Below are 230686 nucleotides of genomic sequence, written 5' to 3'. Positions count from 1 at the left end.
CGGGCTCGATTCCGTGCTGGCCGCGCTGGAACGCATGTTCCGGGAATACGGGGAACTGAAGTACAGACCTTCGTTCATTCTGAAGAAAATGGTACGCGGCGGCCAGCTGGGCGTGAAGAGCGGTCATGGCTTTTTCGAGTATGACAAGGACGGTGGCCGAATATGATTATACTCGTTATGAACGCAGGCAGCTCTTCGCTGAAATACCAGCTGTACAACATGGAAGAAGAGTCCGTGCTCGCTACCGGCCGCGTGGAACGAATCGGCATGGACGCTTCGATACTCGTGCATGAACCCGCAGGGAAGCAGGAAGTGAACGAGGTCAGCGAAATATTGGATCATGTCACGGCGGTCCGCAAGCTGATCGAAATTTTGACGCATAAAGAATACGGCGTGCTGGCATCGATCAAGGAAATCAACGCGGTCGGCCATCGGGTCGTTCACGGAGGCGAAAGCTTCAAGCAATCGACCTTGGTTACCGACGACGTGAAGAAGGAAATCCGCCGGCTGTTCGACTTGGCGCCGCTTCATAATCCGCCGGCGATGATGGGCATTGCGGCTGTCGAATACAATCTGCCCGAAGTGCCGCAGGTCGTCGTGTTCGATACGGCGTTCCATCAATCGATGCCGCAGGAGTCCTTCCTGTATCCCATTCCTATGGTGTTGTATCGCCGCCACAAAATCAGACGGTACGGCTTTCACGGCACGTCGCACGACTATGTGAGCAAGCAGGCGGCGATTACGCTCGGCAAGCCGCTGGAATCGCTCAAATTGGTGACCTGCCATATCGGCAACGGCGCGAGCTGCGCGGCGATCATGAACGGAAAGTCGTTCGATACCAGCATGGGATTGACGCCGCTCGAAGGCTTGATGATGGGTACGCGCAGCGGGGACTTGGATCCGGCGATCGTGCCGTTCACGATGAACAAGGAAGAGCTGACCCTGAACGAGGTCAACTCCATGCTGAACAAGCACAGCGGGCTGCAGGCGATCAGCGGCATCGGCAGCGACATGCGCGAAATCGTCGAGGCGATGGACGCGGGCGACAAGCAGGCGAAGCTGGCGTTCGACATGTATACGTACCGGCTGCGCAAGTACATCGGCGCCTATGCGGCAGGCATGAACGGGCTGGATGCGATCGTATTCACGGCTGGCGTCGGCGAGAATTCCGTCGCGGTACGGAAGGCCGTATGCGAGAATCTCACTTTCTTCGGCATCGAGCTGGATGAAGCGCGCAACGAGGTACGCTCCAAGGAAGCACGGTTTATCTCGACCGACGATTCCCGCGTCAAGGCGCTGGTCGTGCCGACGAACGAAGAGCTGCTTATTGCCCGCGACACGTATCAATTGGTGCAAGAAGAGCGATAACGATAAGGAGCAAGAAAAGGAAGGCGAGGATGAACGATGAGAACATTAACGACGATTAGTCAACTGAAAGCGAACGTCGGACAATCGGTGTGGATCGGCTGCTGGCTGAACGGCAAACGCTCCAGCGGTAAAATTCAATTCCTGCAGCTGCGCGACGGTACGGGTTACGTGCAAGGCGTAGTTGTAAAGAGCGAAGTCGCGGAAACGATCTGGGACGCCGCCAAGGAACTGACGCAGGAGAGCTCGCTCTACGTGAAGGGCATCGTGCGCGATGAGCCGCGCAGCCAATCCGGCTACGAGCTTACCGTCGAAGAGATCGAGATTATTCAAATCACGCAGGAGTATCCGATCACGCCGAAGGAGCATGGCGTCGATTACTTGATGGACCGCCGCCATCTGTGGCTTCGTTCGCCGAAGCAGCGGGCCATCCTAGTCGTGCGGGCGGAAATCATCCGTTCGATCCAGCAATTCTTCGACGAGCGCGACTTCACGCTGGTGGATCCGCCGATTCTGACGCCGTCCTCCTGCGAAGGGACGACGAACCTGTTCCATACGAAATATTTTGACGAGGACGCGTATTTGACCCAAAGCGGCCAGCTGTACATGGAAGCCGCGGCGATGGCGCTCGGCAAGGTGTATTCGTTCGGACCGACGTTCCGCGCGGAGAAGTCGAAGACGCGCCGCCATTTAATCGAGTTCTGGATGATTGAGCCGGAAATGGCGTTCGTCGATCATGAAGAGAATCTGCGCGTGCAGGAGCAGTTCGTTTCCTTCGTCGTGCAGAACGTGCTCGCGAACTGCCGCAAAGAGCTGGAAACGATCGGACGCGACATCAGCAAGCTGGAGGCGATTCAAGCGCCGTTCCCGCGCATCACGTACGACGAGGCAATCGCATTCTTGCAGGAGCAGGGACAAGAAATCCAATGGGGCGAAGATTTCGGAGCGCCGCATGAAACGGCCATTGCCGAGAAATACGACCGTCCGGTATTCATTACGCATTACCCGGCGTCGTTCAAAGCCTTCTATATGAAGCCGGATCCGAACCGTCCGGAAGTCGTGCTGTGCGCCGATATGATCGCGCCGGAGGGCTACGGGGAAATCATCGGCGGCTCGCAGCGGATCGACGATCCGGAGCTGCTCGCGGAACGTTTCTCGGAGCATGAGCTGTCGACGGAAGCGTACCAATGGTACCTCGATCTTCGCAAGTACGGTACCGTGCCGCATTCCGGCTTCGGACTCGGCTTGGAGCGGACGGTCGCTTGGATCTGCGGACTTGACCATGTGCGGGAGACGATTCCGTTCCCTCGCATGCTGTATCGCTTATACCCATAAACCGTGGGAGATGGATGGATTGGGCAAGGGGGATGGACCGGTGAAAAATGAAATGTGGAAAGCGTACGCGCGGGGGATGGCGGCTGCGATGAACGGCGGCAGCGTTGCCGTCCCGGCCGGTCTGCTGCGGGCTTACCGCGGCATCGGTTTATCGGATACGGAAATGATGCTGATGCTGCAGCTGATGCAGTTCCGGCAAGTCGAGGGGATCGATTTTCCGACGCCGGAGCAGCTGGCGGACCGGCTCGGCATTCTGCCGAAGGCGGCGCACGGCTTGCTCGGCCGCTTGATGAAGGAAGGACTGCTCGCCATCGACGGCGAAGTAGACGCCGTCAGCGGCATCGGCATCGAGCGCTACAATTGGACGGGCTTCATCATTCGCAGCGCCGAATGGCTGGCGGAAGAAGCCAAGCGTACGTTGGAGCAGGAGCGCGAAGCGCAGGGCGGGCCATCCGTGACGGCTGCCGCTTCGGCGGACGATACGGATTGGGTACGGCCGGCGGATCTGTTCACGGCGTTCGAGCAGGAGTTCGGACGCCCGCTCTCGCCGATGGAATGCGAGACGATCAGCGCCTGGGTCGATCAGGACCGCTATCCCGACGAATTGATCCGCTTCGCGCTCAAAGAAGCGGTGTTTGCCGGAAAGCTGCATTTCCGGTATATCGACCGCATCTTAATCGAATGGAGCCGCAATCGGGTAACGAATACCGACGAGGCCAAAGCGCATACGCAAAAGTTCAGGAGCCGGGGGTGAGAACCCCCGGTTTTTTTGTTGTTTTGGAGATGGGGGGAGGCGAGGGCGAGGAGAGAAGCAAGGAGGAGAGAAAGGGTAAGAACAAGGGCTAGAAAGAGCGGATTGTAAGGTCTAGGGCAACAAGTCAAGGAAGAACGCGGACTGAGAGTGTGTCCGCGTCAGCGGACGAAAACGAACCTTCCCTTTAGGGGGGATCGGCTGTTGGGGGCTCCTGCCGCTAGCGAATCGTACATGCTTTAAACCAACCAATTAGAAAGCTAAAGCAATCTAAAGGATCCAATACGTCTTATTGAGGCGAAAATGACTTGCAAAATCGATAAAATGAGCAAATAGCTCGGCTGGGATTCGTTAGGATTTAAAAATCGAAATTTGGGGGCAAATAGAATCAACTGGATTCGTTAGCGTAGGAAACATACGATTCAAAGCGGCTAGCGTTCAACTAATTGCAGGCACCAAGTAAAGGAAGAACGTAAACTGAAAGTGTGTCCGTGGCAGCGGACGAAAACGAGCCTTCCACCAAAGAAGCTTCGAAGACGGCCCCGCAGCAGGCACGCTAATTCCGGGTCCAGGGACGGAGTCCCTGGGGTCCCCCTTAGGCAAGGGGGATTTAAGTTGTTACTCCCGCCGCTAACGAATCGTACACGTCTTAAACCAACCAATTAGGCAGCTGAAGCAATCTAAAGGATCCAATACGTCTTATTGAGGCGAAAATGACTTGCAAAATCGATAAAATGAGCAAATAGCTCGGCTGGGATTCGTTAGGATTTAAAAATCGAAATTTGGGGGCAAATAGAATCAACTGGATTCGTTAGCGCCGGAACTCATGATTCAAAGCGGCTAGCGCTCAACTAATTGCAGGCACCAAGTAAAGGAAGAACGTAAACTGAAAGTGTGTCCGTGGCAGCGGACGAAAACGAGCCTTCCACCAAAGAAGCTTCGAAGACGGCCCCGCAGCAGGCACGCTAATTCCGGGTCCAGGGACGGAGTCCCTGGGGTCCCCCTTAGGCAAGGGGGATTTAGGGGGTTGTGAAACGCTTTTTGGAGTTGGAGGTTGTGAAAGGCTTTTTGGAGTTGGAGGCTGTGAAACGCTTTAGGGGGTTGGGTGTTGTGAAACGCTTTAGGGGGTTGGGGTTGTGAAAAGTTTAAAGAAAGGCTGCCCGAACGCCCAGTTCGGAGTGGGACAAAAACGCCTGGGAGGGCCCCTGCATACGTTGTAGACAAAGAGCGGTTCAGCTCTGACAGCTTCGCATGCGAAGCGGAGAGGATGATGATGACCGCAATGACGGAAGGCACGTTCTGGGCAGGGAAACGGGTGTTGATTACAGGGCATACCGGCTTTATGGGCAGCTGGCTGACGGTATGGCTCGAACGGCTGGGCGCCGTGGTGACTGGCTACAGCGGGGGACTGGCGGCGGGCGCTTCGATGTATAGGCTGTGCGGGCTCGAGGCCCATGTGCCTTGGATTCGCGGCGATATCCGCGACACTTCTCGTTTGATGACGGCATTGCAGCAGGCAAAGCCGGAAATCGTATTTCATTTGGCGGGCGCGTCGGCGCCTGCATCGATAGATGAGCCGCCGTCACTGGCGGAGCTGTTTGATGTGGAGGTCGTCGGCACCGCCGCGCTGCTGGATGCGGTACGGCTTGTCAGCGGCGACGTGCCGATCTGCGCGGTCGTCGTCATGACTTCGGACGATTGCTATGCGTCCCGGCCTTGGACGGCCGGCCTGCGCGAAAGCGATCCGCTTGGCGGCGATACGCCCGCCGCCGCGAGCAAAGCGTGCGCGGAGCTGGCTGTCGCCGCGTTCCGGCGCGCGTTCTTTGCCGGCGGCGCCGGCATGCCCGCGGTCGCGACGGTCCGCGCGGGCCATTTGATCGGCGGCGGCGATTTTGCGGCCGGCCGCCTTGTGCCTGACTGCGTGCGCGCCGTGTCGCAGGGGCGCGCCCCGCAGCTGCCAGCCGCCGGGCCGGGCGAGGCCAGGCCGTGGCTGCACGTGCTCGAAGCGCTCGCTGGCTGCCTCGCGCTCGCGCAGCGATTGTTCCCGCCCGGCGGCGACAGCTTCGCCGAGGCGTGGAACGTGGGTCCGCGCGCTGGCGATGCGCGGACGCCGGCGTGGCTGGCCGAGGCGCTGTGCGCTGGCCTCGGCAGCCATTGGGCCGCGCCCGCGCCGGCGGACGGCGGAGCCGCCGGCGCGGGCGCGGGAGAGCGGGGGCGCCAGCCGTTCGCGGCGCCCGTGCTCGATGCCGGCAAGGCCGCGGAGCGCCTTGCCTGGCATGCGCGGCTGGATGCGCGCCAGGCTGTCGCGCTGACCGCCGAGTGGTACGCGGCGTGGATGAAAGGGCTGCCCTTGCGCGAAGCGACCGTCGCGCAAATCGCGCGGTATGAGCGCTTGCTGGCCGGCGAGGACTAACTGCCGGCCCTGCCGGTCCCGGCCTTGGCAACAAGGCCCGGCAAGGGCCGACAAAGGCCGACAAGGGCTTGCCAATTGCACTCGATGGCTCGACAGAAGGCCGATATCTGACTGGCTCCAAAGCCGCTGCTGCAATCAATGCGAGCGTGGCCAGTACACGAAGCCCCGGCAAAATCTAATACTTAACGTACGCGGACGCTTCTCAATCAGAGGAGCGTATTTGTATCGAGATAGAAGAAAAGTTTAGCTCTTACTTATACATCGCTGCGATTTCTTCCAAGCTATTTACCCAAAAAAAGAGGCATAATCGACGAATTATGCTAAACTAGAATCTCAAGGTCTGTGCATGCAGGCTTTGATGGACCACGGCTGGAAGATTTTGGGGCCGCATACGGCAATGTACGAATGAGCTGGCGAGTTCGCCGCTGAACGATAAGGAAACAGGAAGGACGAGGGAGATGGCTGATTCACACCACCATGATTCCGTAAAGCAAATGATCGGGGTCATGTCGGCAAACGGGTGGCGGATTACGGAGCAGCGCCGGGAGATGGCGGAAATCTTCGCGCGTTCGGAAGGGTATATGTCCCCGAAGGACGTGTATGATCAAATGACGGTTGCGTACCCCGGCGTCAGCTTTGACACGGTATACCGGAATTTGCGGCTGTTGAGCGAGATGGGCGCGCTTGAACAATTTTATTTCATGGACGGCGGCTTGAAGTTTCGTGCCAGCTGCCTCGACCATCACCACCACCATCTGATTTGCATCAATTGCGAGAAGACGCTGACGTTTGAATACTGCCCGATGGAGCAGAAGCTGGACTTGCCCGGCAACTTCAAAATCATGAACCACCGGTTTGAAGTGTTCGGCGTCTGCGAGGCTTGCCAGAAGGAGTAGCTTACCGCGCAAGCAACAGTAAAAACACAAAACAGCGTCACACCCGCTTCTCTTGCAGAGGCTGGCGTGACGCTGTTTTGATTTGAAATGGACTAGTTCTCGGTACCTTGTTCGAGCAGCTCAAGGATTCGCGACCGCACATCGCCCTTGAAATAGCCGCCGTGATAACAGATGACACCTGCAATATCCAGCTGGATCAGCGGTTTCAATGAACGTAGCGCCTGCGCGTTATCGATATTGATGCTCGCGTCCGCCAGCTGCAGCTTGTCCTCATGGACGACGAGCGCGTCGCCGGCGATGAGCGTTTTGCTTGCTGCGTGATAAAGACTCACATGACCAGGCGTATGACCCGGCGTATCAAGGACGGTGAGGCCATCGATCGGCAAGTCGTTATGGCCGCCGCCGATGAGGCGATCGACTTGGCCTTTTGGCGGGTTCAACAAGGCATGCCGGAAAGCGCGGCGCATTTCGTCCGGCACGTCTTTCGGGAGCGCGGCAACCGCTTTGTCGACGGCTTCCGGCGTTACTTTGAGCAGCAGCTTGTCGCCTTGGATATACGGCTGTTCGATTTCCGAGGCCCATACGACCGGGCTAGGTTTAATTCGTTCCAGCAATGCGGGCAGGCAGCCGATGTGGTCGATATCCTGATGCGTCAGCATCAGATCGGTCAACGTATCGAGCGGAATGCCCGCTTCGTCCATCGCTGCTTGAATAAGGGGGAGCTGACCGGGGAAGCCCGTATCGACGAGCACGACGCGGTCGCCGTCCCACAGCAGCGTCGGATGAATGACGGTCGTTTTGCCCATGACGTTGGCGCTGAGTGCCAGCATGGCGATGCCGTTGTGAATGATCATGATATCCCTCCGCTATAAAAGTCTCGCAACCATCATAGTCGAAGTGAATGTGGGTAGTCAAATGGTTAATTTATTATTATAACACAAAAATAAATATTTGTCAATAGTCGTTTCTTGGGTTTTGCCTCCATGCTTTTCAATCTCTCGAAGTTCTCCACTTTCCAAGCCCTCCAGGTTTTTTAAGCTCCCCGAACTCTCCAAGCTCCCCGAATATTCCAGGCTCTCCAAGCCCTCCAATCTGCTCAATCTCATTCAACTCTCACAACAACCTGCAAGTTATCCCGATATCCCCAGCGATAAGGGACGAAACAGAAATCGAGCTGCTTCGTCCCCATTTACCTTTATGTCTTTGCTGCGTTCCATCACCCAACGCTTACACAAGAAACATAGCGAAAATCGTCGTAGCCGCAAGGCCGATCAGCACGGGCTTTAAGTTTCGGCGGGCGAGCTCGAAAGGGCTGACGCCGCAGATCGCGGCAGCGGGGATGAGCGCCCACGGAATTAAAGTGCCGCCGCCGACCCAGATTGCGGCCACTTGCCCCAGCGCGGTAAGCGTCGCGGCGCCGGAACCGATTGCGGAAGCGAACAATTGCGCGATAGAGCCTGCGAGCGAGATGCCGGAGAATCCTGAACCGTCGAGTCCGGTAATAGCCCCGGTTACAGTCAGCGTTACCGATGCGACCGCTTGATTGAGGGGCACATGGTTGGCGAGCGCAACGCCGAGATCGTTGACGATGCCCTGCGAACCTTCCGGCAGCACATTGCCGAAGAGCGTCGTAAACGCGGAATCGCCCAAGTAGAAGAAAGCGGCGATCGGGATGACCGGACCGAACACTCTGAACCCGAATTGGAATCCCTCGATCAAATATTCGGTCGTCTGCTCAAGCCCTTTATTGCGGTGGGCGAGCATCGTGACGAGCAGGAGGATGAAGATCGCCGTTCCGCCGACAAGCGCCGTAGCGTCGCCGCCCTGCAAATCGAGCATGAACATGCCGACGACATCGACGATAAACAGCAGCGGGATGAGCACGGCGAGCGTCTGCTTCCAGCGCAGCGGAAGGGCGATGCGCTCTTCATCCGTGGATGCAACGGGGCTGTGGCCAGCGACGAGGCCGTCGCGCCATTTGCCTTTTTTCATATCGCTGCGCATCATCCAGAAGGCGGTAACGGTCGTGACGACGCCCATAACGATGACGAGCGGCACGCTCGCTTCCATGACGCTGGCTACCGGCAGACCGGCAGCGTCGGCCGTCAGCTTTGGCGCACCTTGGATAATATAGTCGCCCGAGAGCGCAATTCCATGCCCGAACAGGTTCATCGCCATGGCTGCGCCGAGCGCAGGCAAACCGACCCGGACGGCTACAGGCAGCAGCACGGCTCCGATAAGCGCAACGCCCGGAGACGGCCAGAAGAACCATGAGGTCACCATCATGATCAGGCCGATACCCCAGAAAGCAAGGGCCGGCGTGCGCATGAAGCGAGTCAGCGGCGCGACCATCATTTCGTTGATGCCCGTTCGAATGAGTATCCGGCTCATGGCTACGATGATGGAGATGATGAAGATGGTGCCGATTAATTCTTGGGTTGCATAGATAAAGCTGTTGAAAATTCCGCTGACCGAACCGCTTAAGCTGTCGGTGGCGATTAACCCGAGGGCGAAAATCCCGACGACGCAGACAAGCGTTGTATCCCGCCGTTTGATGAGTACGCCGAGGATGAGCACGATAAAAGCGAGGTATACCCAATGAAGCGGAACCAAATGTAATTCCACTTGAATCCTCCCTTTCGGAAAAACAGTCTTGGTGGCTCTACATCGTATGCGGCAATGCCCATGGGCGTTCGTCACGGTCGCTGCGTCCGCTGCGGCGTTCGCACAATCCGTCCCGGATACGGCTGCATATGTATAAAAGAGTTTTGCAACCAGCACGAAATTATGGAGGTGATCAGTGGTGGACAAACCGTCGTTTTACGCGATGCTTGGACCGATTGCGAGGCAGCTTTACGCCGAAGGCTCTTCCATCTTTCCTTCCGTCCGGTTGGCGCAGAGTTGGCTGGAAACCGGCGGAAAAATTCCGGCGTGGAACAATTTGGGCGGCTATAAAGCGGGCGGCGGCGCGCCGAACGGGTTTTGGAAAGGGGAAGTCGTGAATAAAAGCACCTGGGAGTGGATGGACGGGCGGCGTGTAGACCTCGTTGCGGTTTTCCGCGCCTATGACACCGTCGGCGATTTCTATAAGGACCAGGACATTTTGTACGGGCGAAGTCGGTATTTGGCTGTGCGGAATGCGGCGACTCCAGTCGAGCAGGCGCGCATGCTGCAAGCCAGCGGTTATGCGAGCGCGCCGGATTATGCGGCGACAATAATTGCGATTATCAATGCCGATCATTTAACGAACTACGATACGCAAGTAGAGGAGGGGGAGCCGATGACGGCGGAAGAGAAGCAGGCATTCGATGCGCTCCAAGCGGCGGTGAAGCAGCTGACATCCGATAATGAGGCGTTGAAGGCCGAGCTTGCCGGGCAAAATAACGCACTGCTCGCGCTGCGGCAGCGTGCCGCGAAGCTCGAAGGGCTTCATGCTATAGCGGACATTCCTGCATGGGCGAAGGATGCGATCGACGAGGCTGTGAGTGCGAATCTGGTCGATACGCCTAAAGGCGGAAGCTATGATTTCTACCGGATCATGTCCGTGCTGCACCGTGCAAATTTGCTGTAGCCCGCAATTGTTGCTTTTTTGTTATCTGCGTTACTTATGTAGGTGCGTCAAGGCTTTGGACCGGAAAACAACAATCAGGCTGCCGATGAGCAGCCTGATTTGATTTCAGTCATTTCGCAAGCGTCAAGTATTGGAACTGATTAGAGGCTGTCTACTGCGACTTGGATTGTTCCGTTGGTTCCGCCTGCCGCGGACGTCAGAAGAGCGGCGACCAGCAGCAAGCCAAGCGCAAGCGTAAGGCTTGTACCATCCGGAACCGTGTACGTGATAACTGGAGCGTTGACGCGTGTCAGAACCAAATCAACGGGGAACGCCCCTTGATTGTTCACCGTAACGGTCGCATTCGTTCCTCCTTGCAGATCCTCGAAGTACGATTTTCCGATGCTCGGACCGATGTTGAATGTTTGTTCAGGCAATAAAAGTGCCATATCGAATCACCTCCCTTTACGTTAGTTTATGTTGGGAATCTAGCAATTGATTAGCCAAACGTAATGGTCAAACGCACATTTAATAGAATTAGAGACGGGCAGGACCGTAAGCCCGCGAAAAAAGCCGGTATTCCGCACTTGAACGAAGTGCGTTTCCAAGCTTGGTTCGTACTGGGCTTTGTTTGTTTGTTCGGTTGTTCGGTTTGGGTTAAAGGCGGTAGATTTTGCTTTGCCGTTATTTTCCGAAAATATGAAGTTGTTCGCATATTGACGAGAACAAATGTTCTGTTTTATGATGGAGTCAACAACCGGCTTGCGAAACAGGAGGGACTTATGTATGCCTGAGAAATATGTGGGAGCAATCGTGGCGATGATTTATTTGGATCGAAGCGGGCGGATTACCCAGCGCCGCATTCGCGTGAATGCCGTCCAAGGCGGCCTTGTGCACGCCTACGACTTGGAGAAGCGGGCCCCTCGCGTTTTTCATACTGCGCATATATTGGCTGTTTCTCCCGATAGCAGGACCGCATAGCGACGATGGCTTATCGGAATTCGAGTGTGCTTCTTAAGCGAAATAAGGCAGCTGGCGTCCGTCAGGCGCGAACGTCAACTGCCTTCAACCGTACGGCCGTGCAATCAAATCTGAATCATGATCGGAATGATCATCGGCCTTCTTTTGGTATGCGTAAACAAGAATTTGCCGATGGTGTCTTTCAACGTTTGTTTATATTCGTTCATTTGGGTCGTATTCGCCTCTTGCAGGCGCGTGATCGTCGTTAGGGCAATCCGCTGTACTTCCTCCATGAGACCTTCGGATTCCCGGACATAGACGAAACCGCGGGAGATGACGTCGGGACCGGAGATGACTTTGCCGTCCGACTTGGCAATGGAGACGACGAGTATCAGGATGCCGTCTTCGGACAGCACTTTACGGTCACGCAGCACGATTTGCCCGACGTCTCCGATTCCAAGCCCGTCAACGAGCGTGTTTCCATTCTGAATTTTGCGCTCCTGTCGGGCTGTAGAGCCGATGATATCGACGACATCGCCGTTATTGACGATGAAAATCCGACTTGGCTCGACCCCGACCGCCTCCGCCAGCTGCCGATGCTGGTGGAGCATGCGATATTCACCGTGAATGGGAATGAAGTATTTGGGCTTCATCAAGGTCAGCATCAGCTTAAGCTCTTCTTGGCTGGCATGACCGGAGACATGCATGCCCGTCACCGTTCCGGAACCGTAGATGACCTTCGCCTTGCGTTCGAACAGATTGTCCACGATTCGCCCGACGTTCCGTTCGTTGCCCGGAATGGGGGATGACGCCAGAATGACCGTATCACCCGGCGCGACGTATATTTGCCTGTGGGTACCGCTGGCTAACCGGGCCAACGCCGCCATAGGCTCGCCCTGGCTGCCCGTGCAGAGAATGACCAGCTCGTGCGGGGCATAGCGATTGCAATCGTCCGGTTCCAGGAGCATGCCGTGGGGCATCCGCAAGTACCCGAGCGACGAGGCGATCTCCACGACGTTAATCATGCTTCGGCCTAGAAGGATCAGCTTGCGGTCCGTCTTCTCCGCGGCATCGATCACCTGTTGAACGCGGTGGACATTGGAGGCGAACGTGGCCAAGAAGATTTTACCTTCGGCCTTCTTGAACGCTTCTTCAATATGTTCGCCGACGATGCGTTCGGACGGCGTGAAACCCGGCCGCTCTGCGTTGGTGCTCTCCGATAACAACGCCAGCACGCCGTTCTTCCCGATTTCGGCCATCTTGTGAATATCGGCATACTGCGCGTTGACAGGCGTTAAATCGAACTTGAAATCTCCCGTATGTACGACGACGCCTTGCGGCGTATGGAAGGCGATGCCGAGACAGTCCGGGATGCTGTGGTTCGTACTGAAGAAACGGATTGGAATCGCGCCGAGCACCAGCGTGGAATTCGAGTCGATTTCATGCAATTTCGTGCTGCCGAGCAAACCATGCTCCTTCAGCTTGGCTCGAATCAATCCCAAAGTCAGGCGGGTGGCGTAGATCGGCATATTCAACTGCTTGATCACGTAGGGAATCGCGCCGATGTGGTCCTCATGCCCGTGCGTGACGATCAAGCCTCGAATAAGGCCTTGGTTCTCCAGCAAGTAGGAGATGTCCGGAATAATGACGTCGATGCCGGGCAAGGTTTCATCCGGAAACTTGGACCCGCAGTCGATGACGATGAGGTCGTCATTATATTGGACAATGTACATGTTTTTACCGATTTCGTGCACGCCGCCGAGCGCGGCGATGGACAGTCTGTCTTTTTTCGGACTCATTGTAGACGCCCCTTTGTAAGCATGCCATGCAGCGAGTTGGAAACGCATTTAATGTCTCACTCCGGCGAGACATTTATCCATTTTATATCCGCAGCATTGAAGTTCGGTTGAATGGCCATACCTGCCTATCAACCCGAAGACGCCGCATGAATAGGTTGTTACATCCGTGACGCGCGAGGGGAGAATGGCATTCAATGACGCGATATGTAGGCAGCAAATGGACAAAAACGAAGGCGATTCTCAAGCATGCGGCCTTAGCCCAATATGTACCGGATACGCTGCGAATGACGAAGGAAACGCTGCTGAAGCATTTACAGCGATACGACATGGTCTATATCAAACCCGAATACGGGCTATGGGGCAACGGCGTCATGCGCGTGGAACGATTAGGGACAGGATATAGGTATCAGCTTGGTAAAGGGAGCCGCGAATTCGCCGGCTATGACGCCATGTACAAGTCGATTCTGGTTCAAACGGGACGCAAGCGCTATCTCGTACAGAAAGGCATCCGCCTGCTCAAACACGAAGGCAGAAGATTCGACATCCGCGTGATGGCTCAGTTGTCGCCTGCCCGCAGCTGGGAAACGACGGGGATCATCGGGAGAGTCGCGGCCAAGGGCAAAGTCGTCACGAATATCCATGGCGGCGGGAAGCTCGTTTCGGCCAGCCGGTTGCTGCGTCCGTATTCAAACGATGTTCATTCGAAGCTGCATGCGCTATCGAAACTCGGCGTTCAGGCGGGCAAAGCGATGCAAAGCGCATTTCCTGGCGTTTACGAGATCGGACTCGACATCGCCATGGACGAAACGCTGCATCCTTGGATACTGGAAGTCAACACCAGTCCGGATCCGTATGTGTTCAGAAAAATTCCGGATGCAAGCGTGTTCCGTAAAATAATGAAGTACGCGAAAGCCTATCCGAAGGAGCGTACGAGAGCATACTCGACAGCGCATTCAACAGCGCGCAAGAACGCGAGAGCGAAGAAATAAACGCTGCTGGCAGCATTTTGCCCTTCGATTACATCACGAACTTGCCCGTTCTCTACGAGATCGGGCTTGTTGCCAATTTCTGTTACGGAACAGAAATTCGATGCTTTATAGGTCGAACGCACTGAAATCCGATCTCTCCTGCGAATAACTATCCATGACGAAAGTTGGGATCGATAGAGCATGGAGGCAATGGCATGAAACGAGTCAGCAAAGAAAAGATACGGAAGCGTAATCGCAAATCTTGGAAGACCATCCTCGTAGCAGGCATTTTGGCAGCCGTTCTGTTCGCAGCCATCGGTTGGATGATATTCGGCCTGTTGGTCGCCAAACAGGATGTTTCCCTGTTGGAGAAACCGATGCCCGCCGCGACGATGGTTTATGATCAGGACGGGAAGGAAGCGCTGCGGATATCGCAGCGCACGTCCGAGGCCGTCAGCTATGGCAGTTTGCCGCAGCATTTGGTAGATGCGGTAGTCGCCGTGGAAGACAAGCGATTCTTTGAACATGGCGGGACAGACTTATGGGGGATCGGCAGAGCGTTCCTGACCAACCTGACAAGCGGGAAGACGGTGCAGGGAGCGAGCACGATTACGCAGCAGCTGGCCAAGAACGTCTTCTTGTCCCAAGAGCGTACATGGACACGGAAATGGAAAGAACTGCTGCTTGCCCAGAAGATCGAGAAAACGTACGACAAGACGCAAATTATGGAGAAGTATCTCAACCAAATCTATTTCGGAGAAGGAGCTTGGGGGATCCAGAAGGCGGCGGACGTCTATTACGGCGTTAGCGTCGACAAGCTTACGCTCTCGGAATCAGCTTTGCTTGCCGGCCTTATTAAGGCGCCGTCTGCGTTGTCTCCGTACAGTCACCCTGAGAAGGCTCTCGATCGGCGCAATGTCGTTCTTCAACTCTTGAAGGAGCAAGGAAAAATCACTTCTGCTGCTTATGAGGCTGCCACCCAAGAGCCGCTTCATTTGCTGAGCGCTAAGCCGAGCAGTGCGGATGCCATCAAGTATCCCTATTACGTGGATCAGGTGATTCGAGAAGCTGCCGAACGCTACGGATTAACGGAGAACGAGGTGCTCCACGGCGGACTGCGCATCTATACGGCGCTAGATCCGAGCATGCAGCAAGCTGCCGAAAGCGTGTATGCGCAGGCATCCGCGTTTCCGGATAGCGCAGCCGATCAGTTGATCCAAAGCGGTGCGGTTCTCGTCGATCCGCGAGACGGAGGAATCAGAGCGCTGGTCGGAGGCCGCGGCAAGCAGCCGTTCCGAGGGTTTAACCGCGCTATACAGCTGAAGCGTCAACCCGGTTCGACGATGAAGCCGATTTCGGTCTATACGCCTGCTTTCGAACGAGGCTACACGCCCGAAGACAAACTATTGGACGAGCCGGTAAATTTCGGAGGCTATCAGCCGAAGAATGCCGGAGGGGGCTATCATGGAGAGGTTTCCATATATGATGCGATCGTTAATTCCTACAATATTCCGGCCGTTCGATTGCTGAATGAAATCGGTATCGATGCCGGCATGGAGTCGGCGAATCGTTTTGGCCTTAAGCTTACGGATGCCGACCGGACGCTCGGACTGGCGCTCGGAGGTTTGCAGGAAGGCGTTTCGCCGCTGGAGATGGCCGAAGCGTTCGGCGTATTCGCGAATGATGGCACGCGAATGCCGGCGCACTCGATTATGCGCATAGAATCTGCCGATGGCGTAATCGTACCCGCAGCAAAAGAATTAACAGCGGTGAAGACGACCGAACCAGCGGTAGCCCGAACGATGACGACGGTGCTCGAAGGCGTCGTGAGCGAAGGGACAGGGGAATTGGCCGCGCTTGCGGACCGCCCCGTGGCCGGCAAGACGGGAACGACGGAAATGCCGGGGACCGGAGGGAAGGGCATCAAGGACAATTGGTTCGTGGGGTATACGCCCCAGTTAGTCGGAGCGGTCTGGCTTGGTTATGACCATACGGATGGCAGCCATTACTTAACGACGACATCGAAAGCTGCGGCTGCCGTCTTCCAGAAACTAATGACCGAAGCGCTGCGCGGCGAGCCTGTCTTGGCATTTCCTGCAGCGAAGGGCAGTCCGAAGAAGAAGAAGGACGATCCTCGAGCGGGCGGAGATCAAGACAAACATCAAGCAGGGCAAGAGCAGGAAGAGGACAAGGACAAGCCGAAACCTCCTAAAGAAAAGAAAGAGAAACCCAATCGCGAGGAACATGACAATCCCGATCATAAACAAGACGATCCGAAGAAAGACAAGCCTCAACCGCCGGCTCACAAACATGGAGATCCGAAAGAGCGGGAGAAAGGTAAAAAAGGACGAGAGTAGCAGCAGAGATCCAGCCGCAAACAAGACGATCCTCGTTGCATAGAGCGGTTTGCACGGTAATCTGCCGCAGCTTCAGATCTTTCCTTTACGCCAATCGACCCATGCGAGCATGCCGACGGTTAGTAACCCGCCTAATCCGGCAAGTCCCATATCCTTTTGCGAATCGAACACATCGCCTTGCGCGCCGATAAATTTGGCTTCTCCGCCTTTTCCGGCAACCGAGGCGGCCAGCATCTCTATGATTTCGAAGATTGCGCTGCATCCGAGAATCGCGAGCAACGCCAGAGTAAAGGTCCAGCTTCCCGCGATCTTTCCTTTGTTCTTAAGCAATTCTCGGAACGGAAAGGCGAATGACAGCCCGAAGAAAAAGTGAACGACCCGGTCGTAATAGCTTCGTTTCGTGTGGAATGCATGCTTGAGCCAGTGGTCGAATGGCGTGCCTTCATAAGTGAAATGGGCAGCATATAAATGCAGTACGATGAAGAGGAGCATCAGCAAATAGGATAGGTTCGAAAACCGATACCATCTATAGCCGAACGCGATACAGAGCGCGAGCGCAGCAATGGCTATACTTTCGGCAAGCCACTGCTGCCGATTCGTCGGCGATAGCCCCGATAAGCCCAAGCAGAGCACGAACACGGTGATCATGTAGTGCAGCGGGGCATTGCGGGCAAAGGGGATGTCATTGTTCATCCAAGTTCGTCGAGTAGCGATCAGGGGAATGGCCTCCTTCAAATGGTAATGGTAGGATCCCCGCCTTAGGTTAATTCATGCGTATCGGCAGCAGTCAAGAGACAACAACGAAACAGCCCTCTTCGGTATGCATGCCGAAAGGGCTGTTTCGTTGTTCGTTCGATTCATTCCATTCAATGAGCAAGGATTACGGTAAGAATTCTTACATGATCGGGCTAAGTGCTGTAATAAAGGAAAGCTGGGATTGCGGGTACTGTTGATCCGTTACCAGGTTCCCGAATTCGTCGATACCGACAACGCTCATGAGCGTGCTTGGCGGGTCGGCGGAAAGACTGATTTGCACTTCGTATGCAACGTTTCCGGCAATGAAGAACGTTAAGACTTCATAAGAATTGGCCGGTACGTCGAATGAATTCAGGTAGGCCGTATAGAATGTGTCGGAGTCGACCGAAGCAAAAATTTGCACCATGACCGTTACCGGGTTCACGGTATCGAGATTCCTTGCATTCACTACGATATTGGAAGCCGCCGTGCCGAAGTCTCTCGTGTTCGTTACGATTCCAGTAGAGAAAGGCATGTCCACTCATCTCCTTTTTTTATAAGACATGCTGTATGATATGGGAATTCTATCGTTTTGACACTAGTATTTCCCCTATATATGACATTGATTATCGGAAAATAGATCAGATGCCGAATATAAATCGCACTCCGACATATTATGTTGAAGTGCTGTCCTTGAGGAGGGATCGGAATGTCGGATGCGTTCGTTGCCCGTTCGCTGGAAGAAGTGAGGTTTTGGTCGCGGATCATGAAAGAACATTCGTTATTTCTGCGACTGGGCTTTCGATGCGAGGATACGTCGCTTATCAATGAAGCCAATCACTTCTACGCGATCTTTGAAAGTATCGAGGCCCGTGCGAATGCCTTCACGGGGGGCACGGATCCCAATGTTATCAAGCGTTTCAACGACGAGGTCCACAATGCCGTATCTCATATTTGGTTATTCAAGCGCAAAGTGCTCGGTTTGATTCTGACCTGCAAGCTTCCCGGATCCAACAATTTCCCCTTGCTCGTCGACCATGTTAGCCGCGAAGCCAATTATTTCCGTAATCGGTTGACGGAATTGAACACGGGCACGCTGGAGCCGCTTCCGGATGCCATTATCGACGAGAATGTCTTCTTCCTCCGGATTATGGCCGACCATGCGAAATTCATCAGCCATTTGCTGGATCCTTCGGAGCGGAAGCTGATCGATCAAGCGAATCATTTCAGCGAGGAATTCGACAAATTGCTGTTCCAAGCCAGGGATCTGGAATCGATGCGGCCGCAATCGCAAACCGTTCCTCTGCTGGACCAATTTCTCGATCAGAACCGCGTGTCGGTCAAGTCGCTGCGCGACTTCAAGAAAACCGCGCGGGATCTCATCGAGGCCTGCCGGATCAAGAGCATCATTCATCCGCTGCTGGCCGATCATGTATTTCGGGAAGCGGAGCATTTCTTGTTCATCATCGATATGTTCGAGCGAAGCCTGACGGGGAGGCCGTTTCAGGCGGAACGGCTGGATGCGTAAAGCTTCCTAGCTTCCTATAAATTCATACAGCTTAACGGGGACCCATTCGCGGTCCCCGTTTCGTTTTTTATCGTTATCGAAAACGTTTCCTCAGTTGGATGAGTTCATTTATCAAATAATCGAGTTGTTTTTGTGCGGGTTCTACCTGCGCCTGAACGCCCGGATAGGGAGTCCTCTGTTCGTTTTCCAACGATTCCAGAGCCAGACCTGCAGCAAGTGCCGATAACCCGTCGCCCAAAAGCGTAACGGAGGCGCCGAGAAAAGCTATTTTTGCGATTAACAGCTCTCTAGAAGGCTGTGACGATTCGTTATTGTTGGTAGGCATGCTATTCTTATCCTTTCTGTATCAGGCGATTCAAGATTGATAATCATCGTATGCAAATTAACGGGCTGGTGCGCTTGTATAAAGGGAATGATTCTTCTGGCTGGAAATTACACTATAGGAGTCGGATGTAGCGAGGGAGGGTTCAAAATGAATATCGTTCTTCTTGGGCTGCCGGGATCAGGGAAAGGCACGCAAGCTGCGCGGATCACGCAGGAGCTGAATATCCCTCATATATCTACGGGCGATTTATTGCGCAAGGCCTATAAGGAACAAACGGCGCTTGGATTATTGGCTCATACCTATATGAGCAAGGGAGAACTCGTTCCGGATGAGGTTACGATCGGCATTGCATTTGAACGATTGAAACGGGCTGACTGCAACAACGGCTTTTTATTAGACGGATTTCCTCGGAATTTGTTCCAGGCCGAAGCTTTGAAAAAGCAGCTTGCTTCGATGTCCAAGAAAATAGACAAGGCGATTTACATTTGGATGGATGAGCAGATCCTTTTGAAACGCATTACGGGCAGACGGGTGTGTTCGAATTGCGACGAGACTTATCACGTCGTGAATCATCCTCCGAAGATCGACAGTCAATGCGATTTATGCCATGCGGTTCTCGTTCAACGCGAGGATGACCAGGAAGTAACGGTGAAGGAACGCCTGCGCGTGAATGGGGAATTGACAGGCGAGCTGGCGAGCTACTATCGCGGAGCGGGAATATTGCATACGATTATCGGATTGAAATCCATAAACGAGGTAACGAAGGATATCCTTCAAGCATTACGGAAATGAGGGCAGCCGCACAGGCGCGTCGAGCCACTCCCTCCGCGCCTGAATGAAAGTGATTAGCTGGTCTCGAATACCTCCGGCACCGGTTTTCCGTGAAAGGCCTTCATATCTTGAAGCGGAGGCAGTCCGAAGAGGCGCCGATATTCCCGGCTGAATTGAGCCGGGCTCTCGTATCCGACTTCTAGCGCGGCGGCCGTCGCATTCGCGAAGCCGTGCATCATAAGACGTCTCGCTTCCTGAAGACGCAGCTGCTTCTGATATTGCAGGGGAGCCATCGTCGTGACGGCTTTGAATTTGTGGTGAAGTCCCGAAACGCTCATATTGGATGATTTCGCAACCTCTTCGATGGTAAAGGTTCTGTTGTAATTCTCCTTGATCCACGCAATGGCTGTGCTAATGCCCTCGTTCTGCTGGTCCATGAATACGCGTTTGACAAACAAATGCCCGTAATCTCCCGTAAGCAAGCGGAAAATAATCTCGCGTTTGATCAGCGAAGATAAGAATCGGATCTCCGCCTCGGGCTTGTCTCGGAGTTCTAGCAGACGGATGAACAATTGCTGCAGATGCTCATCGGATTTACCTACATAGGCTCCGGGGCCGAGCTTATGATCGAGCGGCTTCACGCTGATGCCGGCGTCCTCCGTGACGGAAGCAATTTCTTCCGCCGTAATATCGATCCGCAAGCCGATATAAGGCGATTGGCTCGTAGCGTCGGCTACTTGACCGGAGGCTGGTATATCGATCAATGAAACCAAATAATCGCCCGCGCCATAATAAAGCGTGTCTTGACCGAGCTGAAGCTTCTTGGTCCCTTGTAGAATCAGGCAAAACGAAGGGGTGAGGACGCCGGGGATGATCGCCGTCGGCTTGCTGCGCAGGACAAGCGAGAAGAAAGGTACGGATGTCTCCGTACGACCTTCCGCAAGATCAAGGGATGCAGCCATCTCCAATAATTGATCCAGTTTCGTTTGCATGAGAACATTGCCTCCTTTCCGTATTTCCTGCCTATTATACGCCTTTCTTCTTAAGCGTGCCAACCTGTATTCGAATCTTTCACATTTTCAATTTGCAGGATTGAGCAATTTATTGACAGGAACGGACTACTTTCCGATTGAGATACGCGTCATAATGACCGTAGAACATGAAAGGGAGGTTTTCCGCTTGACTGAACAATCGAAACGAATTATTTTGGCGATGATCGTCGCCTGCCAATTGATGATGGTGCTCGACGCATCCGTCCTGGTTACCGCGATCCCTGAAATCGGACGCACGCTCCATCTGTCTACGGCTGCGCTGACTTGGGTGCAAAACGCATATATTTTGACGTTCGGAGGCTTCCTGCTGCTAGGCGCCCGGGCAGGGGACGTCCTGGGAAGGAGAAGAACCTTCAGCGCTGGAATTGCCTTGTTCTCGCTAGCCTCGATGCTGGCCGGATTGGCGCCGTCGGCTTCGTTTCTGCTCGCGGGTCGCGCATTGCAAGGCTTGGCGGCAGCCATGGCTACGCCGTCGGCGCTGGCATTGTTATCCGTCAGCTTCTCCGAACCTCGGGAACGCTCCAAAGCGATCGCCGTTTACAGCGCCGTATCGGGCGCCGGCGGCAGCGTCGGCCTGATCATCGGCGGTTTATTGACGGATGTGATTTCTTGGCGCGCGGGGATGTTTCTCAATGTTCCGATCGGCGTCGCGCTGCTCCTAATCGTACCGCGATATATGAAGGAGACGGAGATGAAGGCCGGCCGTCTGGATATCATGGGAGCCATGACGTCGGTGATCGGCATGACGGCACTGGCATTCGGCTTCGTTCAAGCCGCATCCGTCGGATGGGATGCTCCGGAAGTATGGGGCTCGCTAGTTCTGGGAGGCGTCTCCCTAGCGGCTTTCGTATGGATCGAAGCGCGAGCGATAGAGCCGATTACGCCTCTCCGCCTGTTCGCGAACCGAACGCGGTCCGGAGCTTACTTGGGCAGGCTGCTGCTCTTGTGCGGAAACTATCCGATCTTTTTCTTCGTTCCGCAATTTCTGCAGAACGTCCTTCATTTCAGTTCATTGGAGGCCGGACTCTCGATCATGCCGTTCACGGCCGTTCAGTTCGGGTTCATGTATGTGATGCCATCGCTCGTAGCCCGATTTGGGAACACGAGGGTGCTGATTGCCGGTCTGGTAATCGCGATCGCCGGAACTAGCTGGTTGAGCCGCATTTCGGCGGATTCGAGTTATTTCCCTCATTTATTATTCCCGTTGATCGTCATGGGCTGCGGTGCCGGGATGATCTTCCAACCGTTCACGACGCTGGGGTTGTCCGGCGTGGAGGCCAAGGATGCGGGAGCGGCATCGGGACTCGTCAACGTCGCGCATCAGACTGGCGCATCGCTCGGGCTCGCGGTATTGATCGCAGTCTTCGAGGCGGTGGACCGGCCGGCAGTTCCTTCCGGTTCCTCTTTTGCCCATGCGATCTCCGTTTCTATCGCGTGTTCGGCCGTTTTCCTGACGGCTTCACTCCTTACCGTCTTGTTCATGCTGCTGCCGGCGGGCAGAAAGCGGCGTACCGCCGCGGTTGAAACGCGGAAAGCGTCCTGATGCATCCATGATTCGCAGCCGATCAGACGAGGCTGGTTAAGACGGAAGCTTCGATCGAACGAACATCGTACACGCAGGTATCGCTAGTTAACTTGAAGTAACTAGATATAACATTTTTCACGTCTTCTCATCTCAAGTCGGATTCTCTATAATCGAACTTGTCTAAATAATCAGAGAGATTTGACGGGTTGTCTGGCTTGAGAAGGCGTGCGATTAGCGGCAGAAGCCAAATGCTTGTTTCAGGAAACGATAAATCAGCGGATCGGGAGGAATTGTAAATGGAATACACCTATCTGGGAAAGTCCGGCTTGAAGGTTAGCAAACTATGTTTGGGCACGATGAATTTCGGACCGGAAACGGATGAGAAAGAGTCGTTCCGGATCATGGACGCCGCTTTGGACGCAGGAGTGAACTTTTTCGATACGGCAAACGTTTACGGCGGGCAAGGAAACAGGGGGAGAACCGAGGAAATCATCGGACGCTGGTTTGCGCAGGGCGGCGGTCGCAGGGAAAAGGTAGTTCTGGCTACCAAGGTATACGGGGATATGGAAAATCCGGCGGACGGTCCTAACCAGCCGCGGGGGTTGTCTGCTTACAAAATTCGCCGCCACTTGGAAGAATCGCTCCGCCGCTTGAACACGGATCATATCGAGCTGTATCAAATGCATCACGTAGACCGCAACGTTAGCTGGGACGAGCTTTGGGAAGCGTTTCAAGTGCAAGTGAATCAAGGGAAAATCGGATATGTGGGATCCAGTAATTTTGCCGGAAGAGATCTGGTGAAAGCCCAATACGAAGCAAAAGCGAGACATAAGCTCGGACTCGTGTCCGAACAGCATAAGTACAGTCTGCTGTGCAGGCTGCCCGAGTTGGAAGTGCTTCCGGCAGCTGAAGAGCATGGGATCGGCGTCATTGCTTGGAGCCCGCTCGACGGCGGCTTGCTCGGAGGGAATGCGTTGAAGACATCGGGCGGCGCGAGAAGCACCCGCTCCCAGGAACGAGTGGAAGCTAACCGGGACAAGCTGGAACGGTTTGCCGGCCTTTGCCGGGAAATCGGCGAAAGCGAAGCGAATGTCGCGCTGGCTTGGACGCTGATGCATCCGGCCATGACGGCGCCGATCATTGGACCAAGGACCCTGGAACAATTCCAAAATACGCTGCGTGCGGTGGATATCAAGCTTTCGGAAGAGACGATGAAACGTCTGGATGCGATCTTCCCGGGACCAGGCGGAGACGCTCCGCAAGCTTACGCATGGTAATGGCGGCCGCAGCGAGCTCGATATAAGCAGAAGGAGGGGACTGGCATGCGTTATCGGAATTTAGGGACTAGCGGGTTGGAAGTTTCGGTGCTCGGGTTGGGAACGAACGCATTCGGCGGCCGCGCGGATAAACAGACGTCGATTCGAGTCCTGCACCATGCGGTCGACAATGGGATTACGTTCATTGATACCGCGAATATTTATACCGGGACCAAGTCGGAAGAGATCATCGGCGAAGCGTTCGAGGGAAGGCGTCAGGATGTGCTCCTCGCGACGAAAGCGGGTATTAAGCGAGGCGAAGGTCTGAACGCCAGAGGTGCTTCGCGCCAACATATTTTTCAAGAAATCGAAGGCAGTTTGCGGCGTTTGCGAACGGATTACATCGATCTGTACCAGATCCATGTTTTTGATCCGAAGACTCCACTCGACGAAACGCTTCGTGCCTTGGATGATCTCGTGACGTCGGGCAAAGTGAGATACGTCGGAGCTTCGAATTACTCCGCTTGGCAAATGATGAAATCCCTCGCCGTTAGCGAGAGCCGGCGCCTGATCAAATACGCGTCCGTTCAACCCGGTTACTCCCTGGCTGACCGCGGCGTGGAAAGAGAATTGGTTCCGTTTTGCGTCGATCAGGGGATCGGACTCATTCCTTATTTCCCTCTGGCCGGAGGAATTCTGACGGGCAAATATTCGGGAGGTAACGTGCCGAGCGGATCGCAGTTGGACATGAACCCTAACTTTGCGAATCGCTTGAATGCGGCCCGAGTGCAGTTAGGCGAACAGGTGACGAAAATCGCCGCGGAGCTAGGCGTTTCGGCTACGGCGCTCTCGTTGGCTTGGTTGATGCATCAACCGTCCGTAAGCACGGTCATCGCCGGAGCGACTCGCGAGTCGCAGATTGACGAGAATCTGAAGGCGGTGAATCTCGAGCTTTCCGCCGACGTTTTGAAATCGCTCGATGAAGTAAGTAAGGACTTTATTTATTCACCTCCGTTTTAAACCGGACAGCTATCGGATCGGAGTGTCTGGGCGCTATAATATGCTGGTTGTTAGCGCACGAAAGGACGGAGAAGGGTTATGGGGATGAAATTGAAAGCGTGGTATGCCAAGGCGCCGTTTCAGTTCGAACTTCGCGAGGGCGAACTGGGGGAGATCGGCGACGACGAGGTACTGATTCGCGTCAAAGCCTGCGGTATTTGCGGGACGGACATGACGAGCGTGAAATCGGCAGCAGCCGATTGGGAAGCGATCGGTCATGAAATCGCGGGCGTCGTCGTTCGCAAAGGCGCTCGCGTAGACCATGTCGCGGAAGGCGCGTCGGTGACGCTGGAGACGAGCACATTCTGCCGGACATGCGAATGGTGCAGGGATGGCCGGTACGACTTGTGCAATAAGGGACCGAGCTTCTGGGGCCGGAATTTCTCCATGGGCTTCGCAGACTATATCGTTGCCCCTAAGGAAGTCGTCGTGCCTTTCGAGGGGCTGTCTTTCGCGGTCGCGTCGCTGGCGGAGCCGCTGGGCGTGGCGATTGACCTGATGGAGACGGTCGATGTCCGAATGGGCGATGACGTGCTGGTGCTTGGACTCGGGCCGATCGGCCTGATGGCGCTTCGCCTCGCGAAGCTTCGGGGCGCCCGCAAAATCTACGCGGCGGCCCGCTCCCATTCCGTCAAGCGAATCGAGACGGCGCTCGCGTTCGGCGCGGACGAAATCATCTATACGGACAAGACGCCGCTCGAGACATACGCTTTCGACCGCGGCGGGGTGGATCGGGTGCTTGTCTCGGCTCCGCCGTCGACGATTCCGTCGGCGTTCAAGGCTGCAAGGACCGGCGGCGTGATCGGCTTCATCGGCATCGAGTACGGTGCCGGCGCGAACATCACGTTCGACGCGAACGAGTTCCATTTCAAGAAGCTGCAGCTGCGGGCGTCCCACGCGACGCCGGCGCTGTTCTTCCCGAAAGGCCTCGAGCTGCTGAAATCAGGCGCCGTCGACGGCGAAGCGCTGATCTCGCATACGTTCGCGTTGAACGAATTTCCGGACGCGATGAAGTCGCTGCGAGACGACCGCGGGTCCGCGATCAAGATGGTCATGGTCAACGAGTAGGGAACCGAACATTCAAATTAGAGCCCGGCTTCTGCCGGGCTCTTTGCTGTAGCCGTGAACGACCGAAGGGGAATCCAAATAGTGTAAAATGCTTTCTGCTTCCGATCGATTTTCATACGCACGACATAATTTAGCTCACGAGGAGTCGTGGGCTTTTGATTTAATCGCGATGAATCGACACGAAACTCATGATTTGCCGTAAAGTGTCGATGTTTTTCCAGCTTATGGCTCTATCTTTACGCGATTTATGGCGAGAAGACAGTCCTGCAGGCGCATTGTCCATCAAACGAGCGGAATCGTACAATAAGTCGATCGTATACAACTGAGCAGACTTGACCGTTCGTCAATGGTGATGATTTCCATTACATAATCTGAAGCTTATCAACATATCGTTTACAAAACCAAGTCGCAGGCACTGGAAAACGCCGTTCGAACAGAACGACGCAGCTTGTGCGTGACTTTTTTGAAAACGGAATGTAACTTTCATGAAAATCGTGCTGCTTGACGCGAGAGGAGTGCTGGAGCTTGGGACGGAAAGAATGTGTTGCAATGCTGCTTGCCGGAGGAGAAGGACGCCGTTTGGGGGTGCTCACCAAAGATTTGGCCAAACCGGCCGTGCCATTCGGAGGGAATTATCGCATTATCGACTTTACGCTCTGCAACTGCGTGAATTCCGGCATTGAAACGATCGGAGTGCTTACGCAGTACCAGCCGCTCGTTCTGAATCAATATCTCGGGATCGGCAGCTCTTGGGGGCTGGACAGCCGCGAAGGCGGCATGCACGTGCTTCCGCCGTACGTCGGATCCAATGGGAGCACGTGGTATAAAGGAACCGCGAACGCGATCTATCAGAATCTTGGGTTTATCGAGCGTTACGATCCGAAGTACGTGCTCATTATCTCGGGCGATCACATTTACAAGATGGATTACGATTTGCTGCTCGAATCGCATAAGCGCAGCCGCGCCGACGCGACGATCGCCGTCATTACGGTGCCTTGGGCGGAAGCGAGCCGTTTCGGCATAATGAACATCGACGGCCGGGGCCGCGTGACCGAATTCGCGGAGAAACCGAAACAGCCGAAGAGCAACCTTGCCTCGATGGGCGTGTACATGTTTTCGTGGCCGGCGCTGAAGGAAATGCTCATTCGGGATGAAGCGGACCTCGGCTCGTCCAACGATTTCGGCAAGGATGTCATTCCGAAGATGCTGGAAGAGGGCGCCCGCCTGTTCACGTACCGGTTCGACGGTTACTGGAAGGACGTCGGGACGATCGAAAGCTTGTGGCAGGCCAACATGGATTTGCTCGGCGACAAGCCGGGTCTGGATTTGAACGATCGTTCGTGGCGCATCTATTCCGTCTGCCCGAACCAGCCGGCACAGTACGTATCGCCAACAGCCAGCGTGCAAAGCTCGATCATTAACGAGGGCTGCGTCATCGAAGGCGAGGTGTACCATAGCGTGCTGTTCCACGGCGTGCACGTCGGCGAGGGCAGCATTGTCGAACATGCTGTGCTCATGCCCGGGGCGGTCGTCGGGCGCGGCGCGCGCGTCATCCGCGCGATCGTCGGCGACAACGCGGTCATCGAAGACGGCATGCGCGTCGGGAGAGCCGACTCGGATGAAATCGAGGTCGTCGGCAGCGGCGAGCGGATAGCTGAGCATCAATTGAAGGAGGTGGAGCCGGTATGAAACTGCCGATGCTCGGCATTATCAATCTCATTCATGAAACGGATGAAATGGGCGTGCTTACGCAAGGAAGATGCCTTGCGACGTTGCCGTTCGGCGGGCGCTATCGCCTGATCGATTTCGTTCTGTCCTCGATGGTTAATTCCGGCGTGCAGAAGGTCGCGGTGTTCGCGCACACGAAATACCGCTCGCTCATGGATCATCTCGGCACCGGGAAGAATTGGGATTTGCATCGCAAACAGAACGGGCTGTACGTGCTGCCTCCGGCCATCGAAGACCAGAACGATTTCGCCCGGGGCGACCTGTATCATTTCTATCGGAACCGGGATTATTTCGCGCACGGTCCGCACGAATACGTCGTGATTTGCCGCAGCCATATGATATGCAACGTGAATTTCGCGGACGTATTGCGCCACCATCGCGATCAAGGTGCTGACATCACCGTCGTTTGCAAAGCGAACTCGGGGAACATCGTCGGTACGGCGCGCAAAGTGAAGGTGGACGAATCGGGCCGGATCAAGGAAATCCAAGACCACTTCGGCCGCTTATCCGACGAGGTCGTATCGATGGAAATGTACGTGATGCGCAAAGACTTGCTAATCGACCTCATCGAAACGTCGCTGGCGCAAGGCTGCGACCACTTCTTGCGCCATGCGATCAACTCGCGCCTTGACCAGCTCAAAGTGAGCGCCTGCATGTACGACGGGATGCTTGGCGTCGTTAACAACATCGCCTCGTACTTCCGTCACAGCATGGAGCTGCTGCAGCCCGAAATCGGGCGCGAACTATTTTTCCGGCCGGGTCCGATCTTTACGAAAAGCCAGGGCGAACCGCCGTCCCGCTATTTGACCGGCGCTTACGTGAACCATTCGCTTATCGCGAACGGCTGCGAAATCGACGGCATTGTCGAGAACAGCATTTTGTTCGGCGGCGTCAAGGTGAAGAAGGGCGCGGTCGTTCGCAACAGCATCGTGATGCATAACAGCGTGATCGGGGAAGACGGCTCGCTCGAAAGCTGCATCCTCGACAAGGAAGTGCAAATCCGGCCGTTTCAGCAATTGCGCGGGGTTCCCGAGATGCCGTTTCTCGCGATCAAGCGCAAAGTGATTTGATTCTAGCTAAGAGGAGGGCGAGACGCCCGTGAAAGTATGGTTCGCTGCATCGGAAGCGATGCCGCTCATGAAGACAGGCGGGCTGGCGGATGTCGTTGGCGCGCTGCCGAAGGCGCTTGCGAAACGGGGCATGGACGTGACCGTCGTGCTTCCCAAGTACGGCGAAGTTCCGCATGAGATCGCGAGCCGCGCGGAGTTGCGACAGGTCGTATGGGTGCAGATGGGCTGGCGCCGCCAGTACTGCGGTTTATACGAAGTGAACATGGATGGCGTGCGGATTGTGCTCGTCGATAACGAGTACTATTTCAAACGCGGCCATTTGTACGGATACGGAGACGATGCGGAGCGATTCGCGTTCTTCAGCTTCGCGGTCGTCGAAGCGCTGATAGCGGCTGATGAGCTGCCGGACGTGCTGCATTGCCATGACTGGCAAACCGGGCTTGTCCCGTTCCTGCTCCGTACGCGATATGCCGGTCACCCCGGACTTTGCCGCATCAAAACCGTATATACGATTCATGATTTGAAATACCAAGGCGTCTTCTCGCGCGACTTGCTGCAAGATTTGCTGGCGGCCGGCGACGACCTGTCCTCGCCGGACGCGCTTGAATTCTATGGAGCGGCCAGCTGCATGAAAGCCGGCCTCCGGTTCGCGGATAAGCTGACAACGGTCAGTCCGACCTACGCGCGGGAAATCATGACGGAGACGTACGGCGAGCAATTGGACGGCGTGCTGCGGCAGCGGGCAGGGGACTTGACCGGCATCGTGAACGGCGTCGACACGGATGCGTACGATCCGATGCGCGACGAGCATCTGGCCGTGCGTTACCGGGACTCGGTCGCGAAGAAACGGAAGAACAAGCAAGCGCTGCAGCGCGAGCTCGGGCTGCCGGAGGACGAAACGATGCCGATGATCGGCATCGTATCCCGGCTCGTCTGGCAAAAAGGGCTGGACATGCTCGAAGAAGCGATCCCGGAATTGATGAACGAACGGCTGCAGCTCGTCGCGCTCGGCTCGGGCGAGCCTCGGCTGGAGGCGATGCTGCAAGCGGCACGGGAGCGCTATCCGGACCGGATCGCCGTTTGGATCGGATTCAACGAAGGGCTCGCCAGAAGGATCTTTGCATCGTCCGACATGTATTTGAAGCCCTCCCGCTTCGAGCCATGCGGCCTCGGCCAGCTGATCGCGCTCCGTTATCGGACCGTGCCGATCGTTCGGGAAACCGGGGGGCTTCGCGACACGGTCGCATCGTACAACGAATACACCGGCGAAGGAAACGGCTTCACGTTCGGGCCTGCGAGCGCGCACGACATGCTGTACACGATTCGCCGCGCGCTGTCCCTTTATCGAGATGAAACGGCGTGGTCGCAAATTTTGAGTAACAGCGCGAAAAAAGACTTCGGCTGGCGCCTATCGGCACGCGAATACGACAAGCTGTATCGCGATCTAGTCGGTTGAGGCCGCGGAAGCGAAGTAAATACGGCGTAACGCCTCTAGCGGCGACGAAGGCGCAAACAAACTCTCTCAAGCATTCCCGTTTGAGAGGGTTTGTTGTGTACATGTGGGAGAAGTCTCGTCAATTATTCCCCTGATCGGGAATTCGCGGGAAAATTTCTGTCGTTTAAGGGAATTTAATTGTATTTTAATATAGGTTCTTTATACTAAACGTTGAATAGAGGGAATATAAGGAATCTTTTCTCAAAGGTGGAGGGCTTCTTGGCAGAAATAGCGCAGAGCATCATAGGCAATTATATGTTTATTTGTATACCATCCATTCTATATTTTGTTTTCTGGACAAAGTATGGCAAGACGTCGGGGAAGCTTCAACAAATCGTCTTGTCCGTTTTTCTGAGCATTACGCTCATCCTGTGCATGACGTTTCCGTATCATTACGGAACGCTGTACTTGCTGGATTTTCGGCTTATACCGCTCGTGCTCGGCGTAATCTACGGCGGTCCCTGGGTCGGAGCGGCGCTCCTTATTCTATTAATCGGCTACCGCTACATGATCGGCGGGGGAGATGGCGCCTTCCTCGCAGCATCCTCGGCGGCTATTACATACTTCAGCCTGGTCATCTTCTCCCTTAAAGTACGGTTGAACAACCGCAAGCGGCTCTTTCAGTCCATTCTCGTATCCGCGGGTTTGTTTCCGATCATGCTTAAGCTGGTCTGGCTCAGTACAGACCTCATAAACTTCGATGAATTCTTGCATCTCATCGTTTTCAAATTGGTCGAGTTTGCTTCGATCGGGGTTACGGTATATCTCGTAGAGCTGGTGTGCAGACATTTCCGTATTCAAATGGAGCTGCAAGAGATCGAGAAGATGAGGGTCATCAGCCAAATCGCGGCGAGCGTATCGCATGAGATTCGCAACCCGCTTACGACCGTCAAAGGACTATTGCAGTTGTTCAGAGAGAAGGAACTTTCGGCGGATAAGCGCGAGAACTTGACCGAAGTGGCGCTGCACGAGTTAAGCACTGCGATCAACATCATTTCGGATTACCTTACTTTCGCGAAGCCGCAAATAACCAAAATGATGCCGCTCGATCTCGGAGCCGAGCTCCGGCAGGTGGTCAGCGTACTGACGCCGTACGCCAACATGCAGCAGGTAACGTTAACGGTTACGGTCGACTCCGATCAGCCGATTCTGGGCGACAGCCAGCAATTTCGTCAATGTATCATCAACCTCGTCAAGAATTGCATCGAAGCTTCTTCCAATGGCCGAGTCGATATTTCGGCGATCATGGAGGGGGATGCCGTCGTGATGCGAATTCAGGATACGGGCTGCGGGATGAATGAAGATCAGATTCAGCGGCTCGGCACGCCATATTACTCCACGAAGGAGAAAGGCACCGGTCTCGGTACGATGGTAGCTTTCAGTATTATTAGAGCCATGAATGGAACCGTTCGCGTGGAAAGCGAAGTGAACAAGGGGACTTTGTTCGAGATTTCGTGCCCGGTTTCCTATCCGGACATCATGAAAATAACATGACATGGGCAACTACGCCGGTACGGAACACGGCTTTCCTATATGGAAGACATGAGAATAATGCTCCGAACAATACACGCAGATACATGACTGACCGTGGGCAGGATTGTTGATATACATAGCGAATTAATACGTTGTCGGCATACGAAGCAGCTGAAGAAGATTTCCCGAAACGAATGATCTTGATCTGTTGCCGGTCAGCAAAAATATTTATATCATTTAAAGCCGCGTAAATGCGGTTATTTGCGTTAGAGGGTCTTATACGAACGGGAGCTCGGCAACCAACAAGCTGGTAAAAGATAGAGGAGGCATTGGCATGTCCAATAGACCGCATATCCTGATTTTCAATCCTGACCAATGGCGAGCGGACGTCGTCGGCCATTTCGGCAATCAAGCGGCGGTGACGCCGAATCTGGACCGTCTCGTGGAGACCGAGGCGGTATCTTTTCGTCATGCTTACTGCCAGAACCCTGTCTGTACGCCGAGCCGATGCTCGTTCATGAGCGGCTGGTATCCCCATGTCCGCGGTCACCGGACGATGTTCCACATGATGCACGAGGATGAGCCCGTGCTGCTGAAGACGCTGAAGGACGAAGGTTATACGGTATGGTGGGGCGGCAAAAACGATCTCATCCCGGCGGATACCGGGTTCGGCGCCTATTGTGACATCAAGTACGTGCCGGAGAAACGGCCGCGGCCGGAAACGAACCTCCATGCCGCCGACGGATGGCGAGGCGATCCCGAAGGGGACAACTACTACTCGTTCTATGCCGGCAAGCTGGAGAAGGCGACGGACGAAGAGCTTTATTACGACGGGGACTGGGCGATGGTGCTCGGCGCGATCGATTTTATCCGCAGCGCGCCGAAGGATAAACCGATCTGCATTTATTTGCCGCTGCTTTATCCGCACCCGCCGTACGGCGTCGAGGAGCCCTGGTTCGGCATGATCGACCGGAACAAGATGCCGTTGCGTACGCCGGCGCCGGATTGGTCGCGCAAGCCGAGCATGCTGAAGGGCATCTTCGACCGGCAAAAGCTGCAGGGATGGAACGAGGAACGCTGGCGCGAGCTGCGCGCGACCTACTACGGGATGTGCGCGCGCGTCGACCATCAGTTCGGTCTCTTGTTGGACGCGCTCAAGGAAACGGAGATCTACGATGACACGGCGGTTTTCTTCTTCTCCGATCACGGCGATTTCACCGGCGATTACGGGTTGGTCGAGAAGACGCAGAACACCTTCGAGGATTGCCTGACCAACGTTCCGTTCGTCATCAAGCCGCCGCTGGGCGTGAAGACGGCGCCGCGCGTCAGCGAAGCGCTGGTCGAGCTGATCGACTTTCCCGCCACTGTCGAGGCGCTGCTGGGCTTGACGCCCTGTCACACCCATTTCGGGCGTTCGTTGCTGCCGGTGCTTGCCGGCGAGACGGATGAGCATCGGGACGCGGTCTTCGCCGAAGGCGGACGACTTCACGGAGAGTTGCAAGCAATGGAGTTGGAGAGCACGTCGATGAGCGAGCCGAGCGGCTTGTACTGGCCGCGAGTCGGCTTGCAGCAGCTCGATGGGCCCGAGCATACGAAGGCGGTCATGTGCCGGACGCGCGATTATAAATACGTGCGGCGCTTCTACGAGCAGGACGAGCTGTACGATCTAAAGTGCGATCCGATGGAGGTCCATAACCGGATCGACGATGCCTCGCTCGCGGACGTGCTGGCCGCGCTCAAGGAGCGGCTGCTGACCTTTTATATGGAAACGGCGGATGCGGTGCCGTTGAAGACGGACCGGCGGACGTGACGAACGCGAATGGACGAGAAAAGCGGCTTGGATTGTTTCGGGGCCCGGTCGCGAGTAAATATAAAAAAGCAGGCTATATCAGTGTGAATGATACAGCCTGCAATATGCGTTGTTCCTTGTAAATACTGGGTGTTATTTAAACAGTAATAAAAAAATCCGGGGCTCGCATTGCTGCGAGCCCCTTTCATGGGAGAGGAGAAACCGGACGAAGAGCTTATGGGGAAACGTAAGTCTTCTCCGCGGTTGTCTACGGCATCTCGCGACGCCGATATAATAAGAATGCCCAGATTGGAGCGTTCTATACCTCGGACGGAAATTTATTCCGAATATGTTACGGGGTGTGCGATCATGGTGTATGATCGTACTATTGGTTATCCATACATACATGCGAGCGAGAGGAGCGGGAACAAGTATGAAAATCGTTGTTTTGGACGGTTATACGTTGAATCCAGGCGATCTGAACTGGGACGAAATCGGCAAGCTGGGGGAACTGACGGTCTTCGATCGAACACCGAAGGAGGAAATCGTCAGTCGTGCGGCCGGTGCGGAAATCATTTTAACGAATAAGACGCCGCTGACGGCAGAAACGATCGCGGAGCTGCCTAAGCTTCAATATATAGGCGTATTGGCGACCGGCTTCAACATCGTGGACGTCGAGGCAGCGGCGAAGCGGGACATCGTCGTGACGAACGTGCCGAACTACAGCAATAATTCGGTTGCGCAGCTTGTGTTCGCGTTTCTTCTGGCGCATGCCAGCCAGGTCCATGCGCACAGCGAAGCTTCGCGCGGCGGCCGTTGGGCGGCCGGGCCAGACTTTTCGTTCACATTGTCTCCACTGCACGAGCTGGCCGGCATGACGCTCGGCATTATCGGTTTCGGCAGTATCGGCCAGCAAGTCGCGCGGATCGCTCTGGCGTTCGGCATGCAGGTCATCGTTCACTCCAGAACGGTGAAGGATATCGCAGGTTTGGAGTCGGTGCGGTTCGTTTCGAAAGAAGCGCTGTTCCGCGAGGCGGATGCGGTTTCGCTGCATTGCCCGTTGACGCCGGATACGCAGGGCATCGTCAATAGCGAGACGCTCTCTCTTATGAAGAAAGACGCAATTCTCATCAATACGGCCCGCGGCGGACATGTCGTCGAACGTGAATTGGCTAACGCCTTGAACGAAGGCATCATTGCCGCGGCCGGCTTGGACGTGCTGGGCGTTGAACCGCCAGCGCCGGACAATCCGCTCTTGTCGGCGGCCAACTGCATGCTGACGCCGCATATCGGTTGGGCCACGGTAGAGGCGAGAGGGCGGCTGATGGCCATTGCCGCCGACAATCTGCGCATGTTCCTGCAAGGCGGCGCGGTTAACCGGGTGAACTGAGCGCATGCGCGGGTTTTGCATCATTATGGGCTTTGACGGCGCGGGCTTCCTGCTGCATCAGGTGGCCGGACTGCCGCTGCCGTCGCATGTGCTGGGGCTGCTGCTGCTGACGGCGGCCCTTTTTCTGCGCGTCATTAAGCTGGAATGGGTGGAAGACAGTGCGGCTTTTCTAACGAAGCATATGATGTTGTTTTTCGTGCCGCTGCTGGCTGGAGCTGCCGCATTCCTGCCTGCGCTCGGCGATTCCTGGCTTGCCGCTGCGGTCAGCCTGACGATCGGGACGGCGCTGATCATGGTGACCACGGGGCTTGTGACGAAAGGGCTCACGCATAAGCGGAAGGAGGAGGCGGCAGATGAACGATAGCCTGCTTGCCGATCCGCTATTCGGGTCGGTACTGACGCTTGGCGCTTACGCGGCGGCTATATGGATTTATCGCAAAATCTCGTGGCTGCATCCGCTCATCAGCGCGCCGCTGCTCGTGTATCTCTCGCTGCAGCTTGGCGATATTTCGTTCGAAACGTACAAAATCGGCGGCGATCTCATCTCCTTCTTCCTCGGACCGGCGACGGTCGCAATGGCCGTGCCGCTGTATAAACATGCGATGCGATTAAGGAGCATGCTGCCTTCGCTGCTGCTAGGCGCTTTCGTGGGCAGCGCTGCCGGACTCCTCGTGAACGGGGCTTGCGTGCTGCTGTTCAGCGGAACCGACGAATTTCTTCGGTCGGCGCTGCCGAAATCCGTGACCGCAGCCGTTGCGGTGGACTTGTCGTCATGGCTTGGCGGTTCGCCGGGTCTGACGGCAGCGTTAACCGTTTTGACCGGGCTCTTCGGCAGCGTGACGGGTCCGTGGCTGCTGCGTCTTTGCGGCGTGAAGGATCGCATATCCGCCTCGATCGCGATCGGCGCGGCGGCGCATGGCATCGGTTCGGCGCGCCTGATGGCGGAATCGGAGGAGCAAGGGGGGCTTGGCGGCTTCGCGATGGCGGCGAGCGCGGTATTCACGCCCGTCTTGCTGCTCCCGGTCCATGCATGGCTTCTTTAATAAACATGAATGCCAAAGTTACAACTTATTCTGATTTGTATTTCTCCGGTATGAAGCGCAATGGACGGCGAAAGCGCTGCGCGTTTCATCGCAAACGACAATTTTTTATTTTTTTCATCTTTTATCTTTTCTTAAGGTTTGCCGATATTTTATCTGATATAGTGACACAGTAGAGAAAAGACGACTGCTAATGACGGAAGGGAGATTTCAAATTGAACGAGAAAGAGAAAGATTTGAAGCAAGACAACGAACTTTCGTTGGAGCAAGATAACAAGGCGGGTGCCGATACAGAAGAATCGACGCAAGAGCTTGCGCACGACCGCGAAGAAACAAATTATAGTTCCGCAAATACGCATGACCAGGAGCTTGAGCAAGATGCTGCCGAGGATCGTGAAGAGGAAGAGCGGGAAGAAAGAAACAATTCGGTATTTGCGGGTCATGCGCCTGGTGCCCCGGCAAGAAGCGGCGGCAAATCGTGGATGTACATTTCGCTCGGTTTGGCGCTCATTCTGATTGTCGTGCTGGTCAAGCCTCCGTTCGGCGGCGGTTCGGACAAGAAGTCGGTCGCATCCGTCAACGGCGTATCCATTACCAAAGACCAGCTTTATGATCAAATGGTGAAGCTTGGCGGCTCGCAAACCGTAGAGAACATGATCCAAGAAGAGCTGATCAATCAAGAAGCCGACAAAGCCGGCGTTAAGATTACGGATGCGGATGTCAACAAAGAAATCGATTATATCAAGAAGCAATTCCCGACAGAAGCGGATTTCGAAAGCGCCTTGCAGCAAAACGGCATGACGCTTGACGATCTGAAGGCGCAAACGCCGATGCAGCTGACGATTCGCAAAATCCTGGAGCCGAAAGCGACAGTTACGGAAAAGGATATCGAAGATTATTTCAAAACCAACAAAGCAAAGTACGATCAAGCTGAAGAAGTGAAAGCATCGCATATTCTTGTCGCTACGAAAGAAGAAGCGGATGCGATCCTGAAACAGTTGAACGAAGGCGCTGACTTCGCGACGCTGGCGAAAGAGAAATCGACGGACGGCTCCAAAGATGCAGGCGGGGATCTCGGATTCTTCGGCAAAGGCGTCATGGACCCGGCGTTCGAGAAAGCGGCATTCGCGCTTAAAGTCGGCGAAACGACGAAGGAACCGGTAAAAACGCAATTCGGTTACCACATCATTAAAGTAACGGATCACAAAGACGCCAAAGCGGCGACGCTGGCTGATAAGAAAGAAGAAATCAAGGAACAGCTCGTACGCGACAAAGTGTCTGAATTGTCGACGGCATGGCTGGACGATGTGAAGTCGAAAGCTAAAATCACGAATACGCTTGCGAAAGACGATGCGGCTGCTACGGATACAGCTACAGGCGCCGCAGGAGATGCAACAACGACCGAGACAGGTGCAGCGAACAACGCAGCAGCCGGTCAATAAATAAGCTATAGCTATACGTTCAATGCAGAAACACCGCAGCCATAATTTGGCCTGCGGTGTTTTTTTGCGTTACGGATATAATGTTAAAGGTAAAAACAGATGGAATGAACGTGAATTCATTACCTGTTACATAAATGTGAAGTTAATTGACATCATGAGATAGCAAATCTTTACAAGTGTTCAAAAACTGTTTTACAAATTGCTAAATCCGATGTATGATTGGCTACAGGTTTAAAAAATTATACATTTGAAACATGGAGGCGGGCTCTAAAGAATGAAAAAGAAAATGCTGCTTTTGGTTTCACTCATGCTGGTCCTGACAGGAATTCTATCTGCCTGCGGGAAGAGCGGATCGGGATCCGGTCAATCGTTCCGGATGAATCTTACGACCGAACCGCCAAGTCTTGACGTCGCGCAAGCGCAGGATCAAGTATCCTTCACTGTGTTGTCCGGTCTGTTCGAAGGTTTGACTCGCATGGACAAGGACGGAAACATCGTTCCAGGCGTTGCCGAGAAATGGGATGTATCCGCTGACGGCAAAACGTACACGTTCCATCTGCGCGATAACGCCAAATGGTCCAACGGAGATAAAGTAACGGCTCAGGATTTCGAGAATTCTTGGAAACGCACGCTCGATCCAAACCTGAATCCTCCAGCTCCATATGCTTACCAGCTCTATTACATTAAAAATGGTCAAAACTATAACATCGCTCAGGACAACCCTGATCACATCACGGATCCGGGCCAACTCGGCGTAAAAGCTACGGACGACAAAACATTGGTCGTGCAGCTCGAAAACCCGACGCCTTACTTCCTGAACATCGCGGCTTTCTTCACGGCTTACCCTGTGCATAAAGATTCGACGTTCGCAGAAGCTGCCGGTTATGTAGGTAACGGTCCGTTCAAAATGAAATCGTGGAAACACGGCGATTCGATCGAACTCGTTCCGAACGAAAACTACTGGGACAAAGACAACATCAAGCTGACTAGCGTTAAGTTCGCGATGGTTAAAGATCCGAATACCGAGCTGAGCATGTACAAAACAGGCCAGCTTGACTGGGCAGGCGCTCCGACAGGCAGCATCCCGACGGAACAAATCGCGAAATACCGCGCAGACAACAACAAAGAGCTTTCCATCAAAGGTATCGCAAGCACGTACTACTATAACTTCAACAACACGAAGAAGCCTTTCGATAACGCAAAAGTCCGCGAAGCGCTTTCGATGGCGATCAACCGCCAAGACCTCGTGGATAAAGTTACGAAAGCGGGTCAAGTACCGGCATTCGGCTTCGTATCGACAGGTATTCACGGCGTGAGCGGCGAGTATCGTACGGAAGTGAAAGACAACTACTTCACAGAAGACGTTGCAAAAGCAAAACAATTGCTTGCAGAAGGTCTTGCTGAAGAAGGCATGACGAAAATGCCTGCATTCTCGCTTTCCTTCAACGAAGGCACGCACGAGCAAGTGGCTCAAGCGATCGCCGACATGTGGAAAACGAACCTCGGCATCGACGTGAAGCTCGAGAAGCAAGAATGGAAAGTCTTCCTGAAAAACCGTCAAAGCCTGAACTACGACGTTGCTCGTGCAGGTTGGGGCGCGGATTATAACGATCCGATGACATACATCGATATGTTCACGTCCAAAGGCGGCAACAACGACATCGGCTTCAAGAACGCTGAATACGATGCGCTCGTTAAAGAAGCATACAGCACGAACGATCAACAAAAACGCGTAGACGCGATGGCGAAAGCAGAGAAAATCTTGATCCAAGATAACATGGCGATCATGCCGCTCTACTACTACTCGTCCGCGCAGCTGATCAAACCATACGTGAAAAACTACGTCGTGGATTACAGTGGCAACGTCGACTACTCGCATATTACGATCGAAAAATAATACGCAATAAGAATACAGGGGACATAGGGATATATGTGGTACACCCATATATATCCCTTCTCTATGATTGGAGAGTGCTTAGATGGTTCGGTACTTGGGTGGTAAACTTGTCAACATCGTGTTTTCCCTTCTTATTCTAGCCACCGCAACCTTCTTCTTAATGAAAGCAGTCCCTGGGGACCCTTTCACCCAAGAGAAGGCTATTCCACCGGAAATTAAAGCGAACATTATGGCGCATTACGGATTGGATAAACCGCTCGGCGAACAATATTTGGTGTACATGAAGAAATTGCTTCAATTCGATTTGGGACTTTCCATGAAAAGTCAAAATCGTACGGTTACGAGCATCATTACGGATTCCTTTGGCACATCGGCCAAAATCGGTATTTTTGCCGTTATCATTTCGGTTATCGTAGGTATTTATCTGGGGATGATGGCAGCACTGCGTCATCGAAAATTGGTCGATAATTCAGCGATGATGCTGGCCGTTATCGGCATTTCGGTGCCTAACTTCGTTATTGGATCCATGATTCAATATTTTTTGGCCGTTAAAGTACCGATTTTCCACGTGGCCGGATTGGAAAGTCCGATCGACTATGTGCTTCCCACGATTGCGCTGTCGACGCTCCCGATTGCTTTTATTGCCCGTCTTACCCGCTCTACCATGCTGGAAGTGTTGACTTCCGATTATATTCGTACAGCTAAGGCTAAAGGCTTGACGCCAAGAGCCATTCTTTGGAAACACGGTTTGCGTAACGGTATCTTGCCGGTCGTCACTTATTTGGGACCGATGACCGCTAACATTATTACCGGTTCTGTCGTCGTTGAACAGATTTTCGGTCTTCCGGGCTTAGGAGCCTACTTTGTAGACAGCGTTATGAATCGTGATTACACGCTCATTATGGGGATCACCATTTTCTATGCTGTCATTCTGATGGCTGCGCGTTTCGTGACAGATATTCTGTACATTTTCGTAGATCCACGCATTAAACTGAGCGGGGGTGTAGTTAAACCATGAGTCAAACTGCTCCGTCGCCGTTCGAAAAGCTGGAACAAAAGCATTCCGAGGCCGAGGTTATCGCAACCGAAAGCCGATCAACTTGGCAAATTACTTGGGCAAGGCTGCGCAGCAACCGCTGGGCCATGACCGGTTTGTATATTCTCGTCGCAATTACGGTGCTTGCCATCGTTTGTCCGATGTTTTCGCCGTATACGTCGTATACGAACGATTTGGATAATACCTTTGCATCGCCTTCGGCCAAGCATTGGTTCGGAACGGACAATCTAGGACGCGATTTATTTACGCGCGTGTGGATGGGCGTCCGTATTTCCTTGACAGTCGGCGTCGCGGCCGCATTGTTCGATTTGCTCATCGGTATCATTTATGGCGGTATCATGGGTTATGCCAGCAAGCGCGTCGGCGGCGTCATGAACAAAATCGCCGAAATGCTGTATGCCATTCCGCATCTGCTCGTCGTGATTTTGCTCAGCGTCGTTATGGGCTCGTCCCTCACGACCATCATCATCGCCTTGTCGATTACGGGCTGGATTACGATGTCGTGGATCGTCCGCGGTCAAATTCTTCAGCTGAAAACGCAAGAATACGTGTTGGCTGCCCAATCGATGGGCGCGAGCAACGCGCGTATCCTGTTTAAACATCTGATTCCGAATACGCTAGGTCCGATTATCGTTACGGTTACCTTGTCGGTGCCGTCGGCGATCTTCTCCGAAGCGTTCCTGAGTTTCTTGGGTCTGGGCGTTCAGTCGCCGGCAGCCTCTCTCGGTTCCTTGATCGGCGAAGCTTTGTCTTCGTGGACCTTGTATCCGTGGTTGATGCTTATCCCGGCTGCGCTGCTCAGTATCACGATGCTTGCCTTTAATATTTTCGGTGATGGTTTGCAGGACGCATTCGATCCGAAAATGAAAAAATAACAGCGCTGGGAGTGAGCTCTATGAACGATCCGATTTTAAGCATTACCGATTTGCATATCTCGTTTCACGTGCGCGGCGGAGAGGTTCAAGCGGTGCGCGGCGTCAGTCTGGACGTGAAACGCGGCGAGTCCGTGGCGATCGTCGGGGAGTCGGGCAGCGGTAAAAGCGTTACGGCGCAATCGATTCTTCGTTTGATTCCGACGCCTCCGGGCGAATACAAACAAGGCTCCATCGAATTCATGGGTCAGGATCTGCTGGCGAAGTCCGAGAAGGAGATGGAAGCCATCCGCGGTCATGAGATCGGGATGATTTTCCAAGATCCGATGACGTCGCTGAATCCGACGCTGACGGTCGGCCGCCAAATTTCCGAAGTGCTGGTTAAACATCAGAACATGACGAAATCGCAGGCTACGGATCGCGCGGCTGAATTGCTGACGCTGGTCGGCATTCCGAATGCTACGGATCGCGTGCGCCAATACCCGCATCAATTCTCCGGCGGTATGCGTCAACGGGTTATGATTGCGATTGCCCTGGCGTGCAATCCGTCGCTGCTGATCGCCGATGAACCTACGACGGCGCTCGACGTGACGATTCAGGCGCAAATCATGCAATTGTTGAAAGAACTGCAGGAGAAGACGGGCACGTCCATCATTCTCATTACGCATGATCTCGGCATCGTCGCGGAAACTTGCGACCGCGTCGTCGTCATGTACGCCGGTAAAGTGGTCGAGACCGGTACGAAGGAAGAAATCTTCAAAAACCCTCAGCATCCGTATACGCGGGGCTTGCTGCGTTCGCTGCCGCGTCTGGATCATAGCAAAAGCGAACCGCTTATCCCGATTCACGGTACGCCGCCGGACATGTCCGCTCCGCCGAAGGGCTGCGCATTCTGCGCGCGCTGCGACGAAGCGATGCGCATTTGCGTGGACAACGATCCGGTGAACTACCCGATCAGCGAGACGCAAGCCGCTAGATGCTGGCTCCACGACCCAGCCTGCAAGGAGGGTGCTAGCGCATGATTAGCAAAAACAACGATGTGTTGATCGAAGTCGATCACTTGAAAAAATATTTCCAGGTCGGCGGCAATCAGACGCTGAAAGCCGTCAATGACCTGAGCTTCGGCATCCGCCAAGGCGAGACGCTCGGCATGGTCGGCGAGTCCGGCTGCGGTAAGTCGACGGCGGGCCGCACGATTCTTCGCCTTTATGAACCTACCGCGGGAGCCGTAAACTTCCAAGGCCAGGACATCATGAAAGCGAAAGGCGCGAAGCTGAAAGCACTGCGCCGCGAAATGCAGATGGTGTTCCAGGATCCGTACGCATCGCTTAATCCGCGTTGGACGGTCGAGAATATCATTGCCGAGCCGCTGGATATCCACGGGTTGGCCCATGGCAGCAAAGAACGGAAATTGCAAGTCGAGCGTTTGCTCGACCGCGTCGGCCTTCGTTCGGAACACGCATCGCGTTATCCGCACGAATTCTCCGGCGGTCAACGGCAGCGGATCGGGATTGCGCGCGCCTTGGCGGTAAATCCGAAATTCATCGTCTGCGATGAGCCGATTTCCGCATTGGACGTGTCGATCCAGGCGCAGGTCGTTAACTTGCTGCAAGATTTGCAGCGCGATTTCGGGTTGACCTACTTGTTCATCGCGCATGACCTGGCGATGGTCAAGCATATCTCCGACCGCGTAGCCGTTATGTATTTGGGTAAAATGGTGGAACTCGCCGAAAGCGAAGAACTCTATGCCAATCCGAAGCATCCGTACACGAAAGCTTTGATGTCGGCGATTCCGGTTCCGGATCTCGACGTCGTGTCGAACAAAGAACGCATCGTATTATCCGGCGATCTGCCAAGTCCGGTCAATCCGCCAAGCGGTTGCCCGTTCCGTACGCGCTGCCCGTTCGCAACCGAGAAATGCGCGGCGGAGGTGCCGGCATTCCGCGAAGTGGAACCGAACCATTGGGCAGCTTGCCATTATGCCTAATTATTAGAAGAAAAGCGTTTCGCCCAGGCGGCGAAACGCTTTTTTTGACCTTGCTGGCAGGTATGGATGATCAAGAGCATGATGCCGGCATGCTTGCGAATCTTGCAAATAAGTTAAGCGAGCAACCAAATCTTTAACACCTCGGATGAAATGTGTTACGATACTTACCGTATGTAACCTGTTTGGTCGTGAAAGGGGAAGCAGCAGCATTGAGAGTAATCGCAGGCACGGCCAAAGGCCGTTCTTTAAAAGCGGTGCCGGGCAAGAACACGCGCCCGACGACCGATAAAGTCAAAGAAGCGATATTCAGCATGATCGGTCCGTATTTCGACGGCGGCTCCGTGCTTGATTTGTTTGCCGGCACAGGCGGTCTCGGCATCGAGGCCATGAGCAGAGGCGCGGATAACGCCGTCTTTATCGATCTGGAAGGAGCGAGCATCGAGGTCATCAAGCAGAACCTGCAAGCTGCCGGCTTGTCGGATCGCGCGGAGATTTATCGGACGGATGCCGTCCGGGCGGTCAAGGCGCTGGCGAAACGGGATCTGAAATTCGCCCTGGTCTTTCTCGATCCGCCTTACCGGATGAAGGACATGGACGATCTGATGACGGAGCTGGCGACTCGCGGTTTGCTGGAGGAAGACGCGACGGTCGTCGTCGAGCATGACGCGGAGCATCGGTATCCGGAATCGGTTGCGCATTACCGGCAGCTCAAGCATTCGGAATACGGAGATACGGCGGTAACGATTTACCGCTACGATGCAGGCGAAGCGTCTATTGAAACGGTTGGAGTAACGGAGGAATAAAATATGGCAGCAACGACATCGACAACAGGATCTCCGGCACGGCGCGTCGCGGTGTATCCCGGCAGTTTCGATCCTGTGACATGCGGACATTTGGATATTATCCGCCGCGCAGCCAAGCAGTATGATCATTTAATCGTGGCGGTCCTGAACAATACGAGCAAGAAACCGTTGTTCAGCGTGGACGAACGCAAGCAGCTGCTTGCCGATGTCACGCAGGATTTGCCAAATGTGTCCATTGATAGTTTCCGCGATTTGCTCGTCAATTTCTTGAAGTCCAAGGAAGCGCATGTCATCGTGCGCGGCATTCGCTCCGTAACGGATTTCGAATATGAACTGCAAATGGCTTCGACCAATCATCAATTGGACGGGGATATCGAAACCATCTTCATGATGACGAACCCGAAATATTCGTATTTGAGCTCCAGCATCGTCAAGGAAATCGCGATGTTCCACGGCAATGTGCAGGATTTGGTCCCGCCGGAAGTGCAGTCGGCGCTGATTGCGAAATATTCCGAAGCGTGACGAACTAGCGGAGCTTCAGCTTCGCTGTTGCTGCGGATACGCAGACGAGCAGCGTCATCGTGCAGATGAATACGAGAAGAAGCAGCGGCGCATAGGGCCATAAAGAATGCAAGTCGCTGGCACGAATGACGCCAGACGGACCGGGACCCGTTTCTTCGTACCGCCAGGCAAAGGTCGCGGCGGCGGGAGACAGGCCGCTCATCATGACGGTAATGGGTTTCCAGCACGTAAGCATCAGCACGAAAGCCGTGGCGCTGTGCAGGAGGCGAGCTGCGGCTAACGACCGCAAGGTGAGGCCGGTGCCCGATATGGCCGCTCCGGCTTGCAGCAGGGCGCTCAAGCCGCCCCAGCTGAGCACGGCGGCAATGGCGGCAGCTTTCCATGGCAAGCCGCCCGTGAACGCAGCGGCGGATGCGGCATATGCGCCGATATGGCTTTCGACGAGGCCGGGGAGCACGAAGGCGGGGATGGAGCCGGGCATCAGCGGTTCCAGCAGCTTCACGAGCACGGCGCAGAAAATCATGAATCCGCCGATCGCCATCAGTTTATAGACAGCCACGGTAACGGCGTCGCCGAGCAGCTTGCCGAATGAGCGCCCGTCGCGTTCCCTCGCTTCGCGCATTGCTCTGGCAGCTTTGCGAAAAAGGCTGGCAGACGAGCGGGCTTCGGCCGGAGCGGCTTCGAGTTTCGTCATTCTGGCGACGACGAGAACAGGGAGCAGGGCAGCCAGCCAGACGACGATCGTGATGGCCGCGCCCAGCTCGGGACGATGCAGGAACCCCGTGCCGACGACAAGCAGCATGAAGAGCGGATTCGGCATATGGGACAGCGCGAGCAGCCGATTGCCTTGCTTGACGGTCAACGCATCCCTCTTGCGCAGCGCGGCCGCTGCTTCGGCTCCGCACGGGAAACCGCCTGTCCAGCCGAGCGCAAGCGCAATTCCGGCCTCGCCCGGGAGGCGAAACAACTTTTGCATGATCGGATGCAGAAGGGTGCCGAGCGCGTGCACGACGCCGAAGGCCAGCATCAGCTCCAGGAGCGTAAGAAACGGCAGCAGGCCGGGAAAGACGATATTCCACCACACGGTCAATCCTTGCAAGGAAGCCTGGAACGCTTCATCGGGTCTCGTAATGATCGATGCGACGAGCAGAACGGATAAACAAGCAAGCAAGAGGGTGCGTTTCATCGTACCTCACTCCATATACAGGGTAGGGCGGCCGGACAAACCGGCGCCACTACATGCTTACGCTTGTCTAGTGAAGATTAGACCCGGCGATCCCCCTAAATCCCCCTTCGCCAAGGGGGACCCCAAGGACTCTGTCCTCTGGACACCTGGATGGGATAACGTTTGTGCTGCAGAGCAGCGCTCTCGGGTTACTTGTGTGCGTGGCTCGTTTTCGTCCCTGGTGGGACACACTTGACGATTGGCGCTCGCGAGTTACCTGCTGCCCCTTGCGGGGCCATGATAACGTTGCGCGCCGCAGAGGCGGTTGGGAGCCAATGCGTGCGGGGCCGCGCTTTCGTCCCTGGCGGGACACGCTTTACGGTGGTGCGCGTTGCAAGCCGGCGCCTTTGGCTGGCTTGCCGGAGGCGGCAGGTTCTCGCCGCCGAAGTTGGTTGTTACAGCTGCATGGGGCAGCTGTTCTTTGCAAGCCGGCGCCTTTGGCTGGCTTGCCGGAGGCGGCAGGTTCTCGCCGCCGAAGTTGGTTGTGTTACAGCTGCTTGGGGCAGCTGCTCATTGCAAGCCGGCGCCTTTGGCTGGCTTGCCGGAGGCGGCAGGTTCTCGCCGCCGGAGATGGTTGTTACAGCTGCTTGGGGCAGCTGCTTTTTGCAAGCCGGCGCCTTTGGCTGGCTTGCTAGAGGCGGCAGGTTCTCGCCGCCGGAGTTGCTAGATGCTGACGGGCCTCTCGTAATAATCGCGGAATAGATCGCGCGGTGTTGCATTCGGCCAGCCGAGTGCGTATACCGACGTCGCTTGGACGTCGAGTGCCAGATAAGGGAAGTCGTTCCCGGCGGCGCTCTGCAGTACCGGCAGCTTCGCTGTAGTTCGCATCCTCTTCAGCAATTCTCTGCCGCGGGGGCTGTAGCCTAGGACGCGGATATATTGAACGCCGGTTCGCAGCCGCTCCGGCGAGAGAAGCTCTCTGTCGTGCCCGAGCAGAACGGCGAGCAGCGCCCGCTGGAGCTTCGTGCGCGTATAACGCTTCGTCTTCAGGCGTTCCAGCAGCGGTTCGAACGCCAGTGCGTCCAGTTCGGTCAGCGTACGTTTGATGCGGTGCTCAAGCCCTTCGCTAATTTCATGATAGCGTTCGAGCGCGGCCGCCGGTTCGCTGACGAGCTTGTGGAAGAGCTGCGGCGCATACTGCTGCCAGCCGTTGCGGCCGCGGCCGATCTCGTGGTCGCGGAGCAATAGCTCCATCGTGGACGACGGGACGAAGGGTGCCGCGCAGTCCGGAGATTGCGATTCCGCGACAAGCTTGCGAATGGCCGTTGCGCTGGCGATCTGCGCATCGGTGATGTCCGTCTGCGCGTAGCCGGCTTTCTCGCGGCGCAGCGAGAACGGTTCTATGGCGCTGCCCAGCCGCTCCAGTGCCAGCAAGTAATGCAGCCCGAGCGTATTGTTGGGCTGCTCGAACGGGAAGGCCGCGGCTTCCTCGTCGCCGGCCGCGGCCATGAAACGCCGGACGGCGCCGCTGTATGCGGCGGGATAGCTGGCGCCCGTCCGAAGTTCATCCGCCATGAGCCCCGCGAACGCTTCCGGCTCATGCGCGAGCAGCCGCGCGACGCGGCGGAGCGGCGCAATGTCGCCCGCCTCGCTGCCGAAGCAGAGCGCGTCTACGACGCCGGTCGCGTCCAGCAGCGCCGCCGCGCCGTAAGCGAACCATTCCGCCGCCTGCGTGGAATAGGCGACGGGCAGCTCGATGACGACGTCGCAGCCGCCGCGCAGCGCCATCTCGGCGCGCGTCCACTTGTTCAGCAGCGCGGGCTCCCCGCGCTGCAGGAAATGTCCGCTCATGACCGCGACGACGGCGTCGCTTTTCGTTATTTTTAGCGATTGCTGCAAATGATAAAGATGTCCGTTATGGAACGGGTTATACTCGACAATAATCCCAACTGTACGCATGGACAAACCTCCGAACGACTGTATCGTATATTTTTCACTATATCACGGCGTGAAAATGTTGACAAAACGAATCGATAATCGATATAATAAACTTTGTTTGTTTGGAGTGATACCATGGAGATTCATGTACGCGAATTATCAGCCAAAGGAATAAGAACGACGTTCAAGTCCAGCTTGAACACCGATTGGCTGAAGCAAGTGCGCAAGGATGTCTTGAACGCGAGTCCGATGGAAGTGAACATGACGGCTTGGGGAGAAGACGGCGTTGCCCATGTGGAGGGCGAATTGGCGATCGACGTGGAACTGTCCTGCTCCCGCTGTCTGGAACCTACCAAGGAGCATGTCGTACTGCCGTTTCACGAACGCTTCAAGCTTGAAGCCGAAGTGGACGGATCGGAGCCGGAAGATACCATTCCGGTGGAAGAGGACAAGCTGGAGCTCGAGCCGATGCTGGAAGAAATGCTGATGCTTGAACTGCCATTCGTGCCGCTGTGCAGCGAAGACTGTAAAGGACTTTGCCACACATGCGGAAGCAACCTAAATGAGCAAAGTTGCGGCTGCTCGAACGAGCGGATCGATCCGAGGCTTGCCGCCTTGAAAGACTTGTTTAAAGACTCGAAGGAATAAGAGCGCTATGCGCTTGATGCAATTCTGTTAAGGAGGTGGGAAACATGGCAGTACCACAACGTAGAACATCGAAAACGCGTCGTGACAAACGCCGCACGCATTTCAAACTGGCGGTGCCGGGCATGGTGAAGTGCGATCAATGCGGAGAATTGAAATTGGCTCACCGCGTTTGCAAAGTTTGCGGAACTTACAAAACTAGAGAGATCATCAAACAATAGTTTGAGGCTCACGGGTAGCACTTCATCTTCGGATGGAGTGCTATTGTTTGTTTGAGGGACAATTCGTTTATCATTTTAGGTGAGAAGCTAGGTTTACTTTGCGGGAATCCGCCTTTCGAATGGCGATTTATAAATGAAATAGGCGTCCGACATTGCACGAAGCGGCGTTCTTCTATATACTGTTAGTACCTGGTTATAATAGCTGATTGTAAGGCGGCATGCTCCGTTTTAATCGGCCGCCGGTTCGGCCTTGCCGAGTATGAACTGCAGCCGGGGCATATACTTAGGATATTTGGCAAAGGTGGTGCGGACCATCGAACGACTTCCGAAACGAGAGCGTCATCAGCTGCTGAATTCGCTGATTGACGATAATCCCTTTATAACGGATCAAGAGCTGACGCGACAGTTGAAAGTCAGCATCCAAACGGTGCGGCTTGACCGGCTGGAGCTGGGTATTCCCGAACTGCGGGAACGCATGAAACTAATGGCGGAACGTTCGTACGACCCGGTCCGTTCATTGCAGCTGGATGAAGTAATCGGCGATATCGTGGATCTGCAGCTGGATCACAGCGGCATTTCCATTTTTGAAATTAAAGAAGAACATGTATTTTCCAGAACCGGCATCGCCCGCGGCCATCATGTGTTTGCGCAGGCGAATTCGCTCGCGGTAGCGGTGATAAACGATGAAATCGCATTGACGGCCACGGCGGATATCCGCTTTGTCCGGCAAGTGAAACTTGGCGAGAAATGCATAGCCAAAGCATATGTAAGGTCCATCTCCGGCGGACGCAGCAAAGCGAAAGTCGAAGTCTTTTCTTATGTAAGCGATGAAATGGTATTTCAGGGCAGCTTTGTTATTTTTCGTTCCGCAGGCGAGTCGGTCATCGAAGGAGGTATGGATGGTGCGGATCGCAATTGATGCGATGGGGGGCGACCATGCTCCTTCCCAAATCGTAAAAGGCGCTTTGGAAGCGGCATTGGAAATGCCCGAGGTTACGGTCATTCTCGTAGGTGATACGGAGCAGATCAAGACGCATCTTGGTGCCAAGGTGCCGTCGAACATCGAAATCGTTCATGCGGACGACGTTATCGGTCCCGACGACGAGCCGGTCAAAGCGGTACGCCGGAAGAAAGGCTCATCCATGGTCATGGCTGGACAAATGGTGCGCGAAGGTCAAGCGGAAGCGATGCTGTCCGCGGGCAATACCGGCGCGCTCATGACGACGGCGCTGCTCGTTGTAGGCCGATTGGAAGGCATCGAGCGTCCGGCGCTCGGCACGATGCTGCCGACGATGGACGACGTAGGCGTGCTCGCGCTCGACTTGGGCGCGAACATGGACGCGAAACCGGAGCATTTGCTGCAGTATGCCATCATGGGGAGCATGTACAGATCCCGCATGAACGGGCAAAGCAAACCGCGCGTCGGCCTGCTCAACGTCGGTACGGAGGCCATGAAAGGCAACGAATTGACGAAAGCGGCGTTCGACCTGCTGGAAACGGCGCCGATTCATTTTATCGGCAACGTGGAAGCCAGGGACGTGCTTATGCGCAACTGCGACGTATTGATCTGCGACGGCTTCGCGGGCAATATTATGCTTAAAGCGATGGAAGGGACGGCGGGAACGCTGTTCAAGACGATTCGGGATATTTTCACCAGCTCGTTGCTGTCTAAATTGGCCGCGGCGGTCGTCATGCCAAAGCTTCGCATCCTGCGCAAGAAAATGGATTACAACGAACACGGCGGGGCTCCGCTGCTTGGTATTAACGGACTGGTCTTCAAATGCCACGGATCCTCGGACGTCAAAGCCGTCAAAAATACGGTCCGCCAAGCTAAATTGGCGATCGAAAACAGCTTGGTATCTTCTATTGCAGCGGAAATTAGCAGGAAGTGAGTGGGAGCATGCAGCTACATCCCGTAGGTATTATCGGCACTGGCAAATATGTGCCTGAACGCGTTTTAACGAACAAAGATCTGGAACAAATGGTCGAAACGAACGACGAATGGATCGTCACGCGGACCGGCATGCGCGAGCGCCGCATTGCGGCTCCGGAGCAAGCGACGTCCGATTTGGCTTATGAAGCTTCCCTGGTAGCGTTGAAGGCAGCTGGATTGACGGCCGAGGATATCGACCTGATCATCGTAGCGACGATCACGCCCGATATGTTCTTCCCGTCGACGGCCTGCTTGCTGCAGGAGAAGCTCGGCGCGCGTAAAGCGGCGGCGTTCGACTTGTCGGCGGCCTGCTCCGGGTTCATCTACGGCCTGGCGACCGCATCCAATATGATCGCGACCGGCATGTATAAGCATGTGCTCGTGGTCGGGGCGGAATGCCTGTCCCGGATTACGGATTACACGGACCGCAACACCTGTATCCTCTTCGGCGACGGCGCAGGCGCGGTCGTGCTGGGCCAAGTGCCCGAAGGCCGCGGCTTCCAATCCTTCGAGCTCGGTGCCGACGGTTCCGGCGGCGAGCTGCTCCGCGTCTGCGGCGGCGGTTCGCGTATGCCTTCTTCGGCGGAAAGCATCGAAGGCAAGCAGCATTTTATTTATATGGCCGGCAACGAAGTCTATAAATTCGCGGTGCGCATCATGGGCAATGCTGCGGAAGAAGCGTTGCGAAAAGCGGGGATCGACAAAAAAGACATCGATTTGCTCGTTCCGCATCAAGCGAACATCCGGATCATCCAGTCGGCGTTGAACCGTTTGGATCTGCCGCAGGAGAAGTGCATGATCAACCTGGATAAATACGGCAACGTTTCGGCAGCATCGATTCCGATCGCGCTTGCCGAGGCAGTAGAACAAAACCGTGTCAACGAAGGCGACCGCATCGTGCTGGTCGGATTCGGCGGCGGATTGACCTGGGGCGCTTCCGTCCTGGTGTGGTAATTATTTCTTTCCTTATAAGAGCGACAAGTATACGTCTCGGAGGTGCTGTTACGCATGGGTAAGACTGCATTCGTGTTCCCTGGCCAAGGCGCTCAAGCCGTCGGCATGGGACAAGATATTTATGAAGCTTTCCCGGCTTCGCGAGCCGTTATCGACGCGGCTGACGAGGCGCTGGGCTTTAAACTAAGCGACATTATTTTTCAAGGCCCGGAGGAGCAGCTGAAACAAACGGCGAATACGCAGCCTGCGCTGCTCGCCGTCAGTATCGCTTTTCTTGAAGCGTTAAAAGAAAGCGGCCTTAAAGCCGACTACGCGGCCGGCCATTCGCTTGGCGAATACAGCGCGCTTGTCGCGGCAGGCACGCTGTCGTTCCAAGACGCGATTCGCACGGTCCGCGCACGCGGTGAATTCATGGAGCAGGCCGTTCCAAGCGGCCAAGGCGCCATGGCAGCCGTGCTCGGCGCAGAACGCGAAGCGCTGGCGGCCCTATGCGTGTCCGCATCCGCGGACGCGGGAGCAGTCGAGCTGGCAAACGTCAACTGTCCGGGGCAGATCGTCGTGTCCGGTACCGCAGCAGGCGTACAAGCCGTTGTCGAGCGGGGCAAAGAAGCAGGCGCGAAACGGGTTATCCCGCTCGAAGTAAGCGGACCGTTCCATTCCTCGCTGATGAAACCAGCCGCGGAACGCCTTGAAGGCGTGCTCGCGTCCGTCTCCATGCAGGATGCGTCGATTCCGGTCATCGCCAATGTAACCGCTCGGCCGGTCACCGAAAGCGGCGAAATTCGCAAATTGCTCGCAGAACAGGTATACTCGCCTGTATTGTGGGAGGACAGCGTACGCTGCTTAATCGAACAAGGCGTCGACACGTTCGTCGAGATCGGATCGGGCACCGTGCTCGCGGGTCTGATTAAGAAGATCGACAAAACGGTTAAGGTTATTTCGGTCAACAGCTTGGAAGCTTTGAAGGCTGTTGCCTTGTAAAGTTTGAAGAGCTTGAAGAGCTTGAAAGCATGCTAGTCGCAAAGGTGAAGGGGGCATGACCTGCGTTCGGTATGGGCCTCCAATCGCTGTTGTACTCGGATTTCTTGAATTTATACATTCAAGAATGGTTGAAATCCGAGTACAAAGGCGAACGCTTACGCTTTTCCGACTCCATACCGACCTCCGGTCACTTTGTTTCACCTGTTTTCGGTCTTGCAGGGCTTTCGCCACAGGCGATACTGCAAGCAGCAAAAGCTGCAAGCAGCATCGCCTGCCAAAAAAAAGGAGCTGCCCCAGGCAGCTGTAACAACCAACTTCGGCGGCGAGGACTTGCCGCCTTCAGCAAGCCAGCCAAAGGCGAAGGCTAGCTAAGAAAGCAGCTGCCCCAGGCAGCTGTAACACCAACTTCGGCGGCGAGAACCTGCCGCCTCCGGCAAGCCAGCCAAAGGCGCAGGCTTGCAACGCGCACTAACGTAAAGCGTGTCCCGCAAGGGACGAAAGCGAGGCCCGGCACACAGTGGCTCTCAACCGCCTCTGCGGCGCACGACGTTACAATGGCCCCGCAAAGGGGCAGCAGGTAACTCGCGAGCGCCAAACGTAAAGTGTGTCCCGTCAGGGACGAAAACGAGCCAAGCACATACATAACCCGAGAGCGCTGCTCTGTGGCACGAACGTTATACCTTTCCGGGTGTCCAGAGGGCTGGAAGCCCTTGGGGTCCCCCTGGCGAGGGGGATATAGGGGGCCGTAAATCACTGAAGGGAGAGATTTCAAATATTTGCCAACCTTAATGGAAAAGTAGCATTGGTCACCGGCGCATCCCGCGGCATCGGCCGCGCCATCGCACTCGAGCTGGCAGCAGCCGGTGCAGACGTCGCGATCAACTATTCCGGCAGCGAAGCGGCTGCGGCGGAGACGGCCGAAGCGGTTCAGGCGCTTGGACGCCGGTCGCTCGTGCTGAAAGCGAACGTCGGCAAAACCGACGAGTTCGACGGCATGGTGAAGCAAGTCATTGAAACTTTTGGCGTCATTGATATTTTGGTGAATAACGCAGGCATTACGCGTGACAATCTAATCATGCGCATGAAGGAAGAAGAGTTCGATCAAGTTATCGAGACGAACTTGAAAGGCGTGTTCAACGGCGTGAAGGCCGTGACCCGCCAAATGATGAAGCAGCGTTCGGGCCGCATCATTAATATTTCGTCCGTCGTCGGCGTCCTGGGCAATCCGGGGCAAGCCAACTATGTCGCCGCCAAAGCGGGCGTCATCGGGCTGACGAAAGCGTCTGCCCGCGAGCTGGCTTCGCGCGGCATTACAGTGAACTGCGTCGCGCCGGGCTTTATTCAGACGGATATGACGGATAAACTGCCGCAAGAAATGCGCGAGAAGCTGGCAGCGGACATTCCGCTCGCCCGTCTCGGGGATCCGAAAGATATCGCAGCCGCGGTACGTTTCCTAGCTTCGGACGCAGCTGCCTATATGACAGGTCAAACGATCCATGTCGATGGCGGGATGTACATGTAGCGTTTCCGGACATGGCATGGCAGACGCCGAGCCGTTTGGTGTATGGCATTTTGTCCGCAATTCTCGTATAATACCATGGAGGAGGTGAACCGGATGTCCGATGTATATGATCGTGTAAAGCGCATCGTAGTCGACCGCCTTGGCGTTGACGAGTCGGAAGTAACGCTTGAAGCTTCTTTTAAAGAAGATCTTGGAGCGGACTCTCTTGATGTCGTTGAATTGGTCATGGAACTGGAAGATGAGTTCGATATGGAAATCTCTGATGAAGATGCAGAGAAAATTACGAGTGTAGGAGAAGTCGTAAATTACATAGCTTCTCTAGCGAAGTAATAGAAGATGACAAGTCCCGTTGCAATAGCGGGACTTCTCTCCATATTAGAGCGATGCAGCCTTTGCATCCTGACGAAGTGAAAGCGCATTAGCGTTTTTATAAATAGATTGAATTAGAGTTCTCATTAGAGGTGAATAGACATGAAGCAGAGAGTAGTCGTTACGGGCATGGGGGTTATGACTTCGCTCGGTTCCGAATTGGAGACATTTTGGGGCAATTTAATGGAAGGCAAGTCCGGCGTTTCCACCGTTGAAGCATTTGACGTTTCCGAATATTCGACCCGCATTGCGGCTGAAATAAAGAACTTCAACCCGGAAGAGTACGGCATCGACAAGAAAGAAGCGCGCCGTATGGACCGATTCGTGCAATTCGCGGTCGTCGCCAGCCAGCTGGCCGTCAAGGATGCAGGCATTCACATCGGATCGGACGTGGACGCAGAACGCGTTGGCGTCATGATCGGATCCGGCATCGGCGGTTTGGGCACATGGGAAGACCAGCATAACATTTTGCTGGAGAAAGGTCCGAAGCGCGTGAGTCCGTTCTTTATCCCGATGATGATCGCGAACATGGCATCCGGTCAAGTATCGATGTCAACGGGTGCGAAGGGTCCGAACAGCACGGCGGTAACCGCTTGTGCGACGGGCACGCATTCCATCGGCGATTCGTATAAACTCATTCAGCGCGGCGATGCCGACCTGATGATCTGCGGCGGTGCGGAAGCGACGATCAGACCGACGGGCATGGCAGGATTCTGTTCCATGCGTGCGATGTCGACTCGCAACGATGAGCCGGCACGGGCATCCCGTCCGTTCGACGTGGACCGCGACGGTTTCGTCATGGGCGAAGGCTCCGGCGTACTGGTATTGGAGTCGCTGGAACATGCGCAGCAACGCGGCGCACGTATCTACGCGGAAATTATCGGCTACGGCATGAGCGGCGACGCGCATCACATGACCGAACCGGATCCGGACGGCGCTGCGCGCTGCATGGCCAAAGCGCTTCGCGACGGTGGTCTTGAGCCGTCTCAAATCGATTATATCAACGCGCACGGCACATCGACGCCGGTTGGCGATCAGTCGGAAACGACGGCGATCAAGAAAACGTTCGGCGAGCATGCCTACAAGCTGGCGGTTAGCTCCACGAAATCGATGACGGGTCACTTGCTCGGCGCAGCCGGCGGCGTGGAAGCAGTCATCCTGGGGTTGACGCTTAAGAACGGCATCATTCCGCCAACGATTAATCTCGACAATCAAGATCCGGAATGCGATCTCGATTATGTACCGAACGTTCCGCGCCAAGCGGATGTTCAATACGCGCTGTCGAATTCGTTCGGCTTCGGGGGACATAATGCGACGATCGTGATGAAGAAATATGAAGCATGATCAATTTGACGAGCTGCAGCAGAGACTGCAGCTCCGTTTTCGTGCGGTTAAGCTGCTTCGGCAAGCGTTCACGCACACTTCGTACGTAAACGAGCATCGTCAAAGCGCCACGGAGCATAACGAGCGGCTCGAGTTTCTAGGCGACGCGATTTTGCAGCTGACGGTGTCGGAATTTCTGTACCGGACGTTCCCGGAACGGCCGGAGGGACAGCTGACGCGGATGCGGGCATCGATCGTTTGCGAAGCATCGCTGGCCCGATTTGCGGAAATGCTGGATCTCGGTTCGCATATCTTGCTCGGACGCGGAGAAGAACAGCTTGGCGGAAGGCAGCGTCCCGCGCTGCTCGCCGATTTGTTCGAAGCCTTCGTCGGGGCAATCTATCTGGACCAAGGTTTGGAAGCCGTAAGAACGTTTCTGGCTTCGCATATGTTTCCGCATATCGACAGCGACGGGGTTATGGTGGGCAAGGACTTCAAGTCGACGCTGCAAGAGAAAGCTCAGCAGGCGGGCATGGGGCCGATCGAATACCGGATAGTCGAAGAGCGCGGTCCTGCGCACGACAGGGAATTCATCGTGGCGGTCTACATCGGCGAGACCTCGTACGGTTCCGGCAGCGGCCGGACCAAGAAAGAAGCGGAACAGCAGGCCGCGGCTGAAGCTTGGCGCAAACTGGCTACGTAACGAAATACACGGCAAGACGAAAATTCTGGTCACCTCAGGTAACCGGGATTTTTTATTTTAAGAGCGAAGCAGGATTCGTTCTCGCGAGTTACGATTCTATAGGGAAGAAACACGTCGAATCGGATGAAATCGGCGGCAGACGCAGCTTCTAAATCGAGGGATGATTCGTATGGAAAATACCCCCCTTTTATGGATGCGTAGGTCGGACGAACAGGAGATCCCCGACTTATTTCGACGTATTTCGACCCTGATCTTTTGATGCAATTATGGTACAATAGGCGTTGAGGTGAAGGTATTCGATGTTCCTGAAAAGGATTGAGTTAGCTGGATTTAAATCGTTTGCCGACAAGACGGAGCTGGAATTCGTCCGCGGCATTACGGCGGTCGTTGGCCCGAACGGCAGCGGCAAGAGCAACATCAGCGACAGCATCCGCTGGGTATTGGGCGAGCAAAGCGCCAAGAGCCTGCGGGGCGGCAAAATGGAAGATATCATTTTCGCTGGAAGCGATGCCCGCAAAGCGGTCAATTTCGGCGAAGTATCGCTGACGCTTGATAATGCGGACGGCGCGCTTCCGCTTGATTATAACGAAGTGACGGTTACGCGGCGCGTACATCGCAGCGGAGATAGCGAATATTTGATCAATAAGCAGTCGTGCAGACTGAAGGATATAACGGAATTGTTCATGGATACGGGGATCGGCAAGGAAGCCTATTCGATCATTGGACAGGGACGGATCGAGGAAATTCTAAGTACGCGGTCCGAGGATCGCCGCGGTATTTTCGAAGAAGCGTCGGGCATCGTGAAATATAAGTCGCGCAAGCGAGAAGCACAGAAGAAGCTGGAGGATACGGAGTCGAATTTGCTGCGTATTCACGATTTGGTGACGGAGCTCGAGGATCAAGTCGAACCGCTTCGCGTTCAATCGGAGAAAGCGATTCAGTACAAGCAGCTGCGCGATCAGCTGAAGACCGCGGAAATTTCCATGTACGTACATAATATCGAGACGGTGCACCAATCGTGGACGGAATCGAATACCCGCATGGCAAAGCTGCAAGAAGAGCAGCTGGCGCTGTCGACGGTCGTCAGCAAGCATGATGCGATGCTGGAGAAGGATCGCCAGAAGCTCCGCGAACTAGAGGAAGCGCTGGATCGGCTCCATGAAGCGATGCTTCAGTACAGCGAAGAGTACGAGAAATGCGAAGGCTACGGCGAAGTGTTGAAAGAGCGCAAACGCAACATGGAGCAGAACCGCACGCAGCTGGAAGCATCGATGGCCGCGCAGAACGAACGGATCGGCGCGCTGACGAAGGAAGAAGCGGAATTCCGCAGCAAGGCGGCTCTGCTGGAGAACGAGCTTGAGAGCTTGCGGAAGAAATTGGCGGAAGAGGAAGTGCAGCTGCTCGGAACGACGGCTTCGGCTTCCGGCGACGCGGAAGAATCGCTCAAAGGCGAACTGCTCGACGTGCTCAGCACCATGGCGCAGCTGCGCAATGAAATCCGGTATGCGCTCCAACAAGAAGAAGCGCTGCAGCGCCGGATGGAACGGCTCGGCGACGAACATGCCAAGTGGCAGGAGCAGCATGGGCGGGTAACGACCCGGAGAACGGATCTTCAGAAGAAGCTGGAGACGACGCTTGCGGACATCAACAAAATGCGCACCAAGTACATTACCGAAGCCGAGGGGCTGCAAAACGGTCAGAAGCTGCTGGAGGAAGCGCAGTCCGCGATCCGCAAATGGGAGCAGAAGATGGAGGCGCTCACCTCCCGCCGCGATACGATGAAAGAAATGCAGGACGATCTCGATGGCTTCATGCACGGCGTCAGAGAAGTGCTGAAAGCGTCGCGCCGCACGTCCGGCGGCATCGAAGGCGTCCATGGCGCGGTGGCGGAGCTTGTGCGCGTGCCGGAGAAAGTGGAGCTTGCGATCGAAACCGCGCTCGGCGGCGCGCTGCAGCATGTCGTCATGAACGATGAACGCAGCGCCCGCGCGGCGATCGCGTTCTTGAAATCCCGTCAGCTGGGCCGCGCGACCTTCCTGCCGCTCGACGTTATTCGCGGGCGCAATATCCCGGATCACGAGCGCAGAACGATTGCGGGCATGGAAGGATTCGTCGGCGTTGCGGCCGAACTGGTGTCCTGCGACGCCAAGTACGCGAATATCGTGGAAAACCTGCTAGGCAACGTGCTGATTTCCGAAACCTTGGAGCAGGCCAATCGAATCGCGGCCAAAATTCAATATCGGTTCCGGGTCGTAACGCTGGAAGGCGACGTCGTGAACGCCGGCGGTTCCATGACAGGGGGCAGCCTTCAGAAGAAGGGCGCGAACCTGCTCGGCCGCCAGCGGCAGATCGAGCAGTTGGATGAGGAGATCAAGTCGACGGACGGGCAGCTTGCGAAGCTCCGCGACAAAGTCAGCGATTTGCGCAAAGAACAATCGATCCTTAATCAAAATGTGGACGAGCTCCGTACGTTGGGCGAGAAGCTTCGTATCGACGAGCAGCATCTTCGCGCGGAATTGCAGCAGCTCGACAACGAGAAGCGCAATTTGGACGATCAAGCGCAGCTATTCCAGGCTGACAGCGCGGGCCATAGAACGGAACAGCAGCAGATCAGCAAATCCGCGAAAGACGCGGAAGAGCGGCTTGAATTGCTGACGAAGGAAGAAGCGCGCCTGCAGGAAGCGATCCGTATCGCGGAGGAACGCCGGAAAGCCGGAGAGTCCGCCAAGGAACAGCTGCAGGATCAATTGACGGATATTAAGATCGCGCTAGCCAAAACCGATCAAGAGAAAATGTCGTTCGAGGATCAGGCGGCAAGGGTTCGTTCCGATATCGGACGCGCCAAGCAAGAGTTGGCCGGCATCCGGGACATGCTGCAGCGCCAGGACGAAGAGACGCGTCTGCACGGGGAAGAAAGCACGAAGCAGACGGATCAGTTGAACGCCTTGAAGCTGAAGAAAGACAACTGCGCCGATCAAACGGATTTGAAACGCGCCGAACGCGTGGAACTGACGCGCGAACTGGAAAACGGCGAGAGCGAGACGAAAGAGCAGCGCACGCAGCTGCGCAATGTCGAGGATCAGCTGCGCCAAATCGAAATCGCCGTCAACCGTTTGGATGTCGAGCTGGACAATTTGCTGCGCAAGCTGAGCGAGGAATACGAATTAAGCTACGAGCTGGCCAAGGAACGTTATCCGGTTCCGGAAGACGTGCTTGCGCTCCAGAATGATGTTCGCGATTTGAAACGCCGCATCTCGAGCTTGGGCGAAGTCAATCTCGGCGCAATCGACGAGTACGAGCGCGTCAAGGAGCGGTATACGTTCCTGAACGACCAGAAGAACGATCTGATCGAAGCCAAGACGACGCTGTATCAAGTTATTCGCGAAATGGACGACGAGATGAGCCGCCGGTTCAGAACGACGTTCGAAGCGATCCGCGGTCACTTCGTGGTGGTCTTCTCGAAGCTGTTCGGCGGCGGGCGCGCGGATCTGATCATGGTTGAACCGGACAGGGTGCTTGACAGCGGCATCGATATTGTTGCCCAGCCGCCAGGGAAGAAGCTGCAGAACTTGCAGCTTCTCTCCGGGGGCGAGCGCGCCTTGACGGCAATCGCGCTGCTGTTCGCCATCCTGCAGGTCAAGCCGGTTCCGTTCTGCGTGCTCGACGAAGTCGAAGCCGCGCTGGATGAAGCCAATGTCGCCCGGTTCGCCCAATATTTGCGCGAATTCTCGGAGCTCACGCAGTTTATCGTCGTTACGCACCGCAAAGGCACGATGGAAGAAGCTGACGTGCTTTACGGGGTGACGATGGAAGAGGGCGGCGTATCCAAGCTCGTTTCCGTCCGCCTGGAAGACGAGGAAGCGGTATCCGCGTAATTCGTTGCATCCGATTCATCCAAACGAACGTATACAAGGAAGCCGGAGCCGAGCGCGCTTAACAGCGAGGCCCGGCTTTTGCAAGCAGAGACGGAGGTTCAATAATGAGTTTTTTTAAACGTTTGAAAGAGAGCATCGCGCAGAAGACCGAGGCAGTCACGTCCATATTCAAAGAAGGCCTGACCAAGACGCGTACCGCATTCGTAGGTAAAATCGAGGAGCTTATCCTGCGCCGCAAAAAAATCGATGAGGCGTTCTACGAAGAGCTGGAAGAAATTCTGATCGGCGCCGACGTAGGCGTGAACACGGTCATGCAGCTGATCGACGAGTTGCGGGCGGAAGTGAAGAAACGGAAGATCGAGGAAGCGGCAGAACTTCAGCCGATCCTATCCGAACGTCTTGTGGACCTGTTGAAAGGCAACGCGAAAACCGAGCTTCGTATGGCGGAATCGGGCATGACCGTTATCCTGTTCGTCGGCGTGAACGGCGTCGGCAAAACGACGACGATCGGCAAGCTCGCGCATAAATTCAAGAGCGAAGGCAAGTCCGTTCTGCTAGCGGCCGGCGATACGTTCCGTGCCGGTGCCATCGAGCAGCTGGAAGTATGGGGCAAGCGCGTCGGGGTTGACGTCATCAAGCAGGAATCCGGCGCGGACCCGGCGGCAGTTATGTACGACGCGGTCCAAGCGGCGAAGCAGCGGAATGTAGATATCTTGTTGTGCGATACGGCTGGACGTCTGCAGAACAAGCATAATCTGATGGAGGAGCTGAACAAAATCTTCCGCGTCATTCAGCGCGAAGTACCGAGCGCGCCGCATGAAGTACTGCTCGTGCTCGACGCGGCAACGGGTCAGAACGCGCTCAGTCAAGCGAAGCTGTTCGGCGAGAAGAGCGGCGTTACGGGGCTTGTCCTGACGAAGCTCGACGGAACCGCCAAAGGCGGCATCGTGATCGCGATCCGCAACGAGCTGGATTTACCGGTGAAGCTTGTTGGACTCGGCGAGAAAATGGAGGATCTGCAGGAATTCGATTCCGAGCAATTCGTTCATGCGCTGTTCGGCGGACTGCTTCAATCGGTTGAAGACGAGCAAGAATCAGGCCGGGCATAACGCAACTTTCACAGCATGAATTTACGTTGTTAAAGTTGAGTTCGAAGGTGACAAGGGAATATACTTGACAGTGTATAGGCCGCTGAGCTATGATAGTCGTCGTGGATATGGTGTAAAGGTAATTGCCTTGACGCAAAGGAGCGGATCACATGACGGTTTATGAAACCGACGCCCTGGCGAAGACGACACGGATCAATATGCTGTTCGACTTCTATGAGCAGCTGCTGACGGAGAAACAGCAGACCTTTCTAAAGTATTACTTCCATGACGACTATTCACTCGGTGAAATTGCTGCCGAGTTCGATATTAGCAGACAAGCGGTTTATGAACACGTCAAGCGGGCGGAAGCCGTACTCGAAACATGCGAAAGCAAGCTGAAGCTGCTTGCCAAGCATGAGGCGGCCGAGCAATGGCTGCAAAAGCTGGATGCAGCGGCAGATCGGCTTATAGACAGCGAGCTTCGCGCCGAGCTTATGGCCATTGCGCACGGATTGCGAAATGACGGGACGATAATTACATAGCTTTCATTATCTTACCGGTGTCCCGGTTGAGACTTCATGTATAAACTTTCAGGAGGTGACGACTATGGCATTTGAAGGATTGTCCAGCAGACTGCAGAATGTTTTCGGCAAATTGCGCGGCAAGGGCAAAGTAACCGAGGATGATGTGAACGAGGCAATGCGCGAAGTACGCTTGGCGCTGCTCGAAGCTGACGTTAACTTCAAGGTCGTCAAGGATTTCATCGCGAAGGTGAAGGAACGGACGGTCGGTCTGGAAGTGTCGAAGAGCTTCACGCCTGGCATGGTCGTCGTCGATATCGTAAACAAAGAGCTGACGGAATTGATGGGCGGCTCGAACACGAAGCTTGCCAAAGCGAACAAGCCGCCGACCGTCATCTTGATGGCAGGCTTGCAAGGTGCAGGTAAAACGACCTCGTCCGCGAAGCTGGCGAAACTGCTGCTCAAGGACAAGCATAAGCCGTTGATGGTTGCCGGCGATATTTACAGACCTGCAGCGATCAAGCAGCTTCAAGTGCTCGGAGAGCAGATCGGCGTTCCGGTGTTCACGTTAGGCGATCAGACCTCTCCGGTCGAAATCGCCCGCCAGGGACTTCAGCTTGCCAAGGATAACGGTCATGACTACGTCATTATCGATACGGCCGGCCGATTGCACATCGACGAAGCGTTGATGACGGAGCTTCGCCAAATCCATGAAGCGACGAATCCTGACGAAGTGCTGCTTGTGGTCGATGCCATGACGGGTCAAGAAGCGGTTAACGTGGCGCAAAGCTTTCACAGCCAGCTCGAGCTGACAGGCGTCATCTTGACGAAGCTGGACGGAGATACGCGCGGCGGTGCGGCATTGTCGGTCAAAGCAGTTACCGGCTGTCCGATTAAATTCGCGGCAACGGGCGAGAAGATCGAACCGCTGGAGCCGTTCCATCCGGAACGCATGGCTTCCCGTATTCTCGGCATGGGCGACATGCTGTCGCTGATCGAGAAGGCGCAATCCAGCATCGACGCCGAGAAAGCGGCCGAGATGGAACGCAAGATGCGCACGGCAGAATTCACGTTCGAGGATTTCCTGGATCAGATGGAACAGGTTCGTAAGCTTGGCCCTTTGGATCAGTTGCTCGACATGATGCCTGGCATGGGCAAGATGAAGGACATGAAGAACATGAAGGTGGACGAGAAACAAATCGGCCGCGTGGAAGCGATCGTCAAATCGATGACGAAAGAAGAGAAGCGCAAGCCCGAAATTCTCAATCACAGCAGACGCAAACGGATTGCAACAGGCAGCGGTACTTCCGTAGCGGAAGTGAACCGGCTGATCAAGCAGTTCGACGATATGAAGAAGATGATGAAGCAATTCTCATCCATGATGGGTCCAAAAGGTCCGAAGGGCGGCATGAAAGGCCTCAAAGGCATGCTCCCAAAAGGAATGAAGTTCCCGTTTTAATGGTTTGCTAAGCAAGGATATTTTTTGAAGGAGGTGAATTCTCATGGCAGTACGTATTCGTTTGAAACGTATCGGTGCGCATAAAGCGCCTTTCTACCGTGTGGTAGTTTCCGATTCCCGTTCCCCGCGCGATGGTCGCTTCATTGAAGAAATCGGTACTTATAATCCGGTTGCTCAACCGGCTCAAGTTAATATCGATGAAGAGAAAGCTCTTAAATGGCTTCAAAACGGAGCGCAAGCTTCCGACACAGTCCGCAACCTGCTTTCCAAAGCAGGCGTAATGACGAAGCTTCACGAGTCGAAACTTCAAAAATAAACCACTCGATGCGGGGGCCTATTGTGATGAAAGAATTGATTCTTGTCATAGCGAAGGCTTTAGTGGATAACCCGGAGGATGTACGCGTCGACGTGAAAGAAGACGATCGCGGCACCGTCTATCAGCTGTCGGTCAATCCCGACGATGTCGGGAAAGTGATCGGCAAGCAGGGACGGATCGCCAAAAATCTAAGAACAGTCGTCGCTTCTGCTGCCGTAAAGTCGCAGAAGCGCGTCATGGTCGATATTATTTCGTAGGCGATCGTACATCGAGACAGAGCTAGGATAGCCATCCTAGCTCTTTTTCGATGAAATATAAGGATCTATTAGCTTTTCTTCACATAAATGGGCTTCTATTTCTCCGGAATGAAACGCGCTTCGCCTCCGATGGACGGCGCTTGCCGTTTCACCTTGGCAAATTACGAATAAGGCAGGAGACAACGAATGGATCAACAATGGTTATCTGTCGGCAAACTGGTCAATACGCACGGCATTCGCGGCGAAGTGAAAATCTTTTCGCAAACGGATTTTCCCGAGGAACGTTTTGCGCCGAATAAGGTATTGACGCTTATGAACGAAGAGAATGGTCAGCAGCTGAAAGTGGAAGTACTGAGCTCAAGAGAACATAAAGGGATGTACATCGTGAAGCTGAAAGGCTACGAAAACATCAACGAAGTCGAGAAATACAAAGGCTGGTCGCTGAAGGTATCCAAGGAAGACTTGGTCGAATTGGATGAAGGCGAATATTACCAGCATCAAATCATCGGCTGCAAAGTCGTAACGGACGAAGGCGCGGAGCTTGGCGTTATTACGGAGATTCTCGTTCCCGGCGCTAATGACGTGTGGGTGATTCAACCGCCGAAAGGCAAACAGGTGCTCATTCCCGTCATTGACGAAGTCGTGTTAAACGTGGATGTCGCGAATAAAGTCGTCAAGGTTCATCTGATGGAAGGGCTGATTTAGCTCATGCGCATCGATGTACTGACGCTGTTTCCCGAAATGTTCGATGGCGTATTCGGAGCCAGTATTCTTGGCAAAGCGCGAGATAAGGGAATCGTCGGCTTGAATGCGGTTAACTTCCGGGATTACGCGAATAATAAGCATAATACGGTAGATGATTACCCTTACGGCGGAGGCGGGGGCATGGTGCTTAAGCCAGAGCCCTTGTTCGCGGCCGTGGAGGCGCTTATGCCTGAAGGCGGAGACAAGCCGCGGGTCATCCTGCTATGCCCGCAGGGCGAGCCTTATACGCAGAAGAAGGCGGAAGAACTATCTGCCCAAGAGCATCTTATCTTCGTATGCGGCCACTATGAGGGCTATGACGAGCGGATTCGCCAGCATCTCGTGACGGATGAGATTTCCCTAGGCGATTATGTGCTGACCGGAGGCGAGCTGCCGGCGATGGTGATGATCGACAGTATCGTGCGTTTGCTGCCCGGCGTGCTTGGCAACGAAACGTCGGCTGTTACGGATTCCTTCAGCACGGGCTTGCTGGAGCACCCTCATTATACGCGTCCGGCTGTTTTCCGAGGTTGGGAAGTGCCCGAAGTGCTCATGTCCGGCCACCATGCGAACGTGGAGGTTTGGAGGCGTCAGCAATCGATTCTGCGTACGCTGGAGCGCCGTCCGGAGCTGCTGGATACCGTCGAAATGACCAAGAAAGAACGGCTGTGGCTTGCGGAGCAGATCAAGAACAGGCAGCAAAATGAATCGCAGTAAACGGCCTTCATGAAACTCGAGATTTTGCATCAATCCTGTTGTTGTGTTCTGGGCGGGGTTATGTTAAAATAGCAGATGTTGCTTTGTTAACTCGGACGGTCCGCTATAAAGCAGAGACCCGGTTTCCAAAGGGATTCCGGTAGCTTATAAGAACGTCTATGGTGGAAGGAGTTGAAACTAAATGAATCTTTTGCAAACAATTGCGCAAGAAAATCTTCGTACTGACCTTCCTAGCTTTCGTCCAGGCGACACGCTTAAGGTACACGTAAAAGTTATCGAGGGCACGCGCGAGCGTATCCAGCTGTTCGAAGGCGTTGTAATCAAACGTCGCGGCGGCGGTATCAGTGCTACTTTTACAGTACGTAAAATTTCGTACGGCGTTGGCGTAGAAAGAACGTTCCCAGTGAACTCGCCGAAAATTGAGAAGATCGAAGTTGCACGCCGCGGTAAAGTCCGTCGCGCGAAACTGTACTATCTCCGCAATCTTCGCGGTAAAGCTGCGAGAATCAAAGAAATTCGCTAATGAACGACAAGAGGGGGACTTGCGCAAACAAGTCCCTTTTCGCTTTTTAAAAAGTTCGTAACGGTGACATTTCTGTGAGCATTGAAACTGAGAAGCAGCTTTTTCCGTCTTATAACGAGAATGCTGATTCTTCTTGTACATAATTGAACAGGTATCGGATTGGCGGACGAGGGCTTATATTCCTGCATAGAAGAGGGTGTAATCATGGATCAACAGGAGCGCAATGACGAACAACTAATGAGGCAGGATGACGTAAAGCCAGAGGAACAACATACGGTCGTTGACGGTGCGGATGCTCCTGAAACGCCAAGCAAGCCGCCAGCCAAAGGACGCGCGCAGAAAGAAGTGTTCGAATGGGTCAAGGCGCTTGCGATTGCCGCGATTCTCGTGCTGGTGATCCGCTATTTCCTGTTTGCGCCATTCATCGTGGATGGACCTTCCATGGAGCCTAATTTCTATACAGGTGAACGATTAATCGTCAACAAGGCGGTTTACGAGCTGCGACATCCAAAACGCGGCGAAGTCATCGTATTCCATGTGCCTGACGAGGGCAGAGACTTCATTAAACGCGTTATTGGCGTGCCAGGCGATAAGATCAAATACGAGGATGACAATCTCTACGTTAACGGGAAATTGGTCGATGAGCCGTATTTGAAGCAATCGATCGCTGCAGCCAAGGCTAACGGCGAGATTTTCAACAACGAAGGCGGACCGGAACGCAACTTCCCGAATTCGAACTTCGATACGGACGTCGTACCCGAGGGCCATGTGCTCGCTTTCGGGGATAACCGCCGAAACAGTAAGGACAGCCGGATTATCGGTTATGTGGACGACAAGGAAATCGTCGGTCGGGCGGATATCATTTTCTGGCCGATGAACAAAATGGCTTTCGTGAAACACGGATGAGGTGAATGACAGCATGACGATTCAGTGGTTTCCCGGTCACATGACGAGAGCAAGAAGGGAAATTCAAGAGAAGCTTAAGTTGATCGATATCGCGATCGAGCTCCTTGACGCCCGCGTACCGCTTTCCAGCCGGAACCCGATGATAGACGAAATTTTGCAAGGTAAGCCGCGGCTCATCTTGTTGAATAAAGCAGATCTGGCGGACCCGAAGACGACGGAGAAATGGCGGGCCTATTTTGCCGACAAAGGCATTGCAAGTCTGGCGATCGACGCTTCTACGGGCACGCGAGTCAATGAAATTCCGGTGAAAGTGAAAGAACTGCTGCATGACAAAATCGCCCGGCAAATTGCCAAGGGCATGATCCCGCGCGCCGTTCGCGGACTGATCGTGGGCATTCCGAACGTCGGAAAGTCGACGCTGATCAACCGTCTGGCCGGACGCCATATCGCGGCAACCGGAGATCGGCCCGGCGTAACGAAAGGCCAACAGTGGATCAAGGTCGGCACCGAGATGGAATTGCTCGATACGCCAGGGATTTTGTGGCCGAAATTCGAAGACCAGCTCGTCGGATTTAAGCTGGCGATGACCGGCGCGATCCGCGAGCAGGTTCTGAACGTGGAAGAAGTGGCATTCTTCGCGATCAAAGAGCTGACGACTTATTATTGGGATGCGCTCGCAGAACGTTTCGGGTTGACCGAACCGCCAAGCGACACGGAAGACAATAATGAGCTTGTACGCGTCATGGAAGATATCGGACGCAAACGCGGCTGTCTCGTAAGCGGCGGACGCGTGGATTTGGAGAAAGCGTCCGGCGTTATTCTGCGGGAGCTTCGTGCTGGCAACTTGGGTCGCATTACGCTGGAAACGCCTTGGCTGTAAATATTAGAAACAGCTGCCTTGTTCGCAAGGCGGCTGTTTTTTTGTTTTTTAGGGGATGCCATGCCGATGCAGGATGGTTGAAATTGTGAATGGAATATGGATAAAAGCTGCATGACAGCAAGAGCAGAAATTGCGATAATAGCCTATATAGATGCGGTATACATAAGCAAAGCATGAATCGTGGAAGCGGGGAAACGGGAATGTTGGAAGAGTTCGAGAAGCCTCTGTGGGAGCAGGGTTATCATAGTTTGGCAGGCATCGATGAAGTCGGGCGCGGCTGTTTGTTCGGGGACGTCGTTGCAGCGGCCGTTATTTTGCCTGTCGGGCTCGTATTGGACGGGATTAACGACTCCAAGAAGCTATCGGAGAAAAAACGGGAAGAGCTGTATTGGCAAATTCTCGATTGTGCTGAAGCCTGGGCTGTCGCGCGCGTCGATGCGGCCGTCGTGGATGAGATTAATATCAAACAAGCCGCAAGGCTGGCGATGAAGCAGGCGGTCGAGATGCTGGGCATCCAGCCGGAGTTTTTGCTCGTGGACGCGGAGAAGGTCGACATCGACTTGCCGCAGCAAGCCATTATTAAAGGAGATGCACGGAGCCAGTCCATTGCGGCGGCCTCGATTCTCGCCAAAGTGACGCGTGACCGGCTCTGCTGCGACGAATGGGATAAACTCTATCCTGCGTACGGAATCGCGATTCATAAAGGATACGCGACGAAGCTGCATCGCGAGAAGCTGCTGGAATTCGGTCCGAGCCCGATGCATCGGCAGAGTTTTCTGGGGAAGCTGTTTGCGGAGCAGCAGGTATTGTTCTAGGGGATGAAGCAGGATCAGGATGCGTGAAGGCTGCTATGGTGGTAATTGGTAGGAGCACGGAGCGAAAGCAAGCGGATTAGGGGTTCAGGCATGGCGCGGCAGAACCGATAATAGAGCTATAGGTTTGTGCGAGTGGAAGGATGTGCGGATGATGTCGATGTCGATCGGACAATTAATAAAGGGTCTTGTTGGCGATGCGCAGCCAAGCGAAGGCAAGGCGATAGAGCTTAAAGTCGGCCAAACGGTCCGCGGCGTACTTGTGAAAATGACCGGCGTTGAGGAAGGCATTATTCAAATTAACGGGACTCCCGTTCATGCGAAGCTGGAAACGCCGCTGGAGCCCGGACAAGCGATGCTGCTGCAAGTGCAGCCTGAATCCGGAGACGGCACGCTGGTATTGAAGCAGGCCGATCCGAAATCGGCCGTCGTCGCCGAAGCCGGCGTGAAGGAATGGATGAAGGCGCTTGGCTTGCCGGATACGAAAGCGTCCGCCGATCTGGTCGGCGAATTGCGCAAGGACGGTGTCGTCCTGACTCGCGAGCTGGCGAGTCAGTTTAAAGCGGCGCTTGCCGCCATGCCTGCCGGCGGCGATGCGCAGTCTTGGGCAAAGGCGGCCGCGCTCGCGGTGCGGCGCGGACTGCCGATGACAGGCGCGACGATCGGCGCGCTTCAGCAGGTTCTTGCCGGGCCGCCGGCGCATGAGCTGTTGGATGCGCTGGAGGCGGGGCTTGCCGCTTGGCGCGGCGAGGCGGCGTCCGGGGCCGGGGAGCAGGCCCCGGGCGGTGCCACGCAGCCGCCGCGGGCGGCGCAAGCGGCCGCAGCGAAGCTGCAGGCGCTGCTGTCCGAAGGCGCAGCGCTTATGCGCGTGGGCGGCGACGGCGGGAGCGCGGAGTTGGCGCCCTTTGGCGCCGCGGGCGCAAGGGGCACCGCTTCGGCGGAGCCGGTGCCCCGGGGAGCAGCCGGCGCAGCTGCTGCTCCGGCGGCGCGCGGCGCCGCCGCGCCGCTGGCCGCCGGCGCTGGCGCGGCGGGCATGAGCGCGCCGGCTGGCGCGCAGCAAGCAAACGGCGTGCTGCAAGGCGCCGGGATGCAGCAGACGATTGGCGCTGACCATGCAGCTCAAGAAGCGGAACTTAACGGTGTTTCTCGTACTAGTACAGGTTCTGCGCAACAAACGCAAGGTCAGGCAGCACTCAGGGGAGGCATGCAGCCTTTAAACGGGAATGGACATGACGTTGCGGTGCCGCTTCAGTCGAACCCTTCGATAGTCCATGCACGCGTGAATCAAACGGCGGCAACGATGCTGCCGCATGGCGGACAACAAGGCGGTAATGTGGATCAGGCGAACAGTCTCAGGACGCTAGTCGCATCCACAGGAAGCGCGCAACCAGAAGGCTTGCAAGCCTCAGAAGCGAATACCCAGGATAATGCCGGTGGCAGCTGGGTAAAGCAAGTCATGAAATGGATGGGTGTCGATCACGAGCGATTGCTTGCGACGGCTACGATTAAGGATTCCGCCGATCAAGCTTCTACAACTGCGAGTGCGCCTAACAATGCGAGTCCCCCTGCCGCTACCCATGTTAGAGAAGCAGCGGAGCAAAGGCCAGGAAACCATTCCGACTTGAAAACGGCTAATGACCATGCTCAGGTATTGGGGAGTCAGGCGAGATCTTTAAGCATGCTAATGGAACGGAATCAGCAGCAATCCGTCGAAATGCCGTCAATCGGTCTGACGCAAGATGATTTAAGCGGCGATGATGGCGTCATGAATACGTCGGAGTCGCTGAAGAGCGCGTTAATGACCATAGCGGCAAGCGATGATGTGCCGCAACAGCTTCGCGATACGGCGCAGCAGCTTGTTTCTCATATCACAGGCCAGCAGCTGCTGCTTTCCCCGGAGAAGAACGGCGCATTGTTCTCTCACGTCACGATGTTTATTCCCATGAAGGGACAGGACGGCAGTCAAACGGCTTCCGTCCACATCCAGACACGGAGAGGGCGCAAAGGAGAGTTGGATGGCGACAACTGCAGGCTGGTCTTCGATTTGCGAATGAAAAATCTCGGCGATACGGTTGTCGACGTGCAGGTTATCAATAAAATCGTTAATCTTCACGTTTGGAATGATCATCCTGCGACTGCGCAGCTTGTCGAATCCGCGCGAAATGAACTGAATACCGCGATGGCCAATGCCGGATATCAGCTGCTCACGCTGCGCGTTGATGATATGCCGGAGCGCATTGTGGATCGATTAAACGGACACGACGGACTCCAGTTTACGGCGGAAGGACAAGATTGGTCCACGAAGCCGTACAAAGGAGTGGATCTTCGAGTATGAGTACCGCGAAGAAACGTTCAAAAACTGCGAAGACGGAATCGTACGAGCCCTCGAAGAAAGCCGTAGCCCTCAAATACGAACCTGGCGAGAACACGGCGCCGGTCATCGTAGCGAAAGGTAAGGGGAAACTGGCTGAAGCGATTATGGAGAAAGCGGCGGAAAGCGGCGTGCCCGTGCAGCAGGATTCTTCGCTTGTCGAAGTGTTGTCGAAGCTGGATCTCGATCAGGAAATCCCGCCGGAATTGTACACGCTCGTTGCTGAAATTCTTTCGTTCGTATACCGATCCGATCAGCGTGCAGGAGGAAGTTCGTCTTGAGAAGAACAACGCAAGCCGGTAAACCAGATCCTAGACGCTCGATCGGCGTCTATGGCGAGACGATAGCCGTTGAATATATGCTTGAAAAGGGATATGCCGTTCTGGATCGGAATTGGCGCTGCCGAACGGGAGAATTGGATGTCGTAGCCAGGACGGGCAATACGATTATTATCGTTGAAGTGCGAACGCGCCGAGCTGGCGGCAGGTTTGGCACCGCAGTGGAGTCGGTTGATTTCAGAAAACAGTTTCAGGTGCGCTCAACCGCGGAGGTCTACCTCTCCATGAATAAGCTCCATGGTTCGCAGATCCGTTTCGACGTAATCGCCATCACATTAACGCAGATCGAGTCGGAGCCTGTAAAATATGAAGTGATGGAGTTGAAACATCTAGAATCCGCTTTCTGAGTGGGAGGAAAGCGTTTGTTTTGAAATAGAGATGCCGATGAGGCATCTCTTTTTTTCAACGAGCGTATGTATGCAGCAGCTCTCGTAACAGGCTTTCTTCAGTTTTCCAAATGGCTACAAGGCTTGCAGCTTCCGATCCAAGCTCCTGTATCCGATGGCTTCTGCTATATGCGGACTATCGACGCGTTCAAGGTCATCTAAATCGGCGATGGTTCTAGCGAGCTTAAGAATACGGTCATGAGCGCGTAGACTGATGCCTAACGAATCGAACGCTAGCTGCAGCATGCTTTCGGCCTCCTTGGTGAGCGTGACCGCTTTGCGAAGGGAAGCGCCTGCCAATTCGCTCAGAGCTCTTCGGCCATCCTCGCGCTCGAGCCTGCGGTTAGCGGCGCTCAGCACCTTTGCCCTCATCTGCTCCGTTGTCATTCCGCTCGTCAATCCCTCGGATGTAAGCGGGCGCGAGACTTCGATATGCATATCGATTCGATCGAGCAAAGGGCCGGATATTTTGGTCCTGTAACGCGCGATTTGAATTTCAGAACATATGCAGCGTTGATCGTCGGAATCATGGCCGTAGTAGCCGCACGGACAAGGATTCATAGAGGCGGCAAGCAGGAACGACGCGGGAAAACGAAATACAGCGCGGGAGCGGGCGATCGTCACTTCCCGGTCCTCCAATGGCTGCCTGAGCACTTCGAGGGCTGCTCTGGAGAATTCGGGCAGCTCGTCCAGGAATAGGACGCCTCGATGTGCTAGCGTCACTTCGCCAGGCCTTGGGATGGAGCCGCCTCCAATAAGACCTGCAGCCGAAATCGTATGATGAGGGCTTCGAAACTGTCGTTCATGCATGAGGGAAGGTATCCCGCCAGGCAGTTTCCCGGCGGCGCTGTAGATTTTCGTTACTTGCAGCGCTTCTTCTTCACGGAGAGGGGGCATAATGCCGGGAAGCCGTTTCGCCAGCATGGTTTTACCGGTTCCTGGCGGTCCCGTCAATAGAACGTTGTGATTGCCAGCGGCTGCGATCAGCAGTGCCCGTTTAGCATGATGCTGCCCTAAGACATCGCCAAAGTCGCCGTGCAGGGCTTGGTATTTGGTAAACGCCACGGAGTCGAGGCGATGATTTCGATCCGAATTGGAGTCATAGCGAAGCGGTTCCCACGACAGATCGGACGATTTGGGTTCGCCGAGATCGCGCAAATGCGAGACGGCAAACAGCTCCATTCCCTCGATACAGGCAGCTTCGGCTGCATTGCCGCGAGGGAGTAGCACTTTGGTCATTCCGCGCAGCTTCGCTTGTTCGACCATCGCAAGTACGCCGGGAACTGCGCGTAATTCGCCGTTTAAGGCAAGTTCGCCGAGTACGAGGAAATCTTGAAACAGCTCGCTTCGAAGTTGCGCGCTGGCGGCCAACACGCCTGCGGCGATAGCCAAATCGAAAGCTGTTCCTTCTTTTCTCAAATCAGCCGGTGCTAAATTGACGGTAATGCGTTCCATTGGAAACGCGAATCCGCAATTTTTGACAGCTGCTCTGACACGCTCTACTGATTCCCGAACTGCGGGATCTGGCAATCCAACCACATTTACTTGCGGAAGTCCGCTCGAAATGTCCACTTCAACAGCGATCATTCGTCCTTCGACGCCGTATACGCTTCCGCTGCAAATTTGGGTATACATAACAAAAAACACCTCCGCCATTTCGGCTGAAGGTGCTTCCTCACAGGTCCGTATCATCATTATTGTAAGTATCATAGAGCATGCGAAAAAGAACTGTCAATCAATACGATTCAATTGAGTAGAAAATGCGCAATTTGCAGTCGATGATGCCTGTCATGATCTATAAAATCAATGAGATAGGCATGGATCGTAAAAGGATTGCCGTCTAAGTCCAAATATGTTGTTTCGCGCTGTGTAATGGATAAGGATTGAAGCAGATCGATCAGCTGCTGACGCTGTGCAACAGTGGCATCGATCAATTGCTCCTGAGTTACGGTTGCGGCGTATGCAGCAGCCTGTGCATTAAATGTGTCATAATCAGAATGCTTCAATCGCAAGGGGACGCCAGAAGCGATAGGTTCAATAGCATCGGTCATGAAATGCCGATCCCACAGCATAATGTGACCGATGATTCCCGAGGCGGACCATTTGCCAGGTTGGAGCGGGAGGTTCCATTGGGCAGCGCTCATTCCGCGGAGTGAATTTGCAAATGGAATGAAGGACTGAAACGAAACGATGAGCTTCGAGAAATCTTCCATGTCTGGCAGTTGCCCCCTTTTGAAGTTCGTGTTAATATTAGTCTAAACCGAACAAATGTTCGTCGTCAATATTTTGCTGATCTTTGGCAATACTAGGCTCTGTATCAATACATCTCCAAGTTGAGCGTTTTGTGACTGCTTTCATATCGCTATGAGATGAAACTGATATCAAAAAAGATGGCTTTTCACATTAAAAAAATAGGAAAGCCATGGCGAATCGTGTTACAATACTTATTGGTTTTGTGTACATACGTAGGATTTGACTGCGGATAGGAGGATTTTCGTAAATGAATATCCATGAGTATCAGGGTAAACAAGTGCTGAAACAATATGGGGTTGCTGTGCCTGACGGCAAAGTGGCCTTCTCTGTTGATGAGGCTGTAGAAGCGGCAAAATCGCTGGGAACACCAGTCGTGGTCGTAAAAGCGCAAATTCATGCAGGTGGACGCGGTAAAGCTGGCGGCGTTAAGGTTGCTAAAAATTTGGATGAAGTTCGCGAGTATGCGAGCCAAATTCTGGGCAAAGTGCTCGTAACTCACCAAACGGGTCCGGAAGGCAAGGAAGTTAAACGTCTGCTGATCGAGCAAGGCTGCGACATTAAGAAAGAGTATTACATCGGACTTGTCGTCGACCGCGTAACGGGCCGCATTGTTATGATGGCTTCGGAAGAAGGCGGAACGGAGATCGAAGAGGTCGCCGAGCATTCCCCGGAGAAAATCTTCAAAGAAGTCATCGATCCGGCTGTCGGCCTTCAAGTGTTCCAAGCGCGTAAGCTTGCTTACGCAATCAATATTCCGAATGAGCTGGTTAATAAAGCAGCTAAATTCATGATTTCCCTTTACACGGCATTCGTTGAGAAAGACTGCTCCATTGCAGAAATCAATCCGCTCGTCGTAACAGGCGACGGCAACGTAATGGCGCTTGACGCCAAGCTGAACTTCGATTCCAACGCGCTGTATCGCCACAAGGACATCCTTGAACTGCGCGATCTGGAAGAGGAAGACGAGAAGGAAATTCAAGCATCCAAGTTCGATCTGAGCTACATCGCGCTGGACGGCAACATCGGCTGCATGGTTAACGGCGCGGGTCTTGCGATGGCAACGATGGATATTATCAAATATTACGGCGGCGACCCTGCCAACTTCCTCGATGTAGGGGGCGGTGCCACGAAAGAGAAAGTTACGGAAGCTTTCAAAATCATTCTCTCCGACGAGAAGGTTAAAGGCATTTTCGTAAACATTTTCGGCGGTATCATGAAGTGCGACATTATCGCTGACGGCGTTATTTCAGCGGCGAAAGAGCTTGGACTGGATCGTCCGCTCGTCGTTCGTTTGGAAGGCACCAATGTCGAACTCGGCAAAAAAATGTTGAACGAATCCGGTCTAAACATCGTTGCAGCCGACTCCATGGCCGACGGTGCACAAAAAATCGTCGCGCTTGTGAAGTAAGACAACATTTTGTCGCAATACGGCGGCATACGAATTCTTTTTAGGGGATGTGAGTTTCGATGAGCATTTTGGTAGACAAAAATACAAAAGTCATTACTCAGGGCATCACAGGTGCCACAGGGTTGTTTCATGCGAAGGGCGCCCTGGAATACGGTACGCAAATGGTTGGCGGCGTAACGCCGGGCAAAGGCGGAACCAATGTTGATATCACGCTTGAGAACGGAACGGTCGTATCCCTTCCGGTCTTTAATACAGTAGCAGACGCAGTCGCAAAAACTGGCGCAACGGCATCGGTTATTTACGTACCGCCTGCATTCGCTGCCGATTCCATCTTGGAAGCCGTCGATGCGGAGCTTGATCTGGTTATCTGTATTACCGAAGGTATCCCGGTCATCGACATGATCAAAGTAACACGCTACATGGAAGGCCGTAAAACGCGCCTGATCGGTCCGAACTGCCCAGGCGTTATTACGCCCGGCGAGTGCAAGATCGGCATCATGCCGGGTTACATTCACACGAAAGGCCATGTAGGCGTCGTTTCCCGTAGCGGAACGCTCACTTACGAGGCTGTACACCAACTTACGACGCGCGGCATCGGACAATCCTCCGCAGTTGGCATCGGCGGCGACCCTGTTAAAGGTACGGAGTTCATCGACATCCTAAACATGTTCAATGAAGATCCGGATACTTACGCGGTTATCATGATCGGTGAAATCGGCGGCTCCGCAGAAGAAGAAGCTGCTGAGTGGGTCAAAGCGAATATGACGAAACCTGTCGTAGGCTTCATCGGCGGCGCAACAGCACCTCCGGGCAAACGTATGGGACATGCCGGCGCAATCATCTCCGGCGGAAAAGGTACGGCAGCAGAGAAAATCGCAACGCTCGAAAAATGCGGCATTCGCGTAGCGCCTACGCCTTCCGAGATGGGTTCCACGCTTGTTAGCGTTCTTGAAGAGCGCGGCATGCTGGACAAATGCAAAACGCACTAAACAAGTAAACCAACTATAAGTTCGAATTAAAGGTAAGCAACCTTTCCGATTGTCCTATTAGGGCTGGAGAGGTTGCTTTTTTTTATATGGATTTTAAAATCGGCTTGCATTCTGTTTGTTGCTCAAGCACAATAGGATGCGGGCCCTTGAGACGAGGGGACGACGTTATGTACGAGTTGGAGAAAAGAATTGAAGCGCTGATTACAATGCACGAAACGCCGGGAATTGGGTGGAAATCGATACGTAAAGCGTTCGATTGCGAACATTGGAGCCAATTTGACCGATTTACCCCGGAAGCGTGGAGTTCCTCGGTCGGATTGAAGCCTGAACAAGCGAAAGCATTATCGAATGCGTTTTCAAACATAGATCCGATCGCAAGAAAACAAGAAGCCGCGTCTCGTGGTATTGCGCTCATTACTTACTTCGATACAAAATATCCCGCACTGCTTAAACAAATGCACCAGCCGCCGTGGGTATTATATGCAATTGGCCGGCTCGATTTACTTGAGCGTCATTCCATTGCGATTGTAGGAACAAGAGGACCTACGTCTTACGGGAGAAAGACGGCTTTGACGCTCGGGGAGCAGCTGTCGGCTAGAGGCGTCACCGTGATAAGCGGGCTTGCAAGGGGTGTAGACGCGTTGGCGCATGAAGGAGCGTTGAATGGGCCTGGAAGTACGATTGCGATCCTGGGGACGCCGGTAGATCGCGTATATCCGCTTGAGAACCGGTCTCTATACCAGCGAATTGCCAATCAAGGACTTATTCTCTCCGAGGTTGCACCGGAAACGCCGTTCCATCCCGGATTATTTCCGCTTCGGAATCGTATTATCGCCGGGCTTTCGCTAGGTACGGTCGTAGTGGAAGCCGCTGAAAGAAGCGGCTCGCTCATTACGGCGGATCAGGCGCTTGAAATGTCGCGCGACGTCTTTGCCGTACCCGGTCCTATTTCATCTCCGAAGAGCGCGGGGACGAACGGACTCATTCGCCAAGGAGCAAAACTGGTCGCTTCCTTCGAAGACATTATGGAGGAATACGAAGGATTGTTCGATTTTCGAAGCCGTCCCTCCGCGGAACATAGTCGTCCAATCGAAGCTGAATCAGACTTTTCTCTCACGGAACAAGAGGCGATTATCTACCGTCTCTTACAGGAAGAAGCGCGAACGACGGATGAACTTCACGAGCTTTCAACCTTTCCGTTTGGACTTTTGCATTCAGTTCTGATAAATTTAACTATAAAACGTAAGATTGAACAGCATCCTGGTTCCATATATAGTGTAATGTAACAAAGAAGTGGAGAGGAGGGCGCAGCTATGGCGGATTCACTTGTCATTGTAGAATCACCGGCAAAGGCGAAAACGATCGGTAAATATCTCGGCAGCAAGTTCATCGTCAAAGCATCGATGGGTCATATCCGCGACTTGCCCAAGAGTCAGATCGGCGTCGAAGTAGAAAATGATTTTCATCCTAAATATATTACGATTCGCGGAAAAGGCAGCGTCCTGAAAGAACTGAAGGATGCCAGCAAGAAAGTAAAGAAAGTCTATCTCGCAGCTGACCCTGACCGCGAGGGAGAAGCGATCGCATGGCATCTGGCGCATTATCTCGAAATCGACGAAAGCGACACCTGCCGTGTCGTATTTAATGAAATTACGAAACAAGCGGTCAAGGATGCTTTCAAGACGCCGCGGCCGATTAATATGGATTTGGTTAATGCCCAGCAGGCGAGACGGATTCTCGATCGGCTCGTCGGGTACAAAATCAGCCCACTATTATGGAAGAAAGTCAAAAAAGGGCTCTCGGCAGGACGCGTTCAATCGGTTGCGGTCAAGCTCATAATCGATCGCGAAAACGAAATCGACGCATTCGTTCCAGAAGAGTACTGGAGCATAACTGCCCAGTTGAAGAAAGGCTCAGCTTCGTTCGAAGCCAAATTTCATTCTTTGAACGGCGAGAAGATCGAGCTTGGCAACGAAGCGCAAATGCAAACGGTTCTAGACGCAATGGGGTCGTCGGCATTCACGGTCGGCGAAGTGAAGGAAAAGGAGCGCCAGCGTAATCCGGCTGCTCCGTTCACGACAAGCTCCTTGCAGCAAGAAGCGGCCCGTAAGCTAGGCTTCCGAGCTTCCAAAACAATGTCTGTCGCGCAGCAGCTGTACGAGGGCGTTGAACTCGGCAAAGAAGGTACGGTAGGTTTGATCACCTACATGAGAACGGACTCGACGCGCATTTCCCCGATCGCACAGGAAGAAGCGAAGGGCTACATCGAAGAGAAATACGGTCCTTCCTACGCTCCTGAACAGCCTCGCGTGTACGCGAAGAAAAACAGCAATGCGCAGGACGCCCATGAAGCGGTTCGTCCGACTTCCGTGCTGCGTGATCCCGATTCCATGAAGGAATTTTTAAGCCGGGATCAATTCAGATTGTATAAGCTCGTTTGGGAACGTTTCATTGCCAGCCAAATGACTTCCGCGGTGCTGGATACGATGACGGTTGATTTCACGGTTGGAAACGGAGCCGTATTCAGGGCCGTCGGTTCGAAAGTGAAGTTCCCCGGGTTCATGAAGATTTATGTCGAAGGCAACGATGACGGAACGACCGACGAAGAGAAGTTTCTTCCGCCGCTTGTCGTTTCCGAGTCTATCCCGGCGGATTCCGTTGAACCGAAACAGCATTTCACGCAGCCGCCGCCTCGTTATTCAGAAGCGCGACTTGTCCGCATGATGGAGGAAATCGGGATCGGCCGTCCGAGTACATATGCGCCGACGCTGGAAACGATCCAGAAGCGCGGGTATGTCGCGATGGAAGAGAAGAAGTTCATTCCGACGGAGCTTGGCGATCTCGTCATTCAAATGATGGAGGAGTTCTTCCCGGAAATACTGGATGCGGAATTTACCGCCCATATGGAAGAAGACCTTGACCATGTGGAAGACGGTAAAGAGGATTGGGTTCGCGTGCTTGGCAACTTCTACGAGTCATTCGAGAAACGGCTCGAGGTCGCGGAAGAGGAAATGAAGGAAGTCGAGCTGCAGGATGAAATCTCCGATGAGATTTGCGAGAAATGCGGCCGGCATTTGGTTTACAAAATGGGTCGTTTCGGGAAATTCCTTGCATGCTCCGGATTTCCGGACTGCCGGAATACGAAGCCGATCGTCAAGGATATAGGCGTCGATTGTCCGAAATGCAAAGTCGGCAAAATCATCGAACGCCGAAGCAAAAAAGGACGTTATTTTTATGGCTGTGATCAATATCCGGGTTGCGATTACGTCTCTTGGGATAAACCAGCCAGCAAGCCTTGTCCGAATTGCGGCAGTCTAATGGTAGAGAAGCGTAATCGAAGCGGAGCGAAGCTTGCGTGTACGCAGTGCGAATATAACGAAGAAGTGGTAGATGAGCAGGATTCCGCCGAATTGTAGGCGCTTGGCTCAGGATTGAAAGGAAGGTAAGAACAGTGTCAGAAGTACAACGTGTTACCGTAATCGGCGCAGGGCTAGCAGGAAGCGAGGCCGCTTGGCAAATCGCCTCGCAAGGCGTCCCGGTTACCCTTTACGAAATGCGGCCGGCTACCAAAACGCCGGCTCATCATACGAACAATTTTGCAGAACTCGTTTGCAGCAACAGTCTCCGCGCGAATGGATTGACCAACGCCGTCGGCGTACTGAAAGAAGAAATGCGCCGTATGAACTCGCTTATCATGGACTGCGCGGACCGCAACGCCGTGCCGGCAGGCGGTGCTCTAGCCGTCGACCGGGATGGCTTCTCCGGCGATGTGACGCGGATTTTGAAAGAGCATCCGTTGATTGACGTGCGCACGGAAGAAATGACGGACATCCCGACCGAAGGCATCGTATTGATCGCGACAGGCCCGTTGACGGCTCCGCGTCTCTCCGCTCAAATTCAAGGGATGCTGGGCGAGGAATATTTCTATTTCTACGATGCGGCAGCGCCGATTGTCGAGAAAGATTCCATCGATATGTCGAAAGTTTATTTGGCTTCCCGGTACGACAAGGGCGAAGCGGCTTATTTGAACTGTCCGATGACGGAAGAGGAATTTGAACGTTTTCATGAAGCGCTCATTACGGCCGAGACGGCTGAAGTGAAGGAATTCGAGAAAGAACAATATTTCGAAGGCTGCATGCCGATCGAAGTCATGGCTAGCCGCGGCAAGCAAACCGTGCTGTTCGGACCGATGAAGCCTGTTGGACTCGTTAATCCGCACACTGGCAAGCTCCCGCATGCTGTCGTCCAGCTTCGTCAAGACAACGCTGCTGGAACGCTGTACAACCTGGTAGGCTTCCAGACTCACCTGAAATGGGGCGAGCAGAAGCGGGTGCTATCGCTCATCCCTGGCCTCGAGAACGCGGAGTTCGTGCGATTCGGCGTCATGCACCGGAACACGTTTATTAATTCGCCGAAGCTGCTCCAGCCGACGTATCAAACGATGAAACGGGAAAATCTGTTTTTCGCGGGCCAAATGACAGGCGTAGAAGGTTATGTCGAATCAGCCGCCTCCGGACTCATCGCCGGCATGAATGCCGGTCGACTAGCAAGAGGGTTGAAGCCGATTGTATTCCCTGGCGATACGACGCTCGGCAGCATGGCGCAGTATATTACGACAGCGGATTTCAAACATTTCCAGCCGATGAATGCTAATTTCGGGCTCTTCCCGCCGCTTGAGAAACGGATGCGCAGCAAGAAGGACAAGAATGACGCAATCGCGAACCGGGCGCTTGAACAGCTGGCTAGATTCAAAGAAACGCTTGAGTCCGGTATCGAACCTATACAAGAAGCGCTGCAGGATTAATCTTCGGTAATGATTCATGACAAATGACAGCGGCAGCAATGAGCTTACAGCGGCCGCTGTTTCCTTTTTTTGAAGTTTTTTCAAAAATCAAGCTATTCGCACCAAAGGAAAAAGATCGCTTCATTAAATACATATCTCGCTCTTCGATTAATCAAACGGAGGAGGCATTACGATGAACATGGAATTTCACGCGACGACCATTTGCGCTGTCCGGCATAACGGAAAAGGTGCTATTGCCGGCGATGGGCAAGTGACGTTCGGCAACAGCATGGTGATGAAGCATCACGCGAAGAAGGTTCGCCGGTTGTATCGGGGGCAAGTTATTGCCGGATTCGCCGGATCGGTCGCCGATGCAATAGCCTTATTCGAGAAATTCGAGGGCAAGCTGGAAGAACATCACGGCAATTTACAGCGAGCAGCCGTAGAGCTCGCTAAAGACTGGCGTTCGGATCGCGTCCTGCGCAAGCTGGAAGCGATGATGATCGTAATGGACGCAACGGGCTTACTGCTTATTTCCGGCGGCGGAGAAATTATCGAGCCGGATGACGGCATTCTTGCCATTGGCTCCGGAGGCAGCTTCGCGCTGGCGGCTGCCCGTGCCGTACGTCAGCATGCACCTCATATGGAAGCGAAGGATATGGTTAAATCGGCGCTGGAAATTGCCGCGGATATTTGCGTTTTCACGAATCGGAATATTATCGTGGAAGAAATCGAGTAAGTTTCGAATACGTTACTAGTACAAGGTTTGAATTGGAGGGGTATAGATGTCAAACGAAGCATTGACACCGAAACAAATCGTGACGGAGTTGGATAAATATATCGTCGGCCAAAAGGCGGCCAAACGGTCCGTGGCGGTCGCGCTTCGCAACCGGTTCCGGAGAAGCCGGCTGGATGAGGCGATCCGCGATGAAATCGTGCCGAAAAACATTCTCATGATCGGCCCTACCGGCGTCGGGAAAACCGAAATCGCCAGACGGCTGGCCAAGCTAGTCAACGCTCCATTCGTCAAGGTCGAAGCGACCAAGTTTACGGAAGTCGGTTACGTAGGCCGCGACGTTGAATCTATGGTTCGGGATCTTGTAGAAACCGCGATTCGGATGGTGAAGCTGGAGAAGACGGAGCAGGTTAAAGACAAAGCCGAGGTATTGGCAAATGAGCGTATCGTAACCATGCTCGTTCCTTCGTCCGTGAAAGCTAAATCGTCCAAAAATCCGCTTGAAATGCTGTTTGGCAATTCCAATGGCTCGAAAGAACCCGAAGTGGAGCCGGAAGAGAGCGCATCGGTTATCGAGCGCCGCAAGCAAGTGAAGGAACAATTGGCAGCCGGCAAGCTGGAGAACGAAGTCATTGAGATTGAAGTGGAAGACAATTCTCCGAATATGCTCGATATGCTGGCCGGTCAAAGCAACGAAGGCATGGGGATGGGCGCGAATATGCAAGAGCTGTTCGGCCAGCTAATGCCCAAGAAAGCCAAGAAGCGCAAGCTTCCTGTCAAGGAAGCGCGCAAAGCACTGATTCAAGAAGAAGCAAACAAACTAATCGATATGGACGACGTCATTGCGGAATCGGTCAACCGAGCGGAACAGTCGGGCATGATCTTCATTGACGAGATCGATAAGATTGCGAGCTCATCCCGCGGATCTGGTCCCGATGTATCACGCGAAGGCGTGCAAAGGGACATTTTACCTATTGTCGAGGGGTCCACAGTAATGACAAAATACGGTCCGGTTAAAACGGACTACGTCTTGTTCATTGCAGCTGGCGCTTTTCATATGGCGAAGCCGTCCGATCTCATTCCGGAGCTGCAAGGGCGGTTCCCAATTCGCGTCGAATTAACGAACTTGACCCTTGAAGATTTCGTGAAGATTTTAACGGAGCCAAAGAACGCACTGACGAAACAATATACGGCACTGTTGGAAACTGAAGGGATTACGATTACGTTCTCGGATGATGCGGTTCAAGAACTCGCTTCCATTGCAGCGGAAGTGAACAAGAACACGGAGAATATCGGCGCAAGGCGCTTGCATACGATTTTGGAAAAACTGTTGGAAGACTTATCTTTCGAAGCGCCGGAGCTTTCTTTGGAACATCTGACCATAACACCGGAGTACGTGCGGGAGAAACTGGGCAATATTGCGAAAAACCGTGATCTAAGTCAATATATACTGTAAGGGACGGACAGGAAAGTAGGGGGCAACAGAAATGATTTTATTGGCAAAAACAAGAACGCTTAACCGGCTGCTGCAGCGTGCGGCCGGAGGGGCGCTCAATTTCCGGGAGATGGCGGAAGTACTCTGTACGACCATACAGGCGGACGTATTCGTCGTCAGCCGCAAAGGTAAAGTACTAGGGTGTGCCGCGGCAGGTCCATATCAGCATGAGCAGCTGCGCGCATTGCCGATTGGCGATCTTCGTTTTTCTCCTGAGAGCAACGAACGTTTCATGAGTATGCAAGAAACAGCAACGAATGTGACGCCGGATGTCGGCATTGCGGAGTCGTTCCCGATGATGGCGGCGCAAGATATCATGACTGTGGTGCCAATCGTAGGCGGCAGAGACCGTATAGGGACCTTGATACTGCTGCGGAGCGCGGATCCTTTCGGCGACGACGAATTGATTTTGGCCGAATACGGAAGCACGATCGTAGGCATGGAGATTCTTCGCGAACGCGCAGAGGAAATCGAGCAGGAAGCAAGAAGCAGAACGGTCGTGGCGGTCGCAGTCGGTTCGTTATCCTTCAGCGAGTTAGAGGCGGTTGAACATATCTTTGATGAGCTGGACGGGAAAGAGGGGCTTCTGGTCGCTTCTAAGATTGCGGACAGGGTCGGAATAACCAGATCGGTCATCGTGAATGCGCTTCGTAAATTGGAAAGCGCTGGCGTAATTGAAACAAGATCTCTAGGAATGAAGGGGACGTATATACGAATTTTGAATACCCAGCTCCTTCAGGAACTCAAAAAGAATAAAAATTAATACGTTTGCATAATCATTACAAATCCATTCAGAAACCAGTACAAATTTCCCAACTTTTAGTCCTATCTTCGACAAAGATAGGGCTTTTTTCTTATTGTAATAAATTAGGAAGTTGAGGAAGATTAGTTTGGTAGAAATGTTCGACAAGTCTCTCTCATAAACTTCATAATTCTTTGTCGAACAAAGAAGGAATGCTTGGAAATCTGTTGAATATTAACATCACACGAAATAGAAAGCGGGGTTTTTCAGTGAATTTGTTGAATGGCCCGGAATTTGGTCGATTACAAGGCGCCATAAATGCTGCGGAAATGCGTCAGAGAGTAATTGCCAACAATATTGCGAATGTAGATACGCCGAAATTCAAGCGCTCCGAGGTCGTTTTCGAACAGCTGCTCGAGCAGAGCATGGGGTCCGGGGCGTTTCAAATTGCGGGCAAACGAACGAATCCAAAGCATATTCCAATTGGATCCTCCTCATCGGTTCCTCAAGCTCAGGTCATTACAGATGAAGTGAGTGTCATGAATAACGACACGAACAATGTCGATATTGATCGAGAAATGTCGCTGCTCGCCAAAAACCAATTGAATTACAATTTCTATGTGCAACAGATGAATCACGATGTGAAAATGATGCGCATCGGAATCGAAGGGAGAGGCTGATTATGAAATTGACGAACGGGTTTGATGCCAGCGCCTCCGCGCTGACCGCTCAGCGTCTTCGGATGGACGTCATTTCTTCAAACATTGCAAATGCGGAAACGACGAGAGCCTCTTACGTGAATGGACGCTACGAACCTTACAAACGTAAAATGGTCGTTCTTGAACCTACTTCGCAGTCGTTCGCCGATACGCTGAACAGTCAAATGAACGGCTCAAGCCAAACGCCGGGCGTAAAAGCAACGAAAATAATCGAAGATTCAACGCCTTTGAAACTGGTGTATAATCCGACCCATCCCGACGCGGACGAGAACGGTTATGTCAAAATGCCGAACGTCGACGTGTTGAAGGAAATGGTCGATATGATATCTGCATCCCGTTCTTACGAAGCGAATGTAACGGCTATGAACGCAACAAAAGGCATGTTTGTCAAAGCGCTTGAAATCGGTAAATAACCAGAGATAACGCGGAGGGATATTCTTGATTAACCCCATGACCTTAAACCCGGTACAAGCCCAGTCGATAAAACCGGTCGAAACAAACAACCTCAGCACTTCCTCTTCACCGGCAGACCTTACGAAAACCTTCGGTGATTTCCTTCAAAAAGCATTGGACGGCGTTAGCGCCCAAGAACAAAACGTACATACGATGAACGATCAATATTTACTTGGAAACGTGGACGTCTCCCAAGTCATGGTCGCTACACAGCAAGCTGAACTCGGCTTGCAGCTCACCTCACAAATCCGCAACAAAGTGATCGAAGCCTATCAGGAAATCATGCGGATGCAGATCTAATGGCCTATCAACTTGCATTAGAAGCTAACAGTGAGGTGGAAACGTGAACGAGAAATTTGCCCAATATCGAGCGAAGGTCGCTCAGTATTGGAATGTATTGGAGAAGAAACAGAAGATTTGGCTAGGCGCTTCAGCTGCTTTCCTCATCTTGGCGATCATCTTGATGACATTCCTTTTTTCGAGAACGAATTACGAAGTTGCATTTCGCAATTTGGATAGTACGGACTCAGCCGCTGTAATGGATTACTTGGATTCAAGCAAAATACCTTACAAGCTTTCCGATGCGGGGCAAACGATCTCGGTTCCGACAGCGGACGCTTCCAAAGTAAAAGTGGAGGCAGGTTCACAAGGAATTATTCGTAACGGTTCAATCGGATTCGAATCTTTTAACGACAGCTCGTCGATGTTTGGCTCGACAGATCGCGAATTCGATGTGAAGTATCGCAGCGCATTAAACGGGGAAATTCAACGCCTTCTGAATGATATGCAAGGCGTGCAGAAGTCGAATGTATTAGTGAACTTGCCGGACACGACGCCGTTTATGACGACGGAAGAGAAAGAGCAGGCTTCGGCTTCGATCATGATTACGTTCCGTCCGGGCTATCGCCCAGCGCAGAAAGAAGTCGATGGCTATTACAATCTGGTCAAAACGTCGATTCCGAACATAAAGCCGGAGAATATTACAATCTCTAGTCCGGAAGGCGAATTGCTTGCCTCGAACGATGTCGACGGAAGCAGCAGTGATTTGCTTGAAACACATTACCAAATTCAGCATAAATACGAGAATGACATTAAGCAAAAAATCCAGGCGTTCCTAGGAGCGATGGTCGGTATGGACAATTTGGTCGTGAGCGTATCGAGTTCTATCAATTTCGATAAAATCAAATCGGATCAGCAGTTGGTTATGCCGCTTCCTGACAACAACAATAACGGAATCATTATTAGCGAGTCCTCTACAAACAAAACTGCGACCGGCGCAAATTCGGCTGGCGGCGTTGCAGGAACTGGCGCAACAGACGTGCCAGGTTACGAAGCAACGAACAGCAGCAACGGAGGCACCTCCGAAGAAGCTGACCGGACAACGAACTACGAGATTAGCAGGAACAATATTCAAACAGAGTCCGGGCCTTATGTGATCAAGGATCTATCCATTAATATCGGCGTAGAAAAAACAAAGTTAAGTGCCCAGGCCAAAACAGAAATGACAAATGTTGTTGCGAATATCGTACGCTCTCAATTGGTCGAGTCTGGTCAAGATGTAACTAATGACGCGCTAATGGACAAAAAAGTTTCGATCATGGCGCAAAGTTTTATCGACAATGGCGGAGCTACTTCCTCCAAGGCACTCTCGACAGGATGGATGGTCGGTATTGGCCTTGCTGCGCTTGCGCTGATCGGCGGTCTTGGTTACGTCGTCGTTCGCCGCAGAAAACAAGCAGAGCTTGCCGAAGAATTGGCAGTTCCAGGGAAAGTGGAGTATCCGACGATCGATTTGGACAGCGTTCAGAACGAAAGTCAAGTTCGCAAGCAGCTTGAAACATTGGCCAAGCGAAAACCGGAAGAGTTCGTTAATTTGCTCCGGACTTGGCTTGTTGATGAATAGAGGTGGCTGAGATGGCAAAGTTACAAGGATTCAGCGGTCGTCAGAAAGCAGCTATATTGTTAATTTCGCTAGGTCCTGAAGTTTCCGCTCAGATCTTTAAACATTTAAGAGATGAAGAAATTGAACAGCTGACGCTCGAAATTGCAAATGTGCGCAAAGTGGATACGCTCGATAAAGAAACGATTTTGAATGAATTCCATCAAATTTGCGTGGCACAGGAATACATTTCGCAAGGCGGTATTACATACGCTCGCGAAATTCTGGAAAAGGCGCTCGGCGAGTCGAAGGCGATGGAAGTCATCGGCCGATTGACGGCAACCTTGCAAGTTCGTCCGTTCGATTTCGCACGCAAAGCCGATGCCGCTCAAATTCTGAACTTCATTCAGAACGAAAACTCGCAAACCATTGCTCTCGTATTGTCTTATCTTCAAGCAGAACAAGCGTCTCAAATCCTATCGTCGCTTCCTCAAGACAAGCAGGCGGAAGTTGCACGCCGCGTCGCTTTGATGGACAGCACGTCGCCGGATGTCATTTCTTACGTCGAACGCGTGTTGGAACAGAAGCTGTCCGCTACCGTTACTCAAGATTACACAAGCGCGGGCGGTATTGAATCTATCGTTCAAATATTAAATGGCGTCGACCGGGGAACGGAACGCACGATCCTGGATGCGTTGGAAATTCAAGATCCCGAGTTGGCCGAAGAAATCAAGAAGCGGATGTTCGTATTCGAGGACATCGTCAATATCGACAACCGTGCCATTCAGCGTATCATTCGCGATATCGAAAACTCCGACCTGCAGCTTGCTCTCAAAGTGGCCAGCGAAGAAGTCCGAGAAGCGATTTTCCGCAACATGTCCAAACGCATGGCCGAAACATTCAAAGAAGAAATGGAATATATGGGACCTGTACGGCTGCGTGACGTTGAAGAGGCACAAACTCGCATCGTAGCAACGATCCGCAGACTTGAAGAGTCCGGTGAGATCATCATCGCCCGTGGCGGAGGAGATGATATCATTGTCTAAGTTGTATAAATCTTCCCATGTTGTCTCGGTAGAAGATTTAAAACGGCTGGAATGGTATAACCGGTATGTAAAGCCGGCTCCGGAACAGGAAGCGCCCGTCGGGCCGAGTGAAGAAACGGTATCGCTCCGCGACCAAATTTTGGATGATGCCGAACAGTTTGCGAATCAGCGTATCCAGGAAACAGGCGAGCAAATCGAAACGATGTACGCCGATGCGACTGCTCAAATCGACCAGTGGTGGCTCGAACGCCGCCTGCAGGACGATGAAACGATGGAGCGGATTCGTCATGACGGATATCAACTCGGTTTCGAAGAAGGCAAGGCGCAGGCCGAAGCCGAAGTGCGTGCCCAATGGGAATCCATGCTGACGGAAGCAAGATCGATTCTTGATTCCTCGTATGAAACGAAGGAACAAATCATACAAGAAGCCGAACCGTTCGTAGTCTCGCTGAGCACGGCGATCGCGGAGAAAATCATCCAGAAACAGCTGACCGTCGAAGCGGATTGGTCGCTCGATATTGTCCGCAAAGCGTTGGAACGGCGGAGAGAACAGGGTGTCATCACCTTGTGCGTATCGCCCCAGCAGTTGACATACGTTCAGGCTGCGCGCGAAGAACTGTCGCTTGCGATCGACTCGCAGGCAGAGCTTCAAATCGTACCCGATGTATCCGTCAAATCGTTCGGCTGCGTCATTCGCTCCTCATTCGGCAGCATCGACGCCAGAATCGATACGCAGTTGTCCGAGATTAAGCGGGAACTGATCCAGCTTGCCCTGCAGGCTGAGGAACGAGGGGCCACGGATGAAAGCTAATCGCCTGGATGCTGAACGCTATATCGAACATTTAAGACCGATCGACCCGGTTCGCGTGAACGGCAAGGTTACGCAGGTTATCGGACTGACGGTTGAATCGGAAGGTCCGGACGCGAGCATCGGAGATGTTTGCCTGATCTATCCCGCGAAATCATCCAAACCGCTGAAAGCGGAGGTGGTTGGTTTCAGAGACAATAAAGTCATTCTTATGCCGCTTGGCGAGCTTCAATCGATAGGGCCAGGCTGCGACGTGGTCGGTACCGGCAAACCGCTTGGCGTTCAAGTCGGATCGGAATTGCTCGGCAAAGTACTAGACGGTCTGGGGCAGCCTTTGGACGGTTCCTACATCCCCAGCCGGATGCCGCATCATTCCACGCACAACCAGCCCAGCAATCCGTTGATGAGACCGCGGGTCAAGGATCCGCTCAGCATCGGAGTTCGCGCGATAGACGGACTGCTTACCGTCGGTCAAGGACAGCGGGTCGGAATCTTCGCAGGTTCCGGTGTCGGGAAGAGTACGCTTCTTGGCATGGTGGCTCGTAACACGTCGGCCGATGTGAACGTCATCGCTTTGATCGGTGAACGGGGCCGCGAAGTACTCGAGTTTATCGAGAAGGATCTTGGTCCTGAAGGGCTGGCAAGGTCCGTGGTCATCGTGGCGACTTCAGATCAGCCGGCGCTTATAAGGATCAAAGGCGCCTTGATTGCGACGACCATCGCGGAATACTTTCGTGATCGCGGGATGAACGTCATGCTGATGATGGATTCCGTAACCCGTTACGCGATGGCGCTGCGAGAAGTGGGACTTGCCATTGGCGAGCCTCCGGCGACGCGAGGTTACACGCCGTCCGTGTTTGCGAACTTGCCAAAGCTTCTGGAACGCGCCGGAACCGGGCAAAAGGGAACCATTACCGCCTTCTACACCGTACTCGTCGACGGGGACGATATGAACGAACCAATCGCGGATGCGGTCCGCGGTATCTTGGACGGACATATCGTACTGAGCCGGGATTTGGCGCACAAGGGACATTTTCCAGCGATCGACGTATTGGCTTCCATCAGTCGTGTTATGAAAGAAATCGTTCCGGAAGAACAGCAGGAAGCCGCCAATGAATTGAAACGGTTGCTTGCTATCTACAAAGATTCGGAAGACCTGATCAATATTGGGGCGTACCAGAGGGGTTCGAACGAAAAAATTGATCAGGCGATCGAAATGAATGAATCCATCCGGGCGTTTACGCGCCAGAAGACGAATGAGAAAGCCGAATATGAAGCGTCGCGCGACCGGCTGATCCACGAATTCCATCAGAGCTTCGGGAGTTGAAACTGATTCATGACTCGATTTCATTACGCCTATCAAAAAATCGTAGATTTGAAGACCAGCGAGAAATCTCAGGCGGAGTGGCAGTTATCTGTCGTCGTCGGCAAGCTGAACCAAGAAGAGGCAAGTCTTCAACAGCTTCAAGCAGAGCGCGCTGCCTGGTGCGACAGGCTGCAAAACGCTTCGCTTCATGCAGTAACGCTCTCTGAAATAACGATGATACAAAGTTATATCGATTTTGTGGATGAAAGCATCATGCGCAAGCTTCGCGACGTGAAGAAGGCGAAATCGGCCGTGGATGAAGGCAGGCAGTTCTTGTCCAGTCGAATGATGGACGAGAAGGTTTGGTTGAAAACGAGGGAGAACGCCTTGCAGCGATTTAAAGCCGACATGATGGTGAAGGAACAAAACGCGTTGGATGAGCTGACGACCTCACGGTTCATGTACGCGGCACATTAACAGAGAAGCAGCTTTGCGAATCGGGAGCCAATACCCGAGGGAGGGAAATTATTTTGGCGGACTTGGAAATGGAAAAGCAGGGTTACAGCGGGATCGAAAAATTAATGTTTTTCGTGACGCCAATCTTATTTACCCTGATACTACTAGGCGTGCTAGTGACGTTATTCAATTTTGATTTACGCAACAAGGCGTTGGAAATCGGCAATGACATTCCTTTCTTGAGCAAGGTGCTTCCAGAGCCGGCGACGAAAGACGGACAAGTCTCTGACGAAGATGCGATGAAGGCCGCGAATTCTTCTGCCAAAATCACCGAGCTCCAAGCACAATTGACGACGAAAGAATCGGAGCTTGCCGCAACGTCGGAAGAGAGCAAGAAACTGGCTCAGAACGTCAAAGATCTTCAGAAGCAAATGGAATCGCTGAAGCAGGCGAACGCGACGAAACAGCTTGATGACGCAGCGTATCAAAGCAAAGTCAGCGAACTGTCCTCGATGTATACCAAGATGACGCCAAGCAAGGCAGCGCCGATTCTGGAAAGCATGGAAACGGCGGAAGCCGTTCTCGTCCTCGAATCGATGAGACCCGAAGATCGTGCGACGATTCTCGAGAAAATGAATCCGAAGAAAGCTGCGGATGCCACAATGATGCTCAAAGATGCGAAGACAGCCAAGGATCGCCAAATCGCGGCGCTTCAAGCTCGCATTCATAAATTGGAAACAACCTCCGATAGTTCGCAATCGGTTCTGAGCACGGCGCAATTGAACACGACCTTCTCCAGCATGGATCCGAAGAGCGCGTCCGATTTGCTGCTCAAAATGGCGGACGTCAGTCCTAGCAAAGTGCTCCGCATCCTGAATGCGGTCAACGATGCATCCCGTTCCAAAATTTTGGCGGAGATGTCGACAGCGAATAAAGCGATAACCGCGCAATTGGTATCGAAGCTGATGGTCGGCAAGTAAGAAGGCACCTAACCATACTTTCGAAATAGAAAGGAGGTGAAACAAAACATGCAAATGCCGATTTCAAATGCTTCGCCAAGCGCGGCTCCGGCTGCTGCGAGTTCAGCTTCGGGTTCGACGCCGCCAAGCTCAGCTTCCGTCAAAGTAACGGAGAAGGGCAAGTTCAATCAAACCTTCGTTCAATCGCTTGCCGGCGCGCAAAGCACAGAAGCGAATGCTCAAGCCGGAAGCGACGGTGCTGCCGCTCCCGTGAATAACGTATCTTCGAACGCGATCGCTTCGCTGCTGGGCAGTAATCTCTCTGCAGCTGACCTGCTAAACGCGATTGAAGGGTTGCTCCAGAAACTTGGCAATACCGATTCCGACGAGCTTTCTGAAAAGACGACGGAGAGCGATCTGAAGGATGCGCTGCTGCAGCTCGATAATTTGCTCAGCACCCTGGCAGGCGTTCCGGCATTGCCGCAGCCGACGATCGTGCCAACATTGACTGCTTCGACAGCGGAAGGAAGCTCTTCTGCCGACGACGATGCGGCGAACAATGGCGGAGCGTTGCTGGCGATCGTCTCTAACTTGAATGCTCTTGCTGCTCAAGGCACATCTGTCCAGGCAGCCGAAACCGCTGTACCGAATCAATCGCAAGCGGTCGTAGCGAATTTGGAGGAACTAAACGCCTTGAAAGCCGGACTGCAGGAAGCGCTCGTAGACTTGCGTTCGCTGCTGCAAGATCAGAAAGGCACTTCGGCGAACAGCGAGCAGCTTGCTCTTATTAGTAAGCAGCTGACTTCGATTGACCAGCTCATCAGCGGCAATAAAGCCGAAGCGGCTAACGTCAATAGTCAACCGGTTGACGCGGCAGCCTTGGATGTCATTGATTCCGTTCGGGCGCTGCAAAACACGCCGCAAGGCAACACGCATCTTCAGCGAATGGCCCATCAGCTCCTTCATGTAAGCGTGCTGAGCGCGGTACAGAAGCCGGAAGAGAACGCAGGCGAGGCTGCAGCTTCGAAGGTTGTAACCGAAACGGCTGATATGAATGCGCAGCTCAGCGCTGCCAATGCGGATATCCAACGCCAGTTAACGACGGTCAACAAACCAAACTTTGCCCAGCCAGTGCCCGTTCAGCAATTCGCTTCGACGATTCAAAGCATGGTCGTCAAGGAGTTTAATGTAACGACTGCGAACGGAGTCTCCCAAGCACAGCTTACGCTGTATCCGGAACATCTGGGACAAGTCAACGTCAATATCTCCGTTCATAACGGTACATTGACCGCGCAGTTTCTCACCGATACCGTAGCTGCGAAAGATATGCTGGAGAATCAAATGGCGCAATTGCGTTCTGCTTTGCAAGCGCAAGGGTTACAAGTAGACAAGCTAGTCGTTTCGCAGACATCGGTTCAGCCTAACCTGTTCCAAGACCGTCAAGGTACTCAAGGACAGCAGCAAGGCTCCGCGAAGCGGAATAAATCGAATAACGATGCCATCGATGATATTGAGTTTGCGACTGATCTTGAAGACCTGAGCGCGCAGCAGGCCGCTGCCCGTGATTTGGGGCTAGGCCGCGGTATTCATACCATCGCGTAATCGAAGGACTGCATGCTCAACAGCCCCACTGAACGGAGGTGACGAGAAGAAATGGCAGATCGCGTATCAACCAGCAACGTTTGGCCGAATTACAGTGCGAGCAACGTACAGACAGCGACGAACAAACCGGCAGATACTTCTATGGGTAAGGATGATTTTCTGAAAATCCTTGTCACGCAACTGCAGAACCAAGATCCGATGCAGCCGATGGAAGATAAAGATTTCATCGCTCAAATGGCTCAGTTCACCTCAGTAGAGCAGCTCACGAATATGGCGGATCAACTTGCAGCACTTCGTCAGAACTTGGGCATGGCTTCGACGATGATCGGGAAGACCGTGCAATGGTACGATTACTCCGATACCGGCGAAATGCAGCAGCAGAGCGGGATCGTCGATGCGATAACGATCCGGGACAAAGTTCAGTATGCACAAGTCGGAAGCCAAGAGATCAGCCTGGACGACATCGTTTCGATTGCCGATCAAGGTGGTGAAACGGCCAATGGATGACGTCATGAAAATCGGTCATTTACATCTGACCGCCAACACGCAATTTCGCAAACCGGTGCAGCCTGACGGATCGTCAACAAATTCCGCTTCCTTTAAAGAAGTGCTCGATCGCAACGTACTCAAGTTCAGTCAGCATGCCGAGCAGCGAATTGCGCAACGCGGAATTACTCTTAAACCGGAAGCATTGACGAAGATCGGTAATGCCATCGACCAGGCCGCCGCCAAAGGAGCGAAGGATTCACTGGTCGTCTATAAGGACATTGCGATGATCGTCAACGTGCCAAGCCGGACCGTCGTTACGGCGATGGATGGAAGCAGCTTGCAAGGTAATGTATTCACTCAGATCGACAGCGCAGTCATTGTTTCGTAAAACGGCCGGACCCGCTTGCTGGGGAGCTTAAGGGCCGTGGATCGACTGAAGCGGCTCTGACGGACAGTGAACGCGTAATCATGACCATACCTGTAGGAGGTTGTCAATCGAATGTTAAGATCAATGTATTCCGGTGTGTCCGGCATGCGCGGTTTTCAAACGAAGCTGGACGTTATCGGCAACAACATCGCGAACGTGAATACGGTCGGTTTTAAAGCCGGTCGCGTCATGTTCAAGGATATCCTGAGTCAAACCGTATCGGGCGTAACGCGTCCGGAAGAAGGAACAACCGGCGGCGTCAACGCGAAACAAGTCGGTCTCGGCGTAGCGATCGCCGCAATCGATACCGTTCACACGCCAGGCAGCGCGATGACGACGAACGTGCCGACTGACGTGCGAATCGATGGAGACGGATTCTTCGCCGTATCGCCTAATAGCGACGGCGGATCGCCGTACCTGACTCGTGCGGGCAACTTTACGATGGATGCGTCCGGCCAGCTCGTTAACGGCGATGGCATGTTCGTCCTTGACAACAGTGGCGCGCCGATCGTCATGGATCCGGCAGCCGTGAAATCGTTCACGATTTCGCAAGATGGATCCATCATCGGCGTCGGGGCGGATGGAACGAGCGAAGTGGTCGCGCAACTGGGTGTCGTCAAAGTTACAAACCCGGGCGGGCTTGAGAAAATCGGCGGTAACTTGTATCGCGTGACGCAGAATGCAAATCTTGATGGAGCGGTAGAATACTCCACCGCCAATGATACGGAAGCGGGAACCGGCGCCATCATTTCGGGTCAATTGGAAATGTCCAATGTGGATCTGACTTCCGAGTTCACCGAGATGATCGTCGCACAGCGCGGTTTCCAAGCGAACTCCCGTATCATCACGACCTCCGATGAGATTTTGCAAGAGGTTGTAAATCTAAAACGATAGGTAAATAGCCGAAGAGAGGCGCTGGCCGCCTCTCTGTAAGGTTAAGGAGGAAGAACATGATTGCCGTGACGCGTTTGAACGGGAAGACAGTACATCTCAACGCGCTGCTTATCGAGTTGGTCGAAGAAAATCCGGATACTTTGATTACGCTCACGACAGGCAAGAAAATACTGGTGTTGGAGAAAGCAACCGAAGTCATTTCCTCCATACAGTCCTATCTTCGCTCGATCGGCGTCTATGCGGCGACCATTAAGAGTGATCAAACGGAGGGAACGTCCTAATGAAGAAAATGCTGCCTTGGCTGATTACAATTTTGTTGGCTATTACCCTGATTGCAATCGTTGCCGTCATTTTGTATAACTCCGTGTTGAACGACGACAGTTCGAAGGACACGGCGACGAAAGCAGCGAATGAAGCGGCAACCGTAGACACCGTTAAGCTCTCTGCGGATAAGCGCGTTGAACTTACAAGTACGATCGACAAGATTCAAACGAATTTATTGGACCCTGATTATATTGCAGTTCTTGGGTTTGCTTTTCAGCTGGATGCGAAGTCGACGAAAAAAGATTTCGACAAAATCAAAGACATCCAGATCAAGCCAATTATTATTCGTACGATTTCTGACATGAAACCGGAAGAAATCAATGGCTCGCAGGGGAAAGACAAGCTTTGCGCAGAACTGCTTAATTTAATAAATGCTGAGTTGTCGGAAGGCAAACTCACAAAAGTGGAAATTACGGACTCTATCATTCAGAAGCTGTAATCATCTAATGCTAATGCCGCATTCCTTTGAAGGGGGTGAGAGAAATGGTTGATGTTTTGTCGCAGAACGAGATTGACGCGCTGCTTGCTGCATTATCATCCGGCGAGATGGACGCAGAAGAATTAAAAAAGGAAGATACGCAGAAAAAGATTCGTGTCTACGAATTTAAGCGCGCGGTTCGTTTCTCGAAGGATCACATCCGCAGTTTGATTCGAATTCACGAAAACTTCGCGCGATACTTGACCACCTATTTCTCAGCGCAGCTTCGTACTTTCGTGCAAATAAACGTTGTAGATGTCGAACAACTGCCTTATGACGAATTTATACGCTCCATTCCGAAGATGACGATTCTGAACATCTTTGAAGCGGAGCCGCTTGAAGGGCGCATGGTAATGGAGGTGCATCCGAACATTGCTTACGCCATGTTGGACCGCATGCTGGGCGGACAAGGCGTAGCACCATCCAAAATCAATGCGTTGACTGAAATTGAAACGACGATCATGGAACGGATTTTCAGCCGGACATTCGAAAGTCTTCAGGAAGCATGGAAGACGATCATTGATATCCAGCCTAGACTCGAAGCGCTGGAAACGAATCCGCAGTTCATGCAAATCGTGTCTCCGAATGAAACCATTGCGCTCATATCCTTGAGCACCAAAATCGGCGACACCACGGGCATGATCAACTTATGTATTCCGCATGTCGTTATCGAGCCGATCATGCCGCGTTTGTCGGTCCACCACTGGTTCGTCTCGCAGAAGAAAACGAGGGCGCCGGAGGAAGTAGAAGTACTGAAGCAGCGGGTAAGCAAGGCTAAGCTGCCAATCGTTTGCGAGCTGGGAAGCTCCAGCATTTCGATTCGCGAGTTTCTGGGTCTTGCGGCTGGTGATGTGATTTCATTGAATAAATCCATCGACCAAGGACTTGATATTAAAGTCGGAGATAAGTTGAAATATATCGGCAGTCCAGGGTCGGTCAAAGATCGCATGGCCATTCAGATCAATGAAGTTCTCACCGAAGGAGTGGAAGAAGAATATGACGAGTAAAGATTACTTATCGCAAGAAGAAATCGATGCCTTGCTGCGTCAATCTTCCGATGAGCCAGATATGGAAGAGTCGCTTACCCGTGTGCAGGAGTTGAATGTCTACTTAAGTGCCATCGAGCAGGATGCTCTGGGCGAAATCGGCAACATCACATTCGGCAGCGCAGCGACGGCCTTGTCGACGTTGTTGGGCCGCAAAGTGGATATCACTACCCCGGAAGTATCGCTCATTAAGCGGAGCGAGCTCGACGAAGAATTTCCGAAACCGCATGTCGCCGTTTCCGTCAGCTATGTGGACGGCTTCCAAGGCATCAACTCGCTGGTCATCAAGACGAAGGACGCACAAACCATCGCGGACCTTATGCTTGGCGGAGAAGGCAAATTGCTAGGCACGGAATTAAACGAGATTCATATCAGCGCCGTTCAAGAAGCCATGAATCAAATGATGGGCTCCTCGGCGACGTCCATGTCGACCATTTTCAACCGTTTCGTCAACATTTCTCCTCCGGGCATCGACATCCTGGATGTCGCAAGCGGGGAAGGCGTAGAGAAATTGCCGCCTGACGATATGTTTATCAAAGTTTCCTTCCGGTTGACAATCGGAGATTTGATCGATTCGACCATCATGCAGCTGCTGCCCATTTCGTTTGCAAAAGAAATGGTGGATACGCTGATGGGCGGTACATCCGAGCCGGCCGCACCTGCCCCGGCGCCAGTTGCCGCCAGCGTAGCCGCTCCAGCAGCCGTGTATTCAGAGCCGGTTGCAGCGCCAGCACCAGTACATACGCCGCCGCCGTCTGCGCCAGCAGGGCAATACGCTGCTCCTATGCAGCCGCCTGCACCGCAGTACGCAGCTGCTCCTGCAGGCCCGCAAACGTTAGGCGGAACGCCGAATCGCAATGTGAATGTTCAGCCTGTACAGTTCGCGAATTTCCAAGGCACGCCGTACGTGCAGCCGGACGAATCCAATTTGAATTTATTGCTCGACATACCGCTTAAGGTAACAGTAGAATTAGGAAGAACTCAGAAACAAATCAAAGATATTCTTGAATTGTCTCAAGGTTCCATCATTGAGCTAGACAAGCTGGCAGGTGAACCAGTGGATATTTTGGTCAATAATAAACTGATCGCCAAGGGTGAAGTTGTCGTTATTGATGAAAATTTCGGGGTTCGTGTCACTGACATTGTAAGCCAATGGGATCGTATCCAGAAGTTACAATAACACCATAGGGGGAAGAAGCAATGGCAAATCGCATTTTGATCGTGGACGACGCAGCTTTTATGAGAATGATGATCCGCGATATTTTAACGAAGAACGGATATGAAGTCGTAGGAGAAGCGCAAGATGGAGCGCAAGCAATCGAGAAATACAAGGAACTGAAGCCGGATCTTATCACGATGGACATCACGATGCCGGAAATGGACGGTATCGTTGCGTTGAAAGAAATCAAGAAAATCGATGGCAACGCCAAAGTCATCATGTGTTCCGCAATGGGTCAGCAGGCCATGGTTATCGATGCGATTCAAGCCGGAGCCAAGGACTTCATCGTGAAGCCTTTTCAAGCTGACCGCGTTATTGAAGCAATCAAGAAAACGCTAGGTTAAGAGGATGAAAGTTTTTAACGTATTTCGACTTGCTGGACTAGCAGTCCCTGGCTGGCTAATTACAGCAAGTCTCGCATCAGCGGCGGCCGGCAACGACGATGGGAAACCAGACGTCGGAGCAGGCATCGGTTACTTAATCTGGGTTATTGCCGCACTCCTGATCGTTATCGGACTTATCATTCTTCTGATCAAATGGTTAGCCAGCCGCAATCGCGGTTGGGGCACCAACAAGGCGCTTCGATCGCTCGGGGGGATTCCGCTCGGACAGAACAAGTCGCTTCAGGTCGTAGAACTATCCGGTCGCGTATACGTGGTAGGGGTCGGGGAAGACATAACGCTATTGGATAAAATCGATGATCCTGACACGGCCGCAGCTATATTGGACGCTATCGAACAGCAAAACAGCCGAAACTGGAGCTCGCCGTCCATGGCGGAATTTCTGGCGAGATTGCGAAACAAACGATCATCGCAAGAACCGACCGAAGAACCGTGGCAGCCTTCGAATGTTTCCTTCAAAGAGCTGCTCAACAACGGCATGAAGCGGCAGGCGGATCGGAAACAGAAAGTCGAAGAGCTGCTTAAAGAGCAAAATCACAATGATCGGTTGTTGGACGAATGAACAAAAAAATCGCACTAACGGTGCTGGCTTTTCAATTGATCGCTCTTTTGTTCCACGCGCATGCCTTTGCAGAACCGCTTCCGAATGTGAGCGTCAGTATTGGCGACCAAGGAAGCGACGAACCCGGGACGAGCGCACTATCCTTGCTATTGATTATTACGGTACTCAGCGTCGCGCCGGGCATTCTTGTTCTGATGACAAGCTTCACACGGATCGTGATCGTACTCGGTTTCGTACGGACCTCGCTCGGTACGCAATCGATGCCGCCTAACCAAGTGTTAGTCGGACTGGCACTGTTTCTAACCTTCTTCATCATGTCGCCGACCATAAGCGCAGTGAACGACGTGGCGCTGCAGCCGTACTTAAAAGGCGAAATCACGCAAACCCAGGCGCTCAATAAAGCGGCTGAGCCGATGAAGAAATTCATGTTTAATCAGACCAGGCAGAAAGATCTGGAGTTGTTCATGAAGTATACCAAGACGGAACAGCCGACGACTTATAAAGATATTCCGATTACCGTCATGGTCCCGGCCTATGCCTTAAGTGAGCTTCGAACGTCATTTCAAATGGGCTTTATGATTTTCATTCCGTTTCTGATTATCGACATGGTCGTTGCGAGTACCTTGATGGCGATGGGGATGATGATGCTGCCGCCGGTCATGATTTCGCTGCCGTTCAAAATTTTGCTCTTTGTTCTCGTAGACGGCTGGTATCTCGTTATTAAGTCGCTATTATTAAGTTTTAATACGACATAGCCCCTGCGGAGAGGAGTGCAATCATGAGTTCGGATTTCATCATCGAGTTGGCTGCGCAGGCGGTATATACGGTGCTAAAGGCTAGTGCGCCAATGCTGTTGGTTGGATTGATCGTCGGGCTGATCGTCAGTATTTTTCAAGCGACGACGCAAATCCAGGAGCAGACACTGGCATTCGTTCCGAAAGTGGCAGCGGTTCTGCTGTCCATCTTGTTATTTGGTCCATGGATATTGAACACGCTGGTCGATTTCACTTACAACCTGCTGAATAACTTGTATAAATACATCGGATAGGGCTGTGGATCGATGGAGTTGTTTCTTCAAGGGTTCCCTATTTTTTTGCTTATTTTTTGTCGAATAACAGCATTTTTCGTCGTGGCGCCAATCTTTTCCACTCGAAACGTGCCGAATACCTTTAAGATCGGATTCAGTTTTTTTGTATCCTTTCTGGTCTTCCTTACGTACGGCATGAAGCAAACCATCGTGCCGGACGCCGAATACATACTGGCGATTATCCGCGAGTCTCTCGCGGGGGCGCTGCTCGGTTTCACCGCCTATCTGTTCTTTACGATTATCAACACGGCCGGCAGCTTCATCGATATGCAAATGGGCTTCGGAATGGCGAACATCATCGATCCGATGACCGGAGCTTCGGCGCCGCTGATGGGTAATTTCAAGGGCATGATCGCAACGCTTATCTTCTTATCGATTAACGGACATCATTACCTGCTGTCAGCGCTGTTGCAAAGCTATGACTGGATTCCGATTTCGAATACGCTGTTTCTTCATATGAAGACAGGCAGTATTACGACTTTTCTTACCAGCATGGCAGGGCAGACATTCATGCTGGCGCTTCAAATGTCCGCACCGCTCGTCGTGGCCATGTTTCTAACGGACGTCGGGCTTGGATTTCTAGCCCGAACGGCACCGCAATACAATGTATTCGTCATCGGAATGCCGATCAAGATCCTCGTTGGCTTTCTCATGATGGCCGTGTTGATGCCGGGACTCGTTACGATCTACGGACATATATTCGAGCAAATGTTCAGTGCAATGCAGAAGCTACTTTCAATCCTGCAAGGTCCTGCAGCTTAAAATATAAGATCGTTAAGCTTCGGCTTATAGCATCTTATATTTCATCGGAATGAAACGCGATACGCCGCCAAAAGGACGGCGATCACCGTTTCGGCTAGAGTAGGAGGCTTACCAGATGACGAAATACCGTTGGACGCTCGATCTACAGATGTTTTCGCAGGAAAAAACGGAGCGTGCAACGCCTAAGAAGCGGCAGGAGGCGCGAAAGAAAGGGCAGATCGCGAAGAGCCAAGAGATTCCGGCTGCGTTTATCCTCTTGTTCGTTTTCCTCAGTTTCATTATGCTTGGCGGTTATTATAAAGTTCGACTCCTGCACATGTTCGGCATACTGCTTGAACAGAAACTGCTGATGGAAGTGACGACGAGTAACGTTATTGACTTGTTCTCCGATCTGATGGTGCAGGGCTTTATGCTTCTTGCACCGATCTTCATCATCACGGTACTGATTGGTCTGCTAGGTAATTATATGCAAGTGGGCCTCTTGTTTACGGGAGAGAATCTCAAACTGAATTTGGGTAAATTGAATCCGGTCAAAGGATTTAAAAACATTTTTTCCATGCACTCCGTCGTCGAATTCATTAAGAACATTTTGAAACTGGTGTTAATCGGCTTGGTCGTGTATATGACGATCTGGCAAGAACGGGATCGCATCCTGGGCCTGGCCACGGTATCCATCGGCAATATCTTCAGTTTCATTGCCAGCGTCACCATAAAGCTTGGGCTCGAAATCGGCTCCATTCTCGTTGCGCTCGCGGCATTCGATTATTTCTATAAACGCTATGAACACGAGAAAAGCCTGAAGATGTCGAAACAAGACATTAAGGACGAGTACAAGAAATCCGAAGGCGATCCGCTGATCAAAGGCAAAATTCGCGAACGGCAGCGCAGGATGGCACTTCAACGGATGATGCAGCAGGTACCGAAAGCAGACGTGGTCATTACGAACCCGACCCACTACGCGATCGCGCTGCAGTATGACGGCTCGAAGATGGAAGCGCCGACGATCATTGCCAAAGGTATGGACTTCGTTGCACTTCGAATCAAAGATATCGCGAAGGAGCACGGGGTCATTATGATGGAAAACAGGCCGCTGGCCAGAGCGTTGTACGATCGGACGGAAATCGGAGATACGGTTCCCGCCGATTTGTTCCAAGCTGTGGCGGAAGTACTGGCTTATGTATATAAACTTAAGAACAAAGTGAAATAATGTCGCCTATCTAATGGAGGAGGAACGTCATGAAGGCCAGAGATTTAACCATACTGATTGGCATTATCGGCATCGTGCTGATGATGGTCATTCCGATTCCTACTCCGCTGCTCAGTGTTCTGTTGATGGTTAACATATCCATTGCGTTGATGATTCTGCTCATATCGATGAACACGCAAGATTCGCTTCAATTTTCGATATTTCCGGCGTTATTGCTAGTCACGACGCTTTTCCGGCTGGCGCTTAACATTTCGACGACCCGGAATATTCTTTCGAAGGCCGAAGCGGGAACCGTGGTAGAGACATTCGGTAATTGGATTGCCGGCGGGCAAATCGCGATCGGCTTCGTCGTCTTCCTCATTCTGGTCGTCGTGCAGTTCATCGTTATTACGAAAGGCTCCGAGCGCGTCGCCGAGGTCGCCGCAAGGTTTACCCTCGACGCGATGCCCGGTAAGCAAATGAGCATCGATGCCGATCTGAATGCCGGAATGATCAATGAGCAGCAAGCAAGGGAACGAAGGCTGAAGATCGAGCGAGAAGCCGATTTCTACGGTTCCATGGACGGTGCGAGCAAATTCGTCAAGGGAGACGCGATTGCATCCATCATCATTCTGTTCATCAACCTGATCGGCGGCTTCATCATCGGCATGTCGGTGCACGGTCTGTCTTTCTCCGAATCGTTGTCTACCTTCTCCGTTCTTACGATCGGCGACGGCTTGGTCAGTCAAATTCCAGCCTTGTTGATTTCGACCGCAACAGGCTTAATCGTAACGCGTGCAGCATCGGACAACAACTTGGCACAGGATGTGACGACGCAATTATTCCGTTATCCGAAACTGCTTTACATCGTAGCGGCTACCATTACGCTGCTTGGAGTGGGAACGCCGATCGGAATATTTGCTACGGTACCGTTTGCGGCTCTGATTGCTTTTGCAGGATACCGGATGCAGTTGAACCAAACCAAGATGCAGCATGCCGAAGACCTGCTCGTGGAAGAGCAAGAAATAGAAGAGGTCCGAAGTCCGGAGAGCGTTATCAGTCTTCTCCAGGTGGATCCGATCGAATTCGAATTCGGTTACGGCTTAATCCCGCTTGCCGATACGCAGCAGGGCGGCGATTTGCTCGATCGGATCATTATGATCCGAAGGCAATGCGCGCTCGAGCTCGGCCTGGTCGTTCCGGTCATCCGTATCCGCGACAATATTCAACTCAAGCCGAACGAGTACGTCATCAAAATCAAAGGCAACACGGTCGCAAGAGGCGAGTTGCTGCTGAATCACTATTTGGCAATGAGTCCCGGTTTCGAGGATGACAGCATTATCGGCATCGAAACGATAGAGCCTGCGTTCGGACTGCCGGCGATGTGGATTGATGAATCGACGAAAGAACGCGCTGAATTGACCGGATATACCGTCGTCGATCCTCCATCCGTCGTCGCGACGCATTTGACGGAACTGATTAAGCGCCATGCGCATGAACTGATCGGACGTCAGGAAACGAAAGCGCTGATCGACAATGTCAGAGAATCGTATCCTGCGCTGGTCGATGAGCTGATCCCGTCGATTCTGAATGTGGGCGATATTCAGAAAGTATTGTCCAAGCTGCTTCGCGAGAAGATTTCGATCCGCGATATGGTAACGATTTTCGAATCGCTTGCCGATCACGGTACTTATACGAAGGATCCCGATATTTTAACGGAATACGTGAGACAAGGGCTGTCGAGACAGATAACGCTGCAATTCTCCAATCAAGGAGATACGCTTCGCGTCATCACGGTCGGACCGTCCTTGGAGAAGAAAATCGCGGAATCCGTGCAAAGCTCCGATCAAGGCAGCTATTTGGCGCTTGATCCTGTAGCGACGCAGACCATCTACCAGAAGCTTAACGAGCAAGTGAACAAGCAGATTCAATCCGGCAACCAGCCGATTGTATTGGCTTCACCGACGATACGTATGTATCTTCGTCAAATCGTTGAGCGCACCATGCAGGACATTCCGGTCTTATCCTATAGCGAGCTTGAACCGAGTATTGAAGTTCAAAGCATTGGAGTGGTGAATCTATGAAGGTAAAGCGCTACATCGTGAATGCCTTACCTGAGGCACTGCCAATGATCCGCAGCGAATTGGGCATCGATGCCGTTATATTAAATACGAAAGAAATTCGCGTAGGCGGATTTCTTGGCATGTTCAGGAAGAAGAAGACTGAAGTGATCGCGGCCGTAGAGACAAGCGGAGGCGAAAGCGCGAAGCCAGCCGGTCGTCCTGCGGCTCCTGTCCCCAAGGCGACACTCTCGCCGGAAGCGGCTGCGTCTATGGCAGCCACCTTATCGGCTGCGGTTGCAATCCGAGAAAAGCAGCCTCGGGCTGAAGAAGACGTTGTCGCAAAACATGCAGCGACTGCAGTTCTTACCCCCGAGCAGGAGCAGTTCGCGAGGGTTACCTCTCCGGCTGCCGTCTATGCGGCACGTACGGCTACCAGTGCACCTACGGCTACCGCACCGACAGTTTCGATTGCGTCTAATGGCGGAGACAGCTTGTCCCGGTCAAACGTTGTTCAGGCAACGCCTACGGCAGATTCTCGCAGGCCTCGAGTGTCCGAAGATCTATTAATGGAAGAAATTCGCGATATGAAACAATGGATCATGCGGATGTCCAACCAGCAGCGGGTAAAATCACGGCCAGCGGCTATACAAGATTTGTGCGAACGTCTAGAGGAGCAGGAAGTGAGCGAACAATGGATCGATCAGTTGATTCAATCCATAGAAGCGCAGCTCGAGTTGAATCAAGACGATCATGAACAAGAGGCTCCTGATCGATCCACCGTATGGAAACTTGCCGAAACCATTCTGCTTGACTGGTTGAAAGACTTTGAGGAAGGCGCGATCTCCAGGGATACGAGAGTCATTCATTTCGTAGGCCCAACCGGAGTCGGCAAGACAACCTCGATCGCCAAGCTGGCTGCCGAGCAAACTTTGAAGGCAGGCCGGAAGGTCGGATTCATTACTTCCGATACGTACCGCATCGCCGCGGTCGATCAACTGCGCACGTATGCGACGATTTTGAACGTGCCGCTCGAAGTTGTATTCTCGCCATCCGAGGTCGCAAGGGCATTCCATGCTTTAGAGGATCGGGAACTGATCTTCATGGATACCGCAGGGCGCAATTTCCGCAACGAATTGTATGTTTCGGAAGTGAACAGCTTGCTTCAGACAGGCAGCTATTCCGAAACGTTCCTGGTGCTGAGCCTGACGGGCAAGTTCAGTGACATGTCCGCGGTTGCGGGCAATTTCGCGAAATTCGGGGTAGAGCGTGTACTATTCACGAAACAAGACGAGACCAGCGCGGTTGGATCTATTCTGAATTTAGCGCTGGAGCATGGGTTGAAGCCAACCTTCATCGCATACGGCCAAACCGTTCCAGACGATATCGCAGCATTCCGCGCCTCGACGTATGTTGCGCAACTGCTGGGGGATTCGCATGAATGACCAGGCGGAAGCGTTAAGGCATATGGTTCGTAACCAAGAAATGAGCGATGCAGGAAGAATGACCCGCATCATCACGGTAACAAGCGGGAAGGGCGGCGTCGGCAAATCGAACTTCAGCTTGAATTTTGCGATTGCCTTATCGAGACTCGGCAAGAAGGTACTCGTTTTTGATGCCGATATCAGCATGGCGAACATTGACGTGCTGATGGGCATCTCGTCGACTTATAATCTCTACCATCTGTTAAAGCAAGAGAAGACGATCTGGGAGATTATCCAGGAAGGGTCGCAAGGCGTGCATTTTATCGCCGGCGGTTCGGGGTTCAAGGACTTACTGGACCTCTCGCCATCTCAGCTGGATTTTTTCGCGCAGCAGATCGGCAGGCTGCAAGGCCAATACGATATCATCATCTTCGATACCGGAGCGGGATTATCCAAGGAAACGGTCAAATTCATTGCCGCGGCGCAGGAAACGATCGTTGTCACGACACCTGAACCGACTTCAATTACGGATGCTTACGCATTGATCAAAATGGTAACGGCGATGGAAAACGGCGTGAACTTCAAACTCATCGTCAACCGTGCGGTGGACGAGCGTGAGGGTAAAGCGACGGCCGACAAAATCGGGCTTGTCGCCCGCCGGTTTCTGGAGCTGGACATTCCAGTGCTCGGCATCTTGCCGGATGATCCGAACGTCTCGAAAGCGGTAAAGAAACAGGTTCCGTTCGGAATCGCTTTTCCCGGTACGGACGCGTCCAAGGCCATCAACGAAATCGCTTATCGGTTTGCTGAAGTTCCCGGTTCTCCTGCTTCCGCGAACAGCGGCGTCAAAGGATTCCTGCAGCGTATGTTTAAACGATCATAATTAACCTTTGAGAGATAGGAGGCTGGCGTATGAGCTCAACTTCCCGGGTGCTTGTCGTAGACGACTCCGCATTCATGCGGCAAATCATCTGCGATTTGATAGCGGAAGATTCGCAGTTTACTATCATCGCGACAGCTAATAACGGACGCGAGGCGATAGAAGCGGTACGCCTGCACAAGCCGGACGTAATTACGATGGACTTGGAAATGCCCGAAATGAACGGCCTGGATGCGCTTGAGCGCATTATGCGCATGCATCCGGTTCCCATCATCATGATGTCCAGCATCAGCGACGACGGAACGAGAGAGACGATCAAAGCGCTTCAGAATGGCGCATTTGACTTCATCCGGAAGCCGTCGGGCCCATTGTCGCCTGACATACGCCAAGTCGGTGAACAATTGCTTGAGAAGCTTCGGATTGCGATTCTTACGAAACGATATTCTCGCTTGTACGAACTAGAGCAGCCTGCGGCAGAGAATTCGGCAAAGCCGAAAGGACTCGCTCCCGTTGTCATCGAACCGCCGAAGCATGCACCTGCTAAGCAGAGACCATCAGCTTCGGGATTGTCCGGTAGGAAGGCCAAGGCTGAACCGGCAAATCCTCCATCCGAGAAGCGGAAGAAGCAGCAGGACGAGGTGTCCGTCAGTCAAGTTTCGCTTTCGCCCAAGATCGAAGCGGCTCAGCAACTCGAAACGGCGAAGCAGCAGGCAGCACCTTCATTCGAAGCTGATTTGCCGGTCCAGTCCAAGCATAAGCCGAAGCCGGCGAAAACCTTTCAGCATCTTGTTGCGATCGGAACTTCTACAGGCGGTCCGCGGGCGTTGCACGAGGTCATCACCTCGCTGCCGGCTGACTTCCCTGCCCCGGTGCTGGTCGTGCAGCATATGCCGCCCAAGTTCACCCGTTCGCTTGCTCAACGGCTGGATACGTTCAGCAAGCTGCGCGTGACAGAGGCCGAGCATGGCGAACGAGTATACGCCGGCGTCGTCTACATTGCCCCGGGCGGTTATCATCTGGAGCTTGCGAGAGACAGCGGCGGGTATTGCATCAAGCTTACGGAAGAGGCGCCGAGGAGCGGCCATCGTCCCTCCGTCGACACGATGTTTGAATCTTGTGCTGCATTCCCTGAATTGAGGCGCCATGCCGTCATTATGACCGGCATGGGCAACGATGGCGTAAAGGGCATGAGGAAACTAAATGAATGCGGCGGAGAAACCGCCATTGCGGAAGCCGAAGAGACTTGTGTCGTTTACGGCATGCCGCGTTCGGCCGTCGAAGCAGGCGTTGCCACTGAGGTATTACCGTTGAAAGCCATCGCGCCTGCTTTGGCCGCGGCCGTGAGAAAATAAGCCCTTATATCGTTGGTCTACCACTCGCACAGGAGGTGCATTGAAATGGATATGAACGCTTATCTTTCCATGTTTATAGACGAATCGAACGATCACCTGCAGTCGCTTAACGAACATTTGCTGAAGCTTGAAAATGCCCCCGATGACATTAGTATCGTTCAAGTCATTTTTCGCTCGGCGCACACGCTTAAAGGCATGTCGGCAACAATGGGATTCGAAGACCTCGCTTCCTTGACGCATGAAATGGAAAACGTGCTGGATCTCGTCCGCAATCATAAGCTCAGCATGGACCAATTTATTTTCGACACCTTGTTCAAGGGATTGGATGCGCTGGAATCCATGGTACAAGACGTTACTGGCGGAGGTACGGGGAAAGCCGACGTAACTGCCATCGTAAGCGCGCTGCAAACCATCGTCAAAGGCGATCACTTGAAACAAGATGCTGCGTCTGCCGGTATGCAAAGTGCTGCCGGAGACGAAGGCAGCATGCTGGATCAGTTCCAAAGTTCGATTCTGCTGCAATCCATTGAAGCAGGCATGTCAGTGTTCCATATCGTGGTTACGGTGCGCGAGGACTGCGTGCTTAAGGCAGCTCGAGCTTATATGGTCTTCGATTTCCTGGAGCATAACGGGGAAATCGTGAAATCGTCTCCGAGTTCCCAAGAGATCGAGCAGGAGAAGTTCGATCGTTCCTTTACGGTATTCACGATCGCCAACATAACGGAAGAAGAGCTTCGCAAAGGAATTGAGTCCGTTTCGGAGATCGAGAGCGCTGCGATAACGCAGTTGGATAACGAATCGCTGCTGCAGCTTGGCGCTTCAGCGGCGCAAGGCGCGCCGTCCGCGGCAGCCTCCATTGCGCAAGAAACGGTCGGTGCGGCGCAAGCTCAAGTCGCAGCGGCCGCAGCTCCGGCAATGGCACCGGCTCCAGCGGCGTCATCGCCGTCCGCGGCAGCATCGTCTGGCGGAGGCGGATCACGCACGATTCGGGTTGATATCGAGCGGCTGGATTCACTCATGAACCTGTTCAGCGAGCTGCTTATCGACCGTGTTCGGCTGGAACAGCTGGCAAGCGAAATTCGCCGCAATGAATTGACCGAAACTGTAGAACACATGTCCCGCGTCAGCAGCGATTTGCAAAATATCGTTTTGAAGCTTCGCATGGTGCCCGTCGAGTCCGTGTTCAATCGCTTTCCGCGGATGGTTCGCGACTTGGCCAAATCGCTTGACAAGAAGGTAGACCTTGTCATTACCGGGGCAGAGACGGAGCTTGATCGTACCGTCATCGATGAAATCGGCGATCCGCTCGTCCATTTGCTTCGCAACTCGATGGACCATGGCATTGAGTCCATCGCTGATCGTATTGCTGCGGGCAAGCCGGAGACGGGTACGGTACATCTTCGCGCCTACCATAGCGGCAATCACGTCTTTATTGAAGTGGAAGAGGACGGAAGAGGCATCAATGCGGAGAAAGTCAAGCAGATCGCGATCAAGAACGGCATCGTGGATTCGGAATCCGCCAAACGGCTGACCGACAGCGAAGTCAACATGTTGATCTTCGCCGCAGGTTTCAGCACCGCGGATAAAATCTCGGATATTTCCGGACGCGGCGTCGGGCTCGATGTCGTGAAGACAAAGATTCAATCGTTAGGCGGTCATGTCAGCGTCGAATCCACGCAAGGGCGCGGAACGAAATTCTCGATTCAGCTGCCGCTTACGTTGTCGATTATTTCAGCGATGCTGGTAAAGCTGGGGTCAGAGAAATACGCGATTCCGCTTTCGTCCATCGTGGAAACGGCTATCGTTCCAAGAGAACAAATCCGCAAGATCCACGGCAATCGCATGATCGACTACCGCGGCTCTGTCATTCCGCTGATCTCGTTGGCTCAAGTGCTTGACTGCAAGTCCTTCCTGGAGGAAGAGGAACAGGAGACGGAAATCGTCGTGATTCGCAAAGGCAACAAGCTTGGAGCGATAACCGTCGATGAATTCTTGGGACAAAGCGAAATCGTGCTGAAGACGCTTGGCAAATATTTAACGAACATCGAAGCGATCTCGGGCGCCACGATTCTGGGTGACGGACAAGTTGCGCTGATTATAGATCCGAATGCGCTTATTAAATAAAGGAGGGATTACGTATGGGTGAGGAAATTAAAGTGATCGTGTTCGGTTTGGCTAATGAGGAATACGGCATCGAAGTCGAAAAAGTGCGTACGATCGAGCGAATGATTCCGATTACGCGCGTGCCGAAAACGCTGGCTTTCGTTAAAGGCGTGATTAACCTGCGAGGCGTCGTTATTCCGATTATCGATTTGCGAGGCCGATTCGGATTACCGGAGTCGGAGCCGACGGACAGCTCCAGGATTATCATTGTTGCGGTGAATGACTTGGAGGTCGGTTTTATCGTCGATTCCGCGAACGATGTCATCGATATCGACTCCGACACCATCGATTCGCCTCCTGAAGTTGTCGGCGGGATCAAAGCGAAGTATTTGCGCGGCGTAGCAAAGGTCGGAGACGATCGACTGCTCATAATGCTTAACTTGTCCGAAGTGCTGAACAAGAGCGAAATCATTCAATTGGAACAACAAGAGGCATAAACGACGTGAATATGCTACACAGATTGGAAGCATTCAAGCTAGATGTGCTTAAGGAAGTCGGGAATATTGGCGCGGGCAACGCCGCTACCGCCCTATCCCGTCTTCTGGACAAGCCCGTAGATATGAATGTGCCGACCGTCAGCTTAATTCCGTTTGAACAAATCGCCGACAAGGTCGGCGGCAATGAGCAAGTCGTCATCGCGGTCTTTCTTCGCGTGGAAGGCGAAGCTCCCGGAAATATGTTTTTTATCATCAATGAGGATTCGGCGAAGAAGCTGCTGCGCAACCTGCTTGCCCTGGACGTTCAAGAAGAAGGGTATTCCGAGATGGAATATTCCGCGCTCGGCGAAATCGGCAATATTTTAGCTGGTTCCTACTTGTCGTCTTTAGCGGATTTCACGCAGTTGTACTTGTCGCCGACCGTACCCGCGATCGCGGTAGACATGGCTGGAGCCATTCTCAGCTATGGTCTCGTGCAGTATGGCGAGATGGGAGATTCCGCGTTGTTGATCGATACAACGTTCTTGGAAGGGAAGGAAGCGTTGGCAGGCCATTTCTTCCTGATCCCGGACCCGGAATCCTTTGATAAAATTTTCAGCGCCTTGGGAGTGCCTAACGAATGAACGATGCTAATGTTGTGAAAGTGGGTATGGCGGACCTGAAGATTGCGGCAGGAGGCGCCATTCTGAAAACGACCGGACTTGGTTCCTGCGTCGGCTTGACCTTGTTCGATGAACGGACCAAGGTTGCCGGGATGGTGCATGTCATGCTTCCGTCTTCTGAAATCGCCAGGGAAGCTTCAATCAACATCGCGAAATACGCGGACACGTCCATTCCCCATTTGATCGAATTAATGAGATTAGAAGGCGCGGAACCGAAACGGTTTGTCGCGAAAATGGCCGGCGGCGCGCAAATGTTTGCTTTTCATACGAATAACGACTCCATGAGAATTGGCCCGCGCAACGTAGAGTCCTGCAAGCAAATGCTCAAACAGTTCAACATACCGGTGTTGTCGGAAGATACGGGGCTGAACTACGGCAGGACAATCGAGTTTTGCAGCATGAGCGGTAAGATGACGATTCGGAGTGTTCAGCAAGGAGTAAAGGAGATTTAACATGATCGGTTCATGGCGCTGGAATGTTTCGCTTGGCATTGGCGGAAGCTTGTTGACATTGCTTTTCTCGCTCAGCAGCAATGGGCTGGCAATTACGAGCCTCCGGTGTCTGTATGCATTTATCGCATTTTTTGCGGTCACCTTCCTTTTTAGAGCGTTGCTTGCGTTCATATTGCGGCCCAGTCCGTCTGCTGCACTTCTTCATTCAGATGTCGAAGATGCGCAAACCAAAGGGCATTCAATCGATTACGCGACGCCTGATCAGGGCGATGAGTTGAACGAGCTGTTAAAACATCAAATGGACGGAAGCAATATGCTTGAGCTAGGCCAGCAATTGGATTTCAAACCGCTGTCGCCTCCCAAACTTATATCGACTCAGAACAAAGAGCCTGAAGAACTGGCAAAAGCAATACGTCACCTAACAGGAGGGTGAGAAGATGATTGAGCCGAAGGCGCCTCATTTATCTAACATCGAGATTTGGCGGAAATGGAAAGAAGACGGGGACATTGAAGCAAAGAAACGTCTGATCGAGCAATATTTGACTTTGGTGGATTATGTAAGCAACCGGATGGCGATCGGCCTTCCGAAAAATGTATCCAAGGATGACTTGGCGAGCAACGGCGTGATGGGATTAATCGATGCCATTGAAAAATTCGATTACAGAAGAGGTCTTCAGTTTGAAACGTATGCTTCCTGGCGAATTCGCGGCGCTATTATTGACGGCCTGCGGCAGGGAGATTGGGTTCCGCGTTCCGTGCGGGAGAAAGCGAAGCGAATTGAAGAAGCTTATCAAATACTGGAACAACAATATATGCGCTCCGTAAGCGATACGGAAATCAGCGGGTATTTGGCTGTGACGGAGAAGGAATTCGGCGTCATGCTGCAGGAAATCGCCGTGACGACAGTATGTTCGCTGGAAGATCCCATCCGGGACGAAGAATCGGAAACGCGGTTGTCGCTTCTTATTGACGAGAAGGCCAAAAACCCGGACTATAAAGTCCATGAATTTTATTTGAAAGAATCGCTCGTTCGTGGCATCGATCGTCTGACCGAGAAAGAGAGAACCGTCATTTCGCTATTCTATTATGAGGAGCTGTCGCTAAGTGAAATCGCTGAGGTGATGTCGTTATCGCCATCGCGTATTTCTCAGCTGCATTCCAAAGCGATTCTGAGGCTTCGGGGGGCATTGGAAAAACAAAAAGATCAATTGATGCAACATTAAACCTGTAAAGGGGGGGGCAGTATTGACAACGACAGAGAACTTGCAAACGTATCTGGTAGTCCAGCAGTCGCCGGACAAATTGGCCGCTTACATTAGATTTAACGTCGCGGACGAAAATTTCTCTTGCACAGCTGAACAGTTGGCAGAATTCCTGAAAAGCCACAACATCAAGCATGGCTTGCAGCATGACGTCATAAACCAACTGGTCAAGCTGCCAAGCCGCTATTTTCAAAGTCAAACGCTGATCGCTCAAGGTGTGGCTCCTGTTAATGGAGAAGATGGTTTTATCCGTTTCGCATACGACATGAACGAGGGCGAATATCGTCCTCTTGAACTTGAAGGCGGCAAGGTCGACTTTAAAGAAGTCACGCAGCTTAAGAACGTCAAACGCGGCCAACTGATCGCCGAGAAGGTGAAAGCGACGCCCGGCAAGGATGGGATCGCGGTTACCGGCGAAGCGGTCCCGTGTCGGAACGGTAAAGAAGCATACTTCAAGATGGGCAAGAACGTCCTGCTCAATCCGGAGCAAACGGCGATTTATGCTGCTATCGACGGGCTGATCTCCATTACAGATAAATCTAAAGTCAATGTCTTTCCTGTTTTCGAAGTGAATGGCGACGTGGACTACAAGGTCGGTAATATCGATTTCGTAGGAAATGTCGTTATTCGCGGTAACGTATTGACAGGTTTCAAAGTGAAGGCAGTAGGCGACATACGGGTCATCGGCGGGGTGGAAGGAGCTATACTGGAGACGGAAGGCTCGATCGAAGTCACCGGCGGCGTGCTGGCCAGCAACAAAGGATACCTAAAAGCAGGCAAGAATATCAAATGCTCCTTCATTCAGGATGGGAACGTAACGGCGGCGGAGGATGTGCTCGTATCCCAAAGCATCATGCATTCCCATGTTCGAGCAGGCCGTAACGTGATTTGTTCAGGCGTGAAGGGACTTGTCGTTGGCGGCACTATCCAAGCAGGCGACCGGGTTGTGGCGAGGACGATCGGCAATTCGATGTCGACCGCGACTGTAATTGAAGTCGGCGTTCGTCCAGAGCTGCGGAGCGAACTCTTGGAACTTCGCAGCCAAAACAAGCTATTAAGCGAAAATCTGGATAAAACCGAGAAAGCGCTCGCATTGCTGGATCAATTAGCCGCAGTCGGCCAGCTGCCGCCCGATCGGATGGCGATGCGCATCAAGTTGGGCTCGACCAAGCGCGCATCCGTCGAAGAAATCGCCCAGAACAAGGAACGCGTGCTGGAAATCGAAAAGTCGCTCGAGAATACCGATCGCGCAAAAGTCGATGCGGTAAATGTCATTTACGGCGGTACCAAAATAGTCATTGGACGCAATACGCGGTTCATTAAAGACCCGATGCAGCGCATTTCGTTCCGCTATGCCGATGGTGATATCGTAATGGCACCGTATATTTAACGATACCTGGTCACGAGTAACGAGTAATCTGCTTGGAGCTGCCGATTACAAGGGAGGGATTGTCGATGCCCTATAAACCGATTGATTTTCAAATCTCAATTCCGAGAACTCCGGAGAGCGGAGGACAGCAAAGTCGACTGAACCACCGTGCGTTGACCGAGCAATCCATGCTGGAGCAAGATACGATGAAACAATCGGAGCAGCTGCGCACGCGAAATACCGCCGTAGAGCAAAGCGGAAATCATGGCATCACGTCCAACCGCAATAAGGATTCGAGTGCTTCCTCCAAGCGTAAGCGGAAGAAGGAAGGACAAGAGGATATTTCGTCGGAGCAACAGGCAGATTCAGGACAGGCCGCTCATCCGTTTAAAGGAAAACATATTGATTTTTCGTTCTGAGAACGATTTTAAACATAATTGCAGGTGAATGTGAAATGGAACCGTGGCAGACCATTATGCTCGTCGGAGGAATCGTGGTCGTTTCTGCGGTCGTGCTTCCGAGGCGGGCCGTAAAAGGCAGTCCGAGCAACGAGAATCAGACGGTGCGCAACATGGAAACCGCATTGGAACAATTCATGGAGAACATGGAAGCAGACAATCAGGAAATCGCTAGTCTAGTAAGCAAATCCAGCGAAGACCTACAAGCGCAAACGATGAAAAGGGACGAACGCGTTAAGCAGTTAGAGTTGCGCATCGGCGATATGGAGCAGAAGTTGGCAGAGCTGTCGAGCAAGGCTGCACACGTCTCTTCGGAGGCTGTCATGGCCAATCCTCCCGTATCTTTAACAGGAATGGCACCATCGCCTCAAACGATGGAACGATCAGCGGCTGCTCTTGAAGAAGCCGCGGAAACAGCGGAAACGACTGAAGCTTCCGTGCCCTTAACGCCATCTATCCGCAGTCGGTATGCAGAATTGTTCGACATGTACCAAGCCGGCAAATCCATCGACATGATCGCCAAGAAACTTGGCCGCAACAAGGGAGAGGTTCAGCTCATTCTTCAGTTGTCGAAGCAGGAGGAGGCGGTCCGCCATGAATAGACGGATATTTCTCTTCGGACTTGGCGTGGGCATCATAGTCGGAGCGGCTTTGCTGCAGTTGATGCTGGTAGGCGAAAAACAAGCGGATGCGCTGAGCGGTGCCGAAGTAAAGACGTATTCGCAGGCTGAACTCGATAAGGCTGTGAGCGATGAACGCGAACGGTTGCAAGCCGAACAGAAGAAGGCAGCGGATACAGTCGACCCGTCCGATGAACAGGAGAAGAAGAGTGACGAACCTTCGACTAAACCATCTTCCGCGAAACCAGCGGCGAAGCCAGAAGCTGAAGTCGACAAAGTCAGCACAGCCGACAAGGCGGCGGAAGTGAAACCGTCGCGTGTAATCGTGCGCATTCCACCGAACGCAAACGTCACAGAAACGGCGGATTTGCTTGCTGAACGCGGTATTATTACGGACAAGAAGGCGTTTATAGACCTGATGCGTAAGCGGATCATACGCGCGGGCTATTTTGCTTTCCAGGGGAAATTGAGTTTGCAGGAGGTGCGCGGTATCATTATGAGCAAGCCGCTTGATCCATCTGCAGCACAAAAGGAAATAGCGGCTAACAAGGAATAATGTCACTTTGAAAATGAAGTCATGAAAGCAGTCAATTGCGGTTGCATGGCCGCATATAGATGTGGTATAGTAATTGACGGTGTTAAAAACACACGCCGATTAATTTCGTCATTGGTGCTTCGACCCGGTCGAAGTGATGACGAAAAATGCGATTGGCGGAGGTAAACAAAAAACCATTTAACAGGAGGTGTTGAAGAGATGGCGGTAATTTCCATGAAACAGCTTCTAGAAGCTGGGGTACACTTCGGTCACCAGACGCGTCGTTGGAACCCTAAGATGGATCGTTATATCTTCACAGAACGTAACGGGATTTACATTATTGACTTGCAGAAAACAGTTAAGAAAGTCGAAGAGGCTTACAACTTCGTTCGTTCGATCGGCGAAGAAGGTGGCACAATTCTCTTCGTAGGCACGAAAAAACAAGCACAAGATTCGGTGAAAGAAGAAGCAGAACGTTGCGGCAACTTCTACATCAACCAACGTTGGCTCGGCGGTACGCTGACTAACTTCTCCACGATCCAAAAACGTATCGATCGCCTGAAAACGATCGAGAAATGGGAAGAAGACGGTACTTTCAACGTGCTTCCTAAGAAAGAAGTTATCATTCTCCGTAAAGAGAAAGATCGCCTCGAGAAATTCCTCGGCGGCATCAAAGGCATGAAAGGTCTGCCAAGCGCATTGTTCATCATCGACCCGCGCAAAGAGCGCATTGCGGTTGCTGAAGCACGCAAACTTGGTATCCCAATCGTAGGTATCGTTGATACGAACTGCGATCCGGACGAAATCGACTACGTTATCCCAGGTAACGATGATGCAATCCGCGCAGTTAAATTGCTGACGGCGAAAATGGCCGATGCAATCGTTGAATCGCGCCAAGGCGAGCAAACAACTGCTTAATATTGATTGACGAACCAACAGGAAAGGGTGGTCAGAAGGTGTAAACCTCTCTCACCGCCCTTTTTTTAAAATACAAGACGTATAAGATTCGATTTATGCTTATGCTTGTATTTCTTCGGGATGAAATGCGTTGCAGCGTCGAATGATGGCGGCAATAGTTTCACGTTGGAGTAAAGGTTTGTATACTTAACCATTTCAGGAGGTCACGAACGATGGCAGTTAGTGCTAGTGCAGTTAAAGAATTGCGTGAAAGAACAGGCGCGGGTATGTTGGATTGCAAAAAAGCGCTTGACGAAACGAATGGCGATATCGCGAAAGCAATCGACTTGCTTCGCGAGAAAGGTCTTTCCGCTGCAGCAAACAAAGCAGGCCGTGTAGCTACGGAAGGCACAGTTGAATCTTACATCCACGCCGGCGGACGTATCGGCGTACTTGTTGAAATCAACTGCGAAACAGACTTCGTAGGCAAAACGGAACAATTCCGCGAATTCGCTCGCGATATCGCAATGCAAATCGCTGCAGCAAACCCTAAGTTTGTAAGCCGCGAAGAAGTGCCTAACGATGAGCTGGACAAAGAGCGTGAAATTCTTAAAGCACAAGCGCTGAACGAAGGCAAGCCGGAGAAAATCGTTGAAAAAATGGTTGAAGGCCGCATCAGCAAATACTACGAAGAATACTGCTTGCTTGAGCAGTCGTTCATCAAAGACCCGGACAAAACGATCCACACGCTGCTGAAAGAAAAAATCAGCACGATCGGCGAGAACATCTCGATCCGTCGCTTTGTTCGTTACGAGCTTGGCGAAGGCTTGGAGAAAAAAGAAGACAACTTCGTTGCCGAAGTTATGTCGCAAGCTAAATTGTAATCCGAACGCACAGGCGGGGCGGGGCGTTCGCCCCGCCATTTTTTTAAATATATTCAAGTGTATAAAAGTATTCCGATAGGCAGCATTTTTTAAAGTATGCGGCCTTTAAACAAGGTCCAAGATGGAGGTAAACCACGTTGCAAAGTCCCGTGTACAAACGTATAGTGCTTAAGGTAAGCGGTGAATCGCTTTCCGGTAACAATGGATATGGAATCGACTCGGCTGTTATTTCCTCGATTGCTGAGCAAGTCAAAGAAGTAGTGGAACTGAACGTAGAGGTCGCTATCGTCTGTGGCGGCGGTAACATCTGGCGCGGTATCGCCGGTTCGGAGAAAGGTATCGACCGTGCTACAGCCGATTATATGGGAATGCTTGCAACGGTTATGAATTCGCTGGCACTGCAGGATGCGCTCGAGCAAATCGACGTTCCGACGCGCGTACAGACTTCGATCGCGATGCAGCAAATCGCGGAACCGTACATTCGCCGCCGTGCGATTCGCCATTTGGAAAAAGGGCGCGTCGTTATTTTTGCCGCGGGTACTGGTAACCCATTCTTCTCAACGGATACTACTGCCGCACTGCGCGCAGCTGAAATAGAAGCAGAAGTGATTTTGATGGCGAAGAACAAAGTGGACGGTGTTTATTCCGCCGATCCGTTCAAAGACGCGACTGCGGAGAAATTCGAAACACTGACCTACATGGAAGTGTTGAACCGCAACCTCGGCGTCATGGATTCGACCGCATCCTCGCTGTGCATGGATAACAATATTCCTCTGGTCGTATTCTCGATTACGGAGTCAGGGAACATTAAACGCGTTGTGCTTGGAGAAAAAATCGGAACGATCGTGATGAAGGGAAGTGCCACCTAGTGCCACAAGCTATTAAGAAGAATGCCGAAGAACGGATGGACAAAGCCATTGCCGCACTGAAACGCGATTTATCGACGCTTCGCGCAGGCCGCGCCACTCCGGCGCTGCTGGACCGTATTCAAGTTGAATATTACGGAGCATTGACGCCAGTCAACCAATTGGCGAACGTGAATACGCCGGATTCGCGCACGCTTCTGATTCAGCCTTGGGATAAATCCTCGCTCGGCGCGATCGAGAAAGCGATTCTGAAATCCGATCTAGGCATGACGCCCTCCAACGACGGCGTAACGATTCGTCTTGGCATTCCGATGCTGACGGAAGAACGTCGTTCCGAACTCGTCAAGCTGACGAAAAAGTTCGGTGAAGAAGCGAAAGTTGCCATCCGCAACATCCGCCGCGATGCAAACGACGATATTAAAAAGCTTGAGAAAACGGATATCTCCGAGGACGAATCTCGTCGCCATCAAGATGATATTCAGAAGTCGACGGATAAATTCATCGCTGAAGTTGAGAAAGTGCTCTCCGCTAAAGAGAAGGACATCATGGAAGTTTAATATTGCTCACCGGCCCCTCCGAATGGTGGGGTTTGTTGCATAAATCGACGCTAGCGGCGGGGGGAACGAACATGTTACAGCGATTGAAAGCCTTGTTTGGCAAAGCGTCCGCAAAACCGTTGCCGATGCTTGGAACTGATAACATACCGCAGCATATAGCAATCATTATGGACGGTAACGGCAGGTGGGCAAAGAGCCGCGGTTTGCCTCGAATGGCCGGTCATCATTCCGGAATGAAGGCGGTCAAGCGGATTACGATGGCAGCAAACAGCCTTGGCGTTAAGTATTTAACGCTTTACGCGTTTTCGACGGAAAATTGGAAGCGTCCGAAAGCGGAAGTCGAATTCTTGATGAAGCTGCCGCAAGAGTTTCTTACGATGGAAATCAAAGATTTGATGGAGAAGAATGTTCAAATCCGGATGATGGGCAACAAGGAAGGCTTGCCTGAGCATACCCTCAGAGCCGTCGAGGATGCAGTCGCGCGCACGGCCGGCAACACGGGTCTCGTTCTCACGTTCGCGCTGAACTACGGCAGCCGTAAAGAAATGATTGAAGCAATCAGATGCATCGGTCAGGACGTGAAGGACGGAAAGCTGTCTCCGGATGAGATTGACGTTTCCCATCTGGAGAGCCATCTTCTGTCCGCGGGTATCCCCGATCCGGATTTGCTCATTCGTACGAGCGGCGAGCTTCGGCTTAGCAATTTCATGCTCTGGCAGCTGGCCTACAGCGAAATGTGGTTCACGGATGTTTATTGGCCGGAGTTTTCAGATGAGCACTTTTATGAGGCAGTCCGGGAGTACCAGCGGCGAGCTCGCCGATATGGCGGACTGTAACGTTTGAACTGGAGCGTGTCATTCGCGTGAAACAACGCATTATTTCAGGCGTCATTGCAGGTGCCGCCTTTGTGGTTTTGACCGTGCTTGGCGGATGGTATTTCTTTGCACTACTTCTCTTCTTGACGATCGTCGGCATGAAGGAATACGTTCGTATGAACGGCGTCACCATGAAGCATCCGTTAGCTTGGATCGCCATGGCGGGGATGCTGTTATTATTTCTGCCTTGGAACGACCTTGGCATGAATCAACCGTCTGCCTTACATATGTTATGGATACTGATGTTTATTTTGCTCAGCGTGACCGTCATAACGAAGAACGAAGTGACGCTCGACGGCGCGGCGTTGATGCTGCTGGGCGCGCTATACGTCGGTTATGGCTTTCACGCCATGTATGAAATTCGAAACGGCGATTCCCATGGCTTGTTGACGACGATTATGGCATTCTTCGCGATTTGGGCTTCCGATGTGGGGGCTTACTTTACGGGGAAAGCGATCGGCAAAAACAAGCTTTGGCCATCGATCAGTCCGAATAAGACGATTGAGGGCTCATTGGGCGGCGTCGTCCTGTCGCTCATCATCGCGCTCTTATTTGCTTTCATATATCCGGATGTAATCAGCATCGGACGCGCGATCATGATCGGGCTTGTCGCGGCCATTGCCGGGCAGTTTGGCGATTTGATTCAATCCGCCTATAAACGCGTTCGGGGCATCAAAGACTCGGGATCGATTATGCCCGGACATGGCGGGGTGCTTGACCGCTGCGACAGCTGGCTGGTTGTGTTTCCGCTGCTCATTATGATGGATTTGCTGCCGCTGTAAGGCATGCTGGGAGGCATATGTGTTGAAGAAGATATCAATTCTTGGCTCCACGGGTTCAATTGGTACACAAACGCTGGATATTGTGAGCCGCGAACCGGAACGTTATGCTGTTGAAGGCTTAGCCGCCGGCAGCAACCTGGACTTGCTGATCCAGCAAGCCAAAGCATTCAAACCGAAGACGGTATGCTTGGCTTCCAAGACCCTTGCAGATGAAGCGAAGCAGCTCCTGCCGGCCGGAATCAAAGTGGTTTACGGAGATGAAGGTCTCGTTGAGGTCGCCGCTGGTACGGAAGCCGATACGGTCGTTACGGCTATCGTAGGAAGCAGAGGGCTGCCTGCGACGCTTGCAGCCATCGATGCAGGCAAAGACATCGCGCTGGCCAACAAGGAAACGCTCGTCACGGCCGGACATTTGGTAATGAAAAGGGCAGTTGACCGCGGTGTTTCGATTTTGCCGGTGGATAGCGAGCATTCCGCGATTTTCCAATGCCTGAACGGCGAAAGACGCGTCGATGTGAAACAGATTACGTTGACCGCTTCCGGCGGTTCGTTCCGCGATCGCAAGCGTGAAGAACTGCAGGGTGTAACGGTTGCAGAAGCGCTCAATCACCCGAATTGGTCGATGGGAGCGAAGGTGACCATAGATTCCGCCACCATGGCTAACAAAGGGTTGGAAGTTATAGAAGCGCATTGGCTGTTCGGGTTGCCTTACGACCAAATCAAGGTGCTTATTCACCCGGAGAGCATTATTCATTCGTATGTAGAGTTCGTGGACCATAGCATCGTCGCGCAGCTTGGCTTGCCGGATATGCGGGTTCCGATTCAATATGCGCTTACCTATCCCGAGCGGCGGGTAACGCCGACGGGTTCCTTGGATTTGGCGAAGCAGTCCGCCCTGCATTTCAGGGAGATGGATTTTGATCGTTATCCGTGTCTGCGGTATGCTTATGAAAGCGGAAGAGCTGGAAAATCCACTCCGACAGTATTCAATGCGGCGAACGAAACGGCAGTGGCTCGTTTTCTGGCGGGCGAAATTTCGTTCCTCGAGATCGAAACCATCATTGCGACCGTTCTGGAACGGCATGAAATCGTCGAGGTTCCCGATGTCACTGCAATCGCGGAAGTGGATGCTTGGGCACGCAGAACGGCTGCCGGCATCTAACCTGGGTTCTCTTGTATCGAACGGGAGAATAATGATAATCTAAGTACAGGCCGTTACGAACAGGAGGCTCGAGAGCGATGCACACGATTCAAATCGTTTTTATGGTGGTAATGGTCTTCTTCGTCATCGTGACCATACATGAATGGGGTCACTTTTACTTTGCGAAGCGTGCCGGGATTTTGGTTAGAGAGTTTGCCATCGGGTTTGGCCCGAAACTGTTTTCCATTAAACGCGGCGAGACGCGGTATACCCTTCGGCTCGTACCCGCGGGCGGATTCGTCCGCATGGCCGGCGAAGATCCGGAATTGGTCGAAGTTCAACCGGGTCAGACGATTGCCGTTCGTGTAAAAGACGGTAAAGTGACCCGTATTTACTTGGACCGGCTGGACGATCGGAGCAATGTTGTCCGCGGCGAAGTGGAAACGATCGATATCGAGAATAACCTGAAGGTTGCTCTGAATACGGATGGTTTGATCGAATCCTTCGATATTCATCCGCAGGCGCTGATGATCGCGAAAGGGAAAGAGACGCAGATCGCTCCGCTTGACCGCCAGTTCGGCAGCAAGACCGTCGGGCAGCGCGCGCTTGCGATCGTAGCAGGGCCGATCATGAACTTCGTGCTCGCCTTCGTGTTATTCTTCGCATATATCCAGATGGCCGGCGTGCCGATGGAGAACCCGGACCGTCTGCTTATCGGCGATGTCGTTGACGGCATGCCGGCTTCGAAGGCCGATATTAAAATCGGCGATGTCATCTATGCGGTCAACGGCGTGAAGATCGGCACGGATTCCGAGAAAATGATCGACTTGATCAGCAAATCGGTTAACAAGCCGCTTACGTTCACCGTCGTGCGCGACGGCAAGGAAATCACGTCTAAAATCACGCCGAAACCGGATGATCAAGGCGTAGGAAAGCTCGGTATCTCAGCTGCGTTGCCATCACGTCCAGCGAAAATCGGCGAAACGTTCAAGTACGCAGGAAATGCGATGAAGAACATGACGATCATGATTTTCGAAGGCTTTAAGAACTTGGTCACGTTGCACGTGAAGCTTGATGATCTCGGAGGTCCGGTCAGGACGGCCCAAGTCACGAGTCAAATCGCGGAACAAGGATTTACGCAGCTGACTTCATGGGTTGCCATACTAAGCTTGTATTTGGGGATTTTCAACCTGCTGCCGGTTCCTGCGCTCGATGGAAGCCGTTTGCTCTTCCTTGGCCTGGAGGCGGTCCGCGGACGTCCGGTCGATCCGAACCGCGAAAGCATGGTGCATTTTATCGGCTTTGCGATGCTGATGCTGCTGATGCTGGCCGTGACGTATAATGATATTTTGCGCTTGGTAAGAGGGGAGAACTAGTCGGTCATGTCGAAAGAAAAACAATTCGTAACGGAGATCACGCCGCAGAGCGAGGACTTCTCCCGTTGGTATATCGATGTCATTAAGAAAGCGGAGCTGATGGATTATTCGCCGGTCCGCGGATGCATCGTGTTCCGTCCGGAAGGTTTCGAAATTTGGGAGCATATGCGCGATGAACTAGATCGTCGTTTCAAAGAAACCGGCCATCGCAACGCTTATTTCCCGATGTTCATTCCGGAAAGCTTCTTCATGAAAGAGAAGGAGCATGTCGAAGGCTTCAATCCAGAGCTGCCGTGGGTAACGGAAGCGGGCGGCGAGAAGCTGGAAGAGCGTCTTGCCATTCGTCCGACGTCGGAAACGATCATCGGCCATATGTATTCCAAATGGATTCAATCGTATCGCGATCTGCCTGTTCTGATCAATCAATGGGCGAACGTCGTCCGTTGGGAGAAGCGGACGCTGCCGTTCTTGCGCACGACGGAGTTTCTGTGGCAAGAAGGACATACTGCGCATGAACTGGAATCCGAAGCGCGTGAAGAGACAAGCCAGATGCTGGATATCTACCGCGATTTCTGCGAGAACTATTTGGCGATTCCGGTTATCATGGGTCAAAAGACGCCTTCCGAGCGTTTTGCGGGCGCAGTGGATACGTACTCCATTGAAGCGATGATGAAGGACGGCCGTGCCGTTCAAGCGGGTACGTCCCATTACCTCGGCACGAAATTCGCCGTTGCGTTCGATATTAAATATTTGGACCGCGAAAATACGCAGCAATTCGTGCACACCACTTCATGGGGCGTTTCGACTCGACTGATGGGTGCCATGATCATGGTGCACGGCGACGACCGCGGCTTGGTACTGCCGCCGAAGGTTGCGCCAACGCAGGTCATTATGATTCCGATCGGACCGCCTAAGACGCGCGAGCAAGTCGTAGGCCGCGTGGACGAGCTGTACGCCGAACTGAAGAAAGCCGGTATTCGCGTGAAGGTCGATGATCGCACCGATATGAGCCCTGGCTGGAAATTCAACGAGTATGAAATGCGGGGCGTTCCTATTCGCCTTGAACTTGGACCGCGTGATATGGAGAACGGACAAGTTGTTCTCGTTTCGCGGATTTCAGGCGAGAAGCGAATCGTGCAGCAGAGCAGCTTGAAGGAAGAAATTGAACGTATGCTCGCAGACATTCATCATGATATGCTGGAGCGTGCGAAGCAATTCCGTACGGACCATTCGTATTCGGTCGAAACGCTGGATGAGATGAAAGCCTTGTTCGAAGAACAGCGGGGCTTTGCATTGGCGGGCTGGTGCGGATCAGAGGCTTGCGAGCGTCAAGTGAAAGAGGAAACGGGTGCTACGAGCCGGAACATTCCGTTCGAGCCTGCCGAGCACAAGAAGACTTGCTTGGTGTGCGGAGAGAAGGCGGAGCATTCCGTCGTATTCGCTCGGGCGTATTGATTTTTGGGGGAGGGCAATATGAACCAAACCGGGGATAAGCGGCAGCGGTTCGAACTGCTGATGAAGCAGGCGGACCTGCCGCAGCAATTAACGGATGAGCATTTTGGCGATGGATATATAGACAAAGTGATCGTAAGCCGGAGTAACCGGGAATGGACGTTTTGCATTAGCAAAACGTCTTTGGTTCCTTTACCGGCTTTTGGTGTTTTTTGCAGGGCGATTCAAGGCAAGTTTGCGCATATTGCGAAGATATCGTTCCAATTTCAATTTGGCGAGGACATCTCCAGAGAAGAATTGGTGAGCGAATATTGGCCGGCTTTCATTGAGTGGCTGCAGCAAAGCAATGCGTCCATTAACGGTTGGATCAGCAAAGCGAAGATGGAAACGGACGGGGAACTCATTACGCTCCATATGATGGACGAAATGGGGCTTGAGATGGCGAAGAAAAAACGGATCGACGAGATGGCGGTCGATTTCTACAAGAATCAGTTTTCCGTCGCATGCCGCGTCAAGATGAAAGTGGCGGAATCCAAACACGACATCTACGAAGCATTCGAGCAGAAGCGGGCCCAGGAAGAGCGCGACGTGATCGAGCAAATGATGACCGCCTCGATTCCGGAAGAGCCGACTGTCGAAGAAGGCGATGTGCGCCTGGTTGTCGGCTATGATATTCGCGACCAAGCCGTTCCGATTATGAACGTCATCGAAGAAGAGAAGAAGATAACCGTGCAAGGCGCCGTGTTCGGACTAGACGAGAAGGAGCTGCGCAACGGCAGCACGCTCTTCACTTTCAACGTGACGGATTTCACCGATTCCATCGCGATGAAGATGTTCGCCAAGACGAAGGACGACGTCAAAGTCCTGAAACAGCTGGCCAACGGCAAATGGATCAAAGCGCGCGGACGCGTGGAATACGACCGTTTCATGATGGAGCCGGAGCTCGTTATGATGCCGTCCGACCTGCATGAAGTGATGTCGCCGCGGGAACCGAAGGATGATGCGGAAGAGAAACGCGTCGAATTCCACCTGCACACGACGATGAGTACGATGGATGCGGTCACTTCGGCCGATGCGTATATCAAACAGGCTGCCAAATGGGGACATAAAGCGATTGCGATTACGGATCACGGCAATGTTCAGTGCTATCCGGAAGCTGCGAAGGCCGCAAAGAAGAACGGTATCCAAGTGCTGTACGGATTGGAAGCGAACGTGGTCAACGATGCCATTCCGATGGTCATGAATTCACGAGAACAATCGCTCGCGACCGGCGTATACGTCGTATTCGATATCGAGACCACCGGTTTGTCGGTCGTGAACAACAAGATCATCGAGCTTGCGGGCGTCAAGATGCTGGAAGGCAAGGAAATCGACCGCTTCTCGACGTTTATTAACCCGCATGAGAACATACCGTACAACATTCAGCAGCTCACGAACATTACGAACGAAATGGTCGTCGATGCGCCTGAACTTGGACCGCAAATCAAAGCGTTCGTTGAATTTATCGGCGACGCGGTTCTAGTCGCGCATAACGCGCGATTCGATATGGGCTTTATTCAAGCCGCGTGCAAGCTGCATGGATTGCCCGAAGTCAAGAATCCGGTATTGGATACGCTGGAACTGGCAAGGTTCCTGCATCCGACGATGAAGAATCACAGACTGGGGACATTGGCGGATAAATTCAAGGTTAGCCTCGAGAACGCTCACCGAGCCATTGACGATTCGATCGCCCTTGGCGGCGTACTGTTTGTGCTGATCAATGACGCAGCGGCTCGCAATATTACCGGCCTTCATATGCTTAATGATTACGTTGGGCTCGACCTGTCCAATATGCGTCCGTTCCATTGCTGTATCTATGCGCTTAACGCGGTAGGCAAGAAGAACTTATTTAAATTAATTTCCATTTCGCATACCCAGCATTTTAAACGCGTTGCCACGATTCCGAAGAGCAAGCTGTCGGACCTACGCGAAGGTTTGCTGATAATCTCGGGCTGCGAGAAGGGTGAATTCTTCGAAGCGGTTATGAACAAATCGTTGGAAGAGGCCGAGGAAACGGCGCGTTATTACGATGTGCTGGAGATTCAGCCAGTTACGTTCTACATGCATTTGGTGGAGAAAGGTTTCGTCGCCAGCCGGGCCGAAATCGAACAGGCACTGCGCCGTGTTTGTGAAATCGGCGATAAATTGGGCAAGCCGGTTATTGCGACTGGCAATGTGCATTACTTACTGGAGCGGGACAAGATGTTCCGTGACATTACGATTCACGGCATTACGGGCTTCAGTCCGCTCAAAGACATTACGAAGCCGGACGCTCATTTCCGAACGACGAAAGAAATGCTGGCCGAGTTCGAATTTCTGGGCGAAGCTCGCGCTTACGAAGTCGTCGTGAAGAACACGAACGAGCTGGTCGACCGATTCGAGAAATTCGATCTGTTCCCGACGAAGCTGTTCGTTCCGATCATGGAAGGCGCCGACGAAGAGATGCGCAACACCTGTTATGAAACAGCCAAGCGCCTATACGGCGAACCGATACCGGAAGTCGTCGTGCAGCGGCTGGAGAAGGAGCTCATTCCGATTACGAAAGCGGGCTTCGCGGCCAACTATTTGATCTCGGAGAAGCTCGTGAAGAAGTCGAACGCGGATGGCTATCTCGTCGGTTCCCGGGGTTCGGTAGGTTCATCTGTCGTGGCGACGTTCCTCGGCATCTCCGAGGTTAATCCATTGCCTGCGCATTACACGTGCTTGAACGAAGCTTGCAAATACAGCGAATGGTTCCTGGACGGCAGTTATCCGAGCGGATTCGACTTGCCGGACAAGGTCTGCCCGAACTGCGGCCAACCGCTGAAGGGCGAAGGACAGGATATTCCGTTCGAGACGTTCCTCGGCTTCAAAGGCGATAAAGTTCCCGATATCGACTTGAACTTCTCGGGCGAATACCAAGCGACGGCGCATAATTTCACGAAGATCATGTTCGGCGAGAAGGCGGTATTCCGGGCGGGCACGATCGGAACCGTCGCGGAGAAGACGGCATACGGATTTGCGAAGAAATACGAGGAAGACAAAGGCAAGAAATGGCGCGGAGCGGAATTGTCCCGGCTTGCGAGCGGCTGTACGGGCGTCAAGCGGAGCACGGGCCAGCATCCCGGCGGTATCGTCGTCGTGCCTGATTATATCGACGTAGAAGACGTTACGCCCGTACAATATCCGGCCGATGACCAGAATGCCGAATGGCAGACGACGCATTTTGACTATCATGCCTTCGAGGAAAACCTGCTGAAGCTCGATATTCTCGGACACGATGATCCGACCATGATGCGGATGCTGCAGGACTTGACCGGCGTCGACCCGACGACGATCCCGATGAACGACCCCAAGGTTATGAGCATGTTCAGCTCGACTGAAGCGCTCGGCGTAACACAGGAGCAGATTCGTTCCTCGGTTGCCACGTACGGCGTGCCGGAAATGGGAACGAAATTCGTCCGCCAGATGTTAGAGGAGACGAAGCCGGCGACTTTTGCGGATTTACTGCAAATCTCGGGGTTGTCCCACGGAACGGGCGTATGGCTGGGCAATGCGCAAGAATTGATCAAGAATCGGACCTGCACCATCAAGACGGTAATCGGCTGTCGTGACGATATCATGCTCTTCTTGATTTATAAAGCGGGCATGGATGCGGGACTCGCGTTTAAAATCACAGAAAGCGTTCGTAAGGGACGCGGTCTGACGCCGGAATGGATCGATGAGATGAAGCGGTGCAAAGTGCCGCAGTGGTACATTGATTCCTGCCTCAAAATCGAGTACATGTTCCCGAAAGCCCATGCCGCGGCTTATGTTATTTCGGCTGTTCGGACGGCCTATTTCAAATTGTATTATCCGATTCATTATTATGCGACCTACTTCTCGATCCGCGCAGAAGACTTCGACCTGGAGCTGTTGTGCCAGGGTTACGATGCGATTCTGAAGAAGCTGATCGAAATCGAGCAAAAAGGATTCAACGCCACGCCGAAAGAGAAGAACAGCGTCTCGCTGCTCGAGATGTCGCTTGAAATGACCGCTCGCGGCTTTTCCTACAAGCCGGTCGATCTGTATCGTTCCGAAGCGACGCGCTTCATCGTCGATGGAACGTCCATTATCCCGCCTTTCGGTGCGATCAGCGGTATCGGCGAGAACGCCGCACGCAACATCGCCGCCGCGCGCGACTTTGGCGAGTTCCTGTCCATCGAGGACTTCCAGCAGAAGTCGAAAGCAACGAAGACGATCGTCGAAGTGTTGACGGGCATGGGTTGTTTCCGCGGATTGCCGGAATCGAACCAGTTGTCTTTGTTCTAGAAGGTAGTGGGCTGGCCGGTTAGTTGTGTGGTAGTTTACCGCAAGTGAACGAATGACGAAGGAACGACAGGTTTGGGGTTGTTTGAGCTTTGGCGGTTTGGTTTTGGGTTTACCGCAGGTGAACGAGTGACGAAGGAACGATGGGGTTTGAGGTTGCTTGAGCCTTGGCGGTCTGGTTTTGGCTCTACCGCAGGTGAACAAGTGACGAAGGAACGAAGAAGCCTCTATGTTCTCGCCGGTTTCCGCAGATGGTTGCCGGAAGACCTCGGCAACCATCTGCCTCTGCCTTCCAGCGCTGGTAAGCGAGGGGAAGGAGGGATCGCAGGGCGGGGGTGCAGCCGGAGAGTTTACGTGCCGCCTTTGAACTCGTGATGCTTCCTTGGCTAATTCCATCCAGCATCACGAGTTCAATAAGTGGCCGAAGGCGCACTCCCGCCCGGAGCGACCGCCCCCCCCCCCCCCGAGCGCACCCTCCAGCGCCAATGTTGTCACCACTTCATGGTTATGGTATAATCTTTCTGGTAATGCTGATGATACGACTTTTTCGCAGAAGAGTGGGGAAACCCACTCTTTACGTTTTGTCTGCACCTTTTTACGTCTACGGATACTTACGAAGCTTTATTAAAATTCAAGCATGCGGAAGTCTCCGCCTTAAGAAATGCTTGGATTTCTCTGGGAAGAGACGTATCGTGCCGCCACAAGGGCAGCCATGCCGTTTATTCTTGCAAGGTCCATTTTCAGCTGAAAATAAACTGACAGCGCGCCATCTGACGACCTGCTGCAGTAGGAGGTACATCGTTTTTGAGCACACCTAAAATCAAAACCGCCGTGGAGGAAATGGTCAAACCGTTTCTCGACGAAAATGGATTTGAACTTGTGGACGTTGAGTACATCAAAGAAGGAAGCAACTGGTTTCTTCGGGTCTACGTTGACAAAGAAGGAAATATCGACATCGACGAATGCGGCCGAATCAGTGAATATTTGAGCGAGAAACTCGATGAGAACGATCCGATTTCCGATGCTTACTTCCTGGAAGTATCCTCGCCGGGTGCGGAACGTCCGCTGAAAAAGCCCGATGATGTCACCAAAGCGGTCGGCAAGCATGTTTTCGTAACGACTTACGAGCCGATTGGCGCCTTGAAAGAATTCGAAGGCACATTGATTTCGTTCGACGGCGAAGAAATCGTCGTTGAGATCGGCAAGAAGCGGCATACGATTCCGTATGCAAAAGTAGCAAGCGCCCGTTTGGCCATTCTTTTCTAATTGAAGCGAGAAGAGTCGGCTTTATTATAACGTTAGGGAACCAGTCGAAAGGGGGAACTCATTTCCAATGAGCATGGAATTTATCGAAGCATTGAATGAAATCGAGAGAGAGAAAGGGATCAGCAAAGACATTTTGCTGGAAGCGATCGAAGCTGCCCTGATTTCTAGCTACAAACGCAATTTTAATACAGCACAGAACGTTCGGGTGGACATTAACCGGTTTACGGGCGTAATCAGAGTCTATGCGCGCAAAACCGTCGTTGAAGAGGTGCTGGACCCGCGCCTGGAAATTTCGGTGGAAGCGTCCCACGAAATCAATCCGCATTTCCACTTGGACGATATCGCAGAGATCGAAGTAACGCCTCGCGACTTCGGCCGAATTGCAGCGCAAACGGCAAAGCAGGTCGTGACGCAGCGAATTCGCGAAGCGGAGCGCGGGCTCATTTACAATGCGTTCATCGATAAAGAAGAAGATATCGTGAACGGCATCGTACAACGTCAGGATGTTCGCAATCTGTTTATTGATCTGGGCAAGGTCGAAGCGGTTTTGCCGCTGACCGAACTGATGCCGACGGATAAATTCAAACATGGCGATCGCGTTAAATCGTTCATCACGAAAGTGGAGAACACGACGAAGGGGCCGCAAATTTTCTTGTCGCGTACGCATCCGGGTCTGCTCAAACGGCTGTTCGAGCTGGAAGTGCCCGAGATTTACGACGGCGTGGTCGAAATTCGTTCGGTTGCGCGCGAAGCAGGCTTCCGTTCCAAAATCGCCGTGCACTCCCGTAATCCGGAAGTGGATCCGGTTGGATCCTGCGTAGGCCAGAAGGGCATGCGCGTCCAAACGATCGTAACGGAGCTGAAGGGCGAGAAAATCGACATCGTGCGGTGGTCGGAGAGCGTGGAAGAATACGTCGCGAACGCATTGAGCCCGTCTAAAGTCATCGAAGTTATCGTGTACGAGCAAGAGAAAATGGCACGCGTTATCGTGCCGGACTATCAGCTCTCGCTCGCCATCGGCATCAAAGGTCAAAATGCGCGGCTGGCTGCGAAGCTGACCGGCTGGAAAATCGATATTAAGAGCGAGACACAGGCCGAGCAGGAATATGGCCGTCCGAAATCTCCGATGAGCACCATGCATCAGGATTCCGTCTCCATCGACTAAGAGCCAGTCGGGAAGCGTTCAGGGGGGGATGAATGGTGAGACCAAGAAAAATTCCGCTGCGTAAGTGCGTAGCTTGTCAAGAAATGAAACCTAAGAAGGAATTAATCCGGGTCGTTCGCACGCCGGATGAAGCCGTCCTGATTGATTTAACGGGCAAGAAAGCTGGCCGCGGCGCTTATCTATGCGGGAAAGTGGATTGTTTCAGACTGGCCAAGAAAAGCCGAGCGCTGGATCGGGCCTTGAAACAGACGGTCGGACCGGAGATATACGATCAACTCGCGCACGATTTCATCGCGGTAGAGGATGCGTTCATTGCCAGTAAGGATGAGATGGATGATGATGAAGAAGCATAAGGCGCTTGCCATGCTGGGAATGGCTATGCGTGCAGGCAAACTTGTAACCGGGGATGAGACCGTGCTGAAAGCCGTTCGGCAAGGCAAGGCGAAACTGGTTATAGTTGCGGCGGATGCATCAGATAATACGAAGAAGAAGTTTCGTGACAAGTGTGCGACATATAACGCGAAATGCTTGGAGGCATTTGACCGGGTAGCGCTGGGAGAAGCGATCGGTAAATCGGAGCGGGTTATCCTGGGTTTGACGGATGCCGGCTTTGCCAAGAGCATCGTTCAAAGCTTAACTGAACCTTCGGAGGTGGAGTATATTGACTAAACAACAAGACAATGACAATAAAGATAAATTGCGTGTTTATGAATATGCAAAATCACTTAACATGAGCAGCAAAGAAATCATTACCATTCTAAAGCGTCTCAATCTGCCCGTGAACAATCATATGAGCGTCATGGAGAATGGAATGGTTTCCAAAGTGGAAGGCTTCTTCCGTGATATCAAGGCGAACGCAGCAGCCAAACGCGCGCAGGAGAACGCGACGGTTTCGGCAGCGGCACAATCGTCCAATCGCCCTCAACAAGGACAGCAAGATCGTAAGCCGCAGCACACGCTCAATGCTTCCGTACAACAGGGACAAGGCAACAAAAATACGAATGAAAAACAGGGGAATATGAACATAACACATACATCGAATACACCAACAACGTCCGCGGGTTCATCCGCGAATTCGACGACCAATCAAGCTTCGGCTTCTAGCGCGCAAACGTCATCCACGCCTTCGCAAGGAAATGAAAGCAACGGCACCAACAGTAACACAAACAGCAATAGCAGCAATGCTAGCAGCAATTCCAGTTCCAACAGCAGCAGCAATCAACGCCCGCAAGGTCAAGGCGGCTACCAAGGCAACCGTCCGCAAGGCCAAGGCGGCTACCAAGGTAATCGTCCGCAAGGTCAAGGCGGTGGCGGCTATCAAGGCAACCGTCCACAGGGTCAAGGCGGCGGCTATCAAGGCAACCGTCCGCAAGGTCAAGGCCAAGGGGGCCAAGGCGCTCGTCCGCAAGGTCAGGGCGGAGGCGGCTATCAAGGCAATCGTCCGCAAGGTCAAGGCCAAGGCGGCGGCTACCAAGGCAATCGTCCGGCAGGCGGCGGTCAAGGCGGCGGAGGCGGCTACCAAGGCAATCGTCCAGCAGGCGGCGGCCAAGGAGGCGGTGGAGGTTACCAAGGCAACCGTCCGGCAGGCGGCGGTCAAGGCGGCGGCCAAGGCGGATTCCGTTCATCGGCTCCGTCACAGAGCCAACCGGCTAATCGCGGCGGCGGCGCAAGCAGCGCTCCTGCGCGTACGTTTGATAACAATCGTCCAGCGTCCGACGATCGGAGAAGAACCAATCCGAAAGCGGCGAACAATTCATACAGCAGCAACAAACGTTTCGACGACAACAACAGCAGCCGTTCTGGCAACTTCAAGAACAACAGAGGCGGCAAGAACAACCGCGGTAAAGGCGGTCAACAGCAAGAACGCCGCGAGAAAATCGACAACACGCCGAAGAAAATCATCGTTCGCGGTACGGTAACCGTAGGCGATCTAGCTAAATTGCTGCATAAGGATGCTTCGGAAGTTATCAAGAAGCTCATTATCCTCGGCGTAATGGCCACGATCAACCAAGAGGTGGATCTGGATACCGTTCAATTGATCGCTACGGAATATGGCGTTGAAGTTGAAGTGAAGATCCCTGTCGAGGAAGATCAATTCGAGACGTTCGAAGAGAAAGACGAAGAAGAACTGCTCGAAAACCGTCCACCGGTTGTAACGATCATGGGTCACGTCGACCACGGTAAAACGACTTTGCTGGATGCCATCCGTCAAACGAACGTTACGGGCGGCGAGGCTGGCGGTATCACGCAGCATATCGGTGCCTACCAAGTTGAAATCAACCATAAGAAAATCACTTTCCTGGATACACCTGGTCACGAAGCGTTTACGCTCATGCGTGCCCGCGGTGCCCAAGTAACGGATATCACGATTATCGTCGTTGCGGCGGATGACGGCGTTATGCCGCAAACCGTTGAAGCGATCAACCATGCGAAAGCGGCGAACGTGCCGATCATCGTGGCTGTCAACAAAATCGATAAGCCTGGCGCCGATCCGGACAAAATCAAGCAGAGCTTGACCGAATACGGTCTCGTGCCGGAAGAGTGGGGCGGCGATACGATATTCGTCAACGTGTCGGCTAAACAGCGCATCGGTCTGGAAGAATTGCTTGAAATGATTCTGCTCGTAGCTGAAATGAACGATTACAAAGCGAACCCGAACAAGCGGGCGCGCGGTACCGTCATTGAAGCCGAGCTCGATAAAGGCAAAGGCCCGGTAGCGCGTATTCTCGTGCAGCACGGTACGCTCAAAATCGGCGATGCTTTCGTTGCCGGTAATTGTTTCGGCCGCGTTCGCGCCATGGTCAACGACAAAGGCCGCCGTCTCAAAGAAGCTGGTCCGAGCACGCCGATCGAAATCACCGGTTTGACGGAAGTTCCGCAAGCGGGAGATCCGTTCCTGGTGTTCGAAGACGAGCGCAAAGCGCGCGCTATCGCAGAACGCCGCGCAATCAAGCAGCGTCAATCCGAGTTGGGCGCGAATTCGCGCGTAACGCTCGAAGATTTGTACAATCATATTAAAGACGGCGAGGTCAAGGATCTCAACGTTATCATTAAAGCGGACGTTCAAGGTTCTTCCGAGGCGCTGAAAGGCTCCCTGGCGAAGATCGATATCGAAGGCGTACGCGTCAAAATCATCCACAGCGGAGCAGGCGCGATCACGGAATCGGATATTAACCTGGCTGCTGCGTCCAGCGCAATCGTCATCGGCTTCAACGTACGTCCTGAGCCGCAGGCGCTCGCAACGGCCGAGCAGGAGAAAGTCGACATCCGTCTCCACAGCATCATCTACAACGTCATCGACGAGATCGAACATGCGATGAAGGGGATGCTGGATCCTGTCTTCAAAGAAGTGGTTATCGGCCAAGCCGAAGTCCGCAACCTGTTCAAAGTTACCAAAGTGGGCGTTATCGCAGGCTGCATGGTCACATCCGGCAAAATCACGCGCAGCGCGAAAGCACGCTTGATCCGCAGTGGAATCGTCGTGTTCGAAGGCGAAATCGAGTCGCTCAAACGGTACAAAGACGATGCCAAAGAAGTGGCTCAAGGCTACGAATGCGGCATTACGCTCGATAAGTTCAACGACCTCAAAGAGGGCGACGTTATCGAGGCCTTCATCATGGAGTCCGTAGAGAGGTGATTGACCGATGGCCAAAGTCCGCGTAGGACGCGTAGGTGAACAAATCAAGAAAGAACTGAGCACGATTATCCAAACCGAGTTGAAGGATCCCCGGATCGGCTTTATTACGGTGACAGGCGTTGAAATAACGAACGACCTGTCCCAAGCACGGGTATTCCTCAGCGTGCTCGGAAGCGAAGAACAAAAGGAAGAAACGCTCAAAGCATTGGCACGGGGAAAAGGGTTTATCCGTTCCGAGCTGGGCAAGCGTATTCGATTCCGCCATACGCCCGAGCTGCTGTTTAAATTCGACAGCAGTATCGAGTACGGCAGCAAAATCGAGTCGCTGCTTAATGACATCAATGCAGGCAGTGGCAGGGGAGTTCAATGACCGCGGCGAAAGCTGCGGCATTTCCAGCCGCTTATACGGAGCAGCTGCAGGCTGCGCTGGATTTCATCCGAGGCGGCAGCAAGTTTCTTGTTGTCGCCCACGTTCAGCCTGACGGCGACGCAATCAGCTCGACGCTTGTCGTCGGCTGGCTGCTCCGGCAGCTGGGCAAACAGCCCGTATTGATCAATGAGAGCGCAGTCCCCGTTCGCCTCCATTTCATGGAAGCGACGGCGGGGATCATCAATTACAGCAAACAGCCTCCAGAAGAAAAGTTCGATCGGATCATATCGATCGATTGTGCGGATTTCCGCCGAATCGGCCTTGTGAAAGACTGTTTCGCCGAGAACGCGCAATTGCTCAACATCGACCATCATCCGACGAACGATGATTTTGGATCACATAACCTTATCCGGACGGATGCGGCAGCAACGGTTGAAATCCTTTTCGACCTGATCGAATTTGCCGGCATCCCGTTGGATAACGAAGCAGCTACGGCGATATACACGGGGCTCTTGACAGATACGGGCGGATTTCGTTATTCCAATACGACGCCGCGCGTGATGCATATTGCTTCGGTCATGTTGACTGAAGGCGTGAAGGGCCATTGGATTGCCAATCATCTGCTGGAGCAAATGACGAAACCGCAGCTGTTGCTATTGCAGCGGGGATTGAGCCGGCTCACTTTCTCGGACGACAATCAAATCGCCTGGCTCTATGTCGCTTTTGCCGACATGGCGGATACCGGAGCTGTCGGCGAAGATTTGGAAGGTCTCGTGAATTACGCGCTTAACGTTGAAGGCGTGGAAGTCGGAATCTTGTTCAAAGAAACCGAGAATGGCGATGTGAAAGTTAGCATGCGTTCTTCGGGAAAAGCTGATGTTTCGGCAATTGCTCAAACCTTTGGCGGCGGCGGGCATGTGCGCGCAGCAGGCTGCAGGCTGGAACAGGGCATCCAGGAGTCTGTCGCATCCGTCGTACAAGCCGTAAGAGAGGCGCTGGACAAATGATGGATGGCATTTTGGCAGTTTGGAAACCCGCTGGCTGGACCTCGCATGACGTCGTGGCGAAAGTCAGAGGCATCTTGAAAGTGAAACGGATTGGACATACCGGCACGTTGGATCCACAAGTAACGGGCGTTCTCCCGCTCTGTATCGGACGGGCGACGCGCGTCGTGGAATATGTGCAGGACAGACCCAAATCCTATGAAGCCGTTATGCAGTTCGGACTTGCTACGGACACGGAAGATTTGACCGGCACGATCACGAAGGAACTTCCTTCGGTTTCGTTAACGGAAACTCAGATCCGTGACGTTCTTGCTTCCTTTATCGGCGAAATCGACCAAGTGCCGCCAATGTTCTCGGCCGTTCGAGTCGACGGTAAGAGGTTGTACGAGCTGGCGCGGGAAGGTCAAGTGATTGAACGCCAATCCCGCAAAGTCACGATTTACGAGTTGGATTTGCTCGAGGTCCAATTGAATCAGCCGCATCCCGTCATTCGCTTCTCTGTCGTCTGCTCCAAAGGGACTTACATTCGAACGCTGTGCGTCGATATCGGCGAAGCGCTGCATGTACCTTCTGTAATGGTGAAGTTGATTCGGACGATGTCAGGCGGATTTACCCAAGAGCATTGTTTGACCCTCGAAGAAATCGCTCAGTACAAAGCCTCCGGCACGATCGAGGACAGGCTGACGGCTTCTGACGAAGCGTTGGATCATTTTCCTCGGATAACGATCAGCGCAGCAGATGTTCAGCGCGCTTTCCAAGGGAAGCGGATTCCGCTGCAAAACATACTCGTACAAGAAGCGTTTGAGAGCCATTCCCTGCTTCGCGTATATGGCGAAGACGGTTTGTTCGCAGGCGTATTTCAACCGGATGAGGAATCCGGTACTCTTAAAGCCGTGAAGGTGTTTACGCCGACGGCAGACTAGCGATAATAAAGCAGGTGTGACTGCATGGACGTTATTTCTTTACAATATCCGATCGCGGATTCGGCAGCCGCTAAGCATGCCAAGCCTAAAACGCTGGCCATCGGTCATTTCGACGGCGTTCATCGCGGCCATCAAAATGTCATTGCGCAAGCGGTTGCGTCTGCGCGGGCAGACGGGCTCCAAGGGGCTGTCATGACGTTTCATCCCCATCCCAAAGAAGTGCTCGGCCGAAGCGGACAGTATCAAGTCAGTTTGACGCCGCTTGATGACAAGGTCGAGTGCTTCCGTAAGCTGGGCGTCGATGTGGTATACATCGTTCAATTTGATTTGGAGTTCGCCAGTGTAACGCCGTCCGAGTTTGTGGACCTCGTTCTAAGGCCGCTGCAGGTAAAACGGGCCGTCGTCGGCTTCGACTTTACGTTCGGCGCCAGAGGAGCGGGTAAACCGGAGACGCTATGGTCACTCGGCGAACCGGATATCGGGGTGGAAATCGTGGAGCCATTCATACAAGACGGCGATAAAGTAAGCAGCACGCGCATTCGCGAAGCGCTTATCGGCGGACGTCCCGAGGAAGCTGCATCGCTTCTCGGCGAACCGTACGAGGTGCGCGGGGTTGTTGTGCAAGGTGAAGGCAGAGGCCGGAAACTCGGCTATCCGACGGCCAATATTGGCGTGGAAGCCGGCTTCTTCGTTCCTCGCCAAGGCGTATATGCGATCATGGCGGAGGTTGAAGGCAAGCGTGTTCCGGGCGTGCTCAATATCGGCGTGAAGCCGACGTTCCATGATAATCTCCCTGAGCCGGTCATGGAAGCGCATTTGTTCGACTTCAATAGTGATATCTATGGCAAGACGGTCTCCATTCAATTTATCGCTTTTCTTCGGACAGAGAAGAAGTTCGGTTCCATTGACGAGCTTATCGCGCAAATTCATTCCGATGGGGATCAGGCGCGCGCTTTATTAAGTGCCTATAATAAGAAGTAAGAATCACATTTACTTCTTGCCCAAAGATATGTTATACTCTTAGACGTTGCGTAGTCACAGTCTAGATCCAGTATGCGCAGCATTAGAACCTTAGCTTGGCCTGTCCGTCATTCACCGGGCGCTGGCGAGGCTAATGGCGATTATGATACAAGGAGGTGAACACGGATGGCACTTACGCAAGAACGCAAACATCAATTGATCGACGAGCACAAAACCCACGCGAACGATACGGGATCCCCGGAAGTTCAAATCGCTATCCTGACGCAAAACATCGTCAATTTGACAGATCATCTTCGGACGCACAAGAAAGATCATCATTCGCGCCGCGGTCTGCTCAAAATGGTTGGTCAACGCCGTAAATTGTTGGCTTACCTGAAAAACAAAGACGTACGACGTTACAGCGCATTGATCGAAAAACTCGGCCTTCGCCGATAATAGATGCGGGGATAAAAGCAACCTGGTTGTTACGCCGCCCGGGAATCACGGGCGGCTGCGCTGGGTTGCTTTTTATAAATTAACGTAGCTTACATAACATACCTTGCACGAAAAGCTCACTTACCAGCATGACCTGCACGATGGAGCTTTTCTCATTGACATATGACATTTACAATGCTGACGATGGGGCGTTCCAACAGAACCCTCATTGCAGTGAGGAGGAATTATATGCTGCAACGCGTAGAAACAACATTGGGCGGCCGTCCGCTAGTCCTGGAAACAGGGCGCTTGGCGAAACAAGCCAACGCGGCGGTAACGGTAAAATACGGAGAGACGGTTGTCCTTTGTACCGTCGTATCGTCCACGGAACCGAAAAATCTCGACTTTTTCCCGCTTACGGTCAATTACGAAGAGCGTTTGTATGCCGTGGGCAAAATCCCAGGCGGATTCATTAAACGCGAAGGACGTCCAAGCGAGAAAGCCATCCTGGCGAGCCGCCTGACAGATCGTCCGATTCGTCCGTTGTTCCCGGAAGGCTTCCGTAACGAAGTGCAAATCGCGAACATCGTAATGAGCGTTGACCAAGACTGCTCCCCAGAAATCGCAGCAATGATCGGTACATCGGCTGCGTTGACCCTTTCGGACATTCCGTTTAATGGACCGATCGGCGGCGTAGTCGTAGGCCGCATCGATGGTCAATTCATCATTAATCCGACAGTTGATCAAGCAGCGAAGAGCGATGTTTATCTCGTCGTTGCCGGTACAAAAGAAGCCATCATGATGGTGGAAGCCGAAGCGAACGAGGTATCGGAAGAAGTCATCTTGGAAGCGATCATGTTCGGACATGACGAGATCCGCCGCATCGTTGCAACGATTGAAGAGCTTCAAGGACTTGCGGGCAAACCGAAAGTCGAAGTTAAATTGCATGCCGTGAACGATGCCGTGAATGAAGCGGTACGCGCATTCTCGCAAGCACGTTTGGTTGAAGCGGTTCGCGTGATCGAGAAGCATGCGCGCCAAGAAGCAATCGATGCCGTGAACAGCGATGCCATCGCTCACTTCGAAGTGGAATACGCCGAAACGCCTGAACTGCTTGGCGACGTGAAAGAAGTGCTTTACGATATCGTCAAGGAAGAAGTTCGCCGCTTGATTACGCATGATAAAGTTCGTCCGGATGGACGAGCATTGGGCGAAATTCGTCCAATCGAATGCGATGTCGCCATTCTGCCGCGCACGCACGGAACCGGTTTGTTCACGCGTGGTCAAACGCAAGCGCTCAGCATTTGTACGCTTGGCGCGCTTGGCGACGTTCAAATTCTGGACGGCATCGATTTGACCGAAACGAAACGTTTCATGCATCACTATAACTTCCCGCCGTTCAGCGTCGGTGAGGCTAGACCGCTCCGTCCTCCGGGCCGCCGTGAAATCGGCCATGGCGCATTGGGCGAACGCGCACTATCGAAAGTAATTCCAAATGAAACCGAATTCCCATATACGATCCGTTTGGTATCCGAAGTACTGGAATCGAACGGCTCTACAAGCCAAGCGAGCATTTGCGCAAGTACGCTTGCGATGATGGATGCCGGCGTTCCGATCAAAGCTCCTGTTGCGGGTATTGCCATGGGTCTGATCAAAGACGGCGATCATTTCTCCATCCTGTCGGACATTCAAGGCATGGAAGATCACCTCGGCGACATGGACTTTAAAGTTGCGGGTACGGCAGCCGGCGTAACGGCGATTCAAATGGATATCAAAATCGACGGCATCGACCGCGCGATCCTGTCCCAATCGCTGGAGCAAGCGCGCGAAGGCCGCATGCACATCCTTGGCAAAATGAACGAAGTGATACAAACGCCGCGTACAAGCCTGTCGCAATACGCGCCGAAGATCGTCATCATGAAAATCAACCCGGATAAAATCCGTGACGTTATCGGCTCCGGCGGTAAAATCATCAACAAAATCATTGATGAAACCGGCGTAAAAATCGATATCGAGCAAGACGGAACCGTCTTTATCGCATCCTCCAACGCGGAAGCGAACGAGCGCGCGAAACAAATCATCGAAGGCATTGTCCGTGAGGTCATTGTCGGCGAAGTGTATTTGGGAACGGTGAAACGTATCGAGAAATTCGGCTGCTTCGTTGAGATTTTGCCGAATAAAGACGGGCTCGTTCATATTTCGCAAGTCTCCGCGGAGCGTATCGCGAAAGTGGAGGACGTGCTCAAAATCGGCGATCAAATTACGGTTAAAGTTACGGAAATCGATGCGCAAGGACGGATCAACCTGTCCCGCAAAGCCGTGTTGGCACCGGAAGTGCCTGCGCAGCAGTCTTAAGCGGCATCAACATCAATGGGAAAGAGGCAGGAAAAACCTGTCTCTTTTTTTATTTTGACGTCTCATTCTTCTTCACATATTGTGGGCCGAGCCATAATAAGATGAAGGAGAAGGGTGGGACGAGGCAATGAAGCTGAAGAAAGGAATCATCATGCTGCTTACCATGTGCGCGCTGCTGATCACGGTGAGATTGAACGGTCCGCTGTCGGCCTATATGTACGCAGTCAAGCAAGGGGATGCATCCGCTTATGCGTCAGCCTTACCGGAACCGTCCGCTCAAGGCAAGGCATCCCTGCGCGAGATGATTCTGTCCGAAGCGGCCAAGAAGCGCATTGCACCCGTTGATGCAAGCGTCGATCGTGTTTGGAAAGCCATTCCGGGCTATAACGGCCTCGAAGTCGACGTCGACAAATCCTATCGCCTTATGCTGCATGCGCCGGAGAACGAGCCTTTCCGCTTGGTATACCGGGAAGTGGAACCGAAGGTCACCTTGGACGACCTCGGCCGAGTTCCTATTTACAAAGGCAATCCGAATAAGCCGATGGTTGCGCTGATGATTAACGTGGCTTGGGGGAACGAGTATATCCCTTCCATGCTGCAGACGCTGAAGAAGGAGAACGTAAAGGCGACTTTCTTTTTTGACGGTTCCTGGTTGAAGAAGAATACGGATGTTGCGAAACAGATTCAAGCTGCAGGTCACGAAATATCGAATCATGCGTATACGCATCCGAACATGAGCCAGCTCGACCGCAATGCGGCTTATAATCAGATCGCGAAGACGGAAGCGCTGTTGAAATCGACGCTCCATGTCCAGAATCATTGGTTCGCGCCTCCATCCGGCGACTTCAATCAAATGACGGTGGACGTCGCGGCCGAACAAGGGCTAAAAACCGTGCTATGGACGCTGGACACGGTCGATTGGAAGCATCCGCCTGCGTATTCGATTATCCAGAAGGTGCGCACGCGCGTTGAACCAGGCTCGCTCATTCTCATGCATCCGACGGATTCGTCCAGTCAAGCGCTGCAAGGAATCATTACGGCAATTAAAGGAAAAGGACTGCTGCTCGGTACCGTCAGCGACACGCTTTCCTCTAATAGGGCATCCTTAGTTGAGGCGCATCCATAATTTTGTTATAGTGAAGTCATTAATTTCAAGCTGTTGCTTGGGCGTATGCTTCCGAAGTAGTTTTGCTTGTCTTGCTGGGATAATCGGCTGCGGGCTGCGCCCACAAAACTTGTAGGAGGAGTCAGTATTGAATAACTATACGCTAAGCAACGGCCTAAGAGTCGTTGTGGAATACATTCCGACCTGTCGTTCCGTTTCTTTCGGCATTTGGGTCAAGACCGGCTCGCGCAATGAAACCCCTGACAATAACGGCATCTCTCATTTTATCGAACACATGTTGTTCAAAGGCACGGAGCGTCACAGCGCCAAAGATATCGCCGATCTGTTCGACGGCATAGGCGGCAATGTGAATGCGTTCACGGCCAAGGAGTATACGTGCTATTTCGCTAAAGTGCTGGACCAGCATCTGCCGATCGCGGTAGACGCCCTCGCGGACATGTTCTTTAATTCGAAGATGGATGCGTCGGAGCTGGCGAAAGAGAAAAACGTCATTCTGGAAGAAATTTCGATGTACGAGGATACGCCGGACGATAAAGTCCATGACGAAGCTTCGCGCGCGGCATACGGCGATCATCCGCTGGCGTATTCCATCTTGGGGTTGGAAGAGCGCCTCAACGCTATGAATGGCGACACGCTCCGCGAATACATGAATGGACATTACCGGCTCGACAATACGGTAATCGCGGTTGCGGGCAACGTGGAAGAAGGTCCGCTGCTCGAACTGTTGGAGAAGCATTTCGGCGCGTTCAATACGACGGGTTCCGAGATGGCCGTGACGACACCGCAATTTAACGGTAATTATTTGTTCCATAAGAAGAAAACGGAGCAAAATCATATTTGCATCTCGTTCCCGGGATGTTCGATTGCCGATCCCCTTCAATACGCGATGATTTTGCTGAACAACGCGATCGGCGGCGGCATGAGTTCGAGACTGTTCCAGGAAATCCGGGAGAAGCGGGGACTGGCTTACTCCGTTTACTCGTACCACACGTCGTATGCGGACAGCGGGTTGTTCACCGTTTATGCGGGGACGGCACCGAAACAGACGAAAGACGTGCTGGATCTCACGATGGAGCAGATGCACGATCTTGCGGTAAAAGGGTTGACGGATACGGAACTCAGTCGCGGCAAAGAACAGCTGAAAGGCAGTTTGATTCTCAGCCTGGAGAGCACCAGCAGCCGGATGAACCGTCTCGGCAAGAACGAATTAATGCTTGGCCGGCATTTTACGCTGGATCAAATGCTGGAACGGATCGATGCCGTGCAAATGAGCGACATTCGTGAAGTGACGAAGCGCATGCTCGCAGTACCTTTCTCGGTTGCGATGGTAGGCAGCAATGACAAAGCAGCATCGGCAATCGGGAGGGACTCGCTTGTTTCAAGTATTACTTAAACGGATGCCGGGCAACGAAGATATTCAGCTTCCTCGCAAAATGTCCGAACTGGCTGCCGGATTCGACCTTCACGCAGCCGTCACCGAGCCGGAAACGCTGGAGCCAGGCGAGCGCAAGCTCATCCCGGCAGGGTTTGCGATGGCGATGCCTGCAGAGCTTGAAGCGCAGATCCGTCCGCGCAGCGGGCTGGCTTTCAAACACGGCATCACATGCTTGAATTCGCCGGGAACGATCGATGCGGATTACCGCGGCGAGGTGAAAGTGCTGCTCATTAATCATGGCCAGCAGCCGTTCGTGATCGAGCGCGGCGAACGAATCGCACAAATGGTATTCCAACTCGTGCCGGAGGTTGCGATTTCGGAAACGGACGACTTGCCGGCAACCGTGCGAGGCGCGGGCGGCTTCGGACATACGGGCGTTTAATCGCAAACAATGAGCGGGATTTCTTTCATTCAACAATAAAGCACTGCAGCATAAGCTGTAGTGCTTTTTCTTTTTCCTGCGCAAGGATACGATTTCATTTTCACCACGCTCTGGGCGGATGCATAAGATGGTTTGTAACCAAGAGCGACACTGTCAACCGGGCAGCCTTCAGCGGGCTGACGGGTTCAGTTTGTACTGCCGACCGAACCGCAGGAAGATAACGGCGCGTATCGGTTGCTGTTGAAAGGAGTGATACCCTTATGCTGACAGGAGTTCAGGTCGTGCTTCTTGGCGGCGACGCTCGGGGACTGGAGGTCATCCGGAAGCTGACCGAGCTGGATGCAACGGTAACGGTCGCAGGCTTTGACCAGCTGCATTCGTCGTTGGACGGCGCGGTTCGCGCAGAGATGAACGAAGCGTTGTTCGTTAATGCTGACGCGTTAATCCTGCCTGCGGTTGGAACGGATGACGAAGGGAAGATCGTGGCTGTATTCAGCGATCAAGAGCTGGTGTTGACCGACGAGTACGTTGCCAAACTGCCGAAGCATTGCAAGGTCTATGCGGGCATGGCCAAACCTTACCTTCGCGATTTATGCGCCAAGCATGGCATCGTACTGGTGGAGTTGTTCGACCGAGATGATGTAGCGATATACAACTCGATCCCAACCGCCGAAGGTGCCGTCATGATGGCGATCCAGAACACGGACATTACGATCCACGGTTCTTCCTGCATGGTGCTCGGAATCGGTCGGACAGGGTTGACGCTGGCACGGACACTGCAAGGATTAGGTGCGAAAGTATTGGTTGGCGTACGCCGGGAAGAGCATTTTGCAAGAGCGTACGAGATGGGCTTCGAGCCTTTCTACATCAAGCAATTACAGCATTATGTGGGGAATATTGACTTGCTTTTTAATACAATTCCGACTATGATAGTCACAGCGCAAATTATAGCAAATTTGCCCTCGCGAGCGGTCATTATCGACCTTGCATCCAAGCCCGGCGGAACGGATTTTCGCTTTGCCGAGAAGCGCGGAATCAAGGCCTTGCTCGCCCCCGGCCTCCCAGGAATCGTCGCACCCAAAACAGCTGGACGCATCATAGCGGATTGTTTGAGTCGATTGATTATGGAAGATACCAGGTTACGGGGGAATGAGCAATGAAATGGCAAGGCAAAACGGTGGGCTATGCGCTCTCCGGTTCTCACTGTACGTTTGCGGAGGTTATGCCGGTCATCCAACGGTTCGTTGACGAAGGCGCGAATGTCGTGCCCATCGTAACGCAAACCCTTATTACCACGGATACCCGGTTCGGAACGGCAGAAGAATGGCAGCGTCAACTGAAGTCCATCACCGGAAACGAAATCATATCGACCATTGTCGATGCAGAGCCCTTGGGGCCTTCCAAACTGCTCGACGTTCTAGTTATCGCCCCTTGCACGGGCAACACGACCAGCAAGCTCGCCAACGCCATGACGGACAGTCCTGTTCTTATGGCTGCGAAAGCGCAGTTGCGCAATCAGCGTCCGCTCGTACTGGCCATCTCGACCAATGACGGACTTGGCTTGAATGCGGCGAATATCGCCAAACTACTCGTTTGCAAGAACGTATATTTTGTTCCGTTCGGGCAGGATAATCCCATTCAGAAGCCCAATTCATTGGTCGCCAAAATGGAATTGGTTCCCGAAGCCTGTGAAGCAGCTTTGAACGGCAAACAGCTTCAGCCTCTCCTGGTCGAACGCGCCTAATCACATTTCACAACTCCACATATGCACCAGGAGCAATCTTGACATAAGTTCTTTTTGAGGGGAGACACGGCAATCAATGTCGCAGCAGAAGTTGTTTAACGTCGCTGTAGTCGGAGCGACAGGCGCAGTAGGAGAACAAATCATCGGATTGCTCGAGAAACGCGATTTCCCCATTGCAGAGCTTAAATTGCTGTCTTCCGCTCGATCAGCGGGCACGAAACTCATGTTTAAAGGTAAGGAATATACAGTCGAAGAAGCAACGCCCGAAAGCTTTAAAGGTGTAGAAATCGCTTTGTTCAGTGCTGGCGGGGACGTGTCGAAAGCACTTGCCCCCCACGCTGTCGAGCATGGCGCGGTTTGCATCGACAATACGAATGCTTATCGAATGGATCCGGACACGCCGCTTGTCGTTCCGGAAGTCAATATCGATAAAGTCAACGAACATAAAGGCATTATCGCAAATCCGAACTGTTCGACAATCCAATTGGTGGCGGCATTGAAACCGCTGCAGGAACGGTACGGTATTGCTCGCATTATCGTGTCCACCTACCAAGCCGTTTCTGGCGCTGGCAGCCGCGCAATCGACGAATTGCTTCGCCAAACGCGCGAAGTGCTGGATGGAAACGAAGTCGATCCGGATATTTTACCGGTTGGATCGCTGCCGGTGAAGCATCAAATCGCCTTTAATGCGATTCCTCAAATCGATAAATTTCAAGAGAACGGCTATACGCTGGAAGAGATGAAGATGGTCCGCGAGACGAAGAAAATTTTGGACGACGAATCGATCGATGTCACTGCGACTTGCGTCCGGATTCCTGTCGTTTACGGTCACTCGGAGTCGGTATACGTAGAATTCAAAAACGATTACGAACTGGAAGACGTCAAGAATCTGCTTGCTGACGCTCCCGGCGTCGTTCTAGTCGACGATCCTGCAGGTCAACGGTATCCGCTTGCTACGGAAGCAGCTGGTAAACCTGAAGTGTTCGTTGGTCGGCTTCGCCGTGATTTGGGTCATGCACGCGGCCTGAACTTATGGATCGTATCGGATAATCTGCTCAAAGGGGCAGCATGGAACGCTGTCCAAATCGCAGAATACATCGCCATCGAGAAGCCATAATCTTAACAGCATAAGCAGGTTGTCAGGGCGGAACGGTCCGGCGGGCTTCACAGTCGGATATGGAGGTTTGACAATGCCCATCCTCGTGCAAAAGTTCGGCGGTACTTCGCTGTCTTCTGACGAAGGTAGAGAGCTTGTAATCAAGCATATTCAACGGGAACGGCAACGACAGTATGGACTAGTCGTTGTCGTCTCTGCAATGGGACGGAAAGGCGATCCGTACGCTACGGACACGCTGCTCTCGCTCATCGCGCGGCATGGCGATTCTTTGCCTGCCAAGGAACGGGATATGCTTCAAGGCTGTGGTGAAATCATTTCCGCATCGGTTCTGTGCAGCCTGGTTCGCGCTGCGGGCATTCCGGCAATTGCGCTAACTGGCGGCGGGGCAGGTATTTTGACGGATAATCAGTTCGGCAAAGCGAGAATCTTGGAGATTCGCGCCGAACGAATCCATCAAGCGCTGCGGGAAGGTCAAGTCGTGATCGTGACCGGTTTCCAAGGCGTTACGGAATCAGGAGATTTTACGACCCTCGGCAGAGGCGGGAGCGATACGTCGGCTACGGCGCTAGGCGCGGCGCTTCATGCAGAGCGAGTCGATATCTATACAGACGTGAACGGGATTCTCACGGCAGATCCCCGGATCGTCAAAGACGCACGCGCATTATCGGTTATCAGTTATTCCGAAGTAGGCAATATGGCAAGACAAGGCGCCAAGGTCATTCATCCGCGAGCCGTGGAAATCGCACAGCAAGCGCGAATTCCGCTGCGTGTCCGGTCGACCTTCTCGGAAGACGAAGGTACCCTCGTGACGGATTTGGCGGATGTCTTGAAATCAGCGGCCGTTCATGACAGGCATGTAACGGGTGTCGCGCATGTCAGTGGCGTTACGCAGATCACCGTACAGGCGCAAGACGGTCCATCCGACGTACAGCTGCAGGTGTTTCAAGCAATGGCGAAACATCAGATCAGCGTCGATTTCATTAACGTAAACCCGGGCGGTGCGGTGTATACCGTATTCGACCATGATGCGGATAAAGCGGTTTCAGTCTTGGAGGACATCGGGTATGCACCGCGCGCTGTGAGCGGATGTGCCAAAATATCGGTCATCGGCGGCGGCATGAACGGCGTTCCTGGAATCATGGCCCGAATCGTCGAAGCATTGACGGAACAGGGCATACCGATTCTGCAGTCTGCGGACTCGAATACGACCATATGGGTATTGGTGCTCGAGAGCTACATGGCGAGCGCGCTTCAGTCGCTGCATGCCAAATTTTCACTGCACGAGTAGCGGCATCTTCTTATTTTTCATGCAATTCTTATGATTATGAATTTTATGCTTTGCAAAAATCAGGCTTATGCTTACGATGCGAATTTTGCTTTGCAAAATTCTGAGGAGGAATCGTTTTGGATTTCGGACGTTTAGTAACTGCTATGGTAACCCCGTTCTCTGCAGACGGTTCGATCGACTGGGACACGACGGGGCGGTTATTGAATTATTTAATTGAAGATCAAGTGAGCGACGGCATCGTCGTCTGCGGCACGACCGGTGAATCTCCTACTTTGAACGATGAGGAGAAGCGTTCGTTATTCTCCTTTGCGGTTAAACAGGCAGGCGGTCGCTGCAAAATCATTGCAGGCACAGGCAGCAACGATACTGCGCATTCGATTCATCTGACGAAAATCGCGGAACAATGCGGTGTTGATGCCGTGCTGCTTGTAGCGCCATATTACAACAAGCCGACGCAAGAAGGGCTGTATCAGCATTTCAAAGCCATTGCCGAAGCGACGACGCTTCCGGTCATGCTTTATAACGTTCCAGGCCGGACAATTGTTAGCCTCTCTGCCGCAACGACGCTTCGACTGGCACAATTGCCGAATGTCGTTGCAACGAAAGAATGCGCAGGGCTGGACCAGGTAACGGAAATCGTAACAGGTGCACCTGATGGCTTCCTCGTTTACAGCGGTGACGATAGCTCGGCATTGCCGGCGCTGGCAGTCGGTGCGCATGGTATTGTGAGCGTAGCAAGCCATGTCGTCGGAAAACCGATGAAAGCGATGATTCAAGCTTATTTGGAAGGCAATGTCGCGCAAGCTGCAAAGCTTCATGGCGACAATCTTCCGATTTTCAAAGGCTTATTCGATCTTCCTAACCCGGTTCTCGTGAAAGCGGCATTGGAGCTTCGCGGCTTGCCCGTCGGCGGCGTTCGTCTTCCGTTAGTTGCGGCAAATGAAAGCGAAATTGCAACTCTTCGTCAAATTTTGAACTAATAATCACTGCTTCGCGGGTATACAGCTGCATTCGCCACAAACCGGTGCGCTTGCATCGGTTTTTTATTTGAATGCTGAATGCACGATTGGGGCTTTATTTTAAAGCCTTTATTTAACAATATTCGGACAAGCCCTCTCCGGACGGGATCGCGAAAGCGGTAACAGTCCGCATTTTCTCTGAAGGATTGGGAAAATAACCATTACTTGTTTTTCTTATTTTCAATCATGTATAATGAATGCAAGTGACGGTGTGCGGCAAAATTTTGAAAAAGTGTAACGCCAAGGGGCGGCGTTCAACAAGCACTGGTTATCGATTGCATGCAGCGGCGATCCCGAGGGTGGAAACGGCTGCCATGTAATTCTAGCTCGGACTATAAATTAATAGATGAAACGCAGTGTCTTCTCTCGCTTTTTTGAAGCGATGCGGGGTACATCTTGTTTCGTACTACGATTAGGAGGTATGGATTCACTTGTCAAAGAAAAATATCCAGGATAAGCTGCTTATCTTCGCGCTAGGCGGCGTTGGTGAAATCGGTAAGAACATGTACGTCGTTCAATACGGTAACGATATCGTTGTGGTAGACGCGGGTCTTAAATTCCCTGAAGAAGATATGCTCGGTATTGATATTGTCATCCCTGACATTACGTACTTAACAGAGAATCGCGATAAAGTAAGAGGTATTCTGATTACCCACGGTCACGAGGATCATATCGGCGGATTGCCATATGTATTGAAGCACCTCAACGTTCCGCTGTATGCTACCAAGCTGACGCTCGGTCTCATTGAAGGTAAATTGAAGGAAGCGGGCCTGCTTGGCGAAACGAAACGCATTCTGATCAACGCAGAAAGCGAAGTGCAGCTGGGCTCCATCAAAGCATCCTTCTTCAAAACGAATCACAGTATTCCGGATTCGGTCGGCGTATGTTTGGACACGCCTGAAGGAACTGTCGTGCATACGGGCGACTTTAAATTCGATCATACACCTGTAAATAATCAATATGCGGATTTACAGCGCATTGCGGATATTGGCCGTCGTGGCGTTCTGGCGCTTCTGTCGGACAGCACGAATGCCGAGCGCGCAGGGTTTACGCCTTCGGAAAGCATGATCGGGTCTGAGCTGGAAGATATTTTCCGCAAAGCGACGCAGCGCGTCGTAGTAGCGACATTTGCATCGAACGTACACCGTATTCAGCAAGTCGTGAATGCGGCCATCGCGACGAAACGCAAAATTGCCGTTGTCGGACGCAGCATGGTGAACGTCGTTACGATCGCATCGGAACTTGGATACTTGAATATTCCGGAAGGCACGATTATCGAGCCTGAAGAGATTAATAAAATGGCCGCTGACCGTGTTGCAGTATTATCTACGGGCAGCCAAGGCGAGCCGATGTCCGCACTTACGCGGATGGCGCGCTCGACGCACCGCAAAGTCGATATTATGCCTGGTGACACCGTTATCATCGCAGCTACGCCAATTCCGGGTAACGAACGTTATGTCGGCCGTACGGTTGACGAATTGTTCCGACTCGGCGCTAACGTCATTTACGGACCGGGCTCTGTTTCGGGCGTTCACGTTTCCGGTCACGGAAGCCAGGAAGAATTAAAGCTGATGCTCAACCTGATTCGCCCGAAATACTTCATTCCGATTCACGGTGAATATCGTATGCTCCGTCAGCACGCTTTGCTGGGCGAGGCAGTCGGCATCGAACGCGAAAATATCTTCATTGTCGACAATGGGGATACGGTGGAATTCCAAGCCGGCACGGCTCGCAAAGGCAGCAAAGTGCCTGCAGGCAACGTGCTGATTGACGGACTGGGCGTTGGCGACGTAGGTAACATCGTGCTTCGCGACCGTAAATTACTGTCCCAGGATGGTATCCTTGTCGTCGTCGTGACGTTAAGCAAGCAAGACGGTGCGATCTTGTCCGGTCCGGACATTATCTCCCGCGGGTTTGTCTATGTTCGCGAATCGGAAGGACTGCTAGAAGAGGCAAACCGGATCGTAACTTCGACGCTGCACAAGCTGATGAACGATAAAGTGAACGAATGGGCATCGCTCAAAACGAACGTTAAGGATGCGCTCGGCCGCTTCTTGTACGAGCAGACGCGTCGCCGTCCGATGATTTTGCCGATTATTATGGAAGTTTAATTTCAGATCACGTCTGTCAGACGGTCTTTGGCGAAGCGATTGCTTCCGCCGAAGGCCGTTTTTTTCGTTTGCATGCCATGTCAGGCAGGCGATCTTTCCGTGCAACTGCATAAATCCGCAAGCAGATTCCATACTATGCAGAGCCAGCCATGGCAAAGCATAGCGAGCATATTGAAGGAGGACAGGCAATGTGGGAGGAATCATTCAAAGCGGAGCAGCCGGAACCGCCGGCAGGAGAACGTAAACCGCCGATCGGCAATCCCGTCGTTGAAACGATACAGCAATTGGGTCAGACGACAACGCCTTCATCGGAATCGAATATTTTCTGCATGACGATTATCGGCCAGGTCGAAGGGCATATTGTGCTGCCGCCGCAGAACAAGACGACGAAGTACGAACATTTGATTCCTCAATTAGTAGCAGCCGAGCAAAATGCGAAGATTGAAGGCATAATGATCGTACTGAACACAGTGGGCGGGGATGTGGAAGCAGGGTTAGCCATTGCCGAAATGATCTCTTCGTTAACGAAACCGACGGTTACGCTCGTATTGGGCGGGGGACATTCCATTGGCGTACCGATTGCGGTTGCCGGCAACACATCTTTCATTGCCGAAACCGCAACGATGACGATTCATCCGATTCGGTTGAACGGTCTAGTAATCGGCGTTCCGCAAACCTTTGAGTATTTGGACAAGATGCAGGAGCGAGTCGTCAGGTTCGTGACCTCTCATTCCAATGTAACGGAAGAGAAGTTCAAAGAGCTGATGTTTAAAACCGGGGAATTGACACGCGATATCGGCACGACCGTGATCGGTACCGATGCCGTCAAGCATGGCTTGATCGATCGTGTAGGCGGCATCGGCCAAGCGCTGCGAGAACTGAATATGCTGATCGAAGCGCGGAAACAGTCGGCAGGTACCGCGGCAATCACGGCGGGAGGGCTGACGCAATGACCATCTACTCGACGATGCCGATGGAAATTGTCTTTGAAGGCATAAGTCAGCAGCCAGGTCCTTATGTGGACGTGCAAGTCGGAGATGTGCGCTTGCAAATCGAGGCGGTATCTCCCGGAATCGGGCGTATCGTCAGATTGATGGACGGCCCGTTGGATGCCTACCTGAGACCGGAATTATCGCCGGGAACGCTGGTCGCTTACGGCCCGTCAATGCTGTAACTAGGCGCTGTTACTGGATAATAGTAGCACATCGCACCTTTCTCCTATGGTATAATGGGGACTAGAGGTGACGATTTTGGCTAAGAAAAAGAAGAAGCGAAAGAGCTCAGTCGGGACGAGCCTTAAGTTTGAAGTGTATGGCATTTTGCTCATTACTGTGTCCGTGATCGCGCTCTCCGGAGAAGCGACGGTCGGGCGGGCATTATCGAAGTTATTTGGACTTGTATTAGGCAAGTTCTATTTTGTTTTGGCATTAGTCGGCATTTATGTCGGCTTGGCGGTCATGGTCAAGCGTGCATGGCCGAGCGGTTGGACGACCCGGAAGACAGGCGTGCTGCTGCTTGTTCTCGCTTGTACGCTTTGGAGCTCGATGGCCGTGATGGACCAGAAGACCGAACCGACGGGCGGATTATCGTCCACCTATATTTTAGCTCAGCTTGGCAGTGACATCCGAGGATCGCTGATGGATTCGCCTTCGGATCTTCAGGGGAACGAAGCCGTTCATTCGGCAAGCGGAGGTTATGCAGGCGCCATTCAATATACGCTGCTGTTCTGGTTGTTCGGCTATTTCGGCGCAAAGTTTATTATGATCGTGATGTTTGCGATATCCATCATGTTGATGACTGGCAAGTCGTACGTCGACTTGCTGCGTTCCGGCCGTATCAGAGGCGGACGGCTCTGGTCGCTGCTGCGGATGAAGTTCGCTTCGAGACGGCAAGCGCTGGCAGCCGCGGGGCCTAAGACAAGCAGCAAGTCCGTCGTGTCACTGGATGACTTGGACGATGACGATGATGATGACGAGTACGCGGCGGCGATGAAGTCCCGCGCGCAGAAGAAACGCTCGCCGATCTTTTCTTGGTTTAACGACGTGTCTAAGCCCAACAGTAACGAGCACGCCGACGGCGACCATGAATGGCAGCTCGAGGACGGAAACTCCGGCGAAACGTTTGGCGGCGGCAAATCCGCTCATCCTGCCGCATGGCAGGATGAGGACGACCAAGAGGAGCCGTTTGAAAACTGGCGGTCCAGCGTCTTGGAAGACGGGGGGACAGCCGAGGGGGCGCCAGCGGATATTCAACAGCCGGTACAATCGAATCATGGAATGAACCTAGCAGTTGAGGTTGATCATGTTCCGGATGATGAGCTGGAGCCGTTTACACCTGGACATCTTGCTGCAGATGACGATGACAATGACGATTTCGCTGAAGAGCCGCAAGTACAGTCAATTCCGCGCAGTCCTGCCATTGCCTCGCCGGATGAGGATGAAGGTTCTAACGGACCGGGAAGCATCGTTAAGCCGCCTACCGAGAAACCTTATTTGCTTCCTTCGCTAGGTCTGCTTCAGAAACCGAGCGCAGGAGCGAAAGCCGGGGATTCCGCAGATTCCATTGAATCGCGGCGCAAGCTCGAAGCGACACTAGAAAGTTTCGGCGTTCGAGCGAAAGTGCTGGACGTCGTCCGCGGGCCGGCCGTCACGCGCTATGAAGTGCAGCCTGCTACCGGGGTTAAAGTCAGCCGGATCGTCGGCTTGACGGACGATATCGCGCTTGCGCTCGCCGCGAAGGACATTCGGATGGAAGCGCCGATTCCCGGCAAATCCGCCATCGGCATCGAAGTGCCGAATACGGAAGTGTCCATCGTAACGATGCGTGAAGTTATGGAGACGCCTTCGTTTCAGAATGCGACGTCGCGGATGTCCATCGCGTTCGGACGCGATATTTCAGGACAGCCGATCGTTGGCAACTTGGCGAAGATGCCCCATTTGCTCGTAGCGGGCGCGACGGGATCCGGTAAGTCCGTTTGCATCAATGGGATCATCACGAGCATTTTGTATAAAGCGAGACCAGATGAAGTCAAGCTGTTGATGATCGACCCGAAAATGGTCGAGTTGAATATGTATAATGGCATTCCGCATCTCCTTGCGCCGGTCGTGACGGATCCTAGACGCGCTTCGCTGGCGCTCAAGAAGATCGTCGTTGAAATGGAGAAGCGCTACGAATTGTTCTCGAAATCAGGGACGCGGAACATTGAGGGCTACAATACCCTGATGGCCGAAAATCCGTCCGCCGTGCTGCCGTACATCGTCGTCATCGTCGACGAATTAGCAGATCTAATGATGGTTGCGGCGAATGATGTCGAGGATGCCATCTGCCGTCTTGCGCAAATGGCCCGCGCATCGGGCATCCATCTCATTATCGCTACGCAGCGGCCTTCCGTAGATGTCATCACGGGTGTCATCAAAGCCAATATTCCTTCGCGGATCGCGTTCGGCGTTTCCTCGCAGGTGGATTCCCGTACGATCCTGGATATGGCTGGCGCCGAGAAACTGCTCGGCCGCGGCGATATGTTATTCCTCCCGGTGGGCATGTCCAAGCCAATCCGGGTTCAAGGCGCGTTCCTCTCCGATCAGGAAGTGGAGGCTATCGTAAACTATGCGCGCGGCCAAGGAGAAGCTGAATATAAAGAAGATTTGGTTCCGGAAATCGATGATGCGGCGACCGAGAACGAAGAGATTCTGGACGAGCTGTACGAACAGGCCGTCCGTATCGTGCTAGAGGCTAAGCAGGCCTCCGTGTCGCTGCTGCAGCGGCGCATGCGTATCGGTTATACGCGCGCCGCCAGATTGATCGATCAAATGGAGGCGCGCAGCATCGTGGGCCCTTACGAGGGCAGCAAGCCGCGCGAAGTGTTATTGACGGTGGATCAATACGATGCCGGCAGAATAAGTTCTTAATTCGGCATCATGCATAGTTGTTCCCTCGATTTCTCATAATAGGAATATGCTTCGCTTGCTTTGCAAATCCATTTGCAAAAGAAAGGCAGATCCTAAAGATGAGAAATCGTTTAATCGCGGTGACCATCGTCATCGTCCTTCTGTTGTTCGGCGCATTCACGATCAAACATGCGCACTTCGGTCAAACGACCGAGACGTTCAGCAGCGCTATACTGAAGGTCGGTTCTTCAGGCAAAGATGTGACCGAGCTTCAAGGGCGGCTGAAGTTCCTCGGCTTTTTTGACGGCAAAGTGGATGGCCAGTTCGGTTCCGCCACCAAAAACGCCGTTACGTGGTTTCAATGGAAATTCGGTTTGAAATCCGATGGCGTCGTCGGCGCCAAGACGAAGCTGAAGCTGTGGGAAGCGACCAAGACCTGGGCGCCATCGGCGGCTGACAACGCGGGCTCGGGAGGAACGAGCAGCAGCGGCAGCGGGAACGCATCCCAAGGCAGCGACACGTCCTCGGATGTAACCAAGTCCAACAATCTCGGCTTATCCGCCAATGATCTGAAGCTAATGGCCAATGCGGTGTATGGCGAATCGCGCGGCGAGCCGTATATCGGTCAAGTAGCGGTTGCAGCCGTCATTCTGAATCGCGTGAAGTCACCAAGCTTCCCGAATACGGTATCCGGTGTGATTTTCCAGCCGGGAGCGTTCACTGCCGTAGCGGACGGCCAAATTTGGCTGACCCCGAATGAAAATGCGAAGAAAGCGGTACAGGATGCGCTGAACGGCATGGATCCTACCGGCGGATGCATCTATTACTTCAATCCAGAGACGGCAACGTCCAAGTGGATATGGTCGCGGCCGCAGGTGAAGACGATCGGAAAACATATTTTCTGCATGTAGCATCGACTGAAGCAGCCCGCCTAAGGACGCGGGTTGCTTCTTCCTTTTCCGATCGGGTAGAATGGAATAGAACCTTGGAAATTGGAATAGATTGACTTTATATTAGAGCGGAAGGGGACGTGAAAGCGTGAGCAACACGTCGTTTCAACGAGGCCAGCTGAACCGGATTCGCCTCCATGTGCTGCCGACAAAACGTTTCAAAACCTTTTCTATTTCCTTGTATGCGGGTTTGCCGCTTCATGAGACGACCGTCACTTCGGCCGCATTAATTCCTTTCGTGCTGCGAAGAGGGACCGCTTCCACGCCGGAGACGATCGCATTCCGCGAGCGTCTGGATGAGCTGTATGGCGCCGGCTTCGGATTTGACGTATATAAACGCGGAGATGCGCAAATTGTGCAGTTCCGCATGGATGTCATTAATGACCGGTTCGTTTCGTCGAATCAGCCATTGCTGGCATCGTCCCTTAAGCTGTTAGGCGAAGTGGTGACGGATCCTGTGCTCGAGAACGGCCAGCTGCGGGCGAAATATGTCGAAGCGGAGAAACAGACGCTGCGTAAACGGCTGGAAGCGATCATTAACGATAAAATCCGGTATGCCTCCGAACGCTGCTTGGAGGTTATGTGCGCGGATGAGCCTTATAGGCTGCACCCTTTGGGCCGGTTGGAAGATATCGACGCCATTACGCCCGCGTCGGTTACGGAGGCGTATCGGGCATGGCTGAGTCAAGCTGCCTTCGATCTGTACGTCGTCGGGGATACGACGCTGGACGAAGTGAAGTCTCTCGTCGCGGAATCGTTCCGCGGCAACGAAGGCAAGCCTGCCGAGTACGGGCTGCCTCTCATTAACAAGCCGGTCAAGGAAACGAAGACAGTCGTCGAACGGATGGAAGTGACCCAAGGGAAGCTGAACATGGGACTGCGCATCAATACGTCTTATGGGGATGACAACTACCCGGCTGCATTGATGTACAACGGAATATTGGGCGGCTATCCGCATTCCAAACTGTTTCTCAATGTAAGGGAGAAGGCGAGCCTGGCGTACTACGCAGCTTCCCGCCTCGATGGCCACAAAGGCATCTGCACGATTCAATCCGGCATTGAGTTCGCCAATTACGAGAAGGCAAAGACCATTATACAAGAGCAGCTGGAGCAGATGCGAAGCGGTTCTTACAGCGAGCTGGAGATGAACCAGACGAAAGCGATGATCGCGAATCACTTGCGTGAACTTCAAGATTCCGCGAACGAAATGATCGGCTTCGATTTCAATGCCGTCCTTTCGAAGCGAGAGCGCTCCGCTACGCAGCTGCTGGAAGAGGTTCAGGCTGTAACAGCCGAGCAAATCGCCGCGGTTGCGCGCAAAACCGAGTTGGATACGATCTACTTCCTGCGTGACAGAAAGGAGGGCTAAGTCTATGGAAACGTTAGCTTACCCGGGCGTTCAGGAAACACTCTACCGTGAAATCATGCCTAACGGCCTTGAAGTCGTCGTGCTGCCGAAAGAAGGCTTCAGCAAGACGTACGCGACGTTCTCGACCAAGTATGGTTCCGTTGACAATCGCTTTGCCGTAGGCGCTCAGGAGCCGATTTCCGTACCTGACGGAATCGCCCATTTCTTGGAGCACAAAATGTTCGAAGAACCGACCGGCGATATTTTTGCAACCTTTGCCTCACAAGGCGCGTCTGCTAATGCGTTCACCAGTTTTGACCGCACCGTTTATTTATTCTCGGCCACGGAGCAAATCGAGGCGAACCTGTCGACGCTGATCGATTTTGTCCAGAATCCTTATTTCACGGATGAGAACGTGGAGAAGGAGAAAGGCATTATCGAACAGGAAATCAACATGTACCGGGATAATGCGGATTGGCGTGTGTATTTCGGGCTTATTGATGCCCTGTACCACAAGCATCCGATTCATATCGATATTGCGGGGACGGTAGAATCGATCCGTCAAATCGATAAAGAAACGTTGTATCGTTGTTATGAAACGTTCTATCACCCGTCGAATATGTTTCTGTTCGTTGTTGGCGGCGTAGAGCCGGAATCCGTTATGAAGCTCGTACGCGACAATCAAGAACGCAAGAACTTCCAACCGCAAGGAGCTATTGAAAGGTTTTTCGAGCCTGAACCGGAAACCGTGAAGCTGCCGGTCAAGAAAACGGCGCTCCCTGTCTCGATGCCGAAGTGCATGATCGGATTCAAGGAAAGCCGCGGATCGGCGAATCCGGAAGAACTGCTGCGGACGGAGCTGACGACGAAATTGATGTTGGATGCGCTGCTCGGCTCAAGCTCTCCGATTTATCATTCGCTCTACGACGATACGCTGATTACCGATTCGTTCGGACATGAATTCAATAGCAGCGAGGACTATGCATTCTCCGTCGTCGGCGGCGAAACGCGCGATCCTGACGAGCTGATCCGGAGACTTCGCGAAGCAATCGAGCAGGCGCAAGCGAAAGGATTGGATCAAGAAGCGTTCGAGCGGACGAAACGCAAGAAAATCGGCGGCTATCTTCGCATGCTCAATTCCCCCGAGGCAATTGCCAGCGAATTTACGCGTTACCGTTTCCGTGGAGCCGATTTGTTCAAACTGCTGCCGGTGTACGAGGATATTACCATCGAAGAGGCCAATGCTAGACTGCGCAGCCATTTCGATTGGAGCCGGATGGCCGTATCCATCGTATCGAAGGACGAAGCTTGAAAACTTTAAAAGAAATGACGGTGCTCATTACCGGGGGGAGCCGCGGGATCGGCGCAGCAATCGCTCGCCGGTTCGCCGTGGAGAATATGAACGTCGTCATTCATTACAATCAAGCGCATGAGGCTGCGAACGAAACCGCTCGCAGCTGCATGCGGCTTGGCGCGGCGAACGTGTTGACCGTTTCGGCGGACATTCGTTCCCGGGATCAACTGCTGCGCATGCGCGAGAAGCTGGAACAACGTGGGATGATGCCCGATATCGTCGTTAATAATGCCGGCATTGCGCATTACGCCATGCTGGAGGACGTAACGGACGAGATTTGGGACGAGGTCATGAACGTCAACCTGAAGGGGATGTTCCTATGCACGCAGCTTTTCATGCCTGTCATGATCCAGCAGCGTTTTGGCCGCATCATTAACGTGTCGTCGATTTGGGGGATTTCCGGGGCATCCTGCGAGGTGCTCTATTCCACGAGCAAAGGCGGCATGAACGCCTTCACGAAAGCGTTAGCTAAGGAACTGGCGCCGTCCGGGGTCACCGTAAACGCGGTTGCGCCCGGTGCCGTCGACACCGTTATGCTGGACAACCTGAACGCCGATGAGAAGGTGGCGCTCGAGTCTGAAATTCCGGTCGGCCGCTTCGCGCAGCCGGAAGAAATCGCTTCGCTCGTCTATTTTCTGGCTCTGCCGGAATCGGCTTACATAACCGGGCAAATCATCAGCCCGAACGGCGGATGGCTGACATAAATCCATGCCTTATCCTGCCGCTAAGAATAAGATTCATCCCTTGCGTGTACAATACGGTTGTTGCTGAACAACAGCCAACACGCAAAGGAGGAACTACACCAATGTCAAACGTCCTTTCTAATTTCAGTTCATGGAAAGAGTTTTTGTCAAACAGGGTGGAACAAGCGAAAGGCATGGGATTGAATGAAGATACCATTGCCAACCTCGCTTACGAGATCGGCTCCTTCCTGGATGAGAAAGTCGATCCGAAGAACGAACAACAGCGCACACTGAAGGAATTATGGGATGTCGGCGATGAATCGGAACGCAAAGCGATTGCTGGCCTGATGGTCAAGCTTGTGGAAAAATCGTAAACTTCCTGGAAAAGCCTCCCGTGGGGAGGCTTTTCTATAATGTTTGCTTTAAAGTTGCAGGATATTGACGAATATTGTAGAATAATCTTTTTAAAGCTCTTACACCCTTTTCATCATTCTTTTATTCCGCCAGCTGAGGTGTCCTATGGAATTCAAACAATGGTACATGGAGTACAAAATACATAAAAACCGTCCCGGTCTTCTCGGCGACATCGCTTCGTTGTTAGGGATGCTCGAAGTCAATATTCTTACGATCAACGGCGTAGAGAACCGCACGCGCGGGATGCTGCTTCAGACCAACGACGATGAGAAAATCGAAATACTCGGCCGCATGCTTCAAAAGGTGGATAATATTACGGTTCTGAAGCTCCGCGAGCCCAAGCTTGTCGATATCTTGGCTGTCCGCCATGGCCGCTACATCGAACGTGATTCCGACGACCGCAAAACGTTCCGATTCACGCGGGACGAGCTTGGCATGCTGGTTGACTTCTTGGGCGAAGTATTTAAGAGAGAAGGAAATCAGGTCATCGGCCTGCGCGGAATGCCGCGCGTAGGCAAGACGGAATCGATTATTGCCGGAAGCGTATGCTCCAATAAGAGATGGACGTTCGTATCTTCGACGCTGCTTAGGCAAACGGTCCGCAGCCAGCTGTCCGAGGAAGAAATGACCCCGAACAATATTTATATTATCGACGGGATCGTAAGCACCATCCGTTCCAACGAGAAACATCATGCGCTGCTTCAGGAAATTATGGCGATGCCTTCTACCAAAGTAATCGAACATCCGGATATTTTCGTGAAGGAATCCGCCTTCGAATACAGCGATTTCGATTATATTATCGAGCTGCGCAATACCCCGGACGAGGAAATCTCCTATGAATCGTTTACGATGGGATTCCATGATTTCTAAAATTTTAATTTTGTAACGAAGAAACTATGAACTGCCAAAAATGATGAGGAGGTGTGGTCATGTCGGATTTGGGCGCATTGCTCAAGAAAGCGAGGGAGCAACGTAATCTGTCCTTGGATGATATCCAGGATTTGACGAAAATCCGCAAGCGTTATCTTGAAGCCATCGAGGAAGGCGATTACAGCGTGCTTCCCGGTTCCTTCTATGTGCGCGCCTTCGTGAAAAATTACGCAGAGTCCGTAGGACTTGACGCGGAGGAAGTGCTGCGGCTTTACAATAAAGAAATTCCGTCTAACGTTCCCGAGCAAGTGATTGAGCCCGTTCAACGGCCGCGCCGCCGCGCGCAGACGCAATCGTCCGATCGCTTGAGCAGGTGGGGATTCCGGGCGCTCATGTGGTCGTTCTTGCTGCTCATCATCGTACTTGTCTATATATTCGCGATCAAGCAGCCGAACAAGGATAACGTAGATTCAGCGGATCAAACCAAAATGACGGATCAGACGAAGCCTCCGGCAACGACGCCTGACAAGGATACGGTGAAGAACGGGGAAGGGAATACATCCTCGAACGGGAACGCAAGCAGCACCGATACGACGACAAATCAGCCGCCAGTGGACGAAACGCCGGTTCAGGAACCGACGCCTCCGCCAACCCCGACAACGACGCTTACATTGGATCGGACATCGGGAACAACGGATTATTACAAGGTCTCCCCCGGTGGCGCCCATACGATTGAGATGACGGCTACCGGCAGAACGTGGTTGGGGATTTATCAGAAGAGCCGTACGGGAAAAATGGTTCTTAGTGTGACACTGGATCTTGATAAAGGTCCTAAATCGGCTACATATGACGCTGATGGCCCGATTTTTATTACGTTCCCCCACGCCAACGCGGTTGAAGTGACCGTTGACGGCGTCGCTCTTGATGACGGCAATAAAACCGGCTCGCACAAGTTTCAATTGACGCCTGTTGAAGGCACTAGTAACACTGGCGGAACCACGGACACTAACGGTACGACGGATGCAACGACCACTCAATGAGTCTTCCAGCTCGTTCGAGGCATTCAGACTGAAGCAATTCGGTCCTGGATGCCTTTTCTTGCGGAGCGGGATACGATATAATACTTGACAAGCATAGGAAAGTAGAAAGATACATAAAGGAGTTGCAGCACAATGGCTGAACATTCATTTGACATTGTCTCGAAAGTCGATATGCAAGAACTGAGCAACGCGATTACGCAAGCGGAACGCGAAATCGAGACCCGTTTCGATTTCAAAGGAACGAAGACGAGCTTCACGTTGGAGAAGACGGATCTCGTGGTGGTTTCGGATGACGAATACAAGCTGAAGAACGTCGTCGATATTCTTCAATCCAAAATGATGAAGCGCGGCGTGCCGATCAAGAACATGGAATTCGGCAAAGTCGAAGGGGCTTCCATGGGGACGGTCAGACAGAAGGTCAAGCTGAAACAAGGCATCGAACAGGATAGCTCCAAGAAAATCAACATCCTGATCCGCGACTCCAAAATTAAAGTAAAAAGTCAAATTCAAGGCGACTCCATCCGGGTAACCGGCAAAAGCCTCGACGATCTGCAAGCTGTCATCGCGCTGCTGAGAGGCGCGGATTTGCAGCTCGACTTGCAATTTACCAATTTCAAATAAGGCCAAAAGTGCTTTTACGTACATAGGACGGGGTCCCATTCGCTGCCGGAAACGCGGTCGGATGGGACTTCTTCCGGTTTTGACACTGCATAGGCCTTGTATTATACTTGTTAAGATAGCTTTTCGGAGGGGTTTGGGGGATACATCGATGACTGAAAGAGTGAAAGTCGTAACATTGGGATGCGAGAAAAATCTCGTCGATTCTGAAATTATGTCGGGGTTGATCGATGCCAGAGGCTACCATTTGGTGGATCAGGCAGACGACGCAACCGTAATTATTGTCAATACCTGCGGTTTTATCGACGCCGCGAAGGAAGAGTCCGTCAACACGATATTGGATATGGCGGAATTTAAGCAAACCGGTCGATTAAAGGCGCTTATCGTTTCCGGCTGCTTGACGCAGCGCTATAAGAAGCAGCTGATGGAAGAAATGCCGGAAATCGACGGCATTGTCGGAACGGGCGATTTTCATCATATTACGGACATCGTGGACGAAGCGCTTCGCGGCAAACGCCCTGTGAAGGTCGGCAACCCGGCGTTCGATTATGATCAGAAGCTGCCTCGTTTAGTTACGACGCCGCGCTACACGGCGTTTGTAAAGATTGCGGAAGGCTGCGATAACGCATGCACATTCTGTTCCATTCCGATCATGCGGGGTAAATTCCGCAGCCGCTCGATGGAGTCGATCGTGGCGGAAGTTCAGCAGCTCGCCGATCAAGGCGTTCGGGAAGTCAGCTTAATCGCGCAAGACTCTACGAATTACGGTACGGACTTATACGACAAGTTCATGCTGCCGGAGCTTCTTAACCGCGTAAGCGAAGTGGAAGGCATCTCGTGGGTGCGCCTCCATTACGCGTATCCCGGTTTCTTCACGGACGAGCTCATTGAGACAATCGCGACGAATTCGAAAGTTTGCAACTATATCGATATGCCATTGCAGCACAGCGAAGATTCCATCTTGAAACGCATGCGTCGCCCAGGCCGTCAACGCGACACGCGAGAGCTTGTTTCCCGCATTCGTGCGAGTATTCCTGACGTTGCTTTGCGTACGTCCATTATCGTCGGATTCCCCGGCGAAACGGACGAGGATTTCAACCGTTTATGCGATTTCGTACGCGAAATGAAATTTGACCGTCTTGGGGTCTTCACGTATTCGCCAGAAGAAGACACGCCTGCTGTTCGCCTGCCGGACGCCGTGCCGGATGAAGTGAAGGAATGGCGCTCCAATACGTTGATGGAAATTCAGCGCGAAGTGTCCAAGGAATTAAGCGGCAAGCATATCGGCAAGGAAATCGATGTGTTGGTTGAACGCTATGATGGCCGTAGCGACGTATATGTCGGCCGTTCGCCGTACGATGCTCCGGAAATCGACGGCGAGGTGTTCATTTCCAACTGCAAAGCTGCGATCGGTGAAATTCAAAGGGTGCGCATTACGCACGCTTACGAATTTGACATGTCCGGGGAGGGGCTATAGTGAATTTAGCCAACCGTATTACGCTCGCACGCATCTTTTTGGTGCCGATTATTATGGTCTTGCTGCTTATTAACGTCGATTTAAAACCGCTCACTTTCGACGGTTCAGACTTCTCCATCACGTGGAATCAGATTTTGGCTGCACTCGTATTTATCGTTGCAGCGAGCACGGATGGTCTCGACGGTTATATTGCACGCAAGAACAAAATCGTGACCAATCTCGGCAAACTGCTTGACCCGCTTGCAGACAAACTGCTTGTTGCTGCCGTTCTCATTTCCCTCGTGGAAATGGAGAAACTGCATGCTTGGATTGCGATTGTCATCATCAGCCGCGAGTTCGCGGTTACGGGATTGCGTCAAATCGCGCTGCTGGAAGGTACGGTTGTTGCAGCCAGCAAATGGGGCAAGTGGAAGACTGCGGTGCAAATCACGATGATTATCGCGCTGCTGTTGAACAATTTCCCGTTTGCGTTTCTGGATTTTCCGTTTGACCAAATTTCGATTTACGCGGCGGCCCTTATTACGGTGTACTCCGGAATCGATTATTTTGTCAAAAACAAAAACCTTATCCCGCTTACGGCATAGTTAGGCTTCCTGGGCATCACTCCTTCGCATTTTATGGAAAGAGTGATGCCTTGCTTTTCAGTCTAGCTGTTTTACCTTCCATATTCGTGTTCGTCTATCCTTTACATATGAAGCGGAGATGTTGAGATGCGTGCAGAAATCATTGCGGTCGGCACGGAATTGCTGCTGGGCCAAACCGTTAATACGAATGCTACCTATTTGTCGCAGGGACTGGCAGAACTCGGGATCGATGTTTACTTTCAAACCGTTGTCGGCGACAACGCGGGCCGGATTCGCGAGGCGATCGCACTGGCGCGATCCCGCGCGGATTTGATTCTGTTTACCGGCGGTTTGGGGCCAACGATGGATGATTTGACGAAAGATGCTTTGGCCGAGTACTTGGGGCGTTCGATCACGGAACACGAGCCGAGCATGGCCAAAATCGAAACGATGTTCAAGTCGCGCGGCGTACATATGGTAGAGAGCAACCGGAGGCAGGCGAATTTGATCGAAGGCTGCGATCCGCTTGATAATGAAGCAGGGCTTGCGATCGGCAATGCGCTTACGGTCGACGGTACGCATTATGTGCTGCTGCCTGGCCCGCCGCGCGAGATGAAGCCGATGTTCGATGGCCCGGCGAAAGCATGGCTGCGCGGCATCATGAACGAGGATCGCCGGTTGTACTCACGGCTGCTTAAATTTGCCGGCATCGGCGAGTCCAGCCTGGAGCAGGCGTTGATCGATCTGATCGAGGCGCAGACCGATCCTTCCATCGCGCCGTACGCCAAAGAAGGCGAAGTGGCAATCAGGGTGTCTACGAAAGCGCTCAGCGAGCTGGAAGCGAACGTCAGGTTGGATGCCGCGGAGCAGCAAATCAACGAGCGCGTGGGTCAATATATCTTCGCGCGCGAAGACATCCCGCTAGAGGAAGCGGTCGTCCGGCAGCTGAGGGCGTCCAGAAGGACGCTAGCCAGCGCCGAGAGCCTTACGGGCGGCTTGTTCGCGCAGCTGATTACCCAGATTCCCGGCAGCAGCGGCGAGTTTACAGGCGGCGTCGTGACGTATACGAACGTCATGAAGCATCGCCTGCTGAGTATTCCGATGTCGCAGCTAGAGGGAACGGGCGCGCCTGGAGCGATCAGTGAATCGACGGCCGCGCTGATGGCGGAGCGGGTGCGCGAGCTGGCGGAAAGCGACTTCGGCGTATCGCTGACCGGAGTAGCTGGACCTTCGGAATCCGAGGGCAAGCCTGTGGGCCTCGTCTATTTCGGATTAGCCGAGAGAGGGAAGCCGACGAAGGTATTCACGGCCAATTTCAACGGCAATCGGGAAATGATCCGCGTTCGCGCCGCAAAGTCGCTGCTTCACCGTTTATGGCAGGCGTTGTCCGGTAAAGATGGAATCTAGGAGATTTTGTTAGAAATATAGCTTGTCAATGTTAGTAGGATCGACTATAATCGACTTAGACGGAAGAACCGTGGCGAAGATTACTTTGCTGCGGTTCTTTTTTTGTCTCTCCGTTGGCCAATGGATAAATAAATAAGAATATATGTTCGTAAAAAGTCTTGTCAAAGCAACTGAAACAAGTTATCATGAGTATATAAACAATGAGGGATGTGAGTTCGTTGGCAGATCGTAAAGCTGCGCTTGAAATGGCTCTGCGTCAAATAGAGAAGCAATTTGGTAAAGGCTCCATAATGAAACTTGGTGAATCGACACATATGCAGGTTCAAACCGTGTCCAGCGGTTCGCTTGCACTAGATATTGCGCTTGGAATCGGCGGTTTTCCTCGCGGCCGCGTTATCGAAGTATACGGACCGGAATCATCCGGTAAAACGACAGTTGCGCTGCATGCGATCGCTGAAGTTCAGCGCGCTGGCGGACAAGCTGCCTTCATCGATGCGGAACACGCACTCGATCCTTCTTATGCTAATAAACTAGGCGTTAACATCGACGAACTGCTGCTTTCGCAGCCAGATACAGGGGAGCAGGCGCTTGAAATCGCCGAGGCGCTCGTACGCAGCGGCGCTGTGGACATCGTCGTAGTGGATTCCGTCGCAGCACTCGTGCCAAAGGCTGAGATCGAAGGCGACATGGGGGATTCCCACGTCGGCTTGCAAGCACGTCTGATGTCGCAAGCTCTTCGTAAGCTCTCTGGCGCAATCAGCAAATCGAATACGATTGCGATTTTCATTAACCAGTTGCGCGAGAAAGTCGGCGTTATGTTCGGTAACCCGGAAACAACGCCGGGCGGCCGCGCACTGAAATTCTATTCGTCGGTTCGTCTCGATGTTCGCCGTATTGAATCGATCAAACAAGGCAATGACGTGGTCGGTAACCGTACGCGGATTAAAGTCGTGAAGAACAAAGTCGCACCTCCGTTCAAACAAGCGGAAGTTGACATTATGTACGGCGAAGGCATTTCGAAAGAAGGCAGCATTGTCGATATCGGCGTCGAGCATGATATCATTCAGAAGAGCGGAGCTTGGTTCTCCTTTAACGGCGAGCGTCTGGGACAAGGCCGCGAGAATGCGAAGCAATTCCTTAAGGATCGTGTGGATATCTCTTCCGTCATTGAGAAGCAAATTCGCGATGCCAGCAACGTAGCCTCAGCAACGGCGACTGACGCTGCATTCAGTGAAGACGAGGGAACCGAGGACGAGCTGGATCTGGATCTCGAATAAGCAATCATTGCAGTGAATCGGATAAGCAGAGAAGCACCTGTGACAGGTGCTTTTCTTTTTTACAAACAGGAAAGTTTCATTTACGTATTAACAGTGAAGCATCTTTCCTTTTGACGATACAACCTGCCATTAATCGCGGTCGCTGAGCTTCGAAGGCCTCGATTGTGGTTGTCTCATATGCGCAAGAGAGGTGAGCAGCATCTTAACGATTACGAGCGTGGAACAAGATCCGAAGAAAAAACAACGCTATTATATCTATGTCAATGATGCCCAGGATCCATTTACGAGTGTGCATGAAGACCTGCTAATCAAGTTTAGGCTTCTCAAGGGAAGAGAAATCGACGGTGAAGAGCTGAAGCAAATCGTGCTGGAAGATAGCCATCATCGCGCCTATATTTTGGCGCTTGCCCATCTGGGAGCGAGGCAGCGGACAGAGAAAGAAATCATGCGCTATTTGGCCCGGAAAGAGCTGGACGAGCACTCAACCCAGAAAGCAATCGAGCGTTTGCGACAAGAAGGACTTGTCAACGATTCCATATACGCCGAGCAGTATGCCGCGCAGCGGATGCGTTCGCAGTTGAAGGGAAGACGCCTGCTGCAGCAGGAGCTGCAGCAGCGGGGAATCAAGAAAGATACGGCGAAAGAAGCCGCTTCTAAGCTAAATGAGGAGTCCGAGACCGAGATTGCGATCAGAGCTGCGATGAAGAAATGGCCCTACATTAAAGGGGAAATTCGCGAACGAAAGCAGAAGCTGGCGGTATTCTTGCTGCGCCGTGGCTTTCCTTCATCGACCGTCAGAGAAGCGGTCAAGGCGGCGTCGGATGGAGTGCTGGAAGACGAAGATGGGCTCATGCTTGACAATTGATTTTCACAAAAGATAAAATGAATTTGTATTCTTTCTTCTAGAATCGATTTTCCTTCCAAAAATTGATTCAAAACGATTATTTTCGTCAAATTAAGCATGCACGTTAAAAACCGGCTGGAAAACCAAATACTGTCCCAAGCGTTTGCTTAGGTGAACAACGAGGAGGTGAGATAATGCCAATCTGGGCAACTATCCTGATCGCTCTCGTTGTTGGTGCAATTTTCTTTGGTGTCGGTTATTTTATTCGAAAATCGATCGCCGAGGCCAAAATTTCAAGTGCCGAGCAAGCCGCTAGTCAGATCGTAGAAAATGCGAGAAAAGACGCGGAGGCGCTAAAGAAAGAAACGGTTCTCGAAGCGAAAGATGAAGTCCACAAGCTCCGTACCGAGGCTGAGAGAGATATTCGCGAACGTCGCAATGAGGTACAGCGTCTTGAAAGACGACTTATTCAGAAAGAAGAGTCGTTGGATAAAAAAATAGAAGCGCTGGAACGCAAAGAAGAACAAGTAGCCAACAAAGAGAAGCGGATCGAGGAAACGCAAGAGCAGATCGATTCACTTTACAAGCAGCAGCTTCATGAGTTGGAGCGAATTTCGAACTTGACGATGGAGGATGCGAAGCAAGTTATCCTTACTAACGTTGAACAAGAGGTTCGTCATGAAACGGCTCAAATGATCAAAGAGATCGAGCAACAGGCGAAGGAAGAAGCGGATAAGAAAGCTCGTGATATTATCTCGCTAGCCATTCAGCGCTGCGCAGCTGATCACGTGGCAGAGACGACGGTTTCGGTCGTTGCCCTGCCGAATGAAGAAATGAAGGGTCGCATCATCGGCCGCGAAGGCCGCAACATCCGTGCACTGGAGACGTTGACCGGTATCGATCTCATCATCGACGATACACCGGAAGCGGTCATCTTGTCCGGTTTCGATCCTATCCGCCGCGAAATCGCTCGCACATCCCTCGAGAAGCTCGTTGCAGATGGACGTATCCATCCTGCGCGCATCGAGGAAATGGTCGAGAAGTCGCGTAAGGAAGTGGACGAGCGCATCCGTGAATACGGAGAGCAGGCGACGTATGAAGTTGGCGTTCATGGTCTGCACCCAGATCTGATCAAAATTTTGGGCCGCTTGAAATACCGTACGAGCTATGGTCAGAACGTTCTGAAGCATTCCATGGAAGTCGCGTATTTGACCGGTCTGATGGCTGCAGAGCTGGGAGAAGACATCACGCTGGCTAGAAGAGCCGGTTTGCTGCACGATATCGGCAAAGCGCTTGACCACGAGGTTGAAGGTTCGCACGTCGAGATCGGCGTCGAATTGGCGAAGAAATACAAAGAGCATCCGGTTGTCATCAACAGTATCGCTTCGCATCATGGCGACTGTGAAGCAACTTCGGTCATCGCCATGCTCGTTGGCGCGGCAGACGCATTATCGGCTGCACGTCCAGGAGCAAGAAGAGAAACGCTCGAAACGTATATCAAGCGTCTGGAGAAGCTGGAAGGGATTTCGGAATCGTTCGAAGGCGTCGAGAAGTCGTACGCCATTCAAGCCGGCCGCGAAGTTCGCGTCATGGTGCAGCCGGACAAAATCGACGATACGGAAGCATTCCGCTTAGCGCGTGACATTACGAAGAAAATCGAGAGTGAACTCGATTATCCGGGTCATATCAAAGTTACGGTTATTCGCGAAACGCGCGCCGTCGAATATGCCAAATAATCGCATAAGCAAAAACGAGAAAAGTGGCTGCCTGTCAGCCACTTTTCTGGTCTAAACAGAGAGGTTAGGAATCAAATGAACGTATTATTCATCGGCGATATCGTCGGCAACATAGGCCGCGCTGCGGTCAAGAAGGTCCTGCCTTCACTGAAGACGAAGTATAACCCGCATATCATCATCGCGAACGGCGAGAATGCGGCTGCGGGAAGAGGCATTACGGCAGCGATCGTCAAAGAACTGCTGGATGCTGGCGTTCACGGGATTACGATGGGAAATCATACGTGGGATAACAAGGACATCTTCGAGTGGCTGGACGACCAGCCTCGTATCGTGCGCCCGGCCAATTTTGCGCCGGAAGCGCCGGGACAAGGCGCGATGATCGTGAAAGCCAACGGCAAGGAACTCGCGATCATTAATCTGCAGGGCCGTACGTTCCTGCCGCCGATCGATTGTCCGTTCCGGAAAGCCGACGAATTGATCGAACAGCTTCGGCAGAAGACGAAGAACATCTTCGTTGATTTCCATGCGGAAGCGACCTCGGAGAAGATTGCCATGGGCTGGCATTTGGACGGGAAGGCATCGGTCGTGGTCGGCACGCACACGCATGTGCAAACGAACGACGATCGCATTCTTCCGAACGGAACAGCGTATATCACGGATGTCGGGATGGTCGGATCCATGGAAGGCGTCCTGGGCATGGAACGAAACGCGGTCCTTCATAAATTTCTCACTCAGCTGCCGGTTCGATTCGTAGTCGACGAAGGCAACTGGCATCTGCACGGCGTTTCAGTCGAGATCGACGAAGCGACGGGCAAAGCAAAGCGAATTCAAAAAATCCGGTTGACGGAAACGGAATGGCTGCTCATGTAGCAGCCATTTTTTTATGCCCGTTTAGAGCAAGCGGTTACAGGGTAAATGTACTCTATGAAAAATTCTCGCAATTCAGAAGATTTTGCTAACATAGCAAAAGAAAGAAGGAATTATTTGGCCTCTCTCGAATAACTATCTTAATAGCGGTATTCATCCATCATTCCCGAGGAGGTCACTTTCCATGGACGTCTTAAAAGTTTCAGCAAAGTCCAATCCAAATTCTGTTGCAGGAGCGCTTGCCGGCGTGTTGCGTGAACGCGGAGCGGCTGAATTGCAAGCAATCGGGGCTGGTGCGTTGAATCAAGCGGTAAAGGCGGTTGCGATTGCACGGGGTTTCGTCGCGCCAAGCGGGGTGGACCTCATTTGTATCCCGGCGTTTACGGACATCGTGATCGATGGAGAAGACCGAACGGCGATCAAGCTTATCGTAGAGCCGAGATAAAACCGAGATCCGGAAGCGACAAGTAAAAGGACTAGACCTGTTTACGACGTAGGCAGGTTTTTTTGCATTGTGTATGAGTTTCGAGTCATGAATAAACGTGCATCGGGGATTAATTTGATTCGACGGAGGCTGATATGAGTGGAACCTTTGCGCAAAGCCGATTTTCACTGCGACGTCTTGTGGAAATTGCTTGAGGATCCGACGCTCTCTTTCATCGACGATGATCGCAATAAACTGGATGTTACGTTACCGCGATTGAAGCAAGCGGGCGCGACGTTCCAGACATTCGCCGTCTACGTGCCGGAACGAATGGATAAAACGATGGTGCCGATCCTGCAAAGCATCGATCTCTTCTACCGCAAGGTGCTCGTCTCGCCTGAAGTAACCTTTATACGCACGGCAGGGGACATTACGGCTCTTCAACTGAAACCGGGGGTCATTGGAGCCATGCTTTCGTTGGAAGGCGCAGACGGCCTGCAGGGCGATCCTGCGATGCTGCGAATGCTTTACGTGCTTGGCGTGCGTGCAATCGGCTTGACCTGGAACAATGCCAATTGGGCTGCGGACGGCGTTTTGGAGACCCGCGGAGGCGGTTTAACAAAAAAAGGCCGTGCCTTCGTAGAAGAATGTAATAGATTGGGTATACTGTTGGATATGTCCCATTTAAGCGACCGCGCATTCTGGGATATGATGCAAGCGTCATCAAGACCGGTAATCGCATCCCATTCCAACAGCCGGAGCCATTGTCAGCATCCACGCAACCTGACAGACGATCAAATCAAGGCGCTGCTGGCCGCAGGCGGCTTGATTGGCGTCACTTTCGTGCCGCAATTCGTATCGTCGCGCGTACCTGCCGGAATTGCTGACGTGCTCCGTCACGTAGAGCGGATTTGCGAGTTTGGCGGCGAGCAGCAGTTGATGTTCGGATCGGATTTCGACGGCATCGACCATTACGTCGACGGATTATCTCATCCCGGCGAGCTGCATCGTCTGCAAGATGCCCTGCTTGCGCGGTACTCGGAAGAACAAGTGAAATCGTTTTTCGAGAAGAACGCGATGGGGTTTTTGGCAATGCATCTGCCCCGATGAACGATCCTTTCATTCCGATCTCGCTGTGATATGGGTATAATCGAAAAGAACTATTTGAAAAAAAGAAGGAAACAGCTTGCAATTTACAAATTAGAGACATAAAATTTATTTGATTAAAGATAGAAACAGTCAATCATTTGTAAACCTTTATTGAATTTATTCGTATCAGTTCAATGAAATTGCAAGGGGTCTAAGGGAAGAAGCTTAACGCGCCGCTAAACGCCGGCGACAACCGTTTCTTCTTGTATATCGTCGAAAATATTGCAGGTTTATTCAAAAGAGGAGATGGGCATTTTGATCAGTCAATTGTCTTGGAAAATCGGGGGTCAGCAAGGGGAAGGCGTTGAAAGTACCGACCGTATTTTCTCGACAGCTCTTAACCGTCTTGGCTACTACTTGTATGGGTACCGTCACTTTTCTTCGCGGATCAAAGGCGGTCACACGAACAACAAGATCAGAATCAGCACGAAGCCGAAACTCGCGATTTCGGATGACTTGGATATTCTGGTCGCATTCGACCAAGAGAGCATCGATTTAAACGCGCATGAATTGCGTGCGGGCGGCGTAGTCGTCGCCGATGCCAAGTTTAACCCGGTTCTTCCGGAAGGCATCAATGCTAGATTGTTCCCTGTACCAATTACTTCGATTGCAGAAGATCTGGGCACATCGCTCATGAAAAACATGGTTGCGTCCGGTGCTTCTTGGGCGCTTCTTGGTCTGCCCGTCGACGTTTTCAATAAAGCGGTAGAAGAAGAATTCGGTCGTAAAGGTCCGGCGATCGTCGAGAAGAATATCGAAGCGGTCAAACGCGGCTCCGATTTCGTGCTCGATCTTGCAGGCGGCCCATTGGAAGAGTTCCAGCTTGAGCCTGCCGACGGCAAGCAAAAACTGTTCATGATCGGCAACGAAGCGATCGGCCTTGGCGCCGTTGCGGGCGGCTGCCGCCTAATGTCCGCGTATCCAATTACGCCGGCGTCCGAGATCATGGAATACTTAATCAAGAAGCTTCCGAAATTCGGCGGTACCGTCGTTCAAACGGAAGATGAAATCGCGGCGGTAACGATGGCGATCGGCGCCAACTATGCCGGCGTGCGCACGATGACCGCATCCGCGGGTCCCGGCTTGTCGCTCATGATGGAAGCCATCGGTCTGGCTGGCATGACGGAAACGCCGCTTGTTATCGTCGATACGCAGCGCGGCGGTCCTTCGACGGGCTTGCCGACAAAGCAGGAACAATCCGACTTGAACGCAATGGTTTACGGTACGCACGGAGAAATTCCGAAAATCGTAATCGCGCCTGCCTCGTTGGAAGACTGCTTCTACGACACGATCGAATCTTTCAATCTCTCGGAGCAGTACCAAGTTCCGGTTATTCTAATGACAGACCTTCAGCTCTCGCTGGGTAAACAATCCTGCGAGCCGCTGGATCTCAATAAAATGCCGATCAACCGCGGCAAACTCGTTCGCGAGCTGCCTGAACTGGAAACAAACGTCCTGTTCAAGCGTTATGAGCTTACGGATGACAACGTTTCGCCGCGCGTTATCCCTGGCGACAAATTCGGTTTGCACCATGTAACGGGCGTTGAGCACGACGAGACGGGTCGTCCGTCGGAGAGCGCGATCAACCGTAAGAAAATGATGGATAAACGTCTATCGAAGCTGAACGGCGTGTACATCCGCGATGCCGTTCGCGCTGACGCTCCTTATGCCGAGGCTGACTTGCTCATCATCGGCATGGGTTCGACAGGCGGCACGATCGACGAGGCGCGCGTTCGTTTGGAAAGCGACGGAGTGAAAACGAACCATATCACCATTCGCCAAATCCACCCGTTCCCAACGGAGTTGGTCGAGCCTTACCTGAACAGTGCTGCGAAAGTCGTCGTACTGGAGAATAACGCGACAGGCCAGCTGGCGGATCAAGTGAAGCTTCATGCCGGTCATGCGAACAAAATCAAGAGCGTTCTGAAATACGACGGCAATCCGTTCCTGCCTTCCGAAGTGCACAAAGCATGCAAGGAGTTGGTCTAAGATGGCGACATTTAAAGAGTTTCGCAATAACGTAAAACCGAACTGGTGCCCGGGCTGCGGAGATTTCTCCGTTCAAGCCGCCATTCAGCGCGCTGCCGCTAACGTGGGACTGGAACCAGAAAGCCTGGCGGTCATCTCGGGTATCGGATGCTCCGGCCGGATTTCCGGATATATTAACGCTTACGGCCTTCACGGTATTCACGGCCGCGCGCTGCCGATCGCTCAAGGCGTGAAGCTGGCAAACCGCGAGCTGACGGTCATCGCTTCCGGCGGAGACGGCGACGGCTTCGCAATCGGCATGGGCCATACGGTTCACGCGATTCGCCGTAATATCGACCTGACGTACATCGTCATGGACAACCAAATTTACGGCTTGACCAAAGGTCAAACTTCGCCGCGCAGTGCGGAAGGATTCAAGACGAAATCGACGCCCGAAGGTTCTATCGAGTCGACGCTCTCGCCGCTGGAAATCGCGATGTCCGCGGGCGCGACTTTCATTGCGCAGTCCTTCTCGAGCGACCTGAAGCAGCTGACGGCGTTGATCGAAGCGGGCTTGAACCACAAAGGCTTCTCGCTTATCAACGTGTTCAGCCCGTGCGTAACGTTCAACAAAGTCAATACTTACGACTGGTTCAAAGAAAACATCGTCAATCTGGATCAATTCCCGGATTACGATCCGTCCAACCGTGTTGCGGCCATGACCAAAATCATGGAAACGAACGGTATGCTTACCGGTCTGATCTATCAAAACAAAGAGCGTCAATCCTACGAATCCATGATTAGCGGTTTTCAGCCGGAAGGTCTTGCGAACCAGGACCTGGCGCTGTCGGAAGAACAGTTCAGCAAACTCTTAACCGAGTTCAAATAATCGCTATACCAATCCATTCCAGTTGGATGAAGGCATACCGTTCATTGCGAACGGTATGCCTTTCTTCGCGACATGGAAGAGAAAGCAGGTTGATCAGTTCATGGTGAAGAAAGTTCCAGTCGGCGTATCCGCCCGGCATATTCATTTGGCGCAGGAGCACGTAGAGATCTTGTTCGGACAAGGTGCCGAGTTGACGGAGTTCAAGCCGCTCTCCCAGCCCGGACAGTACGCGGCCAACGAGACAGTGGAGGTCATTGGTCCGAAAGGCAGCTTCGGTAAAGTCCGTATCCTTGGACCTGTGCGCAAGCGTACGCAGCTGGAGGTATCGCGCACCGATGCGTTCTCGCTCGGTATTAACCCGCCTTTGCGGGAATCGGGCGATATCGCCGGTTCGGCAGGCATTACGCTCAAAGGACCGGCCGGCGAAGTGGCGATCGAGGAAGGCGTCATCGTAGCTGCGCGGCATATCCATTTCCATACGAGCGATGCGGAGCGTTGGGGCATTGCGGACAAGCAGCAGCTGTCGGTTCGTCTGACTGGTGAACGCGGCGTTGTACTGGAGAATGTCATCGCCCGGGTATCGCCCGAGTTTGCGCTCGACATGCACATCGATACCGACGAGGCGAATGCCGCAGGCGCCAAAACCGGTGACGAGGCTGAAATCATCGGTTAAGTTGAAGCAGACGTTTGCCGTTCATCATGCGGCAAACGTTTTTTTGCATCGCTAGGCGATATTGTGGACAATGGAACTTGCAACAGATCGCCTGCATGTCGATGTTTTGACAATATCGCGAATGGCAAAGCGTTAGGGAAAATGGTATAATTTTATGATGTTAAGCTAGCATTCATGGTTGGAAGAATCGAAAGATCGGATAGATGAGGGGAAGTGAATCTTAATGGAAAGGGAGATCAACAATAACTCACTTGACTTGAAATCCAATAAGGGTGAGAAAGACTTCTCCAAATATTTCGATTTTTCGGGTGCGAAAGTGCTGAAGGAATCGGACGGTAAAACGACCTACCGGATCAACGGTAGAGATATTACGATAAATGCGGCGCCTAGCTACAAAGATGAGAAGCGGCGCGGCAAGGAAGAGATACAAGTTCACTACGAGTCGTCGATTCCGCCGGAACTGCGCCAGCTCGGCATGGGGAAGACCTACCACATTACGACCTACGGCTGCCAGATGAACGAGCATGACACGGAAGTGATGAAGGGGATCTTCGAGCAGATGGGTTATCTGGCGACCGAGGACCGCAACGAGGCCGACGTCATTCTGCTGAACACATGCGCGGTACGCGAGAATGCGGAAGACAAGGTATTCGGAGAACTTGGCCATTTGAAGCATCTGAAGACAGAGAAGCCAGGTCTGATTCTCGGCGTATGCGGCTGCATGTCGCAGGAAGAGTCGGTCGTGGGGCGGATCATGCAGCGGCACAGCTTCGTCGATCTGATCTTCGGCACGCATAACATTCACCGGCTGCCGTATTTGCTGCAGGATGCGCTCTTCGGCAAAGAGATGGTCGTGGAAGTTTGGTCCAAGGAAGGCGACATCATCGAGAACCTGCCGAAGAAGCGCGAGGGCATGCGCGGCTGGGTGAATATCATGTACGGCTGCGATAAGTTCTGCACCTACTGCATCGTGCCTTATACGCGCGGCAAAGAACGGAGCAGACGTCCGGAGGACGTGATCGCCGAAGTGCGCGAGCTGGCGCGGCAGGGCTTTAAAGAGATTACGCTGCTGGGGCAGAACGTCAACGCATACGGCAAAGACTTCGAAGATATCGACTATCGGTTCGGAGACCTGATGGCGGACATGTCCAAAATCGATATTCCGCGCATCCGCTTTACGACGAGCCATCCGCGCGATTTCGACGATCATCTGATCGAAGTGCTGGCGACGCGCGGCAACCTTGTCGAGCACATCCACCTGCCGGTTCAGTCCGGCAGCACGGAAGTGTTGAAGCGGATGAGCCGCAAATATTCACGGGAGCTCTACTTGGAGCTCGTCGGGAAGATCAAACGGATGATGCCGGACGTCGTGCTGACGACGGACATTATCGTTGGCTTCCCCGGGGAGACGGAGGAGCAGTTCGAAGAAACGATCTCGCTCATGAAGGAAGTCGGCTTCGCGTCGGCTTATACATTTATTTATTCGCCGCGCGAAGGCACGCCTGCCGCTGACATGGATGACAGTATCCCCGAGAACGTGAAGAAGGCACGCCTTGCGCGTCTGAATGATGTCGTGAAAGAGTTGAGTCTGCGAAGCAACCAGCTGCTGGTGAACGAGACAGTCGAAGTGCTCATAGAAGGCCAGAGCAAGAACAATCCGAACGTGCTTGCAGGGCGGACGCGGACGAATAAGCTCGTTCATATGGAAGGCCCCGCCTCATGGATCGGCCAATTCATCGAGGCGCGCGTGACGGATGTCCAGACGTGGTATATCAAGGCCGAATCGATTATGGAAGCAATGGAAGAAGAAGCGGTATCTTAATGACTAGAGGAGCTGTAAACGATGGCAAACGAACAAACGACGAAAAATGAGCATGATCACGATAAAGGCGCGAGCTGCGGCGTGCCGAAATTCAATACGGAGGACATCATCGTTCGCGCGGACATCATGGCGAAAACGAAAGAACTTGCGAGCATGATCTTCACGTCCGAGGAAGTACAGCAGTTCCAACGCGCGGAGAAGCAAATCCAAGGCAATGAACGCATTCAAGGCCTGATCGCCCAAATCAAGAAAAAGCAGAAGGAAATCGTCGCGTTCGAGACGACGTTCAAGAACGCCGACATGGCGGCCAAGATCGAGAAGGAAATCGAAGTGCTGCAAGACGAGCTGGACGGCATTCCGATCATTACGGAATTTCAGCAAAGCCAAGCGGACATCAACTACTTGCTGCAAACGATCGTTTCCGTCATTCGGGACACGGTCGCCGATAAAATTACCATCGAGGATGCACAGGTAGAAGAGCCGGAAGAGTGCATGTAAGACGAGACAAGAAAAACACCTGCCGGTTCGAACGCGCGTTCGCAACTGGCAGGTGTTTTCTATGTTAAGGCTTTTATATTAAGGCTTTGTTGAGTCTAAATTGAGACTGGTTAAGCGGCAGACGCTGCTGAACGGCTGCTGCTGCGTTTCCATACGAGCGTCAGCAGCAGCGCGGTCAGGGCGAATGCGCCGCCGAGGACGAAGCCGTAGTCTCTTCCGAACATATCGTTGATGAAGCCGGCCAGGAACGGACCGGCGAACATGCCGATGGAATAGATCGCTTGGTAGAAACCCATGGCCGTCGCCCGTTTCGATGACTCGAACGGCTGGATGGCAAGACCCAGCAAGATCGGCAGATGCATGCCCTGCGCGAAGCCGTTCAGCACTTGCGTGACGGCGAGCACGCCCAGGTTCGGAGCGAAAGCGATTGCGACCGTGAAGATGCCGCTGAGCAAATAAGCGGTACCGATGACGTTCCATGTCCCGAACCTCGGCACGAGCCAGCGGCCGGTAAGGAGCGAAGCGAGTCCGTGCGGCACCATGAACGCGATGACGATGAGCGTGAGCTGACCGTCCGATGCGCCGAGCGATGTCGCCTTGAGCGGCGTAAAGCCGAACATCGTGATAAACAGGACGCAATGGGCGAGGATGGACAGCGTCGACACTTGCCGCAGGGACGGCGTTCGGACGACTTCCCTGAGATGGCTCAGCGAAATCGGCGAGCGCGTGACGCCTTCCTTCGGTTCCTTGACGGCGAACGCGAGTACTAATCCGAATATGCCTAGTATAACGCCTGCCATAAATGCTGCGTTCCAGCCGTACGTATCGGCGAGCCATCCGCTTAAGACCATGCCGATCAGCTGGCCGGAGACGGTCATGAAGCTGATATTGCTCATCGCTTTCGTCGCATCGGAAGAGGCGAAATAAGCGGCGTACAGCACGGTGAATGCGACCCATGCGGAGGCGCAGACGCCGGACATCATGCGTCCGGCAAGCGGCCACAGCCAGGAGCCGGGAATCATGAAGAGGAGACAGCTGAGCATGCCTGTGATCATGCCGAGCATCAGGAACGGTTTTCGCTTATGCAGCTTATCTGACAGCAAGCCGAGCGGAAACCGCACGAGCATTTGAACGAATCCATAGCTGCCGAGGACGATGCCGATCAGGACATCGGCGTAGCCGCCGCTTTTCATAAATGGAGATAAGATCGGTACATAGACATAGAGCGTAGACCAGTAAAGCAGCGTAACGACGACGAACAGGATATGGTCCGACCGGGTCGTTTGAATCAAAGGTGCCTGATCGCGGGCTTTCTCTACAGCGGACAAAGGAACCGTCACTCCTTCGGGAATTGGGATGTGAGCTTTCTAAATGTATAATAGGTAAATAGGAAGAGCAATCCTTTTTAGGCAATCTATTTCTGAAGAAGAAACTTATCGTCCGGAAAATTCGTATTAAAAAGCATGGCGATTGGGACAGGCGAACTTGGAAGGGAGTCAGAAGCAATGAAGAAACGATGGGTTCGAGAATTGCGGGACTGGTGCGTCACGCTGGGCATTGCGATTACGGCGGCGCTCCTGATTCAGAATTATGCGTTTGCGCAAACCGAGGTCAAGAACATTTCGATGCAAAAAACGCTCGTAGACGGGCAGCGGCTTATCGAAGATAAACTCAGCTATCATTTTGAATCGCCTCACCGGGGGGATATCGTTATCATCAGCGGACCCGAAAGCGACAAGCGGCTTATTAAGCGGGTAATCGGTATGCCAGGCGATATGATCGATTTCACGGACGACGGCCATGTGCTTGTGAACAATAGCGTCATCGATGAGCCTTACGTAAAAGGGCTGACCTATTCCAACGGCATGAAGGTTCCGTTCAAGGTACCCGAGAAATCCGTGTTCGTGATGGGCGATAACCGCGAGAACAGCCAAGACAGCCGGATGCTTGGGCCGATCGCGCTGTCCAGTCTTGAAGGAAGGGCCGTATTCCGGCTGTGGCCGTTAAGCAAGTTCGGTCAGTTGGACTAATCCGATGCCGTTTACATTTTCTCATCCGCTGTTTTCGGTGCCGTTGAAGCGCATTGCGCCAAGATGGCTAAGCGTGACCGGTCTCGTGCTCGGCAGCATGATTCCGGATATGGAATACTTCATGGCCATGGAATCTTATCGGACGATCGGCCACTCGCTGCGCGGGTATCTGCTGCAAGGCGTGCCGCTCAGCATAGCGTTCGCCATTGCGTTTCATGGCATCGTCAAGCCGGTGCTGCCGAAGTTTATGCCGTCGACCGGCGGGTTGGACCGGTTCGCGAAGTACATGACGTCGGAAGAGTGGCGTCTGAATTCCGTGCGTACGTGGACGATTTTCCTTGTTTCGTTGTTTGTCGGATATTGGACGCATATGTTCATGGACGCATGGACGCACGCGTCGGGCTTGTACGTCGGATGGTTCGGGTTTCTGGAGGGCAATTACGGCGGCGAGCACCTCTATCAGCTGCTGCAGTACTTGTTCTCTCTGATCGGCGTCGGCGTGCCTGGCTTGATGCTATTGCACCGGTATAAGAAATGGTACGAGCTGGAGAGGAGAAAACGGCAGCCCGCAATGTCTTCTCTCGGTACGAAGAGCCTGTTATGGATGATGGCGGTTGTCTTCGGACTCTTGTTGTTTATAGGGAAAATGATGCTGTCGGTGGACAGCGCCAACTTGGTTAGCGCATTAATCGTGGCGCCGCTGTCTTCTGCGATTTTCGGAATTTTCGTCTCGTCGCTGTTCTATCAGGCAGCGAGGACGCGCAAATTAAAGTGGGCGCTGACCACTGTGGTTTTGATGCTGGTCGTGCTTGTCTTGTTTAGAGGCGGAGAGACCGTATGGACGCCTGAACTGGCGCTGGATCCGCATACATTGAAGATGAAGCCGCCCCAAGGAACGTTTCAGCCGTTATGGAACTTCAATTTATGGTGCTGGTCGGCTGTCATTCTGCTCGGCTGCTGGCTGGTTGCAGGCCGCGGAGGGAAGACGCGAACGAGGACGACGAACAGAGGCCGAACGCCATCGGCTTAATGCATCGTTATGAATGAGGTTCAGTATCTGCCGATCCTGCATAAGCCGGACGTTATCTTGGCGTAGTGACGGGCGAAGCGATTATGGGTGCGAACATCATGCGTGACTTATTCGCCTCCATCACCGATATTGTCGGGAGCCGATCGGGCGCCTACGAGACGAAATTGAAGGAAGCGCGCGACGTGGCGTTCAACGAGATGTCCAGCCATGCATCGCGTCTGGGCGCGAACGCGATCGTCGGCATCGATATCGATTACGAGGTCGTCCGCGAAGGCATGCTGATGGTAGCGGTAAGCGGAACAGCGGTACGCATCTAAAACCATGCGAATAACAGAGCAGCATCTGCGCGATCGCAGATGCTGTTTGCTTATCCGGGCGGCTGGACATGACGGGTTGCCGGAAGGTAAAATGCTAGGTAGATCGATATGAATAAGCTTTCGAAGGAGCGGTAACGGGAAATGGGAGAAATTACGGCAAGCGAATTGGAAACCCGGCTTCGGGAGGGCGAGAAGCTCAGCGTCATCGACGTTCGGGAACCGGATGAATGGGAGTCCGGCCATATCAAAGAAGCGGTCAGCATCCCGCTGTCCGTGTTTATTGAACGTCTAGGCGAACTCAACGACTTCGAAGAGCCGCTCTATATGGTGTGCAGAAGCGGTAACCGCAGCGGCAAAGCTTGCGATTACTTGGCGGCGCAAGGCTATGAGGTCATTAACGTACTTGGCGGCATGCTCAGCTGGCCGGGAGAAGTTAAGACGGGCGAATAACAAGCGGCAAGCTCGTAAGGCAAGGCGGCACCTTCGTATTTCGATGCGAAGGTGCTTTTTTTATATCATGCGGCATGCATCAGCGCCATATACTGGAGAGTAGGACAGCTTGGGGCTGTCTGCAGTCAGGCGATACCGGCCATGCTCATGCAGGCCGGACAGGGCAATCATGCTCACTCCGGTTAACAAGGAGCAAACCTGCTTGCGCAAGACATGGGGTCAAGCATGGACAGGCAGGACACAGGGTCAAGCTTGGTCGGGCAGTGAAAAGTAAAGGAGGGCGGCTATGCAGCCTCCAGTCGAGGAAGAAGTGCTGGATTTACGCATTCACGGCATGAGCTGTACGGCTTGCGCAACGCGGATCGAGCGTGCCGTCGGCAAGCTTGCCGGCGTCTCCGGCGTGTCGGTGCATTACGCGGCGAAGTCCGCTTATATTACGTATGCCTCCGGAACGGTTTCGCCGGCGGGGATTATCGAACGGATCGGACAAATCGGGTTCCAGGCGTTCCCGTACGGGCGCGAAGGAGAAGGCGGTTCGGAGATCGACTCGCTAAAACTCCGGGTGTTCGCCGGATGTTTGCTGACGCTGCCCTTGCTCTGGACGATGGCGCATCATTATTCCGCATTGCGGGGCATACCCGTTCCGGCTTTCATCGAGGAGCCGGTGCTGCAGCTGCTGCTGGCGTCGATCGTGCAATTTTTTATCGGGATGCCGTTTTATTTCGGCGCGTATTATGCGCTGCGGGAACGGACGGCGAATATGGACGTGCTGGTGGCGATCGGCACGACCGCTGCTTACGTATACAGCTATGCGGCCATGTTGGCCGGGGGAGCGCTATATTTCGAGACGTCGGCCGTCGTTATTACGGCCGTGCTGATCGGCAAGCTGCTGGAAGCGACGGCTTCGGAGCGGGTCATGAAGGAAGGCGACGGCTTCGCCTCGCTGCAGGCGAAAGAAGCGATTGTCGTGCGCGGCGGAATTACGGAACGGATTCCGCTTGACCGGCTGCGGGTAGGCGATCAGCTTCTGGTCGAAGCGAATGAACATTTGCCCGCGGACGGGCTTGTGATCGAAGGGGAATCGACGCTGGACGAGTCGTTTCTGACCGGCGAGAGCGGGCTTGTGAAGCGGGCGGCCGGAGATCGCGTATTCGCCGGCACCACCGTCAGGGGGCAGGCGCTGCGGCTGCAGGTGCTCGCGACGGGACGCAATACGATGCTCAGCCGGATTGCAGCCATCACGCGTCAGGCGCAGGCGACCAAATCGTCCATCGGGCGCCGAGTCGACCGGCTGGCAGCCGTATTCGTTCCGGTTATGATGCTGCTCTCCCTGGGAACGCTCTTGCTGTGGCTGCTCTTGCTCAATCCGGGCGATTGGAAGACCGCATCCATCCACGCGCTCGCCGTGCTGCTCGCCGCTTGTCCTTGCGCCCTCGGGCTGGCTGCGCCGATCTCGCTCGTGCTGGCGACGGGCAAGCTCGCAAGGCGCGGCATCGTATTGAAAGAAGCAAGCGCACTGGAAAGGCTGGCGCAGCTGGATCTGATCGTTCTGGATAAGACGGGCACGTTGACGGAAGGCAAGCCGGCCGTAACAGGCGTTTCTGCGCTGAACGGCGCGCCGAATACGCTGCTCCGCTTGGCGGCTGCCGCGGAGGAGCGGTCGCAGCATCCGTTCGCGGATGCAATCCGGGAATCGGCCCGGCGCGCGGGGCTCGTGCTGCCGGCTTCGTCCGCGCATGTCGCCTATCCCGGCAAAGGGATCGAGGCGATCGTCGAAGGGAAATCAATCGTGGTAGGCAACGCCGCGCTTGCAGCCGAACGGTCATGGTCGATCCACCGGGCGCTTCACGGATTCGCGGAACCGAAGGAGAAGTCGGGTGAAACGGTCGTTTATGTGTTCGTCGACGGCGTGAATACCGGCGCCTTCGCATTGTCCGATTCTGTTAAACGCACGTCGAGGGAAGCGGTAGAAGGGCTGGTCGACGAAGGCGTCCACGTGCTGCTGGCAACGGGCGATCATCCGTCCGCCGCGGCCAAGGCTGCGGCATTGGCCGGCATTGACGACGTACATGCCTCCTTGCTTCCGGAGCATAAAGCGGCACTGATTCGCAAGCTGCAGGGGGATGGGCATGTGGTCGCGATGGCCGGGGACGGCTGGAACGACGCGCCCGCTCTGGCAGCGGCGGATATCGGCATCGCCATGGGCGGCGGCACGGAGGCCGCGCTGGACGCGGGCGATATGACGCTGCTCCGGTCACGGTTGACGGGAATCTCCGAAGCGCTGCTGATCAGTCGATTGACGGTGCGCAACATCCGCCAAAACCTCGGTTTTGCCTTTCTGTACAATGCCGTTATTATTCCGTTCGCGGCGATCGGCGGCATCGAGCCGTGGATGGCGGGAACGGCGATGGCGCTTAGTTCCGTATCGGTGGTCGGCAATGCGCTTCGGTTGAACGGGCAGATGAGGCGCAAGCTGGATCGGCGGCTATTGACCTAGGCGGGTACGTACGGCTTCCCGCTTGCTTGCGGGCGACGGCTAGAACGGCTGCCGCAGCAAACAAAGCGGTTCGGCTGCGTGCGGCGCGGGTTTCTCTGAGGCGGGTCAATGGAATACCTCCAAATGCTTAGTGGGCGGCTCGGAATTGCGATAGGTCATTCTTATGTGCCATACCCCGGCCATTAGACCTCTTTTTCCCATGCGCTTTTATAGACATCCCATACCGAGGGTGGTATAGTTTACACGGAATAGCAAATTGCATAGCTGTTGTTACAGGTGCTGAAATCGCGAACGATGCGAGTGTAAGCTTAAAAGGGAAGACCGGTGTGAAACCGGCACGGACCCGCCACTGTAAGGAGTGCCGCGGCTGCTTGATCGGCCCAGGCAAAGCATCAGGATGAAGTCACTGGACGCACGAAGTCCGGGAAGACCCTGATGTCTCGCTCCAAGTCAGGAAACCTGCCTGTAATGCGTAACGCTACCTACGAGGACTTAGGGAGGTGTTAGAAATATGGCAATGACACGGATTCGTACGCGAAATCCGTCGCTGCGCAGGCGCGGCGTTCATTGGCAGCCGTTCATGGGGACGCGAGCATTTCTGACACTTTAGTCGGAAATGCTTTTTTTTGTTGCCAATCAAGTAGCAGGTTGGGAGAAAGGAAATCAGCGATATGGGAGAGAGAACTATGAATGGGAAATGGAAACTAGCTTCAATCCGTAAAGTCGGCTTCATCTTAATAACGGCAGCGATTGTGCTGGCGACAGCAGCTTGCGGAACGAAAGAGACGAACGACAGCGGAGCGGCGAACAATGCGCCGTCCTCGAATACAGCGAATAAGCCGGAAGATGCTGCTGCCAACGGCGGCAATCAGGCGGCAGCGAACGCCGGCGATGCGGGAACCGCGGCGCAAGCCACCGTATATCCGCTTACGGTGAAGGACGTTACGAACACCGAGCTGACGTTCAGCGCGGCGCCGCAGCGGATCATCACGTTGGTGCCGAGCGAGACGGAAATCGTGTATGCGCTGGGCGCGGGCGATAAAATCGCGGGTGTCGACAACTATTCCAATTATCCGAAAGAAGCGGCGGATAAGCCGAAAATCGGGGACATGAACGCGGATATCGAGAAAATCGTCTCGTTAAAACCGGATCTCGTTCTGGCATCCTACACGATGAGTCAAGCCGTGGTCGACAAGCTGCGTTCGTTGAAGCTGCCGGTCTATGCAACGGATCCGAAGACATACGACGCCGTAATCGAGAAAGTGAAGCAAATCGGCGCGATTCTCGACAAGCCGAAGGAAGCGGCTGCAGTAGCCAATCATATGGAGCAAGTGCGCACGCAGGTGACGGATGCGGTCAAGGATGCGCCGAAGCCGAATGTCTACTTGGAATTCGCGCCGGGCTGGACAGTCGGCAAGGGAGAGTTCCTGGATGAGATCATTACGCTGGCAGGCGGAACGAATATCGCAACCGAACCGAATTGGTACGAAATCGATCCCGAGGTTGTCGTGAAGGCGAATCCCGACGCGATCATCTACGCGTCGATGACCGTCAAAGAAGGCGAGAAAAATCCGATTCTCACGGCAATCGAAACGCGTCCGGGCTGGAATGTCATTAATGCCATTAAAGATAAAAAAGTGTTTGAAGTCGACCAGGATCCGTTAACGCGCGTAGGTCCGCGCCTCGCCGACGGTCTGCTGGAAGTGGCGAAGAAGCTGCATCCGGATCTGTTCAAGTAAGATGCGAGCGAAATTAGTCCTGTATGGAGGAGCAGCGATGCTTCTCTTACTCGCATCTATCGTCGTCAGTCTCTCGATCGGCTCGTCCGGCCTGCCGCTGAGAGACGTTTGGGGGATCCTCCTTCATCAGCTGCCTTGGATGCCCGACGCAAGTACCAAATGGGATGCCGGAGACATCGCGATCGTGACGCAGCTGAGACTGTCGCGTGTCGTTCTCGGCGTGCTGATCGGCGCTTGTCTTGCTTTGGCAGGAGCCGGATTCCAGGGCGTGCTTCGCAATCCGCTTGCCGACCCGTTCACGCTCGGCGTCGCTTCGGGCTGCTCCGTGGGCGCTGCGTTCATGATCGTCTTCGGCCTTCAATCGGCAATCGGCCTGTGGTCGGTCCCGCTGGTTGCGTTCGGAACCGGGATGGTAACGCTGTTGATCGTGTTCGGGCTCTCGCGGGCAAGAGGATCGATGAACGTGGAAACGCTGATTTTGTCGGGCGTCATCGTGCAGGCTTTCCTGGGGGCGCTCGTTTCCTTCATGGTGACGCTGTCGCAAAGCGTCGTTAACGAAGCGATGTTTTGGCTGATGGGCAGCCTCAGCGGGCGGAGCTGGGAGCACGTGAAGCTGATCGCGCCGTTCCTGATCGTCGGACTGCCCGTTATGATTCGCTATTCACAGCATTTGAATTTGTTCACATTCGGCGAGCGTCATGCGGCGCATCTCGGCGTTAACGTCGAGCGCACGAAACTAATCGTCCTGCTTACTTCCACGTTATTGACGGCAGTTGCCGTTTCCGTCGCAGGCGTCGTCGGTTTCGTCGGACTGGTCGTGCCGCATCTGATTCGTCTGCTCGTCGGACCGGATTATCGCATCATCGTTCCGCTATCCGCGATCGGAGGCGGCTTCTATCTGGTTTGGGCGGACACGCTCGCGAGAACGGCGCTTAGTCCCAAAGAAGTCTCGCTTGGCATCGTGACGGCGTTGATCGGTGCTCCTTTCTTCGCGTATTTGCTTTATCGGCGCAAGGTGCAGCAGGGAGGCAGCGCATCATGATCGAGGCGAAATCGGCAGCGATGGCCATTGCGGGCCGGAAGATACTTAATGATATTAATCTCTTGTTCGAGAAAGGCGCGATGTACGGCATTATCGGACCGAACGGCGTCGGCAAATCGACGCTGCTGCGGCTGCTGTCGGGCACGGAGAAACCTTCGTCGGGCGAGATACTGCTCGATGGCCGGCCGGCTGCGGTCTACAAGCGCAAGGAGCTGGCCAAGAAAGTCGCCGTGCTGCAGCAGGGCGGTTTGCCCCCGGTCGGATTTACGGTGCGCGAAGCCGTTCGCATGGGGCGGTTCCCCTATCAAAATTGGCTTGGCGAAGAATCGTTCGAAGGCGAAGAGATCGTCGAGCGGGTGCTGGAGGATATGGGTTTGCTCGAGCTGCAGGATCGCCGGATCGACGGACTGAGCGGCGGCGAGCGTCAACGCGTCGCGCTCGCGAAGGTGATGGCGCAGGAGCCCGAGCTGCTGCTGCTGGATGAACCAACCACGTATTTGGACATCGGTTACCAGCTGCAATTGCTGGATACGGTGAAGCGCTGGCAGAAGGAACGGCGATTGACCGTCGTGGCCGTGCTGCATGATCTGAACTTGGCAGCGCATTACTGCGATCGGCTGTTAGTGCTCCATGAAGGCATCGTCGACGCGTTCGGGTCGCCGCTTGAAGTCGTCACGCCCGAGCTGATCCGCCGCGTGTTCGGGGCGAGCGCCATCGTGCTCCCGCATCCCGAAACAGGCGTACCGCAGCTGCTGTTGCGACCGGATGCCGCGCCAATGGCAGACAGAGATCTATATAGTTGAAGTGGGAAGTCGAAAGTTGATAGTCGAATGTTGAAAGGAAGAGATAGGAATGAACGAATTAAAATTAACGACATTAATCAATGAAATCGAAGACTTGAACGCAGCGGCTATGGCAGATGCCTTGCAGCATTTAAACAATTTGACGAAGCCGCCCGGCAGTCTTGGCCGCTTGGAGGACATCGCTATTCGGGCCGCCGGCATTTCTGGGGAAATCGCGGCGGATTTCTCGAAGCGTGCCGTCATCGTTATGGCCGGCGACCACGGCGTTTGCGAAGAGGGAATCAGTGCTTTCCCGGCTGAAGTGACGCCGCAGATGGTGCTGAATTTCTTGGCCGGAGGCGCAGCCGTCAACGTGCTTGCCCGCGGTGCGCAGGCGGATGTATTCTGCGTCGATATGGGCGTCAATGCCGATTTGAAACATGAAGCGCTCATCAGCTGCAAAACCCGCAAAGGAACGGCGAACATGACGCGCGAAGCGGCCATGACCCGGGAAGAGGCGGTCGCAGCCATACTAAGCGGGTTCGAGCTCGTGTCCCGGTTAGCCGCGGAAGGTTATCGGATGTTCGCAACGGGCGATATGGGCATCGGCAATACGACGGCGAGCGCAGCGCTATGCACCGTGCTCGGGGGAATGACGGCGGACGAGGCGGTCGGTCTCGGGACGGGCATTAATGAGGAACGACGGCTGCATAAGATCGAGGTCGTCAAACGGGCGATTGCCTGCAACCGACCGGATGCCTTCGATCCGATCGCCGCGCTTGCCAAAGTCGGCGGACTTGAAATCGCCGGGCTGGCCGGCGTCATCCTCGGGGCAGCGGCGAACCGTTGTCTCGTCGTTGTCGATGGCTTCATCTCTTCGGCAGCTGCTCTGGCAGCGACTGCGATCGCGCCGAAAGCGGCCGCATTCATGATCGGCTCGCATCTTTCTCAAGAGCAAGGTCACGCCATGCTGCTGCGGAAGCTCGGGCTGTCGCCGATGATCCAGCTCGACATGCGTCTTGGCGAAGGAACGGGAGCGGTGCTGGCCTTCCATTTTGTCGATGCGGCCCTCAACGTCATGCGGGAAATGGCAACATTCGAGAGTGCCGGCGTTTCGCGGGAGTAATCGTCAGGAGAGGTAAATCAAGGCTCGGCGTGAAGCCTTATTGAAACGAGGGGGAAACATGGCGATTTTCATTACGGGCGGTGCCAGGAGCGGCAAGAGCGGGTTTGCCGAGGCCTATGCGATGAAGCTCGCGAAGCAGGGGATTTATATTGCAACGTCTCAGATCTGGGACGACGAGATGAAGGAACGAACCGCCCATCATCGGGCGACCAGGGAGCAGTCCGGCTATGGTTGGCGGACGATCGAAGAACCATTGGCGCTGGCGGAGCTGTTGGAACGGCTGGAAGCCGAACATCGTGAAGACGCGGAACGGCCTGCCGTCCTCGTCGATTGCCTCACGTTATGGCTGACGAACTGGCTGCTCCGCGCGGACTACGATACAGAGAGCGGCCAAGACGCGAATCGGTATGACGAATTGCATGCAGAAGCGGATAAGCTGATCGCCGCCGTTGCGGATTATACGGGTCCGCTGCTGCTCGTCACGAACGAGGTCGGGAGCGGCATCGTGCCCGCATACCCGTTAGGCCGGCGTTTCCGCGATGAAGCGGGACGGCTGAATCGCAAATTGGCTGCCGTCTGCGCCGAAGCGTACCTTGTCGTAGCAGGCATGCCGCTGGATCTGAAGAAACATGCGTTTGCGTTCGGGGAGGACTGAACGGCATGCTGTTCTATTCCCTGCATGAAACGCTGCTGCTGGCCGCGGCGGCGATTATCGTCGATTGGATCGTCGGTGATCCGAGATGGCCGACGCATCCGGTCATCTGGATCGGACAATTCATTGCGCGGCTGGAACGGGCACTGCGCCCCGAAGGCCGCGAGCTGTCTCCCGCATCCTTGAAGAAGCGCGGCATGCTGCTGACGATAACGACGGTAGCCGCCGCTGGCGTGATGACGTATGGCATCATTCTCGCGGCCTCGTGGATTCATCCATGGCTCGGATATGCCGCGTCGGCTTGGCTGATTTCCACGACGCTGGCCGTCAAAGGGCTCAAGGACGCGGCCATGCTCGTCTATCGGCCGCTTGCAGGGGGCGACTTGATTCAAGCGCGCAAATACGTAGGCTATATCGTAAGCCGTGATACGTCTGCCATGGGAGGGAAGGAAGCTGCCCGCGCGGCCATCGAGACCGTCGCGGAGAATACGGTTGACGCGTTTCTCTCCCCGCTGTTGTTCGCGCTGATCGGTGCGGCTCCGCTGGCGATGTTGTATCGTTCGGCCAATACGCTCGATTCCATGGTCGGCTACAAAAATGAACGTTACGCGCATTTCGGCTGGGCGTCCGCCCGGTTCGACGATGTGCTGAATTATATGCCGGCGCGTCTATGCGGATGGCTGATAACGTTAGCCGCGGCGGTGACGCCGGGCTTGTCAGGGAAGCGGGCGTTTCGGGCGGTGCGGCACTTCGCGCATCTGCATCCGAGTCCCAACAGCGGCATTCCGGAGTCCGCCGCCGCGGGCGCGCTCGGCATCGAGCTTGGCGGACGCAATGTGTATTTCGGCGTCGAGAACGAACGCGCCCGGCTCGGATGGCCGCTTCGGCCGCTTGAGCCTTACGATATCGTACGGACGGTTCGGCTGTTGTACGCGGTCAGTCTATTTTGTTGCGCGGGGGTGATAGCTGTATGGCTATGGTTGATTTGAAACGAGAGCTGCAAGCGATCGGCACGGCGTTCCAGCTGTTGACGCGCATTCCGATACCGGCAGCGATTCCGTTCACGCCGGAAATGCTGGCGCGAAGCGTCGCGTACTACCCGGTAGTCGGCGCCGTGATCGGGGGTATCGTCGCGGCGGCAGGCGCTTGCATGGACGGAAGCGTGCCGGCGATGCCGGCGGCGGTTCTGCTCATGGCCGTATGGCTGCTGTTAAGCGGCGGCCTTCACATGGACGGCTTGATGGATACGGCTGACGGCATTCTCAGCCATCGTTCCCGCGAACGGATGCTTGAAATCATGAAGGACAGCCGCGTCGGCGCGATGGGCGTCATTGCCGCGGTTGTCCTCTTGCTGTTCAAATTCGCCGTTCTCGGCACTTGGTTCGACGAAGGGCAGGACTGGCTTGCCGAGGCGCCGATATTCGCGATGGCTTGCGGGCTGAGCAGGCTTTGGGTCGTCGCGGCCATGGCTTTCTGGCCGTTCGCCAGACCGGATGAAGGGATGGCTTCGATGTTCAAGCTCGTCCGGCCGAAGCATGCGGTCGCCGCTGCATTGGCGCAGGCGCTGATGACGGCTGTCTGTATCTGGGTATTCCCGGCGGCCTCGTTCGGCGCGCTGGCGTCCTATGCGCTGCCTGCCGGCATCGCGATCGGCGCGGGAAGCGTGCTTGCTGCATGGATGTGCCGCAAGCTAGGCGGTTTGACGGGCGACACGTACGGGGCGCTGACCGAAATGATTGAAGCAGTACTGTTGTTTACGCTGGTCGTACAATTGTAGTCAGGGAAAGGAGCGCTGTTTATGCTGGAACGTTACGGTCACGGAGGGGATTGGCTGACCGCCCGGGAGCTGTACGGGAAACAAGGGAACGAGGGGGATTTTATCGATTTCAGCGCGAATATGAATCCGTTCGGTCCGCCTGCTTGCGTCGGCGAGCTGCTTCGCCGCTATGAGTCGTTCATATCACGCTACCCGGATCCGGCTGTACGCGGATTGCGCGGCAAGCTTGCCGAACGGCACGGCGTGCCTGCCGACTGCCTGCTGGTCGGGAACGGCGCCGCCGAGCTGATCGATCTGTTGTTCCGCGAGCTTCGCCCTAAGGCGACGGTGCTGGCAGAACCTTGTTTCATCGAATACCGCGAAGCTGCGGCGAAGATCGGCAGCGCCGTGCATGCGGTCGGGCTGAAGGCGGAGCTGGATTTTCGGCTGACAATGGACGCTGCGTTGGACAAGCTGAAGCAGCTTCGGGAAAACGGTCTGAAGAGCGGCGAAACGCTCTGGTTTCTCGGCTCGCCGAACAATCCGACGGGTCAAACGGTCGAACGGACGATCGTGGAAGAACTGCTTCGCCAGGGCGAAACGGTTGCGATGGACGAGGCGTTCATGGATTTTGCCGCCGACGAATCCGGGCTTAGCTTGCTTGGCGAAGCGGCTTCGCGCGAGAAACTGATCGTCCTTCGCTCGATGACGAAGTTTTATGCGATTCCGGGCATCCGGCTTGGCTATATGGCGGCGGAGCCTTCGCTTATTCGCAGGCTCTCGGAGCTGCAGGTGCCGTGGAGCGTTAATTCGCTCGCGCAGCTGATCGGCGAGGCGGTGCTTGACGATGCGGAATATGCCGAACAAACCGTTGCTTGGCTGCGAACGGAGCGGGCATGGATGACGGAGAAATTGCAGGCGCTCGGACTATTCGTATTCGGCAGCGCCGCAGTCAATCATATTTTATTCGCGCTCCCTGAACATTTCGGTTGGACATCGGAACGTCTGCAGGCGGCGCTTGGCCCGAAAGGTTTGCTTATTCGCGACGCTTCCCGGTTCATCGGCTTGGATAATCGCTATGTTCGCATCGCGGTCCGGCTCCGTCCCGATAACGAGGCGCTGCTGGAACAGCTGCGGGAGCTGTTCGAGGGAAGAGGCGAGAGGGGATGACGAATAGGATGGATCAATCGGGCATGACGGTTAAAACGGACGCTGCCGACAAATCGTCCCGTCAAGTGAACGCCGCTAGGCCGCTGGCGCGTACGCTGATGATCCAAGGCACGGCTTCGGATGTCGGCAAAAGTCTCTTGACCGCCGCGATTTGCCGTATTCTAACAGAGGACGGCTTGACGGCCGCGCCATTCAAGTCTCAGAACATGTCGCTGAATTCTTACGTCACGTGGGACGGCAAGGAAATCGGACGGGCGCAGGGCATGCAGGCGGACGCGTGCGGGATACTGGCTACGACCGACATGAATCCGATCCTGCTCAAGCCGAAGAAGGATATGGTGTCGCAGGTGATCGTGCACGGCAGGCCGCTCGGCGATTTCCAAGCGCGGGTCTACCGGGAGGAAGTGTTGAAGGAAGCGGGCGTTATCGTTCAAGCGGCGCTTCGCAGGCTGCGGGAAGCTTACGACGTCGTCGTTCTGGAGGGGGCGGGAAGTCCGGCGGAAATCAACCTGAAGGACCGGGATATCGTCAACATGCGTGCGGCGGCCTGGGCGGACGCCCCGGTCGTGCTGGCAGCCGATATCGACCGCGGCGGCGTATTCGCCTCCATCGTAGGCACGCTCGAGCTGCTGGAACCGCATGAGCGGGACCGGGTATGCGGCTTCGTCATTAACAAGTTCCGCGGCGATCTCTCGCTGCTGCAGCCGGGGTTGGATTGGCTGGAAGCGAAGACCGGCAAGCCGGTGCTCGGCGTCGTGCCGTATTTGCCCAATCTTGGCCTCGAGGACGAGGATTCGTTGTCGCTCGATCAAGCGATCTCGACCGCGGGAAGAGCGGACGCCGCGACCGTACGTTCGAACGGGAAGCTGGACATCGCGGTTCTGCGGCTGCCGCATATTTCGAATTTCACGGATATCGATCCGCTCCAAGCCGAGTCGGACGTCGCGGTCCGCTATATAACCGCGGTTGAGCAATGGGGCGAACCGGATGCAGTCATCGTGCCCGGAAGCAAAAACACCGTCGACGATTTCATCGGCTTGCAATCCAGCGGGCTGGCGGATCGGCTGGAACGGTTCCGGCGGGACGGCGGACATATCGTAGGGATATGCGGCGGGTTCGAAATGTTTGGCGAGACGCTGCTGGATCCCGCGCATTCGGAGTCGGACCGGGATGTCACGCCGGGACTGGGCTGGTTCCCGTTCGAGGTCCGCTTCGCCGCCGAGAAACGGACCGTGAGGGTTGAAGGCACGGGAGCGATCCCCGGCTTGCCCGGAACGTACCGGGTTGCGGGCTACGAAATTCATACAGGGGCCGTGTTATGGAAAGCAACGGAAGCGCCCGGTGGAAATGTCCATGAAGAGGCCGGCCGTCTTGCGGATGGCCGGGCAGATTTATTTCCGGTAAGCGTGAGGCCTTTCCTGCTAAGGGAGTGCCGTTTCGTCACGGACGAGGACACGGACGAGGACACGGACGAAGACAAGAACGAGGACAAGGACGAAGAGAAGAACGAAGACAAGAACGAGGACAAGAACGAAGACGAGAACATTCAAATGAACGCGGGCGTCGAATCGAACGAATCAGCCGCTGCCGGTCTAGCATCCGGTTATGAGGCAGAAGGCTGCGCCAGCGCGGACGGTCGCGTATGGGGGACGTTTCTGCATGGCGTGCTGCATAACGATGATTTCCGCAGAGCCTGGTTGAATCGGCTTCGAGCCGCTCGGGGCTGGGCGCCGCTCGAGGACGGCGTTCGCTTCCAAGCTTTGCGGGAGCAGGCGTTCTCGCGATTGGCCGCTCATGTGCGGCAGCATGTCGATATCGGCAAACTTAAGGCTATGATGGGCCTATCGAATTGAATCAAGGGGGAGCGGAGCGATGAGTCAACCTTTTCGCCATGGAGCTCAAACAACGTACGAATCGTCGATTTGCTCCGGCATTTCCATCCGATATGCGGAAGACCGCTTGATGATCCAAACGGATAAAGCGTTCATGACGCTTAGCAGCGCGCTGCATGGCGGCGGCTTCGGCAGCGCCGATCGGTTCATTAACCGAGAGGTGCCGCTAGACTATGACTGCGCCGATCCTGCGCATGAATTCGGTTTGAAGCTCATTGAATGGGGCTGCCCGCCTCACGCGACGCTGGGCTTCTTGACTGCCGCCAAGCTGACGCACGCTTCGGTCATCGAGGCAAACGGAGATGCGTTTGCCTTGCTGTGCTGCGTTACGGCAGGCACGGGCAATGCCGCTCGCGCAGGACTCGCGCGTCCGACGTATCCGGCATACGCGCCGGGGACGGTCAATATGTTTCTGTTTATCGATGGAAATCTGACGGCCGCCGCCATGGTGAATGCCGTCATCACGGCTACGGAAGCGAAAACGACGGCGCTGCAAGACTGCGGCATCATCGACCGGTTGCACGGCTTGCCGGCGACGGGAACAACCACGGATGCCATCGTAGTCGCTGCGAGCCAGACGGACAAATACGGGGTGTCGCTTCCGTATGCGGGCGCGGCGACGACGCTTGGCAATGCGCTCGGCTGCCTCGTTTATGACGCGGTGACAGAAGCGGTCAGCACGCAGGGCGAGGCTTGATCGCATATGGAGCTGCTGGAAACCTCTGAAGAAGAGAATGCCTTCTGGCACTCGAAGTACCCCTTCTAGCACTCGAGGTACCATAAACGGCGGGAAAATAAGACGTGCTACGGCGGGAAAGTAAGACGTGCGGACCGGATGGTTTGCGCGTTTTTTTGTTTTGCGGCCAGGGCAGTGCCTTGGAGAACGCGCATAGGTCGGCGAGCGGCTATGTTAACCCGGTTCAAGCGTCGATGAGGCGGATTTTTGACGGGTTTGCCGTCCTGTCCCTATAATGGAGCATAGGAAATGACAGGACAGGGGATTGAACGATGAACGTGAATGATCATGCAAAGCCCGGATCTGACGGTGGAGGGCCGGGGGCGGGGAGCAGAATCGAGGCGCGGCTGCCGATCGACGATCTTCTGCCGGAGCTGCGCAAGACGATGGGCGAACGGACGGCCGCCGTGCTCGTTGCCGCGCCCGGAGCGGGGAAAACGACCCGGGTGCCGCTGGCGCTACTGAACGAGCCGTGGCTGGCGGGCCAGCGTATTCTCATGCTGGAGCCTCGACGCCTGGCAGCCCGTTCGGCTGCGCGTTTCATGGCGGCTTCGCTCGGGGAACAGGTCGGGGGCACGGTCGGCTATCGGGTGCGGATGGATACGAAGGTCGGGCCCGCCACGCGCGTAGAGGTCATCACGGAAGGCGTACTGACGCGCATGCTGCAGCAGGATCCTTCCTTGGAAGGCGTCGGCCTCGTCATCTTCGACGAATTCCATGAACGCCACTTAAACGGAGACCTCGGGCTTGCGCTCTGCCTGCAGGCGCAGTCCGTATTCCGGGAAGAGCTGCGCCTGCTCGTCATGTCGGCTACGCTGGAAGCGGAGCCGGTCGCCGGGCTGCTGGGCGGAGCGCCGCTGCTCGTAAGCGAAGGCCGCGCCTATCCGGTCGAGACGTTCTATTCGCCGAAGCCGGTAACGGGCCGGCTGGAAGACGCGGTCGTGCGCTGCGTGATCGAGGCGCTGCGCAGCCATGAAGGGGATGCGCTCGTGTTTCTTCCCGGAGCAGGCGAAATTCGACGGGCCGAACAACTGCTGCGCGCCGCTCGGTCCGGCAGCGGAGGCACCGCGGCCGGCGGCGTGCTTCCGGCCGACTTTGCGGTGCTGCCGTTATATGGCGCATTGCCGCCGGAAGCGCAGGATCGTGCCGTCTCGGCCGCGGCGGGCGGCGAGCGGAAGATCGTGCTCGCTACTTCCATCGCTGAATCCAGCGTCACCGTTCGCGGGGTACGCATCGTCGTGGACGGCGGCCTCAGCCGCGTGCCGCGCTTCTCTCCGCGCACGGGCATGGCCAGGCTGGAGACGGTGTCCGTCTCGGTCGCGTCTGCCGATCAGCGCCGGGGGCGCGCCGGCAGGGAGGCGCCGGGTTTCTGCTACCGGCTGTGGACGGAAGGCGAGCATCGGCAGCTGAAGCCGCAGAGCGACCCGGAGCTGCTTGGCGCGGATTTGGCGCCGCTCGCTCTGGAGCTTGCCATCTGGGGAATCGCCGATCCCGGCGAGCTGGCATGGTTGACCCCTCCGCCCGCGGCGGCATATGCGCAGGCGGTTGAGCTCTTGCGGGAGCTGAACGCGCTCGATGACGAAGGACGGCCGACGCCGCATGGACAAGCGATGGCGGAGCTCGGCATGCATCCGCGGCTGGCGCATATGGTGCTGGAGGCGAAGCCGCTCGGGCTCGGCGCGCTTGCCTGCGAGCTGGCTGCGCTGCTCGGCGACCGCGATGTGCTGCGCGGCTCGCGCAGCATCGACATGCGGCTGCGCCTTGACGCGCTGCATGGGCGGCGCGCCGCGGAAGGGACCGCCGATGCGGCGGCGGTCCAGCGGCTTGCCGCGGAAGCGCGCGAATGGATGCGCGCTGCGGGCCTTTCGCCGCAGGCGGGCGCAAGCGCTCGCGGCGCGGCCAGCCAGCCGCCGGCGCAGCTGCGCAGGGATGCCGCGTGCGGGCTGCTGCTCGCGCTCGCGTATCCCGACCGCATCGCCCAGCGGCGCGGCGATGGCCGGTACTTGCTCCGGAACGGCCGGGGCGCAGCCGTACAGGAGCTGCAGCCGCTCTCGGCCGCGCCGTATCTAGCGGCCGCAGAGCTGGAGGATAGCGGGACCGACAGCCGCATACTGCTGGCTGCCCCGCTTGCCTTGGAAGAGCTCGAAACGTATTTCGCCGGCCAGATTCGGACGGAAACGGAAGTGAAATGGGAGCGACAGGCGGAGGCCGTCCGCTCGCGCCGCCGGTCGAGGCTCGGAGCGATCGTCCTGAAGGAAGCGCAGCTGCATGATCCCGATCCCGCGCTCGTTGCCGATGCGCTGCTTGGCGGCATTGCCGAGCAGGGGCTTGACCTGCTGCCTTGGTCCAAGCAAGCGCGGCAATTGCGCGATCGCATGAATCTGATGCACGCGCATAATCCGGAGTGGCCCGATGTTTCCGATGAAGCGCTTATTGCCTCGCTTCCGAAATGGCTCGGCCCTTACATCGGCGGCATGCGCAGCCGCGGCGACTTATCGCGGCTCTCGATGATCGCCGTCATGGAGGCGCTGCTTTCTTGGCCGGAACGCCAACTGCTGGAGGCGGAAGTGCCGACGCATCTTACCGTGCCGAGCGGCTCGCGCATTCCGCTGGATTACAGCGATCCGGCCGCTCCGGTGCTGGCGGTTCGGCTGCAGGAGCTGTTCGGCTTGCGGGAGACGCCGCGCATCGCGGGCGGGAAACTTCCCGTGACGATTCATATGCTGTCGCCGGCACAGCGCCCGGTACAGGTGACGCAGGATTTGGCGAGCTTCTGGCAGCATGCGTATTTCGACGTCAAGAAAGATCTCAAAGGGCGCTATCCGAAGCATTATTGGCCGGATAATCCGCTCGAGGCGCTGGCGACGAACCGGGCAAAGCCGCGGCCGCAGCCGTAAGAGCCTTGCCGTTTCGGTTCAATCGTAACTAGGTCTTGCCTTGTCGCCTCTGCCCAGTCTTACCGCGGCCGCAGCCGCAACTCAAACTTGCCGTCCGCCGCGGCACAGCCATAATTCAGTCTTGCCGTCCACCTGGCCCATGATATGAATCCGCCACACGAAAGGAGATCCAACCATGTCGCCGATCGAGAAGCTGATCGCCGCTTATCTAGTGATCATTAACATCTATGCGTTCGCGCTTATGCGAATCGATAAAATCCGCGCCGTAAAAGATCGCAGGCACCGCATACCGGAGCGCAAGCTGCTCGGGACGAGCGCCTCGGGCGGTTCGCTCGGCGCGTTCATCGCGATGCGCATGTTCCGGCATAAGACGAAGCATCCCGCCTTTGCGGCAGGAATTCCGATTATGCTAATCGTGCATATTGTCATCCTTATTTGGCTGGAAAGCCTATAGTTGCAACTAAATGCAACGTTCTTCGCCGCCATCATTTGATCTGGAATCGCCTGCATCCGCACCGCGACAACGCCGAAAGAGAAGCACAGACTTCTCTCCGGCGTTTTTTTGTGATGCCGGCGGATTCGACTTGGTTGTTTACAACATGGATGTACTCCTGTATACTCAAACCAACTTGAACATTTGTTTATATAATGTACATATGTACATGACGCAAAGGTGGCCATGCATCCAATGAGCGAAATGAACCCCGAACGGCTGCGCATTCTCGTCAAGATTTGCCAGCTGTACTACGAAGACGGTTTGAACCAGCTGGAAATCGCCAAGCGTCTTGGCATCTCGCGCCCGCATGTCAGCCGGATGCTGACGGCGGCGAAGACGGAGGGGATCGTAAGAATCGCGATCCACAATCCGTTCTCCGGCGAGCAGGAGCTGGAGAAGCAATTCGTGAGCGCGTTTGGCATTCAGGATGCGATCATCGTCGACGTTGACGACGGCGACCCGCTTAAGCTGCAATCGCAGCTTGGCCGCACGAGCGCTGCGTTGATCGAGTCCGTGCTGATGGACGGCGATATCGTCGGCGTCATGGCGGGAAGGACTGTCGCGAGCGCGGCCGGCGAGCTGGATTATTTTCCGCGCGAAGGGCTGCGGTTCGTCCCCTTGATCGGCGGATGGGGATCGGAAGGGGCCTCGTGGCATGCCGGTTCCAATGCGATGGCGTTTGCGAATAAGCTGAAATCCAAGTATTGGCTGATGCATGCGCCGGCTACCGTGTCCAGCATCGAGACGGGGCAGCTGCTGCGGCAGGAGCCGGAGATCGACAAGGTGCTGCAGCTGGCGCGCCGCAGCCGCGTCGCCGTTATCAGCATCGGAGAAGTGGACGAAGGCGCGACGATGGCGAAGTCCGGCAGCGTGAACAGAGCGGATATCGCGATGCTGGAAGAACGAGGCGCCGTAGCGAACTTGTGCGCTTCATTCATCGACCGGGACGGCCGCGAGCTTGATTTTCCCGAACAGCATCGCTGGATCGGGTTGTCCGCAAGCGAGCTGAGGGCGATTCCGACCGTGATCGGCATTGCCGGAGGCGAGCGCAAAGCAGAAGCGATCACGGCCGCGCTGCGCGGCAAATGGATCGACGTCCTCGTCACGGACGCCGCTACGGCGAAAGCAGTCATGGCGCTTCACCTTGGCGAATAACGGAAACGGATTCCAGACTGCTTATGCGATTATGCGATTGATCAAAGGAGGAGCAACAGCCCATGTCGACAGAAACGAAAGGCATTCATAACCCAATCCCCGAAGCGGCCCGCACGCTGCAATCGGATAATGGGTACTACGGCCGTTTCGGCGGCTCGTTCATTCCCGAAATTCTCGTTCCTGCATTCGAGGAGATTACGAAACATTTCGAAGCCGTACGATACGACGAAGCGTTCTGGCATGAGTATTGCGCGCTGCTCGCGAACTATTCCGGCCGCCCGACCCCGCTCACCTTCGCGGACCGGCTGACGGCGCATTTCGGCCGTGCGCGGATTTACGTCAAACGGGAGGACTTGAACCACACGGGCGCCCATAAGCTGAACAACGCGCTCGGCCAGGCGCTGCTGGCCAAACGGATGGGCAAGACCCGGCTGATCGCCGAAACGGGCGCAGGCCAGCACGGCGTAGCGACCGCGACGGTTGCCGCCAAGCTCGGCATGTCCGCCACGATCTACATGGGACGGGAGGACATGGAACGGCAGTATGCCAACGTGTTCTGGATGAAGCGCCTCGGCGCGGAAGTGATCGGCGTCGAATACGGCTCGCAGACGCTGAAGGATGCCATCAACGAAACGCTTCGCGACTGGGTGTCGAGCTTCGAAACGACGCATTACGTGCTCGGAACGGCGTCCGGCGCTCATCCCTTCCCGGCGCTCGTGGCCTTCTTCCAATCCATCATCGGCATCGAAACGAAGGAACAAATCCTGCAAGCGTCCGGCCGCTTGCCGAGCCGCGTGTACGCATGCGTGGGCGGCGGCTCGAATGCGCTGGGCGCTTTCCAAGCTTTCCATGCGCATGATGAAGTGCAGCTCATTGGCGTCGAGGCGGGCGGTCGCGGCCAGGCATCGGGCAGCCACGCGTCGCGGATCGCATACGGCGAAGGAACGCCAGGCGTAGCCCAAGGCTACAAGACGCTGTTCCTGCAAAATCAAGACGGCCAGATGAGAGACACGTACAGCATCGCCGCGGGCTTGGATTACGTAGGCGTATCCCCGATACTAGCCGATTTGGCCGAGCGGGGCCGCGTGCGGTTCGAGGCGGCGGCCGACGAAGAGGTCGTCCAAGCGCTGCAGTTAGTCATGAAACTGGAAGGGCTGATTCCCGCGCTGGAATCGACGCACGCTTTTGCCGGGGCGTTCAAGCACATCGAGGAGACGACGGCATCCGATCTGATTATCGTCAACATGTCCGGCAGGGGAGACAAAGATATTTTCAATGTTGCGGAGGGATTGCGGGATGAAGAATGGAACGCCTTTATCGAGCGGAAACACGGCCAATACAAGAAGTGAGCTCGCACGCCGCATTGCAGACGGGACGGCGTCGGGCAAGCCCATCCAGCTCATGACCCATCAAATTCTCGGTTTTCCCGATTTCGACGCGAACTACGAGATGATCCGCTTGTTTCATGAGAACGGCGTCGAGCTCGTCGAATTGCAGCTGCCGTTCTCGGAACCGATCGCGGACGGTCCGGTATTCTTGCGAGCCAATCAAGCGGCGCTGGCGTACGGGACGACGACCGCCCGATGCATGGCGTTCGCCGAACGCGTCGTCGCGGACTTTCCGGAGATCTCGTTCATCTTCATGACCTATTACAATATCGTCATTCAGTACGGCATCCGGGATTTTGTCGCGAAGTGCGCGGCAATCGGCATTCGCGGCTTGATCGTGCCCGATGCGTATCCCGAGGAAAGCGGCGAGTTTCTGGACGCCTGCCGCGAATTCGGAGTGGAGCCGATTCTGATCGTGACCCCGTATACGTCGAATGCGCGTCTCGCGTATTTGTCCGGGCAGACCGGCGGATTCCTCTACTGCGCGGCGCGAAAAGGAGTAACCGGTTCGAAGACCTCCTTCGGCGAGGAGAGCGACGAGTTTCTGAACCGCGCGCGCACGGCGGCGAAGACGCCGATTGCCGTCGGTTTCGGCATTCAGAGCGCGGAGGATGTCGCCTTCTTGAAGGGCAAATGCGATATCGCTATCATCGGTACGCAGTTGCTGATTATTCTGGAACGGGACGGGCTTGCCGGGGTCGAGCAGTTTCTGAAATCGCTTGCTAGTACTGTCTCGCGGACATAGCGGCATCGATCGGGCATCGATTGACAGTCCTTAAACGCGTATGCTATAGTTTTCACTCATGCTCCTGTTGAGCACCTACTAATCATTCCATATACGATCAGACCAAGCCGCATGCGAATGCGGCTTTCGCCGCCTTCATTTGCGTTTGTCGGAGGCGGCGCGAGCCGCGCGATCGCAAGGTTTGCAGTCGCAGAGGGAGGTAACTGACATGACCGTTCAAAGTGCCTTTCAAGAAGAGGCGAAGCGCATCGACGAGGTGCTGCACAACATCCGCAAGCAGCTGAGGGAGATCGGCCCGCGTTACACCGGCAACGATTTCACGGAACAGATGCTGGAGATCCAGCGCGAGCAGCGGGAACAGCGGCTGACCGTCGCGGAGCGCGAGCCTTATTTCGGCCGCATCGATTTTCAAGAAACGGTGCAGCCGGACCCGAAGCCGCTCTATATCGGCAAAGCGGGAGTCGCCCACGAGAAGTCGAACGAAGTGCTGGTCGTGGATTGGCGCGCGCCTGTTGCCAGTTTGTTCTATGCGTTCAGCGGAGGCGAAGCGCCGGTCTCTTATGAATCGCCGGAAGGCGATGTCGAAGGAACCGTTCATCTGAAACGCAATCTGATGGTGCGCGACGGCAAGCTGGAGCGCGTCGTGGACAGTTACGTGCGCGGCCAGGAAGAGGAGAGCGTAACGGACGAATTCCTGCTTTACCGGCTCGGCGAGAGCAAGGACAACAAGCTGCGCGATATCGTCTCGACGATCCAAGAGGAGCAGGACCGCATTATCCGGACGGATAAGAACAAGGCCGTCTTCATCCAAGGGGTAGCGGGAAGCGGTAAAACGACCGTCGCCCTGCACAGGCTGGCATACTTGCTTTATCGTTACGCAGGAAGCATCCGCGCGGACCGAATGGTCATTTTCGCGCCGAACCGGATGTTCCTCGATTATATTTCCGGCGTGCTGCCGGAGCTCGGCGTCGGCGACATCTTGCAAACGACGTTCGCGGATTGGTCGCTGGAGCAGCTGCAGCAGGCCGTTCGTCTCGACGAAGCGTACGATCCGATGAATTACTGGTTCGAGCAGCCGAGGACGCGCGACGAATTGCTGGCCTCGACGGGCCGGGTCAAAGGCAGCCTCGCGTTCAAAGCGATTATCGACGCCAAGCTTGCGCTTACGGAAGCTTCGCTGATTCCGAACGAGCCTTTCGAGCCGATGCCGGGCTGGCGCGTGACTCCGGCCATGATCGCCGAGTGGCTCGCTACGGACGAGAGCAGCGAGCCGTACATGAAGCGCCGCGCTCGACTGGTCAGCCGGCTGAAGCGCTGGCTGGAATCGGAGTGGAAGGCGCGCCGCCAGACGGACAGCAAGCTCAAAGCCAAGCTGAATACGAAGCTGAACGCGTATGCGAAGAAGATCCCGTCGCCGACGGCGGCCCAGCTGTACGGCGCGCTGCTCGGCGAGCCCTCGGCCCAGTCGCTGCTCCCTGCCAAAAGCTGCGCCGCTACGATCAAGCTGTTGAAAGGCAAGCTCGTTTGGCCGGAAGATCTGGCGCCGCTCGTCTATATCCAAGTGCGGTTGAACGGTTTCGACGGGTCGCCGTACGATCATATCGTCATCGACGAGGCGCAGGATTACTCGCCGTTTCAGCTGGAAGCGCTGAAGCAATGTCAACGCCAGCCTTCCATGACGGTGCTCGGCGATTTGCAGCAAGGGATTCACGGCTATGCCGGCATTCACAGCTGGACGGAGCTGACGGCGTTGTTCCCGCAAGCGGACACCGGCTACTTCGAGCTCGATCGGAGCTACCGGTCGACGATGGAAATCATCGATTTCGCCAATCGCGTGCTCGGCGGCATGGGCGACGGCGTAAAGCCGGCCGTTCCGGTGTTCCGGAGCGGGGAGGCTGTCGACGTCGTCCCCATGGAGACGGACGAGAAACGATTGCGGGAAGTCGTCCAGACGGTACGGGATTGGCAGCAAGCCGGCCATTACCGGACGATCGCCGTACTCGGGCGCAACATCCGATCGTGCGAAGCGATTGCGCGAACGCTTAAGGATGCCGGTATCGAGACGGCGCTCGTCCAGAGCAAGCAGGAAGCCTACGGCGGCGGTCTGACCGTCGTGCCAGCTTACCTGGCCAAAGGGCTCGAATTCGACGCGGTTCTCGTGGGCGATGCCGAAGCCGATCGATTCGGCGACAACGATGCGAAACTGCTCTATGTAGCCTGCACGCGCGCGCTGCATAAGCTGAAGCTGCTGTATTGCGGCGAACTGACCTCGCTGGTCGCCGAACCGGCAGCCGCGATCTGATTTGCGTAGTTATTACTGGCGTCCATCGTCCGTCTGCTTATCGGCAGGCGGACTTTTTGCGCCTGTTGGCATACCGGGCTGCTTAAGGCATTGGATTTGCAAGCAGAGGTGCCAACTTTCGCGGAACGGCCGGGACAGCCGAACTTGAATTATGCTATGCTAATGACTTGAAGCGTTGCGTTACCGTATCGGAAATAATCTAGGCAAAAGGGGTTCATGCATCGGATGGATTTTATCGTAGAATACTTGTCATTTTTCGTTATTCAAGGAGAAGGCGGCGACAACAACGCGGCCAAGACATTCTCTCATTATCAAACGATGGATCGTTACGATTATGCCGACAGCGAGCTGAAATCGTTCCTCGACGGGGAATTTACCCGGATCGTGAAGCGGAAGGCGGAACGTCATCCGAACACGGAGTCGGCCCCGACCAAAATCGGCAAGTTCATCGTGGAGCCAGGCTACGATCTTGACAGTAACCCCAATTACAATACATTCCAACGTCTGCGCACGTCGGAGTCTGCTTCGGAATTTCATGGCTTTGCCGATGAGCTGGTCCGATTGTACATGGATGCGGCGGCCGTTCGGGGGGGCGCCTTCATCGTCGTGCACGCGACACCGAATCGTCATACGGATCAACCGATTCTGTTCGTGCTGAAATGCGACTTCGAACCGAAGATCGCCCGCATCACGGATGAACGGAATTTGATCTCCCATGTGGAAATGGCCATCAGCGCGCGTAACATGAAGTCGATTCAATATCCGCATATGCCGGAAGAGGGCATGCTCGAGTATTGGGAACTGAAAATCCATCAAGCATCGCATGCGCGCTATTTCGAGGATTTCCTCCGGTTTATCAGCTATGAGAAGGCGATGCCGGAACTGATGAGCGAACAAGTGTTGACGATGGTCCACGATTACATGGAGGACAAGTGGCAAGGGCATGAAGGCGAGGAACGCCAGCAAGAGGCGAACCAATTCGAGGCATGGGCCGCCAGCGAGAAGCGCGAGCTGCAGGAATCCTGGCCGCAGGAGCGGGTCGTCGCGGCGGCGGAGCGTCTCGTGGAGCTGCAGCCGAATCTCAGCGTCGCGTTTAAATTAGGCGATGTTTCGGTGAAGGGCCCGCTTGCGGAGTTCGGGCAAACGATTCATTTTGCCACTTACAACGGACGTTATGTCGCGCTTATCGAAGGAGACTTCTTCCAGTTCGACCGCAGCATGTCGCCGGTGGAGCTGCTGCAGCCGCCGGATTTGCTGGAGGTGCTGGAATTCGTCGGGAAGAGCAAGGAGAAGGAGCAGCCGAAGGATAATCTGCCTTACTAGCGGTACGCGGAGCGCTAGTTTCGGAGGCGCCGCGGAGGGAGTGAGCAGGTCATGCCGCAGACCCGGAGAAGGATAGGGTACGCCCTATCGATGCTAGGCGCGATTGTGCTGGGGCTTGCTTCCAGGCGTTTCGCCGATCAGCTTCCGCCTTGGCTGGCAGAGCATGCGGGCGATGCGCTGTGGGCGGCGATGATATATTGCGGCTGCCGCCTGCTGCGGCCTGGCCGCCGTATTCGATTCGCCGGGGCCGTCAGCTTCTTATTCTGCTGCGCGATCGAATGCAGTCAGCTCTATCAGGCGGACTGGCTGAACGACATCCGTCATACGACGATCGGCGGCCTCGTGCTCGGAGAGGGCTTCCTGGCTGTTGACTTGGCGCGGTACGCAGCCGGTATAGGCTCGGCGATGCTCGCGGACATGGCCGCGCTGCATGCTGCGGGGAGCAATCGAACATAATCAGGCGATTGGCAGGGCGATTGCAGTCCGCAATCGTCTGTTTGTGTCTGGACTAGCGGTGAACATAATGATGCGAGAAGGGGTGCTGCACATGGGGAACGACAAGCGGATCGATGCCGAACTGCTTCGCGGCCGGATATCGAACTTGAACGACAGCTCTCGGCTGGAGCATTTGAATAAAGGCTATTCCAGCGACGTGAAATACGTCGTATACGGCGGCGATGGCCGACCGCAATCGATTCTTCGTACATACGCGATCAGCCAAGAAGCAGGGAAACGGATGGAATACGACAATCTGCTGCTTGCTGCGGCGAACGGCGCGAAATGCTCCAAGCCCATTGCCATCGGCGTTCTTCCCGAACTGGAGCTTGGTTATATGATCGTCACTTATATCGACGGAGACGAGGCTGCCGAGGCGCTTCCGAGTTTGAGCGAGCAAGTCCAGTTCGCGATCGGCGTTCAAGCCGGCGAAGAGCTGCAGCTCCTGAACCGAATCGGCTGCCCGGTGCCGATGGCTTCTTGGCAGGAGAGAATGCTTGCGAAACATCGCCGATATCGGACGGCTTATGCCGGCTGCGGCGTATCCATTCGCGGAGAAGCGAAGCTGCTCGCTTTTCTCGACGATCATCTGCGGTTGATGGAGGATCGGCCGAACCGTTTTCAGCATGACGATTTTCATCCCGCGAACTTGATCGTGAAAGATGGCGCCTTGTCCGGCGTGATCGATTTCAACCGCTGCGACTGGGGCGATCCCGTCCATGAATTCGTGAAAGTAGGCATGTTCAGCGCCGAGGTCAGCGTTCCGTTCGCGATCGGGCAAATCCAAGGCTATCATGGACTCGGGGATCCGAATGAACCATTTTGGCGGCTGTATTCGCTGTACTTGGGCATGACGATGATTTCATCGGTCGTCTGGACGCTGCAGGTGGTGCCTGGTGAAATCGATGACATGCTGGCGCGGATTCAACGGGTACTCGACGATCATGACGGATTTGATCGCATCGTGCCGAAATGGTATTCGGCGGGTAAATAGGCTTGACTTAGAATACCGAATTGACTATGATTTGGAATAATCGGAATATTCAAATAGCGATGAAGAGAAAGAGTACCTAGGCGAGTTCTTTGGAACAGAGAGCCCCGGCAGCTGAGAAGGGGTAAAGGCGAACCTTGGGAATATGGTCTCCGAGCTGCGCATCGAAACCGCTTGCGGTCGTAGGCTGCGCCGGGTCCCGCACCCGTTACCGTGCTAGGGTATACCCGCATTCGGTTTGGTTTGGAATGCGTCGTACCTGAAGAGGGGCGTGCCGCGAGGCATGAACGAAAATGGGTGGTACCGCGTGAGCACAGCTCTCGTCCCTTTGGGGATGAGAGCTTTTTTGCGTTCTGTTTTAGCTGTTTCACAACCAAATTTAAGCTTATGCTTTCGAAGCTGTTTTGTTTAATGTGCCGGAATGCTCGGCTTGGCTTCGCCCACAAAACTTGAGCTTATGCTTTCGAAGTAGTTTTGTTTTTCTAGCCGAAGTACTCGGCTAGGCTTCGCACACAAAACTTAAGCTTATGCTTTCGAAGTAGTTTTGTTTTTCTAGCCGAAGTACTCGGCTAGAAAAACAAAACTTTAGGAGGAACCCGAAATGACCATTTTCATCGGAGGCGCCTGGCCTTATGCGAACGGTTCGCTGCATTTGGGACGATTGGCGAGTTTGCTGCCCGGCGACGTGCTGGCCCGTTATTTTCGTTTGAAAGGCGAAGAGGTGCTGTATGTCTCGGGAAGCGACTGCCATGGAACGCCGGTTGCGGTTCAAGCGCTGCAAGAGGGCGTTGCGCCGGGCGATATCGCGGATCGTTATCATGCCGAATTTGCCGACTGCTTCGAACGGCTTGGATTTACGTACGACTGCTATACGCGGACGGATCAGCCTCATCATCATCGCGTTGTCCGGCAGTTGTTTCTGGATTTGCTGGCGAACGGCTGTTTGTATGCGAGATCGACGCTCCAAACGTATTGCGAGACGGACCGGCGCTTCCTGCCCGACCGCTACGTGGAAGGGATATGTCCGGTTTGCGGGAACCGCGCGCGCGGCGATCAATGCGAATCCTGTTCTACGCTGCTGGATCCGTCCGATCTGATCGACAGAACATGCAAGCTTTGCGGCAATCCGCCGATAGAGCGGGAGACCGAGCATTATTATCTGGCACTGTCGAAGTTCCAAACGGCATTGACCGATTACGCCGCGGCGCACGCGCAGGACTGGAAGGACAACGCGGTGCAGCTGACGAAACGCTACCTTGAGGAAGGTCTCCAAGACCGGGCCGCTACCCGGGATTTGGACTGGGGCGTCGACGTGCCGCTGGAAGGATTCGAGGACAAGAAAATCTATGTTTGGATCGAAGCGGTCAGCGGTTATTTGTCGGCGAGCAAGCAGTGGAGCGCAGAGTCCGGCGGCAGCTGGGAGTCGTTCTGGCTCGATGGACGCAACGAGATTACGGCTTATTACGTGCACGGCAAAGACAACATCCCGTTTCATACGCTGATTTGGCCGGCGATTCTGCTGGGAGCAGGCGGACTCCATCTGCCGGATCGGATCATCTCGAGCGAATACATGACGCTGGAGGGCAAGAAATTCTCGACCAGCAGCAACTGGGCCGTATGGGTACCGGACGTGCTGAGCCGATATCAGCCGGATTCCATACGCTACTTCCTGATCGCGAACGGACCCGAGAAGCGGGATACCGATTTCTCGTGGCGGGAATTCATTCACAGTCATAACGGGGAGCTGCTCGGGGCATTCGGAAATTTCGTCAATCGGACGCTGGCGTTCATCGATAAATCATTCGACGGCATCGTACCGGAAGGCGCTGTGAGCGAGGAATGGAGCAAGGCGATCGAGAAGCTCTTCGCATCCTCCGGCGCGTTGATCGAACAGGGCCGATTGAAGGAAGCCTTGGAGCAGATCTTAGATCTGGTCCGGCGCGCGAACAAATATTACGACGAACAGAAGCCTTGGGCACAGTTCAAAATCGATAAAGCCGCATGCGGAGACACGCTTCACGCCTGCACGCAGCTCATCGTTAATTTGTCCCGCTTGCTGCACCCGTTCATCCCGTTCGCCTGCGAACGCATACGTACGTTTTTGGCATTGGAAGAGCCGGTCTGGGAACCTGCCTATATCCCGGCCGGAATACGAATCGAGCAGCTCGCGTTGTTGTTCCACCGCATCGATACGAGCCGAATCGAAGAGGAAATGAATCGGCTGAAGCAGCAACGGAGCTAAGCATCCGCATACGCTGCCGTGCTGAGTTGCGGGAAGTCGGATACGTTGGCCGCGCGCATGTCCCGGTATGTTACAATAAATGGATGGCAATCGCATGCGCCAATAATGAAGGAGGTCTTCTATGCCAACGCAAGGCAAAACCGCCGTCGTAACCGGCGCTTCGCGAGGAATCGGCGAAGCGCTCGCAGCCTCGCTGCTCGCGCAAGACTATCGGGTTTACGGCATTTCGCGATCTGCTTCGCCATCGCTTGCCGGGTCTGCGAATTATACGGCCATCGCCTGCGATTTATCGGATTCCGCGCAAACGGAAGCGATGGCCGACCGCTTGTTCCGCGAGCTGGCAGCCGATCCTGGCGAAGAGCTGCTGCTGATCAATAACGCGGCGATGCTCGAACCGCTCGGTCCAATCGAATCTTTGAGCGCGGCGGAAATGTCAAGGCACCTACAGACCAGCCTGCTTGCGCCGATGACGCTGAGCAGCGCGTTTGTCCGTCATGCGCAGCAGCTTCCGATTGCGAAGCGGATCGTGAACGTAACGTCGAGCTTGGCTATCCATTCAGCCCCTTCGATGAGTCTATACTGCAGCAGCAAAGCAGCATTGAACATGCTGACCCGCTGCATCGCCGACGAGCAGCGAACGCAGCCGTACCCGATTCTCGCTTATGCGCTCGATCCGGGCATGACCGAAACTCGGATGCAGGAGACGGCAAGAGGACGGGACAAGGAAGCTTTTCCGCTGCAATCCTTCTTCCGGGAGAGCTTCGAGCAGGGCAGGCTTCAATCGCCCGAGCGCGTCGCTGCCGAGACGCTTAGGCTGTTGGCGGACGCTTCGCCCAGCGGTTCCGTGCTTCATGCGTACCAACGAAGTCAGTAACGTCGGCTGTTCATATTCCGTTCATGGAATGATTCTATAGTGAGTTCAACAAGACCCGCGGGAAGCGGGACATTCGACACGAGGTGGAGCAAATGGCAGTGACGACGATACTGGTGGTGGACGACGATCCCCATATTCGCGAACTGGTGCGGTTGTTTCTGGCGCGCGAGGGGTTCCATATCGTCGAGGCGGAGGATGGCGAAGACGCGCTCCGCGTACTCGAACAAACGCAGGTTCAGCTGGTAATACTCGATGTGATGATGCCTAACATGGACGGCTGGGAGCTGTGCCGGGAACTGCGGCGGGATATGGAGCTTCCGGTGCTCATGCTGACGGCCAAAGGCGAAACGAGTCAGAAAATCAAAGGCTTCGAGCTTGGCGCCGACGACTATCTCGTGAAACCGTTCGAACCGCTGGAACTCGTGGCGCGCGTGCGAGCGCTGCTCAAGCGATACCGGATCGCGACTTCGCAAAGCGTCCAGGTCGGCAGCGTGCAGCTGAGCAAGGAAACATACGCGGTGACCCTGGACGGAGAATCCATGACGCTTCCGATGAAGGAATTCGAGCTGCTCTTCAAATTGGCAAGCTACCCTGGCAAAACGTTCTCGCGCGAGCAGTTGATCGAGCAGCTGTGGGGGTATGATTACGAAGGGGACGAACGGACCGTCGACGTGCATATCAAGCGGCTGCGCGAGAAGTTTCCCGAGGATCGATCCAAGCTTCGCATTCAGACGATCCGCGGACTCGGTTACCGATTGGAGGTTTAACGCGTGAAGGGCCCATCCGGCAAGAAGCCATCCGATAACGGACCATTCGAGAACACAGCTTTCGAGAACCGGTCATTTGAGAACAAACCATTTAGAAACAAGCCATTCAAAAACAGGCCGCTCCAAAACCGACCGCTCCAAAACCGACCGTTCAAAAACAAACCTTTCCAAAACAAGACGTCGAACAACCAGCCGGCCGGCCGGAGGCGAAATAGAAACGATTCCGCTTCCAAAAAACCGTCCAAATGGATGACAGCGTTGAAAATTATCGGCGGCATCCTCCTCATGAACGTGCTGACGTATTTCTGTTTCTCCGTTTCATTCACCGTCGTCGGCTTCGTGAAAGAAAAGCACGGGCATTCGACCGTAACGAAGCAGCTGCTCCGAGACGGGCAATTAATTACGGCTGCCTTTGATGGGAAAGCGAATGCGCAGGGTCTGCCGGAGATGTTGACGAAGCTGACCCAATTACGGCATTATACGATCACGTATGGAACGGCGAACGCATCCGCCGTATTCGCTTCGAGCGGGTCGGACGATCCCGAATTCGTCACCTCGATCAAACCCGAGGACTGGCAGCAAGTGCTGTCCGGGTCCGACGTGCAGCAAGTGAACCGGAAATATCCGTTCTCCGAGGCTACGGCGGTCGTAGGCATGCCGATCACGATCGGCTCCGAGCGATTCGCTCTCTTCATCGAAGAGAAAGCGCCGAGTCTGTACCGGGATTTCTGGCAGCAGGTCATGACCGTCTTCTTCGGTTTCCTGCTGATGTTCATTCTGATGCTGCTCATCGGCCGGCCATGGAAAGAACGAGGCGGCATCTATGTGTATATTTCGGCGATCCGGCGCATGTCCAAAGGCGATTTCACGGTGACGATCGACAAGGCCGAACAGATGCCCGGGCATTATGGGGAACTTGCTACCAGCATCAACGACATGGCGGTGGAGCTGAATCAGATGGAACAGATGCGCCAAGCGTTCATTTCCAACGTGTCGCATGAGATTCAATCGCCGTTGACGTCGATTCGCGGATTCGCGCGCGCGCTTCAGCAGGATGGACTGGATGACCAGCAGCGCAACCATTACGCGGGCATTATTGAAACCGAGAGCGTACGGCTGTCCAAGCTGAGCGACAATCTGATGAAGCTGACGACGCTGGAAGCGGATCAACAGCAGATCCATCCGAAGCCGTTCCGCCTCGATCAGCAAGTGCGGGCCATGATTCTCGCCTGCGAGCCGATTTGGACGGAGAAAAATATATTGATGGATATCAATTTGGATGAACGCGTCATGCTGAACGGAGACGAAGAGCTGCTGTCCCAGGTATGGATGAACATCCTTACGAACAGTTTGAAATTCACGGACGAAGGCGGCACGCTGTCGGTGGAAGTGAAGCCGACCCCGGAGGGGGCATCCGTCTGTATTTCGGATAACGGCATCGGGATCGCGGAAGAGGATTTGCCGCATATTTTCGAACGGTTCTTCAAGGCGGACAAAGCCCGCAGCCGCCGCGAGAAAGGCAGCGGCAGCGGACTCGGACTGTCCATCGTGAAAGTCATCGTCGATCTGCACGGCGGGAAAGTTACGGCGAGCAGCACGCCAGGCGTCGGGACGACGTTCACCGTCACCTTGCCGAACTCACCGATTAAGCAAACGTAGGACTCAAGAACCGGTTATTCATTGCGTGATCAATCCGTAAAGTCCGTAAATTACTCTTCTAAATTGACTTGAAATTCTTCGTTCAGCTTCACGCGGCGAATCCCGTTGCGCCAAGGCGCCTCGGAGTAATCGGCACCTAGATGGTAGCTGTTAATCGCGTTCGTATCCTTCAATAAGCTGCCGGTCAAAATGCAAGCAGCGGTCTCGTCGCGGTGAATGACGCCGCCTTGCACGAGCTTGCGCAGTCCGGCGACCGCCGCCGCCGAAGCCGGCTCGCAGCCGATTCCGCTGCGGTCGACGCAGGCTTTGGCCGCCATAATCTCCGCATCGCTGACGGCCGTCGTTACTCCGGCCGTCAGTTTTAATGTTTCCAGCGCTTTTCGCCAGCTCGGAGGGTTTCCGATATTGAGCGCGCTCGCGACGGTTCGGGGAGCCGGCTCCGGTATCAGCGTGCTTAATGACGCGTCGACCATCCGGTGAAACGGGCCGGCGCCTTCAGCTTGAACGACGGCCACCCGCGGCAGCCGGGCAATGAATCCGAGCGCGAACAATTCACGCAGTCCTTTGCCGAGCGCCGATGCATTGCTGAGCGCGCCGCCCGGGAGGACGATCCAATCCGGCAGTTCCCAGTTCAAGTCCTGGGCAAGCTCGAAGACGATGCTTTTCTGACCTTCGATCCGCATCGGATTCACGGAATTGCATACATAGCAGCCGTTCTTCTCGCCGTTCTCGTTCAGCCACCTAATGCCGTCGTCGTATGTGCCGGGAAAAGCAGCGACCTGCGCGCCATACGCGAGCGTCTGCAGCACCTTGTTCAGCGATATGCCTTCGTCCGGTACGAGCACGAGCGACGGTACGCCAGCCGTCGCGGCATACATGGACAGGGAGGAGGAGGTATTCCCGGTCGAGGTACAGGCAAAGCTTGCGTAGCCCAAGCTCGCGCCATGCGATACGGCGGCCGTCATGCCGTTGTCTTTGAACGAACCGCTTGGATTCTCGCTTTGCGCTTTCAACCACAGCTGTCTGATCCCCGCGAACTCGCGCACGCATTCGGGTCCGTAAATTCCCGTATTGCCTTCGTTTCTCGTTACGATGAACGCGTCCGGAAGTTCGGGCGCGATCAACTCTTTGTAGCGCCATACGCCGCTAGCGCCGATGGTGTGGCGTTCGCCGAGCCGCCGATGGAACAGATCCTTTAACCGCTCCGCGTCCGCATCTCCAAAATCGTGCACGACTTCGAGCAGTCCGCCGCAGTGACAGGCATATCGCATCGGTTTCGCCGCCAGCGAAGCAGCAGCGCCGCATTCCACGCATCTTGCTTTCATAGAACCATCCTCCAGAACTTTCGGCATCAGCAAGCAAAGGCTTGGCGAAATATGTTATCCGCAATGATTTGCAAAGCGCTTATTCGCCGACTCTTGCCTTAATAACCGTTAAATGCTTTAGCCGTTTTTTAAAGTTTGTTCTCTTGTGAGGGGCCCCTCTTACAACTACAATAAATAAAAATCTTTAATAATACCAATATTAAAAAATTGCGAATGTATAATAATTGATTATGAGTTGGATGCGCGGAATCGGCATGCGGCGAGCGAGCGGAGGAAGTTGCGAAGATGAATTTGTACGGATTGATCGTGTTTCATCATGTGGCAGCGACGGGGAGCGTGACCAAGGCAGCCGAAGCGCTGCGCATCAGCCAACCGGCCGTGACGGCTCATGTGCGGAATATGGCAGCCGAGCTGGGATTGACCCTGCTTGCTCCGAAGGGCAGAGGCATATTGCTGACGGAAGCGGGGGAGCGGCTCGCGGCTCATGCCGCGCGGTTGTTCTCGCTCCAGGAAGAGATCCTGCGCGATATGGGGGATTACGTAACGGGCGCGGCCGGGGAACTGCGGCTCGCAGCCACTTCGCTGCCGGCGAATTTCCTCCTGCCGGAACGGCTGGCCGCATATCGCGCCGCATTCCCGGGCGTGAACATCACGCTGCAAACGCTCAATGCGGACAATGCGATTCAGGCGCTTCTTCGTTACGAGGCGGATGCGGCCATCATTGGAGGAGGAGTGCCGGAGCAGCCCGGATTAACGCGGCAGCTGCTGCTGGAGGATGAGCTTTGGTTCGTCGCGGCAAGCGGGCACGCGCTGGCAGGGAAACGGTTTTCCATAGCCGCGCTCATGAACGAAGCGTTCGTCATGCGCGAGCCCGGAAGCGCAGCCCGGGAACAGCTGCTTACCTTATGCCGCATTCACGGCGCGCCGCCGCCGAAGACAGCCCTTCAAGTGAGCGGCGTCCATGAATCGCTGCATGCCGCCGCATCCGGTCTCGGCGTAACATTCGTTTCATCCATGGAGGCAAGGTCGGCGGTAGCAAGGGGCGAGCTTGTCCGGCTTCGAGCGGAAGGCATCGATCAGCGCAACCCGATCTTGTTGTTCACGCGTGCGGAAGATGCGCTGCCTCCGGTTGCGGAGCAGTTCATTGCCTTGCTTGCGAGCTGGCCGAATTCCGCTCTTGCCGCCGCACCGGCCGAGACGCATTAGCCAGTCCCGCGAGCCGCTGGCATTACGTCCCCGACTATGCTATAACATGAAGACGGCGATTGCTTATCCGTTTCATGACAATAGTTTGCGTTCGTACGTCGGCCGTTATGTACGTTAGCCGCGATACTGGAATCGCCAAGAAGAAACGACTTCTGCCGACGTCCCGATAAGGTTAATACATGCATCGCCGCCAGCAAAAGCCGCTTTGCCATGCGCTTTCTCGTTACATGAACCCCTCCAAGCCGGAACAACCTATGGAGCGTCAGTCATTTTAACGAAAAGGCAGGGATCGCATTTACCATGGCGAAATTATTGTATATTACCGCGCATCCGCATGATCATCAAACTTCGTTCAGCATGGCGGTGGGACAGGCCTTTCTCGATGCTTACCGGGAAGCTCATCCGCAGGATGAGATCAAGCATTTGGACTTGTACAATATGGATATTCCGCATATCGATGCCGATGTATTCAGCGGCTGGGGCAAGCTGAGGGGCGGCGGCGAATTCAAGGATTTGTCTTCCGGGGAACAACGGAAGGTTAGCCGTTTGGGCGAGCTCGTCGACGAATTCGTCGCCGGGGACAAGTACGTATTCGTAACGCCGATGTGGAACTTCTCTTATCCGCCAATTATGAAAGCTTACATCGACTCCATTTGCGTGGCTGGCAAAACGTTCAAATATACGCAGGAAGGCCCTGTCGGACTGCTGCCGAATAAATCGGCGATTCACATTCAGGCGCGCGGCGGTAATTATTCAGAAGGCCCCGCCGCGGGCATGGAGTGCGGTCATCGTCATTTGACGGCGATCATGGCTTTCTTCGGCATCACGGACTTTAAAGGTATTTTCGTCGAAGGCCACAATGCGGCTCCGGCACAGGCAGACGCGATCAAAGCGAAGGCGATCGAAGAAGCGAAGCAGGCGGCCAAAGCGTTCGGCCACGAGAAAGTAAACGCCTAACGTATGCTGAAAGTTTAAAATAAGCGATGCCACGCTCCCCTTCGGTCCTTCGATGCATGCACGAAGGATGGAGGGGAGTCGTATGTATACATAACGATTTTCGAGTGAGGATAAGGGGAAAGGGTGGTTCAAAGTGAGCGAGAAACAACCCGAGTGGTCGGCCGAACAGGAGCGCGTCGACGAGGTCGTCAAGCAGGTTGACCAGCGCATCGAGGCGCTCGAGCTGCAGACGTCCGACACGCATTCCGAGATGGTCGACATTCGAAAGAACTTCTGGGACGACGTCACGGTCAACTTCGAGGATGCCGTTGAAATGGCCGAGTCGTTCGCTAGTTTGAAGCAGCAGGCGGAAGTGCTATCCGAACGGGAACGGACGCATCGGCATGCCGCGCAGCAGCTCAAGACGCTGCGAAAGCTGAAGTCTTCGCCGTATTTCGGCCGTATCGACTTTCTGGAGGACGGAGAGTCGTCCGCGGATGAAGTCTATCTTGGCATTTCATCGCTGCGCGACCGCGCCGACGAGCATTACTTGATCTATGATTGGCGGGCGCCGATCGCCAGCCTGTATTACGACTATCCACCCGGTCCGGCGCAGCTTCAAACGCCCGCTGGCCTGATTCGCGGCGATCTTCAGCTGAAGAGACAATTCGTCATTCGCGACGGCGAAATCGTCAGTTTGTTCGATACCGGCGTGACCATCGGCGACGAGTTGCTGCAAGAAGTGCTCGGCCGCCAGTCCGATGCGCAGATGCGCAGCATCGTCGGTACGATTCAACGGGAGCAGAACCGCATCATCCGCAACGAGCGGAGCCGGTTGCTGCTCGTGCAAGGCGCCGCGGGAAGCGGGAAAACGTCAGCGGCGCTGCAGCGCGTGGCTTATTTGCTCTACCGGTTCCGGGGAACGCTGAACGCGGATCAAATCGTTCTGTTCTCGCCGAATCCCATGTTCAACAGTTACGTATCGACGGTGCTGCCCGAGCTGGGCGAAGAGAATATGCAGCAAACGACGTTCCAGGATTATTTGGCCGCGCGGCTAGGACATTCCTTCAAGCTGGAAAATCCGTACGCGCAATTGGAATACGCGTTAAGAGCGGAGAAGGAGCCTGGTTATGAAGCCCGCATGGCAGGCATCCGCTATAAAGCGACGATGGGCTTCGTGCGGCTGATCGACGGCTATCTCGGCGTATTGGGCGGGGCCGGCATTATTTTCAGAGACGTTCGCTTCAAGGAAGAGGTGCTTGCGACCGGGGAGGAAATCGGAGCGCATTTCTACGGCCTGGATCGGTCCATCGCGGTGCCGAACCGGATGCGGTTGACGGCGGAATGGCTGCTGGGGTTATTAAAGACCAGGCAGCGGGCGGCGCTGAAGGAAGATTGGGTCGACCAAGCGATCGATCTGCTGGACAAAGAGACATATTTGCGCGCCTATCAGACGCTGAGACGGCAGAATCGCAAGCTGAAGGACGAATCGTTCGACGATTTCGACCGGGAACGGGAGCTGCTGGGCCAGTATGTCGTCATGGAAGCGGTAAAACCGGTCCGCAGCCGGATCAAGAAACTGACCTTCGTCGATGTGCGCTCCACGTTTCTGCGATTGTTCCTTAATTCGGAGATTGCCGCTCATGCAGCTGCGCATGCAGGTATCGAGCTACCGGAGTCGTGGGAACCGATCTGCAAAGATACGATCGACCGGCTGCTGCTGAAGAAAATGGCCTACGAGGATGCTACGCCGTTCCTGTATGTCGTGGAGCGTATCCGCGGTTTCCAGACGAATACATCCGTTCGGCACGTGCTGATCGATGAAGCGCAGGACTATACGGCTTTCCAGTTTGCTTACTTGCAGCGGTTGTTTCCATTCAGCCGGATTACGGCGCTGGGCGATCTGAACCAGTCCATACAAGCGCATGCGGATGCCGGCGAAAGCACGGGCTTCACTGCTCTGGCGGCTTTGTACGAGGCTTCGGATACGGAAACCATCGTGTTGAAGCAGAGCTACCGTTCCACGCGTCCGATCGTTGAATTCACGAGCATGCTTATTGCTGGCGGCGAAGAAATTCAGCCATTCAATCGGGATGGCCTGAAGCCGAAGCTCATGGTGGCAGAGGATCGCGATGCCCTGTACAAGATGATTCGCGCCAAGTTGACCTTGCTCGCGACGCAAGGCAATCGCACGATCGCCGTCATCTGCAAAACCGCCGCTCAAAGCCTGGTCGTCCATGAAGCGCTGCTTGGCGTCGGGCCGATCCGTCTCGTGGAGTCGGAGACGTCCACGTTCGAGCCGGGCATCGTCGTCATCCCGTCTTATTTGGCGAAAGGCGTGGAATTCGACGCGGTGCTGGTCTATGACGCTTCGGGATCCCCGACGGGCTACGGGCAAGAAAGCGACCGGCGATTGTTTTATACGGTTTGTACCCGGGCGATGCATGAGCTATACTTATACGCGCTCGGCAGCGCGGGGCCGTTCTTGCAAGGACCGATCGAAGCCTACTACGAATCGGCGGAAGAATCAGCGGATTTGCAAACGAACTAATAGCATGACCAATTAAATAACATTGAAATGCAGAAAGAGGTTATCGCAGTGGCTTTGAATTATGAACGAATTACGACCCCGGAAATGCTGGAGGATGCGATCGGCGTTCGCTTCACCGTGTTCGTCGACGAACAGAAGGTGCCTGCTGACGAGGAGCGGGATGAATACGATGATACGCCGGAATCCTGCCATCATTTCCTGGTGACGGATAACGGCAAAGCCATCGGGGCAGGCCGGTGGAAGGAATACGAGCCGGGCGTTGCGAAAATGCAGCGGATCGCCGTGCTGCTTCCTTACCGGGGAACGGGAGTGGGCAGGCAGCTGCTTGCAACGATGGAAGCGGACGCGAAGGCCGAAGGCTACTCGGCGTCATTCCTGGGCGCGCAGTGCACGGCGGAAGGGTTTTACCACAAGCTCGGCTATGAAACGGAGCCGGGCGAGCCCTTCTTGGATGCGGGAATCCCGCATGTCAATATGCGCAAGCAGCTGTAATAGCGGAGCGGAGCTAGCGGCGCAAGCAAGCGTACTAGCGTACTTATGCGGGACGGAGCAGGCAGATGTGCCGCTTCGTCCCGTTTTTGCTAAGTCTGCAGCGATGGCGGACTATAGAATCGGTTCAGTCGGCAGGTTCCTCTCGGCCGGCATGGGCGCTATAATGTTGTAGAGAGCTTCATAGTCGGTCGAAGCGAAATGAATCGAGTCGGCATTGTTGCGGCTGGTTAAGTACAGGCAAACAAGTCGAACGTTCAATTGGGGCTGGAGATGGAAAAGGAAGGCACACAGATGAAATCCGCGAGAAACGAACCAACGGCTGCTGCAGTTGCGGCTCATCCAAGCAACAATCCGGAACGAAACGAAACCGCTTTAATCGGAACGGGAGCAACGGATTCAACCCAGCCGGCACCCGCCCAGGCAGCTGTTGCTTGGAAGCGGTGGGCGCTTCTTCCGGCTTACCTTGTCATGCTGATCGCCGTTTGGTCAAACAAAACGGAACTGTTGGACTGGATCCACTCGGGCGCCGTTTCGCCTGCGTTGATGCTGCTGATCGTGACCGGACTGGCATGCGTACCCATCATTCCTTTCAGTGTCGTCATCGGCACGATGGGGTATTTGTACGGTCCGCTGCCCGGCGCGCTCATCAGTTTGATCGGCGCATGGCTGGCTGCACTGCTCACGTACGGGCTGTTTCGGTACGTGCTGCAGGACCGGGCGCGGTTGCTGCTTCGCCGCTACGCCGTGACAGCACGTTGGACGTCGCTCGTCGAGCATCGTCCTTTCGGTTCCGTCCTGCTTGCGCGGCTTATTCCCGTCGTCCCCCAGCTTGCCGTGAACGCGTACGCGGCCGCGGTGTCGCTTCCATTCCTGACTTATGCCGGCGCTTCGCTTCTTGGGAAGATTCCAGGGATGCTCGTGTTTGCATTCATTGGCGGACGGATTGCAGGAGACCGGAACGCGCTGATTACCGCCGCTGCGGTATACGCGGGATTTCTGATCGCCGTCTATGCGGGCAACCGGATATGGAAGCGGAAAGGCAGCCGGCAGCAAGCGGAATAGCTTGCTGATCAAATTCCGGTTTTTTTATTATTTTCCAATATTCAGAATCCCGTTATAATTAGGGAAATACGGTTCGCAGGAACGGGATGATAGGATGATTGCGTATACGATTTGTTTTATCAGGCGCGGCAGTCAAATCCTGATGTTGAACCGGGAACGGGCAAGCTGGATGGGCTGCTGGAACGGCATCGGCGGCAAGCTCGAGCCAGGCGAAACGCCGCGCGCGTCCATGGAGCGGGAGTTTCGCGAAGAAACCGGGATTGAAACCTATGATTTGCAATTCAAAGGTCTCGTCACCTGGCTGCTGGACGGTGCTAAATTCGGCGGCATGTACGCGTATTTAGCTGAGGTGGATGAGCATTACCCCTATGAAACACCGATCAAGACGCCCGAAGGCATCTTGGATTGGAAGGATACGGAGTGGATCCTGCATCCATCGAATCTCGGAATCGCAGCGAACGTTAAGGTATGCCTGGACGCTATCGTCCGGGACCCAGCCTGTTACGATCATCATTGCGCGTATGTGCAGGGGAAGCTGCAGTCGCATGGTTCCGTCCCGATCGAAGCTGCATTGGAGCACGATGAGCGATTAAGGGACTTGTATCTTGAGCAGGCTTCGAAGAAGCTCTATGTCGACAGCCAATTCAACCTGCGGGCGTAAGGAGCGGGGTACATTGACGAAGAACGCGAAAATCATTCTATCGTTGTCGCTGCTCACGTTCAATCCGCCGATGCGTCAATGGTTCGGCTTATCTGCAGGATGTTTAATACGACCAATCATGAAGGAGGAGCTGCATGTTCATTCCCGTCAAATTGCCCAAGGAACAGAAAGACGACATCGTTCGAAGCGTGCAATCGTATTTCGAGGAAGAGCGTTCCGAATCGATCGGTTCGATAAGCGCGGAGTCGCTGATCGATTTTATGCTGAAGGAGCTTGGGCCTTACGTCTACAATCAGGCGATTTCGGACGCCCGGAAACTGATGCAGGACAAAACGGCTCAAATCGAAGACGAATTGTACGCGTTGGAGAAACCGATTCGCAACATACGATGACAGGAGGAATGATGATGAACGAGCAAGAAAACGGGCTGCCCGGCGGCGATCTGCCTGCAGGTCTATCCAAACCGGCGCAGCGCGCACTGGCTAACGCCGGCTTGTCCAGTCTGGAACACGTGTCCAAGCTGAGCGAGCGCGAGTTTGCGGAACTGCACGGCATCGGTCCGAAAGCAGTGGATCTCATCCGCCGATCGTTTGCGGCCAAAGGCTTGTCGTTCAAGGAGTAGGTAATCGAAGGGGCCGGTGGAAACGATGCTGCTCTATCATTATTTTGAACGCGGCGCAGGTCCGTTCCGCAATTTATCGGCGCTCTCCGACGAGGACGCCGCATGCGTCAGCGCCCGTCTGCGGGTTGAAGGCCGCGCGTTCGCGAGCAAACGCAGCGACGATTATCTCGCCATTCGGCGTGAATTGGAGCAGCGGGCCAGGTCGATGTTCGTGCGGAAAGGCGGCCGTCCTTCCGGCAACTTCCCGCACTACATGACGCTGGGACCGTGTCGATGGCTGGAAACATGGTTCGTCGAGCCGGAAGTCATTGCGTTGGACTGGGATTATTTTACGGCGGAGACACTTAGTTTTACTTATGGCGATCTGTTTCCGACGATGCGCGTTGCCGACGGCCGTCCTTATCGGGAGCAGGTATACACCAAAGCGGAAATTCGCGGGATTATCGGGCAGTACGGCTTGCCGCAGCATTGGAACCCGGAAGGGGAGAGCGGCCCCGAACGATACATCGAGGTTCAGGTGTGGGACGATGCAGCCGTTCAAACTTATGCGAGGCAGCTGATCCGGGAACGCGTAAACAATAGCTCTATGGAATAGTGAGGTTAATAAAGCAATGCGACAAGGGCAATCTATGATTCTCGAACTATTGCGGATATGTGTCATCGCGCTGATCTTTTACTACATAACCGATGCGGTCGAACGGCTCGTTTTCCATGGGTTGAATCAAGACAAAGGATCCGTATGGCTCCGGGGGCTCGGAAATTTCGCCTTGCTGTTCGTATGCTATCGAAACTGGTTTCAATTCAAAGGCTGGTACAAATCGGGCCGTAACCGGAAACTCAGTACCCGTACGACGGCCAGTTTGGTCATAGCGGGAGTCATTCTCGTAGCAGCTTCTGCTTCAATGTGAAGGAGACCTATCGGCAATGCAATCGTGGGGAGGGTGAGAAGATGAAGGATCCCATCGTAATCGTTCCTTATGATGCGAATTGGCCTGCGGAATTTATCGAAATCGGCGGCTTCCTGAGACAAGCTTTGGGGAGTAAAGCATTGCGCATCGACCATATCGGATCGACCGCAGTCATCGGTTTGGACGCCAAGCCGGTGATCGATATTCAAATTTCCGTCCGTTCGTTTGCGGAAATGCCGGCCATCGCGGACGACTTGGCAGGATTAGGCTACGTGCATCGGGCGGACAATCCCGATCTAACGAAGCGGTATTTCAGGGAGTCGGAGGGGACTCGCAGGACGCATATCCATGTTCGCGAGCTTGGCAGCTTCTCGGAGCAAACGGCTCTCTTGTTCAGGGACTACGTCCGCCTCCATGCACATGAAGCGAAGCGGTACGCGGCCATCAAGCATTCGCTCGCGAAGTCGCTTCGGCACGAACGCGAACGGTATACGGAAGAGAAGGACCCCTATATCTGGGACACGCTGCGCAGTGCGAGCAAGTGGAGTCAGAAGGTCGGGTGGAAACCCGGGAATCCGGATGCGTAACGCTGCCGCTGCCTAACTATAACGGGATGTTGAGGGGAGAGTGGAGCATGGGCGCATTGACATACCGGATGGCCGGATTGGACGACGCTGCACGGCTTGCGCAGATGAATCGGCAGCTGATCGAAGACGAAGGCAGCGAGAACCCGATGAATCTGGCGGAGCTGGAGGTTCGAATGCGCAACTTCCTGGAGACGGGCTGGTCATGCGCGATATTCGAGCTTGATCGGGAAATCGCCGGCTACGCCCTGTTCGAAGCGCGGCCTCGGCCCTACGATGCCGCGCGCCAGGAAGTATTTCTCAGGCAGTATTTTATCGCGGCCGAACATCGCGGACGCGGCATCGGCCGGGCCGGTATCGAGCTGCTCGAGACTAGCGCCTTTCCGCCCGATTCCCCGGTTGTCATTGATGTATTGAGCGGGAATTCGCGCGGCGAGCGATTTTGGCGCGGCGTTGGATTTGAACCGTACGCGGTGACGATGAAGCGAGACCAACCGAAGAGCGGGGGATAACGATGGCGTCCACGCCGGAACGTACGCATGTCCAGGAAGAGAGCGGCTACATACGCAACCGTCTGATCGCGTTTAATGCAAGCCAATTGCCGGAAGCGATTCGAGACCGCTACGAGGAGATTCATCTCGTTCAGCGGGATGAGGAAGGCCGGATCATCGGCGGCATGCTGAGCGAATATTGCTGGAATTGGATCGAAGTTCATATCCTGTGGGTGGATGAAGCCCGTCGGGGAGAAGGTCACGGTTCGGCGATGATGGAAGCCATCGAGCGCATCGCGATCGAGAAACAGTGCACGTTCATCAAGCTGAACACCTTCACGTTTCAAGCGCCTGAATTTTACAAGAAACACGGCTATGCCGAGCTGGCCGTTATTGACAACGCGCCACTGGGGCACCGGCACTTTTATTTCATCAAACATTTAAGCTAGCAAAGGAGTTACGCATCATGAGTCCATTAGTCGCAGCCGTGGTTCCATTCCTTATGTTCATCGCGCTCATCGGCTGGCTTTGGAAAAACCAACGCAAAAATAAAGCGTCCAAAAAGACGGTGACGCCGGGATTTCCCCTGTATCCCGTGAAGTTCGAGACAACGCCCGACATGCCCGTGCCCTTCGGTTACAAATCCCAGTGGTTCGCGGTTCGAACGATAGATACGGAGGCCGTGGCGAATTGCTTGCAGCTCAAGCGTTTGCAGCCCGCAAACTGGCAAACCGGCATGGCCGGAGCCGATGCCGGGTACTACTTCGTCTCGCCTCCCATTCATGGCTGGACGCTGGTCGTGAATCCGTATATGCCGGATTTGAGCAGCGCGGAAGAACCCGGGCCGCTGCAGATGCTGGAGCGGTTAAGCCTTTCTTTCGGAGAAGCCGGCTACTTCGGTTCTCACCGGGTCGTTGAATACCATGCCTGGGTCCTTGCCAAACAAGGCGAAATCATCCGCGGCTTCGCGTATGTCGGCGAGCGGGGAGAGACGATTCTCGACCAAGGAGGGCTGAGCTCTGCGGAACGCGAAGCTAATCTGGCTTTCACCGATTTGGAAGCCGATGAGCCGGTCCTGCCGGGCGAGGAGGATGTACAGCTCATGGCCAAGCTGTGGAGCGTGGATCCGAGCATGGAGCAGGGCGGCTATCAAGCGGGGACGGGGCTGGTCGGCGTTACCGAACTAACAGAATAACTTAAGCTTACACGAAAGGCGCTCCCATATTGTCGTATTGTCGGCGGGGGCGCTTTTTTATTTTGAAGCGCGATTTAGCAGAACCGGGAAGCCGAACCATCGTTGCGCATCATTTGATTTTGAGATAGAATGCGCTGATAAGAGGTGATTCGTCTAATCGCGAACGCCATGCAACTAGATCCGAGGAAGCGTGTCTTCCGAAGCAACTTGGAGGCGAGAGCCGCAGATGAACGGTTTTGCTAGACGGGTGCAGGAAATGCTCCCCTATACGTTGAAATTCCGGCTGATTGCGATGCTGGTCCTGTCGGTCATGATTCCGATGCTGCTCATCGGGGCGATCTCCTATTACGGTATCTACAATGTGCTGCAGAACAAGGTCGAACGAGGAGTCGATAAGAATCTGGAGCAGGAGCGGAACGGGCTCGAATCCATTCTGAGCAACCTCGATTATTCCTCTCGGCAGCTGGCGTTCGAAGGCAAGGTCGGCAAGGATTTGAAAGCGTATTTGAAGACGGACGATCCGCTCGACAAGCAGGACTTGGGCAAGGAAATCGAGGACTATATCTCCCTCATCAACTACACGAACCCTCTTCTCGGACTGACGGCTTACTATTTGCCGGAGACGAAGCAATTTCTGTTCGAGAATTTATATATTAATCCGAAACTCAATTTGGACAGCTTTCATACGATTACCTCGCAGCCAGGCAAGTACACGCTGAACGGACCCCATCAAACGATGTACGTAAACAGCAAGAATTCGGTGTTTTCGATCATGCGGGAAACGGATTCGAGCAGAGGCGAAGGGGACGGGCCGTCGATCTTCGTCTATATCGAGACGAATGTATCGACGATTGCCGACCTATTCAACAGCGAGCCATACGGAATGCCGGTGACGCATCTGCTGCTGGACGAGAACGGGAAGATCATCTACAGCGGCGGGGACAAGCAATTTCCGGCCGGTGCCGACTATAAGAAACTACAAGCGGAACGGAAGAACAGCTTCGTCTTCTTCGATACGGCGAGCAAATACGGCATTAAGCTTGCGCTCGTTATCGACAATGATGACTATCACAAAGAAATGAACACGTGGCTGAAACGTTTTGCGATCGTCGGTCTGGTGTCGCTGCTCATCGGACTCTTATTCGGCTGGATCATTTGGACGATGATTTACCGGCCGCTGCAGCGAATCCGCAGGCAGTTCAAGATGCTCGGCGAGAACAGGTTCAATGAGCCGACGGAATCCATGATGATCAAGGAGTTTGACGAGCTGCTTGCGCAGTTCTACGACATGCGTAAACGGATTAAAGGGCTCATGACCGAGATCGAGACCAAGGAGACGCGCAAACGCCATCTGGAAGTCGAGAAGCTGATGTATCAGATCAATCCGCATTTTATTCATAACACGCTGAATACGGCGCAGTGGCTGGCCCGGATCAACGGACAGGACGAAATCGTGAAGCTGCTGACGATCTTCACCCGGGTGCTGAACTACAATCTGGGCAAGGAAGGTCAGCTTGTCACCGTCCGCGAGGAAATTCAGACCGTCCGAGATTATATAGAGCTGCAGCAAATGCGTTACAATCATCAGTTTCATGTGGTGATCGAAGCGGATGAAGGCACGGAGGCGATCGAAGTGCCGCGCTTCCTGCTGCAGCCGATCGTCGAGAACGCGATGTATCACGGGTTTAGGAATAAAGACGGCACCATTCGCGTGACCGTCCGCCTGCTCGATAGCGGGCATTTCCTGCTTGAAGTCAGAGACAACGGAGAAGGCATGTCGCCGGAAACGGTAACGGCGCTGTTCGCCGAAGACAGCGGCGGGCGGAGGAAGGTCGGTCTTGGCATCGGACTGTCGTTCGTCAATAATACCGTGCGAGTTTACTACGGAGATCAATACAGGTTGGATGTGGAAAGCGAGCTCGGCGTCGGCACGGCTATGCGGCTCAAGCTGCCTGTTGGGATAATGGAGGTCTGGGATGATCAGGACATTGATCGTTGACGATGAGCATTTGGTACGGAAAGGGCTTATACTGACGCTCCCTTGGGGGGAGCGGGGGTTTCAAATCGTTGGCGAAGCGGATAATGGCGAAGCTGCGCTGGAATTGATGGAACGTACGCCGGTCGATCTGTTGATGACGGACATCACGATGCCGGCCATGGACGGCTTCGAACTGATGAAGCGAGTGAAGGAACGCTATCCGTCCGTCTTGACGGTCGTTCTGACCTGCCATCAGGATTTTCATTTTCTGCAGGATGCCATGCGGCTCGGAGCCGTCGATTACGTCGTCAAGACGAACTTGGCCGACGAAGTGCTGGAAGATATGCTGAAGCGGATTTCGGACCGCATGCATGCGAATCATGAGCTGCAGCGCCAACCGGCAGCCGCGGCGGAGGCCAAGCAAGCGCTCGTTATGCTTTATTCCGGTCCGGGAGAAGCGGGATCGGCCGGCTTTGATACCGCTGCAGGAGCCGTGGCGCTCAACGGGAATGGCTGGCTGTTCGCGAACCGGAGCCGTTCGGAAGTCGATGCTTTGCTGGCGGAGCTGGCTGGACCGGAGATGAGCGGCTGCGCGTTCTTCATTCGCGTGACAGAGTGGCGCACCCGGGCGAAAGCATCGGAATGGCTTGCCTGGCTTCGGGAGAAACTATTCTATGATTATCAACCCGCAGACGGTGCCTGGACAATCTCGCTTGAAGAGCTTGAATCTGCTGCCGCGAACCGGAAACCGGCCGAGCCGGAACTGGAATCGCTGCGACAAACCTGGACAGCGATGCGCTGGGTGTTCGATCCGAAGGAATTCCAGCGCGTCATGGATGCATGCCGAACGATTCAGCCCCGCAGCCGGATATTGATCGAATTGTTCGAGCGGACAGCGGCTTCTTGGGCCATGCTGGCCGGCATGGCCGAGACATTCCGCGGCAGTCAGGACGAGGTGCGTTCCTATCGGACGCTGGCTGAATGGGAGCGCTGGTTCGGCGTATATTGCCGGGAGCTGGCCGCATTCGCCAAAGGGTTCGCATGCTCCGGCGACGTGTTCGTCGCCATCCTGCGCGCGATCGATTTGCTGCAGACGGATCTCGGCGAGCACGCGAGCCGTGCGGATCTGGCTGCTATGGTCAATCTGAGCCAAGGGTATTTCAGCACGATTTTCAAAGAAATCGTCGGCCGTTCGTTTCATGACGCCGCGAAGGAAATCCGGCTGGAGAAGGCGAAACGTCTGCTGATCGAGCACGCCGACATGCCGATCTACTGGATCGCGGAGAAGACCGGTTTTCAGGACGAGAAATATTTCAGCAAAATCTTCCGTATTCAAACGGGCATGGTTCCGTCCGAATATCGGGAGAAGCATCTCCGCTAGACCGGCCGATCGGTACGCTGACAAGAGCGGCGATGCCGGGCAGGCTGAAACAAGACCAAGACCCATGCGCGCGCACGGGTCTTTCTTTCTATCTATTCAAGGTCGAAAGTTGTCATCTCATGTCGGAAAACCGTTCACTGCTACATAGGCGGACAGAAACGGATGAACGTTTTTCGCCCGTTGTGCGATTTAATTTCCCTCCCGGCCGATTCTCTTGTGGAGGTATGATGAATGCATGAAAGACAACCACCACGAAAGAAGGGGTATCATGAACAAGAAAAAGATAACCGTCGCCATGACATTGGCTGCCCTGCTTCTCATTGCAACCGCTTGCGGAACGAGCTCGAACAACAACGAGACCAACGCTGCCGCGGAAGGAAGCAATGGAGGTACGGCAACGAACGCGAATCAGCCGGCAGACAAGCCTGCAGAGAAGCCGGATCCGTTCGGTAAGTACTCGGAAACGGTAGCGTTCACGTCCATTCTTAACAACAACCCTGAAGCTGCGAAGAAATTTCCGGAGGGCGAATCTTTCGCATCGAATAAATACAAATCTTATATAGAGAACGCGCTCAACATCAAATCGACGCCGTTGTGGGAAGCGAACGGCGCGGCTTACTTCAACAAATTCAACCTGATGATCGCAAGCAACGATTTGCCGGACATCTTCACGGTCGAGAAAATCGACAAAACGCCGGCCAAAACGATTTTGAAACGCCTGGTCGACAACGGCATGCTCGAAGATCTTACGCAAGTTTACGATCAGTACGCAAGTCCGGCAGTCAAGGAAGTTCAAGACTCCGTCAACGGCGAAGCGCTGAAGAACGCTTCCTTCGACGGCAAGCTGTACGGCCTGCCGAACGTAAGCGACATGAACAACGTTCATATGATCTGGGTTCGCCAAGATTGGCTGGACAAGCTCAACCTGCCTGCACCGAAGTCGGTCGACGATTTGATGACGATCGCGAAAGCGTTCAAGAACGACGATCCGGATGGCAACGGCAAAGCGGATACGCTTGGCCTGGCACTGAAAGGCGATGTATTGTTCGACAACTCGCCGTTTGCGCTGAACGGTTTCGTATGGTCGATGGATGCCTATCCGAACATGTGGGTGAAAGACGACAGCGGCAAGCTGGTGTACGGATCGACGCAGCCGGCGATGAAGGCGGCGCTCGAGAAGCTCGCGCAAATGTACAAAGACGGTACGATTGACAAAGAATTCGCGCTTCGCGACGGCAACAAAACGAGCGAATACCTCGCAAGCGGACGCGCGGGCCTGATGCTCGGCAACTGGTGGAATCCGTTCTGGCCGCTCGGCAGCGCGATCGACAACAATCCGAAGGGCGAATGGAAAGCGTATCCGATCATGACGGGCGATCATGTCAATGTCGGCAACGAATTCTTCAGCAACACGTTCCTGGTCGTGAAGAAAGGCTTTGCGCATCCGGAGCTGGCCATGAAATTCATGAACGTGCTGAAACAAGCGTCGCAGCTGAAGATTCCTGAAATTCAAGATTTGGAAACGACGGGCATCTATAAGGCATCCGATTCGACGCGCGGCCAATACGGCTTGAACAACAACATGATTTCCCCGGTATTCACGGATACGACGGCGCGCACGGTACGCAAATTCGATGATATTTTCGCAGGCAAAGCGCAAGCGGACATTCTCGATATCGCAGAGAAACCGATCTTCGATCAAGTGAAATCGGAGAAAGACAATCCGAAGAAGGATCTGAACAACTACAAAACGTACCTGGCCTGGATGGAAGGCAACGGCGTAGTCGCGCACACGAAGGCTAACAACGTATTCAACGAGTTCACCGGCACCACCAAAACGATGGACCAGAATTGGACGACGCTGACCGACCTCGAGACGAAAACCTACCTCGAAATCATCACGGGCAAGAAGCCGATTTCCGAGTTCGACAACTTCGTCAGCACGTGGAATAAGCTCGGCGGCGAGCAAATCACGAAAGAAGTCAACGAGCAGCACGACAACGAAGCGAAATAATACAGAAGTCCAGGCTGCGGAACAGGGCGCGTCGTTAAACCGGACGGTTGACGCCGCGCCCTTCCCGGTTCCCGCGGGATTTGGATGGTTTAGGAGGAATAGAGATGGCAAAGCTTTGGCAACGAGAATCGCTTCATTTTCATTTCATGCTGCTGCCGGCTCTTGCGTTGGTCATAATCTTTAATATTTATCCGATGTCGGGGATCATCCTGGCTTTTAAAGATTTCGCTCCGACCAAGGGGATCTGGGGTTCGCCCTGGGCAGGATGGGATCATTTCAAATTCGTGCTCGCCAATCCGGAAAGCGCGAAGATTCTACGCAACACGCTCATCATTTCATTCGGTAAAATCATTACGCTCATTATCGTACCGGTCGTCTTTGCGCTATTACTGAACGAAATTCGCCTTCGCTGGTTCAAGCGCACCGTGCAAACGGTCGTCTACCTCCCGCACTTTCTGTCTTGGGTCGTCGTGGCAGGCATATTGAAAGACATTCTTTCGCTTGATGGCCCCGTGAACTGGGTGTTTCATCACTGGTTCGGCTTCGAACCGCAAATGTTCCTTGGCAGCAATCATTGGTTCCGCTCGATTATTATCTCGACGAATGTGTGGAAGGAATTCGGATTCTCCACCATCATTTACTTAGCCGCGCTCACGAGCATCAATCCGTCCTTGTACGAGGCCGCGGAAATCGACGGTGCCGGACGTTTCAAAAAACTATTGCATATCACATTGCCGGGAATCGCGATGACGATCGCGCTGCTCGCGACGCTCAGCCTAAACGGCGTATTGAATGCCGGCTTCGACCAAGTATTCAATATGTACAACGCGCTCGTGCTCGATTCCGGCGATATTATCGATACGTATGTGTACCGCTCCGGACTGCAGTCCGCGCAATATGAGGTCGCGACAGCGATCGGCTTGGCCAATTCCGCAGTCAGCTTCCTGCTCGTCGTCTTTACGTACAGCATGGCGAGCAAGTTCGCCAATTATCGGATTTTCTAGCTTGTCTCGACTATTAATCGGACGGCAACAGCCGTTTAACCTTGAATGGGGTGAGTTACATGGT

Annotated in this window: 217 protein-coding genes, 1 pseudogene, 1 riboswitch and 1 other annotated feature (2 of these 220 cut by a window edge); of the genes and pseudogenes, 204 read left to right on the top strand and 14 right to left on the bottom strand. The window is 54.1% G+C overall.

The features are described 5' to 3' along the window. From GZH47_RS04340 to GZH47_RS04315, 6 genes are all read left to right on the top strand, one after another. Nucleotides 1-166, top strand: partial view of a 3-hydroxyacyl-CoA dehydrogenase family protein gene (locus tag GZH47_RS04340; RefSeq protein ID WP_225446360.1) — the final stretch only. 710 nt of this gene lie to the left of the window's left edge; the window shows 166 of its 876 coding nt (coding positions 711-876); its start codon lies off the left edge, out of view; it ends in the stop codon at nt 164-166. Beyond that, on the top strand, nt 163-1368 hold the full coding sequence (locus GZH47_RS04335; protein WP_162638866.1) for an acetate/propionate family kinase: 1206 nt from the start codon (nt 163-165) through the stop codon (nt 1366-1368). Before GZH47_RS04340 ends, GZH47_RS04335 begins: the two co-directional genes overlap by 4 nt. A 36-nt stretch (nt 1369-1404) precedes the next feature. After that, on the top strand, nt 1405-2700 hold the full coding sequence (gene asnS, locus GZH47_RS04330) for an asparagine--tRNA ligase (RefSeq protein ID WP_162638864.1): 1296 nt from the start codon (nt 1405-1407) through the stop codon (nt 2698-2700). A 40-nt stretch (nt 2701-2740) separates the two neighbouring features. Then, the gene (locus GZH47_RS04325; protein ID WP_162638862.1) at nt 2741-3454 is read left to right on the top strand and encodes a DnaD domain-containing protein; all 714 of its coding nucleotides are present in this window, start codon (nt 2741-2743) and stop codon (nt 3452-3454) included. A 1279-nt stretch (nt 3455-4733) separates the two neighbouring features. Continuing rightward, nucleotides 4734-5864: a CDP-glucose 4,6-dehydratase gene (gene rfbG, locus GZH47_RS04320; protein ID WP_162638860.1), complete on the top strand. Its 1131-nt coding sequence runs from the start codon at nt 4734-4736 to the stop codon at nt 5862-5864. 458 nt (nt 5865-6322) lie between these two features. Then, the gene (locus tag GZH47_RS04315; protein WP_162638858.1) at nt 6323-6760 is read left to right on the top strand and encodes a Fur family transcriptional regulator; all 438 of its coding nucleotides are present in this window, start codon (nt 6323-6325) and stop codon (nt 6758-6760) included. A 92-nt stretch (nt 6761-6852) separates the two neighbouring features. Here the strand turns inward: GZH47_RS04315 and GZH47_RS04310 are convergent, their stop codons facing one another. Both GZH47_RS04310 and GZH47_RS04305 read right to left on the bottom strand, forming a co-directional pair. Then, nucleotides 6853-7614 carry an MBL fold metallo-hydrolase gene (locus tag GZH47_RS04310; protein ID WP_162638856.1) on the bottom strand — a complete coding sequence of 254 codons (762 nt, stop codon included), beginning with the start codon at nt 7612-7614 and terminating at the stop codon, nt 6853-6855. Between the two features lie 373 nt (nt 7615-7987). Next, entirely contained in the window at nt 7988-9385 is a 1398-nt protein-coding gene (locus GZH47_RS04305; RefSeq protein WP_162638854.1) for a hypothetical protein, read from the bottom strand. Between the two features lie 178 nt (nt 9386-9563). Here GZH47_RS04305 and GZH47_RS04300 point away from each other — a divergent pair, with 178 nt between their 5' ends. Continuing rightward, entirely contained in the window at nt 9564-10331 is a 768-nt protein-coding gene (locus GZH47_RS04300; RefSeq protein WP_162638852.1) for a glucosaminidase domain-containing protein, read from the top strand. Between the two features lie 140 nt (nt 10332-10471). Here GZH47_RS04300 and GZH47_RS04295 read toward each other — a convergent pair whose 3' ends face one another. After that, nucleotides 10472-10759: a hypothetical protein gene (locus GZH47_RS04295; RefSeq protein ID WP_162638850.1), complete on the bottom strand. Its 288-nt coding sequence runs from the start codon at nt 10757-10759 to the stop codon at nt 10472-10474. Nucleotides 10760-11096: 337 nt separating this feature from the next. On the opposite strand from GZH47_RS04295, the gene GZH47_RS04290 reads away from it, so the two are divergent. Beyond that, nucleotides 11097-11291 (top strand): hypothetical protein, encoded by a 195-nt coding sequence (locus GZH47_RS04290; RefSeq protein ID WP_162638848.1) that lies wholly within the window; start codon nt 11097-11099, stop codon nt 11289-11291. Nucleotides 11292-11395: 104 nt separating this feature from the next. On the opposite strand, the gene GZH47_RS04285 is transcribed toward GZH47_RS04290, so the two are convergent. Beyond that, nucleotides 11396-13069 (bottom strand): ribonuclease J, encoded by a 1674-nt coding sequence (locus tag GZH47_RS04285; protein ID WP_162638846.1) that lies wholly within the window; start codon nt 13067-13069, stop codon nt 11396-11398. 194 nt (nt 13070-13263) lie between these two features. Here GZH47_RS04285 and GZH47_RS04280 point away from each other — a divergent pair, with 194 nt between their 5' ends. Beyond that, nucleotides 13264-14058, top strand: coding sequence for a YheC/YheD family protein (locus GZH47_RS04280; protein WP_162638844.1), 795 nt, complete (start codon nt 13264-13266; stop codon nt 14056-14058). Nucleotides 14059-14252: 194 nt separating this feature from the next. Beyond that, nucleotides 14253-16394, top strand: a complete 2142-nt coding sequence (locus GZH47_RS04275) for a transglycosylase domain-containing protein (protein WP_162638842.1) — start codon at nt 14253-14255, stop codon at nt 16392-16394. 72 nt (nt 16395-16466) lie between these two features. Here GZH47_RS04275 and GZH47_RS04270 read toward each other — a convergent pair whose 3' ends face one another. Together GZH47_RS04270 and GZH47_RS04265 are read right to left on the bottom strand one after the other, a co-directional pair. After that, nucleotides 16467-17087 carry a DUF2238 domain-containing protein gene (locus GZH47_RS04270; protein ID WP_162638840.1) on the bottom strand — a complete coding sequence of 207 codons (621 nt, stop codon included), beginning with the start codon at nt 17085-17087 and terminating at the stop codon, nt 16467-16469. Nucleotides 17088-17289: 202 nt separating this feature from the next. Continuing rightward, a complete protein-coding gene (locus tag GZH47_RS04265) occupies nt 17290-17664 on the bottom strand; it encodes a hypothetical protein (protein ID WP_162638838.1) in 375 nt (124 codons plus the stop codon). 174 nt (nt 17665-17838) lie between these two features. Here GZH47_RS04265 and GZH47_RS04260 point away from each other — a divergent pair, with 174 nt between their 5' ends. After that, nucleotides 17839-18657 carry a DUF2935 domain-containing protein gene (locus GZH47_RS04260; RefSeq protein WP_192043580.1) on the top strand — a complete coding sequence of 273 codons (819 nt, stop codon included), beginning with the start codon at nt 17839-17841 and terminating at the stop codon, nt 18655-18657. 73 nt (nt 18658-18730) lie between these two features. Here the strand turns inward: GZH47_RS04260 and GZH47_RS04255 are convergent, their stop codons facing one another. Continuing rightward, nucleotides 18731-18982: a translation initiation factor 2 gene (locus GZH47_RS04255; protein ID WP_162638836.1), complete on the bottom strand. Its 252-nt coding sequence runs from the start codon at nt 18980-18982 to the stop codon at nt 18731-18733. A 147-nt stretch (nt 18983-19129) separates the two neighbouring features. Here GZH47_RS04255 and GZH47_RS04250 point away from each other — a divergent pair, with 147 nt between their 5' ends. Continuing rightward, nucleotides 19130-19774: an adenylate kinase gene (locus GZH47_RS04250; protein ID WP_162638834.1), complete on the top strand. Its 645-nt coding sequence runs from the start codon at nt 19130-19132 to the stop codon at nt 19772-19774. 53 nt (nt 19775-19827) lie between these two features. Here GZH47_RS04250 and GZH47_RS04245 read toward each other — a convergent pair whose 3' ends face one another. After that, nucleotides 19828-20745 (bottom strand): AraC family transcriptional regulator, encoded by a 918-nt coding sequence (locus tag GZH47_RS04245; RefSeq protein WP_162638832.1) that lies wholly within the window; start codon nt 20743-20745, stop codon nt 19828-19830. 187 nt (nt 20746-20932) lie between these two features. Between GZH47_RS04245 and GZH47_RS04240 the strand changes: the two genes are divergently transcribed. The 20 genes from GZH47_RS04240 to coaD all read left to right on the top strand — a co-directional run bounded on the left by GZH47_RS04240 (nt 20933) and on the right by coaD (nt 44278). Beyond that, complete coding sequence (locus GZH47_RS04240; protein ID WP_225446359.1) at nt 20933-22348, top strand: MFS transporter; 1416 nt, start codon at nt 20933-20935, stop codon at nt 22346-22348. A 278-nt stretch (nt 22349-22626) separates the two neighbouring features. Beyond that, nucleotides 22627-23607, top strand: a complete 981-nt coding sequence (locus tag GZH47_RS04235; RefSeq protein ID WP_162638828.1) for an aldo/keto reductase — start codon at nt 22627-22629, stop codon at nt 23605-23607. Nucleotides 23608-23652: 45 nt separating this feature from the next. Then, nucleotides 23653-24606: an aldo/keto reductase gene (locus tag GZH47_RS04230; RefSeq protein WP_162638826.1), complete on the top strand. Its 954-nt coding sequence runs from the start codon at nt 23653-23655 to the stop codon at nt 24604-24606. An 84-nt stretch (nt 24607-24690) separates the two neighbouring features. Then, on the top strand, nt 24691-25713 hold the full coding sequence (locus tag GZH47_RS04225) for a zinc-dependent alcohol dehydrogenase (protein WP_225446358.1): 1023 nt from the start codon (nt 24691-24693) through the stop codon (nt 25711-25713). 525 nt (nt 25714-26238) lie between these two features. Beyond that, a complete protein-coding gene (locus GZH47_RS04220) occupies nt 26239-27402 on the top strand; it encodes a glucose-1-phosphate adenylyltransferase (RefSeq protein ID WP_162638824.1) in 1164 nt (387 codons plus the stop codon). Continuing rightward, nucleotides 27399-28511 (top strand): glucose-1-phosphate adenylyltransferase subunit GlgD, encoded by a 1113-nt coding sequence (gene glgD, locus GZH47_RS04215; RefSeq protein ID WP_162638822.1) that lies wholly within the window; start codon nt 27399-27401, stop codon nt 28509-28511. The genes GZH47_RS04220 and glgD overlap by 4 nt, the downstream gene beginning before the upstream one ends. Before the next feature lie 28 nt (nt 28512-28539). After that, nucleotides 28540-29967, top strand: coding sequence for a glycogen synthase GlgA (gene glgA, locus GZH47_RS04210; protein ID WP_162638820.1), 1428 nt, complete (start codon nt 28540-28542; stop codon nt 29965-29967). Between the two features lie 258 nt (nt 29968-30225). Next, nucleotides 30226-31500 (top strand): ATP-binding protein, encoded by a 1275-nt coding sequence (locus GZH47_RS04205; RefSeq protein ID WP_162638818.1) that lies wholly within the window; start codon nt 30226-30228, stop codon nt 31498-31500. Nucleotides 31501-31813: 313 nt separating this feature from the next. Further along, complete coding sequence (locus tag GZH47_RS04200; protein WP_162638816.1) at nt 31814-33289, top strand: sulfatase family protein; 1476 nt, start codon at nt 31814-31816, stop codon at nt 33287-33289. Between the two features lie 412 nt (nt 33290-33701). After that, the gene (locus GZH47_RS04195) at nt 33702-34658 is read left to right on the top strand and encodes a D-2-hydroxyacid dehydrogenase (RefSeq protein WP_162638814.1); all 957 of its coding nucleotides are present in this window, start codon (nt 33702-33704) and stop codon (nt 34656-34658) included. Between the two features lie 4 nt (nt 34659-34662). Continuing rightward, entirely contained in the window at nt 34663-35022 is a 360-nt protein-coding gene (locus GZH47_RS04190; RefSeq protein WP_162638812.1) for a CidA/LrgA family protein, read from the top strand. Next, nucleotides 35012-35701, top strand: coding sequence for an LrgB family protein (locus GZH47_RS04185; protein WP_162638810.1), 690 nt, complete (start codon nt 35012-35014; stop codon nt 35699-35701). The genes GZH47_RS04190 and GZH47_RS04185 overlap by 11 nt, the downstream gene beginning before the upstream one ends. A gap of 212 nt (nt 35702-35913) precedes the next feature. Continuing rightward, nucleotides 35914-37140 (top strand): peptidylprolyl isomerase, encoded by a 1227-nt coding sequence (locus GZH47_RS04180; RefSeq protein WP_162638808.1) that lies wholly within the window; start codon nt 35914-35916, stop codon nt 37138-37140. A gap of 274 nt (nt 37141-37414) precedes the next feature. After that, nucleotides 37415-39037 (top strand): peptide ABC transporter substrate-binding protein, encoded by a 1623-nt coding sequence (locus tag GZH47_RS04175; protein ID WP_162638806.1) that lies wholly within the window; start codon nt 37415-37417, stop codon nt 39035-39037. A gap of 82 nt (nt 39038-39119) precedes the next feature. After that, nucleotides 39120-40055 (top strand): ABC transporter permease, encoded by a 936-nt coding sequence (locus GZH47_RS04170; RefSeq protein WP_162638804.1) that lies wholly within the window; start codon nt 39120-39122, stop codon nt 40053-40055. Further along, nucleotides 40052-40969, top strand: coding sequence for an ABC transporter permease (locus GZH47_RS04165; RefSeq protein WP_162638803.1), 918 nt, complete (start codon nt 40052-40054; stop codon nt 40967-40969). The genes GZH47_RS04170 and GZH47_RS04165 overlap by 4 nt, the downstream gene beginning before the upstream one ends. Nucleotides 40970-40989: 20 nt before the next feature. Beyond that, complete coding sequence (locus tag GZH47_RS04160) at nt 40990-41988, top strand: ABC transporter ATP-binding protein (protein WP_162638801.1); 999 nt, start codon at nt 40990-40992, stop codon at nt 41986-41988. Next, nucleotides 41985-42953 carry an ABC transporter ATP-binding protein gene (locus tag GZH47_RS04155; protein ID WP_162638799.1) on the top strand — a complete coding sequence of 323 codons (969 nt, stop codon included), beginning with the start codon at nt 41985-41987 and terminating at the stop codon, nt 42951-42953. The genes GZH47_RS04160 and GZH47_RS04155 overlap by 4 nt, the downstream gene beginning before the upstream one ends. Before the next feature lie 209 nt (nt 42954-43162). Next, nucleotides 43163-43756, top strand: a complete 594-nt coding sequence (rsmD, locus tag GZH47_RS04150; RefSeq protein WP_162638797.1) for a 16S rRNA (guanine(966)-N(2))-methyltransferase RsmD — start codon at nt 43163-43165, stop codon at nt 43754-43756. Between the two features lie 3 nt (nt 43757-43759). Further along, nucleotides 43760-44278: a pantetheine-phosphate adenylyltransferase gene (gene coaD / locus GZH47_RS04145; RefSeq protein WP_162638795.1), complete on the top strand. Its 519-nt coding sequence runs from the start codon at nt 43760-43762 to the stop codon at nt 44276-44278. A gap of 4 nt (nt 44279-44282) precedes the next feature. Here the strand turns inward: coaD and GZH47_RS04140 are convergent, their stop codons facing one another. Next, nucleotides 44283-45464: a nucleoside recognition domain-containing protein gene (locus GZH47_RS04140; protein WP_162638793.1), complete on the bottom strand. Its 1182-nt coding sequence runs from the start codon at nt 45462-45464 to the stop codon at nt 44283-44285. A 702-nt stretch (nt 45465-46166) separates the two neighbouring features. Next, complete coding sequence (locus GZH47_RS04135; protein ID WP_162638791.1) at nt 46167-47402, bottom strand: nucleotidyltransferase; 1236 nt, start codon at nt 47400-47402, stop codon at nt 46167-46169. Nucleotides 47403-47516: 114 nt separating this feature from the next. Here GZH47_RS04135 and GZH47_RS04130 point away from each other — a divergent pair, with 114 nt between their 5' ends. The 25 genes from GZH47_RS04130 to GZH47_RS04010 all read left to right on the top strand — a co-directional run bounded on the left by GZH47_RS04130 (nt 47517) and on the right by GZH47_RS04010 (nt 71186). After that, nucleotides 47517-48029 (top strand): YceD family protein, encoded by a 513-nt coding sequence (locus tag GZH47_RS04130; protein WP_162638789.1) that lies wholly within the window; start codon nt 47517-47519, stop codon nt 48027-48029. A gap of 44 nt (nt 48030-48073) precedes the next feature. Beyond that, nucleotides 48074-48247: a 50S ribosomal protein L32 gene (gene rpmF / locus GZH47_RS04125; RefSeq protein ID WP_162356977.1), complete on the top strand. Its 174-nt coding sequence runs from the start codon at nt 48074-48076 to the stop codon at nt 48245-48247. A 301-nt stretch (nt 48248-48548) separates the two neighbouring features. After that, a complete protein-coding gene (gene fapR, locus GZH47_RS04120; RefSeq protein WP_162638788.1) occupies nt 48549-49166 on the top strand; it encodes a transcription factor FapR in 618 nt (205 codons plus the stop codon). Next, entirely contained in the window at nt 49150-50139 is a 990-nt protein-coding gene (gene plsX / locus GZH47_RS04115) for a phosphate acyltransferase PlsX (RefSeq protein ID WP_162645066.1), read from the top strand. Before fapR ends, plsX begins: the two co-directional genes overlap by 17 nt. A gap of 8 nt (nt 50140-50147) precedes the next feature. Next, nucleotides 50148-51134, top strand: coding sequence for a beta-ketoacyl-ACP synthase III (locus GZH47_RS04110; protein ID WP_162638785.1), 987 nt, complete (start codon nt 50148-50150; stop codon nt 51132-51134). Nucleotides 51135-51188: 54 nt separating this feature from the next. Then, nucleotides 51189-52115: an ACP S-malonyltransferase gene (gene fabD, locus GZH47_RS04105; RefSeq protein ID WP_162638783.1), complete on the top strand. Its 927-nt coding sequence runs from the start codon at nt 51189-51191 to the stop codon at nt 52113-52115. Between the two features lie 772 nt (nt 52116-52887). Beyond that, nucleotides 52888-53637, top strand: coding sequence for a 3-oxoacyl-[acyl-carrier-protein] reductase (gene fabG, locus GZH47_RS04100; RefSeq protein ID WP_162645065.1), 750 nt, complete (start codon nt 52888-52890; stop codon nt 53635-53637). A gap of 93 nt (nt 53638-53730) precedes the next feature. Next, entirely contained in the window at nt 53731-53967 is a 237-nt protein-coding gene (acpP, locus tag GZH47_RS04095) for an acyl carrier protein (protein ID WP_161696667.1), read from the top strand. Between the two features lie 141 nt (nt 53968-54108). Further along, a complete protein-coding gene (gene fabF / locus GZH47_RS04090) occupies nt 54109-55350 on the top strand; it encodes a beta-ketoacyl-ACP synthase II (RefSeq protein ID WP_162638781.1) in 1242 nt (413 codons plus the stop codon). After that, nucleotides 55340-56032 carry a ribonuclease III gene (gene rnc, locus GZH47_RS04085; protein WP_162638779.1) on the top strand — a complete coding sequence of 231 codons (693 nt, stop codon included), beginning with the start codon at nt 55340-55342 and terminating at the stop codon, nt 56030-56032. The genes fabF and rnc overlap by 11 nt, the downstream gene beginning before the upstream one ends. A gap of 299 nt (nt 56033-56331) precedes the next feature. Then, nucleotides 56332-59907, top strand: coding sequence for a chromosome segregation protein SMC (gene smc, locus GZH47_RS04080; RefSeq protein ID WP_162638777.1), 3576 nt, complete (start codon nt 56332-56334; stop codon nt 59905-59907). A 104-nt stretch (nt 59908-60011) separates the two neighbouring features. Next, a complete protein-coding gene (gene ftsY, locus GZH47_RS04075) occupies nt 60012-61016 on the top strand; it encodes a signal recognition particle-docking protein FtsY (protein ID WP_162638775.1) in 1005 nt (334 codons plus the stop codon). A gap of 149 nt (nt 61017-61165) precedes the next feature. Next, entirely contained in the window at nt 61166-61537 is a 372-nt protein-coding gene (ylxM, locus tag GZH47_RS04070; RefSeq protein WP_162638773.1) for a YlxM family DNA-binding protein, read from the top strand. 64 nt (nt 61538-61601) lie between these two features. Further along, a complete protein-coding gene (ffh, locus tag GZH47_RS04065; RefSeq protein ID WP_162638771.1) occupies nt 61602-62975 on the top strand; it encodes a signal recognition particle protein in 1374 nt (457 codons plus the stop codon). A 43-nt stretch (nt 62976-63018) separates the two neighbouring features. Then, nucleotides 63019-63291 carry a 30S ribosomal protein S16 gene (gene rpsP, locus GZH47_RS04060; RefSeq protein WP_126016297.1) on the top strand — a complete coding sequence of 91 codons (273 nt, stop codon included), beginning with the start codon at nt 63019-63021 and terminating at the stop codon, nt 63289-63291. 26 nt (nt 63292-63317) lie between these two features. Beyond that, complete coding sequence (locus GZH47_RS04055; RefSeq protein ID WP_162638769.1) at nt 63318-63548, top strand: KH domain-containing protein; 231 nt, start codon at nt 63318-63320, stop codon at nt 63546-63548. A 186-nt stretch (nt 63549-63734) separates the two neighbouring features. Further along, on the top strand, nt 63735-64253 hold the full coding sequence (rimM, locus tag GZH47_RS04050; RefSeq protein WP_162638767.1) for a ribosome maturation factor RimM: 519 nt from the start codon (nt 63735-63737) through the stop codon (nt 64251-64253). A gap of 3 nt (nt 64254-64256) precedes the next feature. After that, the gene (gene trmD / locus GZH47_RS04045; protein WP_162638765.1) at nt 64257-65009 is read left to right on the top strand and encodes a tRNA (guanosine(37)-N1)-methyltransferase TrmD; all 753 of its coding nucleotides are present in this window, start codon (nt 64257-64259) and stop codon (nt 65007-65009) included. Nucleotides 65010-65190: 181 nt separating this feature from the next. After that, nucleotides 65191-65532 carry a 50S ribosomal protein L19 gene (rplS, locus tag GZH47_RS04040; protein WP_162638763.1) on the top strand — a complete coding sequence of 114 codons (342 nt, stop codon included), beginning with the start codon at nt 65191-65193 and terminating at the stop codon, nt 65530-65532. Between the two features lie 204 nt (nt 65533-65736). Continuing rightward, nucleotides 65737-66438 carry a signal peptidase I gene (gene lepB, locus GZH47_RS04035; protein WP_162638761.1) on the top strand — a complete coding sequence of 234 codons (702 nt, stop codon included), beginning with the start codon at nt 65737-65739 and terminating at the stop codon, nt 66436-66438. A gap of 13 nt (nt 66439-66451) precedes the next feature. Next, on the top strand, nt 66452-67318 hold the full coding sequence (gene ylqF / locus GZH47_RS04030; RefSeq protein ID WP_162638759.1) for a ribosome biogenesis GTPase YlqF: 867 nt from the start codon (nt 66452-66454) through the stop codon (nt 67316-67318). 173 nt (nt 67319-67491) lie between these two features. Then, on the top strand, nt 67492-68133 hold the full coding sequence (locus tag GZH47_RS04025; protein ID WP_162638758.1) for a ribonuclease HII: 642 nt from the start codon (nt 67492-67494) through the stop codon (nt 68131-68133). Between the two features lie 148 nt (nt 68134-68281). Then, nucleotides 68282-70465 carry a flagellar hook-length control protein FliK gene (gene fliK / locus GZH47_RS04020; RefSeq protein WP_162638756.1) on the top strand — a complete coding sequence of 728 codons (2184 nt, stop codon included), beginning with the start codon at nt 68282-68284 and terminating at the stop codon, nt 70463-70465. Beyond that, nucleotides 70462-70782, top strand: coding sequence for an EscU/YscU/HrcU family type III secretion system export apparatus switch protein (locus tag GZH47_RS04015; RefSeq protein WP_162638754.1), 321 nt, complete (start codon nt 70462-70464; stop codon nt 70780-70782). The genes fliK and GZH47_RS04015 overlap by 4 nt, the downstream gene beginning before the upstream one ends. Beyond that, nucleotides 70779-71186 (top strand): YraN family protein, encoded by a 408-nt coding sequence (locus GZH47_RS04010; protein WP_162638752.1) that lies wholly within the window; start codon nt 70779-70781, stop codon nt 71184-71186. The genes GZH47_RS04015 and GZH47_RS04010 overlap by 4 nt, the downstream gene beginning before the upstream one ends. A gap of 114 nt (nt 71187-71300) precedes the next feature. Here the strand turns inward: GZH47_RS04010 and GZH47_RS04005 are convergent, their stop codons facing one another. Beyond that, nucleotides 71301-72860 (bottom strand): YifB family Mg chelatase-like AAA ATPase, encoded by a 1560-nt coding sequence (locus GZH47_RS04005; protein WP_162638750.1) that lies wholly within the window; start codon nt 72858-72860, stop codon nt 71301-71303. A 110-nt stretch (nt 72861-72970) separates the two neighbouring features. Then, a complete protein-coding gene (locus GZH47_RS04000) occupies nt 72971-73438 on the bottom strand; it encodes a DinB family protein (RefSeq protein WP_162638748.1) in 468 nt (155 codons plus the stop codon). A 287-nt stretch (nt 73439-73725) separates the two neighbouring features. Here GZH47_RS04000 and sucC point away from each other — a divergent pair, with 287 nt between their 5' ends. The 100 genes from sucC to GZH47_RS03500 all read left to right on the top strand — a co-directional run bounded on the left by sucC (nt 73726) and on the right by GZH47_RS03500 (nt 177659). Next, on the top strand, nt 73726-74886 hold the full coding sequence (gene sucC, locus GZH47_RS03995; RefSeq protein ID WP_162638746.1) for an ADP-forming succinate--CoA ligase subunit beta: 1161 nt from the start codon (nt 73726-73728) through the stop codon (nt 74884-74886). Between the two features lie 59 nt (nt 74887-74945). Next, nucleotides 74946-75875 (top strand): succinate--CoA ligase subunit alpha, encoded by a 930-nt coding sequence (gene sucD, locus GZH47_RS03990; protein WP_162638744.1) that lies wholly within the window; start codon nt 74946-74948, stop codon nt 75873-75875. 167 nt (nt 75876-76042) lie between these two features. Next, nucleotides 76043-77161: a DNA-processing protein DprA gene (dprA, locus tag GZH47_RS03985; protein ID WP_225446357.1), complete on the top strand. Its 1119-nt coding sequence runs from the start codon at nt 76043-76045 to the stop codon at nt 77159-77161. A gap of 27 nt (nt 77162-77188) precedes the next feature. Next, a complete protein-coding gene (gene topA, locus GZH47_RS03980) occupies nt 77189-79291 on the top strand; it encodes a type I DNA topoisomerase (RefSeq protein ID WP_162638742.1) in 2103 nt (700 codons plus the stop codon). A gap of 35 nt (nt 79292-79326) precedes the next feature. After that, nucleotides 79327-80679, top strand: a complete 1353-nt coding sequence (gene trmFO, locus GZH47_RS03975) for an FADH(2)-oxidizing methylenetetrahydrofolate--tRNA-(uracil(54)-C(5))-methyltransferase TrmFO (RefSeq protein WP_162638740.1) — start codon at nt 79327-79329, stop codon at nt 80677-80679. A gap of 172 nt (nt 80680-80851) precedes the next feature. After that, nucleotides 80852-81397: an ATP-dependent protease subunit HslV gene (gene hslV / locus GZH47_RS03970; protein WP_162638739.1), complete on the top strand. Its 546-nt coding sequence runs from the start codon at nt 80852-80854 to the stop codon at nt 81395-81397. A gap of 46 nt (nt 81398-81443) precedes the next feature. Continuing rightward, the gene (hslU, locus tag GZH47_RS03965) at nt 81444-82850 is read left to right on the top strand and encodes an ATP-dependent protease ATPase subunit HslU (protein ID WP_162638737.1); all 1407 of its coding nucleotides are present in this window, start codon (nt 81444-81446) and stop codon (nt 82848-82850) included. Nucleotides 82851-82881: 31 nt separating this feature from the next. Continuing rightward, entirely contained in the window at nt 82882-83652 is a 771-nt protein-coding gene (codY, locus tag GZH47_RS03960) for a GTP-sensing pleiotropic transcriptional regulator CodY (RefSeq protein ID WP_162638735.1), read from the top strand. A 248-nt stretch (nt 83653-83900) separates the two neighbouring features. Beyond that, on the top strand, nt 83901-84311 hold the full coding sequence (flgB, locus tag GZH47_RS03955; RefSeq protein ID WP_162638733.1) for a flagellar basal body rod protein FlgB: 411 nt from the start codon (nt 83901-83903) through the stop codon (nt 84309-84311). A gap of 2 nt (nt 84312-84313) precedes the next feature. Continuing rightward, complete coding sequence (gene flgC / locus GZH47_RS03950) at nt 84314-84763, top strand: flagellar basal body rod protein FlgC (RefSeq protein WP_162638731.1); 450 nt, start codon at nt 84314-84316, stop codon at nt 84761-84763. Nucleotides 84764-84788: 25 nt separating this feature from the next. Further along, entirely contained in the window at nt 84789-85103 is a 315-nt protein-coding gene (gene fliE / locus GZH47_RS03945; RefSeq protein WP_404823743.1) for a flagellar hook-basal body complex protein FliE, read from the top strand. A gap of 43 nt (nt 85104-85146) precedes the next feature. Next, nucleotides 85147-86706, top strand: a complete 1560-nt coding sequence (fliF, locus tag GZH47_RS03940; RefSeq protein WP_162638729.1) for a flagellar basal-body MS-ring/collar protein FliF — start codon at nt 85147-85149, stop codon at nt 86704-86706. Nucleotides 86707-86717: 11 nt separating this feature from the next. Continuing rightward, a complete protein-coding gene (fliG, locus tag GZH47_RS03935) occupies nt 86718-87728 on the top strand; it encodes a flagellar motor switch protein FliG (RefSeq protein ID WP_162638727.1) in 1011 nt (336 codons plus the stop codon). Beyond that, nucleotides 87721-88539, top strand: a complete 819-nt coding sequence (locus GZH47_RS03930; RefSeq protein ID WP_162638725.1) for a FliH/SctL family protein — start codon at nt 87721-87723, stop codon at nt 88537-88539. The genes fliG and GZH47_RS03930 overlap by 8 nt, the downstream gene beginning before the upstream one ends. After that, entirely contained in the window at nt 88529-89863 is a 1335-nt protein-coding gene (gene fliI / locus GZH47_RS03925) for a flagellar protein export ATPase FliI (protein ID WP_162638723.1), read from the top strand. Before GZH47_RS03930 ends, fliI begins: the two co-directional genes overlap by 11 nt. A 9-nt stretch (nt 89864-89872) precedes the next feature. Beyond that, nucleotides 89873-90319 carry a flagellar export protein FliJ gene (fliJ, locus tag GZH47_RS03920; RefSeq protein ID WP_162638721.1) on the top strand — a complete coding sequence of 149 codons (447 nt, stop codon included), beginning with the start codon at nt 89873-89875 and terminating at the stop codon, nt 90317-90319. Nucleotides 90320-90372: 53 nt separating this feature from the next. Further along, complete coding sequence (locus tag GZH47_RS03915; RefSeq protein WP_162638719.1) at nt 90373-91278, top strand: magnesium transporter MgtE N-terminal domain-containing protein; 906 nt, start codon at nt 90373-90375, stop codon at nt 91276-91278. Between the two features lie 48 nt (nt 91279-91326). Further along, a complete protein-coding gene (locus tag GZH47_RS03910) occupies nt 91327-92859 on the top strand; it encodes a flagellar hook-length control protein FliK (RefSeq protein WP_162638717.1) in 1533 nt (510 codons plus the stop codon). Nucleotides 92860-92910: 51 nt separating this feature from the next. Then, entirely contained in the window at nt 92911-93366 is a 456-nt protein-coding gene (locus GZH47_RS03905) for a flagellar hook capping FlgD N-terminal domain-containing protein (protein WP_162638715.1), read from the top strand. Next, complete coding sequence (locus tag GZH47_RS03900; RefSeq protein ID WP_162638713.1) at nt 93359-93736, top strand: TIGR02530 family flagellar biosynthesis protein; 378 nt, start codon at nt 93359-93361, stop codon at nt 93734-93736. Before GZH47_RS03905 ends, GZH47_RS03900 begins: the two co-directional genes overlap by 8 nt. Nucleotides 93737-93847: 111 nt before the next feature. After that, on the top strand, nt 93848-94669 hold the full coding sequence (gene flgG / locus GZH47_RS03895; RefSeq protein WP_162638711.1) for a flagellar basal body rod protein FlgG: 822 nt from the start codon (nt 93848-93850) through the stop codon (nt 94667-94669). Nucleotides 94670-94725: 56 nt separating this feature from the next. Beyond that, a complete protein-coding gene (locus GZH47_RS03890) occupies nt 94726-94950 on the top strand; it encodes a flagellar FlbD family protein (protein WP_162638709.1) in 225 nt (74 codons plus the stop codon). Then, nucleotides 94950-95432, top strand: coding sequence for a flagellar basal body-associated FliL family protein (locus GZH47_RS03885; RefSeq protein ID WP_162638707.1), 483 nt, complete (start codon nt 94950-94952; stop codon nt 95430-95432). Before GZH47_RS03890 ends, GZH47_RS03885 begins: the two co-directional genes overlap by 1 nt. Nucleotides 95433-95476: 44 nt before the next feature. Beyond that, on the top strand, nt 95477-96478 hold the full coding sequence (gene fliM / locus GZH47_RS03880; protein WP_162638705.1) for a flagellar motor switch protein FliM: 1002 nt from the start codon (nt 95477-95479) through the stop codon (nt 96476-96478). Next, nucleotides 96468-97697, top strand: a complete 1230-nt coding sequence (fliY, locus tag GZH47_RS03875) for a flagellar motor switch phosphatase FliY (protein ID WP_162638703.1) — start codon at nt 96468-96470, stop codon at nt 97695-97697. The genes fliM and fliY overlap by 11 nt, the downstream gene beginning before the upstream one ends. Nucleotides 97698-97717: 20 nt before the next feature. Next, nucleotides 97718-98080 (top strand): response regulator, encoded by a 363-nt coding sequence (locus tag GZH47_RS03870; RefSeq protein WP_090637619.1) that lies wholly within the window; start codon nt 97718-97720, stop codon nt 98078-98080. Nucleotides 98081-98084: 4 nt separating this feature from the next. Further along, a complete protein-coding gene (locus GZH47_RS03865) occupies nt 98085-98699 on the top strand; it encodes a flagellar biosynthetic protein FliO (RefSeq protein ID WP_162638701.1) in 615 nt (204 codons plus the stop codon). Continuing rightward, nucleotides 98696-99454, top strand: coding sequence for a flagellar type III secretion system pore protein FliP (fliP, locus tag GZH47_RS03860; RefSeq protein WP_162638698.1), 759 nt, complete (start codon nt 98696-98698; stop codon nt 99452-99454). The genes GZH47_RS03865 and fliP overlap by 4 nt, the downstream gene beginning before the upstream one ends. 23 nt (nt 99455-99477) lie before the next feature. Further along, nucleotides 99478-99747, top strand: a complete 270-nt coding sequence (fliQ, locus tag GZH47_RS03855; RefSeq protein WP_162638696.1) for a flagellar biosynthesis protein FliQ — start codon at nt 99478-99480, stop codon at nt 99745-99747. Nucleotides 99748-99759: 12 nt separating this feature from the next. After that, nucleotides 99760-100548 carry a flagellar biosynthetic protein FliR gene (gene fliR, locus GZH47_RS03850; RefSeq protein WP_162638694.1) on the top strand — a complete coding sequence of 263 codons (789 nt, stop codon included), beginning with the start codon at nt 99760-99762 and terminating at the stop codon, nt 100546-100548. Nucleotides 100549-100663: 115 nt separating this feature from the next. Next, entirely contained in the window at nt 100664-101755 is a 1092-nt protein-coding gene (gene flhB / locus GZH47_RS03845) for a flagellar biosynthesis protein FlhB (RefSeq protein ID WP_162638692.1), read from the top strand. Between the two features lie 29 nt (nt 101756-101784). Beyond that, nucleotides 101785-103818 carry a flagellar biosynthesis protein FlhA gene (flhA, locus tag GZH47_RS03840; protein ID WP_162638690.1) on the top strand — a complete coding sequence of 678 codons (2034 nt, stop codon included), beginning with the start codon at nt 101785-101787 and terminating at the stop codon, nt 103816-103818. Beyond that, nucleotides 103815-105239 carry a flagellar biosynthesis GTPase FlhF gene (flhF, locus tag GZH47_RS03835; RefSeq protein ID WP_162638688.1) on the top strand — a complete coding sequence of 475 codons (1425 nt, stop codon included), beginning with the start codon at nt 103815-103817 and terminating at the stop codon, nt 105237-105239. The genes flhA and flhF overlap by 4 nt, the downstream gene beginning before the upstream one ends. Beyond that, nucleotides 105232-106101: a MinD/ParA family protein gene (locus GZH47_RS03830; protein WP_162638686.1), complete on the top strand. Its 870-nt coding sequence runs from the start codon at nt 105232-105234 to the stop codon at nt 106099-106101. The genes flhF and GZH47_RS03830 overlap by 8 nt, the downstream gene beginning before the upstream one ends. A 29-nt stretch (nt 106102-106130) precedes the next feature. After that, on the top strand, nt 106131-107450 hold the full coding sequence (locus GZH47_RS03825) for a protein-glutamate methylesterase/protein-glutamine glutaminase (protein ID WP_162638684.1): 1320 nt from the start codon (nt 106131-106133) through the stop codon (nt 107448-107450). 45 nt (nt 107451-107495) lie between these two features. Further along, on the top strand, nt 107496-109574 hold the full coding sequence (locus GZH47_RS03820; protein WP_162638682.1) for a chemotaxis protein CheA: 2079 nt from the start codon (nt 107496-107498) through the stop codon (nt 109572-109574). A 14-nt stretch (nt 109575-109588) separates the two neighbouring features. Further along, nucleotides 109589-110050, top strand: a complete 462-nt coding sequence (locus tag GZH47_RS03815; RefSeq protein ID WP_162638681.1) for a chemotaxis protein CheW — start codon at nt 109589-109591, stop codon at nt 110048-110050. Nucleotides 110051-110061: 11 nt separating this feature from the next. Then, nucleotides 110062-110673, top strand: coding sequence for a chemotaxis protein CheC (locus tag GZH47_RS03810; protein WP_162645062.1), 612 nt, complete (start codon nt 110062-110064; stop codon nt 110671-110673). Continuing rightward, a complete protein-coding gene (locus tag GZH47_RS03805; protein WP_162638679.1) occupies nt 110670-111164 on the top strand; it encodes a chemotaxis protein CheD in 495 nt (164 codons plus the stop codon). Before GZH47_RS03810 ends, GZH47_RS03805 begins: the two co-directional genes overlap by 4 nt. Nucleotide 111165: 1 nt before the next feature. Continuing rightward, a complete protein-coding gene (locus GZH47_RS03800; protein ID WP_162638677.1) occupies nt 111166-111597 on the top strand; it encodes a hypothetical protein in 432 nt (143 codons plus the stop codon). A gap of 4 nt (nt 111598-111601) precedes the next feature. Next, complete coding sequence (locus tag GZH47_RS03795) at nt 111602-112387, top strand: FliA/WhiG family RNA polymerase sigma factor (RefSeq protein ID WP_162638675.1); 786 nt, start codon at nt 111602-111604, stop codon at nt 112385-112387. A 22-nt stretch (nt 112388-112409) separates the two neighbouring features. Beyond that, nucleotides 112410-113816, top strand: a complete 1407-nt coding sequence (locus GZH47_RS03790; protein WP_162638673.1) for a flagellar assembly protein A — start codon at nt 112410-112412, stop codon at nt 113814-113816. Between the two features lie 32 nt (nt 113817-113848). Continuing rightward, nucleotides 113849-114214 carry a hypothetical protein gene (locus GZH47_RS03785; RefSeq protein WP_162638671.1) on the top strand — a complete coding sequence of 122 codons (366 nt, stop codon included), beginning with the start codon at nt 113849-113851 and terminating at the stop codon, nt 114212-114214. Between the two features lie 35 nt (nt 114215-114249). Next, nucleotides 114250-114855, top strand: coding sequence for a DUF6115 domain-containing protein (locus GZH47_RS03780; protein WP_162638669.1), 606 nt, complete (start codon nt 114250-114252; stop codon nt 114853-114855). A 49-nt stretch (nt 114856-114904) separates the two neighbouring features. After that, nucleotides 114905-115429 (top strand): hypothetical protein, encoded by a 525-nt coding sequence (locus GZH47_RS03775; RefSeq protein WP_162638667.1) that lies wholly within the window; start codon nt 114905-114907, stop codon nt 115427-115429. A gap of 198 nt (nt 115430-115627) precedes the next feature. Then, nucleotides 115628-116326: a 30S ribosomal protein S2 gene (gene rpsB / locus GZH47_RS03770; protein WP_162638666.1), complete on the top strand. Its 699-nt coding sequence runs from the start codon at nt 115628-115630 to the stop codon at nt 116324-116326. Nucleotides 116327-116538: 212 nt separating this feature from the next. Then, the gene (gene tsf / locus GZH47_RS03765) at nt 116539-117189 is read left to right on the top strand and encodes a translation elongation factor Ts (protein ID WP_162638664.1); all 651 of its coding nucleotides are present in this window, start codon (nt 116539-116541) and stop codon (nt 117187-117189) included. Nucleotides 117190-117326: 137 nt separating this feature from the next. Next, nucleotides 117327-118058: a UMP kinase gene (gene pyrH / locus GZH47_RS03760; RefSeq protein ID WP_162638662.1), complete on the top strand. Its 732-nt coding sequence runs from the start codon at nt 117327-117329 to the stop codon at nt 118056-118058. After that, nucleotides 118058-118612 (top strand): ribosome recycling factor, encoded by a 555-nt coding sequence (frr, locus tag GZH47_RS03755; RefSeq protein ID WP_162638660.1) that lies wholly within the window; start codon nt 118058-118060, stop codon nt 118610-118612. Before pyrH ends, frr begins: the two co-directional genes overlap by 1 nt. A 71-nt stretch (nt 118613-118683) precedes the next feature. After that, a complete protein-coding gene (locus GZH47_RS03750; RefSeq protein WP_162638658.1) occupies nt 118684-119448 on the top strand; it encodes an undecaprenyl pyrophosphate synthase in 765 nt (254 codons plus the stop codon). Between the two features lie 26 nt (nt 119449-119474). Next, the gene (locus GZH47_RS03745) at nt 119475-120269 is read left to right on the top strand and encodes a phosphatidate cytidylyltransferase (RefSeq protein ID WP_162638656.1); all 795 of its coding nucleotides are present in this window, start codon (nt 119475-119477) and stop codon (nt 120267-120269) included. Between the two features lie 22 nt (nt 120270-120291). Beyond that, nucleotides 120292-121431, top strand: coding sequence for a 1-deoxy-D-xylulose-5-phosphate reductoisomerase (locus GZH47_RS03740; protein WP_162638654.1), 1140 nt, complete (start codon nt 120292-120294; stop codon nt 121429-121431). A 77-nt stretch (nt 121432-121508) separates the two neighbouring features. Next, nucleotides 121509-122786: an RIP metalloprotease RseP gene (rseP, locus tag GZH47_RS03735; RefSeq protein ID WP_162638652.1), complete on the top strand. Its 1278-nt coding sequence runs from the start codon at nt 121509-121511 to the stop codon at nt 122784-122786. A gap of 6 nt (nt 122787-122792) precedes the next feature. Beyond that, nucleotides 122793-124241 (top strand): proline--tRNA ligase, encoded by a 1449-nt coding sequence (gene proS, locus GZH47_RS03730; RefSeq protein WP_162638650.1) that lies wholly within the window; start codon nt 122793-122795, stop codon nt 124239-124241. An 18-nt stretch (nt 124242-124259) separates the two neighbouring features. Further along, the gene (locus GZH47_RS03725; protein ID WP_162638648.1) at nt 124260-128567 is read left to right on the top strand and encodes a PolC-type DNA polymerase III; all 4308 of its coding nucleotides are present in this window, start codon (nt 124260-124262) and stop codon (nt 128565-128567) included. An 801-nt stretch (nt 128568-129368) separates the two neighbouring features. After that, complete coding sequence (gene rimP, locus GZH47_RS03720; RefSeq protein WP_162638646.1) at nt 129369-129830, top strand: ribosome maturation factor RimP; 462 nt, start codon at nt 129369-129371, stop codon at nt 129828-129830. Between the two features lie 67 nt (nt 129831-129897). Then, nucleotides 129898-130995 carry a transcription termination factor NusA gene (gene nusA, locus GZH47_RS03715; protein ID WP_162638644.1) on the top strand — a complete coding sequence of 366 codons (1098 nt, stop codon included), beginning with the start codon at nt 129898-129900 and terminating at the stop codon, nt 130993-130995. Nucleotides 130996-131030: 35 nt separating this feature from the next. Beyond that, complete coding sequence (rnpM, locus tag GZH47_RS03710; RefSeq protein WP_162645061.1) at nt 131031-131348, top strand: RNase P modulator RnpM; 318 nt, start codon at nt 131031-131033, stop codon at nt 131346-131348. Continuing rightward, the gene (locus GZH47_RS03705) at nt 131335-131664 is read left to right on the top strand and encodes a L7Ae/L30e/S12e/Gadd45 family ribosomal protein (RefSeq protein WP_192043615.1); all 330 of its coding nucleotides are present in this window, start codon (nt 131335-131337) and stop codon (nt 131662-131664) included. Before rnpM ends, GZH47_RS03705 begins: the two co-directional genes overlap by 14 nt. Further along, nucleotides 131657-134632, top strand: coding sequence for a translation initiation factor IF-2 (gene infB / locus GZH47_RS03700; RefSeq protein WP_162638641.1), 2976 nt, complete (start codon nt 131657-131659; stop codon nt 134630-134632). The genes GZH47_RS03705 and infB overlap by 8 nt, the downstream gene beginning before the upstream one ends. Before the next feature lie 7 nt (nt 134633-134639). Then, nucleotides 134640-135002, top strand: a complete 363-nt coding sequence (rbfA, locus tag GZH47_RS03695) for a 30S ribosome-binding factor RbfA (RefSeq protein WP_162638639.1) — start codon at nt 134640-134642, stop codon at nt 135000-135002. Next, nucleotides 134999-136009, top strand: a complete 1011-nt coding sequence (locus GZH47_RS03690; RefSeq protein WP_162638637.1) for a DHH family phosphoesterase — start codon at nt 134999-135001, stop codon at nt 136007-136009. Before rbfA ends, GZH47_RS03690 begins: the two co-directional genes overlap by 4 nt. Beyond that, the gene (gene truB, locus GZH47_RS03685; protein ID WP_162645060.1) at nt 136009-136929 is read left to right on the top strand and encodes a tRNA pseudouridine(55) synthase TruB; all 921 of its coding nucleotides are present in this window, start codon (nt 136009-136011) and stop codon (nt 136927-136929) included. Before GZH47_RS03690 ends, truB begins: the two co-directional genes overlap by 1 nt. 24 nt (nt 136930-136953) lie before the next feature. Further along, nucleotides 136954-137910, top strand: coding sequence for a bifunctional riboflavin kinase/FAD synthetase (locus tag GZH47_RS03680; protein ID WP_162638635.1), 957 nt, complete (start codon nt 136954-136956; stop codon nt 137908-137910). Between the two features lie 165 nt (nt 137911-138075). After that, a complete protein-coding gene (gene rpsO, locus GZH47_RS03675) occupies nt 138076-138345 on the top strand; it encodes a 30S ribosomal protein S15 (protein WP_161696834.1) in 270 nt (89 codons plus the stop codon). Between the two features lie 228 nt (nt 138346-138573). Next, nucleotides 138574-140679, top strand: a complete 2106-nt coding sequence (gene pnp / locus GZH47_RS03670; RefSeq protein ID WP_162638633.1) for a polyribonucleotide nucleotidyltransferase — start codon at nt 138574-138576, stop codon at nt 140677-140679. Between the two features lie 127 nt (nt 140680-140806). Continuing rightward, nucleotides 140807-141805 (top strand): polysaccharide deacetylase family protein, encoded by a 999-nt coding sequence (locus GZH47_RS03665; RefSeq protein ID WP_162638630.1) that lies wholly within the window; start codon nt 140807-140809, stop codon nt 141803-141805. 127 nt (nt 141806-141932) lie between these two features. Beyond that, nucleotides 141933-143198 carry a M16 family metallopeptidase gene (locus GZH47_RS03660; protein ID WP_162638628.1) on the top strand — a complete coding sequence of 422 codons (1266 nt, stop codon included), beginning with the start codon at nt 141933-141935 and terminating at the stop codon, nt 143196-143198. Between the two features lie 4 nt (nt 143199-143202). Beyond that, nucleotides 143203-143622 (top strand): dUTP diphosphatase, encoded by a 420-nt coding sequence (gene dut, locus GZH47_RS03655; protein ID WP_192043614.1) that lies wholly within the window; start codon nt 143203-143205, stop codon nt 143620-143622. 260 nt (nt 143623-143882) lie between these two features. Then, on the top strand, nt 143883-144782 hold the full coding sequence (gene dpsA / locus GZH47_RS03650; protein ID WP_162638624.1) for a dipicolinate synthase subunit DpsA: 900 nt from the start codon (nt 143883-143885) through the stop codon (nt 144780-144782). After that, the gene (locus GZH47_RS03645; RefSeq protein ID WP_162638622.1) at nt 144779-145366 is read left to right on the top strand and encodes a dipicolinate synthase subunit B; all 588 of its coding nucleotides are present in this window, start codon (nt 144779-144781) and stop codon (nt 145364-145366) included. The genes dpsA and GZH47_RS03645 overlap by 4 nt, the downstream gene beginning before the upstream one ends. 76 nt (nt 145367-145442) lie before the next feature. Next, entirely contained in the window at nt 145443-146483 is a 1041-nt protein-coding gene (locus GZH47_RS03640; protein WP_162638620.1) for an aspartate-semialdehyde dehydrogenase, read from the top strand. A 73-nt stretch (nt 146484-146556) separates the two neighbouring features. After that, nucleotides 146557-147771, top strand: a complete 1215-nt coding sequence (gene dapG / locus GZH47_RS03635; protein ID WP_162638618.1) for an aspartate kinase — start codon at nt 146557-146559, stop codon at nt 147769-147771. A 116-nt stretch (nt 147772-147887) separates the two neighbouring features. Next, nucleotides 147888-148751, top strand: a complete 864-nt coding sequence (dapA, locus tag GZH47_RS03630) for a 4-hydroxy-tetrahydrodipicolinate synthase (RefSeq protein WP_162638616.1) — start codon at nt 147888-147890, stop codon at nt 148749-148751. Nucleotides 148752-149221: 470 nt separating this feature from the next. Beyond that, a complete protein-coding gene (locus GZH47_RS03625) occupies nt 149222-150901 on the top strand; it encodes a ribonuclease J (RefSeq protein WP_162638614.1) in 1680 nt (559 codons plus the stop codon). A 188-nt stretch (nt 150902-151089) separates the two neighbouring features. Beyond that, nucleotides 151090-151854 carry a ClpP family protease gene (locus tag GZH47_RS03620; RefSeq protein WP_162638613.1) on the top strand — a complete coding sequence of 255 codons (765 nt, stop codon included), beginning with the start codon at nt 151090-151092 and terminating at the stop codon, nt 151852-151854. Next, nucleotides 151851-152075 (top strand): YlzJ-like family protein, encoded by a 225-nt coding sequence (locus tag GZH47_RS03615; RefSeq protein ID WP_162638612.1) that lies wholly within the window; start codon nt 151851-151853, stop codon nt 152073-152075. The genes GZH47_RS03620 and GZH47_RS03615 overlap by 4 nt, the downstream gene beginning before the upstream one ends. A 76-nt stretch (nt 152076-152151) precedes the next feature. Continuing rightward, nucleotides 152152-154809 (top strand): FtsK/SpoIIIE family DNA translocase, encoded by a 2658-nt coding sequence (locus GZH47_RS03610; RefSeq protein ID WP_225446356.1) that lies wholly within the window; start codon nt 152152-152154, stop codon nt 154807-154809. A 98-nt stretch (nt 154810-154907) separates the two neighbouring features. Next, nucleotides 154908-155699 carry a spore cortex-lytic enzyme gene (sleB, locus tag GZH47_RS03605; RefSeq protein WP_162638611.1) on the top strand — a complete coding sequence of 264 codons (792 nt, stop codon included), beginning with the start codon at nt 154908-154910 and terminating at the stop codon, nt 155697-155699. Between the two features lie 127 nt (nt 155700-155826). After that, nucleotides 155827-157107 (top strand): EF-P 5-aminopentanol modification-associated protein YfmF, encoded by a 1281-nt coding sequence (gene yfmF / locus GZH47_RS03600; protein WP_162638610.1) that lies wholly within the window; start codon nt 155827-155829, stop codon nt 157105-157107. 4 nt (nt 157108-157111) lie between these two features. Further along, a complete protein-coding gene (yfmH, locus tag GZH47_RS03595; RefSeq protein WP_162638609.1) occupies nt 157112-158398 on the top strand; it encodes an EF-P 5-aminopentanol modification-associated protein YfmH in 1287 nt (428 codons plus the stop codon). Nucleotides 158399-158412: 14 nt separating this feature from the next. After that, a complete protein-coding gene (gene ymfI, locus GZH47_RS03590) occupies nt 158413-159144 on the top strand; it encodes an elongation factor P 5-aminopentanone reductase (protein ID WP_162645058.1) in 732 nt (243 codons plus the stop codon). 101 nt (nt 159145-159245) lie between these two features. Continuing rightward, on the top strand, nt 159246-159497 hold the full coding sequence (locus GZH47_RS03585; protein ID WP_162638608.1) for a DUF3243 domain-containing protein: 252 nt from the start codon (nt 159246-159248) through the stop codon (nt 159495-159497). Nucleotides 159498-159642: 145 nt separating this feature from the next. Further along, on the top strand, nt 159643-160407 hold the full coding sequence (locus tag GZH47_RS03580) for a DUF3388 domain-containing protein (protein WP_162638606.1): 765 nt from the start codon (nt 159643-159645) through the stop codon (nt 160405-160407). Nucleotides 160408-160466: 59 nt separating this feature from the next. Further along, entirely contained in the window at nt 160467-161447 is a 981-nt protein-coding gene (locus GZH47_RS03575) for a helix-turn-helix domain-containing protein (RefSeq protein ID WP_162638604.1), read from the top strand. A 132-nt stretch (nt 161448-161579) separates the two neighbouring features. Continuing rightward, complete coding sequence (locus tag GZH47_RS03570) at nt 161580-162068, top strand: YajQ family cyclic di-GMP-binding protein (RefSeq protein ID WP_162638602.1); 489 nt, start codon at nt 161580-161582, stop codon at nt 162066-162068. Between the two features lie 148 nt (nt 162069-162216). Next, the gene (rimO, locus tag GZH47_RS03565) at nt 162217-163542 is read left to right on the top strand and encodes a 30S ribosomal protein S12 methylthiotransferase RimO (protein ID WP_162638600.1); all 1326 of its coding nucleotides are present in this window, start codon (nt 162217-162219) and stop codon (nt 163540-163542) included. Next, nucleotides 163542-164126 carry a CDP-diacylglycerol--glycerol-3-phosphate 3-phosphatidyltransferase gene (gene pgsA / locus GZH47_RS03560; protein ID WP_162638598.1) on the top strand — a complete coding sequence of 195 codons (585 nt, stop codon included), beginning with the start codon at nt 163542-163544 and terminating at the stop codon, nt 164124-164126. Before rimO ends, pgsA begins: the two co-directional genes overlap by 1 nt. Nucleotides 164127-164252: 126 nt before the next feature. Next, the gene (locus GZH47_RS03555; protein WP_162638596.1) at nt 164253-165512 is read left to right on the top strand and encodes a competence/damage-inducible protein A; all 1260 of its coding nucleotides are present in this window, start codon (nt 164253-164255) and stop codon (nt 165510-165512) included. 218 nt (nt 165513-165730) lie between these two features. Continuing rightward, complete coding sequence (gene recA / locus GZH47_RS03550; RefSeq protein ID WP_162638594.1) at nt 165731-166789, top strand: recombinase RecA; 1059 nt, start codon at nt 165731-165733, stop codon at nt 166787-166789. Between the two features lie 190 nt (nt 166790-166979). Next, entirely contained in the window at nt 166980-167654 is a 675-nt protein-coding gene (locus GZH47_RS03545; protein ID WP_225446355.1) for a RecX family transcriptional regulator, read from the top strand. 173 nt (nt 167655-167827) lie between these two features. Then, complete coding sequence (gene rny / locus GZH47_RS03540; protein WP_162638592.1) at nt 167828-169369, top strand: ribonuclease Y; 1542 nt, start codon at nt 167828-167830, stop codon at nt 169367-169369. 75 nt (nt 169370-169444) lie between these two features. Continuing rightward, on the top strand, nt 169445-170239 hold the full coding sequence (locus GZH47_RS03535) for a TIGR00282 family metallophosphoesterase (RefSeq protein ID WP_162638590.1): 795 nt from the start codon (nt 169445-169447) through the stop codon (nt 170237-170239). A gap of 181 nt (nt 170240-170420) precedes the next feature. After that, complete coding sequence (locus tag GZH47_RS03530) at nt 170421-170681, top strand: stage V sporulation protein S (RefSeq protein ID WP_028597363.1); 261 nt, start codon at nt 170421-170423, stop codon at nt 170679-170681. 138 nt (nt 170682-170819) lie between these two features. Then, complete coding sequence (locus tag GZH47_RS03525; RefSeq protein WP_225446354.1) at nt 170820-171770, top strand: dipeptidase; 951 nt, start codon at nt 170820-170822, stop codon at nt 171768-171770. Between the two features lie 294 nt (nt 171771-172064). Further along, the gene (locus tag GZH47_RS03520) at nt 172065-173798 is read left to right on the top strand and encodes a 2-oxoacid:acceptor oxidoreductase subunit alpha (RefSeq protein WP_162638588.1); all 1734 of its coding nucleotides are present in this window, start codon (nt 172065-172067) and stop codon (nt 173796-173798) included. 1 nt (nt 173799) lies between these two features. After that, the gene (locus GZH47_RS03515; RefSeq protein ID WP_162638586.1) at nt 173800-174666 is read left to right on the top strand and encodes a 2-oxoacid:ferredoxin oxidoreductase subunit beta; all 867 of its coding nucleotides are present in this window, start codon (nt 173800-173802) and stop codon (nt 174664-174666) included. 100 nt (nt 174667-174766) lie between these two features. Next, on the top strand, nt 174767-175339 hold the full coding sequence (pduL, locus tag GZH47_RS03510; protein WP_162638584.1) for a phosphate propanoyltransferase: 573 nt from the start codon (nt 174767-174769) through the stop codon (nt 175337-175339). A gap of 223 nt (nt 175340-175562) precedes the next feature. Further along, nucleotides 175563-177161, top strand: coding sequence for a tRNA (N6-isopentenyl adenosine(37)-C2)-methylthiotransferase MiaB (gene miaB / locus GZH47_RS03505; protein ID WP_162638582.1), 1599 nt, complete (start codon nt 175563-175565; stop codon nt 177159-177161). Nucleotides 177162-177182: 21 nt separating this feature from the next. Continuing rightward, the gene (locus GZH47_RS03500; RefSeq protein WP_162638580.1) at nt 177183-177659 is read left to right on the top strand and encodes a YlbF/YmcA family competence regulator; all 477 of its coding nucleotides are present in this window, start codon (nt 177183-177185) and stop codon (nt 177657-177659) included. 110 nt (nt 177660-177769) lie between these two features. Here the strand turns inward: GZH47_RS03500 and GZH47_RS03495 are convergent, their stop codons facing one another. Continuing rightward, entirely contained in the window at nt 177770-178987 is a 1218-nt protein-coding gene (locus tag GZH47_RS03495; protein WP_225446353.1) for an MFS transporter, read from the bottom strand. A 177-nt stretch (nt 178988-179164) separates the two neighbouring features. Between GZH47_RS03495 and lepB (GZH47_RS03490) the strand changes: the two genes are divergently transcribed. The 28 genes and pseudogenes from lepB (GZH47_RS03490) (at nt 179165) to GZH47_RS03355 (ending at nt 212212) form a co-directional block, all read left to right on the top strand. After that, the gene (lepB, locus tag GZH47_RS03490) at nt 179165-179689 is read left to right on the top strand and encodes a signal peptidase I (protein WP_162638578.1); all 525 of its coding nucleotides are present in this window, start codon (nt 179165-179167) and stop codon (nt 179687-179689) included. Between the two features lie 4 nt (nt 179690-179693). Continuing rightward, nucleotides 179694-180719, top strand: a complete 1026-nt coding sequence (locus GZH47_RS03485; protein WP_162638576.1) for a DUF4184 family protein — start codon at nt 179694-179696, stop codon at nt 180717-180719. 53 nt (nt 180720-180772) lie between these two features. Beyond that, nucleotides 180773-181036 (top strand): annotated as a pseudogene (locus GZH47_RS03480) (heavy metal-binding domain-containing protein); the annotation flags it as partial. A 141-nt stretch (nt 181037-181177) separates the two neighbouring features. After that, nucleotides 181178-181486, top strand: coding sequence for a rhodanese-like domain-containing protein (locus GZH47_RS03475; protein ID WP_162638572.1), 309 nt, complete (start codon nt 181178-181180; stop codon nt 181484-181486). A gap of 286 nt (nt 181487-181772) precedes the next feature. Beyond that, nucleotides 181773-183983 carry a heavy metal translocating P-type ATPase gene (locus GZH47_RS03470; protein WP_162638570.1) on the top strand — a complete coding sequence of 737 codons (2211 nt, stop codon included), beginning with the start codon at nt 181773-181775 and terminating at the stop codon, nt 183981-183983. Between the two features lie 257 nt (nt 183984-184240). Continuing rightward, nucleotides 184241-184464, top strand: a riboswitch (cobalamin riboswitch). A 205-nt stretch (nt 184465-184669) separates the two neighbouring features. After that, a complete protein-coding gene (locus GZH47_RS03465; RefSeq protein ID WP_162638568.1) occupies nt 184670-185722 on the top strand; it encodes an ABC transporter substrate-binding protein in 1053 nt (350 codons plus the stop codon). A gap of 1 nt (nt 185723) precedes the next feature. Next, nucleotides 185724-186764, top strand: coding sequence for a FecCD family ABC transporter permease (locus GZH47_RS03460; RefSeq protein ID WP_162638566.1), 1041 nt, complete (start codon nt 185724-185726; stop codon nt 186762-186764). Beyond that, a complete protein-coding gene (locus GZH47_RS03455) occupies nt 186761-187567 on the top strand; it encodes an ABC transporter ATP-binding protein (RefSeq protein ID WP_162638564.1) in 807 nt (268 codons plus the stop codon). Before GZH47_RS03460 ends, GZH47_RS03455 begins: the two co-directional genes overlap by 4 nt. A gap of 49 nt (nt 187568-187616) precedes the next feature. After that, nucleotides 187617-188672, top strand: a complete 1056-nt coding sequence (gene cobT / locus GZH47_RS03450; protein WP_162638561.1) for a nicotinate-nucleotide--dimethylbenzimidazole phosphoribosyltransferase — start codon at nt 187617-187619, stop codon at nt 188670-188672. Between the two features lie 58 nt (nt 188673-188730). Next, a complete protein-coding gene (cobU, locus tag GZH47_RS03445) occupies nt 188731-189327 on the top strand; it encodes a bifunctional adenosylcobinamide kinase/adenosylcobinamide-phosphate guanylyltransferase (protein ID WP_162638559.1) in 597 nt (198 codons plus the stop codon). A gap of 5 nt (nt 189328-189332) precedes the next feature. Continuing rightward, entirely contained in the window at nt 189333-190313 is a 981-nt protein-coding gene (cbiB, locus tag GZH47_RS03440; RefSeq protein WP_162638556.1) for an adenosylcobinamide-phosphate synthase CbiB, read from the top strand. Beyond that, nucleotides 190295-191101, top strand: a complete 807-nt coding sequence (gene cobS / locus GZH47_RS03435) for an adenosylcobinamide-GDP ribazoletransferase (RefSeq protein WP_162638554.1) — start codon at nt 190295-190297, stop codon at nt 191099-191101. Before cbiB ends, cobS begins: the two co-directional genes overlap by 19 nt. 21 nt (nt 191102-191122) lie before the next feature. Then, the gene (locus GZH47_RS03430) at nt 191123-192250 is read left to right on the top strand and encodes a pyridoxal phosphate-dependent aminotransferase (RefSeq protein WP_162638552.1); all 1128 of its coding nucleotides are present in this window, start codon (nt 191123-191125) and stop codon (nt 192248-192250) included. 98 nt (nt 192251-192348) lie between these two features. Beyond that, nucleotides 192349-194103 (top strand): cobyric acid synthase, encoded by a 1755-nt coding sequence (locus GZH47_RS03425; protein WP_162645054.1) that lies wholly within the window; start codon nt 192349-192351, stop codon nt 194101-194103. A 19-nt stretch (nt 194104-194122) separates the two neighbouring features. Next, nucleotides 194123-194839 carry an adenosylcobinamide amidohydrolase gene (locus GZH47_RS03420; protein ID WP_162638550.1) on the top strand — a complete coding sequence of 239 codons (717 nt, stop codon included), beginning with the start codon at nt 194123-194125 and terminating at the stop codon, nt 194837-194839. Between the two features lie 311 nt (nt 194840-195150). Beyond that, complete coding sequence (gene hrpB / locus GZH47_RS03415) at nt 195151-197775, top strand: ATP-dependent helicase HrpB (protein ID WP_162638548.1); 2625 nt, start codon at nt 195151-195153, stop codon at nt 197773-197775. A gap of 175 nt (nt 197776-197950) precedes the next feature. Then, on the top strand, nt 197951-198229 hold the full coding sequence (locus GZH47_RS03410; RefSeq protein WP_162638547.1) for a DUF1294 domain-containing protein: 279 nt from the start codon (nt 197951-197953) through the stop codon (nt 198227-198229). 234 nt (nt 198230-198463) lie between these two features. Then, nucleotides 198464-199426 (top strand): sugar-binding transcriptional regulator, encoded by a 963-nt coding sequence (locus tag GZH47_RS03405; protein ID WP_162638545.1) that lies wholly within the window; start codon nt 198464-198466, stop codon nt 199424-199426. Nucleotides 199427-199488: 62 nt separating this feature from the next. Further along, on the top strand, nt 199489-200775 hold the full coding sequence (gene trpB / locus GZH47_RS03400; protein ID WP_162638542.1) for a tryptophan synthase subunit beta: 1287 nt from the start codon (nt 199489-199491) through the stop codon (nt 200773-200775). Next, on the top strand, nt 200723-201559 hold the full coding sequence (gene trpA / locus GZH47_RS03395; RefSeq protein ID WP_162638540.1) for a tryptophan synthase subunit alpha: 837 nt from the start codon (nt 200723-200725) through the stop codon (nt 201557-201559). The genes trpB and trpA overlap by 53 nt, the downstream gene beginning before the upstream one ends. 208 nt (nt 201560-201767) lie before the next feature. Beyond that, nucleotides 201768-203861, top strand: coding sequence for a HelD family protein (locus GZH47_RS03390; RefSeq protein ID WP_162638539.1), 2094 nt, complete (start codon nt 201768-201770; stop codon nt 203859-203861). Between the two features lie 225 nt (nt 203862-204086). Further along, entirely contained in the window at nt 204087-205184 is a 1098-nt protein-coding gene (locus tag GZH47_RS03385; protein WP_162638538.1) for a DUF3900 domain-containing protein, read from the top strand. A 90-nt stretch (nt 205185-205274) separates the two neighbouring features. Next, nucleotides 205275-205640: a ribosomal maturation YjgA family protein gene (locus GZH47_RS03380; protein WP_225446351.1), complete on the top strand. Its 366-nt coding sequence runs from the start codon at nt 205275-205277 to the stop codon at nt 205638-205640. A 91-nt stretch (nt 205641-205731) separates the two neighbouring features. Then, complete coding sequence (locus GZH47_RS03375; RefSeq protein WP_162638536.1) at nt 205732-206673, top strand: aminoglycoside phosphotransferase family protein; 942 nt, start codon at nt 205732-205734, stop codon at nt 206671-206673. Between the two features lie 50 nt (nt 206674-206723). Beyond that, nucleotides 206724-207001, top strand: a binding site (T-box leader). A gap of 270 nt (nt 207002-207271) precedes the next feature. Beyond that, a complete protein-coding gene (gene metG / locus GZH47_RS03370) occupies nt 207272-208912 on the top strand; it encodes a methionine--tRNA ligase (RefSeq protein ID WP_162638535.1) in 1641 nt (546 codons plus the stop codon). Between the two features lie 121 nt (nt 208913-209033). Next, a complete protein-coding gene (locus tag GZH47_RS03365; protein WP_162638534.1) occupies nt 209034-209786 on the top strand; it encodes an SDR family NAD(P)-dependent oxidoreductase in 753 nt (250 codons plus the stop codon). A 98-nt stretch (nt 209787-209884) separates the two neighbouring features. Next, a complete protein-coding gene (locus GZH47_RS03360) occupies nt 209885-210553 on the top strand; it encodes a response regulator transcription factor (RefSeq protein ID WP_162645053.1) in 669 nt (222 codons plus the stop codon). Nucleotides 210554-210811: 258 nt separating this feature from the next. After that, nucleotides 210812-212212, top strand: a complete 1401-nt coding sequence (locus GZH47_RS03355; protein WP_225446349.1) for a sensor histidine kinase — start codon at nt 210812-210814, stop codon at nt 212210-212212. Nucleotides 212213-212262: 50 nt separating this feature from the next. Here the strand turns inward: GZH47_RS03355 and thrC are convergent, their stop codons facing one another. Further along, entirely contained in the window at nt 212263-213537 is a 1275-nt protein-coding gene (gene thrC, locus GZH47_RS03350) for a threonine synthase (RefSeq protein ID WP_162638533.1), read from the bottom strand. Between the two features lie 285 nt (nt 213538-213822). Between thrC and GZH47_RS03345 the strand changes: the two genes are divergently transcribed. The 19 genes from GZH47_RS03345 to GZH47_RS03255 all read left to right on the top strand — a co-directional run. Next, nucleotides 213823-214743, top strand: a complete 921-nt coding sequence (locus GZH47_RS03345) for a LysR family transcriptional regulator (protein ID WP_162638532.1) — start codon at nt 213823-213825, stop codon at nt 214741-214743. A gap of 300 nt (nt 214744-215043) precedes the next feature. Further along, entirely contained in the window at nt 215044-215700 is a 657-nt protein-coding gene (locus GZH47_RS03340; protein ID WP_162638531.1) for an FMN-dependent NADH-azoreductase, read from the top strand. 133 nt (nt 215701-215833) lie between these two features. After that, nucleotides 215834-218230, top strand: a complete 2397-nt coding sequence (gene helD, locus GZH47_RS03335; protein WP_225446348.1) for an RNA polymerase recycling motor HelD — start codon at nt 215834-215836, stop codon at nt 218228-218230. 48 nt (nt 218231-218278) lie between these two features. Then, on the top strand, nt 218279-218722 hold the full coding sequence (locus tag GZH47_RS03330; protein WP_404823741.1) for a GNAT family N-acetyltransferase: 444 nt from the start codon (nt 218279-218281) through the stop codon (nt 218720-218722). A 291-nt stretch (nt 218723-219013) separates the two neighbouring features. Further along, nucleotides 219014-219784, top strand: a complete 771-nt coding sequence (locus GZH47_RS03325; RefSeq protein ID WP_162638529.1) for a TVP38/TMEM64 family protein — start codon at nt 219014-219016, stop codon at nt 219782-219784. A gap of 94 nt (nt 219785-219878) precedes the next feature. Next, nucleotides 219879-220445 carry an NUDIX hydrolase gene (locus tag GZH47_RS03320; protein WP_162638528.1) on the top strand — a complete coding sequence of 189 codons (567 nt, stop codon included), beginning with the start codon at nt 219879-219881 and terminating at the stop codon, nt 220443-220445. 134 nt (nt 220446-220579) lie between these two features. Continuing rightward, entirely contained in the window at nt 220580-220837 is a 258-nt protein-coding gene (locus tag GZH47_RS03315) for a DUF2164 domain-containing protein (protein WP_162638527.1), read from the top strand. 14 nt (nt 220838-220851) lie between these two features. After that, nucleotides 220852-221067 carry a helix-hairpin-helix domain-containing protein gene (locus tag GZH47_RS03310; RefSeq protein ID WP_192043577.1) on the top strand — a complete coding sequence of 72 codons (216 nt, stop codon included), beginning with the start codon at nt 220852-220854 and terminating at the stop codon, nt 221065-221067. Between the two features lie 25 nt (nt 221068-221092). Next, the gene (locus tag GZH47_RS03305) at nt 221093-221662 is read left to right on the top strand and encodes a hypothetical protein (RefSeq protein ID WP_162638525.1); all 570 of its coding nucleotides are present in this window, start codon (nt 221093-221095) and stop codon (nt 221660-221662) included. A gap of 34 nt (nt 221663-221696) precedes the next feature. Next, entirely contained in the window at nt 221697-221975 is a 279-nt protein-coding gene (locus GZH47_RS03300; RefSeq protein ID WP_162638524.1) for a hypothetical protein, read from the top strand. 41 nt (nt 221976-222016) lie between these two features. Then, a complete protein-coding gene (locus GZH47_RS03295) occupies nt 222017-222562 on the top strand; it encodes a GrpB family protein (protein ID WP_162638523.1) in 546 nt (181 codons plus the stop codon). A gap of 47 nt (nt 222563-222609) precedes the next feature. Next, complete coding sequence (locus tag GZH47_RS03290) at nt 222610-223071, top strand: GNAT family N-acetyltransferase (RefSeq protein WP_162638522.1); 462 nt, start codon at nt 222610-222612, stop codon at nt 223069-223071. Nucleotides 223072-223073: 2 nt separating this feature from the next. Beyond that, nucleotides 223074-223499 carry a GNAT family N-acetyltransferase gene (locus tag GZH47_RS03285; protein ID WP_162638521.1) on the top strand — a complete coding sequence of 142 codons (426 nt, stop codon included), beginning with the start codon at nt 223074-223076 and terminating at the stop codon, nt 223497-223499. Nucleotides 223500-223516: 17 nt separating this feature from the next. After that, entirely contained in the window at nt 223517-224245 is a 729-nt protein-coding gene (locus tag GZH47_RS03280; protein WP_225446347.1) for a hypothetical protein, read from the top strand. 226 nt (nt 224246-224471) lie between these two features. Beyond that, the gene (locus GZH47_RS03275; RefSeq protein WP_162638520.1) at nt 224472-226244 is read left to right on the top strand and encodes a sensor histidine kinase; all 1773 of its coding nucleotides are present in this window, start codon (nt 224472-224474) and stop codon (nt 226242-226244) included. Beyond that, nucleotides 226222-227604 (top strand): response regulator, encoded by a 1383-nt coding sequence (locus GZH47_RS03270; RefSeq protein WP_162638519.1) that lies wholly within the window; start codon nt 226222-226224, stop codon nt 227602-227604. Before GZH47_RS03275 ends, GZH47_RS03270 begins: the two co-directional genes overlap by 23 nt. Nucleotides 227605-227872: 268 nt before the next feature. Then, nucleotides 227873-229618, top strand: coding sequence for an extracellular solute-binding protein (locus tag GZH47_RS03265; protein WP_162638518.1), 1746 nt, complete (start codon nt 227873-227875; stop codon nt 229616-229618). A gap of 104 nt (nt 229619-229722) precedes the next feature. Beyond that, nucleotides 229723-230622, top strand: a complete 900-nt coding sequence (locus GZH47_RS03260) for an ABC transporter permease (RefSeq protein WP_162638517.1) — start codon at nt 229723-229725, stop codon at nt 230620-230622. Between the two features lie 59 nt (nt 230623-230681). Next, on the top strand, nt 230682-230686 hold the beginning of the coding sequence (locus tag GZH47_RS03255) for a carbohydrate ABC transporter permease (protein WP_162638516.1). 880 nt of this gene lie beyond the right edge of the window; only the first 5 of its 885 coding nucleotides appear in the window; its start codon is at nt 230682-230684; its stop codon lies off the right edge, out of view.

Source organism: Paenibacillus rhizovicinus (assembly GCF_010365285.1).
GTDB classification, from domain to species: domain Bacteria; phylum Bacillota; class Bacilli; order Paenibacillales; family Paenibacillaceae; genus Paenibacillus_Z; species Paenibacillus_Z rhizovicinus.
This window is presented reverse-complemented; position numbering and strand designations above follow the sequence as displayed.

Bases quoted from the DNA above. Each gene is read 5' to 3' on its own strand.
- GZH47_RS04335 (WP_162638866.1), top strand. From the start codon at position 163: ATGATTATACTCGTTATGAACGCAGGCAGCTCTTCGCTGAAATACCAG.
- asnS (WP_162638864.1), top strand. From the start codon at position 1,405: ATGAGAACATTAACGACGATTAGTCAACTGAAAGCGAACGTCGGACAA.
- rfbG (WP_162638860.1), top strand. From the start codon at position 4,734: ATGACGGAAGGCACGTTCTGGGCAGGGAAACGGGTGTTGATTACAGGG.
- GZH47_RS04315 (WP_162638858.1), top strand. From the start codon at position 6,323: ATGGCTGATTCACACCACCATGATTCCGTAAAGCAAATGATCGGGGTC.
- GZH47_RS04310 (WP_162638856.1), bottom strand. From the start codon at position 7,614: ATGATCATTCACAACGGCATCGCCATGCTGGCACTCAGCGCCAACGTC.
- GZH47_RS04295 (WP_162638850.1), bottom strand. From the start codon at position 10,759: ATGGCACTTTTATTGCCTGAACAAACATTCAACATCGGTCCGAGCATC.
- GZH47_RS04290 (WP_162638848.1), top strand. From the start codon at position 11,097: ATGCCTGAGAAATATGTGGGAGCAATCGTGGCGATGATTTATTTGGAT.
- GZH47_RS04285 (WP_162638846.1), bottom strand. From the start codon at position 13,069: ATGAGTCCGAAAAAAGACAGACTGTCCATCGCCGCGCTCGGCGGCGTG.
- GZH47_RS04280 (WP_162638844.1), top strand. From the start codon at position 13,264: ATGACGCGATATGTAGGCAGCAAATGGACAAAAACGAAGGCGATTCTC.
- GZH47_RS04275 (WP_162638842.1), top strand. From the start codon at position 14,253: ATGAAACGAGTCAGCAAAGAAAAGATACGGAAGCGTAATCGCAAATCT.
- GZH47_RS04270 (WP_162638840.1), bottom strand. From the start codon at position 17,087: ATGAACAATGACATCCCCTTTGCCCGCAATGCCCCGCTGCACTACATG.
- GZH47_RS04265 (WP_162638838.1), bottom strand. From the start codon at position 17,664: ATGCCTTTCTCTACTGGAATCGTAACGAACACGAGAGACTTCGGCACG.
- GZH47_RS04260 (WP_192043580.1), top strand. From the start codon at position 17,839: ATGTCGGATGCGTTCGTTGCCCGTTCGCTGGAAGAAGTGAGGTTTTGG.
- GZH47_RS04255 (WP_162638836.1), bottom strand. From the start codon at position 18,982: ATGCCTACCAACAATAACGAATCGTCACAGCCTTCTAGAGAGCTGTTA.
- GZH47_RS04250 (WP_162638834.1), top strand. From the start codon at position 19,130: ATGAATATCGTTCTTCTTGGGCTGCCGGGATCAGGGAAAGGCACGCAA.
- GZH47_RS04245 (WP_162638832.1), bottom strand. From the start codon at position 20,745: ATGCAAACGAAACTGGATCAATTATTGGAGATGGCTGCATCCCTTGAT.
- GZH47_RS04235 (WP_162638828.1), top strand. From the start codon at position 22,627: ATGGAATACACCTATCTGGGAAAGTCCGGCTTGAAGGTTAGCAAACTA.
- GZH47_RS04230 (WP_162638826.1), top strand. From the start codon at position 23,653: ATGCGTTATCGGAATTTAGGGACTAGCGGGTTGGAAGTTTCGGTGCTC.
- GZH47_RS04225 (WP_225446358.1), top strand. From the start codon at position 24,691: ATGAAATTGAAAGCGTGGTATGCCAAGGCGCCGTTTCAGTTCGAACTT.
- glgD (WP_162638822.1), top strand. From the start codon at position 27,399: ATGAAACTGCCGATGCTCGGCATTATCAATCTCATTCATGAAACGGAT.
- GZH47_RS04200 (WP_162638816.1), top strand. From the start codon at position 31,814: ATGTCCAATAGACCGCATATCCTGATTTTCAATCCTGACCAATGGCGA.
- GZH47_RS04195 (WP_162638814.1), top strand. From the start codon at position 33,702: ATGAAAATCGTTGTTTTGGACGGTTATACGTTGAATCCAGGCGATCTG.
- GZH47_RS04190 (WP_162638812.1), top strand. From the start codon at position 34,663: ATGCGCGGGTTTTGCATCATTATGGGCTTTGACGGCGCGGGCTTCCTG.
- GZH47_RS04185 (WP_162638810.1), top strand. From the start codon at position 35,012: ATGAACGATAGCCTGCTTGCCGATCCGCTATTCGGGTCGGTACTGACG.
- GZH47_RS04175 (WP_162638806.1), top strand. From the start codon at position 37,415: ATGAAAAAGAAAATGCTGCTTTTGGTTTCACTCATGCTGGTCCTGACA.
- GZH47_RS04170 (WP_162638804.1), top strand. From the start codon at position 39,120: ATGGTTCGGTACTTGGGTGGTAAACTTGTCAACATCGTGTTTTCCCTT.
- GZH47_RS04165 (WP_162638803.1), top strand. From the start codon at position 40,052: ATGAGTCAAACTGCTCCGTCGCCGTTCGAAAAGCTGGAACAAAAGCAT.
- GZH47_RS04160 (WP_162638801.1), top strand. From the start codon at position 40,990: ATGAACGATCCGATTTTAAGCATTACCGATTTGCATATCTCGTTTCAC.
- GZH47_RS04155 (WP_162638799.1), top strand. From the start codon at position 41,985: ATGATTAGCAAAAACAACGATGTGTTGATCGAAGTCGATCACTTGAAA.
- coaD (WP_162638795.1), top strand. From the start codon at position 43,760: ATGGCAGCAACGACATCGACAACAGGATCTCCGGCACGGCGCGTCGCG.
- GZH47_RS04140 (WP_162638793.1), bottom strand. From the start codon at position 45,464: ATGAAACGCACCCTCTTGCTTGCTTGTTTATCCGTTCTGCTCGTCGCA.
- GZH47_RS04135 (WP_162638791.1), bottom strand. From the start codon at position 47,402: ATGCGTACAGTTGGGATTATTGTCGAGTATAACCCGTTCCATAACGGA.
- GZH47_RS04130 (WP_162638789.1), top strand. From the start codon at position 47,517: ATGGAGATTCATGTACGCGAATTATCAGCCAAAGGAATAAGAACGACG.
- rpmF (WP_162356977.1), top strand. From the start codon at position 48,074: ATGGCAGTACCACAACGTAGAACATCGAAAACGCGTCGTGACAAACGC.
- GZH47_RS04110 (WP_162638785.1), top strand. From the start codon at position 50,148: ATGCAGCTACATCCCGTAGGTATTATCGGCACTGGCAAATATGTGCCT.
- fabD (WP_162638783.1), top strand. From the start codon at position 51,189: ATGGGTAAGACTGCATTCGTGTTCCCTGGCCAAGGCGCTCAAGCCGTC.
- acpP (WP_161696667.1), top strand. From the start codon at position 53,731: ATGTCCGATGTATATGATCGTGTAAAGCGCATCGTAGTCGACCGCCTT.
- fabF (WP_162638781.1), top strand. From the start codon at position 54,109: ATGAAGCAGAGAGTAGTCGTTACGGGCATGGGGGTTATGACTTCGCTC.
- rnc (WP_162638779.1), top strand. From the start codon at position 55,340: ATGAAGCATGATCAATTTGACGAGCTGCAGCAGAGACTGCAGCTCCGT.
- smc (WP_162638777.1), top strand. From the start codon at position 56,332: ATGTTCCTGAAAAGGATTGAGTTAGCTGGATTTAAATCGTTTGCCGAC.
- ftsY (WP_162638775.1), top strand. From the start codon at position 60,012: ATGAGTTTTTTTAAACGTTTGAAAGAGAGCATCGCGCAGAAGACCGAG.
- ylxM (WP_162638773.1), top strand. From the start codon at position 61,166: ATGACGGTTTATGAAACCGACGCCCTGGCGAAGACGACACGGATCAAT.
- ffh (WP_162638771.1), top strand. From the start codon at position 61,602: ATGGCATTTGAAGGATTGTCCAGCAGACTGCAGAATGTTTTCGGCAAA.
- rpsP (WP_126016297.1), top strand. From the start codon at position 63,019: ATGGCAGTACGTATTCGTTTGAAACGTATCGGTGCGCATAAAGCGCCT.
- GZH47_RS04055 (WP_162638769.1), top strand. From the start codon at position 63,318: ATGAAAGAATTGATTCTTGTCATAGCGAAGGCTTTAGTGGATAACCCG.
- rimM (WP_162638767.1), top strand. From the start codon at position 63,735: ATGGATCAACAATGGTTATCTGTCGGCAAACTGGTCAATACGCACGGC.
- trmD (WP_162638765.1), top strand. From the start codon at position 64,257: ATGCGCATCGATGTACTGACGCTGTTTCCCGAAATGTTCGATGGCGTA.
- rplS (WP_162638763.1), top strand. From the start codon at position 65,191: ATGAATCTTTTGCAAACAATTGCGCAAGAAAATCTTCGTACTGACCTT.
- lepB (WP_162638761.1), top strand. From the start codon at position 65,737: ATGGATCAACAGGAGCGCAATGACGAACAACTAATGAGGCAGGATGAC.
- ylqF (WP_162638759.1), top strand. From the start codon at position 66,452: ATGACGATTCAGTGGTTTCCCGGTCACATGACGAGAGCAAGAAGGGAA.
- GZH47_RS04025 (WP_162638758.1), top strand. From the start codon at position 67,492: ATGAATCGTGGAAGCGGGGAAACGGGAATGTTGGAAGAGTTCGAGAAG.
- fliK (WP_162638756.1), top strand. From the start codon at position 68,282: ATGATGTCGATGTCGATCGGACAATTAATAAAGGGTCTTGTTGGCGAT.
- GZH47_RS04015 (WP_162638754.1), top strand. From the start codon at position 70,462: ATGAGTACCGCGAAGAAACGTTCAAAAACTGCGAAGACGGAATCGTAC.
- GZH47_RS04005 (WP_162638750.1), bottom strand. From the start codon at position 72,860: ATGTATACCCAAATTTGCAGCGGAAGCGTATACGGCGTCGAAGGACGA.
- GZH47_RS04000 (WP_162638748.1), bottom strand. From the start codon at position 73,438: ATGGAAGATTTCTCGAAGCTCATCGTTTCGTTTCAGTCCTTCATTCCA.
- sucC (WP_162638746.1), top strand. From the start codon at position 73,726: ATGAATATCCATGAGTATCAGGGTAAACAAGTGCTGAAACAATATGGG.
- sucD (WP_162638744.1), top strand. From the start codon at position 74,946: ATGAGCATTTTGGTAGACAAAAATACAAAAGTCATTACTCAGGGCATC.
- dprA (WP_225446357.1), top strand. From the start codon at position 76,043: ATGTACGAGTTGGAGAAAAGAATTGAAGCGCTGATTACAATGCACGAA.
- topA (WP_162638742.1), top strand. From the start codon at position 77,189: ATGGCGGATTCACTTGTCATTGTAGAATCACCGGCAAAGGCGAAAACG.
- hslV (WP_162638739.1), top strand. From the start codon at position 80,852: ATGAACATGGAATTTCACGCGACGACCATTTGCGCTGTCCGGCATAAC.
- hslU (WP_162638737.1), top strand. From the start codon at position 81,444: ATGTCAAACGAAGCATTGACACCGAAACAAATCGTGACGGAGTTGGAT.
- codY (WP_162638735.1), top strand. From the start codon at position 82,882: ATGATTTTATTGGCAAAAACAAGAACGCTTAACCGGCTGCTGCAGCGT.
- flgC (WP_162638731.1), top strand. From the start codon at position 84,314: ATGAAATTGACGAACGGGTTTGATGCCAGCGCCTCCGCGCTGACCGCT.
- fliG (WP_162638727.1), top strand. From the start codon at position 86,718: ATGGCAAAGTTACAAGGATTCAGCGGTCGTCAGAAAGCAGCTATATTG.
- fliI (WP_162638723.1), top strand. From the start codon at position 88,529: ATGAAAGCTAATCGCCTGGATGCTGAACGCTATATCGAACATTTAAGA.
- fliJ (WP_162638721.1), top strand. From the start codon at position 89,873: ATGACTCGATTTCATTACGCCTATCAAAAAATCGTAGATTTGAAGACC.
- GZH47_RS03910 (WP_162638717.1), top strand. From the start codon at position 91,327: ATGCAAATGCCGATTTCAAATGCTTCGCCAAGCGCGGCTCCGGCTGCT.
- GZH47_RS03905 (WP_162638715.1), top strand. From the start codon at position 92,911: ATGGCAGATCGCGTATCAACCAGCAACGTTTGGCCGAATTACAGTGCG.
- GZH47_RS03900 (WP_162638713.1), top strand. From the start codon at position 93,359: ATGGATGACGTCATGAAAATCGGTCATTTACATCTGACCGCCAACACG.
- flgG (WP_162638711.1), top strand. From the start codon at position 93,848: ATGTTAAGATCAATGTATTCCGGTGTGTCCGGCATGCGCGGTTTTCAA.
- GZH47_RS03890 (WP_162638709.1), top strand. From the start codon at position 94,726: ATGATTGCCGTGACGCGTTTGAACGGGAAGACAGTACATCTCAACGCG.
- GZH47_RS03885 (WP_162638707.1), top strand. From the start codon at position 94,950: ATGAAGAAAATGCTGCCTTGGCTGATTACAATTTTGTTGGCTATTACC.
- fliM (WP_162638705.1), top strand. From the start codon at position 95,477: ATGGTTGATGTTTTGTCGCAGAACGAGATTGACGCGCTGCTTGCTGCA.
- fliY (WP_162638703.1), top strand. From the start codon at position 96,468: ATGACGAGTAAAGATTACTTATCGCAAGAAGAAATCGATGCCTTGCTG.
- GZH47_RS03870 (WP_090637619.1), top strand. From the start codon at position 97,718: ATGGCAAATCGCATTTTGATCGTGGACGACGCAGCTTTTATGAGAATG.
- GZH47_RS03865 (WP_162638701.1), top strand. From the start codon at position 98,085: ATGAAAGTTTTTAACGTATTTCGACTTGCTGGACTAGCAGTCCCTGGC.
- fliP (WP_162638698.1), top strand. From the start codon at position 98,696: ATGAACAAAAAAATCGCACTAACGGTGCTGGCTTTTCAATTGATCGCT.
- fliQ (WP_162638696.1), top strand. From the start codon at position 99,478: ATGAGTTCGGATTTCATCATCGAGTTGGCTGCGCAGGCGGTATATACG.
- fliR (WP_162638694.1), top strand. From the start codon at position 99,760: ATGGAGTTGTTTCTTCAAGGGTTCCCTATTTTTTTGCTTATTTTTTGT.
- flhB (WP_162638692.1), top strand. From the start codon at position 100,664: ATGACGAAATACCGTTGGACGCTCGATCTACAGATGTTTTCGCAGGAA.
- flhA (WP_162638690.1), top strand. From the start codon at position 101,785: ATGAAGGCCAGAGATTTAACCATACTGATTGGCATTATCGGCATCGTG.
- flhF (WP_162638688.1), top strand. From the start codon at position 103,815: ATGAAGGTAAAGCGCTACATCGTGAATGCCTTACCTGAGGCACTGCCA.
- GZH47_RS03830 (WP_162638686.1), top strand. From the start codon at position 105,232: ATGAATGACCAGGCGGAAGCGTTAAGGCATATGGTTCGTAACCAAGAA.
- GZH47_RS03825 (WP_162638684.1), top strand. From the start codon at position 106,131: ATGAGCTCAACTTCCCGGGTGCTTGTCGTAGACGACTCCGCATTCATG.
- GZH47_RS03820 (WP_162638682.1), top strand. From the start codon at position 107,496: ATGGATATGAACGCTTATCTTTCCATGTTTATAGACGAATCGAACGAT.
- GZH47_RS03815 (WP_162638681.1), top strand. From the start codon at position 109,589: ATGGGTGAGGAAATTAAAGTGATCGTGTTCGGTTTGGCTAATGAGGAA.
- GZH47_RS03810 (WP_162645062.1), top strand. From the start codon at position 110,062: ATGCTACACAGATTGGAAGCATTCAAGCTAGATGTGCTTAAGGAAGTC.
- GZH47_RS03805 (WP_162638679.1), top strand. From the start codon at position 110,670: ATGAACGATGCTAATGTTGTGAAAGTGGGTATGGCGGACCTGAAGATT.
- GZH47_RS03800 (WP_162638677.1), top strand. From the start codon at position 111,166: ATGATCGGTTCATGGCGCTGGAATGTTTCGCTTGGCATTGGCGGAAGC.
- GZH47_RS03795 (WP_162638675.1), top strand. From the start codon at position 111,602: ATGATTGAGCCGAAGGCGCCTCATTTATCTAACATCGAGATTTGGCGG.
- GZH47_RS03780 (WP_162638669.1), top strand. From the start codon at position 114,250: ATGGAACCGTGGCAGACCATTATGCTCGTCGGAGGAATCGTGGTCGTT.
- rpsB (WP_162638666.1), top strand. From the start codon at position 115,628: ATGGCGGTAATTTCCATGAAACAGCTTCTAGAAGCTGGGGTACACTTC.
- tsf (WP_162638664.1), top strand. From the start codon at position 116,539: ATGGCAGTTAGTGCTAGTGCAGTTAAAGAATTGCGTGAAAGAACAGGC.
- GZH47_RS03750 (WP_162638658.1), top strand. From the start codon at position 118,684: ATGTTACAGCGATTGAAAGCCTTGTTTGGCAAAGCGTCCGCAAAACCG.
- rseP (WP_162638652.1), top strand. From the start codon at position 121,509: ATGCACACGATTCAAATCGTTTTTATGGTGGTAATGGTCTTCTTCGTC.
- proS (WP_162638650.1), top strand. From the start codon at position 122,793: ATGTCGAAAGAAAAACAATTCGTAACGGAGATCACGCCGCAGAGCGAG.
- GZH47_RS03725 (WP_162638648.1), top strand. From the start codon at position 124,260: ATGAACCAAACCGGGGATAAGCGGCAGCGGTTCGAACTGCTGATGAAG.
- nusA (WP_162638644.1), top strand. From the start codon at position 129,898: ATGAGCATGGAATTTATCGAAGCATTGAATGAAATCGAGAGAGAGAAA.
- GZH47_RS03705 (WP_192043615.1), top strand. From the start codon at position 131,335: ATGAAGAAGCATAAGGCGCTTGCCATGCTGGGAATGGCTATGCGTGCA.
- rbfA (WP_162638639.1), top strand. From the start codon at position 134,640: ATGGCCAAAGTCCGCGTAGGACGCGTAGGTGAACAAATCAAGAAAGAA.
- GZH47_RS03690 (WP_162638637.1), top strand. From the start codon at position 134,999: ATGACCGCGGCGAAAGCTGCGGCATTTCCAGCCGCTTATACGGAGCAG.
- truB (WP_162645060.1), top strand. From the start codon at position 136,009: ATGGATGGCATTTTGGCAGTTTGGAAACCCGCTGGCTGGACCTCGCAT.
- GZH47_RS03680 (WP_162638635.1), top strand. From the start codon at position 136,954: ATGGACGTTATTTCTTTACAATATCCGATCGCGGATTCGGCAGCCGCT.
- rpsO (WP_161696834.1), top strand. From the start codon at position 138,076: ATGGCACTTACGCAAGAACGCAAACATCAATTGATCGACGAGCACAAA.
- pnp (WP_162638633.1), top strand. From the start codon at position 138,574: ATGCTGCAACGCGTAGAAACAACATTGGGCGGCCGTCCGCTAGTCCTG.
- GZH47_RS03665 (WP_162638630.1), top strand. From the start codon at position 140,807: ATGAAGCTGAAGAAAGGAATCATCATGCTGCTTACCATGTGCGCGCTG.
- dut (WP_192043614.1), top strand. From the start codon at position 143,203: ATGCCGGGCAACGAAGATATTCAGCTTCCTCGCAAAATGTCCGAACTG.
- dpsA (WP_162638624.1), top strand. From the start codon at position 143,883: ATGCTGACAGGAGTTCAGGTCGTGCTTCTTGGCGGCGACGCTCGGGGA.
- GZH47_RS03645 (WP_162638622.1), top strand. From the start codon at position 144,779: ATGAAATGGCAAGGCAAAACGGTGGGCTATGCGCTCTCCGGTTCTCAC.
- GZH47_RS03640 (WP_162638620.1), top strand. From the start codon at position 145,443: ATGTCGCAGCAGAAGTTGTTTAACGTCGCTGTAGTCGGAGCGACAGGC.
- dapG (WP_162638618.1), top strand. From the start codon at position 146,557: ATGCCCATCCTCGTGCAAAAGTTCGGCGGTACTTCGCTGTCTTCTGAC.
- GZH47_RS03620 (WP_162638613.1), top strand. From the start codon at position 151,090: ATGTGGGAGGAATCATTCAAAGCGGAGCAGCCGGAACCGCCGGCAGGA.
- GZH47_RS03615 (WP_162638612.1), top strand. From the start codon at position 151,851: ATGACCATCTACTCGACGATGCCGATGGAAATTGTCTTTGAAGGCATA.
- sleB (WP_162638611.1), top strand. From the start codon at position 154,908: ATGAGAAATCGTTTAATCGCGGTGACCATCGTCATCGTCCTTCTGTTG.
- yfmH (WP_162638609.1), top strand. From the start codon at position 157,112: ATGGAAACGTTAGCTTACCCGGGCGTTCAGGAAACACTCTACCGTGAA.
- ymfI (WP_162645058.1), top strand. From the start codon at position 158,413: ATGACGGTGCTCATTACCGGGGGGAGCCGCGGGATCGGCGCAGCAATC.
- GZH47_RS03585 (WP_162638608.1), top strand. From the start codon at position 159,246: ATGTCAAACGTCCTTTCTAATTTCAGTTCATGGAAAGAGTTTTTGTCA.
- GZH47_RS03580 (WP_162638606.1), top strand. From the start codon at position 159,643: ATGGAATTCAAACAATGGTACATGGAGTACAAAATACATAAAAACCGT.
- GZH47_RS03575 (WP_162638604.1), top strand. From the start codon at position 160,467: ATGTCGGATTTGGGCGCATTGCTCAAGAAAGCGAGGGAGCAACGTAAT.
- GZH47_RS03570 (WP_162638602.1), top strand. From the start codon at position 161,580: ATGGCTGAACATTCATTTGACATTGTCTCGAAAGTCGATATGCAAGAA.
- rimO (WP_162638600.1), top strand. From the start codon at position 162,217: ATGACTGAAAGAGTGAAAGTCGTAACATTGGGATGCGAGAAAAATCTC.
- GZH47_RS03555 (WP_162638596.1), top strand. From the start codon at position 164,253: ATGCGTGCAGAAATCATTGCGGTCGGCACGGAATTGCTGCTGGGCCAA.
- rny (WP_162638592.1), top strand. From the start codon at position 167,828: ATGCCAATCTGGGCAACTATCCTGATCGCTCTCGTTGTTGGTGCAATT.
- GZH47_RS03535 (WP_162638590.1), top strand. From the start codon at position 169,445: ATGAACGTATTATTCATCGGCGATATCGTCGGCAACATAGGCCGCGCT.
- GZH47_RS03530 (WP_028597363.1), top strand. From the start codon at position 170,421: ATGGACGTCTTAAAAGTTTCAGCAAAGTCCAATCCAAATTCTGTTGCA.
- GZH47_RS03515 (WP_162638586.1), top strand. From the start codon at position 173,800: ATGGCGACATTTAAAGAGTTTCGCAATAACGTAAAACCGAACTGGTGC.
- pduL (WP_162638584.1), top strand. From the start codon at position 174,767: ATGGTGAAGAAAGTTCCAGTCGGCGTATCCGCCCGGCATATTCATTTG.
- miaB (WP_162638582.1), top strand. From the start codon at position 175,563: ATGGAAAGGGAGATCAACAATAACTCACTTGACTTGAAATCCAATAAG.
- GZH47_RS03500 (WP_162638580.1), top strand. From the start codon at position 177,183: ATGGCAAACGAACAAACGACGAAAAATGAGCATGATCACGATAAAGGC.
- lepB (WP_162638578.1), top strand. From the start codon at position 179,165: ATGAAGAAACGATGGGTTCGAGAATTGCGGGACTGGTGCGTCACGCTG.
- GZH47_RS03485 (WP_162638576.1), top strand. From the start codon at position 179,694: ATGCCGTTTACATTTTCTCATCCGCTGTTTTCGGTGCCGTTGAAGCGC.
- GZH47_RS03475 (WP_162638572.1), top strand. From the start codon at position 181,178: ATGGGAGAAATTACGGCAAGCGAATTGGAAACCCGGCTTCGGGAGGGC.
- GZH47_RS03470 (WP_162638570.1), top strand. From the start codon at position 181,773: ATGCAGCCTCCAGTCGAGGAAGAAGTGCTGGATTTACGCATTCACGGC.
- GZH47_RS03465 (WP_162638568.1), top strand. From the start codon at position 184,670: ATGAATGGGAAATGGAAACTAGCTTCAATCCGTAAAGTCGGCTTCATC.
- GZH47_RS03460 (WP_162638566.1), top strand. From the start codon at position 185,724: ATGCGAGCGAAATTAGTCCTGTATGGAGGAGCAGCGATGCTTCTCTTA.
- GZH47_RS03455 (WP_162638564.1), top strand. From the start codon at position 186,761: ATGATCGAGGCGAAATCGGCAGCGATGGCCATTGCGGGCCGGAAGATA.
- cobT (WP_162638561.1), top strand. From the start codon at position 187,617: ATGAACGAATTAAAATTAACGACATTAATCAATGAAATCGAAGACTTG.
- cobU (WP_162638559.1), top strand. From the start codon at position 188,731: ATGGCGATTTTCATTACGGGCGGTGCCAGGAGCGGCAAGAGCGGGTTT.
- cbiB (WP_162638556.1), top strand. From the start codon at position 189,333: ATGCTGTTCTATTCCCTGCATGAAACGCTGCTGCTGGCCGCGGCGGCG.
- cobS (WP_162638554.1), top strand. From the start codon at position 190,295: ATGGCTATGGTTGATTTGAAACGAGAGCTGCAAGCGATCGGCACGGCG.
- GZH47_RS03430 (WP_162638552.1), top strand. From the start codon at position 191,123: ATGCTGGAACGTTACGGTCACGGAGGGGATTGGCTGACCGCCCGGGAG.
- GZH47_RS03425 (WP_162645054.1), top strand. From the start codon at position 192,349: ATGATCCAAGGCACGGCTTCGGATGTCGGCAAAAGTCTCTTGACCGCC.
- GZH47_RS03420 (WP_162638550.1), top strand. From the start codon at position 194,123: ATGAGTCAACCTTTTCGCCATGGAGCTCAAACAACGTACGAATCGTCG.
- hrpB (WP_162638548.1), top strand. From the start codon at position 195,151: ATGAACGTGAATGATCATGCAAAGCCCGGATCTGACGGTGGAGGGCCG.
- GZH47_RS03410 (WP_162638547.1), top strand. From the start codon at position 197,951: ATGTCGCCGATCGAGAAGCTGATCGCCGCTTATCTAGTGATCATTAAC.
- GZH47_RS03405 (WP_162638545.1), top strand. From the start codon at position 198,464: ATGAGCGAAATGAACCCCGAACGGCTGCGCATTCTCGTCAAGATTTGC.
- trpB (WP_162638542.1), top strand. From the start codon at position 199,489: ATGTCGACAGAAACGAAAGGCATTCATAACCCAATCCCCGAAGCGGCC.
- trpA (WP_162638540.1), top strand. From the start codon at position 200,723: ATGAAGAATGGAACGCCTTTATCGAGCGGAAACACGGCCAATACAAGA.
- GZH47_RS03390 (WP_162638539.1), top strand. From the start codon at position 201,768: ATGACCGTTCAAAGTGCCTTTCAAGAAGAGGCGAAGCGCATCGACGAG.
- GZH47_RS03385 (WP_162638538.1), top strand. From the start codon at position 204,087: ATGGATTTTATCGTAGAATACTTGTCATTTTTCGTTATTCAAGGAGAA.
- GZH47_RS03380 (WP_225446351.1), top strand. From the start codon at position 205,275: ATGCTAGGCGCGATTGTGCTGGGGCTTGCTTCCAGGCGTTTCGCCGAT.
- GZH47_RS03375 (WP_162638536.1), top strand. From the start codon at position 205,732: ATGGGGAACGACAAGCGGATCGATGCCGAACTGCTTCGCGGCCGGATA.
- metG (WP_162638535.1), top strand. From the start codon at position 207,272: ATGACCATTTTCATCGGAGGCGCCTGGCCTTATGCGAACGGTTCGCTG.
- GZH47_RS03365 (WP_162638534.1), top strand. From the start codon at position 209,034: ATGCCAACGCAAGGCAAAACCGCCGTCGTAACCGGCGCTTCGCGAGGA.
- thrC (WP_162638533.1), bottom strand. From the start codon at position 213,537: ATGAAAGCAAGATGCGTGGAATGCGGCGCTGCTGCTTCGCTGGCGGCG.
- GZH47_RS03345 (WP_162638532.1), top strand. From the start codon at position 213,823: ATGAATTTGTACGGATTGATCGTGTTTCATCATGTGGCAGCGACGGGG.
- GZH47_RS03340 (WP_162638531.1), top strand. From the start codon at position 215,044: ATGGCGAAATTATTGTATATTACCGCGCATCCGCATGATCATCAAACT.
- GZH47_RS03325 (WP_162638529.1), top strand. From the start codon at position 219,014: ATGAAATCCGCGAGAAACGAACCAACGGCTGCTGCAGTTGCGGCTCAT.
- GZH47_RS03320 (WP_162638528.1), top strand. From the start codon at position 219,879: ATGATTGCGTATACGATTTGTTTTATCAGGCGCGGCAGTCAAATCCTG.
- GZH47_RS03315 (WP_162638527.1), top strand. From the start codon at position 220,580: ATGTTCATTCCCGTCAAATTGCCCAAGGAACAGAAAGACGACATCGTT.
- GZH47_RS03310 (WP_192043577.1), top strand. From the start codon at position 220,852: ATGAACGAGCAAGAAAACGGGCTGCCCGGCGGCGATCTGCCTGCAGGT.
- GZH47_RS03305 (WP_162638525.1), top strand. From the start codon at position 221,093: ATGCTGCTCTATCATTATTTTGAACGCGGCGCAGGTCCGTTCCGCAAT.
- GZH47_RS03300 (WP_162638524.1), top strand. From the start codon at position 221,697: ATGATTCTCGAACTATTGCGGATATGTGTCATCGCGCTGATCTTTTAC.
- GZH47_RS03295 (WP_162638523.1), top strand. From the start codon at position 222,017: ATGAAGGATCCCATCGTAATCGTTCCTTATGATGCGAATTGGCCTGCG.
- GZH47_RS03290 (WP_162638522.1), top strand. From the start codon at position 222,610: ATGGGCGCATTGACATACCGGATGGCCGGATTGGACGACGCTGCACGG.
- GZH47_RS03285 (WP_162638521.1), top strand. From the start codon at position 223,074: ATGGCGTCCACGCCGGAACGTACGCATGTCCAGGAAGAGAGCGGCTAC.
- GZH47_RS03280 (WP_225446347.1), top strand. From the start codon at position 223,517: ATGAGTCCATTAGTCGCAGCCGTGGTTCCATTCCTTATGTTCATCGCG.
- GZH47_RS03275 (WP_162638520.1), top strand. From the start codon at position 224,472: ATGAACGGTTTTGCTAGACGGGTGCAGGAAATGCTCCCCTATACGTTG.
- GZH47_RS03270 (WP_162638519.1), top strand. From the start codon at position 226,222: ATGATCAGGACATTGATCGTTGACGATGAGCATTTGGTACGGAAAGGG.
- GZH47_RS03265 (WP_162638518.1), top strand. From the start codon at position 227,873: ATGAACAAGAAAAAGATAACCGTCGCCATGACATTGGCTGCCCTGCTT.
- GZH47_RS03260 (WP_162638517.1), top strand. From the start codon at position 229,723: ATGGCAAAGCTTTGGCAACGAGAATCGCTTCATTTTCATTTCATGCTG.